This window comes from Flavobacterium daejeonense DSM 17708 (assembly GCF_000425425.1).
Taxonomy (GTDB): Bacteria; Bacteroidota; Bacteroidia; order Flavobacteriales; family Flavobacteriaceae; genus Flavobacterium; species Flavobacterium daejeonense.
In genome coordinates this window covers 230,686-430,978 of the sequence record NZ_AUDK01000001.1, presented here as the reverse complement: position 1 = coordinate 430,978, position 200,293 = coordinate 230,686, and the positions used below count along the sequence as shown (strand labels likewise).

General features: G+C 35.2%; 161 protein-coding genes, 4 tRNA genes and 1 pseudogene. 101 read left to right on the top strand and 65 right to left on the bottom strand.

Translation table 11 applies throughout. The features are described from left to right. The 5 genes from H599_RS0101860 to H599_RS0101835 form a co-directional block, all read left to right on the top strand. Positions 1-844 (top strand): sodium:solute symporter family transporter (locus tag H599_RS0101860; protein WP_026712558.1); only part of this gene is annotated, 844 nt, incomplete at its 5' end. Positions 845-1,272: 428 nt separating this feature from the next. Beyond that, on the top strand, positions 1,273-2,751 hold the full coding sequence (locus H599_RS19035) for a transglutaminase-like domain-containing protein (RefSeq protein ID WP_051590600.1): 1,479 nt from the start codon (positions 1,273-1,275) through the stop codon (positions 2,749-2,751). A 51-nt stretch (positions 2,752-2,802) separates the two neighbouring features. After that, the gene (locus H599_RS0101850) at positions 2,803-3,669 is read left to right on the top strand and encodes a hypothetical protein (protein ID WP_026712557.1); all 867 of its coding nucleotides are present in this window, start codon (positions 2,803-2,805) and stop codon (positions 3,667-3,669) included. Positions 3,670-3,720: 51 nt separating this feature from the next. Beyond that, entirely contained in the window at positions 3,721-4,452 is a 732-nt protein-coding gene (locus H599_RS0101845) for a hypothetical protein (protein WP_026712556.1), read from the top strand. Between the two features lie 786 nt (positions 4,453-5,238). Beyond that, complete coding sequence (locus H599_RS0101835) at positions 5,239-6,969, top strand: O-antigen ligase family protein (RefSeq protein ID WP_162174242.1); 1,731 nt, start codon at positions 5,239-5,241, stop codon at positions 6,967-6,969. A gap of 3 nt (positions 6,970-6,972) precedes the next feature. Here H599_RS0101835 and H599_RS0101830 read toward each other — a convergent pair whose 3' ends face one another. Together H599_RS0101830 and H599_RS0101825 are read right to left on the bottom strand one after the other, a co-directional pair. Further along, a complete protein-coding gene (locus tag H599_RS0101830; RefSeq protein ID WP_026712553.1) occupies positions 6,973-7,413 on the bottom strand; it encodes a LexA family protein in 441 nt (146 codons plus the stop codon). Further along, positions 7,404-8,678 carry a Y-family DNA polymerase gene (locus H599_RS0101825; RefSeq protein ID WP_026712552.1) on the bottom strand — a complete coding sequence of 425 codons (1,275 nt, stop codon included), beginning with the start codon at positions 8,676-8,678 and terminating at the stop codon, positions 7,404-7,406. Before H599_RS0101825 ends, H599_RS0101830 begins: the two co-directional genes overlap by 10 nt. Positions 8,679-8,963: 285 nt before the next feature. On the opposite strand from H599_RS0101825, the gene H599_RS0101820 reads away from it, so the two are divergent. Beyond that, the gene (locus tag H599_RS0101820) at positions 8,964-9,365 is read left to right on the top strand and encodes a hypothetical protein (RefSeq protein ID WP_155960714.1); all 402 of its coding nucleotides are present in this window, start codon (positions 8,964-8,966) and stop codon (positions 9,363-9,365) included. A gap of 62 nt (positions 9,366-9,427) precedes the next feature. Here the strand turns inward: H599_RS0101820 and H599_RS0101815 are convergent, their stop codons facing one another. Further along, on the bottom strand, positions 9,428-10,297 hold the full coding sequence (locus H599_RS0101815; RefSeq protein ID WP_026712550.1) for an AraC family transcriptional regulator: 870 nt from the start codon (positions 10,295-10,297) through the stop codon (positions 9,428-9,430). 185 nt (positions 10,298-10,482) lie between these two features. On the opposite strand from H599_RS0101815, the gene H599_RS0101810 reads away from it, so the two are divergent. Then, entirely contained in the window at positions 10,483-10,854 is a 372-nt protein-coding gene (locus H599_RS0101810; protein ID WP_026712549.1) for a hypothetical protein, read from the top strand. Between the two features lie 156 nt (positions 10,855-11,010). Here H599_RS0101810 and H599_RS0101805 read toward each other — a convergent pair whose 3' ends face one another. From H599_RS0101805 to aspS, 18 genes are all read right to left on the bottom strand, one after another. Continuing rightward, a complete protein-coding gene (locus tag H599_RS0101805) occupies positions 11,011-11,997 on the bottom strand; it encodes a Gfo/Idh/MocA family protein (protein WP_026712548.1) in 987 nt (328 codons plus the stop codon). 10 nt (positions 11,998-12,007) lie between these two features. Beyond that, positions 12,008-12,724, bottom strand: coding sequence for a DsbA family oxidoreductase (locus H599_RS0101800; RefSeq protein WP_026712547.1), 717 nt, complete (start codon positions 12,722-12,724; stop codon positions 12,008-12,010). 156 nt (positions 12,725-12,880) lie between these two features. Next, positions 12,881-14,251, bottom strand: coding sequence for an NADH-quinone oxidoreductase subunit N (locus tag H599_RS0101795; RefSeq protein ID WP_026712546.1), 1,371 nt, complete (start codon positions 14,249-14,251; stop codon positions 12,881-12,883). 53 nt (positions 14,252-14,304) lie between these two features. Continuing rightward, positions 14,305-15,747: a complex I subunit 4 family protein gene (locus tag H599_RS0101790; protein WP_026712545.1), complete on the bottom strand. Its 1,443-nt coding sequence runs from the start codon at positions 15,745-15,747 to the stop codon at positions 14,305-14,307. Between the two features lie 9 nt (positions 15,748-15,756). Next, positions 15,757-17,640, bottom strand: coding sequence for an NADH-quinone oxidoreductase subunit L (nuoL, locus tag H599_RS0101785; protein ID WP_026712544.1), 1,884 nt, complete (start codon positions 17,638-17,640; stop codon positions 15,757-15,759). Positions 17,641-17,646: 6 nt separating this feature from the next. Continuing rightward, positions 17,647-17,967 carry an NADH-quinone oxidoreductase subunit NuoK gene (nuoK, locus tag H599_RS0101780; RefSeq protein ID WP_026712543.1) on the bottom strand — a complete coding sequence of 107 codons (321 nt, stop codon included), beginning with the start codon at positions 17,965-17,967 and terminating at the stop codon, positions 17,647-17,649. 1 nt (position 17,968) lies between these two features. Beyond that, positions 17,969-18,508, bottom strand: coding sequence for an NADH-quinone oxidoreductase subunit J family protein (locus H599_RS0101775; protein WP_035140985.1), 540 nt, complete (start codon positions 18,506-18,508; stop codon positions 17,969-17,971). Beyond that, positions 18,509-19,054: a NuoI/complex I 23 kDa subunit family protein gene (locus tag H599_RS0101770; protein ID WP_026712541.1), complete on the bottom strand. Its 546-nt coding sequence runs from the start codon at positions 19,052-19,054 to the stop codon at positions 18,509-18,511. A gap of 126 nt (positions 19,055-19,180) precedes the next feature. Then, positions 19,181-20,233, bottom strand: a complete 1,053-nt coding sequence (nuoH, locus tag H599_RS0101765) for an NADH-quinone oxidoreductase subunit NuoH (RefSeq protein ID WP_026712540.1) — start codon at positions 20,231-20,233, stop codon at positions 19,181-19,183. Between the two features lie 3 nt (positions 20,234-20,236). Further along, entirely contained in the window at positions 20,237-21,280 is a 1,044-nt protein-coding gene (locus H599_RS0101760) for a 2Fe-2S iron-sulfur cluster-binding protein (RefSeq protein ID WP_026712539.1), read from the bottom strand. Positions 21,281-21,362: 82 nt separating this feature from the next. Beyond that, positions 21,363-22,730 (bottom strand): NADH-quinone oxidoreductase subunit NuoF, encoded by a 1,368-nt coding sequence (gene nuoF, locus H599_RS0101755; RefSeq protein WP_026712538.1) that lies wholly within the window; start codon positions 22,728-22,730, stop codon positions 21,363-21,365. Between the two features lies 1 nt (position 22,731). Continuing rightward, positions 22,732-23,262 (bottom strand): complex I 24 kDa subunit family protein, encoded by a 531-nt coding sequence (locus tag H599_RS0101750; protein WP_026712537.1) that lies wholly within the window; start codon positions 23,260-23,262, stop codon positions 22,732-22,734. A 48-nt stretch (positions 23,263-23,310) separates the two neighbouring features. Next, on the bottom strand, positions 23,311-24,549 hold the full coding sequence (locus tag H599_RS0101745) for an NADH-quinone oxidoreductase subunit D (protein WP_026712536.1): 1,239 nt from the start codon (positions 24,547-24,549) through the stop codon (positions 23,311-23,313). A gap of 32 nt (positions 24,550-24,581) precedes the next feature. Further along, complete coding sequence (locus tag H599_RS0101740; protein WP_026712535.1) at positions 24,582-25,103, bottom strand: NADH-quinone oxidoreductase subunit C; 522 nt, start codon at positions 25,101-25,103, stop codon at positions 24,582-24,584. Between the two features lie 2 nt (positions 25,104-25,105). Beyond that, positions 25,106-25,654, bottom strand: coding sequence for an NADH-quinone oxidoreductase subunit B (locus H599_RS0101735; protein ID WP_026712534.1), 549 nt, complete (start codon positions 25,652-25,654; stop codon positions 25,106-25,108). Positions 25,655-25,792: 138 nt separating this feature from the next. Beyond that, on the bottom strand, positions 25,793-26,158 hold the full coding sequence (locus H599_RS0101730; RefSeq protein WP_026712533.1) for an NADH-quinone oxidoreductase subunit A: 366 nt from the start codon (positions 26,156-26,158) through the stop codon (positions 25,793-25,795). 236 nt (positions 26,159-26,394) lie between these two features. Next, positions 26,395-26,589 (bottom strand): cold-shock protein, encoded by a 195-nt coding sequence (locus tag H599_RS0101725; RefSeq protein ID WP_026712532.1) that lies wholly within the window; start codon positions 26,587-26,589, stop codon positions 26,395-26,397. A 128-nt stretch (positions 26,590-26,717) separates the two neighbouring features. After that, entirely contained in the window at positions 26,718-28,466 is a 1,749-nt protein-coding gene (gene aspS, locus H599_RS0101720; RefSeq protein ID WP_026712531.1) for an aspartate--tRNA ligase, read from the bottom strand. Positions 28,467-28,699: 233 nt separating this feature from the next. Between aspS and H599_RS0101710 the strand changes: the two genes are divergently transcribed. Then, positions 28,700-29,065: a toxin-antitoxin system YwqK family antitoxin gene (locus H599_RS0101710; protein WP_026712530.1), complete on the top strand. Its 366-nt coding sequence runs from the start codon at positions 28,700-28,702 to the stop codon at positions 29,063-29,065. A 59-nt stretch (positions 29,066-29,124) separates the two neighbouring features. Here the strand turns inward: H599_RS0101710 and H599_RS0101705 are convergent, their stop codons facing one another. From H599_RS0101705 to H599_RS0101690, 4 genes are read right to left on the bottom strand one after another with little or no spacing between them, the layout of a single operon-like run. Then, positions 29,125-30,684 (bottom strand): PepSY-associated TM helix domain-containing protein, encoded by a 1,560-nt coding sequence (locus tag H599_RS0101705; RefSeq protein WP_026712529.1) that lies wholly within the window; start codon positions 30,682-30,684, stop codon positions 29,125-29,127. Between the two features lie 3 nt (positions 30,685-30,687). Then, positions 30,688-30,990, bottom strand: coding sequence for a hypothetical protein (locus H599_RS0101700; protein WP_026712528.1), 303 nt, complete (start codon positions 30,988-30,990; stop codon positions 30,688-30,690). A gap of 8 nt (positions 30,991-30,998) precedes the next feature. After that, positions 30,999-31,328, bottom strand: a complete 330-nt coding sequence (locus H599_RS0101695) for a hypothetical protein (protein ID WP_026712527.1) — start codon at positions 31,326-31,328, stop codon at positions 30,999-31,001. A 58-nt stretch (positions 31,329-31,386) separates the two neighbouring features. Further along, positions 31,387-33,849: a TonB-dependent receptor gene (locus H599_RS0101690; RefSeq protein ID WP_026712526.1), complete on the bottom strand. Its 2,463-nt coding sequence runs from the start codon at positions 33,847-33,849 to the stop codon at positions 31,387-31,389. A gap of 257 nt (positions 33,850-34,106) precedes the next feature. Here H599_RS0101690 and H599_RS0101680 point away from each other — a divergent pair, with 257 nt between their 5' ends. Together H599_RS0101680 and H599_RS0101675 are read left to right on the top strand one after the other, a co-directional pair. Continuing rightward, positions 34,107-34,517 carry a carboxymuconolactone decarboxylase family protein gene (locus H599_RS0101680; RefSeq protein ID WP_026712525.1) on the top strand — a complete coding sequence of 137 codons (411 nt, stop codon included), beginning with the start codon at positions 34,107-34,109 and terminating at the stop codon, positions 34,515-34,517. Further along, a complete protein-coding gene (locus H599_RS0101675) occupies positions 34,507-34,713 on the top strand; it encodes a hypothetical protein (RefSeq protein WP_026712524.1) in 207 nt (68 codons plus the stop codon). The genes H599_RS0101680 and H599_RS0101675 overlap by 11 nt, the downstream gene beginning before the upstream one ends. A 119-nt stretch (positions 34,714-34,832) precedes the next feature. Here H599_RS0101675 and H599_RS0101670 read toward each other — a convergent pair whose 3' ends face one another. The 5 genes from H599_RS0101670 to H599_RS0101650 form a co-directional block, all read right to left on the bottom strand. Beyond that, the gene (locus H599_RS0101670; RefSeq protein ID WP_026712523.1) at positions 34,833-38,009 is read right to left on the bottom strand and encodes an efflux RND transporter permease subunit; all 3,177 of its coding nucleotides are present in this window, start codon (positions 38,007-38,009) and stop codon (positions 34,833-34,835) included. A 90-nt stretch (positions 38,010-38,099) separates the two neighbouring features. Continuing rightward, entirely contained in the window at positions 38,100-39,167 is a 1,068-nt protein-coding gene (locus H599_RS0101665) for an efflux RND transporter periplasmic adaptor subunit (protein WP_026712522.1), read from the bottom strand. 1 nt (position 39,168) lies between these two features. Beyond that, the gene (locus H599_RS0101660; RefSeq protein ID WP_026712521.1) at positions 39,169-40,509 is read right to left on the bottom strand and encodes a TolC family protein; all 1,341 of its coding nucleotides are present in this window, start codon (positions 40,507-40,509) and stop codon (positions 39,169-39,171) included. A 4-nt stretch (positions 40,510-40,513) separates the two neighbouring features. Continuing rightward, on the bottom strand, positions 40,514-41,110 hold the full coding sequence (locus H599_RS0101655; protein ID WP_026712520.1) for a TetR/AcrR family transcriptional regulator: 597 nt from the start codon (positions 41,108-41,110) through the stop codon (positions 40,514-40,516). Between the two features lie 33 nt (positions 41,111-41,143). Continuing rightward, a complete protein-coding gene (locus H599_RS0101650) occupies positions 41,144-41,665 on the bottom strand; it encodes a YceI family protein (protein ID WP_026712519.1) in 522 nt (173 codons plus the stop codon). A 194-nt stretch (positions 41,666-41,859) separates the two neighbouring features. Here H599_RS0101650 and H599_RS0101645 point away from each other — a divergent pair, with 194 nt between their 5' ends. Both H599_RS0101645 and H599_RS0101640 read left to right on the top strand, forming a co-directional pair. Beyond that, complete coding sequence (locus H599_RS0101645; protein ID WP_026712518.1) at positions 41,860-42,834, top strand: polyprenyl synthetase family protein; 975 nt, start codon at positions 41,860-41,862, stop codon at positions 42,832-42,834. A 124-nt stretch (positions 42,835-42,958) separates the two neighbouring features. After that, on the top strand, positions 42,959-43,312 hold the full coding sequence (locus H599_RS0101640) for a hypothetical protein (RefSeq protein ID WP_026712517.1): 354 nt from the start codon (positions 42,959-42,961) through the stop codon (positions 43,310-43,312). Between the two features lie 484 nt (positions 43,313-43,796). Here H599_RS0101640 and H599_RS0101635 read toward each other — a convergent pair whose 3' ends face one another. After that, positions 43,797-44,342: a hypothetical protein gene (locus H599_RS0101635; protein ID WP_035140982.1), complete on the bottom strand. Its 546-nt coding sequence runs from the start codon at positions 44,340-44,342 to the stop codon at positions 43,797-43,799. A gap of 116 nt (positions 44,343-44,458) precedes the next feature. Here H599_RS0101635 and H599_RS0101630 point away from each other — a divergent pair, with 116 nt between their 5' ends. Beyond that, positions 44,459-47,248, top strand: coding sequence for a 2-oxoglutarate dehydrogenase E1 component (locus H599_RS0101630; protein WP_026712515.1), 2,790 nt, complete (start codon positions 44,459-44,461; stop codon positions 47,246-47,248). Between the two features lie 186 nt (positions 47,249-47,434). Further along, on the top strand, positions 47,435-48,661 hold the full coding sequence (gene odhB / locus H599_RS0101625) for a 2-oxoglutarate dehydrogenase complex dihydrolipoyllysine-residue succinyltransferase (protein WP_026712514.1): 1,227 nt from the start codon (positions 47,435-47,437) through the stop codon (positions 48,659-48,661). Positions 48,662-48,763: 102 nt separating this feature from the next. Here the strand turns inward: odhB and H599_RS0101615 are convergent, their stop codons facing one another. Beyond that, complete coding sequence (locus tag H599_RS0101615; protein ID WP_026712513.1) at positions 48,764-49,216, bottom strand: hypothetical protein; 453 nt, start codon at positions 49,214-49,216, stop codon at positions 48,764-48,766. A 113-nt stretch (positions 49,217-49,329) separates the two neighbouring features. On the opposite strand from H599_RS0101615, the gene H599_RS0101610 reads away from it, so the two are divergent. Continuing rightward, positions 49,330-50,121, top strand: coding sequence for a ThuA domain-containing protein (locus tag H599_RS0101610; RefSeq protein WP_026712512.1), 792 nt, complete (start codon positions 49,330-49,332; stop codon positions 50,119-50,121). 82 nt (positions 50,122-50,203) lie between these two features. Here H599_RS0101610 and H599_RS0101605 read toward each other — a convergent pair whose 3' ends face one another. The 6 genes from H599_RS0101605 to H599_RS0101580 form a co-directional block, all read right to left on the bottom strand. Then, positions 50,204-50,968, bottom strand: a complete 765-nt coding sequence (locus H599_RS0101605) for a LamG domain-containing protein (RefSeq protein WP_245600473.1) — start codon at positions 50,966-50,968, stop codon at positions 50,204-50,206. Continuing rightward, positions 50,949-51,428 (bottom strand): retropepsin-like aspartic protease, encoded by a 480-nt coding sequence (locus H599_RS19030; RefSeq protein WP_051590598.1) that lies wholly within the window; start codon positions 51,426-51,428, stop codon positions 50,949-50,951. Before H599_RS19030 ends, H599_RS0101605 begins: the two co-directional genes overlap by 20 nt. Then, entirely contained in the window at positions 51,388-54,048 is a 2,661-nt protein-coding gene (locus tag H599_RS0101595) for a CHAT domain-containing protein (RefSeq protein ID WP_026712510.1), read from the bottom strand. Before H599_RS0101595 ends, H599_RS19030 begins: the two co-directional genes overlap by 41 nt. Positions 54,049-54,178: 130 nt before the next feature. After that, positions 54,179-54,490 carry a GxxExxY protein gene (locus H599_RS19025; protein ID WP_245600472.1) on the bottom strand — a complete coding sequence of 104 codons (312 nt, stop codon included), beginning with the start codon at positions 54,488-54,490 and terminating at the stop codon, positions 54,179-54,181. Positions 54,491-54,546: 56 nt separating this feature from the next. Further along, positions 54,547-56,502: a PKD domain-containing protein gene (locus tag H599_RS21345; RefSeq protein WP_026712509.1), complete on the bottom strand. Its 1,956-nt coding sequence runs from the start codon at positions 56,500-56,502 to the stop codon at positions 54,547-54,549. Positions 56,503-56,687: 185 nt separating this feature from the next. Beyond that, entirely contained in the window at positions 56,688-57,665 is a 978-nt protein-coding gene (locus tag H599_RS0101580; RefSeq protein WP_026712508.1) for a hypothetical protein, read from the bottom strand. A gap of 385 nt (positions 57,666-58,050) precedes the next feature. On the opposite strand from H599_RS0101580, the gene H599_RS0101575 reads away from it, so the two are divergent. The 7 genes from H599_RS0101575 to H599_RS0101545 all read left to right on the top strand — a co-directional run bounded on the left by H599_RS0101575 (position 58,051) and on the right by H599_RS0101545 (position 63,531). Next, positions 58,051-58,641, top strand: a complete 591-nt coding sequence (locus H599_RS0101575; RefSeq protein ID WP_026712507.1) for an RNA polymerase sigma factor — start codon at positions 58,051-58,053, stop codon at positions 58,639-58,641. Continuing rightward, complete coding sequence (locus tag H599_RS0101570) at positions 58,638-59,360, top strand: tetratricopeptide repeat protein (protein WP_026712506.1); 723 nt, start codon at positions 58,638-58,640, stop codon at positions 59,358-59,360. Before H599_RS0101575 ends, H599_RS0101570 begins: the two co-directional genes overlap by 4 nt. Before the next feature lie 155 nt (positions 59,361-59,515). Then, complete coding sequence (locus tag H599_RS0101565; protein ID WP_026712505.1) at positions 59,516-60,295, top strand: TatD family hydrolase; 780 nt, start codon at positions 59,516-59,518, stop codon at positions 60,293-60,295. Positions 60,296-60,355: 60 nt separating this feature from the next. Beyond that, complete coding sequence (locus tag H599_RS0101560) at positions 60,356-61,498, top strand: 1-acyl-sn-glycerol-3-phosphate acyltransferase (RefSeq protein ID WP_026712504.1); 1,143 nt, start codon at positions 60,356-60,358, stop codon at positions 61,496-61,498. Then, positions 61,482-62,513: an asparaginase gene (locus tag H599_RS0101555; protein WP_026712503.1), complete on the top strand. Its 1,032-nt coding sequence runs from the start codon at positions 61,482-61,484 to the stop codon at positions 62,511-62,513. The genes H599_RS0101560 and H599_RS0101555 overlap by 17 nt, the downstream gene beginning before the upstream one ends. A 55-nt stretch (positions 62,514-62,568) precedes the next feature. Next, positions 62,569-62,655 (top strand) — tRNA-Ser (locus H599_RS0101550). A gap of 129 nt (positions 62,656-62,784) precedes the next feature. After that, positions 62,785-63,531, top strand: a complete 747-nt coding sequence (locus tag H599_RS0101545) for a YoaK family protein (protein WP_026712502.1) — start codon at positions 62,785-62,787, stop codon at positions 63,529-63,531. Between the two features lie 32 nt (positions 63,532-63,563). On the opposite strand, the gene H599_RS0101540 is transcribed toward H599_RS0101545, so the two are convergent. Then, positions 63,564-64,562, bottom strand: a complete 999-nt coding sequence (locus H599_RS0101540; protein WP_026712501.1) for a GntR family transcriptional regulator — start codon at positions 64,560-64,562, stop codon at positions 63,564-63,566. 303 nt (positions 64,563-64,865) lie between these two features. On the opposite strand from H599_RS0101540, the gene H599_RS19020 reads away from it, so the two are divergent. The 25 genes from H599_RS19020 (at position 64,866) to H599_RS0101410 (ending at position 98,769) form a co-directional block, all read left to right on the top strand. Next, positions 64,866-66,209, top strand: a complete 1,344-nt coding sequence (locus H599_RS19020) for a BNR repeat-containing protein (protein ID WP_245600471.1) — start codon at positions 64,866-64,868, stop codon at positions 66,207-66,209. 38 nt (positions 66,210-66,247) lie between these two features. After that, the gene (locus H599_RS0101530) at positions 66,248-69,373 is read left to right on the top strand and encodes a glycoside hydrolase family 2 TIM barrel-domain containing protein (RefSeq protein ID WP_026712500.1); all 3,126 of its coding nucleotides are present in this window, start codon (positions 66,248-66,250) and stop codon (positions 69,371-69,373) included. A 62-nt stretch (positions 69,374-69,435) separates the two neighbouring features. After that, on the top strand, positions 69,436-71,601 hold the full coding sequence (locus H599_RS0101525) for a family 43 glycosylhydrolase (RefSeq protein ID WP_026712499.1): 2,166 nt from the start codon (positions 69,436-69,438) through the stop codon (positions 71,599-71,601). Positions 71,602-71,677: 76 nt separating this feature from the next. Then, positions 71,678-72,880 carry a DUF4861 family protein gene (locus tag H599_RS0101520; RefSeq protein WP_051590597.1) on the top strand — a complete coding sequence of 401 codons (1,203 nt, stop codon included), beginning with the start codon at positions 71,678-71,680 and terminating at the stop codon, positions 72,878-72,880. Between the two features lie 47 nt (positions 72,881-72,927). After that, on the top strand, positions 72,928-73,767 hold the full coding sequence (locus tag H599_RS0101515) for an SDR family oxidoreductase (protein ID WP_026712497.1): 840 nt from the start codon (positions 72,928-72,930) through the stop codon (positions 73,765-73,767). A 32-nt stretch (positions 73,768-73,799) separates the two neighbouring features. Continuing rightward, complete coding sequence (gene uxuA / locus H599_RS0101510; RefSeq protein ID WP_211253731.1) at positions 73,800-74,978, top strand: mannonate dehydratase; 1,179 nt, start codon at positions 73,800-73,802, stop codon at positions 74,976-74,978. A gap of 477 nt (positions 74,979-75,455) precedes the next feature. After that, entirely contained in the window at positions 75,456-77,360 is a 1,905-nt protein-coding gene (locus H599_RS0101505; protein ID WP_026712495.1) for an O-antigen ligase family protein, read from the top strand. A gap of 225 nt (positions 77,361-77,585) precedes the next feature. After that, entirely contained in the window at positions 77,586-77,837 is a 252-nt protein-coding gene (locus H599_RS0101500; protein ID WP_026712494.1) for a hypothetical protein, read from the top strand. Positions 77,838-77,988: 151 nt separating this feature from the next. Next, entirely contained in the window at positions 77,989-79,140 is a 1,152-nt protein-coding gene (locus H599_RS0101495) for a hypothetical protein (protein WP_026712493.1), read from the top strand. Positions 79,141-79,144: 4 nt separating this feature from the next. Then, positions 79,145-79,588 carry a hypothetical protein gene (locus H599_RS0101490; RefSeq protein WP_026712492.1) on the top strand — a complete coding sequence of 148 codons (444 nt, stop codon included), beginning with the start codon at positions 79,145-79,147 and terminating at the stop codon, positions 79,586-79,588. Next, positions 79,542-80,723: a 6-bladed beta-propeller gene (locus tag H599_RS0101485; protein ID WP_081810481.1), complete on the top strand. Its 1,182-nt coding sequence runs from the start codon at positions 79,542-79,544 to the stop codon at positions 80,721-80,723. The genes H599_RS0101490 and H599_RS0101485 overlap by 47 nt, the downstream gene beginning before the upstream one ends. 75 nt (positions 80,724-80,798) lie before the next feature. Then, positions 80,799-81,692, top strand: coding sequence for a TlpA family protein disulfide reductase (locus H599_RS21060; RefSeq protein ID WP_081810480.1), 894 nt, complete (start codon positions 80,799-80,801; stop codon positions 81,690-81,692). A gap of 120 nt (positions 81,693-81,812) precedes the next feature. Then, positions 81,813-82,931, top strand: coding sequence for an efflux RND transporter periplasmic adaptor subunit (locus tag H599_RS0101475; RefSeq protein ID WP_081810479.1), 1,119 nt, complete (start codon positions 81,813-81,815; stop codon positions 82,929-82,931). 280 nt (positions 82,932-83,211) lie between these two features. Beyond that, positions 83,212-86,307 (top strand): efflux RND transporter permease subunit, encoded by a 3,096-nt coding sequence (locus H599_RS0101470; RefSeq protein WP_026712488.1) that lies wholly within the window; start codon positions 83,212-83,214, stop codon positions 86,305-86,307. A gap of 46 nt (positions 86,308-86,353) precedes the next feature. Beyond that, positions 86,354-87,868 (top strand): TolC family protein, encoded by a 1,515-nt coding sequence (locus H599_RS0101465; RefSeq protein WP_026712487.1) that lies wholly within the window; start codon positions 86,354-86,356, stop codon positions 87,866-87,868. Positions 87,869-87,884: 16 nt separating this feature from the next. Beyond that, positions 87,885-88,085: an HTH domain-containing protein gene (locus H599_RS0101460; protein WP_026712486.1), complete on the top strand. Its 201-nt coding sequence runs from the start codon at positions 87,885-87,887 to the stop codon at positions 88,083-88,085. Positions 88,086-88,381: 296 nt separating this feature from the next. Beyond that, positions 88,382-88,699, top strand: a complete 318-nt coding sequence (locus tag H599_RS19015) for a hypothetical protein (RefSeq protein WP_035140979.1) — start codon at positions 88,382-88,384, stop codon at positions 88,697-88,699. Between the two features lie 57 nt (positions 88,700-88,756). Continuing rightward, a complete protein-coding gene (locus H599_RS0101450) occupies positions 88,757-89,866 on the top strand; it encodes a 6-bladed beta-propeller (RefSeq protein ID WP_162174241.1) in 1,110 nt (369 codons plus the stop codon). A 2-nt stretch (positions 89,867-89,868) separates the two neighbouring features. Continuing rightward, on the top strand, positions 89,869-90,492 hold the full coding sequence (locus H599_RS0101445; protein ID WP_026712484.1) for a hypothetical protein: 624 nt from the start codon (positions 89,869-89,871) through the stop codon (positions 90,490-90,492). 185 nt (positions 90,493-90,677) lie between these two features. Beyond that, positions 90,678-91,403 (top strand): TlpA family protein disulfide reductase, encoded by a 726-nt coding sequence (locus H599_RS21055; protein WP_051590596.1) that lies wholly within the window; start codon positions 90,678-90,680, stop codon positions 91,401-91,403. Then, positions 91,404-91,577: a hypothetical protein gene (locus tag H599_RS20685; RefSeq protein ID WP_155960713.1), complete on the top strand. Its 174-nt coding sequence runs from the start codon at positions 91,404-91,406 to the stop codon at positions 91,575-91,577. Between the two features lie 232 nt (positions 91,578-91,809). Next, a complete protein-coding gene (gene lepB, locus H599_RS0101425) occupies positions 91,810-92,826 on the top strand; it encodes a signal peptidase I (RefSeq protein ID WP_155960712.1) in 1,017 nt (338 codons plus the stop codon). After that, positions 92,827-95,976 (top strand): efflux RND transporter permease subunit, encoded by a 3,150-nt coding sequence (locus tag H599_RS0101420; RefSeq protein WP_026712482.1) that lies wholly within the window; start codon positions 92,827-92,829, stop codon positions 95,974-95,976. It begins immediately after the preceding gene. Between the two features lie 57 nt (positions 95,977-96,033). Further along, on the top strand, positions 96,034-97,947 hold the full coding sequence (locus H599_RS0101415; protein ID WP_026712481.1) for a hypothetical protein: 1,914 nt from the start codon (positions 96,034-96,036) through the stop codon (positions 97,945-97,947). Positions 97,948-98,067: 120 nt separating this feature from the next. Beyond that, positions 98,068-98,769 carry a porin family protein gene (locus tag H599_RS0101410; protein WP_026712480.1) on the top strand — a complete coding sequence of 234 codons (702 nt, stop codon included), beginning with the start codon at positions 98,068-98,070 and terminating at the stop codon, positions 98,767-98,769. On the opposite strand, the gene H599_RS19005 is transcribed toward H599_RS0101410, so the two are convergent. Then, positions 98,764-99,372, bottom strand: coding sequence for a hypothetical protein (locus H599_RS19005; RefSeq protein ID WP_081810477.1), 609 nt, complete (start codon positions 99,370-99,372; stop codon positions 98,764-98,766). The genes H599_RS0101410 and H599_RS19005 overlap by 6 nt on opposite strands. Before the next feature lie 168 nt (positions 99,373-99,540). On the opposite strand from H599_RS19005, the gene H599_RS0101400 reads away from it, so the two are divergent. The 3 genes from H599_RS0101400 (at position 99,541) to H599_RS0101390 (ending at position 103,654) form a co-directional block, all read left to right on the top strand. Continuing rightward, positions 99,541-101,985: a bifunctional UDP-N-acetylmuramoyl-tripeptide:D-alanyl-D-alanine ligase/alanine racemase gene (locus H599_RS0101400; RefSeq protein ID WP_026712478.1), complete on the top strand. Its 2,445-nt coding sequence runs from the start codon at positions 99,541-99,543 to the stop codon at positions 101,983-101,985. An 88-nt stretch (positions 101,986-102,073) separates the two neighbouring features. Then, positions 102,074-102,490: a large conductance mechanosensitive channel protein MscL gene (gene mscL, locus H599_RS0101395; RefSeq protein ID WP_026712477.1), complete on the top strand. Its 417-nt coding sequence runs from the start codon at positions 102,074-102,076 to the stop codon at positions 102,488-102,490. A 168-nt stretch (positions 102,491-102,658) separates the two neighbouring features. Beyond that, positions 102,659-103,654, top strand: a complete 996-nt coding sequence (locus H599_RS0101390; protein ID WP_026712476.1) for an aspartate-semialdehyde dehydrogenase — start codon at positions 102,659-102,661, stop codon at positions 103,652-103,654. A gap of 187 nt (positions 103,655-103,841) precedes the next feature. On the opposite strand, the gene H599_RS20205 is transcribed toward H599_RS0101390, so the two are convergent. Beyond that, on the bottom strand, positions 103,842-104,378 hold the full coding sequence (locus H599_RS20205) for an FRG domain-containing protein (RefSeq protein WP_051590594.1): 537 nt from the start codon (positions 104,376-104,378) through the stop codon (positions 103,842-103,844). Between the two features lie 314 nt (positions 104,379-104,692). Between H599_RS20205 and H599_RS20680 the strand changes: the two genes are divergently transcribed. The 4 genes from H599_RS20680 (at position 104,693) to H599_RS0101365 (ending at position 110,111) form a co-directional block, all read left to right on the top strand. Beyond that, on the top strand, positions 104,693-105,040 hold the full coding sequence (locus tag H599_RS20680) for a hypothetical protein (protein WP_155960711.1): 348 nt from the start codon (positions 104,693-104,695) through the stop codon (positions 105,038-105,040). A gap of 192 nt (positions 105,041-105,232) precedes the next feature. Beyond that, positions 105,233-107,452, top strand: a complete 2,220-nt coding sequence (locus H599_RS0101375) for a TonB-dependent receptor (RefSeq protein ID WP_026712475.1) — start codon at positions 105,233-105,235, stop codon at positions 107,450-107,452. A 145-nt stretch (positions 107,453-107,597) separates the two neighbouring features. Then, on the top strand, positions 107,598-109,712 hold the full coding sequence (locus H599_RS0101370; protein ID WP_026712474.1) for a prolyl oligopeptidase family serine peptidase: 2,115 nt from the start codon (positions 107,598-107,600) through the stop codon (positions 109,710-109,712). Positions 109,713-109,796: 84 nt separating this feature from the next. After that, the gene (locus tag H599_RS0101365; protein ID WP_026712473.1) at positions 109,797-110,111 is read left to right on the top strand and encodes an HPF/RaiA family ribosome-associated protein; all 315 of its coding nucleotides are present in this window, start codon (positions 109,797-109,799) and stop codon (positions 110,109-110,111) included. 75 nt (positions 110,112-110,186) lie between these two features. Here the strand turns inward: H599_RS0101365 and H599_RS0101360 are convergent, their stop codons facing one another. Continuing rightward, positions 110,187-111,770, bottom strand: coding sequence for a L,D-transpeptidase family protein (locus H599_RS0101360; RefSeq protein WP_026712472.1), 1,584 nt, complete (start codon positions 111,768-111,770; stop codon positions 110,187-110,189). A 314-nt stretch (positions 111,771-112,084) separates the two neighbouring features. Here H599_RS0101360 and H599_RS0101355 point away from each other — a divergent pair, with 314 nt between their 5' ends. From H599_RS0101355 to H599_RS0101320, 8 genes are all read left to right on the top strand, one after another. After that, on the top strand, positions 112,085-113,449 hold the full coding sequence (locus H599_RS0101355; RefSeq protein WP_026712471.1) for an ammonium transporter: 1,365 nt from the start codon (positions 112,085-112,087) through the stop codon (positions 113,447-113,449). A gap of 106 nt (positions 113,450-113,555) precedes the next feature. After that, positions 113,556-114,233, top strand: coding sequence for a tRNA (guanosine(46)-N7)-methyltransferase TrmB (gene trmB, locus H599_RS0101350; protein WP_026712470.1), 678 nt, complete (start codon positions 113,556-113,558; stop codon positions 114,231-114,233). A 43-nt stretch (positions 114,234-114,276) separates the two neighbouring features. After that, on the top strand, positions 114,277-114,912 hold the full coding sequence (locus tag H599_RS0101345; protein ID WP_026712469.1) for a LysE family transporter: 636 nt from the start codon (positions 114,277-114,279) through the stop codon (positions 114,910-114,912). Positions 114,913-115,071: 159 nt separating this feature from the next. Continuing rightward, positions 115,072-116,229: a helix-turn-helix domain-containing protein gene (locus tag H599_RS0101340; protein ID WP_026712468.1), complete on the top strand. Its 1,158-nt coding sequence runs from the start codon at positions 115,072-115,074 to the stop codon at positions 116,227-116,229. Next, positions 116,223-116,558 (top strand): MGMT family protein, encoded by a 336-nt coding sequence (locus H599_RS0101335; RefSeq protein ID WP_026712467.1) that lies wholly within the window; start codon positions 116,223-116,225, stop codon positions 116,556-116,558. Before H599_RS0101340 ends, H599_RS0101335 begins: the two co-directional genes overlap by 7 nt. A gap of 198 nt (positions 116,559-116,756) precedes the next feature. After that, the gene (locus tag H599_RS0101330; protein ID WP_026712466.1) at positions 116,757-117,884 is read left to right on the top strand and encodes an Mrp/NBP35 family ATP-binding protein; all 1,128 of its coding nucleotides are present in this window, start codon (positions 116,757-116,759) and stop codon (positions 117,882-117,884) included. Between the two features lie 13 nt (positions 117,885-117,897). Further along, entirely contained in the window at positions 117,898-118,137 is a 240-nt protein-coding gene (locus H599_RS0101325; protein ID WP_026712465.1) for a NifU family protein, read from the top strand. A gap of 65 nt (positions 118,138-118,202) precedes the next feature. After that, entirely contained in the window at positions 118,203-118,520 is a 318-nt protein-coding gene (locus H599_RS0101320; protein WP_026712464.1) for a 2Fe-2S iron-sulfur cluster-binding family protein, read from the top strand. Between the two features lie 76 nt (positions 118,521-118,596). On the opposite strand, the gene H599_RS0101315 is transcribed toward H599_RS0101320, so the two are convergent. The 6 genes from H599_RS0101315 to H599_RS0101290 form a co-directional block, all read right to left on the bottom strand. Continuing rightward, positions 118,597-119,379, bottom strand: coding sequence for a DUF3050 domain-containing protein (locus H599_RS0101315; RefSeq protein ID WP_026712463.1), 783 nt, complete (start codon positions 119,377-119,379; stop codon positions 118,597-118,599). 206 nt (positions 119,380-119,585) lie between these two features. After that, positions 119,586-120,764: an acyl-CoA dehydrogenase family protein gene (locus H599_RS0101310; RefSeq protein WP_026712462.1), complete on the bottom strand. Its 1,179-nt coding sequence runs from the start codon at positions 120,762-120,764 to the stop codon at positions 119,586-119,588. A 135-nt stretch (positions 120,765-120,899) separates the two neighbouring features. Then, positions 120,900-121,532 carry a LysE family translocator gene (locus H599_RS0101305; protein ID WP_026712461.1) on the bottom strand — a complete coding sequence of 211 codons (633 nt, stop codon included), beginning with the start codon at positions 121,530-121,532 and terminating at the stop codon, positions 120,900-120,902. 68 nt (positions 121,533-121,600) lie between these two features. Then, the gene (locus H599_RS0101300; protein WP_026712460.1) at positions 121,601-122,335 is read right to left on the bottom strand and encodes a tRNA1(Val) (adenine(37)-N6)-methyltransferase; all 735 of its coding nucleotides are present in this window, start codon (positions 122,333-122,335) and stop codon (positions 121,601-121,603) included. Between the two features lie 211 nt (positions 122,336-122,546). Continuing rightward, positions 122,547-123,071, bottom strand: coding sequence for a ribosome maturation factor RimM (gene rimM, locus H599_RS0101295; protein ID WP_026712459.1), 525 nt, complete (start codon positions 123,069-123,071; stop codon positions 122,547-122,549). Between the two features lie 14 nt (positions 123,072-123,085). After that, a complete protein-coding gene (locus H599_RS0101290; protein ID WP_026712458.1) occupies positions 123,086-123,640 on the bottom strand; it encodes a 30S ribosomal protein S16 in 555 nt (184 codons plus the stop codon). A gap of 197 nt (positions 123,641-123,837) precedes the next feature. On the opposite strand from H599_RS0101290, the gene H599_RS0101285 reads away from it, so the two are divergent. From H599_RS0101285 to H599_RS0101275, 3 genes are all read left to right on the top strand, one after another. Beyond that, positions 123,838-124,320: a DUF6252 family protein gene (locus H599_RS0101285; protein ID WP_026712457.1), complete on the top strand. Its 483-nt coding sequence runs from the start codon at positions 123,838-123,840 to the stop codon at positions 124,318-124,320. 132 nt (positions 124,321-124,452) lie between these two features. After that, positions 124,453-124,800, top strand: coding sequence for an RNA recognition motif domain-containing protein (locus H599_RS0101280; RefSeq protein ID WP_026712456.1), 348 nt, complete (start codon positions 124,453-124,455; stop codon positions 124,798-124,800). Between the two features lie 288 nt (positions 124,801-125,088). Then, entirely contained in the window at positions 125,089-125,859 is a 771-nt protein-coding gene (locus tag H599_RS0101275) for an energy transducer TonB (protein WP_026712455.1), read from the top strand. A 76-nt stretch (positions 125,860-125,935) separates the two neighbouring features. Here H599_RS0101275 and leuB read toward each other — a convergent pair whose 3' ends face one another. The 4 genes from leuB to leuC form a co-directional block, all read right to left on the bottom strand. After that, positions 125,936-126,991 carry a 3-isopropylmalate dehydrogenase gene (gene leuB, locus H599_RS0101270; protein WP_026712454.1) on the bottom strand — a complete coding sequence of 352 codons (1,056 nt, stop codon included), beginning with the start codon at positions 126,989-126,991 and terminating at the stop codon, positions 125,936-125,938. Positions 126,992-127,029: 38 nt separating this feature from the next. Then, positions 127,030-128,553, bottom strand: coding sequence for an alpha-isopropylmalate synthase regulatory domain-containing protein (locus tag H599_RS0101265; RefSeq protein ID WP_026712453.1), 1,524 nt, complete (start codon positions 128,551-128,553; stop codon positions 127,030-127,032). 143 nt (positions 128,554-128,696) lie between these two features. Then, positions 128,697-129,293 carry a 3-isopropylmalate dehydratase small subunit gene (leuD, locus tag H599_RS0101260; RefSeq protein ID WP_026712452.1) on the bottom strand — a complete coding sequence of 199 codons (597 nt, stop codon included), beginning with the start codon at positions 129,291-129,293 and terminating at the stop codon, positions 128,697-128,699. 174 nt (positions 129,294-129,467) lie between these two features. Then, positions 129,468-130,862 carry a 3-isopropylmalate dehydratase large subunit gene (gene leuC, locus H599_RS0101255; protein ID WP_026712451.1) on the bottom strand — a complete coding sequence of 465 codons (1,395 nt, stop codon included), beginning with the start codon at positions 130,860-130,862 and terminating at the stop codon, positions 129,468-129,470. Between the two features lie 717 nt (positions 130,863-131,579). Here leuC and H599_RS0101245 point away from each other — a divergent pair. The 7 genes from H599_RS0101245 (at position 131,580) to H599_RS0101215 (ending at position 139,678) form a co-directional block, all read left to right on the top strand. Further along, positions 131,580-132,368 (top strand): hypothetical protein, encoded by a 789-nt coding sequence (locus H599_RS0101245; protein ID WP_155960710.1) that lies wholly within the window; start codon positions 131,580-131,582, stop codon positions 132,366-132,368. A gap of 104 nt (positions 132,369-132,472) precedes the next feature. Beyond that, positions 132,473-137,011: a DNA polymerase III subunit alpha gene (gene dnaE, locus H599_RS0101240; RefSeq protein ID WP_026712448.1), complete on the top strand. Its 4,539-nt coding sequence runs from the start codon at positions 132,473-132,475 to the stop codon at positions 137,009-137,011. Between the two features lie 197 nt (positions 137,012-137,208). Continuing rightward, complete coding sequence (gene trxA / locus H599_RS0101235; RefSeq protein ID WP_026712447.1) at positions 137,209-137,526, top strand: thioredoxin; 318 nt, start codon at positions 137,209-137,211, stop codon at positions 137,524-137,526. 139 nt (positions 137,527-137,665) lie between these two features. Continuing rightward, a complete protein-coding gene (locus H599_RS0101230) occupies positions 137,666-138,592 on the top strand; it encodes a DUF58 domain-containing protein (protein WP_026712446.1) in 927 nt (308 codons plus the stop codon). An 86-nt stretch (positions 138,593-138,678) separates the two neighbouring features. Continuing rightward, positions 138,679-138,752, top strand: a tRNA-Asp gene (locus H599_RS0101225). A gap of 267 nt (positions 138,753-139,019) precedes the next feature. Next, positions 139,020-139,093 (top strand) — tRNA-Asp (locus H599_RS0101220). A 108-nt stretch (positions 139,094-139,201) separates the two neighbouring features. Further along, complete coding sequence (locus tag H599_RS0101215) at positions 139,202-139,678, top strand: hypothetical protein (protein ID WP_026712445.1); 477 nt, start codon at positions 139,202-139,204, stop codon at positions 139,676-139,678. 3 nt (positions 139,679-139,681) lie between these two features. Here H599_RS0101215 and H599_RS0101210 read toward each other — a convergent pair whose 3' ends face one another. Both H599_RS0101210 and H599_RS0101205 read right to left on the bottom strand, forming a co-directional pair. Then, positions 139,682-140,788 carry a glycosyltransferase family 2 protein gene (locus H599_RS0101210; RefSeq protein ID WP_035140975.1) on the bottom strand — a complete coding sequence of 369 codons (1,107 nt, stop codon included), beginning with the start codon at positions 140,786-140,788 and terminating at the stop codon, positions 139,682-139,684. Continuing rightward, complete coding sequence (locus H599_RS0101205; protein WP_026712443.1) at positions 140,788-141,735, bottom strand: lysylphosphatidylglycerol synthase transmembrane domain-containing protein; 948 nt, start codon at positions 141,733-141,735, stop codon at positions 140,788-140,790. Before H599_RS0101205 ends, H599_RS0101210 begins: the two co-directional genes overlap by 1 nt. 118 nt (positions 141,736-141,853) lie before the next feature. On the opposite strand from H599_RS0101205, the gene ruvC reads away from it, so the two are divergent. The 12 genes from ruvC (at position 141,854) to H599_RS0101145 (ending at position 153,224) form a co-directional block, all read left to right on the top strand. Continuing rightward, on the top strand, positions 141,854-142,405 hold the full coding sequence (ruvC, locus tag H599_RS0101200; RefSeq protein ID WP_026712442.1) for a crossover junction endodeoxyribonuclease RuvC: 552 nt from the start codon (positions 141,854-141,856) through the stop codon (positions 142,403-142,405). 85 nt (positions 142,406-142,490) lie between these two features. Beyond that, the gene (gene hemW / locus H599_RS0101195) at positions 142,491-143,645 is read left to right on the top strand and encodes a radical SAM family heme chaperone HemW (protein ID WP_026712441.1); all 1,155 of its coding nucleotides are present in this window, start codon (positions 142,491-142,493) and stop codon (positions 143,643-143,645) included. A gap of 95 nt (positions 143,646-143,740) precedes the next feature. Continuing rightward, positions 143,741-144,508 carry a cyclase family protein gene (locus H599_RS0101190; RefSeq protein ID WP_026712440.1) on the top strand — a complete coding sequence of 256 codons (768 nt, stop codon included), beginning with the start codon at positions 143,741-143,743 and terminating at the stop codon, positions 144,506-144,508. Then, the gene (locus H599_RS0101185; protein WP_026712439.1) at positions 144,501-144,899 is read left to right on the top strand and encodes a GNAT family N-acetyltransferase; all 399 of its coding nucleotides are present in this window, start codon (positions 144,501-144,503) and stop codon (positions 144,897-144,899) included. Before H599_RS0101190 ends, H599_RS0101185 begins: the two co-directional genes overlap by 8 nt. Further along, a complete protein-coding gene (locus tag H599_RS0101180) occupies positions 144,899-145,261 on the top strand; it encodes an MmcQ/YjbR family DNA-binding protein (RefSeq protein ID WP_026712438.1) in 363 nt (120 codons plus the stop codon). Before H599_RS0101185 ends, H599_RS0101180 begins: the two co-directional genes overlap by 1 nt. Positions 145,262-145,368: 107 nt before the next feature. After that, positions 145,369-146,376: a LacI family DNA-binding transcriptional regulator gene (locus H599_RS0101175; protein WP_026712437.1), complete on the top strand. Its 1,008-nt coding sequence runs from the start codon at positions 145,369-145,371 to the stop codon at positions 146,374-146,376. A gap of 101 nt (positions 146,377-146,477) precedes the next feature. Next, positions 146,478-147,620, top strand: a complete 1,143-nt coding sequence (locus tag H599_RS0101170) for an iron-containing alcohol dehydrogenase (protein ID WP_026712436.1) — start codon at positions 146,478-146,480, stop codon at positions 147,618-147,620. 9 nt (positions 147,621-147,629) lie between these two features. Then, a complete protein-coding gene (locus tag H599_RS0101165) occupies positions 147,630-148,559 on the top strand; it encodes a dihydrodipicolinate synthase family protein (protein WP_026712435.1) in 930 nt (309 codons plus the stop codon). Then, positions 148,559-149,602 (top strand): 4-hydroxythreonine-4-phosphate dehydrogenase PdxA, encoded by a 1,044-nt coding sequence (pdxA, locus tag H599_RS0101160; protein ID WP_026712434.1) that lies wholly within the window; start codon positions 148,559-148,561, stop codon positions 149,600-149,602. The genes H599_RS0101165 and pdxA overlap by 1 nt, the downstream gene beginning before the upstream one ends. 4 nt (positions 149,603-149,606) lie before the next feature. Next, positions 149,607-150,758, top strand: coding sequence for a four-carbon acid sugar kinase family protein (locus H599_RS0101155; protein ID WP_026712433.1), 1,152 nt, complete (start codon positions 149,607-149,609; stop codon positions 150,756-150,758). A 13-nt stretch (positions 150,759-150,771) separates the two neighbouring features. Then, a complete protein-coding gene (locus H599_RS0101150) occupies positions 150,772-152,343 on the top strand; it encodes a sodium:solute symporter (protein ID WP_026712432.1) in 1,572 nt (523 codons plus the stop codon). Positions 152,344-152,534: 191 nt separating this feature from the next. Beyond that, complete coding sequence (locus H599_RS0101145; RefSeq protein ID WP_026712431.1) at positions 152,535-153,224, top strand: PH domain-containing protein; 690 nt, start codon at positions 152,535-152,537, stop codon at positions 153,222-153,224. 190 nt (positions 153,225-153,414) lie between these two features. Here H599_RS0101145 and H599_RS0101140 read toward each other — a convergent pair whose 3' ends face one another. Then, positions 153,415-154,800 (bottom strand): hypothetical protein, encoded by a 1,386-nt coding sequence (locus tag H599_RS0101140; RefSeq protein ID WP_026712430.1) that lies wholly within the window; start codon positions 154,798-154,800, stop codon positions 153,415-153,417. A 16-nt stretch (positions 154,801-154,816) separates the two neighbouring features. Next, the gene (locus H599_RS18995) at positions 154,817-157,096 is read right to left on the bottom strand and encodes a TonB-dependent receptor plug domain-containing protein (RefSeq protein WP_081810475.1); all 2,280 of its coding nucleotides are present in this window, start codon (positions 157,094-157,096) and stop codon (positions 154,817-154,819) included. 139 nt (positions 157,097-157,235) lie between these two features. Between H599_RS18995 and H599_RS18990 the strand changes: the two genes are divergently transcribed. The 4 genes from H599_RS18990 (at position 157,236) to H599_RS0101115 (ending at position 164,097) form a co-directional block, all read left to right on the top strand. Beyond that, a complete protein-coding gene (locus H599_RS18990; protein ID WP_051590592.1) occupies positions 157,236-158,309 on the top strand; it encodes a helix-turn-helix domain-containing protein in 1,074 nt (357 codons plus the stop codon). Between the two features lie 156 nt (positions 158,310-158,465). Further along, the gene (locus tag H599_RS0101125; protein ID WP_026712429.1) at positions 158,466-161,276 is read left to right on the top strand and encodes a TonB-dependent receptor; all 2,811 of its coding nucleotides are present in this window, start codon (positions 158,466-158,468) and stop codon (positions 161,274-161,276) included. A 235-nt stretch (positions 161,277-161,511) separates the two neighbouring features. Continuing rightward, a complete protein-coding gene (locus H599_RS0101120; protein ID WP_026712428.1) occupies positions 161,512-162,570 on the top strand; it encodes a phytase in 1,059 nt (352 codons plus the stop codon). A 663-nt stretch (positions 162,571-163,233) separates the two neighbouring features. Next, a complete protein-coding gene (locus H599_RS0101115) occupies positions 163,234-164,097 on the top strand; it encodes a hypothetical protein (protein ID WP_026712427.1) in 864 nt (287 codons plus the stop codon). A gap of 282 nt (positions 164,098-164,379) precedes the next feature. Here the strand turns inward: H599_RS0101115 and H599_RS0101110 are convergent, their stop codons facing one another. The 3 genes from H599_RS0101110 to H599_RS0101100 all read right to left on the bottom strand — a co-directional run bounded on the left by H599_RS0101110 (position 164,380) and on the right by H599_RS0101100 (position 167,978). Further along, positions 164,380-165,480 (bottom strand): DUF4407 domain-containing protein, encoded by a 1,101-nt coding sequence (locus H599_RS0101110; protein WP_026712426.1) that lies wholly within the window; start codon positions 165,478-165,480, stop codon positions 164,380-164,382. Between the two features lie 437 nt (positions 165,481-165,917). Further along, entirely contained in the window at positions 165,918-167,507 is a 1,590-nt protein-coding gene (pckA, locus tag H599_RS0101105; protein WP_026712425.1) for a phosphoenolpyruvate carboxykinase (ATP), read from the bottom strand. 75 nt (positions 167,508-167,582) lie between these two features. After that, positions 167,583-167,978 carry a DUF423 domain-containing protein gene (locus H599_RS0101100; RefSeq protein ID WP_026712424.1) on the bottom strand — a complete coding sequence of 132 codons (396 nt, stop codon included), beginning with the start codon at positions 167,976-167,978 and terminating at the stop codon, positions 167,583-167,585. Between the two features lie 306 nt (positions 167,979-168,284). On the opposite strand from H599_RS0101100, the gene H599_RS0101095 reads away from it, so the two are divergent. Further along, the gene (locus tag H599_RS0101095) at positions 168,285-169,643 is read left to right on the top strand and encodes a saccharopine dehydrogenase family protein (protein ID WP_026712423.1); all 1,359 of its coding nucleotides are present in this window, start codon (positions 168,285-168,287) and stop codon (positions 169,641-169,643) included. Positions 169,644-169,693: 50 nt separating this feature from the next. Here H599_RS0101095 and H599_RS21450 read toward each other — a convergent pair whose 3' ends face one another. The 3 genes and pseudogenes from H599_RS21450 to H599_RS0101080 form a co-directional block, all read right to left on the bottom strand. Continuing rightward, positions 169,694-169,912: an energy transducer TonB gene (locus H599_RS21450; RefSeq protein ID WP_449403920.1), complete on the bottom strand. Its 219-nt coding sequence runs from the start codon at positions 169,910-169,912 to the stop codon at positions 169,694-169,696. A gap of 135 nt (positions 169,913-170,047) precedes the next feature. After that, positions 170,048-170,353, bottom strand: a pseudogene (locus H599_RS21445) (energy transducer TonB); the annotation flags it as partial. Between the two features lie 270 nt (positions 170,354-170,623). Next, a complete protein-coding gene (locus tag H599_RS0101080; protein WP_026712422.1) occupies positions 170,624-172,012 on the bottom strand; it encodes a dipeptidase in 1,389 nt (462 codons plus the stop codon). Positions 172,013-172,122: 110 nt separating this feature from the next. Here H599_RS0101080 and H599_RS0101075 point away from each other — a divergent pair. Further along, a tRNA-Leu gene (locus tag H599_RS0101075) sits at positions 172,123-172,204 on the top strand. Positions 172,205-172,322: 118 nt separating this feature from the next. On the opposite strand, the gene H599_RS0101070 is transcribed toward H599_RS0101075, so the two are convergent. After that, the gene (locus H599_RS0101070) at positions 172,323-173,861 is read right to left on the bottom strand and encodes a RagB/SusD family nutrient uptake outer membrane protein (RefSeq protein WP_026712421.1); all 1,539 of its coding nucleotides are present in this window, start codon (positions 173,859-173,861) and stop codon (positions 172,323-172,325) included. A gap of 7 nt (positions 173,862-173,868) precedes the next feature. Then, a complete protein-coding gene (locus H599_RS0101065; RefSeq protein ID WP_026712420.1) occupies positions 173,869-177,018 on the bottom strand; it encodes a SusC/RagA family TonB-linked outer membrane protein in 3,150 nt (1,049 codons plus the stop codon). 273 nt (positions 177,019-177,291) lie between these two features. On the opposite strand from H599_RS0101065, the gene H599_RS18975 reads away from it, so the two are divergent. Beyond that, positions 177,292-178,539, top strand: a complete 1,248-nt coding sequence (locus tag H599_RS18975; RefSeq protein WP_081810484.1) for an oligogalacturonate lyase family protein — start codon at positions 177,292-177,294, stop codon at positions 178,537-178,539. A 152-nt stretch (positions 178,540-178,691) separates the two neighbouring features. Further along, the gene (locus tag H599_RS18970) at positions 178,692-181,415 is read left to right on the top strand and encodes a glycosyl hydrolase (RefSeq protein ID WP_035140972.1); all 2,724 of its coding nucleotides are present in this window, start codon (positions 178,692-178,694) and stop codon (positions 181,413-181,415) included. A gap of 54 nt (positions 181,416-181,469) precedes the next feature. On the opposite strand, the gene H599_RS18965 is transcribed toward H599_RS18970, so the two are convergent. Further along, positions 181,470-183,053 (bottom strand): glycoside hydrolase family 28 protein, encoded by a 1,584-nt coding sequence (locus H599_RS18965; RefSeq protein WP_035140970.1) that lies wholly within the window; start codon positions 183,051-183,053, stop codon positions 181,470-181,472. A 193-nt stretch (positions 183,054-183,246) separates the two neighbouring features. On the opposite strand from H599_RS18965, the gene H599_RS0101045 reads away from it, so the two are divergent. The 9 genes from H599_RS0101045 to H599_RS0101000 all read left to right on the top strand — a co-directional run bounded on the left by H599_RS0101045 (position 183,247) and on the right by H599_RS0101000 (position 200,170). Continuing rightward, positions 183,247-184,371: a glycoside hydrolase family 88/105 protein gene (locus tag H599_RS0101045; protein WP_081810474.1), complete on the top strand. Its 1,125-nt coding sequence runs from the start codon at positions 183,247-183,249 to the stop codon at positions 184,369-184,371. 103 nt (positions 184,372-184,474) lie between these two features. Then, complete coding sequence (locus H599_RS0101040) at positions 184,475-185,806, top strand: right-handed parallel beta-helix repeat-containing protein (RefSeq protein ID WP_026712418.1); 1,332 nt, start codon at positions 184,475-184,477, stop codon at positions 185,804-185,806. A 30-nt stretch (positions 185,807-185,836) separates the two neighbouring features. Then, positions 185,837-187,639, top strand: coding sequence for a prolyl oligopeptidase family serine peptidase (locus H599_RS0101035; protein WP_026712417.1), 1,803 nt, complete (start codon positions 185,837-185,839; stop codon positions 187,637-187,639). 258 nt (positions 187,640-187,897) lie between these two features. Then, positions 187,898-191,521 carry a polysaccharide lyase family protein gene (locus H599_RS0101030; protein ID WP_081810473.1) on the top strand — a complete coding sequence of 1,208 codons (3,624 nt, stop codon included), beginning with the start codon at positions 187,898-187,900 and terminating at the stop codon, positions 191,519-191,521. 415 nt (positions 191,522-191,936) lie between these two features. Next, positions 191,937-192,962: a GntR family transcriptional regulator gene (locus H599_RS0101025; protein ID WP_394330974.1), complete on the top strand. Its 1,026-nt coding sequence runs from the start codon at positions 191,937-191,939 to the stop codon at positions 192,960-192,962. Between the two features lie 227 nt (positions 192,963-193,189). Then, entirely contained in the window at positions 193,190-194,560 is a 1,371-nt protein-coding gene (locus H599_RS0101015) for a rhamnogalacturonan acetylesterase (RefSeq protein WP_081810472.1), read from the top strand. A 21-nt stretch (positions 194,561-194,581) separates the two neighbouring features. Further along, positions 194,582-197,449, top strand: coding sequence for a glycoside hydrolase family 2 protein (locus tag H599_RS0101010; RefSeq protein WP_081810471.1), 2,868 nt, complete (start codon positions 194,582-194,584; stop codon positions 197,447-197,449). 50 nt (positions 197,450-197,499) lie between these two features. After that, a complete protein-coding gene (locus H599_RS0101005) occupies positions 197,500-199,038 on the top strand; it encodes a rhamnogalacturonan acetylesterase (RefSeq protein WP_026712412.1) in 1,539 nt (512 codons plus the stop codon). A 163-nt stretch (positions 199,039-199,201) separates the two neighbouring features. Then, on the top strand, positions 199,202-200,170 hold the full coding sequence (locus H599_RS0101000) for a pectinesterase family protein (RefSeq protein ID WP_026712411.1): 969 nt from the start codon (positions 199,202-199,204) through the stop codon (positions 200,168-200,170). Positions 200,171-200,293: the final 123 nt, after the last annotated feature.

Genomic DNA, 200,293 nt, shown 5'->3' with positions numbered 1-200,293 from the left:
AAGAGCTTTGGGAGCTGATTTACAAACAGCCCGTACAGGTATTTTATTTGCAGGATTATTAAAATTATTAATGCCTGTAATTGTAATGTTACCAGGTATTGCGGCTTATGTTTTATATCAAGGAGGACATTTACCACAATTAGTTGGAGGAAAAGACGGAGCTTACTCAGCGATGTTAACTTTCTTGCCTACAGGTTTAAAGGGACTTTCGGTTGCGGCTTTAACAGCAGCTATCGTGGCTTCTTTAGCTGGAAAAGTAAACAGTATTTCTACAATTTATACCTTAGATGTACATAAAAAATACATTCAAAAAAATGCCGGAGAAAGACAACAGGTAAACATTGGTCGTTTGGCTGTATTTGCTTCAATGGTTTTAGCGGTAATGTTTACCTGGAATGATGTTTTAGGAATTGGAGGGGTAGGTGGATTTACTTATATTCAAAAATATACAGGATTCATCAGTCCCGGAGTATTTGCGATGTTCTTCTTAGGTATGTTCTGGAAACGTACAACAGGATTGGCTGCGATTGTGGGAGTATTGGCAGGATTCTTATTGTCTGTATTATTCAACGAATATGCACCGGCTTTATTTGGAAATGAAACTTTATTGTACACGGCTTATCCAAACGGAAAAGGATTGTATGAAATTCCATTCCACATTTGTATGGGATTGTCATTCTTCTTTACGATGTTATTGATGGTTGGAATTAGTTTTGCAGGACCAAAAGTAAATCCAAAAGCGTTTGAATTGGATACTGAAATGTTCAAAGTAAAACCGCAAACTACCGTATTAATTATCATCACTTTATTGATTATTGCTGCTTTATACGTGAAGTTCTGGTAAAAGAAAATAATAGTTTTAAATGTGAAAATGTGGAATCGAATTCGTTTGATTCCACTTTTTTTATGATCAAAAGAAATACAAAAAAATCACTAAAAGTGGGTATTGTATGAGTCTTCAAACAAATATATTTTTGTAAAATATTTATCCAGATTTTATGTATGTTTTTTATTCTTAGAATAAATAATTCTTTTAACCCTCATATAAAGAAGACATAATCAATATTTTGGTACACGAGTGAATTTGATATCAGAAGATTTTTTTAAACAGAGGCAGGATAGTACAGGATACGTTATGATTTATTTAATAGTATTTTCGCTTCAAAATATTATCTAGCAACAAAACGTCCTAAAAAAACAGTTTAAATATAATCTAATAACTGAATGACTAAAATTATATATGCAATACTCCTGCTTTCGGGAGTTTGTTCGATGAGTCAAAATAATCTGCCAAAAAAAATAACAGATGTTCTGGTAAAAGCCGGAAAAAATCGAGGTGAACTAGAAAAAGTTATTCATCAATACAATCAAAATGTAGGAGACAGTCTGAAGCTAAAAGCAACTTATTTTTTAATAAGTAATATAGATATTCATTCTTCTGTGGATTATTATTGGGCAGACGAGACAGGCAAAAAAATTCCATATAACGAAATGGACTATCCTGATTTTGCTACTGCTGTTAAGGCTTTTGAAGAAATAAAACCAAAATACAAAAATTTAAAACCGATACCCGTCATTTACAAAGATATTGACGCAATCAAAGCTGATTTTTTGATAAAAAATATTGAAAATGCCTTTGTTTTTTGGGAAAAGCCACAAAATAAAAATCTATCATTCGAAAATTTTTGCAACTATATATTACCCTATCGAGTAGGGACAGAACCCTTACAAGATTGGCGTATTACGTATCGAGAAAAATTTGGATGGATTCAAGATAGTTTAAAAAATGAAGACATCGAGAAGGCAATACGCTATTTTGCTAAAGATTTTAGAAATTGGTTTGTTAATACTTGGAATTTGGAGCAACGTAAAGAACCCTTGCCGCATCTTGGTCCTATACAATTGTTAAACCGTAAAAAAGGAAACTGTGATGATATAGCCAATCTAATGACCTATATTCTTCGTTCGCAGGGCTATTGTGCCTCAGTAGAAAGTGTGCCCTTTTGGGCTACAAGTACAGGTACTCATTTTTTCAACAGTAGTTTTTCGTCAGAGGACAAGCTGATTCCATTTGATGTTTCAACCGCTAATGTAAAGATCGATAATTTCTCAAGGGAACCCTCCAAAGTGATAAGAACTACTTACGCCCGCCAGCCTAATGTTCTGGCAGCAATACTGCCCAAAGAGCAAATACCTCCTGGATTTATGCGTAAAGAAAACTATCTTGATGTTACAGAGCAATACTGGCAAACCAGCAGTATCACAACATCACTATTTAGTGATAATAACAGACCAACTGTTGCTTACGCCTGTGTGTTTAACGGTATGAAATGGAGGGCTACTTGGTGGGGAAAAATAAAAGACGAGCAAGTAACCTTTGATAATTTATGTAAAGGAGCCGTTTTTTTGCCTGCTTATTATAGCAATAACAAAATTAAACCTGCTGCTTACCCAATAGCTTTGGGATACAATCATCAAGTAACGCTAAAACCCGATCTGGAAAACACTCAAACTATAACTATAGCAGAGCAGGAAAAATACCTCAAATTCAGACCCGAAAAAAAATACATTCTCTATTATTGGTACACTGATTGGGTTTCTTTGGGTGAACAAACAGCAATAGCTGGAAGCCAAACGCTAGTTTTTGAAAAAGTACCTAAAAACGCTCTTTTACTCCTTATTCCTGAATATTCTCAAGGCAAAGAAAGACCATTTATAATTAATGAGAATAAGGAACGAATTTGGTTTTGAGTTTTTTGAATCAATTACCTAACCCATAAATATTGACTAATAATTTTAACTATGAAAAAAAACAAATTACAAATTATGATTGTTTTAGCACTGTTTTCGTATGTATTGCATGCCCAAACAGACAAACAACAAACCTTTAAAAAACTGTATTTGCAACAAGTCGCCAAAAATGCCGAGGTTGAAGCAAAAACAAATTTATCATTGATTGCAAAAACACAAAATATAGACACGGAAACTCATAATGCCCTATATCAATTATTCTATACCAAAAGATTGGAAACAGAAAAAATATTGATGAGTGGAGCTACTACAGAAAAAACCAACAAAGACCTAGAAAACTTATTCACTAAATACGATTCTGTAAACAATTTGTATTTGCAAGCCTTAAAAAGCAAAAGCATTGTGAGTACTAAAATTCTCAATATGAAAGAGAATTCAAAATTTGCTCACGCTATAAAAAATAGCAATCAACTGCAATTGAACAAAAAACAAATCGACGATTTGTTCATTCAAATGGGGCTTATGAGTGATAAAAAAGTAGCAAACCCCGATTTAAATTTAAAAGAATACGAAAGAAGTCAATTACCCGCTATTTTAACCGACAAACAGTATATAGAACTATTGGTGATTTTGAACCAAACTAAAGCTTTAAACTGGGCGAAGAAATCATGGGAAGAAATGAAAAGTAGAGAGATAAATCAAAGTTTGGATAGTACAAAAGTAATTGCCGAAAATTACAATTATAACTTGTACAAATTAGTGTCCAGAGATCGATATGGAGACCATACTGTAGAAGCAAGTGAAAATCTTCAAAAAATGATAAATGATATGCCTGACTCTGCATTGCAACTGGCATCAGATAAAGCAAGAAATCCTATAAAAAAAGAAGAGACATTAAAAACAAATTTTTCATGGTAAAAACAAAAAATAATAAATTAATAAACACTATAACCTTTTAAAATCAAAAAAATGACCAAATTCAAAACATCAATCGTCCTTGGAACAATTATTTCGTTATTATTAATTATAGTTGTTTCTTGCGCTACCGAAGACATAGGACTAATAGAACAGCAAAAACAGCTTCCTTTGAATCAAAACACAGAAGAAGTATCGGTTGTAGAGGAGACCAACCTAGTGCTACCTGAACAACAAAGTGATCTTGCTCTGAAAACAAATTTACAAGAATTTGCTAGAAAGTATGTGAGATACACAACTATGATACAAAATAGACTCGCTAGAAGCAAAGTTGGTTATGCAGAATTGAAACAATCGCTTTCAGGGATAAAAACTCAAAATGATTTAAAAATAGCCTTGGAAAAAGTGGGGATAAAAGACAGCGTCGGAGTGATTGATTTAACTATTAAAGCAACTAATCTTGCCAAAGACTTTCTTGCTAATAACCCGAGATTTAGCAAATATTCAATTACTGAAAAGCAAAACTTATTAACAATAGAATTACAGAATGCTTTCGAAGAAAGGAGAAAAGAGAAACTAAAAACACGCTTTTTAAAAACATCAATAGTTAGCAGGCTAGAAGAAGATCCTGCAACAGATTGTGCACAAGATTACTCTGATACTTATGGAAGATGTGATCGTGATTTAGCTCTTTGTACTGGTGGCGCAACTGCTTTATTTATGCTTACTGTTGAATTCGGTCCAGAGGGTATACGCAGCTTATTTAGTAGCAGTATACCTTTGTGAGCAAGCAGCCGTAAATTGCATAAATGATGCAATGGACGATTATGAAAAATGCGAAAGTAGAATATAATGAATTTTTAAACAAGTTATTTGAATAAATATGAAATAAATGCTTTTTTATTATATAATTAACCATTTTTAAGTAAATTTTGTCTTGAAAAACAGCAAAAGAACAAGACGAAATGGAAAATTTATTTGAAAATGGTTTTTAAACTCAATCAAGGTACAAGTTAATAATTTTCTTAATATTTCTATAAATGAAAAATAAATTCCCTCTAAAAATCAAACATTTTGTTTGTATAATTTCCTATCCCTTTTTACTTTTCATAGACAGGATAACACAACATAATAGATACAATAATACATTCTTACTATTTTCAGTACTAGTATTTATTCTACTTTTAGGTTGGTTGATGTATAAAGAAAGAGTAGATAAAACCCACAATGATTCTAAATCAAAATTAGATTCTTATATTTTTTTCTTTATGTTCTTTATTGCAATACTTTTAGGAGAATTTGTTAAATACCTATTTCGCTAGAACATTCTTTAATTTAGTTAGTAAAAACATCTTCTGCATCATTCGTTTTTCGAAAAATACTATTCAAGAAATGGATGTGCAAAGATGTTTTTGTTTTTAAATTTTGTTGTCAAAATGTGTTTTTATCCAAAAACACACTATCTTATCTTGCTATTCCATGACTAATCTTCAAAAATTCACTAGCACAGTATTACTGTTTTTTCTCTTGCTACTTTTTATTGGCACTAATACCATTTCAAACGGTAATTTTTTGGCTAAACGCTATTTTATCATTGTACTGGGGTCTGTTCTAATTCTAGTATTTTCAATAAACTTAATTTTTAGAAAAAAGGCATTAAATATACGTATAACCATTATTGATTTGGCACTTTTTTTATTGCTGTTTTATATTGGGATACGGCTTTTGTTTATGCCTTTTGCAAAAGGCAGTATACCTTATTATATTATTCTAATAGCGCTTACTGTTTTTTTAGTGGTTTTGAAAAAAATGTTCTTACAAGTCCCAAAGCTTCTATTATTACTAATACTTGTTTTTCTATGTATTGGTACTTTTGAGAGTGTTTATGGATTATTGCAACAAGCAAAATTACTGGATAATACTGGTTTCAATTTTTTTAAAGTCGTTGGTTCTTTTGGCAACTCTACACCGTATAGCATCTATTTAGTTTCTATTCTTATTTTTAGCTTTGGCTTTTTTTTATATTCTAAAAATTCCAATGATGTTTCAAAAACGATTTATCGCTATTTTGCTTTAACTACGGCACTACTAATTGCTGCAGCTTTAGCTTTTACAGGTTGTCGTACATCTTGGGTTGCGGCCATTATTGGTGTAATCATTGTAAGTTGGCCGTTGATAAGATTGAATAAAACCTTTAAGTATTTGCTGGGTAGTAGTAAAAACAAGTTCTTGTCCCTAGCCTTTTTGAGTATAATAGCAATCAGTACGGCTGTTTTTTTGTATGGTTACAAGCCACAATCCGCCAAAGGACGGCTGCTTGTGTATGAAATTAGCCTTGCAATGATAAAAGATAAGCCTATGTTTGGTCATGGATTTTGTCGTTTTATTTCAGAATATAATAATTACCAAGCCATGTATTTCAAAATACATCCCAATAGCAACTATATTTTACTGGCAGACAATATTTACTATGGCTTTAACGAATTTATTCAAGCAGCAGTAGAGTTGGGGCTAGTTGGGTTTTTCTTACTGGTTTGGCTTATTGTTTTAATTTTACAATCTAAAACAAAATCCGAATGGCAGTATATTGCGTTACCTGCCAAGGGAGCTTTGATAGGAATTTTAATCTGTTGTTTGTTTTCGTATCCTTTTCATATTTTACCGGTTGTTGTAAATATTGTTTTCTTTTTGGCTATTATAATGGCTGCTGGCTCTGATACAGGTTTTGTTTTCTCTATAAACAAAAACATATTTAAGCCCGTATTATTTTTGTCAACTTTTGCAGTACTCTTTGTCTGTTACAATCAGTGGAAAGATTTTGAAGCCAGAAAACAATGGAAGCAGGCAGGTGATTTTGCTCAAATTTACAATTTTAAAAAAGCCTTACCTTTATATGAAAACGCATATAAAGAATTACATTATGACGGAGATTTTCTATATGATTATGGCTCTGACTTAATGATAACAAACCCACTACAAGCAACAAAAATACTTGAAGAAGCTAAAAAATTTGAAATCCATACTGATTTACAAATGAAACTGGGCAATGGTTACCAAGCATTAAAACAGTTTAAAAAAGCAGAAAACGCATATTATTTAGCATCCTTAATGGTTCCTTCGAGATTCAGACCAAAATATGCTTTATTTGATCTATACCGCCAAAACAAACAATATACTAAAGCAACAGAAATAGCCAAAATAATTTTAGGGATGAAAGTAAAAATACCAAGTACCACCGTTACCTTAATAAAGTTAGACGTAAAAAACTGGTTGTTAGAGAGACCTAGATCTCCGAAGAGCTAAAAGCTACATTTTTTTTATCACATAGGTAACAATTCCCCAAATGATGAGTTCATTTTCTTCGGTTACTTTTATGGGAGTGTAATTGCTGTTTTCGGGCATCAGGTAGAGACAGTCTTTTTCCAGTTTAATGCGTTTTACGGTGAATTCGCCATCGATAAAGCAAATAGCAATTTTGTTGTCCTGCGGTTCAATACTTCGGTCTACAATAAGCACGTCTTTGTCATTGATGCCAGCATCAATCATCGAATTTCCTTTTACCTTAATGTAAAAAGTAGCCAGTGGATTTTCGCTTAGTTCTTTATTCAGGTCGATATTGTTTTCCGTGAAATCAGCTGCCGGCGAGGGAAATCCTGCCGAAACACCATCAGGAATAAAAGGAATACGCAGTTCGCTTTCAAAACCCGGTTTGTGAAAAGTGAGTTTTGGATCTTTTTTTATTGACATTTTACTTCGAGAATCTCTTTAAAATTAGTGGTGTATTTATTTGATAAATGATTCTGATTCATGTCCCAGGTGAGTTTTAAATTCTGGCTGGCCAATTTTACTTTGGTTTCGCCAATTTTAGTATTGAGATGATCCATGGCTTTCATCAGTGCCAGATGTTTTGGGTTTTCTTCTTCGAATAATTGTAATTGTTTTTGGTTTTCACCAATGAGTTCGCTTACAATTACGCCTGCTTTTTTGAATTTCAGATGTTCGTTTCCCTGATGCAATTGTTTGAATAATTCGACAGCGGTATTGGCAATAGTCAAAGTCGAATTAGTTGCATACGGCAAAGTAATGGCGCTGTTAAAATAATATTTGGATGTTTTAATGGTATGCTTGTCCACAACGAGCATGACTATTATAGTATGACAACAGGATTTTTGTTTTCTTAATTTCTCCGCACAAACGGCTGCAAATGTCGTGATGCGTTCCCGAAGTAAATCAAAATCGGAGATTTGTTTGGGAAAACTTCGTGTAATGGCAATGCTTTTCTTTTGCTCGACAATGGGTTCCAAATCAAAAACCGATTTTCCTTCCAGTTCCGCTTTCAATCGAAGACCGGTTACGCCCATGGTGCTTTTTATCCAGGCTTCGTGCTGCGGTTGTATGAAATCGAATGCCGTATTGATGTTTCTCAGTTTTACTTTTTTAGTCATGCGATAACCAATGCCCCAAACATTTTCTATTTTAGTCCATTTTAAGGCTTTGATGCGTTTTTCTTCGGAGTCGATAACATAAACGCCCTGGGTTCTGTCTTGGAATTTCTTGGCAATCTTATTGGCTACTTTCGATAAGGCTTTGGTTTCTGCAAATCCGACGCATATCGGAATTCCAAGCCATTTTTGAACTCGCTGCTTCATTTGCAGACCATAATTATGATAATCGGTAATAGTTAATCCATCAAAATTCAGGAAGGCTTCGTCAATACTGTAAATTTCAACATTGGGAGTAAACTGATTCAGGATTGCCATTACACGGCGGCTTAAATCGCCATAAAGCGCATAATTAGACGAAAAGATTTTGATGTTTTTCTCTTTTACCAAGTCTTTAATCTGGAATGCAGGCGCACCCATAGTAATTCCGGCTGCTTTGGCTTCTTCACTTCTGGAAATCACACAGCCATCGTTGTTCGATAAAACCGCAATGGGTTTGCCGTTGAGTTCCGGTTGGAAACCACGTTCGCAGGAAGCATAAAAATTGTTACAATCGACTAAAGCATACATAGTACAAAATTACGCATTAGTGTTTTTTATTGAATCTTGTTTGGGGGAGTTTTTTAGAAAAAACGGTAGTGTTTTTTGTTTTTTTCTGAAGATAATAGAATTGTGTTTTTGGTCAAAACTATGCTATATTAACTTTAAAGTATTTAAAATTACCATTTTTTTACTAAAACGTTTTCGTAAAAGGTAATATAGCATAGAAATATGAAAAACTGCTGTAGTTTAATTCTATGCTAGCATACTATCTTTGAACCAGTTAAAAGAAATATAAATCTAAAATTTCTAGTTATGAAAAAGATTTTAAACCTAAGTATCGTATTAGTAGTTGTATTATTGGCTATGAATACACGCGCAACTGGTCATAAAACAGCTAAAGTTGAAAAAATCAGTTCTAAAAAGATGGTAACTTTTGCACTAAATGATGTAAATAAAGCTGATGTCTCTATGTATGATTCAAGTAATAAATTGTTGCACACGGAGCACGTTTATACTTTAAACTTGAATCCGTTGAAATCTTCAGAAAAAATTGTGAAGACTTACGATTTAAATCCATTGGCTGACGGGGTGTATTACCTGGTAGCAGAGTCTAAAACAAAAGTGGAAAAGTATGAAATTCTTGTGGTGAATGAGACTGCAACTATTATGTCAGATCCATATTCAGTAGAGTATAAAACGGTTGCTGTTAAATAATTAAGATTGGTTAGATGAAAGAGGCTCCTTTTAGGGGCCTTTTTTTATGGTTAAATGTTATTTTACTCAAAAACCGATTTTAATTCATGCCGGTATTCTGAAGCATTTTTGCCTGTGAATTCTTTGAAAGTTTTATTAAAATGACTAAAATTATTAAAACCGCTTTCAAAAGCAATTTCGGTAATGCTGATGGGTTTTTCGGCTAATAATTTACAGGCGTGAACTAATCGGTAATCGTTTACGAATTTAGTAAATGTTTTGTGGGTTATTTTTTTGAAATAACGACAAAATGATGGGACAGTCATGGATACTTTTCCGGCAATTTCATCAAGATGAATAGGTTCTTTAAAGTGATCTTTTACATAGTTGAAAATGTAATTGATTCTTTCGTTGTCCTGTACGTGCATTTCCATTCGGAAACCTTCGGCATTTAAAACAGTAGCGTCTTCGGTGGCGAGTTCCAGTTCGTTGAGAATTTCGATAATACTCAACAGTCGTTCAAATGGAGATTGGTCTTCCATTTTTCCGATTTTTTTTCCAATTTTTCTTTTCGTCTTTCCGCCAAAAGTAATTCCGGATTTGGCTTGATTCAATAAGTTTTTGATATTTCGCATTTCAGGAATATCAAAAAAATGTTCGCCCAAAAATTCCGGTTTCATTTGGATGACGATTTCATTTTTATTTCCGGTAAGTTCATCGGTAAATCCGCAATGTGGTAAATTGCTCCCAATTAAAGTCAAATCGCCGTTGTTGTAATAAGAAATGTGGCTGCCCACCTGGCGTTTTCCTGTTCCGCCGTTTACAAATATCAGTTCAATTTCGGGGTGATAATGCCAAAAATTGGAATTATAATTAATGTTGTATTTGGTGAGTGTAAACGAACTTCCAAACGAAGGTTCGATTATTTTGAGTGTTGGTGCATTCGGTTTCATTTTTGTTACGTTTGGTTTGGCTATACTAAGTTAACAAATAAATATGGAATATTAACTATATTTCACTAAAACGTTTTCGTAAAAGGTAATTCAGCATATTAATTGGAAAATTTACTATCATTTTGGTCTGCAGGCTTGTTCTAACTTTATACTATGAAATGAGTATAAATCTAAAACATGGTATTATGAAAAAGATTTTAAAAATTAGTTTAGTGTTAGGGATAGTCTTGTTGGCTATGAATGTGTATGCGGTAGCCGTTAATTTTTCATTACATAATAAATTTCGTCAGGAAAAAATGATTTCATTTGGTTTAGAAGATTCGGATGAAACCAAAATAAGTATTTATGATGCAAATGATAAATTGATTCATACTGAAAACGTCCTGGTGGACGGGAAATTGGTTAGGAGTTATGATTTAAATAACTTTAAGGAAGGGATTTATTATTTGGTAGAAGAGTCTAAAACTAAGATTAGCAGGTATGAAGTTTTGGTATTAGACGATTCGGCAACTATAATGTCGGATCCTTTTGCGGTTGTTGATAAGACGGCTTTGTAAAAAAAGTAGGTTTTTTTTAATTAAAATAGTTTTGAATTTAATTTTGGCACGAATTATGATATACTAATTTTGGTTAGAAATTTGCTATTTGTTAGTAATTAATTAGTTTGTGTAGTGAAAAAAGAAAGTCCCTGTGGTTAAGGGACTTTTTTTATTTTAAATGCTGCCGATAATACGATCCATAACCCAACTGGTGTGTGTAGCCGTTTTTCCGTTTGAAGGATGTGTGCCGGAATCCAGTAATTGCTCCTTCATGTCCTGAACATGGTTTAATTGCACATTTTCCGGATGTTCGATAAAAAGCGGAACTACTCCGTTTTCGTTAGAAAGTATAACCGGATTTTCATCGAAGATTGAAAATTCTATCGTCCCCTGACTTCCGTAAATTACAACTTTGTCTTCGCGGGTAGCACAGCCAAAATTCCAGCTGCCTGTTCCTGTAATACCATTGTCGTGTAGCCAGCAGGAAACCAAAGCATCTTTGGACGAATATAAATTTTGCTGGTTGATGCTAAAGCCTGAAACCTCTTTGATATCTCCCAATAGATAATTGAATAAATCTAATCCGTGACTGGCTAAATCGTCAAAGTAACCTCCTTTAGCCACATTAGCATCAGTGCGCCAATTGTATAAGCCTGATAAATCCTGAGGAGAAGCGGGTTTGCTCAAATGCCAGTTGATATGTCTTATTTGTCCAATACTGTTGGCTTCCAGCCATTTTTTAATCTGTTTGAATCTTGGTAAAGAACGGCGGTAATAAGCAGTAAAAAGTGGTATTTTTTTAGCTGCAAAAGCTTCGTAAATGGCTTTGCTGTCTTCGTAACTCGGTGCCAGTGGTTTTTCGATGCAGCAAATTTTTCCTGCATCGGCTACTTTTAAACCGTATAGTTTATGCGAATCAGGTGGAGTAGCAATATAAACCGCATCTACTTCCGGATCATTGATTAATGCATCTGCATCGGAATAATGTTTTTTAATCCCGTGTCTGTGAGCATAATCGGCTGCTTTTTCAGCATCTCTGCGCATTACAGCAACAATTTCAAATCCTTCTGTTTTTTGATAAGCAGGACCACTTTTTTTTTCGGTTACATCTCCGCAACCAATGATTCCCCATCGAATTTTTGTTAGTTTATGTTCACTCATCTTGTTCAATTTAGTCACAGCCTTCCACATTACAGCTGTTCGATTCTGAGGAATTCAAGATAGTAATTTTTGATTGAAATTGACCTTCTTCCCAAACTTTTTCAAGAACATTTAAAAAGGTTTGTTCGTATTGCGCACCCGAAACAGCATATTTATTATCAAATACGAAAAAGGGAACGCCCTGAACACCTATTTGCTGGGCTCTCAAAATATCTTGCTGTACTTCTTTAGCAAATGCATCAGTTGTGAGTACACTATCGATAGTTTCAGCTTCTAATCCGGCTTTAATTGCCAGTTTTTTTAGTGTTTCGGTATTGTTTACATCTTTACCATCGGTAAAATAGGCTTTGAATAATAATTCTTTTAGTTCTGATCCTAGTTGCTGTTGTTTAGCTAAATGCAACAGGCGATGCGCATTAAACGAGTTAGCCATGATGACTTTTTCAAAATGAAATTCCAAACCCGAATTGGCGGCTGTTTCCGCAGTATTTTTTAAGGATTCTAGGGCCCATTCCTGATCTTTTCGATATTTCTCAGCAAGATGTTCGGCTAAATTATCATCTTCAGAGGCAATAAAATTAGGATCCAGTTGAAAGCTTTTCCATTCAATTTCGATGGCATCCTGATGAACAAACTGATTAATCGCATTTTCTAAACGTCTTTTTCCGATATAACAAAACGGACACATAATATCCGACCAGATTTGTATTTTAAGTTTATTTTCCATCTTTTATTTATTTGTATATACAAATGTATTGAAAAATAGTTGTAAATGTTTGGGTGTTATGTTTTTATTAAGAGTTGCTTTGGTTGGATACTTTGTAAAAAGAAAAAACCGTCAAGACGAATCCTGATGGTTTTACTGTTTTTATTTCAGATAAGATTATAATAAATCCAACACAAAAGAAGGACATAATCCCATTGCAATATTGAGTGCAATAGCAATTATGGCAACAGCCAAATACACTTTGGAAGCTGGAATTTTAGCCTCGTTAGGTTCTTTGGTGTACATGGCCAAAATCAATTTAAAATAGTAGCCCACACTGATGATTGAGTTGATTACCGCAACAATAACCAAAGCGATGAAACCAGCCTGAATCGTTTGTGTGAATAAGAACAACTTAGCGAAGAAACCTCCGAATATAGGAATTCCGGCCATTGAAAGTAAGGAAGCCGTTAAAACAGCCGCCATCAAAGGATTGTTTTTCCCTAAACCATGAAAGTTTGTGATGTCTTCATTTTCTCTGGTTTTGCACACATACAGGATTACGCTAAAGGCAGCAATTCCGGCCAATGCGTAAGCAGAAGTGTAGTACAATAAAGTTCCTGAAGATTTAGCAGTACTCAATAAAGTCATCAACATAAATCCGGCATGCGAGATTCCTGAGAAAGCCAACATACGTTTTACATTTATCTGACGAAGTGCCATGATATTTCCAACGGTCATCGAAGCAATTGATACAATTACAATTACCAACTGGAAAGATGGAGAAATATCAGCATTCATTGTTTTGACTAATTTGTACAAAGTTGCGATGGCAACCACTTTTGCCAAAGTACTCATCAAAGCAGTTGTTAAAGAAGGCGAACCTTCATAAACATCAGGAGCCCAGAAATGGAAAGGAACAGCAGCAATTTTGAATAACATTCCAATGAAAAGCAGCACAATTCCAATAGGGAACCAAATTGGCAATTCAGCTGAACGGGATAATTCACTGATTTCAGTAATATCAAAAGTTCCCATGGCACCGTAAATTAAACAAATTCCGAAAAGAATAATTCCGGATGCAAACGAACCCATTAGGAAATATTTCAAACCGGCTTCGTTACTTTTGATGCTGGTACGATTGCTCGAAGCCAAAACATAAAGCGCAATAGATAATACTTCAATTCCTAAAAAGAACATCGCTAAATTTCCAAAAGAAACCATCGCAACCGCTCCGGCTAATAGAAATATTTTAATGGCAATAAAATCAGAAAGTTTTGTCGGACGATTTTCGTAAAATTTATGACCTAAACTCACCAAAAAGATTGTAAGGATGATAAATAATGCTGAAAAAGTAGTTGAATATTTGCCCACAACAATCATGTTGTTGTAGTAGAAAGCAGGAGCAGCATTGTATTCGGATATGTCCAGTCCAAGAATGGCTAATAATCCAATAACGGCTATTGGAATAATTGCTTTTCGGGCATCGAAAATTTCAAATAAAAGGCATAAAACACCTAATCCTATTATTGCTATTAATGTATTCATATTTTTTATCGTGATTCAGGATAAGTACCTGATATTAAAATAGTCAGTTTTGATTATTGAATTTTATACAATGTTCTCACAATTTGATCCAAAGCAGGGGTAATTAATTCATTGATAGGTCGTGGATACAAACCAAAAATAAAAATAACCGCAACGATAATGACCAATACTAAAGTTTCATGCAACGTTACATCGGCAAATACTTTAGTGTTAGTTTCACCAAGCATAACCTGTTGGTACATTTTTAGCATATAATAAGCACTTAAAATGATCGTTGTTCCTCCTAAAAGAGCAAACCATAAGTTGATTTGAGCCAAACTGTACAATACTGTAAACTCACCAACAAAGTTAAAAGTCGTAGGCAATGCTACAGAAGCCAAAACTAAAATCATGAATAATGAAGCAAATTTTGGAGCCTGAGTACGAATTCCGCCCATATCGGCAATGGTTCTTGTTTCAAATCTTCTGTAAATGATTTCAGCAGCAAAGAACAATCCGACTACTACAAATCCGTGCGCTAACATTTGTAAAACCGCTCCGCGTAAACCGTCTGAATTTAGGGAGTAACATCCGGCAGCAATTAAACCAACGTGAGCTAAGGAAGAATAAGCCAAAAGTTTCTTTAAGTCTTTTTGGCGTAAAGCCACAATCGAACCATAAATAACTCCGGCAATTCCAAAACCGATTAAAATAGGTAAATAGGTTTTTGAAGCAATCGGCGTGATAGGAATCTGCCAACGTAAAACACTGTATAATCCCATTTTTAGCATAATACCAGAGAGTAACATCGTTCCCACCGTTGGTGCTTTTTGATATACTTTAGCCTGCCAGGTATGGAAAGGAATAATTGGAATTTTAATCGCATAAGCCAGGAAGAAAGCCCAGAAAATCCAGAATTGTTCCACTCTGCTTAATTTTACGTTGTATAAATCAGCAATTAAGAAGCTACCTGCTTTTTGGTACAAATACACAAAAGCAATTAGCATAAAAAGAGAACCGGCAAGGGTGTAAATAAAGAATTTAACAACCGCTTTTTTGCGCTCTTCTGTATCTCCATTTCCCCAAATTAAAGCAATAAAGTAAATTGGGATTAAAGATAATTCCCAGAAAATATAATACAAAAGTCCGTCAGAAGCTAAGAACGTTCCTGCCATTGCAAATGACATGAATAAAATCAAAGCATAAAAAGATTTTGCATTTTTATATTCATTTCCAAAAGAAGAATAGATAATCAAAGGAGTTAAAGCCGTAGTCAATAATAACATGATTAACGACAATCCATCAGCTGTTAATGAATAAGAGATGGCCGGTTTATTAATCCAAAATTTGAAGAAATTAATATTTGCTCCGGCATTATAAGCATTCAATAACGCAATTGATATACCAAAAGCTACTAAGCTGAATAATAGCGCCACTCTGGAAGCCAGTTTATCGCCGGCAAAGTAAGTAGCAAATGCGCCAACAAGAAGTATAATTAATAGTAGTGATACGTTCATGATATAAAATTATTGAGCTAAAAATAAATAAGTTACGATACTGCAAAGTCCCAGAACAAATACAAACAGGTAGAATCCAATACTTCCGGTTTGTAATTTTTTTCCTTGATAACTTATTTCATTGGTTACTTTTCCTAATCCAAATACAAATGCAGATAAGGCAGTTTCGATATAATCTCTAAAGAATCTTGATAACGCATTGATTGAATTTACAAAGATTGCGTCGTAAATTTCATCTACATAATATTTGTTATACAATACTTTAGCAATTCCTGTAATTTCAGCGTCTTCCGCCGGAATCTGATTTTGTTTGATGTATTTTGCAAAGGCAATTCCAATTCCAACTAATCCGCCAATAACGGCAATCGCCATCAAAGTGTATTCCTGTGTGCCAAAATGATGTGCTTCGTGTACTTCTTTTGAAAATAATGGAGCCAAATATCCATTTAACCAACTATTAGTAGGCAAACTAATCAAACCTCCAACTGCAGCCAAAATAGCTAATACAATTAATGGAAAAGTAATTAAAGACGGACTTTCGTGTAAGTGACTTTTTTGGTGCTCAGTTCCTCTGAAATCTTTGTAGAAAGTTAAATATAACAAACGGAACATATAAAAAGCAGTCATTAACGAAGCTAAGGAAGCAATACCCCAAAGAACTACATTGTGTTGAAAGGCAGTCATCAAGATTTCATCTTTAGAAAAGAATCCTGAAAACGGAGGAATTCCTGAAATAGCCAACGATGAAATTAAGAAAGTAATAAAGGTGATTCCCATTACTTTTTTCAATCCACCCATTCTGCGCATATCTTGTTCGCCATGCAAAGCATGAATTACCGAACCTGAACCTAAGAACAAGCAAGCTTTGAAGAAAGCGTGTGTGATTACGTGAAAAACGGCAACTTCATAAGCTCCAAATCCTAAGGCTAAAAACATTAACCCTAATTGGGAAACGGTAGAATAAGCCAATACTTTTTTGATATCGGTTTGAACCAAAGCAATCGTAGCCGCTACCAATGAAGTTACGGCACCAATAATGGCAATGATATTTTGAATTTCAGGAGCTAGGTCGAAAACAAAATTCAATCTGGTAATCATGAAAATACCAGCGGTAACCATTGTGGCCGCGTGAATCAATGCCGAAACCGGTGTTGGTCCAGCCATCGCATCCGGTAACCAGGTATATAAAGGAATTTGCGCTGATTTACCACAAGCTCCAATAAACAATGCAAAAGCAGCCAAAGAAATCATTGACAAATCTAAATTACTTGATGAAGCAATCGCTGTTTTTAACGTTGTATAATCTAAAGTGGAAAACAAAGACCCGATGATAAAAATACCAATCAATAATCCTAAATCCCCAATACGGTTCATGATGAAAGCTTTTTTTGCTGCATCGTTATACTCCTGGTTTTTATGCCAAAATCCGATAAGTAAATAAGAACAAAGTCCTACACCTTCCCAACCGATGAATAAAACCAATAAGTTGCTTCCGATAACCAAAGTAATCATGAAGAAAACGAACAAATTCAAATAGGCAAAAAACTTGTGCATATTCTCATCATCGTGCATATAGCTGATAGAGTAGAGGTGAATCAAAGATCCAATTCCGGTTACAAAAAGCAACCATAAAATAGATAACTGATCTAAAAGCAACCCAAAATTTACACGGAAATTATTGGTGCGCATCCAGTTGAATAAATCAATTTCAACGGCTTCTTTGGTTTCGTTGATTTGCAGAAAAAAAACAAGTGTAGCTATAAAAGAGACCGCAACAGTAAGTGTTCCAACAACGCCTGAAGCTGTTTTTCCGATATTTTTTCCAAAGAAAATATTAAATAAAAATCCTAAAAGAGGAGCTAATAATAAGAGTAAAGCTAAATTCGTATTCATTATCGTTTATCCTTTTAAGTTTTTTAAATTATTAATATCAATCGAACCTAAATTTCTAAAAATTGAAACCAAAATAGCTAAACCTACTGCAACTTCAGCAGCGGCAACTGCCATTGAGAAAAACACAAAAACCTGACCTTGTGCATCCTGGTGATAAGTTGAAAAAGCCACAAACAAAAGGTTTACCGCATTCAACATGATTTCAATCGACATAAATACGATGATAGCATTTCGTCTGTACAATACTCCAAATACTCCAATACAAAAAAGTATTACAGAAAGGAAGATATAATTCTCAATGCCTATTTCATTTAAAATATTAGTCATTTTATTTCTCCGTTTTTTCTTTTTTAGACAATAATACCACTCCAATCATCGCTACTAATAGCAGGATAGAAGCAAATTCAAAAGGAACCATGTATTCGTTCAATAATACGTGTCCTAAAACTTTTATAGACTGATAATCTTCTCCCGTAGCAATATATTCTCCTTCAATTGGTTTCGAATTGATAAATACTAAAATCAATACGATGCAGATTAAACAAAACGAAACAATCGCTCCTAAACGGGTAATTCGTGGTTTATGGACTTCATTTTGTTTATTCAAATTCATTAACATAATCGTAAACAGGAACAAAATCATTATCGCCCCCGAATAGACGATGATATGAACAATAGCCAAAAACTGTGCATTTAATAATAAATAATGTCCGGCAATGGTAAAGAAACAAATCACCAGATATAAGGCACTATGGATAGGATTTCTGCTAAAAATGGCTAAAAAAGCGGTAATTACCGTGATAAATGCTAAAACACAAAATATAATTTGTATAGTAGTTGCGTGTGCAAAATCAGGAATATGTATCATTTAGTTAGCATTTTTAAGTTGAGTATTTTTGATGGCCATTTCTAAAGGCATCACCAATTTGTCTTTTCCAAAAATAAAATCTTCACGCTCATAGCTTGACGGAACTAATACTTTTGAAGTAGTCAAATAAATCGCATCTTTAGGACAGGCTTCCTCACAAAGTCCGCAAAAAATACAACGTAACATATTAATCTCATATATTTCGGCATATTTTTCCTCACGATACAAATGTTTTTCGTTTGGTTTACGCTCAGCCGCTTTCATTGTGATGGCTTCTGCAGGACAAGACAAAGCACATAAGCCGCAGGCTGTACAGTTTTCACGACCTTGTTCGTCACGTTTCAGCATGTGTTGACCACGATACACCGTGCTTCTGGTTCTGACCTGTTCCGGATACTGAATTGTCACTTTTCTCGAAAACAAGTGTTTTAGTGTAATAATTAATCCTTTTACAATCGCAACAAGATATAAACGCTCTAAAAAGCTCATCTCTTTATTAGAGACTTGCATTTTTCTTCCCGATAAGGATATGGTTTCTATTGACATCTTTTTTATTTTTATTTGAAGCTTTTCCTGCTTTCCGCTTTATCTTTTATTTCGCTATCGCTTCATAAAAGGATGCCGCTTCTCCCGATAACTATCGGGACAGTGCTAATACTTCTCTTTGCTTAATTAAAATCCTAAGAATGCTAGTAATTCGTGTCTTAAAATTACAATTCCCGTAATCATGATATTCAAAATAGATAGCGGAATTAATATTCTCCATCCCAAATGCATCAATTGATCGTATCTGAATCTTGGGATTGTCCATCGTACCCACATATAAAAGAATATGAAGAAACAGATTTTTGCAAATAAAATGGCAATTCCAATAATATTAGCAATATTTACTCCCCAGTTTTCAACTGCCCAGCTTATTCCAGGATAATTGTATCCTCCAAAGAATAGAACAGCCAAAATAGTTGATGAGATAAACATACTTGCATATTCAGCAAATAAGTAGAATCCCATTTTCATCGAAGAATATTCAGTGTGATAACCTCCAATTAATTCACTTTCACATTCCGCTAAGTCAAAAGGAGTTCTGTTAGTTTCAGCAAAAGAACAAATCAAAAAGATTAAAAAAGAAAGCGGTTGGTAAAATACATTCCAATGCAAACCTTCTTGTTGCAAACTGATTTCTCTTAGACTTAAAGTACCTGTCATCATTAATAGTGCAATGATGGATAACCCCATCGCAATTTCATAAGAAACCATTTGAGATCCCGCACGAACTGCTCCCATTAAAGAGAATTTATTGTTTGATGCCCATCCTCCAATCATGATACCGTAAACTCCGATGGAAAGAATGGCAAAGATGTATAACATCGCATTGTCAATATCTGAAACCTGTAAAATAATATCTCTTCCAAAAAGATGAAAATGGTCTCCCCACGGAATTACAGCACTCGTCATTAAGGCGGTACTCATCGCGATTGCAGGGCCTACATAGAATAAAAATTTATTTGGAGTATCCGGTTCAAATTCTTCTTTTGAAAATAATTTTAAACCATCCGCTAATGGTTGTAAAATTCCACCCTTACCGGCTCGGTTTGGACCAATACGGTCTTGAAGCCAGGCAGCAATTTTACGTTCTGCAAGTGTAGAATACATAGCCATAACCATTGTAATGGCGAAGACTACCAGAATGATAACACTTTTTTCTATAATAATTGTACTGTCCATTTTTTATAGATTACCATTTTTAAATTCTTCCTGCTCTTTTTGGTCTAACGGAATGGCCGTCATACTGATCTTTTTACGATCCTGTTCTCTACCTTTCAGAATTCCTTCTTCGGTAGCGATATGAACCGTTTCCATTTCACGGGTATAATTGTTTTGATTGATAACCGAATCTTTGTCAAATTTTCTTGGTCCTTCAATTACCCAGTCAGCAGGATCTTTATGTTCAAAACGACATTCGTTACAAATGAATTCTTCTACTTCATGGTAAACATCTTTTCTACCCGTAACTCTCTGAATTTCGTCACCAAACATCCAAACCGTAGTTTTTCCACAACATTTATCACAATCTCTGTGCGCGTTGTAAGGCTTATTAAACCAAACTCTGGATTTGAAACGGAAGGTTTTATCAGTTAAAGCTCCAACCGGACATACGTCAATCATGTTTCCTGAAAATTCGTTGTCAATTGCTTTAGAAATACAAGTTGAAATGTTAGCATGATCTCCACGATCCAAAACTCCATGAACACGATTATCCGTCAACTGATCAGCAACTGCAACACAACGTTGACATAAAATACAACGGTTCATGTGCAATTGAATATTTGGACCAATATCTTCCGGCTCAAAAGTTCTTTTTTCTTCGATAAAACGGGTTTTTGATTTACCGTGCTCAAAGCTCAAATCCTGTAAATCACATTCTCCTGCCTGATCACAAATAGGACAATCTAATGGGTGATTGATTAATAAAAATTCCGTTACGGATTGACGTGCTTCACGTACACGCTCCGAATTTTTACTATTCACTTCCATACCATCCATACAACCTGTTACGCAGGATGCCATCAATTTTGGCATTGGTCTTGGGTCGGCATCACTACCTTTAGCAACTTCTACTAAGCAGCAACGGCATTTACCTCCCGTTTTTTCCAGTTTAGAATAATAGCACATGGCTGGCGGAACCGATTCTCCACCTATCATACGGGCAGCCTGCAGAATCGTGGTTCCCGGTGCTACTTCAATTTCTTGACCGTCTATTGTTACTTTCATATTTTTATAGTTGTTGGTTGTTGGTTGTCGGTTGTTAGTTTGCTGCTTTTCGCTATCAACTATCACCTATCAACTTTCAACTTTATACTGTTTGTTTTGCTACCAAATGTCTAACTTTCTCAAAAGGTTCGGCAACAAAATGATCTCTGTTTTTAATTCTTTCCGGGAAACGAACATGGTATTCGAATTCCTCTCTAAAATGACGAATAGCTGCAGCTACCGGCCAAGAAGCGGCATCTCCCAAAGGACAGATAGTGTTCCCTTCAATCTTAGATTGGATACTCCACAGCAAATCAATGTCTTCTTCACGTCCCAGACCGTTTTCAATACGCCACAAAACTTTTTCTAACCAACCTGTTCCTTCTCTACATGGAGTACATTGCCCACAAGATTCATGGTGGTAAAAACGGGAGAAATTCCAGGTATTACGAACAATACAAGCGGTATCGTCATATACAATAAATCCTCCTGAACCCAGCATCGAACCTGTTGCAAATCCACCGTCGCTTAATGATTCATAAGTCATCAAACGGTCTTCACCGTTGGCTGTTTTAAAAATTAAATCGGCTGGTAAAATTGGTACCGAAGAACCTCCCGGTACTAAAGCTTTCAAAGGGCGGTTAGTACTCATTCCTCCTAAATACTCATCAGAATTCATAAATTCATCAACACTTAAACCTAATTCAATTTCGTAAACCCCCGGATTTTTAACATTTCCTGAAGCCGAAATCAACTTGGTTCCTGTAGAACGACCAATTCCTATTTTAGCATAATCATCACCTGAATTGTTTACAATCCATGGCACTGCTGCTATCGTTTCTACGTTGTTTACCACTGTTGGGTTTGCCCAAAGACCTGAAACGGCCGGGAAAGGCGGTTTGATACGTGGGTTTCCTCTTTTTCCTTCCAAAGATTCAATCAAAGCGGTTTCTTCTCCACATATATAAGCACCTGCTCCACAGTGAACGTGTAATTCTAAATCATATCCTGTTCCTAAAATATTTTTTCCTAACCATCCTGCCGCTTTTGCTTCAGCAATGGCTCTTTCTAATATTTTAAAAACCCACATATATTCGCCACGAATGTAGATATATGAACGGTTGGCACCCAACGCAAAACTGGAAGTAATCATCCCTTCAATCAACAAGTGAGGAATAAATTCCATCAAATATCGGTCTTTGAAAGTTCCCGGTTCTGATTCGTCAGCATTGCAAACCAAATGTCTTGGTTTTCCGGATTTTTTATCAATAAAACTCCATTTCATTCCGGCAGGGAAACCCGCACCACCACGACCTCTAAGTCCTGATTTTTTAACTTCTTCCACCACATCATCAGGTGTCATGGATTTCAGGGCCTTTTCTACCGAAGTATAACCGCCTTCTCTGCGATATACTTCGTAAGTTTTAATCCCCGGAACGTTTATTTTGTCTAATAATATTTTTTGAGACATCTTATTTATCGTGTAATATTATTTTATTATCTCGACAATCAGCAATTAACTGATCAATTTTTTCTCTGGTCAAATGCTCTTTGTAAAAATCACCCAATTGCATCATTGGAGCATATCCACAAGCACCTAAACACTCTACACCTCTTACTTCAAATAAGCCGTCAGGAGTCGTTTCTCCAATGCCTACGCCTAGTTTTTCACAGGTATAATCCATCAAATCTTCTGTTCCTCTTAAACAACAGCAAGATGTCTGACAGAATTCAAACATGTATTTCCCAATTGGTTTTAAATTGAACATCGTATAAAAAGTAGCTACTTCATACACTTCAATTGGAAGGATACCTAAAATATCAGCAACTTTATCCATTAGTTCGATACTCAACCAGTTGTCATGAGCATCCTGAACTTCATGCAAAACAGGCAATAAAGCCGATTTTTTCTTGTCTTCAGGATAATGACTGATTAATTCATTGATACGGTTCATCAATGTTTCAGTCATGTTTATGTCTTGTTTATAATGTTTTCTTTCCATTTTTTTTAAATCTGAAATCTAAAATCGTTAATCAACAATCTGATATCTTTATGCGTCTAATTCTCCGGCAATTACATTTAAACTGGATAAAATAACAATGGCATCAGATAATAATGCTCCTTTAATCATTTCCGGATAAGCCTGATAATAGATAAAACAAGGTCTTCTAAAGTGAAGTCTGTAAGGAGTACGGCTTCCATCGGTTATTAAATAGAAACCAATTTCACCATTTCCTCCTTCTACCGGGTGGTAAATTTCAGCTACCGGAACCGGAACCTCTCCCATTACAATTTTGAAATGGTAGATTAAAGATTCCATGTTATGGTAAACATCTTCTTTTGGAGGCAAATAGTAATCCGGTACATCGGCGTGGTATTCGTTTCCTTCCGGCATTTTATCCAAAGCCTGACGAATGATGCTTAAACTCTCCCAAACTTCGGCATTACGAACACAAAAACGGTCGTAAGTGTCTCCTGATTTTCCTACCGGAATTTTGAAATCAAAATCTTCGTAGGAACTGTATGGTTGTGCTACACGAACATCATAATCTACACCGGCAGCACGTAAGTTTGGTCCCGTAAAACCGTAAGCCATTGCTTTTTCGGCTGAAATAGCTCCAACGTTTACCGTTCTGTCAATAAAAATTCTGTTTCTTTCAAAGAGGTTTTCAAATTCTTTCCAGGCAACCGGAAATTCTTCAAGGAAAGTGTTTAGTAATTCAAAAGCTTTTGGTGACCAGTCTCTTTCAAAACCACCAATTCTACCCATATTGGTTGTCAAACGGGCACCGCAAATTTCTTCGTAGATTTCGTAAACTTTTTCTCTGAATTGGAAAACATATAGGAATCCGGAATAAGCTCCGGTATCTACTCCTAAAATCGAATTACAAATCAGGTGATCGGTAATACGTGCTAATTCCATTACAATAACTCTTAGATACTGTGCTCTTTTTGGGACTTCAATATTGAGTAATTTTTCTAAAGTCATCCACCATCCCATGTTGTTGATAGGAGAGGAGCAGTAGTTCATACGATCCGTTAGCGGTGTAATTTGGTAGAAAGGACGGTTTTCGGCAATTTTTTCAAAAGCACGGTGAATGTAACCAATAGTAGGTTCGGCATCTAAAATACGTTCTCCGTCCATCAACAGGATATTTTGGAAAATTCCGTGAGTAGCCGGGTGAGTTGGACCCAAATTCAGGATGGAAAGCTCGCTTCCGTCTTCATTGGATCTTTCTTTTATGATTTTAGCATAACGATGCTCTGGTGGTAATAATAGTTCTGACATTTATAGAATGTGAAAAATTATATATTGTTTTTTTAGCAATTGTCGATGGTTCTACCGAAGAAACGGTCGTCTTTATCTGTTCTTCCGCCGTCTTCCATTGGGAATTCTTTACGCATTGGGAAAGAAACCATTTCATCCATATTCAAAATACGTTTTAATTGTGGATGACCAATAAAGTTTACCCCAAAGAAATCGTAAGTTTCTCTTTCCATCCAGTTAGCTGTCAGGAAAATGTTGGAAACTGTTTTTATTTCCGGATTTTCTCCGTTAAGAAAAGCCTTGATTCGGATACGTTTGTTTTCATACCAATTATGCAAATGATAAACCACTGCAAATTGTCTGTCAATTGGATTATCCGGGTAATGGATTCCGCATAGATCCGTTAAGAAGTGAAAACGTAATTCAGGATCGTTTTTTAGGAATAAAATGATTGCGGTATTATTTTTAGCATTGATTTCAAAGGAAAAAATATCTCTTTCCTCCTGGAAATTAAAAACATCTCCTGCGAAAGTTTCGACTAATTTTTCCTGTATAGCGGTGTTTTCTAATGCCATTTTTATTTGATATTATAAGAAGCTAATAATTCTTGATACTCTGGTGAACTTCTTCTTCTTACGGATTCTGATTTTACGAGTTCCTGCAATTTCATTACACCATCTACAATTTGTTCCGGTCTTGGCGGACATCCAGGCACATATACATCTACCGGGATTACTTTGTCAATTCCCTGAAGAACAGAGTAAGTATCGAATATTCCTCCTGAAGAAGCGCAGGCACCTACGGCAATTACCCATCTTGGCTCAGACATTTGTTCGTAAACCTGACGTAAAATAGGAGCCATCTTTTTTGAAATAGTTCCCATAACTAAAAGCATATCGGCCTGACGGGGAGAGAAACTCACACGTTCTGAGCCGAAACGGGCTAAATCATAGTGAGAGGCCATGGTGGCCATAAATTCAATTCCACAGCAGGAAGTAGCAAATGGTAAAGGCCAAAGTGAATTGGCACGAGCCAAACCTACTACATCATTCAATTTTGTAGCAAAAAAACCTTCTCCAACAACACCTTCCGGAGGGGCAACCATTTTTACTTTTGAAGTACTCATTTTATTCTGGATTTAGATTTAAAAACCTGAAAAACTGAAATCAATATTTTAAAATCAATTATTTGGAGCATTTAATTTCAAATCTAAAATTCTAAACTGCAAGCAATCTAAAATCTGAAATCTGAAATCTGAATTTTCTTATTCCCACTCTAAAGCTTTCTTTTTGATGATGTAGAAAAAACCAACTAAAAGTAAAGCCATGAAAACAATCATTTTTAACATTCCTTCCATTCCCAGTTCTTTGAAATTGATAGCCCAAGGATAAAGGAAAATTACCTCAACATCAAATAGCACAAATAAGATGGCTACCAGGAAATATTTTACTGAAAATGGAATACGGGCGTTTCCTACTGACTCGATTCCGCACTCAAAGTTTTTATCTTTTGTAGCCGAATTTCTTTTTGGTCCTAATTTACCTGAAATGATGATAGTGGCAACAACAAAACCAATTGCCAGCAAAGCTTGCATAAGGATAGGAAGATAATTGAATTGTCCTGATTGCATAATAATAAAATTTGTGCTAAAATAAGTCACAAAGATAGTTGTCAATGTTATAAAACACAAGTTTAATATAATAATTAGTGGTTGGTTTTAAGGGGTTTTTTTGTAGTTTTTAATCATTATAAATAACAGCTTTGTATATTTCTTAAAAATTTCTAAAATTTTAAGATTTAGGGGGTAAAAAAAACGTCCCGATAATTTCGGGACGTTTTAACATTCGTAACAAAAAACTATTTTGTTTAGATTACCGCAACTTTAGCAGCAACTTTTCCTTTTCTTCCTTCTTCTTCTTCGTAACTTACTCTGTCACCTTCGCGTAATTCTTCCGCGCTGATTCCTGAAGCATGAACAAAAATGTCTTTTCCTGTTTCTTCGTCTGTAATGAATCCGTAACCTTTAGATTCATTGAAAAATTTAACTTTACCTGTACGCATTGTAATTGTAATAATAATTTATAATAAAACAAATGTAATGTTTAATATCATACAAAAACGATTAATCTAAAAATTTTTAAAAAAATAATTGATATTCAGGTTTTTCAAAGGTTTTAGGAAGGTTTTTTTTATAAATTTAACTGTATGTGTAATTCTTGTAATTGTGTGGTATCAATCGCTGAAGGAGCATCAATCATTACGTCTCTTCCGGAGTTGTTTTTTGGGAAAGCAATGAAGTCACGAATGGTTTCCTGACCTCCTAAAATAGCTACTAATCGATCCAAACCAAAGGCTAAACCTCCATGCGGTGGTGCACCAAATTGGAAAGCATCCATCAGGAAGCCAAATTGCGCTTTCGCTTCCTCTTCAGAGAATCCTAAATATTTAAACATCAATTGCTGCGTTTCTTTGTCGTGAATACGAATAGAACCTCCGCCAATTTCGTTTCCGTTTAATACCATATCATAGGCATTGGCACGAACTTTTCCTGGTTCTGTTGGTAATAAAGCAATATCTTCCGGTTTTGGAGAAGTAAACGGATGATGCATGGCGTGGTAACGACCACTTTCTTCGTCAAATTCCAATAAAGGGAAGTCAACTACCCAAAGTGGTGCGAAAACTTCCGGATTACGCAATCCCAAACGAGTGGCTAATTCCATTCTTAGAGCGCTTAATTGTGCTCTGGTTTTGTTAGCTGGTCCTGAAAGTACAAAAATCATATCGCCTGCTTTGGCTCCGGTTACTCTAGCCCAGTTTGCCAAATCTTCCTGATTATAGAATTTATCAACAGAAGATTTAAAAGTACCATCCTCGTTGCATTTTACATAAACCATTCCTGATGCACCTACCTGAGGACGTTTTACCCAGTCAATTAAAGCATCGATTTCTTTACGGGTATAATTTCCGGCTCCCGGAACAGCAATTCCAACTACTAATTCAGCGGCATTAAAAACAGGGAATTCTTTATGTTGTGCAAATTCATTTAATTCACCGAATTCCATCCCGAAACGAATGTCCGGTTTGTCATTCCCATAAGTTTTCATAGCATGCTCATACGTCATGCGAGGGAATTTATCTACTTCAATTCCTTTTAATTCTTTCAGCAAATGACGGGTCAAACCTTCAAAAATATTTAAAATATCTTCCTGTTCCACAAAAGCCATTTCACAGTCAATCTGTGTAAACTCCGGCTGCCGGTCGGCACGTAAATCTTCATCACGGAAACATTTTACAATTTGGAAATATTTATCCATTCCGCCTACCATCAATAATTGTTTGAAAGTTTGTGGCGATTGTGGTAAAGCATAAAATTGTCCTTCGTTCATACGGCTTGGTACAACGAAATCTCTTGCTCCTTCCGGAGTCGATTTAATCAAATAAGGTGTCTCTACTTCGCAAAAATCCAAATCAGATAAATATTTGCGAACTTCCATTGCTACTTTGTGACGGAACAACAAACTGTTTTTTACCGGATTTCTTCTGATATCAAGATAGCGGTATTTCATTCGGATGTCTTCGCCACCGTCGGTTTCATCTTCAATGGTAAACGGAGGAGTCAAAGCACGGTTTAAAATATTCAACTCAGAAACTAATATTTCAATTTCACCTGTCGGAATATTTTTGTTTTTAGCCTCACGCTCAATAACAGTCCCTCTTACCTGAATTACAAATTCGCGTCCTAGTGTTTTAGCTAATTCAAAAACGCTTTTTTCAGTACGACTTTCGTCAAAAATTAATTGTGTTATTCCATAACGGTCTCTTAAATCAACCCAATTCATGAATCCTTTGTCTCTTGATTTTTGAACCCAACCCGCAAGTGTTACTTCGCTGTTTATATGTGAGGCGTTCAATTCGCCACAGTTATGACTTCTGTACATATTGAAAAATTTAATTATTTGGTTTATAAGTCTGAAAAACGACCGGCTGCAAATTTAGAACTAATTATGTACATTAAATTGAGAAAATTAAATTTTTACTGCTTTGAAGAATAAGGTGTTTTAATTTCCAATGTTAAGTTTTTAGTTTGTGTTACCAAATTGTTACCAAATTGTTTTTTAAATGTAAATTTAAGTGTAAATTTGATAAAAGAAACCTCTTAAAATTTTACATTATGAAAAAATATATAACTATCGGAGCAATTTTAATTACAGGGATGATTTTTGCACAAGATGCAAAACCGATATTGGAACCTTACGGAAAAAAGGTGAAAGCCACTTATTTTTATGAAAATGGTCAGGTGCAACAGGAAGGTTTCTTTGTAAAAGGAAAATTAGAAGGAACCTGGGTTTCCTATGACGAAAATGGAAATAAAACTGCTATCGCTGAATATAAAAATGGAAAAAAAGTGGGCAAATGGTTTTTCTGGACTGACGAAAGTGAAAAAGGATTTGCAACTTTAAGTGAAGTAGATTATTCAAATAATAAAATTGCTTCGGTTAAAAACTGGAAAAAAGAAGCAATCGTTAATGTGGATTAAATTTAGAATTGTTAATAGGAAAAAGGCTTTCTCAGATTCGGGGAAAGCCTCTTTTTGTATTATGAGTTTTTTGTTTTCAGGGAACTGTTTTTTATTTTCAAAGCCGCATATAAAGTTATGATAGAGAGACAAGTCCAGAATACATCAATAAAATAGATTTGAAAATGATTATTGGTATAACTAATCCAAAACCAGTTTCCGGTTTTTATTCCATTTGCAATTGGAATCAGGAATCCTAAAATACTTCCTGAAAACAAACAAAATCTGTTGGTAAAACCATTATCTTTTTTCAAAATTAAAATAATGCTGAGTAGTAGCCAACTTATAAAGTAGATGGAGTATATTTTTTCCTGTCCTAATGGGAAGAAAACTTTCGCCATTATAAATGTTAAGGCTGTTACCGGAAACATAGTTAACGAAATGGCTAAATAATAACGGACCACTCTTTCGTTAAAACGTCTTTTTTTCTCAGGAATATTTTTTTTGTCTCTGGCAACCAGCCAAATCATCACTCCTGAGATAATCACAAAACAAGATAAAATTCCCAGAGCAAAACTGATGATTTTTAAGCCATAACCACCGTAATCGCCATAATGAATACGATATAAAATGTTTTTTACACTGTCTAAATAACTGCTCTGTGCAAGCGGATTTTTCTCGGCAATGATTTCTGCTGTGGCAACTTTGTAGATTCGTTTGCCAATAGCGGTAAATTTTTGGTCAAATTCCATTTCTCCTTCAACCAGAACCTGCATATTGGCATCGCCGTAATTTTGAATTTCAACCTTTGTGACGTCAAAATTATTCCAGTTTTTCTTAGTGTTGCTTACCATTTGATTCAGGCTGAAAGTTTTGGTTAAGGCTTTATTTGCAAAAGGAACAGCAGCGGTTGTGTATTCCAGTTCTTTGTACAATTGGTCTTCTTTACCATCATATAACAGTTGAACACTCGGTGCGACAATTAGTAATTTAATCATGAAAAAAGCTCCGGTAACGGCATAAACAAACTGGAATGGCAGTCCCAGCATTCCTAATGAAGTATGTGCATCGGTCCACCAGGTTTTTAGTTTTTCCTTTGGTCGAAAAACATAAAAATTAGAAATGATTTTTTTCCAATGAACCAATACTCCGGTTACTGTGGCAAACAGAAAAAATAAGGCGATGAATCCGGATAAATAGTAGCCAACCGGATAGGGAATTTGTGCCAAAAAGTGCAAACGATAAATGAATTCACCCAGATTGTAATTCTCTACATAAGTCGAGGTTTTATAAGTACTATTATTAAGGTATAAAAATTTTGCTTCTTTGCCTTTTTGGGAAGCCAGACTGTCTCCAGAAGCTTCTAAATATACTGCAACTTTTTTTTCGTTATGCGGTTGCGTAATGGTTATTTTTCGGCCATGTAAATCGTAAAGACTGTCCAGAACTTGCAGACTGTGGTTGTAATCCAGTTGAATTTCTTTAGAAAGACTAGCCGATTCGCCTTTTTCCCAATCAGCAATATCATCTCTGAAAAAAGAAAAAGAACCCGCAAAAAAGATTACAAAAAGAACTACACTAATGATAATTCCGCTAACGGTATGGAGGTGAAAAAAGATATTGTAATTTCTATTGTTCATGTTTTATCGGGCTACAGGATTATAATTTTGTCCTAAATAAAGAATTCCTAAAAAGAACAGACTCAAACCAAGGTATAAAAGCCAGATTTTCCAACCGTTTTTGGCTAAAAATGCTACAATCATTAGTACTACCCAAAGAATAAAAGCACTAAAAGTCATGGTTATAATTATATTGGGACGGTTAAACCAACTGGCAAGAGCCAGATGAAAACTTACCGAAACAAAATAACCGCCTAAAATAGCGGCTGTTATTTTTGCAAAACGTTGTGTTTTGGATTGAGTGAGGTATTTTGGATTTGCCGGCATATTTTGACTTAAAAATAAAGTTCAACTAGTACAGCAAGAATAAACAATACTGCTACAACTTTGTAATTGATGATTTTTAGCGGTGCTAAAATGACTACCAGACTTCCAATAGTCATTAATTGAATAAAATACATCAAACTGGAAGCTCCGACGGCTTTTATGCTAATGAGTAAACTATAGGCAATTGCTAAGATTGCTAATCCTACAAAACGGGAAGGTTTTGGGTTTTGCTGAATCCATCTTTGTATTTGCAAATTATTTGATAAAGTTGCTTTTTTTGAGGTGTTGTACAACACATAAAAACCTAAAAAAATGTTGAACGCAATGAATGAAATCATAATAGTTTCAATTAAAAAACAGCCTTCTTGGTTGAAAGAAAGCTGTTTTAGTTAATCTTTAAAATTTGTATGAAAAGCTTGCCGATGCGCTTCTCATGTTTCGAGGATGGATTGTTGACCAGCCATCATAAGTATCGGCATTTGTAATATTATCAATTTTTAGTGTAATATTAAATTTGTCATTTCCATAGAAAACAGAAGAATTCAATACGGTGTATTCAGGAATTGTGAAAGTTCCGGTTACGGCTCCATGGGTAATTTTGTTTTCACCGGAATAATTACCGCCAAAACCTACTCCAAAACCTTTTAATGCATTTTGTTGAAAACGGTAACTCGCCCAAAGGTTTGCTGTGTTGTAAGCTCCGGCGCTGGTTGGGCGATAATCTACGGTATTAATATCACCTTTTTTTATCGCTGCATCTACATAACTATAACCCGCTACGATGTTGAATCCAGGAATTGGGTTTGCAATAATTTCGGCTTCAAAACCTTCGTTGTTCTGAGCACCATCCTGATAGTAAGTGATGTCGGTAGCCGAATTTCTAATGTTGTAAACGCGGTCGGTTACTTTGATTTTATAATAATTAAAACTAGCATATAATTTGTCTTCAAATAAATTTAGTTTTGTTCCAAATTCTAGTTGATTTGCCTGCTCCGGATTAAAAACACGTGGTGTTCTGGTTGTTCCATTGATGTCTTCCTGTGGCGCAACATTTGTAAATCCGTTCATGTAATTTGCAAAAAGCGAAACTTTATTTAAAATCGGTTGGTACACAATTCCAAATTTTGGAGATAAAGCCGTTTGGTTGTAACTTCCGTTTTGTGCATTCATAAAACGGTCGATACGCAAACTTGCCATTGCTGATAAGTTAGGAAGAAAATCAATTACGTCAGATGCATAAGCACTATATACTTCTTGTTTGGTTTTGCTGTTGTTTACAGTTGCTCCGGCTAATAGAGCATCGGTTGCGTTTTTGCTTAATTTTCCATTGTCTCCGGTTGTGATGTATTTTGCAGGGTCGGTAATTCCAAAAACATTTTCGTTTACTGTTTGCAAATCGTCATTTCCTATATATACATAGCCGTTAAGAGCATATCCCGTACCATTGTCGATAATTTGACGGTTGAAATAATCTAATCCGACAACAATTCGGTTTCTCATGCTTCCAATTTTGAAATCTCCGATAAAATTTTGTTGGATATCAGTTGCTAATGTAGTCGAATTTTGATTGTTAATGTAACGTCCAAATACTACACCATCAGTAATTGCCGGAAACGAAGCTGTTCCTTCAAACAAATAACTGTAATATCCTTCTGACTTTGCCGATGTTTTAGAAATGGCAGTTTGAGAAGTCCAGGAATCATTTATTTTATAAAACATTTGTCCTTGTAAATTGAAAGAAGGTGTTTTAATGGATAATTGATTACTGGTATAAGAGCGCTTGTTGTCATATCCTAATTCATTCATGTTGTGTACTCTCAAAGTAGTCGAACGCGTTAAGAACAACATGGTTGCATTAGTAGCTTCATTACTTAAAAATTCGGTGTTAATTAAGAAAGAAAGTCTGTCGGAAGCTTTGTAAGATAAAGACGGAGCTACAAAAAATGCTTTTCTAAATCCGGCATCCTGAAAACTATTTTCGTTGTGGTAAGCTGTATTAATTCTGAAATTAACTGTTTTGTCGTCATTTAAAGGAGTGTTTACATCGGCTGTAACTCGGTTTAAACCATAAGATCCTGTAGTGTAATTAATTTCACCACCAAAATTGTCATAAGGAGTTTTAGTTGTAATATTAATTAAACCACCGTAAGATGTTATCGTATTTCCGAATAATGTTCCCGAAGGACCTTTGATTACTTCTATTTTTTCAATGTTAGCCGGGTCTAAGCTACCGTTTGAGATACCCGGTAATCCATTAAGTGCTCTAGGTTGAACAGCGAATCCTCTTAAGGAGAAATATCCGGCACCATCACTTCCACGACCTGTTGAAGTCCAAAGCGGTTGTACACCCGGTGCATTTTTAAGTGCATCATCAATATTGGTAACTACCTGATCTTTCAATAATTCTGCTGTGATTGTGGTATAAACCTGTGGGTTTTCAAGGTTTTTTAGAGGTAATTTTGAGATTTGCTGATTTTCTTTTTTAGCAAAAGTGTTTTTTTTGTTATGGTTAATCACTACCTCCGTAAGTTTCTCGGAGCGCGATTTGATAGTGGCATTTTGAATCAGTTGCTGACCGTTGGTTAAATTAATTTTTAGTTCTTGGCTTTGGTATCCAATAGCCGAAATTTTCAAAATATAAACACCGGGATTAATATTTTTCAGACTGTAATTTCCTTTTTCATCGGTTACGGTTGCAAATCGGGTTCCTTTTAGGTGAACCGAAATGTTATCAGGAGTCTGATTATCATTTAGTGTAATTTGTCCTTTGATACTTGCTTTTTCTTGTGCCAAGGCAGCGGTAGAAAAAAGTAAAACGAACAATAGATTTAAAATTGTTAGGGTAGATTTTACGTTCATTTTATTTAGAATAAATTTTAATAGTGCAAAAGTAAAAAGTGAATCTTTACAAAACAAAATTATTTTAATTTATTCTAAATAAAATATTTTAAGTGTAATGGGTTTCGTGAAAAATGACAATGTAAATTATTAAGTATGTTTTTTAACTATTTATTATTCAGTAGTTTGTGTTTTGTTTGTTGCTTTTTTTGTAAATTTACAGGTCAAATTTTTATGAAATCCAGATTGCAAATAATTTTTTAAAATCATTAAAAAAGATGGCAATAGCAAGAAATCGTTCGGAAGTTGAAGCCGAAATCAGAGCGCATTTAGGTATAGTTCCGGGATTTATGAAAGATATTCCCGAAGCTTATTTAGATTTTGAATGGGAATTGTTTAAAAATCTTCAATTGGGGGAAACACTTATTCCTAATAAATACAAAGAATTGATGGGAGTAGCCTTACATTCAGAAACTAAATGCAGATATTGTTCATTGTTTCATGCAGAGACCGCAAAACTCTTTGGTGCAACAGATGAAGAAATACAGGAAGCGGTTCATTATGCAAAAATGTCGCTTGGCTGGAGTGCCTATCTCAACGGTATGCAAACGGATTATGACGAGTTTGCCGGCGAATTGAAACAGATAGGTAATTATGTGAAAGAAAATATGGCACAACATGCACATTGAAAAGAAAAATAATCTGGTTTTTCATATTACACTCAGCGCTTACGAATTAGCAACTTTAATTTCGGCATCGCGCTGGGTGGCAGAAGGCGCTAAAGGCGAACTTACAGCCGAAGCTATTGAACAGTTGAAACTGGTAGTTTTCAATTATGATAGAGCAGCTGCTAAGCTTCAAAACAGGAATCAAAATGAAGTGTAGTGTTCTCTTTGAATTCTGTTTTTTTATTGAGTTAACAAAAGTTTTGAATCTTTCATTAAAAACAAAAAACCACCTGAAAATTGCTTTCAGGTGGTTTTTGATATTAAAAAGGGATGTATTTACATGGTGTGTTTTGGATTAAAACCGTCTTCACTTAGTTCTTTGTGGTCGTAATCGGCAACCATTTCAGCTTCATAATCGATTTTTTCTCCTTTAGAGAATTTGGCGATTATTTTCTCCATGATTTCATAAATTACCGGAACGATAATCAAAGTCAGGAATAAGGAAGAAATCAAACCTCCAATGATTACCCATGCCAAACCGTTTTTCCATTCCGCACCGGCTCCCGAAGCTAAGGCAATTGGAAGCATACCAAATACCATCGCAATTGTCGTCATTAAAATAGGACGCAAACGGGCATGATTGGCCTGAATTAAAGCAGTTCTGATGGATTCTCCGGAAGCTCTTCTTTGATTGGTGTAATCTACTAACATGATCGCGTTTTTACAAACCAATCCAATCAACATGATGATACCTAAAATGGTAAAGATGTTTAAGGAATTGTTAGTTAATGCCAAAGCCAGCATCGCTCCAATGAATGAAAGCGGAATGGCAAACAATACCACAAACGGGTGAACGAAACTGTCGTACAATCCTACCATTACCAAATAAACTAAGATAATAGCAGCTAATAAGGCAACTCCAAGGGTACCAAAACCTTCACTTTGGTTTTCCTGATCACCACCCCAAATGTAACTTACTCCGGTAGGTTTGTCTAGTTTTTGTAATTTTTCTTCCCATTGTTGAACAATAGTTCCCGATGGAACTCCAATGTTTTGTCCTTGAACGGTAACCGAAGCCGTTTTGTCTCTTCGTTCCAGTTTACTTGGTCCGGATCCTTCGGTAATGGTAGCAAATTGGGATAGTTTTATTTGTTGTCCCAAATCGTTAATGAATATTAAATTACTTACATCGTCAATGTTTTTACGGTCAAACGCATTGTATTTGATATTGATGTCGTATTCGTATTCGCCAGCACGGAATTTTCCATCCGTATTCCCGCTGTAGGCTGTTTGCATGGTCATACCCACCGTTTGCAGGTTCAATCCTAAGGCCGCCATTTTATCACGGTCAACCTGAACGTTAATTTCCGGATTTCCGTCTTCAACGGTTAGTTTAATCTCCGTAGTTCCAGGGATTTTTCGTAATTCGGCTTCGGCCAATTTGGCAAATTTCATGGCGCTTTCCACATTTGGACCCGTTACAATCAATCCTAATTTAGCGTCTTCGGCAGTTCCCATAATACCTACAGGAACAGTTTTTACTTTGGCGCCAACCAATACTTTTTCCAATTGGCGCTTCATTTTGGCAGCATAAACCGAAGCGTCGTCCGTACGTTCTGATTGTTCAATCATTTTTACGTCAATTTCCGCTTTGTAAGCGGTTGCCTGAGTCGCTCCCATACCTTCTGAAGTTTGACCTACAGTGGTAATTTGGCTGTGAACATATTCCTGTTTTTTCAAATAAGCTTCAGCCTTTTGCGTCATAAAGTTGGTTTGTTCCAGGGATGCGTCTTTTGGCATTTCAATTTGTACCAAAAATTCACCACTATCCGAAGATGCAAAGAATTCACCTCCAATGTATCCGCCGCCCATCAATCCGATGGTAGAAGCAAAGAATAAAACTACTACAACTAAGATAGTTTTGATATAATGATCTAAACACCATTCTAAGATTTCAGTAACCCAGTGTGTGAAACGGCTAAGCATACTTTCGAATCCAAGAATAATTCGGCCAAAAAGATTTTTTCCTTCAATATGTTCCAATTTTCCAAAACGGGAGGATAACCAGGGAATAATGGTAAACGATGCTAAAAGCGATAACAAAGTAGAGATTACAACTGTGGTACAGAATTGTGTAATAATATTAGATACTAATCCGGTACTCATGGCAATTGGTAAAAATACCACCACAATTACTAAGGTAATTGATGTTACCGTTCCACCAATTTCGGCAGTTCCGTCAAAGGCAGCACGAATACGGCCTTTACCCATTTCCATGTGCCTGTAAATATTTTCCAATACCACAATGGCATCATCCACCAGAATACCTACAACCAATGATAATCCTAATAAACTCATTAAGTTTAAGGTATATCCCATAAGATAAATACCAATAAAAGTAGCAATTAAGGAAGCTGGGATAGAAACCATTACAATCAAAGAGTTTCTCACACTGTGCAGGAAGAACAACATTACTAAGGCCACTAAAATTACGGCGATTAATAAATCGTGAATTACCGAATCGGCTGCTTCAAGAGTGAAGATTGTGGTGTCTTTAGCAGTTTCTAATTTTAATTCGTTTACCTCATAATCTTTGATTAATTTGGCAACGGTTTGTGCTACCTGCTCACTCACGGCTACCGCATTAGCATCTGATTGTTTGATGATTTGCAATAAAATGGCGCTTTTTTGATCTACACGGGAGATTTTTTCGGCAATTTTTTGCGCATCCTGAACATCGGCAATATCCTGTAAGCGAATTTGAATTCCGTCTTTTGAAGAGATGACTAAATTTCTTAATTCGTCCACACTTTTATATTTACCAGCCAGACGAATCAGGATTTTTTGTTCGCGGGTTTGAATATTTCCGGTAGGGAAATCCAAATTAGAAGCTAAAATCATTTGTTGCACCTGCGGAACCGATAAACCGTAGCCCTGCATTTTAGTGGCATCCAGATTTACCTGAATTTCACGTTCCTGTCCTCCGATAATATTTACCTGAGCAACTCCCTGAACACGGGATAATACCGGAGCGATTTTTTTGTCAATTAAGTCATAAAAAGAGGCTTCGTCCATTTTAGCGTTGGCCGCAATGGAAATAATTGGCATGTCGCTCAAGGAGAATTTATTCAACGAAGGCGTTTTAGCATCATCAGGCAAATCACTTATAATAGCGTTGATTTTTCGTTGGGCATCGTTCATCGAAACATCCACGTTGGCAGTAGAAGTCAGGGTGATGGAAACTACCGAAAGACTCTCGTAGGATTTGGAATCAATTTTTTTGATGTTTTCCAAAGAAGCAATCGCATCTTCTATTTTTTTAGTTACGGTGTTTTCAACCTCACTCGGAGAAGCTCCCGGATAAACCGTTGAAACCGTAATTACGTTCATTTCGAACTTTGGAATCAGTTCGTAGCCCAGCTGGCTGTAACTGAATAGTCCGCCAAGCGTTAGGATTGTAAACAATACAATCACCAGGGAAGGACGTTTTATGGATATTTCTGCTAATTTCATATTTTTCTGTTGTACTAATTAGTGAAAAGTGAGTAGTAAATAGTAATTAGCTAAGGAGACTAATCACTTTTTACTAATTGCTAATTACTTTTATTTAATAATTTCTATCGAATTACCGTCCTGTAGGTTGATTTGTCCGGTTGTGATTACTGTTTCACCATCCGATAAACCGTCTAAAACTTCCACCTGATCACCTAAAATTCTTCCGGCGGTGATGGTTTTTAGTTTTGCAATTCCGTTTTCAGCAACAAACACCTGATTGCTGTTTACACTTCCTACGAAAGCGGTTCTTGGAATTACGGTCATTGTTTGTTTTTGTTGAGCCGATTGGAATACAGCAGTACCGTACATACCTGCTTTTAGGTCGTTGTTTGGATTGTTTGCAATTTCAATATCTACTGCAAAATTCAGGCTGGTATCGGCTTTAGAAGCGATGAATGTAATTTTTCCTGAAAATTCTTTATCCGGATATACGCTTGATTTTACGGTAACTGAATTGCCTACTTTTAATTGGGCAACCTGAGCTTCATTAACCGTAATGGTTAATTTTAATTTGCTTACATTAACAATATCAAATAAGGAAGTAGCCGGCATCGCCATAATGATAGTTCCCGGTTCAATGTATTTTTTATTGATAAATCCGTTAATAGGCGCTTTGATTCGGGTATCCCCAATGTTGATTTTAGCCTGTTTGTAGTTGGCTTCCGCATTGGTCAGAGCTACTTTTGCCTGATCTAATTGTTGTTTGGTAACACCTCCGGTTCTGAAAGCATTTTCAAAACGGCTGTAATCGGCTTTGGCGTTTTGATAAGCCGCTTCAGCAGCCTGAGCATTTACGTTGATAGCGTCGGCTCTCATGATGGCAAGCGTTTGACCTTTGGAAACATAATCTCCTTCTTTGGCTAAAATTTGCACCACTTTTCCGGTTTTTTCAGAAGTAAGTGTGATTTCCTGAATAGGTTCAAAAAGGCCGTTGGCCGAAAAATCTAATGAAACAGCTTCTGTTTTTACAGTAGCTACTTTTACGGAAACCGCTGCATTTTTCTCTGCAACAATCGCAATTTTAGCTTCGTTGGCCTCTTTGTTCTTTGTTAAAATAAATCCGATTAATGCTAAGGAAGCAATAATGACAATTCCGGTAGTTATGTATTTTTTCATGTTATTTATTTATAAGTGTTTTTAGTTCGCCCTTTGATTTGATAAGTTTAATTTCTGCCAGTTTGTATTCTAAAACAGCGGCAGTATAATTGTTCTGAGCTTCGGTAGAAGCGTTTTCAGCATCCAGTAAATCAGTTAAAGATGCTAAACCTTGTAAATAATTATTGTTGATGTTTTTCAAAATTTCATCAGCCAGTCTCATATTTTCTTTTTGATTTTGAAGGGTAATCAGGCTGTTTTCAATTTGAGTAGTCGCATTTTTGTAATCTAAATCCAATGCCAGTTGGGTGTCTTTAATATCTTCCTGAAGCGAACGCAATTGGACATCAGCCTGTCTTACTTTGGCTCTGGTTCCAAATCCGGCAAAAATAGGTACTTTTAAATTTAGTCCGATTGCTGAGAAATCTGACCAATACACTTTGTCTTGTGAGTTAGCAAACCAAGGCATTTTAGGTCCCTGACCAATGTAATTGTAGCTGGCCGAAAGCGAAAGTGTTGGGTAATAACCGGCAATTACTGATTTTTTTTGCAACACTAATAATTCTTCCTGTTTTTTAAGTAATAAATATTCCGAACGATTAGCGGTGTTTGGTGCTTCTGAAATGGCAACCGGAGTTACTTCAAATTCTGATTGTGGAATTTCAATTTGCGCGTTCATTGGCATTCCCATATAAAATTTCAAGGCGTTTTCCTGCAATTGCAAAGCATTGATAATTTGTTGTTTTTGGGTGTTGATGTTTGACAGATTTACAGTCATTCGGTCTAAATCAATTTTTTTAGCCAGACCGTTGTCGTATTGACCTTTAACGATGTCTTTAACTTTTGAAGTCGTTTTTAAATTGGTTTCAGCCAAAGCCAGTTTTTGTCTTAAAACATACACCTGATAATAATTGTTAGCTACTCGTTCAATTACTTCTTCCTCAGTTAATTGATTGTTGATTTGGTAAAATTCACGGGTGGTTCTGGCCGCTTTCAATCCGGTAAAAACCGATTGGTCAAATAAGTTTTGTGTTAAACTTACTCCCGCTGTTGAGATCCATTTTTGTCCAAAAGCAGCCTGAATAGTTGTGCCTGGTGCGCCAAATCCAGCCCCGTCAATAACGGTAGTTTGAAGAATAGGATTGTAGGTCAAATTTCCATTTGCCGAAATCTGTGGTAACGCTCTGGAGCGAACTTCCTGAATTTGGTATTCGCTGTTTTCAATCTTCAGCTGAGCTTTTTTAGCGTCGGCTTTATTTTCAAGTGCATACTGAATAGCATCTTTGAGTGTCAGCGAGGTTTTTTCCTGTGCCTTTGTAAAACTTACAAAGGAAAGAAATGTTAGTATTAGTAATTGTTTCATTATTTTAGTTGTATTTAAGTAAATTTTTCTCCAATTCGGTGATGCCTGATGGGGTTGCCATAGCCCGGGTATGGTATTCTAAAGCTTCTAATTCGATTCGTTGCGCTTCCATTTCTGAACTCGTATTTTCGTTGATGTGGAAAATCAGGACATAATAAAATTTAACGTAGGTTTCGATGTTGATGTCTTTTCGATACAAACCTTCGGCGATTCCTTTTTTAATGTTTTCTCTAAACCAATTTTCGCATTGATTCACTTCCTGTTCTAATACCCGTTGGTAAATCTCAGGATAGTGTTTTTTCAATTGGTAAACCGGTGAACTGTCAGTACTATTATTAAAGAGTTCTTTAAATAAATTTCTTATTTCAAAATTTTCCTGAATTGCATTGTGATTTTTAGCAACTACCGATTCGATTAATTCATGAACTTGTTTGTGAACCAGTTGGGTACTTTCCTGAATTAAGATTTCTTTGTTGCAAAAATATTTGTAAATCGTTTTTTTAGAAATACACATTTCTCCTGCTATATCATCCATAGTGATACTTTTAAAACCCAGTTTTAAAAACATCTCGCTCGCCTTAGCAATAATTTTGTCTTTCATTTTATTTTATAATCATTTTAAGAGTCTTTGAGGTTAAATACTAAATGCTACATTGGCTACTATTTTAATGTCCTGAACTTTTGGTGCATTTTTTTGTCCTAAAAAAGAAGTCGGAATTAATCCAAAATCTTTTCGGTTGATGGCAGCCGTAAGTTCAAAAGCGAGTTCTTTTTCGCCGTCAGAATAATCGTTTTCTATCAGTTCGACATCTAATTCGACTGATTTCGTAATGTTCTTTATGGTTAAATCACCTTTTAAAAAGTTGATGTTTTTGTTAATTTTTTGAAAAGAAGTCGATTTGAAACTTATTGTTGGAAATCGGTTGACGTCTAAAAAATCATTTAGTTTTAAATAATTGCCCAAACGCTCCAGTTTCGATTCGCGGTTTTTGACATCTAATGAAAAAGCGATAGCGGCATCTTCAATTTCGTTATTCTTTACATTGGCGTAGCCCTGAAAAGAATTGAAAGTGCCTCCTAAATAAGCAACCATCGATTTTTTCATTCTGATTAATGCATCAGACTGATTTGAATTAACCTTCCATTTTGTATTCATGATTCTCGAATTCGTTAGCATCAGTCTTTTTCAGACTGACTCGGAAATTAATTGTTAAATGCGTTGCAAATATAGAATGGAAACTTTGAAAACCAAAATAGTTTCCGTTGTATTTATGATAATTTAACATTTCAGTGATAAACGTTGTTTGTTATCCAGTGTGAATGCTGTAAATTAGCCCGAAAATTAAGTCTATGCACGCCATTAATCAATATCAGGAATTTGTAGCCGAATATCTTCAGTCGCAGTTAGCGATAAAAGAGCCTAAAAATTTATACGAACCGATACATTATATATTAGGACTTGGAGGAAAAAGAATTCGACCTGTTTTAACCTTGCTGAGTGCAGAGATTTTTGGGAGTTCTTATCAAAAAGCTTTGCCGGCTGCATTGGCTGTGGAAGTTTTTCATAATTTTTCGTTAGTGCATGATGATATTATGGACGATGCGCCACTTCGAAGAGGAAATACTACGGTACATGAAAAGTGGGATATTAATACCGGAATTTTATCCGGAGATGCGATGTTGATTTTGGCGTATCAATATTTTGAAAAATACGAGCCGGTAATTTTTAGGGATTTGGCGAAGTTGTTTAGTGAAACTGCTTTGGAAGTTTGTGAAGGGCAACAATGGGATGTGGATTTTGAAACCAGATATGATGTGAGTATTCCTGAATATCTTAGAATGATAGAATATAAAACTGCGGTTCTGGTGGCTGCAGCTATGAAAATGGGGGCCATAATTGCGCAAACTTCAGAAGAAAATGCCGATTTGATTTATGGTTTTGGTTTGAATCTTGGCTTGGCGTTTCAGTTGCAGGATGATTATTTAGATGCTTTTGGTGATCCAAAAACTTTTGGAAAACAAGTAGGCGGCGATATTATAGAAAACAAAAAGACTTATTTGTATCTGAAAGCTTTGGAGTTTGCTAATGAAATCGACAAACAGGAATTAGTAGAATTGTTTTCGATTCAAATGGAAGAAAACGAAGCTAAAATTGCTCAGGTGAAAGAGATTTTTCTGAATTCAGGAGCAGCAACGGCTACGCAAAAAGCTATTGAAGCTTATACTTTTAAAGCTTTTGAAACTTTAGATAAAATGAATATCGATTCTGAAAAGAAAAATATTCTGAGAGTTTTTGGAGAAGGTTTGATGGGTAGAAAAGTCTAAAAAAAAACAATAGCAATAGCAATTTCAATTGTCAATTTCAAAATTTAAATAATTGATATTGCTATTGATTTATTGCCATTGAAATTGATATTGAATCGCCATTGATTTTTGAAATTTAAAAACTATGTATGTTACTCCGTTAAATGCTGATTTGTTGTTTGAGGAAGCTCAAAAAGAAGCTTTGTATCTCAAGTTAATTGAGCAATTGAATAAAGATTTCAATCTCGCTAATGAAGGAGTCGATTTTCCAATGAGTATTTCTCCTAATGAACTCAAGATTCAATTGCATGAAAAAATCTACCGACTGATTCAGTATAAATTTGCCGAATATTTGAATTTACTTTATGTAATCGATGTTTCGGAAGAAGAGGTTAAAAAACTCGATGGTTCGGATTTGGTTGTTTTGGCTGAAGATGTTGCCTTTTTAATCCTGAAAAGGGAATGGCAAAAAGTTTGGTTTCGGAATAAGTTTAAGTAAGGTTCTAAGTTGCTGAGTTGCTAAGTTATATTTCGCTCCAGTTGTAAAATCTTGTATTTTCTTTATTTTTTAAAATGGATTCGTAATCATTTTTCTCAATAGGAATGTATTCATTGTTTTCTAAAATAAAAACTTGTTGATTGTTTAAAATTTCATCAATAATTTTTGATATTTCTTTTAGTTCTTCGGTTTGGTGATTTCCTTGTGATGCTCCTATGTGAAAATGCCAATCACATTTTTTTTCAATGTTTTCAAATCCAATTGTTATTTCACAATTATAAGTTGCAATCCATAGAAATCTATTCCCGTTTTTGCTTTTTACAGAACAGTCGAATGATTGATCTTTTTTGAAATCAATAGTTTTTAAAAAATCGGGATGATTTTTTTTAAATATTCTAATGTTATATTTGAGAATAAGGCTTGATTCATTTAGTAATAATTAAAAATCTTAGAATCTTAGTAGTTCAGAGTCTTAGCAACTTTCCTAAAAATAAACCCTTACAAAAGGCATAATAGCGTCACTGTAAGCACGGTTGTTTTCCTGGAACAAAACATTGTATCGGGCACCAATGGTTACGTTTCCGTTGCGGTATCCGGCTCCTAAAAACAAAGCCGTATTCCAGAAATTATCACTGAAATCATTGATACCAATTCCTTTTACGTTAACTCTTAGTTGTTCCAGTTCGGCTGAAAGCTGGATTTCCGGAATGGGGTTGAATAAGGTAATTACGCTTCCTCCGTATAAATTGGAATTGTATTCTTCTTTTACTTTTACATAAGTGTATTGTGCACCTACACCTACGGCAAAATATTCGTTGACATTATAAATAGCGCTTGGAGCTACGGAAATATCGGTATATCGGTTTCCGAAACTCAAACCTAAACCTCCCCCAAATTGTACTTTTTGCCAAAAATTATTTTTAGAATTGAAGTCGTTTTTTTGGTATTGGGCTGATAAATCAATAGAAATCAATGTAAATACGATGCTTAAAATAGAAAGCAAAACGCCTGAGGTGGTTTTTTTTGACATAAGTATTTAGGTATTTAACATTTTAACAGTTAAAAGTGTTTTAATTTTCAAGCTAATTTAGTTGATTATTGTACTTTTGCCAAACTATTTTAACAAAAAGTATATTCACTAACATTATGGATAGGTTTTCATTTTTAAATGCAGCGCATACCGAATTTTTCGCTCAATTATACGATCAATATTTAGAGAACCCAGATAGCGTAGAGCCTAGCTGGAGAAGTTTTTTTCAGGGTTTCGACTTTGGAATGGAAACATACAATGAGGAAAATCCGGTTCAATATATCAGAGAAGTTGCTCCGGCTGCTTCAGTATCTTCAGCTCCTGTAGATAACAGTAAAATTTCAGAGCATCTTCAAAAAGAATTTAAAGTTGTAAAATTAATTGATGGTTACCGTTCCAGAGGACATCTGTTTACTAAAACAAACCCGGTTAGAGAGCGCAGAACTTTTTCTCCAACTTTAGATATTGAAAATTTTGGTCTTTCTGCTGCCGATTTGAATACTACTTTTGATGCAGCCAAAATATTAGGTTTGCAACCTTCTTCTTTGTCTCAAATTATCAATCACTTAACAACAGTTTATTGTCAGCATATCGGTATCGAGTATATGTATATTCGTCGTCCGGAAATTGTAGATTGGATTCAGAATCGATTGAATGTAAATGAAAATCGTCCAACTTTTAATGCTGATGAGAAAAAAGCCATTTTAAATAAGTTAAATCAAGCGGTTTCTTTCGAAAACTTCCTTCATACTAAATATGTAGGTCAAAAACGTTTCTCTCTGGAAGGTGGAGAATCGATTATTCCTGCTTTGGATGCTTTAATTGAAAGAGCTGCCGAAAAAGGAGTAGAGCAATTCGTGATGGGAATGGCTCACCGTGGTCGTTTGAACGTTTTGGCGAATATTTTTGGTAAATCTACTCAGGATATTTTCTCTGAATTTGACGGAAAAGATTACGATCAGGAGTATTTTGACGGTGACGTAAAATACCATTTAGGACTTACAGCAGACAAAATCACTAAGTCAGGTAAAAAAATTAACATCAACTTGGCTCCAAACCCTTCTCACCTTGAAACTGTAGGTGCAGTTATTGAAGGTATTACAAGAGCAAAACAAGATAAATACTTTGCTGATGATTTTTCTAAAGTATTGCCTATCGCCGTTCACGGGGATGCTGCAATTGCAGGACAGGGTATTCTTTATGAAATCATCCAAATGGCGCAGTTAGATGGTTACAAGACAGGAGGAACAATCCACATTGTAATCAATAACCAGGTAGGTTTTACAACGAATTACTTGGACGCTCGTTCTTCTACTTACTGTACTGACGTGGCTAAAGTAACTTTGTCACCGGTATTACACGTAAATGCTGATGATGCTGAGTCAGTAGTTCACGCTATGCAATTTGCTTTGGATTTCCGTATGCAATTTGGACGTGACGTATTCATCGACTTATTAGGATACAGAAAATATGGTCATAACGAAGGTGATGAGCCTCGTTTTACACAACCGGTATTATATAAAATCATTGCTAAGCACAGAAATCCAAGAGATATCTATGCTGAGAAATTATTATCTGAAGGAATTATCGATGCTAATTTGGTAAAAACTTTAGAAAAAGAATACAAAGACGATTTAGATCATAATTTAGAAGCGTCTCGTAAAAAAGATTTGACTATCATTACTCCATTTATGCAGGATGAATGGAAAGGATTCCAACAGGTTTCTGATAATGTGATGTTGCAAAAAGTAGATACTAAAGTAAATAAAGCTACTTTAGATTCTATTATCAACACAATTTCTTCTTTACCTGAGGATAAAAAATTCATCAACAAAATCAGAAAAATTGTTACCGACAGAAAACTAGGTTATGATAACAATACTTTAGAATGGGGTACAGCAGAAGCTTTGGCTTATGGTTCCTTATTGACGGAAGGTTTTGATATTCGTATTTCTGGACAGGACGTAGAACGTGGTACTTTCTCTCACCGTCATGCGGTTGTGAAAGTTGAAGATTCTGAAGAAGAAGTAGTATTGTTAGACAAAATCGAGAATAAAAAAGGAAACTTCCGTATTTTCAACTCTTTCTTGTCTGAATATGGAGTATTAGGATTTGATTACGGTTATGCTTTGGCAAATCCAAACTCTTTGACAATTTGGGAAGCGCAATTTGGAGATTTCTCCAATGGAGCTCAAATTATGATTGACCAATATATCTCTTGTGGAGAAGATAAATGGAACAATCAAAACGGATTAGTAATGTTGTTGCCACACGGTTACGAAGGTCAGGGAGCGGAGCACTCTTCAGCACGTATGGAGCGTTACTTACAATTATGTGCCCGTCACAATATGTATGTAGCTGATTGTACTACACCGGCTAACTTCTTCCACTTGTTAAGAAGACAAATGAAAACAGATTACCGTAAACCATTGGTAGTATTCTCTCCAAAAAGTTTATTACGTGATCCAAGATGTGTGTCAACTGTTGAAGAATTGGCAAATGGAGAATTCCAGGAAACAATTGACGATACTACAGTAAACAAGAAAGATGTGAAAACATTAGTTTTCTGTACAGGTAAATTCTATTATGATATCGTTGCCGAAAGAGAAAACAACGGTCGTAATGATGTGGCAGTTGTTCGTATCGAACAATTATTCCCATTACCAGTGGAGCAATTAAAAGCGATTATTGCACAATATCCAAATGCCGATGATTATGTATGGGCACAGGAAGAACCTAAAAACATGGGGGCTTATACTTTTATGTTGGCTAACTTTGATTTGGTGAAATGGAGATTAGCTTCGTTAAAAGCTTACTCAGCACCAGCAGCAGGAAGTTACACCAGAGCCAAACGCCGCCACGCTGATGCTATCAGAATGGTATTTGATAAAAATTTATTTAGATAGTCATTGCGAGGTACGACGCAATCACGCTAAAATATTTTTTAGAAGCTATTCCTGCTATCCGCTATATTTTTTTCTTTTTTAAAGAAAAAAGAAAAAGGATGCCGCTGCTATCAGGGCTAGATTCGAATGTAAAGAATAACGATTCAGAATTAAAAAAATTAAATTCATAATTTAAAATATAAGGACATGATTTTAGAAATGAAAGTTCCATCACCAGGGGAATCTATTAAAGAAGTTGAAATCGCCACTTGGTTAGTAAAAGATGGGGATTATGTTGAAAAAGATCAGGCAATTGCTGAAGTAGATTCAGACAAGGCTACATTAGAATTACCTGCAGAAGCTAGTGGTATCATTACTCTTAAAGCAGAAGAAGGTGATGCAGTAGCAGTTGGGGCAGTAGTTTGTCATATTGATACTTCTGCAGCTAAACCATCTGGATCAGCTCCTGCACCAGCAGCAGCTACTGCGCCAGTAGCTGAAGCACCAAAAGCAGCTCCTGCGCCAGCGGCACCTGCAGCACCAGCGGCTACTTATGCTACGGGAACACCATCTCCGGCAGCTAAAAAAATATTAGACGAGAAAAACATCGCACCAGCAGCTGTAACAGGAACTGGTAAAGGTGGAAGAATCACTAAAGACGATGCAGTAAACGCTGTTCCATCAATGGGAACTCCTACAGGTGGAAGCCGTGGTGTAGAGCGTACTAAATTGTCTATGTTGCGTCGTAAAGTAGCAGAAAGATTAGTAGCTGCTAAAAACGAAACAGCCATGTTAACTACCTTTAATGAAGTAAACATGACACCTATCAACCAATTGCGTAATGAATACAAAGACGCATTCAAAGCGAAACACGGTGGTGTAGGTTTAGGATATATGTCATTCTTTACAAAAGCGGTAACAAGAGCTTTAGAATTGTTCCCTGATGTAAACTCTATGATGGACGGTGACCACAAACTTGGATTTGATTTCTGTGATATCTCTATCGCGGTTTCAGGACCAAAAGGGTTGATGGTTCCTGTAGTTCGTAACGCTGAGAATTTAACTTTCCGTGGCATCGAAGCTGAAATCAAAAGATTAGCTTTAAGAGCCCGTGACGGTCAAATTACTGTTGATGATATGACAGGTGGTACTTTTACAATCACTAACGGTGGTGTATTTGGTTCTATGTTGTCAACACCAATTATCAACCCTCCACAGTCTGGAATCTTAGGAATGCACAACATTATCGAGCGTCCAATCGCTGTTAACGGTAAGGTTGAAATCCACCCAATGATGTATATCGCTTTATCTTATGACCACAGAATTATCGACGGTCGTGAGTCTGTTGGTTTCTTAGTAGCTGTTAAAGAAGCTTTAGAAAACCCGGTTGAATTACTTTGCGGTGGAAATCCTAAAAAAGCATTTGAATTGTAAAAAAAAAGAAAATTCAAAATATTTAAAATCCCAAATTCTAATTTATAGAGTTTGGGGTTTTCTTTTTTATTTATGTTTTCTATATGAAGATAAAAAAAATATTTAATATTTTATATTGAAAGAACCTTGAGTAATTTGTTTTGTGTTTGAGGTAAAACTTTCTTCAACTGTTCCGGAAAAAGTACCTTTGATTGTTTTAGTTGTAGTATTTCTATATGTGATTTCTGAAATAAAATTTTCAGATGAAAAATACCATTTTGTTCCATCAAAATATTTGAGACCTATTCTTGAACTTTGAGGCAAGCTTTCATCTAATATTATATTGAACATAAAATTTTCTGATGAATTGATTTCTGTATTTGGATATGCATTAACGATAACCTGATCAATTAACCCCAAAGTTAAAGACGATGAAGTAATAAATTTTTTTTGAACACCATCTACTTTACATTCGAAAGTATTGGTTGCAATCTCAGCATTTTCATTTTCATTACTGCAAGAGTGAAAAAATAAAAATGATATAAAAATGAAGACATATATTAATAGCTTTCTCATAGTTTTTTTGTAAAAATAGCTAAATAATATAAAATTTATGTTTAGTTTTAATAATAGCTATTTTATTAATTGTTTAAGGTATTCTTTTTATATTCGAAAAATAAATAAAAAATATGAAAATCAAATTACTATTACTCGCCATTATTTTTGGGTTAACTACTGTATTTGCCAATCCGCCGGCTAAAAAACGAATTTTGGTTTATACCAAAAACGGAAAAGGTTATGTGCATAAAAATATTCCTTTCAGTGTGGAAGCCTGGGAAAAAATTGCTGAAGCAAATAATCTGATTGTGGATGTTTCTGATGATCCGGCAGTAATGAATACCGAAAATCTGGCAAAATACAGTTGTCTGGTTTTTTCAAATACCTGTAATGATATTTTTGATACCGAAGAACAAAGACAGGCTTTGGTAGAATATATACACTCAGGTGGCGCTTATGTAGGTGTTCATAGTGCGTCAGATTCTGAGAAAGACTGGCCTTGGTATGCAGCAATGGTAGGAGGAAAATTCAAAAGACATCCGGCTTTTCAGTCTTTTGAAATAAAAGTGATTGATAAAAATCATCCTGCAACTTCGATGTTAGGCGAAACTTGGACAAAAGAAGACGAATGTTATTACATGAATGAATTCAATCCAAATAATCAGGTGCTTTTGGCTGCCGATATGCGAACAGTGAAAGACAACGAAAAAGAAGTCTATCCGGGACGTACTTTTGGAGATTATCTGCCTTTGGCCTGGTGTCATGAATTTGAAGGCGGAAGAGTATTTTATACGGCTCTCGGACACGACAGTAAGGATTATGTTGATCCGGTTTTTATCAAGCACCTTGAAGGCGGACTTTTGTGGGCATTAGGTGAAAATCCAAAAGAGTCACATTCGAATAAAAAATCTAAACTGAAATAAAATAGTCAAAAAAAACCGCAGATTCACAGCCTAAAAATTAATTCTGCGAATCTGCGGTAGATAAAATTAAGTTTTTAAATTTTTATTTGAATTCTACCCAGTCAAATAAAGCATAATTTTGTGTGTACGGAATATGGTCGCCTATAAAAGTCAGGTTTTCTACACTGCAAAAGATTTTAAACTTTGTTTGACTACCGTAAGAGAGTGTCTTTGTAGCTAAGATTTGGTTATCAATTTTCCAGGTTGCGACATATTTTTTCTTGTTGTTTAAGGCTAAAGTTATAGAGAAAGTGTACCATTGTTCCCGTTTGATTTTGCTTTGAAAGGAATAAAATGGATTTCCCTGCGAAGTCATATATACAATAAGGTCGTCTGAAGCGGCATTCAATTCCTGACGGATAGCGGCGTTGCCGTATCCAATTTCAAAATCGAGTTCGTGGGTATCATCATTGTATAAAAAAGCCCCAATGCTGGCACAATCGCCTTCGCCCATTGCAGGAACATAAATCCGCCAGGAATAAGTTCCTGTAGAATAAGTGGAAACTGATTTGACTTTGGTTCTGTCCCAGGTATTGGCATTGGTAAAAATATGTAACTTTCCATCTTCAAAGTAGTAATTAGGAACACCAACCTGTGTAGCGTCTTCCCATTCATTTATATCATTGAATTCCCAAATGGTTGCCGTTGTGGGTTTAGTTGGAGCTCTTTTTGCAGTCACTGAAGTGTCAGAATTAGAATTAGAAATTGCTGTTGTCACTGGACTTTCGTCAACGGTATCATCTGTAGAACAGGAGAATAATAATAATCCCAGCGCTAAACAGACGGCTTTAGCGTAGTTTTTTATCATGATGTTTTGTTTTTTTGATTGGCTGTCGTAAATATAAGAAATTATTGTAATAATCAATAATGGCTTTACCTTTCAATAAAACATCTGCGCCAATGATTCCGTCCACCGTTTTTGCTTTATAAGCAGTTAAAGCTTCGTTTACGTGCGACATGTCAAAAATAATTAAGTCGAAATCATTGTTTTTCCACGAACCCAGTTGGAGTTTATTTTGCGATGCCGTTTGAGTAAGCATTCCTGTAGCTCCGGCGCCGGAAGCCTTAGTTTTAGAATCTTCGGCGTTTAAATGAAACAATTCGATATGTTCAAAACCAACACAGCTGTTCGAAGCTCCTGTATCCAGAATAAAATGTCCGGTTACATCGTTGATTTTGGCTTTAATCAACAGATGTTGGGTTTTGGTAATTTTGAATTTTACCTTTTTATAGTTTGCCTTTTTGAGAATTTCGTGCAGATTTTTCATTTCGGTAGCGAATAAGAAGCCAAATTAAAGCAATTGCAGTTACAATTCCCAAAATAATAGTAGCATAATACAGACTGTTGTCCTTTTTTTCGATAGCACCATAATACACAAAAGCACTCCAGTAGTAAGGCGATTTTTTGGCATTGGAAATATTCGGGTTTTTCAGGAAATCACGTTTAGCATTGGCATTCGCTTCCAGATAAGACTGTCCGTTTTTGATATTTTGATAAAAAGAATCCATAAAAACGGAGGTCGTGTAATCGTTGACTTTCCAAAGAGAGAATAATAAATTTTGCGCTCCGGAAAATTGAAAGCCTCGGGCAATGCTCATGCTTCCTTCTCCTTTGTAGAGTTTGCCAATTCCGGTTTCGCAGGCACTTAAAACCACCAAATCAGGATTTAGATTCAAATGATACAATTCGGAATACAAAATGTCCTGATCGTAAAACTTGATACTTGCCGGCGTTTCAATATCACCTGATGAAGCGTGAGTGGAAAGGTGTAAAATGCCATAATCAGTAGCGTTTTTTTTGAAATTTTCAAAAGTAGCAGCCGCGTTTTGAAAATACTTTCCTTTGAAATTCTTTTGTATCGAATGTAATTCGTCTTTTGAATAGGTTAGTGTATAAGGGGTGTTTTCGAAAACCGGAAAAATGCCTAAAACAGTTTTATCCTTATTTGTCATCCTGAGCTTGTCGAAGGACAAATAAAACTGAGCTGAATTCTCGTAACCAATGTTGTAATCGTTCAACAAATAATGCATTTGTGCAAAATTAGTTGCGCTGGATTCCTGAGTAATTAGCGCTTCAAAAGGAAGGAAATTTAATATGCCGTCTGGAATGATGATAAGATTTTTGTAGTTTGATTTTTTGGGTAATTTAAACATTTTGTAAATTCCATTTCCTTCCTGATTGAATAGTTTAGGATTATCTATAATGGTATTGGGATCTAAAAAATTTTCTATAAACATAGAAATTCTGGGGAAAGCAGTGTCATCTAATGAAATAGTATTGATGGAAATGTGATATTTGTTAAGTTTAAAACAATGAATATTATGTTCTCCAAAAAAATATTCAACCATAACAGCATCGTCTTTTTCTAATTTGGCATACAAATCATTCAGATTAATGTTTTGAGTAGATCTGTTTTCAGATTTTGATTGAGTTTGCTTTAATTGCAACATCAGTTCGTTTTGTTTTTTGATAGCTTCGTTAATTTTAACAATATCAGCTAAATCTCCTTTTTGTTGTTCTTTTAGGATAAGATTATTTTGATTTTGAAGTTGTTCTGAAAGCTGTTTTTCGGCTTTAGACTGCGTTTTTGAATTGTTAATTCCTTGTTGTAAAATGACAGATTTAGTGCGTTCCGAAATTTGGAATGCTGTTTCCAGATATTTTGTGTTTAATTCTTGTTCGAAAAGGGATTTGTAAATGGTAATACATTTTTCAGTACGATTTCGATTCCTGATTTGACCGATGATTTTCGAATTTTCATAAACCAAAAGCGATTGAAATAATTCTTCAATATGAAAAGCAAGCGCATAGCTTTCTAAAGCTTTTTTGAGTTGATTTTGCTGCCAATAAATTTCAGCTTGCAAGTCTAATGCGTCCAATAAAATGGTTTCAGTATAAAGAGAATTATTATTTGGCAAAATGTTTTTCTTGTTCGAATAATTTGGAATTAAAAGTTTAAAAATAGTTGTATTAGTCGCAGTAGCTTCATTAAGTTTTTGTTGTTTGAAAAATTGAGAAGCTTCTTCGTATTTGAATTGCGCAATTTTGCGTGGAGAGAGATTCGGTGTTGCGTAGAAATAGTTTCTTGCTTTTTCAAAATAAGAATTAGCGAGGTCAAAATGTTGCCATTGGGAATTTAGGGAAGCTAAATTTCTATAACAATTTGCTAGTGTTTCAGTTTGGCTTTTATCTGATTGTAATAACTTGATAGCATCAAGGTATGAGCCTTCAAGGTTTTCGAAAAAATGTTCTCTAATTGGAGGAGTTTGGGGAGTTGGTTTTCTATAAAACAAAACATAGCTGTTCCCCAAATTATTTAATAAAATTCCTTTTTGAGTATTCGATAATTTTTCGTTTCGAATAGTTTTTTCAAGTAAATCAATGGCTAAATCAATCTTACCAGTGTTCTGATATACATTAGATAAATTGAGTACGGCAGCATATTGTTGCTGTTGGTTTTTCTGTTGCGTAGCAATGTAATAATATTGTTTGATGGTGTTTTCGGCATTGTCATAATCGCCGATGATGGTGTATAAATTGCCTAGTGGTTTTAGGCAAAACTCGACTATATCGTAGTTTTTTAGCTGGTTTTTTTGATAGATTTTCCAGGCGGTTTCATAGCTGGAAATGGCTTTGCCGGTTTTATTGAATTGGTTTTCATAATAGGCTTTGTTACATTGTAAAACAACCAATGCCAGTAGTTCGTTTTTGTTTTTTGTGACCGTTGAGATGTTTTTACTGAAAGACTCCAGTTTTTTTAAACTTTCTTCATTGGGATTGGCAACAAAAGCATCAACGGTATTGTAGATTTTATCTTCTAAAGTAAGATTTTGCCCAAAAGCAAGTTGAGTTATCAGTAGGAAAATAAAATATTTTTTTAACCACATAAGGCATATAAGTTTTGAAAAGTCACAAAGTTATTCAGGTAAATTTTTAAAATATTCGTTTACAAAGGTTTTTTGACCTTCGTTAAATAAGTTTACACAGTGAAAATTATATAAAATTCCCTTTGGAGCTTTAAGTAGTTTCATATAAGTTAATTTGTGCCTGATGGATGGGAGCAAGTGCTTCAATTGCTTTTAGTTCGATTACAATACAGTTTTCAATAAGCAAATCACATCTTAAATCGGTTTCGATATCCAATCCTTTAAAATTTAGAGGAACGGAAAATTCAGATTTAAAAGATATTTTTCTGTTTGATAATTCCTTTTTAAGACATTTATGATATACGCTTTCTAGTAATCCTGGTCCTAATTCTTTATGAACTTCAATTGCTGCACCGTTAATTTGATAGGTCAAATCTTTTAAATATGTTTTTGTTAACTCCATTTTCAATTTTTTTAAAGATTTAAAAAAAAACTTTTGTGACTTATGTGGTTAATGAACTAAAACTTCCATATTCCATAAACCTGAACATAATTAAAATTTTCTTTAAAATTCATCACATAGCGCCCTCCTAAACTCGGGCCGATGCGGGCAAAACCCAGTGTTAAATCAAATAATAATCCCGATTTGAAATTGGTGAAAGTTTTGCTGCCCGAAACGCTGATTTCCTGCGTTTTAATAATAGGAGAATCGGGTTTTTCGGTTTCAAAAGTTTCTATTTTAGTGTAGCGTTCCTCTTTTTGCGAAGCATTGATATTAGCTTGTATTCCCGCTCCAATTCCGATGTAGTTGTTGATATTGTATCGAATGAGTAGCGGAATTTCGTTGTTAAAATTGGAATAACTTGAAGTAGAAGTAGTTCTTGTCGCTTGGCGTACTCCGTTAGCCGTGGTGGTAAAACCATTGGTTATGGTTGTATTCGAATTGTAATCGTTTTTGCTGTTGATTAATTCAGCCTGCCAATAAAAGCGATAGGATTTATAAGGAGAAATAGTAAATCCGGCAAAATAACTGGTCGATTTTTCCAGATTAGGATAAAAATTATAACCGGCTTTAGCCCCAATAGAAATTCCGGGTAGAAATCGGGTAGTGGCGTAGTTAGTGATTATGGGTTCGTTTTTGTCAAAAATAATAGCGGTTCTGCTCTTGGTATTTACTTTGTGAAAATCCTTGTTGAATTTCAGGGAGTATTTTACAAAACCTTTGGTGCTGTCTTTTTCTTTTACATTTTTTTGTTCGCTTCCCGGCAGGTAAATGTTTTTGAAGGTAAAAAAGATTTGTTTTTGCTTAATTATAGTATCCAGACAGCTGGTAGTTGGTATTTCCTCTTTTGGACAAATCGGACATTCGGGGTACATGCCTTCAATGCGGAAGGTTTTTTTGTCAAACATATCCGGAATATCGGTTTCCAGGCGAATCATTCTGGCCGGGCCTTCGCCATTGTTTTGAAAACGGGTTTTGAAGTTGACTCTTTTAAAACGAACCAATCTGTAATTCATAAAACTTCCGTTAGAACCCATTTTGTTGGGGTCGTGTGAAGTTACAATTTCCATTTCCAGATTTTTTACTTTATGGTTTTTAAAACTACGATTAGGAACATAAATACCGCGCATCGTAATGGTGGCGCTGGTATCTTTCAGCATTTCAGGAGTGGTTTTGAAAGTATAAAAAACATTGCGGGTTTCCTGCGGATTGGCTTCGTCAAATTCTAATATCGAAACATTTTTGAAGGTTTTATGTGCTTCGGCTAAACTCGCGTCCAAATCTTCTTCGGTGGTGGTGTTTCTGTATTTTTTTATTGGTAAATAATTGTCGTTTGAGGTCAAATAAGTATTTGTTTTGTCGATGTTGTTAGCAACAGCAAAAGTATTTTCTTTTACTTCTCTTTCGCCGGCATAGGTTCTGAAACTGCTTAACTCGAAGTTGTTGTCTTTGAATTGGGTTTCGTTGTAAAACAAATATATTTTTCCGCTTGTAACATAGTTTTCCAGATTTTGATAACTCAGAATTACTTCCATTTGTTGGTCGGGAATGGGGTCGCAATTTTTTTGTAATGAAAAGCCCTTTTGATTAGCAATGGAGGCGATTTCATCAAAATTTTTGTCCAAAATATCGTTGACTACTACTTTTTTTGGTCGGGTAGCGGGCGGTTTTCCGTTGTCGTAATTGTTGGTTACGGTTAATCGGGTAGTGTAAGTTCCTTTGTTTTTGTAGTTGTGTTTAGGTTCGGCTGCTTTACTGTAAGTGCCATCGCCAAATTCCCATAAATAGGAGAAACTCGGTTTTGGTGCGCCGGCAATGGGAATCAATGGTGGTGTTTCGGGTTTGTATGAAACGCTGTTTCCACTTTGATTATAAATAATATTTGCTCTTCGGGTGATGGTGTCTTTGACTTTTTTTTGTGAAAACAAGAGCAAAGAACAAAGAAGAAAGAGAAAAGAAAGATGGTTTTTCATAATCAAATCTGGTTTTAGCCCTGATGGAAGCGGCATCCTTTTATGGCTTTCTTTAAGACATAAAAGATATAGCGTACAGCAGGAATAAGCTACTAATTCTTAATTGGTTGGTTTAAAAACTTTTAAAAATAGAAAAAAGTGATGAGCAAATCACCACTTTTTTCAGAATTTAAATTTGGGAATCTTTATTGGATCGCATTGATTGCGGCAATTAATTGGGCTTCGGTGCCAACAGTAGTTTCAGCCATTGTAAAAGTGTACACATCATTAGCCTGAACAGTTACTCCTTTGATAGCGTATCTCCAGTTTCCGTTTTCTTCGGTTACAAAAATTACGTGACAGGCTAAACCAATTGGAATTTGTCCGTAGTGTTCGCTGAATAATCCTTCAGTAGTGTAAGTGTCCAGTTTTGCTAAGGCATTGGTTCCTTCGCCATCATAAGATAAGTAAATGGCACTGTTAGTATTGTCATATCCTTCCGGAGCATCGGCAAGAATCGTAGTTTTAGGTCTTGGGTCGCTGTAGAATTTATCCACATTTGTCCAGCCAAAGTTTCCAAAACTCACATAATAGTTGTTTCCTTCGGCCTGAACGCCTCCTTTTCCGTTGGCACCATCGTTACGGGCGTCTTCCCAGGCTAAATTTCCTTCGTCGTCAATAATTCCCTTCCATAAAGTCATAGCGTTGTCAACTCCTCCGGTAAGATCGGCCGGAACCATTAAAGTGATGTTACAACCAGTTGTTAATTCTTTTCCGTCCTGAGTGGCTTTGATAAAGAATTCTCCTCCGGAAATGAGTAAGTTTCGGTTTCCGTCAGGCATAATTCCCATTGTTGGTTTGTTAGTCACTAACATATTTCCTTTATCAAAAAGTTCAATATATTCGATGTCCACTTGTCCAGTAACTGGATTTCCGTTTTTAGTCAAACAATCTCCGTTAATGTAAAGCTTGACACCCTTTGCGGACGTTAAAGTTACCACTCCATTTCCCGCTGTCATGGTAAAATTTTGTGTGTTTCTTTTTAAGCCTTTTTCACTGATGCTTTTAAAAGCGGCTGCAGTTGGAGGCGAAAGTTTGATATCATCTCCGTCGCTGTTATCGCAGCTTGCGAAAGTTGTCAAAGCGAATATTAAAAGTCCGATTTTTCTAAAATTTGTTTTCATAATTTCTAGTTTTTATAAATCTGGCTTGATTCTTTCAAGTGGTTTTCAGATTTGGTTGTTAATTATAGGATTAAATCAATTTGGGTTTTGTTTTGTTACCCCTGTTTTCAAAAAATAATTTTAAAGGTTTTTATACTGTTATATCAAATAGCTGTAAAAATTGTTACCCCTTTAATCTGAATTTATTTCAGATTCTTTTTTTAATCTGTTTTTATATTGCTATATCAACTTGGGTTTTTAATTGTTACCCCTTTAATTTGGATTTATTTCAGATTCTTTTTTTTGACTTAGCTACCTTAATGTTTTAAGAACCTTTACAGTGCTATATCAAAATGGTTTTAAAATTGTTAACCCAATTTTTTGTATTTTCGATAAATTTTTTTCTATGACAAATAACAAGCTGCACGCTGATCAATATCTAATAGAAGGTTTAGCGAATAATGATTCGGCCATTATTCATAGTATTTATAAAAAATATGTTCCCAAAGTGGTTTCCTATATAAGGAATAATTCGGGTGATGAAGATCAGGCGCAGGATGTGGTTCAGGGAATAATGATTTTACTGTTTAATCAGGCAAAGGCTGGTAAATTGCAGCTGACTTGTCCTTTTGATGCGTACTTTTTTTTGTTATGCAAAAGAAAATGGTTGAATGAACTCAAAAAAACTTCCAATAAAAGGGTAACAATAGCCGATGATTTTACATCTGTTAATGAACCCACCGAAGAAATGCTTGAGCAAACAGAACAATTTGAAGAAAAGCAACAACTCTTTGACGCGATGTTCCAGCGATTAGGCGAAAAATGTCAGGAAGTTTTAAAATGGAGTTTTACATTAAAATCTATGGAAGAAGTAGCTCAAAAACTAAATGTGAGTTATGCTTATGTGAGGAAGAAAAAATCGCTCTGTACGGGTCAGTTGGCGCAGTGGATTCAAGAGCACAGTAGTTTTAAATCATTAAAAAAACAGGAGCCATGAAAGAAGAAATATATCTATTGTTTGATCAATATCTTCAGGGCGAATTGTCTGAAAAAGACCGGTTGGATTTTGAAAAGCAACTTTCTGAGAATGCAGAATTGAAATTAGAATTTGAAACTTTCAAAGAAGTACAATTGCAACTGGAAACCAAATTTGATTTTGCAGTGGACCGAGAGACATTTGAAGCTAATTTGAAAAATATTTCCCGGGACTATTTCAAACCTAAAAAATCGAAACTTATTTTGATGAAACCGTATGTTTATATGGCAGCGGCTACGGTAATTTTGCTATTGGGCTTGTTTTTGTTTCATCCTTCCGAACCTAAATTTGAAGATTATAATCAGTTTGAGAATGCCTATTTAACTGAAAGAGGCGAGGGGTTAGAGCTTGTAAAAGAAGCTGAAAATGCTTTTAATACTAAGAATTATAAAAAGGCAATTCCGCTTTTTGAGGCTGCTTTGAGACAAAATAAATCGGCTGAAATCCAGTATTTTTATGGGATTTCCTTATTGGAAAATAACCAAATAAAACAAGCCGAAGCAGCGTTTAACCAGATAAAATCGGGTAATTCGGTTTATAAAAACAAAGCGATTTATGCTTTGGCTTTGGCCAAATTAAAACAAAAAGATTATCAATCCTGCAAAGAAATCTTATTGACGATTCCTTTGGATTATGAGAATTATAATCAGGTTCAGGAATTGTTGGATAAGCTGGATTAAGTTTTTAAACACATAAGAAACAAAGGAAAACAAAAGACACAAAGATTTTACACTTTGTGTTTTTTGTTTTTAAATATAATTGAGAAGAAACTTTTGTGCCTTTTGTGGTTAGTTTTTAAAAATCTTTGCAATTTTGCAGCATTAAAATTTCAGCATTGGAAACAAAACCCATAATTACCGATACCCACACCCATTTATACAGCGAAGAATTTGATCAGGACAGAGACGAAATGATACAACGAGCCCTTGATGCCGGAGTGACTCGTTTTTTTATTCCTGCTATCGATTCGGCTTACACCGCTGCTATGTATGATTTGGAAGCGAAATATCCGGAGCATATTTTTTTGATGACCGGAGTACATCCTACGCATGTAAAGGAAAATTATCTGGACGAATTGCTATTTGTTGAAGATGAATTAAAGAGAAGAAAATTCTACGCTATTGGCGAAATTGGAATCGATTTGTATTGGGACAAAACCCATTTAAAAGAGCAACAAATTGCTTTTAAAAGACAAATTCAGCTGGCCAAAAAATACCAATTACCTATCGTTATTCATTGTCGGGAAGCTTTTGATGAAGTTTTTGCGGTTTTGGAAGAAGAAAAATCAGATGATTTATTCGGGATTTTTCATTGTTTTTCCGGAACTTATGAGCAGGCGCTTCAGGCTTTGTCTTATAATATGAAATTAGGAATTGGCGGAGTAGTCACTTTTAAAAATGGAAAAATTGACCAATTTTTGAATCAAATTGATATTCAACATATTGTTTTAGAAACTGATGCACCTTATCTGGCTCCGGTTCCGTACCGTGGAAAAAGAAATGAAAGCAGTTATTTGGTTAAGGTAATGGATAAATTGTCATCGCTTTATGGTATTTCTGCCGATGAAATTGCCCGAATCACTACCGAAAATTCGAAAGCAATTTTTGGGATTTAAAACGTGATTCGCAAAAGTTTAATATTTTTTTTGTTCATTTGTTTTTTAATAATACCAATAATGCAAAAGTTTGACGAGATTCGGCCCTATTATGATACCGAAATAAATAAAGCGATTAAAGAAGTACTTCATCACCCGATGTTAAAGTCTCTGATGAATTTCTCTTTTCCTGATCTAGCCGATGAAGTTTGGAAAGAACAATTGTTGAAAACGCATTCGATTCGTGATTTTCAGTGTAATTTTATTTACCAATCGGTTCAAAAAGTACTGGAAAAAAGCTCAGAAGGTTTATCTACTTCCGGTTTCGAACATTTAGAACCTAACACTTCCTATTTGTTTGTTTCCAATCATCGTGACATTTTGTTAGATACCACTTTGCTCAATGCTACTTTGTTTGAGCATGATTTGGTGATGACGGCTTCTGCAATTGGAGATAATTTGGTAAAACAGCCATTTTTGCATGTTTTGGCTAAATTGAATAGAAACTTTTTGGTGCAACGTGGTTTGGGACCAAGAGAAATGTTGCAAAGTTCTAAATTGTTATCCGAATATATTAATCAATTGTTGTTGCATGAAAACCGTTCGGTGTGGATTGCGCAACGTGAGGGAAGAACCAAAGACGGAAATGATGCCACTAATCCGGGCGTTTTAAAAATGATAGGAATGGCTTCTGATGAGGCTAATTTGATGGATTATTTCAAAAAATTAAAGATAGTTCCGGTTTCTATTTCTTATGAATATGATCCTACTGATGCTTTAAAAATGCCGCAATTATTAGCTGAAGCGAATAATGAAGTGTATGTAAAGCAGGAAAATGAGGATTTTATGACCATTTTGAGTGGTGCTTTAGGGCAAAAGAAACGTATTTACATTCACATTGGAAAAGTTTTAGACACGGAAATTGATGCCATTGTAGCTGAAAATGATAATGTCAATAAACAAATTCAGGCTTTGGCTCAGGCAATTGACGATTCAATCCTGAATAGCTATAAGTTGTGGCCTACCAATTATATTGCGTATGATATTTTGAATGAAACAGATAAATATTCGAACCAATATACGCCGGATGAAAAAGCGGTTTTTGTTAGAAGACTGGAACAACGAATTGATGCGACTAATCCTGTTGCATGGCAGGGAATATTAGCTATGTATGCTAATCCGGTGGTTAATAAAATGAAATATTCGCATGAACTCAAGGACTAAAATTTTGCTGATTTACACCGGGGGAACCATTGGGATGCAAAAGGATTTAAAAACCGGAGCATTAAAAGCGTTCAACTTTAGTAAATTATTACAAAGAGTTCCCGAGTTAAAACAGCTGGATTGTGAAATTGAAACTTTTTCTTTTGAAAAACCTATAGATTCTTCGGATATGAATCCGGAACATTGGAGAGCTATTGCTTCAGTGGTGGAAACTAATTATAATCAATTTGATGGTTTTGTGGTGCTTCACGGCTCGGATACGATGTCTTATACGGCTTCGGCTTTGAGTTTTATGCTCGAAAATTTAGCTAAGCCGGTTATTTTAACAGGTTCTCAACTTCCTATTGGCGATTTGCGTACCGATGCTAAAGAAAATTTAATTACCGCGATCCAAATTGCGTCGATGCGCGAAAATAATCAGGCAGTAATTCGGGAAGTTTGCCTTTATTTTGAATACAAATTGTATCGCGGCAATCGGACTACGAAGATAAATTCGGAGAATTTTAATGCTTTTTGTTCGCCAAATTATCCTGCATTAGCCGAATCGGGCGTTTATTTGAACTTTAAACCGGAATTGTTTTGGGCTAAAGCCAAAGAAAAAGAATTAAACGTTTGCTATTCATTTGATACGAATGTGGTGATTGTGAAAATGTTTCCCGGTATGAGCGAAAGGATTTTTACCGCTATTTTAGCTATTTCTGAATTAAAAGGAATTGTGTTAGAAACCTACGGTTCCGGAAATGCTACAACCGAAAGTTGGTTTTTAAATGCTTTGGAAAAAGTAATTAATAAAGGTGTTCAGGTAGTTAATGTTACGCAATGCTCGGCCGGAAGTGTCAATATGGGACAATATGAAACCAGTTCGGATATGAAAAAGATTGGAGTAATTTCCGGAAAAGACATTACCACCGAAGCTGCAATCACTAAATTGATGTTTTTGCTTAGTCAAAATATAGTGCCAAAAGATTTTAAATCGGTTTATGAAACATCCCTTAGAGGGGAAATGACAGAATAATTCATTTTTTGTTTTTCTAACTCAATTTTTTTCTAGTTATTTGCAAACTCAAAATAGAGAGGTGTCCGAGTGGTTGAAGGAGCAAGCCTGGAAAGTTTGTATGTGGGTAACTGCATCGTGGGTTCGAATCCCATCCTCTCTGCTGATTAAAATGTCAAAAGATTTAAAACCCCTAAAAGCATATGTTTTTTAGGGGTTTGTTGTTTCTTACTCAGTTCGTTTTAGTAACTTAGCAGTAATACAATGTTGAAAATTAATTAATTCGCATACAATGTTCAGACATCAGGGCAAAAAAAGAACCTTAGTGCATAATCTGAGAATTGCGACTGTTTTGTCCTTTGTGGCCGGGATTGTAAATGTAAGCGGTTTTTTGGCGTTCAGGCAGCTAACGACTAATGTTACAGGGCATTTTGCTTTGTTTATAAATGATGTTGCAAATTTTGATTTTTGGAAAGGAACCGTTTATTTTCTTTATATCTTTTCTTTCTTTTTGGGTTCATTTACATCGGGGTTTTTAACGGAGAAGTTTGGAAAAAACAAAGAACTCAAAATCTATGTTTTTCCAACAATTATAGAGTTCTTTATCTTGATAGCTATTGGTTTTTTAAGCGATTCTTTTGTCAAAGGTTTTCCTGATTTAATAGTTTGCGCTTTGCTTTTTGCGATGGGACTTCAAAATTCTTTTGTGACAAAAATTTCAAATGCGGTAGTGAGAACTACTCATCTTACGGGTTTGTTTACCGATTTAGGAATTGATGTTTCTCATTTGTTTTTCCCCGAATTACATCCTGATAAGGAAAAATTAAAGGAAAATATCAAACTCCGAATTTACATTATTGCATTCTTTTTTGCAGGAGGTTTAGTTGGTGGACTTTGTTATTCCAAATTGAATTTGAAACTGAAAACATTAATAGTTGCGGCTTTAATTTTGCTGATAAGTTTGTTGCTCGATAAAATGCGGTACAACCTGATAAAAGCGAAACGAAAACATTTGCAAAGGAGAAGCAGTTTTTCTTAGTGTTTTGTTTTAAAGTTAGTTAGGGTATTTAGTTACAAAGAATTCCTTACAATCAGGCTGCTTTTGTTTTCAACTTGTTCTTTTTGTCTGTTCATAATTAATTCGGCCAGAATGCGTCCCATTTCTTTGAAATCGGTCGAAATAGTGGTGATGCCATCGCCTACTACTTTTTTTAGCGGAGTATCATTGTATGAAATGATACCAATATCTTTTCCGATAACCAATTTTTGCTTTTTAGATTGCTCGATAACGTTTACTAAATGGCGGTCGTCCGGAATAATGTAAAGGTCGCCTTTTTGGATTTCGTTGTTTTCAAAATTGGAAATGATGTCGTAATGCAATTGGTTTTTTTGACAAAAATCAATAAAACCTTCCCGCATTCCAATGGGTTGTTTGTAGCTGGAAAAAATCAAAATGAGTTTTTTGTATTGTTTTATTTTGTTTTTGCCTGATTCCAGAGCGTTAAAAGTGTCCTGATGGTGGTTTTGATGAACGGATGGAAAGTGTTTTAGCTCCGGATTGGTTTGGTCTAAGATAAAAACATCTTCTTCCGGCAGGGTGTTGATTACGGCTGCAGCATTAACCAAATTAGTGGGCATGATGATGTATTTTGAATAATTTCCGTTGTTATCATGAATCAATTTTTTAAAAACTTCGGGATTGAAATAATGGAAAAAAGTGTCAATTTGGGCATTTCGGTTGATGGTTTCTAAAAAAGAATTATACAAATCTTCTTTGAAAGCATTCAACTCGTCAAACAATAAGAAAATACGTTGTTCAAAACTAAAATCTTCACTTTTTACATAATAACCTTTTCCTAAAATAGCATAGATAATTCCTCTTTTTTTGAGTTCGTCATAGGCTAATAAAACCGTGTCCCGGGAAATTCCAAATTCGAGAGATACTTTGTTTACTGAAGGTAATTTGTCTCCTCTTTTCAGTCTTTTTTCAGCAATCGACATTTCTATCGACAGAATGATTTGCTTGTATTTTGGTAGATTTTGTCTTTTGCTGATGGATATTAGTTTCATATTCGAAAAATTGACGGCTTGTAAAGGTATAAAAAAAACCGGTGTATAGTGGTATGGTTTTTAAGATATGTTGTTCGGATTTCTCTAGTTGTTTCATTTCGAAAAGGTAACTTTTTAGTTTCAAAGAGTATCCGGTAGTTAAATTGAAAAACTGGTAGGAGCTGGTTTGTTATTATAATTGTTGTGTTTACATTTGTTAGTTAGTTGCTAAAAATACTATTGAAAAAAAACAGATATGCTATTTTATTTTAATCTTTTTATAGAGAAATAGAATAGTTAATCCAAAGAATTATTTTGTAAAAAATGAAGAAAACAAATTGTTTGCTGTTACACTTGCAAAAAACAAAAACTGTTGTTTCAATGGTTGTTTTACTGATGCTGTTTGTTCCGGTTCTTGTTCAGGCTCAGTTGCAAACAGAGTTGAGCGAAATCGGTTTGGGCTGGAGCAATAATTCGGTGAATACGGTTATTTTTAGAAATAAAGCTTTAACTACTTTTAGAGGAATTCAATACACTGCTTATTATAATCCGGATGGCAAAATGGTTTTGGCTAAGCGCAAATTGAAAACTAATAAATGGGAAACGCTAATTACGCCTTACAGCGGCAATGTAAAAGATGCCCACAATGATATTAGTATTGCTGTCGATGCTAAAGGTTATCTTCATGTAAGCTGGGATCATCACGATACGCGTTTACGCTATGCAAGAAGTATTGAACCTTTTAGTCTGGAGTTAAGTGAAGAAATGCCAATGACCGGAACGGACGAAGCTAAAGTAACCTATCCGGAATTTCATAATCTGTCGGATGGGAATTTGTTGTTTTGCTACCGTTCGGGAGCTTCAGGAAGAGGAAATATGATTATGAAATCCTATGATATTACAACCCAAAAGTGGAGTTCTTTGCAAAATAATCTAATTGATGGTGAAAATCAACGCTCGGCTTATTGGCAAATTTGCGTAGGCAAAAAAGGGATTTATCTTTCCTGGGTTTGGAGAGAAAGCTGGGATGTGTCAACCAATAACAGCATTTGTTATGCTTTTTCAGCTGATGGCGGACAAACTTGGCAAAAATCAACCGGAGAAAAATACCAATTGCCCATTACTAAGGCGACAGCTGAAGTAGCCTGGCAGGTGCCACAAAACAGCAGCCTGATTAATCAAACATCGATGACGGTAGATGCTAAAGGAAATCCGTATATCGCCACTTATTGGGATAATAACGGCATTCCGCAATACAAAGTGGTGTACAGAAAGGATGGGCAATGGCAACTGATTAATAGTGACTTTCATAAAAAAAACTTTCATTTGGGTGGCGGCGGAACCAAGCGAATTCCAATTTCGAGGCCTAAAATTTTGGTCAACAAATCGATGCTGTATCTGCTTTTTCGGGATGAAGAAAGAGCCAATAAAATTACCTTGGCTTATGCCAATTTGAAACAAAAACAATGGCAGTTAGAAGATATTAGCCCAAATTCGGTAGGACAATGGGAACCTAATTTTGATAATGAACTTTGGGCAACCAAAAAACAATTACATATTTTTTCTCAAAACGTCACTCAAACCGACGGAGAAGGATTGGCAAAGGTAGTGCCACAACCGGTTCAGGTTTTGGAATTAAAAAAAATGCCTTTAATTCGGAACAAATAATATTAAAAAGACCACTAAAAACCACTAAAAATAAGAGAATGAAAAGAAGAATTATGTTAGCGTTGCTGGTAGCTGTGCAGTTAGTTTCGGCACAACAGCAACAAAATGAATGGGAAAACCCAAATATTGTTGACAGAAACAAAGAAGCAGGGAGGGCTACTTTTGTTTTGTATCAAAATGAAGCTATCGCAACGACAAACAAGCCGGAAGCTTCATCGTATTATAAAAGTTTAAATGGCGATTGGAAATTTAACATCGTTAAAAAACCGGCCGACAGACCTCAGGACTTTTATAAAACCAATTTAGACGATAAAAACTGGAAGAACATCACGGTTCCCTCTAACTGGGAAATGCAGGGATTTGATATTCCTATTTACACCAATATTGTGTATCCGTTTCCTAAAAATCCGCCATTTGTAAACAACGAATACAATCCGGTGGGAACTTACAGAAAAACGTTTACCGTGCCGGGAAACTGGACAGGAAAAGAAGTGTTGTTGCATTTTAACTCGATTTCAGGTTATGCCCGAATCTTTTTGAATGGCAAAGAAGTGGGGATGACCAAAGCTTCTAAAACAGCAGCCGAATTTGACGTGACTTCCTTTTTGCAAAAAGGAGAAAATCTTTTAGCAGTTCAGGTATTTCGCTGGCATGACGGAAGTTATTTAGAAGATCAGGATTTTTGGCGTTTAAGCGGAATTGAGCGCGATGTCTATTTGCAGGCAAGTCCTAAATTGACCATTTGGGATTATTTTGTGCATGCCGATTTGGATGAAAACTACACAAACGGTTTGTTTAAAACAACCGTTCAGTTAAGAGCTTTTCAGCAAAATAAAATTAAAAATGCTAATCTGAGTTTGACTTTATTAGATGCTCAGGGAAAAAAAGTCTATAGTGAAACTAAAAAAGTAAGCAATGCTACAAAGGAAGTGGAGTTTAGTTCGGTTATTCCTAATGTAAATAAATGGAGTTCAGAAACACCCTATTTGTACAGTTATGTTATCAAATTAGAAACGGCTAATCCTGCTGAAAATTCAGTGATTTACAGAAAAGCAGGTTTTAGAAAAGTAGAAATTAAAAATGCTCAATTGTTAGTAAACGGAAAAGTAATGTTAGTTCGTGGCGTTAATATTCACGACCATCATGAAACCAAAGGGCATGCACCTGACCGTGCCACGATGCGCAGAGATTTGGAATTGATGAAACAAAACAACATCAATGCCATCCGAATGAGTCACTATCCTCACGATCCGTATTTATATGAATTATGTGATGAGTACGGAATGTATTTGGTGGACGAAGCCAATATTGAATCGCATGGCATGGGAGTGGACGGGCAAAATATTTCTGCCGATACCAAACATCCTTCGTATGTAACAATGTGGTTTCCGGCTCATTTGGACCGAATTCAACGTATGTTAGAATCGGATAAAAATCATCCTTCCATTATTATCTGGTCCATGGGTAATGAGTGTGGAAACGGACCTGTTTTTTATGAAGCTTATAAATGGTTGAAAGCCAGAGATAACTCGCGCCCGGTACAATTTGAACAAGCCAGAGAAAATGAAGATACCGATATTGTAGCACCAATGTATCCAAGTATTAAGTACATGAAAGAATATGCTGCAGCAGATAAACCAAGACCTTTTATTATGTGTGAATATTCACATGCGATGGGGAACAGTAACGGGAATTTTCAGGAATATTTTGATATCATCAGCAGTAGTCCGCACATGCAGGGTGGTTTTATTTGGGATTGGGTTGATCAGGGAATCAAAACTCAGGATGAAAATGGAACCGTTTTCTATGCTTACGGTGGTGATTTAGGTGGAAAAGATTTGCAAAATGATGAGAATTTTTGTGCCAATGGTTTGGTAAGTGCGAACAGAATGCCACATCCGGGATTGGCTGAGGTGAAAAAAGTATATCAGGATATTTTGTTCAGCTTGGAAGGTTCGAACCAATTGACAATCAAAAATATTTTTCATTATACCAATTTGAATCAGTACCAATTCAAATTTGAATTAGTGAAAAATGGTGTAATTGTTCAGCAAAAAACATTCGATGTAGATTGTGCTCCTGAGAAAAGTGCAACTTTGGATTTGCCAATTGAAGCCTTGACTGAAACCGGAGAATATTTCCTGAATGTGTATGCTTTTACAAAAACCGCTACCGATTTGGTTCCGGTAAATCATGAAGTGGCAAGAGAGCAATTTGCCATTGGAAAAGGAAATTTCTTTGCGGAAAATAAAGCGGAAATTTCGAAAAAGAAAAACTTAAAAGTGAAGAAAAAAGACAACGAATTGGTTTTTGAAACTCAAACTATTGCCGGAACTTTTGATTTATCAAAAGGGATTTTGAAATCATATAATTTCAAAAATGAAAATGCTGAAGTTATCACTAATTTTCCAACGCCTTATTTTTGGAGAGCACCAACCGATAATGATTTTGGAAATAAAATGCAGGAGAAATTAGTGATTTGGAAAGACGCTCATTTGAATCCGGAAGTACAATCCGTTACAGTAGGAAAACAAACCGATTTAGGATTGCCTATTGACGTACAATATGTTTTGGCTGGAGCCAAAGCAGCTTACACAGTGAATTATCTGATTCAAAATAACGGTGAAATCAAAGTAACTGCCAGTATTGATATGACTGGAAAAGAATTGCCTGAATTGCCACGTTTCGGAATGCGTGTGCAACTTCCGGGTGTTTTTGAAAACCTGAATTATTACGGTCGCGGACCATTGGAAAATTATTCTGACAGAAAAACAGCTTCTTTTGTGGGAATCTATCAGGATAAAGTAGCGAATCAATTTGTGTGGGAATACATTCGTCCGCAGGAATGTGGGTATAAAACCGATGCGCGTTGGTTTTCTTTGCAAAATAAAAACGGCTTAGGATTGAAAATTACCGGAGAACAGGCTTTAGGTTTTAGTACTTTAAATGTTTCTACAGAATCTTTAGATCCGGGGAAAACCAAACAACAACGGCATACTAATGATGTGAAACCGGTAGATACGGTTTTCGTACATGTCGATTTAGCACAACGCGGAGTGGGTGGTGATACGAGTTGGGGCGCTTTGCCGCATTCGCAATATTTACTGAGAGCACCAAAATACAGCTATAGTTATACCTTGAGTTTGATAAATTCAAATAAATAATAGAATAAACCCCTTGGAAGAGATTGTTTGAAAATTTCTCCAAGGGGTTATAGTTACAACTTATGAAACCACTACAATCTACTTTTTTTACAATTTCAGTAAGTCTGCTGTTGGTTTTCTTTTCTTCTTGTAAACCTACTCAGAAAACGGTCGAAAAAGAAAATACTAGTGCATACTTGTTTGTTTATTTTACCGGAAACGCTAAAACGGATGAAGCTATTCGATTTGCATTGAGCAAAGAAGGCTATAATTTTTATGCTTTAAATGACAATAAACCCGTGATTGCTTCGGAAGTTATTAGTACAACCGGAGGTGTTCGTGATCCGCATATCTTAAGAGGTGCAGATGGTGTTTTTTATATGACGGTTACCGATTTGCAAACAGCCAATGGCTGGGAAAATCAGGCAATGGTACTTCTAAAATCAACTGATTTGGTACATTGGATTTCTTCTAAAGTGGATATTTCTAAAACATTTGAAGGGTTTAAAGACGTAAAGCGAGTTTGGGCACCGCAAACAATTTATGATGCAAAGGTTAAGAAATACATGGTTTACTTCTCGATGTTGCAGCCGGGAGGAACAGATATTGTTTATTATGCCTATGCCAATAAAGATTTTACAGCCTTGGAAACCGAACCAAAACAATTGTTTTTCAACTCTGGTAATCGCTCCTGTATCGATGCGGATATCATCGAAAAAGACGGGAAGTTTCATTTGTTTATGAAAACTGAGGATGAAAAAGATAAAGGGATTAAAGTGGCAATTTCTGATAAGCTGACTTCCGGTTATGTGTTGCAGGATGGCTATGTGGATCAAACGGATGAATCGGTGGAAGGTTCGGGAGTGTTTAAACTGAACAATTCTGATACTTACATTTTGATGTATGATATGTATCGAAAAGGTAAATACCAATTTACATCATCAACGGATTTGAAGCATTTTAAAGTAATCGATGAAAATGTTTCGATGAATTTCCATCCGAGGCACGGAACAGTTTTGCCAATAACTGCCGATGAAGCACAGCGATTGATTACGGCTTATGGCTGGTTTCCTAATGGAGAGATTTCAGAGGCACAATCAGAAGTCATCAAACAAAATAACGTAATGGTTGATTTTGCCAATAAAAAAATGTTGCTTCCGGTAAAAAACGGAACTGATTTGACGCATTTTGATCCTGAATTTAAAACTAAACCGGGTGCAAATGTAAGTCCGACAGGAGCTCAGGATTTTTCTCAGAAAGCAGTACAATATGATTTTGATCTTGGTACTTTAGGCAAAACTACTTTTGATGTTAAAGCGGAAGTGCGAAACAATCCTTCGTTAGTGGGTTATTATGCCGATCCTGAAATTTTGTTTTCTCATAAAGATAATCGTTTTCATATGTATCCTACCAGTGATGGTTTTTTTGAATGGAGCGGCGATTATTTCAAGAGTTTTTCCTCAACAAATTTAGTAGATTGGACAGATGACGGAGTGCTATTGGATTTTAAAAAAGATGTTTCTTGGGCAAATACAAAAGCATGGGCACCAACAGCTATTGAGAAAAAAATCGATGGGAAATATAAATATTTCTTTTACTATACCGGAGAAAGCAAAATAGGGGTTGCAGTGAGCAACAATCCGCAAGGGCCATATAACGATATCGGAAAACCATTGGTGTCCACTAAGCCAAACGGAATAACAAGAGGTCAGATTATCGATCCGGATGTATTTACGGATCCGGTTTCGGGTAAAAGTTATTTGTACTATGGGAATGGCTTTATGGTAGGTGTTGAATTGAATGACGACATGATTTCGGTAAAAGAAAATACGCTGACCGTATTAAAACCAGATGGAACATTTAGAGAAGGTACCGAGGTTTTTTATCGAAAAGGTAAATATTATTTTTTATGGTCTCAGGACGATACCCGCAGCGAAAATTACAGAGTGCGTTATGCTACTTCCGATTCTCCATTGGGAGCTTTTACAATTCCGGAAAACAATTTGGTAATTGCAAAAGATCCTTCGCAGGGAATTTACGGAACCGGACATAATTGTGTAATTCAGATTCCGGGAACTGACGAATGGTATATTGTTTACCATCGTTTTACGATCCCAAAAGGGATTGAAATGGGACGTTCAGCAGGATACAATCGCGAAGTTTGTATCGACCGAATGTATTTTGATGAAGCAGGTAATATTATTCAGGTGAAACCTACTTTGGAAGGAATTCAGCCTTTGAAACAATAAATTCAATTTGAAATAATCATTTTGTAGCATATCGAAATTTTTAAATTTGGTATGCTGCAAATTAATTTAATGACCTATGATAAATAATAAACAATCGGTTTTCACGAGTTTATTGATGGTATTTTTGTTTTCATCATTGGCGAATGCCCAAAACAAATCAGCTACCATTTCGGTAAAAAACAATTTGGATTTTGCTCGGAAGGAAGTCGTTTCTGTTAAAGGAAAATCACTTTCGAATTTAATTAAAGGAAAAAAAATATCCGATTTACGAATTAAAAAGGAGGAAACTGGCGGTTTGGTGGTTTTGCAGTGGATTGATAACAATCAGGACGGAACGCTTGATGAGTTATTGTTTTTAGCAGAGGTAGCTGCTAAGGCAAAATCTGAATATGAAGTTCTTTTCGATAAATCGATTCCACTGGTTGAAAGTCCGATTACTACTTATTCCCGTTTTGTGCCGGAACGTACCGATGATTATGCCTGGGAAAATGATAAAGTGGCTTTTAGAACTTACGGACCGGACGCACAGCGAAGAGTTGAGGAAAAATTACCCGAAGGGACACTTACCAGCGGTATTGATTTATGGTTAAAACGTACCGATAAGCCCATTATTAATAAATGGTATGCTGAAAATACAAAATTTCCGGGTTATTATCATATTGACCATGGTGAGGGTCATGATCCTTATCAGGTAGGACCTAGTCGTGGTACGGGAGGTATCGGAATTTGGGAAAACAATCAATTGGCGGTTTCTAAAAATTTTGTGGGTTACAAAACTATTGCTGTAGGCCCTTTACGCACGGTTTTCGAGTTGATTTATGCACCCTGGAGTTCGTATCGAGTGAAAGAAACAAAGCGAATTACTTTGGATTTAGGGTCTAATTTTTCTAAGTTCGAAATTAGTTTGGAGGCGTCAAAAACTGTTCCGAATATAACTACCGGAATTACGTTGCATGACAACAAAGGCGAAGTGAAAAATAATACTAAAGAAGGCTGGTTTCGTCATGTAGAAAAAATTGATGGACAGTTGTTAGCGGAAGGAATTGTAGTCAATCCTAAATTGGTTACCAAAGCTTTTTCGGATGTTACCAAAGCGAAAGATCAAAGCAATCTTTTGGTTGTTTGTAAACCCAAAAATAACAAACTAACGTACTATGCCGGTTTTGCCTGGCAAAAAAGCGGTCAGATTACCAATGGTGCCGATTGGGATACTTTATTACAAAAAAAGGTCAAAATGTTAGCTAATCCCCTTAAGCTAACGATTAAAGGAAATAAATAAATCTTTTTTTTGTAGTTTCGCTAAAACTTACAAAATAACCAAAAAAGATGGATTTAATTTCAGGACTTAAAGATAAAGTAGTCGTAATTACAGGAGGTGCCGGAGTATTGGGTGCCGGATTTACAAGAGCATTAGCTAATCAGGGAGCAAAAGTAGCTATTTTAGGGAGAGATGGTGAAAAAGCACAAAAATTAGCGGATGAAATTATTAGTAATGGAGGGCAGGCAATCGGTGTTTCGGCTGATGTGTGTGATGAGGCAAGTTTGAGAAAAGCCCATACAGCAATTAATGAGAGTTTAGGATTAATCGATATTTTAATTAACGGTGCCGGAGGAAATCACCCAAAAGGAACAAGTTCAGATGTTTTTTTCGACAGAGAAAATAAAGCAGAAGGATTACAAACTTTCTTTGGTCTGGATACCGAAGGTTTGCGCTTTGTATTCGATCTTAATTTTATTGGTACTTTGTTGCCAACTCAGGTATTTGCTGCAGATATGATTGGAAGAGAAGGATGTAGCATACTTAATATATCTTCAGTTAGTGCTTTTCATCCTTTGACAAAAGTGGTGGCGTACAGTGCAGCTAAAGCGGCAATCAGTAATTTGACAGAATGGCTGTCGGTTTATTTTGCAAAAGAAGGAATTCGTGTCAATGCACTTTCACCAGGGTTTTTCCTTACAGAACAAAACAGAACTTTATTAACCAATGAAGATGGAAGTTTGACGGAAAGAGGGAATAAAATCCTTTCGCAAACTCCAATGGGAAGATTTGGCGAACCAAATGATTTAGATAGTACTTTATTGTGGCTATGTAATCCGGCTTCCCGTTTTGTAACAGGAATTGTGGTTGCCGTTGATGGTGGATTTTTAGCCTACGCAGGAGTTTAATAACATAATCAAAAGAAATATAAAAAATGGGAATTGAACAAACCTGGAGATGGTACGGACCAAAAGATTCTGTGCCTCTTTCTCATATTAAAATGGCTGGCGCTACAGGAATTGTAACCGCTTTGCATCATGTTCCAAACGGAACGGTTTGGACTGTGGAAGAAATTCAAAAAAGAAAAAAAGAAATTGAAGATGCCGGATTAACCTGGTCAGTTGTTGAAAGTATCCCGGTTCACGAAAACATCAAAATTCGTAAAGGCGATTATAAAAAATACATTGAAAACTACTGTCAGAGTATTGCAAATCTTGGGGCTTGCGGTATCGATACGGTTTGTTATAATTTCATGCCGGTTTTAGACTGGACCAGAACCGATTTGTCTTTTGAAGTCGAAGACGGTTCTAAAGCCTTACGTTTTGACCGTATGGAATTTGCTGCTTTCGAATTGTTTTTGCTCAAAAGAAAAGGAGCTGAAAATGATTATACAGCCGAAGAAATCGCTAAAGCAAAAGTGGTTTTTGAAGCCATGACTGAAGAGCAAAAAACAGGGTTGGTAAAAAATATTATTGCAGGTTTGCCGGGAGCTGAAGAAGGTTATACTCTGCAACAATTACAAGCTGCTTTAGATGATTATGCCGAAATTGGCGATGCCGAATTAAGAAATAATCTATACGAATTCCTAAAAGAAATTATTCCTGCGGCTGAAAAAGCGGGTATTGTAATGGCAATTCATCCGGATGATCCGCCTTATGCTATTTTAGGTTTGCCAAGAGTAGTAAGTACTGAGGCTGATGCCAAACAATTAATCGAAGTGGTGGATAGCAAAAGCAACGGCTTGTGTTTTTGTACCGGTTCTTACGGAGTAAGAGAAGATAATGATTTGGTTGGAATGGTACAAAGATTAGGTCATCGTATCAACTTTATTCACTTAAGAGCAACAAAGCGAGATGCAGAAGGTAATTTCTATGAAGCAGATCATTTAGATGGCGATGTGGATATGTACGGCGTGATGAAAGCTATCGTTGAAGAACAGCAAAAAAGAATCGCTAATGGTCGTCCGGATTACAGATTGCCAATGCGTCCGGATCACGGTCACCAAATGTTGGACGATTTAGACAAAAAAATGAATCCGGGTTACTCCGCCATCGGTCGCTTAAGAGGTTTAGCCGAATTAAGAGGTTTGGAAAGAGGAATCAGAGGAAATCAAAGATAAATAGTGTAAAGAGGAGCAATTTTTTTGCTCCTTTTTGTTGGAGACTATCTAATAGATCATTTAAATCTAAAATAAGAGGGTTTAACTTTTTTTTAAAGTTAAGCCCTTTTTTGGTGTTTAAGCATTTTTATGAACAGATAAAAAACGGTTTTAAATTATTTGAATTGACTGGTTTAACTATTATAATTAATTACACCTAATATAGATTGCAATAATGGTAATCAAAAAGAGGATTTCTTCGATTGTCATTCATAACCTACATAAAGTGACTGTAATTTACGTAAAACGACCTATAATTTATAGTAAACGACCTATAGTTTATAGTCAAATAAGATTATTCTCTCTAGTTTTGAAAGACAGTTAATTCTTGTTTTATTAAAATAATATAAGAAAATTTTTAGCAACATATTTGTGAAATTCATTTTCACTTGGAAACAACGTATTAGGTTGTGGTATAATTTAAAAAGAATATAAAAAATGAGTAAATTAAAAATAGCAGCAACAGCTCTTATTGTTTCAAGAATACTTCTTGTTGTTTTTATAGCTATACTTATTTTGGTTATACCTCAGTTGAACATTGAAAAATATGTTTTACCTACCATTACCAGTAAAATGATTTACTTCCTTTATGGCAGTTTAATTTTGTTGGGGTTATATAGTCTTAGCATTATTTTTCCGAAAGCAATATCATTCTCCTTTTCAAAAATAGACATCGCTTTATTTATCCTGGTATTCTATATCACGCTGAATCGCTATTTTATTCAATCCCATTACGGATTTTCAATTCGGTATATCGAATTATTGGGACTCAGTTTCTTTTATGTTGTTTTGAGGCATATTTCTCTTAAAAACTATCCTTGGTTGCTATTGTCCATAGTTGTTTCAGGAATTATCCAGGCGGTATATGGCAATCTCCAATTATTGGGGTATTACGTATCGAACCATTCCGGATTTAAAATGACAGGCAGTTTTTTTAATCCTGGACCTTATGCCGGTTTTTTGGTTAGTGTTTGGACTGTTGCATTGGGAATGTACTTGTTTAGGGATACTATAATAATACAAATGCAATCACAGAAAAAAAGTAATTCCCAATTTTTAAATGAAGTTCTAAAATACACTTTTGAGTACATTCCGTTGTTGGGACTCATTAGTATAGCTATTGTACTTCCTGCTTTACAATCCCGGGCTTCCTGGATAGCTGCGCTAGTGGGTAGCTACGTTTTACTGGAATTAAAATATCATTTTCTAAAAAATATATTTAAAAAAGTAACTGCAACATTTCAAAAGACTGCTTTTATGCTACTCTCTGTTGGGATTTTAAGTGCGGGTCTTTTTAGTTTATATCACTACAAAAAGGGGTCTTCGGATGGAAGGGCATTTATTTGGAAAGTAACCACCGAAATGATTGCAGATGCTCCTGTTTTTGGTCTGGGTTTTGACCGATTCAAAGCCGAATATATGAACTATCAGGCTAATTATTTTGCTAAAAATGGAGAAACCGCCGAAGCATTAGTAGCCGATAATACCTATTATGCTTTTAATGAGGGATTGCAGTTTGTGGCAGAAAATGGTTTTGTTGGATTAGTATTACTTCTCATTATAATATATTTTATATTCCAAATAAATGTAAAGGAAAAGCATCGATTACTATCTCTTATAGTAAAAACAGGATTGTTGACTATTGCAGTTTTTGCCTGCTTTTCCTATCCTATGCAAATTCTTCCGATAAAAATGGTACTGATTTTTTTAGTAGCCATATTATCAAATAGTGCCTCTCCTATATTTCAATTCAAGATTGAAGACTATTCAAGAAAACAGTGGGCTTATAAAATAAGCCTTGCCTTGTTGACTTACATTGCAATACATAAAACCTATGGTTATACTACAACTCTCAATCAGGGTTTTATGGCTTGGAACAATGCGCTTAACAGTCATCAATATGGAGATTATAATGCCGCAACTCAAGAATTTGAATTGGCGTATCCTGTTTTCAAAAAGGATGGCGATTTCCTGATGAATTACGGCAAAACACTTTCAATGGCAGGAGAACCTCATAAAGCCATTGCCGTGTTAGAACAAGCCAAACACTATCAAAACAATACTGTTATAGCCTCCGCCTTGGGCGATAGTTACAAAGCCATAAAGCAATACGAGAAAGCAGAAGTTACCTACCAACAAGCCATAAACATGACACCCGGTAAATTTTACGCCAACTACTTATTGGCAAAATTATATGATGTATCCGGACAAGAGGGTAAAGCAGTAACAATGGCCAAGAAGCTACTAAATAAAGAAATAAAAATTCCCTCTACTGCCATTAAAGAAATTCACGAAGAAATGAAAAAAATACTGATAAAATATAAAAAATCCTCCGGGATTTAAAAATTAAATAAATCTCACAATGTTTAACTTAAAAAAATGCAGCCTATGACATAGACCAAAACCCAGAGGAAGATTTTATAAAAGAAAATGACTTTATAATTTCGTATAACTACTTAGATATAAGTAGTTGTAATGTTTCGCAAAAGTAGCATTCCTATACCACTTTGCAAAAACAATAAATAATAAGGGTACAAATACCCGTTTTAACAAATTAAATTTTATAAAATGAAAAAAATAATAGGAGTTTTAGGGGTAGCGGTGATAGCTGCAACGATGTTTTTTAGTGCTAATAATGCGAATGGTTTTAATTCGGATACTAGTTTAGCTAGTTTGATAACAATGAATGAAGCACATGCTGGTGCTGAAGGTTGTCAAACAAATCCTGAGAAAGATAAAGGAGATTGTGTAAAAAATATTAGTGGTACTTCTTGGAATTGTGTAACCTCATCACTATATAGTAATTGTTTTGCGGATTAGTCTATAATTTAGATGGAATAAGAAGCATTATGTTTTTTACCCATAACCACAAACTATATTTCTAATAGTATTATTTTTTTACTTTCCTTGTTTGTTTGAACAAGGAAAGTTTAAACTTACAGACACTAAACTAACATATTAAAAAATAATTATGAATAATATAAATAGATTTTTTCAAAAATTAGTGCTATTTATAGGAGTATTAGTTTTTTCTCAATCTTGTTTAAATTTTGAAAAAAAAGGCAGTCTAAATACGTGTAATATAATATCTAATTTATATAAACTAAAAAAAATAAATTCTACTATAAACTTTGGATTGGATTCTGTTTCTTCAGCATCAATAGATTATCTTAAATTAAAAAAAATAAATGATACCTTATTTTTTACTTTTTTAAATACTTATAACAATACTATATACTGTTATGATTACGACACTAAAAAATTAAAGAAATTAATACCATTATCTAGTAATAAAAAGATAAAAGCCTATGAAATAATAGCATGGGATAGTATAATATCATATCAATATTGGGACCAAAAAATAACACTGCAAAATGAGTCAGGAAAAATATTGAAAGAAATGATTATTCCCATAGAAAACAATAAAAGTGGGTATTGTGCACAACCTTCTACAATTTCTCCAATTATTTGCAGAAAAGATAAATTTTATCTCGCAGGAGGAATTGGGACATCTGAAAAAGCAAATAAATTATCCCATTCAGTGGCCCAAATAGATATATCATTTAAAAAATACAATTATAAATTAAATTTCCCGAAAATTTATTCTGACTATTTTTTTGGAGGTAAGCATTACAATTTGAACATCTCATACACATATAACGATAAGGATAATATATTTGTTTTTAGCTTCCCAGCTTCACATAGTCTTATTTCGACCAAAGATTTTATAACATTTAAAGAACATTGTGCCGGTAGTAAACACATCCAAAATATTCCAGAGTATTCATATATAGGAGAGGATAAGACCTATGATTATTGTACAGAGAATGGATTTTATTATAGTGTTTTGTATGATAAATATAATAATTTATATTATAGAGTATGTTTATTACCTTCAGATGTAGTGCTTGGATATAAAAGCAAAAGGGATCTTTCAATAATTATTTTAGATAGTAAATTTAAAATTGTTGGGGAACAACTGTTGAAAAACGTTAAAGATTTTTCTATAGAGACTATTTCCTCAGTTTGCGTTACCCCTGATGGGTTATTATTTCAGAAAGAAAATAATATAACTAATGACAATCTAATCAGCTTTATTAATTACAAAATCGTTAAAATTTAATTTTATGAAAAAAATAGCATTCTTTCTTTTCCTTATTTTATATATAATTTCTTCTTGTACTTCAAAATCTAGTACAAAGGAAGATTACATTTCAAATGAAACTAAACAGTTATTACTTTCATTAAATAAATGTTATGAAAAAATTGTCATTATTCCTGGAACAGGTTGTTCAGGCTGTATATCTGAAAGTGAAATTTTCTTGATAAATAATTATATGAATAAACAAATTTTATTCATACTAACTAATACAAAATCAATTAAATCTTTAAATAACAAGATTGGTAAAAATGTAAAAAAGTTGTCGAATATTTATATTGACTATGATAATGTATTTTCTCATTATGAAAATCCCATATACCCTGTAGTGGTTACAAATGATTGCGACAAAAAAAAAGTAAATAATGTTTCATTTCAATCCCCTGATAATAATGCGTTCAAAAATTTATAAAATCATCATCATAACAGTAATCGTATTTAGCATTGCTGGATGTGCTTTTGATAAAAAGGAAAAAAGCATGATGCCAACTGTTTTTCTGAACCCTAATGACACAGAAAAAGATTGTCTATTGTCTAAAATAGCTAAAGATATTGAGTTAATTTCTTTGGAAACTAATTTAGATTGTATTATAGGAGATTTTTCCTGGCTTGTTTTCATGGATAAAAACAATATCATCTATAATTCGGATAAGGCTGTATTAATATTTGATAGAAAAGGATCTTTTATAAACAAAATAGAAGCTTTAGGAAATGGTCCAGATGAGTACACTACCATAACAAGTATCACCGTAGATCCAATTCTAAAAAAAATTCTCATATTAGACCACGATGCTATTAAAGTATATCATTTTAACGGTAAGTTTATTAAGTCCATAAAACTTGGTTTTTCACCAGCAGGTTTATACAGAACAAAGACAGGTCAAAATTTTGTTTCAGTAATCCAAAGTTATAATGAAAAAAATAGGGATATGTTAATTATGTACGATACTGCGTTTAAAAAAATAAAAAAAATCAAATCTAAAAATTTAGAAAGCTTTCCAAAATTTGAGCAAAATTTATTTATTTCTAATGAACCTTACGAAGTTAATAATGAGATTTTCTATAATGAATCCTATGTTGATACTATTTTTAAAATTACAGGAAGCTCCTTAAAGCCACATTGGATTATAGACCAAGGAAATTATAAAATGAAAACAACTGATGGTGTTAATATTGATAATTTACACAAGGTTTATGAAAAAGATAAAATATCCTTACCCGCAATTAAAGAATCACAAAACTATTTTTTCTTCAAATATAATTATTATCACAGTAAAGAATTATGCTATACTGTTTTTAATAAAGACAGTAACAAATTTATTTTACTACAAAAAATTTCACTAACAGATTTAAAAGAAAAAGGAGGAGCCGATTTTGGATTTAGAAATGATTTAATTAAGAACGCTCCCGCATTTTGGCCAGATTATCTTGTAGGAGATAAAATGGTAAAAGTACTATTTCCTTATATGTTAACCGAATCACAAAGGGCTGCTTTCAAAATCAAAGAATCCGATAACCCGATTCTTATGATTGTAACACTTAAATAGTTACTATATATTAGCTATTCGTATAAAAATTGGACAGCCTTAATAAAATTAACTAAAAAATAAAATCCCATAGAAATGAAACAGATAATAACATTTTTAACAATTGGCATATTTTTTAGCGTATCAATAAAAGCACAGAAAACGGAGTCCTTTTTGATTAATAAAATAATTTCTGGTTGTCCGTTAGAAATAGAACCGATTGCGAAACAATTAGGATTAAGTAACCTAACTTATTCAAATTTGGAAACGGGAATAGACAGTATAAAAGTAGTTTTCGGAGGATTGACACAAGGCAAATCAAATGGTTATTGGATTTCCTCCTATATTAATAATAAATTCAAGACTTTTAGTACTGTTGAGCTTCTTAAAAATGAATCATCTCAATTCCAAACCAATGTTACAGATATTAGTTATGACAATTCTTCGAAAAAGATTTCTGTTCAATTGATGCACAATACTTCTACCAACGAAATTCAATATCTATGGCTTAATGGAAGTATGCAAAAAAGTAAAATTGCCACAATCATAAACATAGAAAAAACAATAGAAAAAGGGAAAACTTTTCCTTCTGTCACAGTTGAATCATTAAAAGGAGGTGATGTTTCAATTAAGGACTTTATAGGTAAATATGTTGTTATTAATTGGTGGGCAACAACTTGTGCTCCATGTATACAAGAAATGCCTGGTCTAAACTCTTTGGTTGAAAAATATAAGTCGAATCCTGAAGTTGCATTTCTGGCAATAGCCTTTGATAAAAAAGAAAAATTAAAATATTTTTTAAATTCAAAGAATTTCAATTACATGCAGACATTAGGAAATAATGAGACAGCTAAAATTTTTGGAGAATCTTTTCCAAAGAATATAATTGTAAATCCTAAAGGAATTACATCATTCTATAGTGAAGGAGGAAATGAAAACATGCACATGAATATTGATACAGAATTAAAAAGACTGTTAAAAAAAGAATAGAAAAACAAAAAAACCTGCCTCTAAAGCTCCCAATATAATAAACTTAATGGAGAATTGGTTTTGAGTTTGGGATTCTACCAAGGGTTACAAATACATTAAAGAAAATAAAACACCACAGAAATGAGTAAAACTGTTTGCCCCAAAATCACCAGCCTTAGTATCGTATCTTTTTTCATGCTAGTTTCTTTATTGTTTCATAGCTGTGCCAGATCCAAAGCCGCAAATGAAACTACTATCGAAAAAAAGACCTATGTATCAGAAAAAAACGAAGTAGAAACCATAGTATTGAAAAATGAATCGTTCCAAAAAGAGTTGGTGAGCAACGGTAAAATTATTGCGGCTCAAAAAAATAGTGTGCAATTTGAAGTAAGTGACAAACTGGAACATCTGTATGTGAAAAATGGGGATTTTGTTCATAAAGGGCAATTGCTGGCAAGCCTAAATCCGTTTAAATACCAGCAAAGACTGGCCAGAGCAGAAATAGATTTAAAAAAAGCCAAATTTCAGTTCGAGGATATGCTGGTGGGACGAGGGATTTTTACCAGCAAGAAAGACAGTATTCCTAAAGCCATCTATGATATGGTGGCCAGTAGAACCGGTTATGATGCCGCATTGTTAGAATTGAAAACGGCTCAGTTCGAATTGCAATCTACTAAGTTAATTGCACCTTTTAGTGGGAAAGTAGCCAATATTGAGAGTAGAGTTTACGAGAATGTTAGTGCCGGAAAAAGTTTTATGACTTTGATAGACGATTCGGTATTTGAGGTAGAATTTTATCTAATAGAATCCGAAATGAAAGATGTTGCCTTGAATAGTAGTGTGCAAATAGTTCCTTTTGCATTGGGTAAAACCTATAATGGACACATCTCCTCGATTAATCCGTTGATTGAAAAAAACGGAACCATTCTGGTAAAAGCCGTTGTAGCCAATGACGGAAAACTTACCGAAGGCATGAATGTAAAAGTACGTATCGAGAAAGAAGTAAAAAATCAGTTGGTCGTGCCAAAATCGGCAGTAGTATTACGAGACAATCAGGAGGTATTGTTTAAGGTTGTCGATGGCAAAGCCTATTGGACGTATGTACAAACCACTCTAGAAAACAGCAGTTCATACTCCGTAATTGCCCATCCGGATAAAAGCAGTGCGAGCCTAAACCCTGGAGATACCGTGATTGTTGCCGGAAATTTGAATTTAGCCCATGATAGTGAAGTGGTTGTTAGCGTTAATAAGAAAAATTAAGCGTTTTACCCGTCACTTCGAGTGATTTTTAATAGTAATGCGACAGCTTTACTATTAAAAATTGTATCGAGAAGCCTATAAGACATACCGTTCTCGATACATTTTATTAAAGGTTCTCGATACAAATTTTCTGAAAAAGCTATGTGCATTTTCTGAAAATTCACTCGAACTGACGAGAAGCTGTAACGTTATATTGCTTTTTTCAGAATAGAAAACACACCTCGAACTGACGAATCCATTAAATTAAGAATCATTTTCTTCCATTTTACAAACCCCTTTTATGGTAAAATTTTTAATCAATAGACCTATTGCTGTTTTAATGACCACGCTTTGCATGCTTATTTTAGGGCTGTATGCGTTTGGTTTTATCCCGGTAGCTTTAATGCCCAATATCGATATTCCTGAAATCACCGTGCAAGTGGAAGCCGATAATATGTCGGCAAGACAAGTGGAAGACGTTATTATAAAAAATTTGCGTTCCAATTTAATGCAGCTAAGCCACCTGAAAGATATTAAAACGGAATCCAGCAATGGCAACGGCATCATTCGATTGAGTTTTGAACAGGGAACCAAGATTGATTACTCCTTTATTGAAGTCAATGAGAAAATTGACCGTGCCATGGGAAATCTTCCCAAGACTATCAAACGTCCTAAAGTAATCAAGGCTAATATTACCGATGTTCCTGTATTTTATTTGAATCTGACTTTAAAAAACAAGAACAAAGAAATCCCTATCGTTTCTAATAGTGAACTCTATCCCGTTTCGCAACAATTTGTTGATTTTAGTCGTTTTGCTAATCAGGTGATTCGTAAACGCATTGAGCAAGTGGAAGAAGTTGCCATGGTAGATGTCAGCGGATTGGTTTTTTCTGAAATTAGGATTGTTCCAGATATTGAGAAGCTTGATGCCTTAGGAATTAGTTTGAACGAATTGGAATCGGCCATCAAAACGTATGATGTTGAGGTGGGGAGTTTATTGATTAAAGACAATCAATACCAATACAATGTTCGTTTGGGATCCAGCCTGAATACTATTAAAGAAATTGAAGCTATTTATATCAAAAAAAGTGACCGGCTTTTCCAGTTAAAAGATCTGGCTCAGGTTATCGAGCATCCACAAAAACGCACGGGATTGGTTATATCTGATGATAAAGAAGCTATAACGATGGCCATCATTCAGCAAAGCGATGCGAGAATGGAAAATTTAAAATCATCATTGAATTCCCTTGTTGACAGGCTTAAAAGTGACTATCCCACCATAGAATTTTCAGTAAGCCGAGACCAAACCGAATTGTTGGAAGTAGCCATATCCAATATCAAACAAGATTTGGTATGGGGTATTTTATTGGCATTTGCCATTATGTTTTTGTTTTTGAAAGATGTCAAATCACCTTTATTGATAGGTATATCTGTGCCAGTTTCTTTGATAATTAGTTTGGCATTTTTTCATGTTTTTTCTATTTCTATTAATATTATTTCGTTGTCGGGATTAATTTTAGGAATAGGTTTAATGATTGATAATTCCATTATTGTCATTGAAAATATTATACAATACAGAGAGCAAAAACACTCTTTAACACAAGCCTGTGTTTTAGGAGCTAATGAAGTGATCAAACCTTTGCTTTCCTCTGTCTTGACAACCTGTTCCGTTTTTTTACCGCTGTCTTTTTTAAGTGGTATTTCGGGGGCTTTGTTTTATGATCAGGCTATGGCGATAACGATAGGATTGTTTGTTTCGTTATTAGTCTCTGTTACTTTAGTACCCTTATTATACCATCTTTTTCATTTAAAAGATACCGGAAAGAAAAGCAGAATGGAACGTTTTCTTGAAAAAACGAATACTTTGGATTATGGGGAATTATACGAAAAAGGATTTCGTTTTGTGATGCGAAAACAAAAAATGTGTTGGGCTATTTGCATCACATTACTACTGGTAGGAGTGGCTTTATTTCAGTTACTTCCCAAAACACAGATGCCTTATTTAACGACAACCGAAACAGTATTAAAAATTGACTGGAACAAACAAATTAATGTCGAGGAAAACAAACGAATGGTATTGGAAGTACTAGAACCTGTAAAAAATGAACTCCTGAATTATACAGCACTGGTAGGCTCGCAACAATTTATTTTAGACAAAGAATCGGCTGCTTTATCTTCAGAAAGTGCCATTTATATTCGCTGTGATTCTCCCGAAAAATTAGCGAAAGTAAAAAAAGAAATGACTCTTTTTCTTCAAAAAAAATATGCCAAAGCCGTTGTTTCCTATAGCAATGTGGACAATATTTTTAATATGATTTTCTCAGACAAGCAAGAAATTTTAGTGGCCCGATTACGAAATGTAGCCAATATAGGAAATGCACAAAACGAACAATTAAAAAAAGTTTGGGGTCAGGTACAACAAAATATAGGCAATATACAATTAAACCCTATTGCATGGCAGGAACACATCAATCTTATAGCAGATCAGGAAAAGTTAATGACGTATGGAGTAACTACCAATACCTTATTTGATGCCTTAAAAAGTGCTTTTAACGAACGTGAAATTTTATCGGTAATAGACAATCAAAATTTTGTCCCTGTCATCCTTGGTGGAGAAAGCAAAACAATTGAGCAAGTGTTGAGTGAAACCACAGTACAATCCAGAGATAGTGCCGTATTTCACGCCAGTGATTTTATTAAAGCCGTCAATTCCCAAGACATGAAAACCATTACAGGAGGTATGGAAGGCGAATACTACCCGATTGCATTAAATACGGATGAAGAGAATGTCAATCATAGCATTACTACCGTAAAAAATGTGGTAAAGGATAATAAATTGTATACCGTTTCCTTTAGCGGGAGCTTTTTTAGCAACAAGGAATTAATGGGCGAATTAATCGCTGTTTTGTTAATTTCATTGCTGCTGCTTTATTTCATCTTGGCTTCTCAATTTGAATCCCTCGTACTACCGTTAATCATATTAATTGAAATTCCTCTGGATTTGGCAGGAGCTTTTCTATTGTTGAAAATTTTTGGGATGAGTATTAATTTAATGTCCATGATTGGTATTGTGGTGATGAGTGGAATTGTAATTAATGATTCCATCCTGAAAATTGACACCATTATCCAATTACAACGTCAGGGGAATTCTATTCTAAAAGCGCTGCTAATTGCAGGACAACGAAGGCTAAAACCCATCTTGATGACCAGTTTGACTACTATTTTGGCAGTTGTTCCGCTTCTTTTTACAGGTGGTATAGGAGCAGAATTGCAAGCGCCGCTAGCAACGGTATTAACAGGCGGAATGATATTAGGAACTATAATCAGTCTTTATTTTACCCCTTTATGCTATTACTATTTTGCTAAAAGGATGGAGAAGAAAGTAAAAAAGTTATGAGTTAAAAGTTAAGGGTTAAAGATTATGAATATTCAATTTATAAATAATGAATTTTATTAAAAACACACATTTGATTTTACTTTTTAGTTTTGGTTTATACAGCTTACAAATCACAGCTCAAAACTCAAAAAAAATTGCAGATAATAAACAAAAAGTCACACTCGAAGATATTATTGCTATTGCCAGTAAAAAATCCTTAGATGCTTTTAAAGCCAAGCAACAATATGGGGCGAGTTATTGGCAGTTTAGATCATTTAAAGCAAGTGTATTACCCAGAGTTGATTTAGAACTGGAACCTTTAACATACAATAAATCGGTATTAAAAAGATATGATTCCGAAAATAACATTGATGTGTATCGACCGCAACAAAATTTAAACTCGTATGCGAACCTTAGCATCAATCAGAATGTTAAAGCTACAGGAGCAACATTTTATGTGAATTCCAGTTTTAACCGCCTGGCTAATTACGGACTAGTTGATTCCAAAGATTTTACTGCCACTCCTATTCGTATTGGAGTGATCCAACCCATCATGGCTTTTAATCGTTTCAAATGGGCACATAAAATTTCACCTCTACAATATGAACATGCTAAAAAAGAATACCTCTATGAACTGCAGGATATCAAATTAAAGGCAGTGAACTACTTTTTTAATTGGGCTTCGGCAAGTAAGAGAGTCGAACTGGCTCAGGAGAATGTGTTAACAACCCAAAAGCTTTTTAAAATAGGAACTAAACGATATGAAATAGGCTCAATCGAAAAAGATGACGTACTTAATTTAGAATTAGATGTCTATAATGCCGAAACCAGTTTAACCCAGAATGAGAGAGAATTGGAAAAAGCGGAATCGGAATTGCGATTGTTTCTAAGAGACGACAGCTCATTGCATTCATTACCGGAATTACCGGAATTGATATCCAACTTACAAATAGATACTAAAGAAGCTACGGCACTAGCCGAAGCGAACAATCCGGATGTTTTTAATTTAAAAATAAAAAGAATAGAAGCACAAAGGGATTTGGATAAAGTAATCAAGGAAAATCGTTTTGATTTGTCTTTAAGAGGAAGTTATGGACTCAATCAAAATGCGAATACCTTTAGTGACGCTTATGGCAGATTGTTAGAACAACAAATGATTAGTATCCAAATGAATATCCCCTTATTAGATTGGGGAGAAAGAAAAGGAAATATCAAAACGGCAAAAATGAATAATGAAGTCAGCGAAATTGCAGTCCAACAAGAAAGCGACAAGCTAAGTCAGCAATTAAGCTTGAAAATCATAGATTTTAATCTTCAGAAACAATTGGTAACTGTAGCCTTGCGCACTAGTGAAATCTCAAAATCATCTTATGATGTAACTGAAAAACGATTTTTATCAGGAAGTATTGATTTGTTAAGACTAACCAGTGCCAGAAAAGCCTGGCAAACAGCTTCTGAAAATTATATCACGAGTTTGTATAATTATTGGAAATTTTATTATGAGGTACAGCAATTGACTCTTTATGATTTTCAAAATAAAAGTACTATCAGTAATGATTTTGATGAAATGTTGGATAAATAATTAAAATGATGTAGTTATGACCTATTCTGAAAGAAAAGAAAAAGAAAAACACTTATTGTATTTAATTGAACATAAAAGATTGCATTCTCTTGAAAAAGTAGCCAGTGACTACGAATGCAGTGTCAGGACAGTAAAAAGAATGCTAACCAATTTGAGGGAAGAAGGTTATGCTATTAGCTATTGTCGAAAAAATAATAATTATTTTATCAAAAAATAGCAAAGTGACAGAATTTGTCCCTCAAGGGTGTTTTTTTTGTAAGATAATAAAACAAATCCTCTGGGTTTTAAAATTAAAAAAATCTGACAATGTTTAACTTAAAAAAATGCAGCCTATGACATAGACCACAACCCAGAGGAAGATTTTATAAAAGATGATGTCTTTATAATTTCGTATAATGACTTAAAGCAAAATCGTTGTAATGTTCCGCAAAAGTAACATTCCTATACCACTTTGCAAAAACAACAAGTACAAAAGGGTTTAAAAACCCATTTTAAACAATTAAATTTTATAGAATGAAAAAAATAATAGGAATTTTAGGTATTGCAGTGATTACTGTAATGATGATTTTTAATATTAATACCATTAATGATTCTACTTCAGATACCAGTTTAGCCAGTTTAATGAGTATGAATGTTGCACATGCCGATGGAGAAGGAGGTACTAAGCCAACATGTGCAGCAGGTGGCTGTAATGCATCTTCATGTTCTTTTTCTGGTGAAATCTCTGTCATGGGATCAGGTACAACAGTGAGTTGTTCTGTAAGTTGTGATAGTAGTACATGGGCATGTTGTCACTTAACTGCATATTGCTTTTCAAAAACTAAATGTTAAATTCTTTAAAATCAGTTAGGATTTAATTCCTAACTGATGTTTATTAAAAACGATAAAATGAAAAAATTAAAATTATACTATTCAAGTCTTATAATAATGAGTATAGCAATCCTATGCTTAAGTTCATGCGAAAAAAATAAAATTGCTGTGCCAAAAATTCAGGTACCTCTTCAAGTTATGAAAAAGGATATATCTAGTGATTATTTTTCACCTTTCAAATATGTAAAATTGGAAATAAATGATGATTGCATTTTAGGTAACATCAAAAAAATAATTTTAGATGGCAATAAACTATACATATTAGATACAAAAGCTGTAAAAGCTGTTTGTGTTTTTGATACTAATGGTAAATTTTTAAATAAAATTGGAACAATTGGGAAAGGACCAGGAGAATACCAAACCCCTATTGATTTTTACATTGACAAAAAAAATGGAGCAGTCATAATACTAGATTTATTTTTAAAAAAAACAATTTCATATGATTTTACGGGAAAATATCTGATGCAAAATAATTTACCTTTTAATTGTATTTCAATAGAAAAGTTTGAAAAGCATTATTTGTTAAAAGCCGCTACATCTGGTGGTATTGAAACCGCTAAAAAAAGGTACAAATTTCAAAATTGGGATGAAAAACAAATCACAAACAAGTTTTTAGCCATTCCAAAAAATCAGCAAGGTGATTTTTCATTATCAAATCCGCTCATAAGGTTTGGTAATAAAATTACTTATTCAGAGGCTTTTAACGATACTATATATCGATTCGCAGATGGGGTATATAATTCTAAAATTTATGTTGATTTTGGAATAAAAAAGCTTCCAGAAAAAATCTCAAATCTTAGTTTAGCGGATAAAATACAAGCTGTTTCGTCAAAAACATTAGATTACAGATTGTTTATTAACAACAATTTTGAAACAAATAGATTCATTTATTTCACATTTCTAAGTAAAGAAGGGAAAAGCAATTGCATTCACGACCTTGTGAAAAATAAAACTTATATTTTTAATCAGCTCATAACATTTAATAATAAACCAATTGAAACTACTATTACAGGTACAGCGGATAATAACACCGTTTACACAATTATTGATCCCTCAAGTGAGATTGCAAAAGAGTTTAAAATTGGAAATTTAGATAACCCAGGATTATTATTATTCAAAGTAAAATAAAAATGAAAAATAAAATTACAACTATTATCATCACAATTTTGCTATTGTTTAATCTTTCTCTATTATACAAAATTAGCAATATCGGGAAAACTAAAAATCAAGCTATTGACAACAAAACAGAAGTTCAATCTTCTAAAAATTATGATTTTGGCAATCAAGAAACACTTGAAAAAATGATGTTCAATCAAATAGAAAGTGAAGGTTATAAAATCAATAAAAATGTCAAACTAATGAAGTTAGCTTCGAAAGACAGTGTCAAACTTTCATCAATAACTCAAGATAAACCCAAATTAATTTTTTACCTAGATAAAAATATTTGTACTTCTTGTGTAGAAAATGAATTAGATTATCTGTCAAAAAAATATACAAAAGGAAACAAAAAAGTAGCAATCATAAGTATAGATGGAAATGAACGAGATTTATTTATTTTAGATAAAAAATACAAACTGGGTGGTGAACTGTATCTATTGAAATCTGCTTTAGGTATTCCAGCTGAAAAAATAACTCAACCTTTGTACTTTGTCTTGCAAAACGATTTAGTTACTAATGTATTTGTTCCTAATAAAAATATTGTCAACTATTCAAACCAGTATTTTAAAATCATTAATTCAAAATTTTTTAATTAGGAGATTTAAGCCATCAATGGATAAATAGGAACAATATTTTGATTTAAGAATCAAGAGGAAATTCATTTGATAATTCTCATCGTATATCTTATGGTAATTAAATATTCAGATATGAACTGTAGTTTAAATTTAACCTATGGTTCATGTTTTTTTAAAATAATAATCATAAAATAAAAAAATAGCTCATGAAGCAGATATTAGTGTTATTAACAATTGGAATATTTTTTAGCGTATCAATTAATGCACAAAAAAAAGAGCGTTTTTTGAAAAGTAAAATAATTTCTGGTTATCCGTTAGAAATAAAACCGATTGTGAAAGAATTAGGATTGAGTAATTTAAGTTATTCCAATTTGGAAACGGGAATTGACAGCATGAAAGTTGTTTTTGGAGGATTGACACAAGGTAAATCAAATGGCTATTGGATTTCCTCCTATATTAATAATAAATTCAAGACTTTTAGTACTGTTGAGCTTCTAAAAAATGAATCATCTCAATTCCCAACCAATGTTACAGACATTAGTTATGACAATTCTTCGAAAAAAATTTCTGTTCAATTGAAGCACAATACTTCTACCAACGAAATTCAATATCTATGGCTTAATGGAAGTATGCAAAAAAGTAAAATTGCCACAATCATAAACATAGAAAAAACAATAGAAAAAGAGAAAATTTTTCCTTCTGTCACAGTTGAATCTTTAAAAAGCGATAATGTTTCAATTAAGGATTTTATTGGTAAATATGTTGTTATTAATTGGTGGGCGACAACTTGTGCCCCATGTATACGTGAAATGCCGGGTTTAAATTCTTTGGTTGAAAAATATAAATCGAATCCTGATGTCATCTTTCTAGCAATAGCCTTTGATAAAAAAGAAGAAGTAAAATATTTTTTAAATTCAAAGAATTTTAATTAAATGCAAACATTAGGAAATAATGAAACAGCTAAACTTTTTGGAGAATCTTTCCCAAAGAATATAATTATAAATCCTAAAGGAATTACATCATTCTATAGTGAAGGAGGAAATGAAAACATGTACATAAATATTGAAGCAGAATTAAAAAGACTGTTAAACAAAGACAAAGAATAGAAAAACAAAAAACTTCCTTTTAAGCTCAAAAGTTGCCAATGAAACTAGTATGAAAAAAGTCTATATAACGAAAAAGAATGAGGTGGAAACTATACTTTTGAAAAACGAATCTTTCCAAAAAGAGTTGGTGAGCAATGTTAAAAAATTATTGCAGCTCAAAATAATTGTGTACAATTCCTTAGTTGTACTACAGTTTTTACACTTAATCAAAAAATATTAAATTATAGTACACTTGAAGAAAACAGTAAAGCCTGTCATTTTATTTTTAGTTATTTTAAGTTTAGTGATTATTATTAGACTATTGGTCTTTGATATTTATAAAATCCCAAGCTCCTCTATGGAGAACCTGTTGTATCCAGGGGATGTAATTGTGATTAATAAACTTGAATATGGCCCGAGATTGCCTCGTTCCCCTTTTGACATTCCATGGATAAACATCGCTTTTTATTTTAATGATAAGGCGAAGAAAAGAATAAAAGAAGATTGGTGGGATTATAAAAGAGTATCGGGTACTTCAACAATTAAACAGGGAGATATTTTTGTATTTAACTCTACATGGAATAAAAATTATATTCTGGTTAAACGTTGTGTAGCATTACCTGGTGATACACTAAATATTAAAAACGCAGCAATTTATACCAATAATAAGCTTTTTGCTTCTCCTGACACAGAAAAAAACAATTATAAATTTAAAATTAAAAACAAAAAAAAATTATATAAAGCACTTGATTCTTTGGCTTTAAATGACATAATGCTAAATAATTGCAGTGGTAAATTTAGTGAAGGAAATCTATCAAAATTTGAATTAGACTTTCTTAAGAAAGTTAATTGTATTAATTCAATTAAAATTAAAATTGACACCTTTGTTGAAGGAAAGACATTTGTCAAAACGCCTGAAATAAAATGGACATTTGATAATATGGGGCCTTTTGTGATTCCCAAAAAAGGAATGCAAATAAAATTAAATCCAGAAACTTTTTCATTATATGAGAGAGCAATTAATGGCTCTGAGAATTGCAAGATTAAGGAGTTAAAGGGTATTTGTTTTATAAATAATAAAAAAGCTACTACCTACACATTCAAACAAGATTATTATTTTATGATGGGTGATAATAGAAAGGAAACCTTAGATTCTCGGGCATGGGGTTTTGTCCCGGAATCTAATATTATTGGTAAAGTACAATGTGTGTTATGGTCAAATTATCAAGGTGAATTTCAATGGGATAGATTATTTAAAAATGTAAAATAGATGAATATAATTTCAAAAATCCCTTCGTTTACCATATTAACGTGTTTTATTTGCCTGTCTATTATTGGCGCAAGTATGATTCCGTTATTGAGTGTTCAATTGAATCCATCGAATAATCTACCTTCTTTAAGCGTTAGTTATGGTTGGCATGATGTTTCAGCAAAAGTTATAGAACAGGAAGTAACCTCTAAATTAGAAGGCGTTTTCAATACGGTCAAAGGGATTAAAGAGATAAATTCTACCACAAACAAAGAAAACGGATCCATCAATATTCAATTCAAAAAGAATACTGATTTGGATGCCGTTCGATTTGAAATGGCCAATCTAATTCGTCAAACCTATTCCGATCTTCCTGATGGAGTGAGTTATCCGCAATTGTCCATTAGCGGAGCCAATGAGAATGCTTCTCCTATTTTAACCTATAGCATCAATGCCAGTGAGAGTCCTTATCTTATTAAGAAATATGCCGAAAATGAGCTACTCCCCAAATTAGCCACCATAAAAGGCGTAAATAAAGTATCGGTATATGGTGCTGATCCTTTTGATTGGGTGATAAAATATGATTCGGATAAACTGTTACAACTCTCGATATCAGTTAATGAAATTGAAAATGCCATTCGCGAATATTTTCAAACCCAGCAATTAGGAAACGGAAGTGTAGTCTCTAAAAATAATGCTGAAATTCAGGAAATTGCATTGGTATTAAGCTATAAACAGGAAACAGCAATTGATTGGGATAACATCCCGATAAAGAAAATAGGAAATAGAATTATTTATCTAAAGAACATTGCCACAGCCCAATATAAAGAAGCTCCTATGCAGGCTTATTTTAGAATAAACGGTAAAAATTCCATCAATATGGTCGTTTATACCGAAAAAGGAGCCAATACGATTGATGCGGCTAATAAAGTAAAAAAGGAAATTAATCATTTAAAAAGAGAAATAAAAGGGGAATACAGCTTGAAATTAACCAATGATACTTCTCAATACATTGCTGAAGAACTACAAAAAATTGAAGAAAAGATGTTGTTCTCCTTATTGATATTATTTCTGCTCATTTTAGTCACAAGCCGAAGCTTAAAATACATATTGATTTTATTATTTAGCATTATTGCCAATCTTTTAATTGCGATAATCTTCTATTATCTATTAAAGGTAGAATTGCAATTGTATTCCTTTGCCGGTATTACAATCTCTTTAGGAATCATTATTGATAATTGTATTATTATGATAGATCACCTGAGGAACAAAGGGGATAAAAAAGTGTTTTTAGCTATTTTAGCAACAACTTTAACTACTACGGGTGCCTTATTGTCCACCTTTTTATTGGATGAATCTGTGCAAGCCAATTTAAGGGATTTTACTCTAGTTATTGCTATAAACATAGGCATTTCATTATTTGTGGCATTATTTTTTGTTCCGGCACTTTTGGAAAAAATGCGTGTCAACGACAAAAAGAAAGCTTTTTCAAGAAAAAGGAGGATAATCCAATTTACAAATTATTATCACAAACTGATTTTAGCATTTAAAAAACCACGTTTTAAATGGTTGTTTATTGTTGTTTTATTGTTGGGTTTTGGTTTGCCAATACAGTTTTTACCAAAAGAAATAAAGGGCAATAGCTTTTTTGAAAAAACGTATAATAGTACCATTGGCAGTGAATGGTTTTACGATGACATAAAACCAACATTAGAAAAAATACTCGGAGGCTCTCTTAGACTGTTTACTGAAAATGTTTATGAGAACTCCCACTATTCTGATCCGGAGAGAACCACATTGAGGGTCAGTGGCAGTATGCCCGATGGTTGTACAATTGAGCAACTTAATGAGGTAATTATTAAAATGGAAAATTACATCAGCAGCTTTGAGGAAGTAGAATTATTTGAGACCAATATAGGGAGTTATAAAAATTCAAGCATTTCCATTTATTTTAAAAAAGAAAGTGAATTTAATGGTTTTCCGTTTAAGTTAAAAAGTTTGTTAGAATCCAAAGCCATCAGTTTGGGAGGACTGGATTGGTCAGTGAGTGGTGTGGGTCAGGGTTTTTCGAATGCTTTAGGATCGGACTACAAAAACAACAGAATTATACTGGAAGGCTATAATTATGATAAATTATACGCTTATGCCGAGCTTTTAAAATCACAGTTGATAACAAACTCCTCTTCGAGGATTAAAGAGGTAGATATAACCAATGGTAATTCTTGGGGCAATGGTAATTCGTATGAATACTTTTTAGATTTTGATGCCGAAAAAATGGCAATGGCGGAGGTGTACCAAACAGGACTCTATTCGTATTTAAGAAATCAAACCCATGCCGGCGGTGTAACGGCATTTATTGCTAATAATGAATTGCAACAAGTTAAATTAATGTCTGATCAATACCAAAAAGTCAATGTTTGGGATTTAAAACATGTTCCTATCAGTATTGGAAACAATCAATATAAATTAGACCAAATGGCTGCTATCGAAAAAAGAAAAACAGGAAACTCCATTTCGAAATTCAATCAGCAATATCGTTTAACGGTTGAATATGATTTTATAGGAACAGAGCCATTAGCTAAAAAAGTAAGGGAAGATAACGTAAAAGAGTTGGGAAATAAATTACCGGTAGGTTACAGGGTATTTGAAAATTCGTATGGAGGATGGGATAAAAAGGATATGAAACAATATTATTTCATATTTGTGGTCATTTTAATTATCTTTTTCATTTGTTCTGTTTTACTTGAATCTTTAAAGCAGCCTTTTGTCATAATTAGTATGATACCAATTTCTTTTATCGGTGTTTTTCTAACGTTTTATCTTTTTGACTTCAATTTTGATCAAGGGGGGTATGCTTCTTTTATATTATTATGCGGAATTAGCGTAAATGCTGCTTTATACATCATAAATGATTATAACAATTTAAGAAAAGAATATCCTTTAAGAAATCCACAATTACTATATTTTAAAGCTTTTAATTATAAAATCATTCCAGTAATGTTGACGATTATTTCTACTATGGCAGGTTTAATCCCTTTTATATGGGGCGGGCAAAATGAGGCGTTTTGGTTTTCGTTTGCGGTAGGTTCTATAGGAGGCTTATTGTTTTCGTTAATAGGAATATTATTTTATTTGCCGATTTTTCTTAAATTGAAACTGCCACAAATTTAAATAGAACTAAATATTTAAAAAGTAAAATCCTTTAAATCACAAATAATCTCATAAAATATGCGTAAATTCAAAACAATCATATACTTACAACTTGTATTTTTAGCTTTAATCTCTTGTAGTAGAGCTGACAGCGTTCTGAAAGATTCATTGAATAAAGCAGGAGATAATAAATTGGAATTGGAAAAAGTGTTAAATTTTTATAAGGACAATTCTGAGGATAGCCTTAAATATAAAGCTGCAGTATTCTTAATAGAGAATATGGCTAATCATTATTCGTATCAATCTGTTGTTTCCGGGTTTGAAGGTGTATTTGATAGTATAAACAAATATCCCATGGATGGGTTTCGTCGTGGTATATTTGAAAAGTTAATGGATTCGGTTTCACAAAAAAGAAATATACCAAAACCGGAATTAATTTCTGATGTCAAGACTGTAACCTCTCAATACTTAATTAATACTATTGAGTTATCATTTGAGGCTTGGAATAAAATCCCCAAAAAAAAGAAAGCTTCTTTTAATGATTTTTGCAATTATATTTTACCTTATAAGAATAGTGATGAGCCTATTGAAGAAGATGCCCGTGAAAAATTAGCTAAAAAGTATTCATGGGTTTATAAGCAACTTGAAAATGGGGCTACTTTACATTCGATAGCGGATTCTATTAAATCCGAATTTAGGTTTACAGTTGTTGGGCAAATGCGAGAACTTTATCCCATTCCATTAAGTATCAGCCAAATTGAAAAATCCAGAATGGGGGTATGTGATGATGGGGTAAATTATTTGGTAAATGTATTTAGATCTTTAGGAATAATAAGTGCCAAGGAGATGATATCTCATTGGGGCAATCATTATTCGATGGGGCATTCCTGGCTATATGTGAAGTATGGAGATGAAGAATATTCAACAGATGTATCCAGAAAAGGGGATGTAAGAGAGGAATATTTAGGAGAAAGCATCCCTAAGGTGAATAGAGCTACCTATAGTTTTCAAAAAGACTTCACGTTTTCACCATTGGCAAAAGATGTGACAGCAGAATATGTCCCAACGGTAAATATTACAATCAATAATATTTTAAATACACCGCAATCTCAACCTGTATTATATGTTTTTGATAGAAATAGTCAATGGGCACCAGTTTCTTATGGAAAGTGCAAAGACGAAAATAATGTATATAATGGGATAGGGGTTAATGTGCTGTATTTGGCAGCCAATCAGGATGGTAATTCGATTAATCCGATCAATTATCCTTTTTTTGTAGATAACACTAAAAAAATTCATTTTTTCAGACCTTCAAAATTTATTTTGGATTCCGTTCCTTTAGTTAGAAAATATGGATTGACTTCGGCAAAAACTAAAACAAAAATGGACTGGATGACAAGTCTGAATGATAATCTAGTGCAGGGAGCCAATAATCAAAATTTCGATAATGCAAAAACATTATATCGGATATCAAATTTTAACAGCACCCATTTAAAAAAGATGGTACTAAAGCAGCAGGAAAAATTTAGGTATGTTCGTTTTTATTCCAATAAAAAAGAATCTTTTTTAGTCAAGTTGGCTTTTTACGATGCTAAGGGAAAAGAATTGAAAGGAGAAGTTGTTAAAGAAAACAATGCAATTCTGAAATGGGATAACGGTGTTTTTGATGACGATCCCGGTTCCTACTCTGGAGGTAGAGATTTTACATTAGGATTAAAGTTTAAGAAACCTACACTGATCCATTCTGTTGCTTTTCAGGCAAGAAATGACGGTAATCATATAAATACAGGAGATGAATATGAATTGTTTTATTGGGACAAGGAATGGAAAACTTTAGGCAGACAAATTGCCAGAGATACGGTTCTTTATTATAGCACACCCGCTAATTCGTTATTATGGTTAAAAGACAATACAAATGGTAAAGAAGAACATGTGTTTACTATTGATAAAAACAAGAAACAGCATTGGTTAGGATTTGATAATTATAAATGATTATCGTAGTACTTGTATATTTTACATTCGATAAGTAAAACAAAAAACGGTTAATATCCTATATTTGTAATGCCTAAAGAAATCTTGAAAAGAATGAATCATTTTAAAAACAAAATCAATATGCGATTATTACTTAGTTGTTGTTTACTATTGAGTGCTTTTGATGTTTTTTCACAAGTAAATAAGGTTTCTGATGTGGCGCAAGAAATAAAAATCGATTCTTTATACAGAGAAGATCAGTTTTATTTTGCTTTTATTTACAACACCTTACAGCAAAAACCAATAGGCCTGAAACAACAAAAATTCTCTATCGGGCTTTCGGGCGGATTTTTGAGGGATATGCCTATTAATAAACTGCGAACAAAAGCTTTTGCGACAGGTTTGGGTTTGAGTTATAATAATTACAATGAGAATTTAGGAATCACCGGAACGGCTAAGGATGCGGTTTATACAATTTTAGGTTCGCAGTCAAACTTTGATAAAAACAAATTTACTCAGTTGTTAATCGATGTTCCGCTTGAATTCCGTTGGCGTACTTCTACTTATCAAAGTTACAAGTTTTGGCGCATTTATGGCGGTGTGAAATTCAGCTATCTGGCTTACAGTAAATCGGTATTGGTGGATGATAACGGCAAAACGGTAATTACAAATAACGATGATTTTAACAAACTACTCTACAGTTTATACCTTTCGGCTGGTTTTAATACGCTGAATGTTTATGCCTGTTACGGTTTGAATCCGATTTTTAAATCCATTAGCGTCGATGGTCAAAAGATCAATATGAAATCCTTAAATGTGGGTGTGATTTTCTATATTTTATAACCAAAGAAAAAGCAGAAGAATCTGTGGGATACTTCCTAAAAGTACACCAGTAACCAATTCCTGAGGGGTATGTGCTTTCATAATCAATCGGGAGGAAGCTACAAAACCATTCATCAGCACCATGAAAATAATCAATGCGGTATTAGCCGTGTGGTGGTGCAAACTCAATCCAAAAATGAAAAAAGTAAGCGCACTTAATCCGGTCATGTGCAAACTGGCTTTTTTATTGGCAAATAAAAGAATCAGGGCAATGAGCGTGCTGGACAAAGCGCCGAGCATGAAAAAATGAAGTTCGGGATAGCGTTCGAGGGTAATGCTTTTTTTGACCAAAAGAATCAACAGAAAACATTGAATAACCAAAGGGAATTTTCGTTCGGACAATTCCGGAACCATTATCGAAGTGATTTTTCCGGTAAGGCGCAGCAGGACAAAGAAAAGAATCGGAATAGCAAAAGTAATAACGCTTACTTCCAGTAAAACCAAATATTTTTCTTTGTTAAAAAAATACGACTGATTGGAAAAAAGATAAAAAAGCGTGGCATAAATCGGGATGAAAACCGGATGAAACAGATAAGAAAAGAATGGGAAAAGTTTTTTTGGCATTGTGAAATGGCTTAGAATCACAAATATAACGAAACTATTAAAATGACATTGTTTTATTGCGGGCAGAATTGAACTGTGCTCCTGTTTTTAACGCAAATTGTGTGGTTTCAATTGAAAAAGAAGTCTTATTTTTGAGAATGTTTTTTGCCTTAACCCGAATTTAATTTCATGAATATAACCGTTGAGAATAGTGTTTCAATTCTAAATGCCCGATGGGAGGGAACAAATCCCGAAGCTTTGATTGATAACATTTCTATAGACAGTCGTTCGTTGCAAAACAGTGAGCACAGCCTCTTTTTTGCCTTGAGCGGATCCAATAATGACGCCCATCATTACATCAAGGATTTAATTGCCATTGGCGTTCAGAATTTTGTTGTGACCCGAATTCCCGACGATTGCGCGGCTAAAGCCAATTTTTTGATTGTCGGAAATACTCTGGTGGCTTTGCAACAATTTGCTGCTTATTATCGCGGACGTTTTTATTTTCCAATTATAGGTTTAACCGGAAGCAACGGAAAAACTATTGTCAAAGAATGGCTTAATTTCTTGTTGAGTCCGGATTATAATGTGATTCGAAGCCCTAAAAGTTACAATTCGCAGGTGGGCGTTCCGTTGTCGGTGGTGGCAATTAATGAAAAGCATAATTTGGGGATTTTTGAAGCCGGCATTTCTACGGTGAATGAAATGGATAAACTGGAAAAAATCATCAAACCCAATATAGGTGTTTTGACCAATATTGGTTCGTCGCACGATGAAGGTTTTGCTGATTTGGAACAGAAAATCCAACAAAAAATGCAGCTTTTTAAAGATGCCGCTGTTTTGATTTATCCAAAAAGCAGTGTGATTGAAAAATACATCAACCCGAATACGAAAGCTTTTTCCTGGAGTTTTAAAGAGGAAGATGCCAATGTTTTTGTGAGCAAAAAAGAAATTTCACATCAGGAAACTGTATTGGTTTTTCAATACAAAGGAAGTGCTTATGAATTGAAAATCCCTTTTGTAGATAAGGCTTCGGTAGAGAATGCCGTTTCCTGTTTGCTGGTGATGCTGCATTTTGGTTACGAAGTTGAGGTGATTCAGGCGCGAATGGAACTGCTTTTTCCGGTCGAAATGCGTCTGGAAGTGAAAAACGGAATTAACAATTGCACTGTGATTGATGATAGCTACAGCTCGGATTATCAGTCGTTAAAAATTGCTTTGGACGTTCTAGAAAGTCAAAATAAATTTCATAAAAAAACGGTCATTCTTTCGGATATTTTTCAAAGTGGATTTCCCAATGAACAATTGTATGCGAAGGTTGCCAAGCTGATTGTTTCTAATAAAATCAATCGTGTTATCGGAATAGGAGAAACGATTTTGCACTTTAAAGAGCAATTTTCGAATTGTATTACGTTTAAAAACACCGCCGATTTTGTTGCCAATTTTGAGAAATTGGATTTTTCCAATGAAAGTATTTTAATCAAAGGAGCGCGTTCGTTTCATTTTGAGGAAATCGTGACACTGCTCGAAGAGAAAACTCATGAAACAGTTTTAGAAATTAATCTCAATGCGATTAGTTATAATCTGAATTTTTTTAAATCGAAATTGAAACCAAAAGTAAAAATCATGGTTATGGTGAAAGCTTTTGGTTATGGAAACGGCGGACTCGAAATTGCCAAATTGCTCGAACATCACAAAGTAGATTATTTGGGTGTGGCTTTTGCCGATGAAGGAATTTCGTTGAAAAATGGCGGAATTAAATTGCCTATTATGGTTTTGAATCCGGAAAGCACCAGTTTTCCGGCAATTATTCAGTACGGATTAGAACCTGAAATTTATAGTTTGAAAGGTCTGCACGCCTTTTTAAAAATAGCCAAACAAAAAAATCTGCAACATTTCCCGATTCACATTAAAGTGGATACGGGCATGCATCGTTTGGGATTTGAAGAAAATACCGTGGACGAATTGATTGCGACTTTAAAAGGGAATTCGACCGTTAAAGTACAAAGTATTTTGTCGCACATGGCCACGAGCGACGATGTAAATCATTATGAATTTGCGTTGTCGCAAATCCGTTTGTTCGAAAAATTATCTTCTAGAATTATTCGCGAATTAGAAATAAACCCGATTCGACATATTTTGAATACTTCAGGAATCAGTAATTTTCCTGATTCGCAGTACGACATGGTGCGTTTAGGAATCGGACTTTACGGGGTTTCTAACGATGCCGAAGAACAAAAAGAATTGGAAAATGTGGGAACTTTAAAGTCCATTGTTTCACAAATCCGAACGATTCCAGCCGGAGACAGTGTGGGTTACGGACGTCGTTTTATGGCCGAAAAAACGACTAAAGTGGCTACGATTCCGATTGGTTATGCCGACGGAATCCGAAGAGCCTGGGGCAACGGTGTAGGATTTGTGACGATTAAAGACCAAAAAGCACCAATTTTGGGTAGTGTTTGCATGGATATGTTGATGGTGGATGTGAGCGAAATAGACTGTTTAGAAGGTGATGATGTGATTATTTTTGGCGAAAGCCCTTCGGTTTCTTATATGGCTAATCAGCTTCAAACGATTCCGTATGAGATTTTGACGAGTATTTCGCAGCGGGTAAAACGGGTTTTTTATCGATAATTTTTTGATTTTTGAGATTTCAGGGTTGTTTTGTTAAAAAAAATGGTAATTTAGAAATCTGAATCAAGTTTAATTAAAATTATAAGGTATGGGATTTTTCAGTGATTTTAAAGCCTCTTTGATGAAAGGCGATGTGTTAAGTTTAGCGACTGCTGTTGTTATTGGTGGCGCATTTGGTAAAATTGTAGGATCTGCGGTGGATGATGTTATCATGCCAATCGTTGGTTTAATTACCGGCGGAGTTGATTTTACGACCAAATTTATTTCTTTAGACGGAAATAGTTATGCCGATTTAGCTGCTGCTAAAGCTGCCGGAGCTGCTGTGATTACTTATGGTAATTTGGTTCAGGCGATTATCAACTTTGTGATTATTTCGTTCTTTATTTTTGTGGTGTTGAGAGCTGCTGAGAAAATGAAAAAGAAAGAAGAAGCTGCCCCTGCTGCCCCAGCCGGACCAACTCAGGAAGAGTTGCTTACTCAAATCAGAGACTTGTTAAAAAAGTAATACCGCTTCACTATATGTTCAACTAAACCACCCTCGAAAGGGGTGGTTTTTCTATTTTGTTATATTTATAACTTTTTGTTATTTTTTGTGAATACGCTTGTTTTCCTTTGAATATTAATTACTTTTGCAGTTCAAAAATTGAAATTAATAAAATAAAGATATTAGAATATGAAAATAGCAGTGGTAGGAGCAACCGGAATGGTTGGAGAAGTAATGTTACAGGTTTTGGCTGAGAGAAACTTTGTTAAAGCTAATGACGAATTAATTCTTGTAGCTTCTGAGCGTTCAGTAGGGAAAGAAATGGAATTCCAGGGAAAAACCTATAAAGTAGTTGGATTAGCAACTGCTGTGGAAATGAAACCGGAAATTGCTTTGTTCTCTGCCGGAGGTGATACTTCTTTAGAGTGGGCGCCAAAATTTGCGGCTGTAGGAACAACTGTAGTAGATAACTCATCGGCTTGGAGAATGGACGCAACTAAAAAATTAATTGTTCCTGAAATTAATGCCGACCAATTAACAGCAGCAGATAAAATCATTGCTAACCCAAACTGTTCTACTATTCAGATGGTTTTGGCTTTGGCACCTTTACATAAAAAATACAACATCAAGCGTGTCATTGTTTCTACTTACCAATCCATTACCGGAACAGGTGTTAAAGCGGTAAAACAATTAGAAAACGAGTATGCAGGAGTTGACGGAGATATGGCTTATAAATACCAAATTCACCGTAATGCAATTCCTCAATGTGATGTTTTTGAAGAAAACGGATACACTAAAGAAGAGATGAAATTAGTTCGTGAAACTAAAAAAATCTTAAGCGACAATACGATTGCAGTTACGGCTACTGCAGTACGTGTACCAATCGTAGGAGGTCACTCTGAGGCAGTAAATGTGGAGTTTTCTAATGATTTTGACATCAACGAAGTAAGAAGTATTTTAGAAAGCACTGACGGTGTGGTGGTTCAGGACAACTTGCAAGAGTTTGAATACCCAATGCCACTTTTTGCTCAGGGTAAAAATGATGTATTTGTTGGTAGAATCAGAAGAGACGAGTCGCAACCAAATACATTGAACATGTGGATTGTTGCCGATAACCTAAGAAAAGGTGCTGCAACTAACACTATCCAAATAGCTGAATATTTAGTAGCTAACAACTTAGTGTAATTGCTAAATTACTATAAACAGAAAAGCTTCTCGATTGAGAAGCTTTTTTTATGGGCTAAATTTAATTTAGAAGAAAAAATTGAGCGCAATCTTGTCATTACGAGCGAAGCGAAGTAATCTCATCTTGCAGATACAGAATGCATTGCTGTGCTAACGTTTGTGTATATCCGAGCGGTCAGGGCTTTTTTTACTTGTCAATAAGATATTTCCAATTTAAATGCATACTTAAACCATTCACATCTGGATAAACTGTTCTACTATTAATTCCAAACATTGATAATTTGTTTAGGATATCTTTTTTTATATCAGCAGGTATTTCAATTTGTGTCAAGCTTGTTTTTATTGCCGAATTAGTTTCTAAAGTAACAAACCTTTTGGCTTTATTCGAATATTTATGAGCAGTAAACCATCCTGATTGAACAACAATTCTTTCATTGTTTAAAGTTGGTCTTAAAATTTTTGTAAGTGAGCTTGAAAAAGGTGATTGATTTTTAGATAAATCTACTTGTAAATCATCATCACAAGATAAAATGTATAAGTAAGAATTTTTATTTATATTTTGTTGATTTTCACAAGCAAACCATAATGCCACTAACGGATTACTAGTCCAATCTAATAGTCTAGTTTTTAAACCAAAATGTTGTGTATAAACTAACCATTCCCAATCGTTTTCAAATTTTTTAGATATCAGTAAAGGTGAGCGTCTCTTAAAATCTTCCAACATTTTTTTTTTTTTTCAATTTCTGTTGTGTCAAAAATTGGTTTTTCTCTGCAAATTGATGGAAGTAATGGTTTATTACTCGATTGTCCTCGAAATAGATTAATATCATAACCTAATAATTCAATTAGTTCGATTTGATTTAAAAAATCTTTGAACGATTCGATTCTATCTTTTTTCATTTTTTTGTATTGTCGTCTGGTTTTTTAACTAATCAAATATGTTAAAATATTCTTACAGATTCTCGTGTAAGCTTTTAGGAAAAAATCAAAACCAGTATACTTTGGATTTCTTAATCCCACAGCTTACCTTTGTTCCTGATGAAAAGAAAGCAAATTCAATATAGTATTACGCTTGCGGTAGCAGTATTGTTCTCGATACTGTTCCAGTCTTTTCATAGTTATGAGCATCTGGAGAAACAGTTTTCTCATAAAATCTGCTACCACGACACTACAAAGAATAAGGCAGAACTCACTCATCAGCATAAAACAATGGAGCATTGTGCCATTTGTCAGTTTGCTTTTGGTAGTTGTTTGTGTCCTAAATTTATAAGTTATCATTTCTTTTCTGATTTCAGGTCAATTCCTTTTTTTGTCAACAATCAAAAAGAAATTCTTTCCTTTCCGGGGAGTTTGTATGCCCATCGCGGGCCTCCATGTTTTGTGTAAAACACAATTTTATTAATAAGCCAAATAAAATTTTAGCCCACAGATTATACTGATATAACGGATAAATACAGATTTTATCTGTATGAAATCTTTTTGGTTATCAGTGCTAATCTGCTCAATCCGTTTTGTCCGTGGGCTATAATGGATAGGTATTTGGCTTCTTCTTTTTGTAAAACACAACAATCATTTTCAATGAAAAAATATATAATGGCCCTATTCTTGGGGTTTTCGGCTATGCTACAGGCTCAAAATGTAGTTTCAGGAATTGTTACTGATAATACTAATAAGCCGTTAACAGGCGTTTCGGTTTATGTGCCGGAATTGCATAAAGGAACCATCACGGATGCCAATGGAAAATACCTTTTAAAAAATCTGCCTAACGGGAGTTTGAAAATCAGTTTTCAATACGTAGGTTTTGCAAATCAGAATAAAGTTATTGATAAACTTCAAAAGCAAAACACCTTAAATGTACAATTAGAAACTTCCACTTTTGAAATGGATGAGGTCATTGTTTCTACCGCTTTCAACAAAATTCAATCTCAAAACGTGATGAAAGTAGAGCACGCCAGCATGAGGGATTTGGAGAAAAAAGGAACGTCAACTTTGATAGAAGGATTGGCAACAATTCCCGGAGTTTCTCAGGTTTCTACAGGGACATCGATAGGGAAACCGGTTATCCGTGGTTTGAGCGGAAACCGTGTTTTGGTGTATTCGCAGGGCGTTCGGGTAGAAAATCAGCAGTTTGGTGACGAACATGGTTTGGGACTAAATGGTGCCGGTGTGGAAAGTGTTGAGGTGATTAAAGGTCCTGCTTCTTTGCTGTATGGCTCGGATGCATTGGGTGGTGTTTTGTATTTCAATCCTGAAAAATTTGCCGAAGCTCATACTTTAAAAGCTGATTTTGATCAAAAATTATTCTCAAATACTTTAGGAAGTAATTCCAGTATTGGGGTAAAAACGTCAACGGAAAACTGGAAATTCCTGGCTCGCGGAAGTTACAACACGCATTCGGATTATCAGATTTCGGGAGGTGACAGAGTGACCAACAGCCGTTACAATGAAACCGATTTCAAAACGGGAATTGGATATAGCAACGCAGCATTTTCAACCGTTTTGCGATACAATTTCAACAAACTGGATTTAGGAATTCCAGAGGAAGGCATAGCTGAACAATCGAAAAGTAAGAATACCATCTACCCAAGACAGGGAGTCGATAACCATTTGCTGAGTTGGAATTCGGTAATTTATTTAAAGAATTCGAAACTGGATGTCGATTTGGGATATATTGCCAATGACCGAAGCGAATTTGAAGACAGTAACGATCCCAGCCTGCGAATGAAATTAAAAACCTTCAATTATGATGCAAAATACTATTTGCCAAAAATGGGTAAATTGGAATCGATAGTTGGGATTCAGGGAATGCACCAAACCAATACTAATTTTGGTGAAGAATACTTAATTCCGGATGCAACAACGAATGATTTTGGTGTTTTTGGAACGGCAAATTACGAATGGAAATCCAATGTAATTCAGGGAGGATTGCGTTTTGACAATCGAAAAATTAGCACCGTAGCTCATGGTATTTTGGGTGAAGAAGGTTCGTTTGAAGCCATTGATAAATCTTTCGACAGTTTTAATGCTTCTTTGGGTTACAAAACCAATCTGACGGATAATTTAACGATGCGATTGAATGTGGCTTCGGGTTTTAGAGCGCCAAATTTAGCCGAATTGAGTTCGAATGGCGTTCACGAAGGAACGAATCGTTACGAAATAGGAAACAGTAATTTGAAAACCGAACAAAACCTGCAAACTGATGTGAATTTTGAATACGGAAATACGCATTTTGAGTTTTTTGTCAATGGATTTTACAACCATATCAACAATTACATTTATACGGCGCCTAACGGAACTCAATTGGAAAACAATGATGTTTTTGATTATATTCAGAATAATGCCAAATTGTACGGTGGTGAAATTGGCTTGCATCTTCACCCGCATCCGTTGGATTGGCTGCATTACGAAACCAGTTTTGAAACCGTAACGGGCAAAAAACAATCCCGAGGCTTCGGGAGGGATTACCTGCCTTTAATTCCCGCCAATAATTGGAATAATACAATTAGAACTGAATTCAAAATTAAAAATTGGCTCACTGATGGTTTTGCAACCTTGAATGTGTGTTCGACTTTTAATCAAAATAATGTGAGTGGTTTTGAAACCAGTTCTAACGGATATACTTTGGTAAATGTTGGTTTAGGCGGAACGGTTGATTTGGGGAAATTAGTGTTTGATGTGAATTTGAATGCTAATAATCTTTTTGACAAACAATACATTAGTCATTTGTCAAGATTAAAAACCGATGGAGTTCCTAACATTGGTAGAAATATTGTTTTGGGGTTGAATTTTAATTTATAAAGTTTTTTAACCAAAGTATACAATTTTTTAAACCATTAAGATAGTTAAGGGGGTTAAGTCTGAGTACTTAATTTATTTAATTTCTTAATGGTTTTTTTATAGAATTTTGAATTCTTATTTTTGTTTCAATCAATAGTGAAATGCTATGCGAAAATCAATATTAATACTATCATTTTTTACTTTCATAATGACTTCATTTGCTCAAAAATCAAAATCCATTCAGTATCCGCAAACCCGAAAAGATGCTACAGTCGATGAATATTTTGATGCCAAAGTTTCTGACCCGTACCGCTGGCTGGAAGACGATCGTTCGGCGGAGACTGCTGCCTGGGTTCAGGCTCAAAATAAAGTTACGGATGCTTATTTGGAGCAAATTCCGTTCAGGAATCAGTTGAAAGCAAGACTGGAAAAACTCTGGAATTATGAAAAAATAGGGGCGCCTTTTATCGAAGAGGATTTTAGCTATTATTTCAAAAATGATGGCTTGCAAAATCAGTCGGTTTTGTATCGAAAAGACAGAGAAGGAAAGGAAACGGTTTTTTTGGATCCGAATACTTTTTCCGAAGACGGAACTACTTCGTTGGGTGAACTTTCTTTTTCTAAAGATGGCTCTAAGTTGGCGTATTCTATTTCTGTAGGCGGCAGCGACTGGCGAAAAGTGATTGTGATGGATGCTTTGAAGCGGGAAATTATTGGAGATACTTTGGTGGATGTAAAATTCAGCGGATTGTCCTGGAAAGGAAATGAGGGTTTTTATTATTCGAGTTATGAAAAACCAAATGGTAGTGAATTATCGGCTAAAACCGACCAGCATAAATTGTTTTTCCACAAACTGGGCACAAAACAAAAAGAGGATAAGGTAATCTTTGGCGAAGACCAAAAACGCCGTTATGTGAGTGGAAATGTAACGGAAGATGACCGTTTTTTGGTTATCACAGCGGCCAATTCTACTTATGGAAACGAATTGTATGTGCTGGATTTGTTATATTCGGATAGTGTCCTGCAAACTATTGTGGCTAATTATGACAATGATTATAATGTGCTTGAAAATGTAGGTTCGAAGTTGTTGGTAGTAACCGATAAAAATGCGCCTAATAAACGCATCGTGCTAATCGATGTGGATAATCCGGCTCCGGAAAACTGGAAAGATTTAATTCCGGAAACCAATCAGGTTTTAGAACCGTCAACTTGCAGCGGATTTATTTTTGCCCATTATATGAAAGATGCGGTTTCATTGGTGAAACAATATGATTATTCCGGAAAGTTAATTCGCGAAATGCAATTGCCGGACTTAGGAACGGCCAGTGGTTTTAGCGGCAAGAAAACGGATGTGAAGGTTTATTTTACGTTTACCAATTATTTTACTCCGGGAACAATTTATGCTTTCGAACCCCAATCAGGAGCATCGGAAGTACATCGGGAATCTAAATGTCAATTTCAATCGGAAGATTACGAATCCAAACAGATTTTTTATACTTCCAAAGACGGAACCCGAGTTCCAATGATGATTACGTACAAAAAAGGACTAAAATTGGACGGTAAAAATCCAACGATTTTGTATGGTTACGGCGGATTTAATATCAGTTTAACGCCAAATTTTAGTATTGCTAATGCAGTTTGGATGGAAAACGGAGGTGTTTTGGCTATCCCCAATTTACGTGGCGGAGGAGAATATGGAAAAGAATGGCACGATGCGGGAACGCAATTACGCAAACAAAATGTATTTGACGATTTCATCGCTGCAGCGGAATATTTGATAAAAGAAAAATATACTTCTTCCGAATTTTTAGCGCTTCGCGGAGGATCAAATGGAGGTTTACTGGTTGGTGCTGTAATGACACAAAGATCAGATTTGGCTAAGGTGGCTTTACCTGCTGTTGGTGTTTTAGATATGTTGCGTTATAATGCGTTTACAGCAGGAGCCGGTTGGGCGTATGATTATGGAACGGCGCAGGACAGCAAGGAAATGTTTGTGTATTTAAAAGGCTATTCGCCTTTGCATAACATAAAAAAAGGAGAGCAGTATCCGGCAACGATGATTACAACCGGAGACCATGACGACAGAGTGGTGCCGGCACATAGTTTTAAATTTGCTGCCGAATTGCAGGCAAAGCAATCCGGAAATCATCCGGTTTTAATTCGGATTGATGTTAAAGCGGGTCATGGTGCCGGAAAATCGGTTGCAGCGACTATTCAGGAAAATGTAGATATTCAGGCTTTTACTTTGTTTGCTATGGGCATTAAAAATCTCCTGCGATAAGATTCACAAATTTTTACTAATTCATTCGGTTTTTGTTTTGTGGTTGATTATCTTAGGGGAGTATTAATTTATTAACCGAAGACTATGAAAATACAATTTAACACCGACAAACATATTGAAGGGCACCAAAGAGCAGAAGCGTATTTTGCCAATGAAATTGAAACAGCTTTGGCTCGTTTTGAAGAAAAAATTACCCGTATTGAAGTGCATTTTGGTCATGAAAACAGTGCTAAAGAGGGTGTTAAAGACAAGCGTTGCCTGATTGAAGTGCGTCCCGCAAAATTACAACCTTTGGCTGTAACGGAACATGATGATACTAATGAGAAAGCTTTCAGAGGGGCATTGGAAAAGGTGAAAAAAGCATTGACTACTACTTTTGAAAAACAAAAATCACATTGATTTAAATTTATAACAGAAGAAAAGGCAGCTACTTGAAAAAGTGAGCTGCCTTTTTTTTATGCGAGAAGAAAAGGATTATTGTTGGAATAACAAATTGGCCAATAATTCATCTCTTTTGTAAATATCGTTGTAAAAATGAATGATTCCGTCATTGTCTGCCCAGGCGGTGAAATAACCAATGTAAACCGGAATTTTATTTTTTAGTGTGTACCAACTTTCTTTACCGCTGTTCATGGCTTCTTCAATTTTTTCAGGAGTCCATTTTGGATCATCTTTTAAGATTTCTATAGCTAGTTCTTTAGGTTTTGCTACGCGAATACAGCCATGACTAAAGGCACGGGTTTCTCTTTCGAACAAACTTTTGGAAGGAGTGTCGTGCAGGTAAATGTCATTCGAATTTGGGAATAAAAACTTAATCAGTCCTAAGGAATTTTTTGGTCCGGGTCTTTGTCTCAGTTTGCCTTCGTTCCATTCCATATCGTGTTCAGCCAGATAATTTTCGTTTTGGGCAATTCCGGGAAGAATTTCATTCTTTAAAATACTGTTCGGTACATTCCAATACGGACTAAAAACAATGTATTTCATCGGAGCGCTAAAAATTACCGTTTTGTTCATTGTTTTTCCAACAACGACTTTGGAGCGCAATACCACTTCCTGATTTTTGAAATAAGAAAGCTGAAAAGAAGGGATGTTGATGGCGATTAATTCTTTAGATTTTGGAATGTCTTCCGAAACCCATCGGCAACGTTCCATATTGACAATGATGGTTTTGATTCTTTCACCTACCGGAATATTTAAATCTTCAATCAGTAATTTTGAAATAATGCTGCTGGAAAGCATGCCTCTTCTTGATTTGTAGTTCAAGATTCCTTTAGACAATTCCTTGTCGTAAATTGCGCTGCCTGAATTGTTTTGGATGTCTTCAGATAAAAATAGGCGTTCCCTGATTTGTGCAATAACTGCCGCGCTGTCACCAATTTTATAAGCGTTAACCGTGGTGTCAATGCTAATGTTTTTCCAGCCACCTGCTTTTTCAATTTTGCGGTATTTTTGAAGGGCTTTTTTAAGTAAAAAGTATTGGCTGATTAGTTTTTTTTCTTCTTTATTTATTAGAGAAGGATTGGTTAATAGCGAATCCAGATAGCTGATATAAGGCATTTTTTTTCGGGGAATGTACCATTCCGTAGCGGCTGATTTTTCGGAGTCTAAGCCGTGATATACATTCGTAGCGTAAAACAGGTACCAGGCTGAATACAGGAGTTCGGTTTCTGTAGATGGTTTGAGTTTTTTGTCGAAATTATTGTGAATTTCTTCTAGTTTTTCCTGATACGGCACATTCATTTGAATGCCTTCTTCGTCTAAATTATTGATTTTGTCGTAAAGAAGATTAGCAAATTCGTTTATCCCTTCTTTGTCAAACCAGATGTAGTGGTATTGGTGTTTTTGATAGAGTTTTTTTAGGTCGGCTTCGTATTTTTTCAGTAAGGGGTAGGTTTCTAAAAAAGTGTTTACTGCGGTGCTGTCAAAAGTGGTTTTTTCCTGTTCTGTTGTGATTTCTTTTTTGATAAGCTGACTTTCTTCATTTTTATTCCTGCATGAAAAAAGCAGGATTATAAAGAGTAAGCTAACGATCGATTTGGAGGCGTTTATTTTTCTCATAACAGGTATTTTTAGGTTAAACTAAAAGCTGTCAACAAAATAAGTTGTTTTCTTCAATGAAAAATTACAACTTTTTTTTAGTTTTTTATATTTTAAAGCTTTTTTTCTTTCAATTTTAAAGGATGTATAAAATGTTTTTCACATTGAAAAGTGTTAAATTCTTTGAAATTGATAATTTTTTATAACAAAATCCTTTTGGGAGGGTTAAAAAGGGGTGGTTTGTTATGGAGTTGCTTATTTTGTGTGATATTGAGTGAAAAATATAAATTATTTTTAAATTTGCCCCGAATTTTAATGGGTTAAAGAAAGAAGATATGAAAATTGAAAAGCGTTGGATCATTTCTTTTGTTATTATTAGCATTGTTTGTATTTCAGGACTTTTTTGGGAAGTACCCTTGGAGCCTAAAAATGTTCATTCGCAATTTGGAACTATAGACCAGATTATTCCGGCCGATGTGGCCTGGATGCTTACTTCTTGTTGTCTGGTTTTGATTATGACACCCGGATTGGCCTTTTTTTACGGAGGTATGGTAGGGAAGAAAAATGTAATTTCGACCATGCTGCAAAGTTTTATCTGCATGGGAGTAGTCACTCTTATTTGGGTTGTAGTTGGTTTTAGTCTTGCTTTTGGAGAACCGTTAGGAATTCGAATTGGAGATGGATTTTATAGTTTTGTGGGAAATCCGGCGACTTTTACTTTTATGGATTATGTGGGTGTTTTGCCTCATAAATTAATTGCAAAAACAGTTCCTTTTATGCTTTTTGCATTATTCCAAATGAAGTTTGCTGTTATTGCTCCGGCCATTATTACGGGTTCATTTGCGGAGCGTGTTCGTTTTATTTCTTATTTATTATTTATCTGTCTGTTCAGTATTTTTATTTATTCGCCTTTGTGTCATGCGGTTTGGTATCCTACCGGAATTTTAGGATCTTTCTTTGGTGTGAAAGATTTTGCGGGAGGAACGGTAGTGCACATGAGCGCCGGATTTGCTGCTTTGGCGGGAGTATTGGTGTTAGGTAAAAGAAAAAACAGCAATCATGTTCCTACAAATATCCCGTTTGTTTTGTTAGGAACCGGAATGCTTTGGTTTGGGTGGATTGGTTTTAATGCCGGTTCTTCGATGGAAGCCAATGGTGTTGCAGCGATGGCTTTTGGTACAACCACGACTTCTTCGGCAGCAGCTATGCTTACCTGGATCTTTTTTGACAGAATAAATGGGCGAAAAGTTTCTGCTTTGGGAGCTTGTATCGGGGCAGTAGTTGGATTAGTTGCGGTTACGCCTGCTGCGGGCTATATTACGGTTCCGGAAAGTATGTTCTTTGGATTTGTAGCGGCTTTGGTTTCTAATAAAATTGTATATTCTAAATATTTGAAAGGAATTGATGATACTTTAGATGTGTTTGCCTGTCATGGTGTAGGTGGGATTATGGGAATGATTTTGACGGCTATTTTTGCTCACGGAGAAGAAGCAAGTTTGCTTCACGGAGGCTGGGAGGTTTTTGGACACCACATGATGGCCTTGTTGTTGGTTTCTATTTATACCTTCTTTGGGGCATATTTCTTGTTTAAAATTACAGATAAAATAATTCCGATGCGTGTTTCGGAAGAAGCAGAGATTATGGGATTAGATTTGTCTCAGCATGACGAAACGCTTTTTCCTATTGAATGCGCCGAATAAGTGGTATTTAAATATCAATTCATAGAGCAGGGCAGGTTTTTATTTTATAAAAGCTTGCCCTGAGTCTTATTTATTTGCTTAATTTTGCGCAAATATTTAAAAAACAGTGGGAAGTAAAAATAAATTAAAACGATTCAAAGAAAACGAAACATTCAATAATGTTTTTCAGCCAACAAGAGAAGAGGTAGCAGGTGATTTATTTCCGTTAAGAGGAAAATGGAATGTTGATTTCTTTAAAAATGATAATCCTATCGTGTTAGAGTTGGGTTGTGGAAAAGGAGAATATTCAGTAGGATTGGCTGAAAGATATCCAAATAAAAATTTTATTGGAATTGATATTAAAGGAGCCCGTTTTTGGCGCGGAGCTAAGACAGCGGTTGAAAGCGGTTTAAATAACGTGGCCTTTGTTCGTACTCAAATCGAATTAATTAATCATATTTTTGCTGAAAATGAAGTAGACGAAATCTGGATTACTTTCCCGGATCCTCAAATTAAGTACAAGCGTACCAAACACAGAATGACCAATTCGCAGTTTTTACAGTTGTATAAAAAAATCCTCAAAAAAGACGGAGTTGTTAATCTGAAAACCGACAGCGAGTTCATGCATGGTTATACTTTAGGGTTGTTGCATGGTGAAGGTCATGAGGTTTTATATGCAAATCATAATGTTTATGTAAACGAAGGAAGTCCTGAGGAAGTAACGGCTTTTCAGACTTTTTACGAAAAACAATATTTAGAAATTAATAAAGCAATCACTTTTATTCGTTTTAAAATTAAAGACTAAACTTTAGTTTTAAAATTTTTTAGGGATTCCTGTAAATAGGCTTATGAATTTAATTGTATCCTTATTATCCGGTTTTATTTCGGCCTTTATAGGAATTACTCCTCCGGGTTTGTTGAATATGACGGCAGCAAAAGTAAGTATGAAAGACGGAAAGCATCATGCTTTTTGGTTTGTTTCGGGTGCGGTGCTGGTTATTTTTCTTCAGGTGTATCTGGCGGTTTTATTTGCCCGGATTATCAATGCCCGCCCTGATATTGTATTGTTGTTGCGTGAAGTTGGTTTTGGGGTTTTTGGTACTTTGACGGTTTATTTTTTGTGGATTGCCAAAGAACCAAAAATGAAGAAACCTAAAATCAAAAAGTATAGTAAAAAGAAACGCTTTTTTTTAGGAATGTTGCTCTCGGCACTTAATTTTTTCCCCATTCCTTATTATGTTTTTGTGAGTATTTCACTGTCTTCTTATGCGTTGTTTACTTTTGATGTTGCTTCCATTTTTATTTTTGTGAGCGGAGCCGTTCTGGGTTCTGTCCTTGTCTTTTATTTTTATATAGCCTTTTTTAAAAAAATAGAGAAAAAAGCCGATTATCTTCTTAAAAATATGAATGTTATTATCGGATGTATTACAGGAGTTGTTTCGGTAATTAGCCTGATGAATATTTTAGAATATTATTTGAGATAATGGGTTTATAGCTAGTCAATTTAGCTATGGAAAAAATAAGACAAATTTTTTCAAACATCGTTTTTTTGAGCTGATATGTCGGATATTTTTTTACGACTGATTGGAAAGTTGGATAATTGTCTATATTTAAATTTTTTCAGAGTAAAATTGTAATCGATTATGTTTCTAAGTGTTGTGTATTTTATGACCGCTTTGTTGGGATTTCTGACATTAATGGTGCTGATAACACAATACAAGTCTAATAGAAAGGTTAATTTTTACCTTCTGATTTTAATCTTTTTTGCTTCTTTTCGATTTTTTTTCATCGGGATTTATTCACTGGTTTTTTTTACGGTTAGCGATGATGTTACTGTGATTTTTCGTTCCTTTGGTTCGGGAATTTTTGCTTGTATTTATTTGTATTTTAAATGTTTGGTTGCTAACAGGAAGAATCCTGTGGCAGTAGATTTATATTATTTTAGTATTCCGGTGCTATTTGGGATTTATAATCTTTGGATGCGTCATTATGCGGTTTCATGGTATTTATTGTCTTATTTTTTGTTTGCCTTAATTCCGTTGTTTTATTTAGGTTTAAGTTTTGTAGAATTAAAAAATAAGCTTTGGTTTCTAAAGTCTAAAACATGGCACGTTCAAAAACAAAATATGCTTGTTAGAAATTGGAGTATCTTTTTCTTTGTTTTTTGTTTTTTAATTGTGTTGCGACTATTGGTGTCTTTGGTATTGGATATCTTTGTTGCGGGTTATTCAGATGGAACGAGTTATTTTTGGTTGGCGGCATTGCTGTGTTTTGTATTGTTTTTCAGACTTTTATTTACTCCAATGATGTTGTATTCTAATGTCTTATTGGATTACGAAGTGAAATCAGAGGAATATTTCGAATTGGTTTTTGAAGATTTTTGGCTGGATGAATCGGATGTTTTGATTACAAATAGTCAGGATTTAAAATTGAGCGAAAGAGTAGAAAGTAATTTGGAATCCTATATTTATGAAATCGAGCGAATGGCACTGGAGCATTTTTGTTTTAGAAATCCGAAAGTTTCCATGCGTGATTTTGCGATTAGATTAGAAATTCCAAAGAGTCATTTGTTGTATTTTTTTAAATACCATTCCAAGGTAAGTTTTATCGAATTTAAACGTACCGTTCGTATTTATGATGCCATTAGTTTGATAGAAGAAGGTTTTTTAGAAAAAAGTAGCGTTGAAAAATTATCTAAAAAAACAGGTTTTTGTTCCTGTGATTTATTTTTAAGTAGTTTTAAAGAAATTGTAGGTGTAGAACCTCGGGAATACAATCAAAAGAGAAAAGAGTTATGTTAACGAAGGATAAAACTAATTTTTTTGAAAAAGTCTATGTTGTAGTCAGGCAAATTCCTTACGGCAGAGTGACTTCTTATGGTGCTATAGCCAAATATTTAGGAGCGGCACGATCGGCCAGAATGGTAGGCTGGGCTATGAATGCTTCGCATAGTATGGATGATGTTCCGGCGCACCGCGTAGTGAACAGAAAAGGAATGCTTACGGGTAAATTCCATTTTGACGGAACCAATTTAATGCAGCAATTATTAGAAAATGAAGGGGTGAAAGTAGTCGATAATCAGATTGTTGATTTTGAAAACTATTTTTGGGATCCGCAAGAAGAATGTTAGAAAACTAAGTGGTTAAAAATCACAGCAAAACACTTTATAGTTAGAACCAATACCGGGATTAATAATTACAATTCAAATACTTTAAATTAAGAACTTAATCTCTTATCTTTGCTCCCGAAAGTATCGGGACTGAAATCAGTTTAAATAAATCTTTGTTTTTGAACTGAAAATAGCAATTGAAAAATAGTAAACTTAGTAATGAAATTAGATAGAAAAGAAATTCTTAAAGCTTTAGAAACAATTACTATTGCAGGAGAAGGAAAAAATATGGTAGAAAGTGGTGCTGTAACTAATGTGCTTACTTTTGGAGATGAGGTAGTTGTTGATTTGGTTTTACATACACCGGCGATGCATATTAAAAAACGTGCAGAAGACGATATCAAAAAAACAATTTTAGAAAAAGTGGCTGCTGAAGCTAAGATTAAAGTTAATATTAAAGTGGAAGCGCCGGAAAAACCTGAAATTAAAGGAAAAGCAATTCCGGGAATTAAAAATATTATTACGGTAGCTTCCGGAAAAGGAGGAGTAGGAAAATCTACAGTTACTGCCAATTTAGCGGTTTCTTTGGCTAAAATGGGCTTCAGTGTAGGTGTTTTAGATGCGGATATTTACGGTCCTTCCATGCCAATCATGTTTGATGTCGAAAGTGAAAAACCAATTTCGGTTACGGTTGACGGGAAATCAAAAATGAAACCTATTGAAAGTTATGAAGTAAAAATGCTTTCTATTGGGTTCTTTACCTCGCCAAGTCAGGCGGTAATCTGGAGAGGTCCTATGGCTTCTAAGGCTTTAAATCAAATGATTTTTGATGCCGATTGGGGAGAATTAGATTTCATGTTAATCGACTTGCCTCCTGGAACCGGAGATATTCACCTTTCTATTATGCAGTCTTTGCCGGTTACCGGTGCTGTAGTGGTAAGTACGCCGCAGGCTGTGGCTTTGGCTGATGCTAAAAAAGGAGTTTCGATGTTTATGTCGGAAGCAATCAATGTGCCTGTTTTAGGAATCATAGAAAACATGGCATATTTTACGCCGGAAGAATTACCAAATAACAAATATTATATTTTTGGTCAGGAAGGTGCTAAAAATTTAGCTCAGGATTTAGCAGTACCATTTTTAGGAGAAGTGCCTATTGTGCAATCTATTCGTGAAGCAGGAGATTACGGTCGTCCGGCAGCTTTACAAACCGGTTCGGTTATTGAAACGGTATTTGAAAATATCACTCGCAGAGTAGTAGAAGAAACGGTAAGCAGAAATGAAAATTTACCTGCTACTGAAGCTATCAAAATTACTACTATGGCTGGTTGTTCAGCAATAAAAAAATAATTTAATAAAAGAAATGACAACAGAAGAATTAACAATTGAAGTTCAAAAAGCGCTGGATGAAATCCGTCCTTTTTTAGAGTCGGATGGAGGGAATATTACGCTTATTTCTATTGAAGAGGATAAGCATGTAAAAGTGCGTCTTGAAGGAGCTTGTACTAATTGTAGTGTGAATCAAATGACGCTTAAAGCTGGTGTTGAGACAACGATTAAAAAGTTTGCTCCACAAATTGAAACTGTTGTAAATATCTTATAAGAGGTTTTCTTGAGATTATTTGCTAAATGTTTATTGTTCAATCAATCAATTCCTAATAGTAAAAAATGGATGTTTTAATAAAAATTAAAGACAGAGAAGGAGTAGTGCATGAATTACAGGCCCCTACAGATATGGCTATGAATATCATGGAGCTTTGCAAAGCTTATGAATTACCGGTAGAAGGAACCTGCGGGGGAATGGCTATGTGTGCTTCCTGTCAATGTTATGTGTTGAATGACGTAGCTTTACCGGAAATGGGGGAAGATGAAGAAGCAATGCTTTCGGAAGCTTTCTATGTAAAATCAAATAGTCGTTTAGGGTGTCAAATTCCTATTACGGTTGATTTAGAAGGTTTGGAATTAGAATTAGCTCCTGAGAGTTAATAAAAAATCTTTAAAATAATAAAAAAGGCTATTTTCAAATTAGAAAATAGCCTTTTTTGTTTGGGTGTATTTTGAATTAAGCCATTTCGACTTTCATGGTGATTAATTCTTCAATGGCATTCCAAAGTTCAATTCTTTTTTCCAAAGCTAAAATAGAAACTTCTTCGACTTCTTTCCATTTTTGAATGTCGTTTCCGCAAAGTTCTTCAATCATTGCCATTGCCATCGGACCGTGTTCGTCGGCATCTAATTCAATATGTCTTTCGAAATAATAAATCAATTTGCTTAAATCAGTTTCCGGGAATTGTTTTTCGAAATTTTTTAAAATTGCAAAAAACATACTCGGAATCAAATCTTCTCTTCCAAAGGTAAAAGCTGCCGCAATTTCATGAGGTTTTCCTTCTTCGATAACACGGAAAGTAAAATCTAAGAAAGCTTTAATGTTAGGATGTAAATCACTTTTTTTGATGGCTACAAAAATATTTTGCAGCGATTGAATTTCTGAAAGGAAATGTTCTATTTTGCTGGTGTCGGCACCACAGGCTTCCATCGCTTCAATGTACATTTCGTAATGGCTCAGGTGTCTTCCGTCCAAGGTCAGGTCGGTTTCTTCGGCCAAAACAATTTCGTTTATTAAATAGCGGGTTTCCGAATTTTTAGTGGCAAACCAAGGGGTTGTTGTACAGGTTAAACGTTCCTGAAGCGCTTTTAATAAAGACATAAAATCCCAAACAGCATACACGTGGTTTTCTAAGAAGATTCGAAGGTCTTCTATGGTTTTTACCTTGCTGTAAAGCGAATGTTCTAATAAGGCGCTTTTTTGGGCTTTGATACTGTTATTGATATGTAAAGTGTTCATCATTTTATAATTTAGTGTAAAGATAAAAAAGCTGTTAGCTTCAGGGAAAATATCCCATCGATTTTATCAATACTTTAATAATTGTTTTTTCTTTAATACTATTTACGGAATTAATTTGATTCTGGTTTTTTGTGTAAATAGTTTTAAAGTAATAGGGCTAATTCAAAAAGCGTGCCTTTTGTCTAAAAAAGGATTTTTGAGAGTTTTTATTTAAAAGCTGAAATACCTGTGATATCCATTCCGGTAATGAGTAAATGAATATCGTGAGTCCCTTCATAAGTGATTACTGATTCCAGATTCATCATGTGTCGCATGATGGAATAATCGCCGGTAATTCCCATGGCACCTAATATTTGGCGTGCTTCACGTGCAATGTTAATCGCCATGTGGACGTTGTTTCTTTTTGCCATTGATATTTGTGCCGATGTAGCTTTGTTTTCGTTTCTTAATACTCCTAATCGCCAGGTTAATAATTGGGCTTTGGTGATTTCGGTGATCATTTCGGCTAATTTTTTTTGTTGCAATTGCATGCCTGCTATGGGTTTATCAAACTGAATTCGTTCTTTGGCATAACGTAGCGCTGTATCATAACAGTCCATGGCGGATCCAATGGCTCCCCAGGCAATTCCGTATCGGGCAGAATCTAAACAGCCTAAAGGAGCGCTCAGTCCGGATCTGTTAGGGAGCAGGTTCTCTTTTGGAATTTTTACATTATCAAATAATAATTCTCCTGTAGCCGAAGCGCGTAAAGACCATTTGTTGTGTGTTTCGGGAGTAGAGAAGCCTTCCATGCCGCGTTCTACAATCAAACCGTGGATTCTGCCTTCTTCATTTTTTGCCCAAATAACCGCAATATCTGCAAAAGGGGCATTGGAAATCCACATTTTAGCTCCGTTTAGCAGGTAATAATCTCCTTTGTCTTTGAAATTAGTGGTCATGCTTCCGGGGTCGGAACCGTGATTGGGTTCGGTTAATCCAAAACAGCCCATGAGTTCACCGGAAGCTAATTTGGGAAGGAATTTTTGTTTTTGTTCTTCGCTGCCGTATTTCCAAATAGGGTACATTACTAATGAAGATTGTACTGAAGCAGTAGAACGAATTCCGGAATCACCACGTTCTATTTCCTGCATAATTAAACCATACGAAATTTGATCCAAACCGGCTCCGCCATATTCCTGTGGAATGTATGGTCCAAAAGCGCCAATTTCGGCTAAACCTTTGATAATCTGATTTGGAAATTCTGCTTTTTGGGCATATTCTTCGATAATCGGACTGATTTCTTTTTTTACCCAGCTGCGTGCGGCATCGCGAACTATTTTATGTTCTTCTGATAGTAATTCGTCCAGCTTGTAGTAGTCGGGGGCTTGAAATAGATCTGGTTTCATGGCGGTTTATGTATTAATAGTGATAGACCTTTCTTTTGAATGGAAAGTTTTGAGGTTAAATACACTATAAATTTACATAAAGCTTTTGTATCAGTTGTAAAAAGCTAATTTTTTTTGTCTTAATTAAGCTCTTTTTTATTTTTTAGTCATGGCTATTTTTAATCCCATCAAAATGTAAATTGCGCTGGATGTTTTGTTAAGCCAAAAATTGAATTTTTCGTTTTTCTTTAATTTGTTAGAGAATAAGGATGAAAAGTAAGCAAGTATGAAGCACCAAATTATGCCAAGCCCGGCATAAGTAAATCCTAGAATAAAGAAAGGTAATGCCGAATCGGTGTTTGTTTTACTGATGAATTGAGGAAAAAAGGACAGAAAAAACAAAGCTACTTTTGGGTTGAATACATTAGTGATTACACCTGATCTGAAACTTGCCCAAACGGATTCGGTTTCCAGGCTTTGTTCTTTGAAATTTAACGTTTCTTTTTTAGAAAATAAAGCTTTTAGTCCAATGTAAATCAAATAAGCTGCGCCGAGATATTTGATTAATGAAAAGGCAATTGCCGACTGGGCTAAAATAATTGACAGTCCTAAAGCGGCAAATGTGGTGTGAACTAAAATTCCGCTGCAAATTCCTAATGAGGAATAGATTCCTGATTTTTTACCTTTTGTCAGTGATTTGTTTAGGATGAAAATAGTGTCTATCCCTGGTGTTAAAACAAAGATAATTGCTGAAATTAAGTAAAGGGAAAAATTTTCTACTCCTGGCATTGCATTTTTATACAAATATATTTAATAATCTATTGGGAATTCAGGTTCAGAAATGACTTTTTTTAGGGTTACAGTTTTAAATAAAACTCTTTTGTTAATTCAATGTATTCCGGAGTGTATTGATGTCTTGCTGTTTCAATGATTAATTCGTTAACCGGGAAATCAGGATTTTCATTTCGGCTAAAAGCCAATAGACTGCGCTTGATTTCGGAGTTTGGAGCTCCTTTTACACGAGTGATTTTTAACGGATATAATTCGTAAGTTTTGGCTAAAGCCAAAAAGTTTTCTTCTTCTTTGAAAGGAATTATAACTGAGAAAATTCCGTTTTCAGAAAGCAATAAATCAGCTGCTTCGACTAAATCTTCGAAAGGCATGGCGTCCTGAAAGCGGGCTAAATCACGCTGTTCGCTGTTGGATTTGTAATTTTCGCTGTAAAAAGGGGGATTGGAAACAATTAAATCGTATTGCTGTGCCAGTTCGCTATCGCTCGGGTCGTCTTCCGGTTCTTCTACAAATTCGTCTAATCCGGCATGGAAACAAAACAAACGGTCGTTCCAGGGTGAGTTTTCAAAATTGTCGGTTGCTTGTTCGTAGGCTTCTTCGTCGATTTCTAAAGCGTCAATTTGTTCGGCATTACTGCGTTGTGCAAGCATTAAAGCAATGATTCCCGTTCCGGTTCCAATGTCTAAAATGCTAAATGGATTATTCTCGATTGGAGTCCAGGCGCCTAATAAAACACCATCGGTTCCAACTTTCATAGCGCAACGGCTTTGTTCAATAGTAAATTGTTTGAATGAAAACATAAGGTAAAATTCCAATTTTTTAAATTCCAAATTCCAATCACAGAAGGGGAATTCCAAAATTGAAATTCCAAATCCCAAAACTTAAGATGTCTAAATGGATTCCTCTAATTGTATTTGAGTTTCAAAATTAGATTAAAATATTGAAATTTTATTTCCGTAATTAGAATTTTCCTTCTTCGTTTGGAATTTGGAATTTCTTTTTTTGGATTTTTTAAAGATACATTTCAATCAACCCTTCCGGTAAATCCATGATGATTTTTTTGTTTTCCCGATCTACTTTTACCAGGAATTGGTCAATCATTGGGATTAGGATTTCCGCTCCGTCTTTGTTGACTTCAAAAAGAGGCTGGGCAGTGGTATCGTTGATGGATTGGATTTTGCCAACGTAGCCTAATTTTTTATCTTCTACTTCAAAACCAATGACTTCGTGGAAATAAAATTTGTTACCTGTAAGTTTAGGTAGCATGCTTAAAGGCAGGTATAAGCTGCTGCCGATTAGGTTTTCGGCATCTGCTTCGGTGTTGATGTCTTCAAAATGAACTCTTAAAAAGTCATTTTTGTGTAATGAGCTGCTTTCAATAAAAAAAGGAACCAAGTGTTTGTTGTATTCAACAAACACTGATTCCAGATTTTCGTATAGCTCGGGTTCGTCTGTGTCTAAATAGGCTAAGACTTCCCCTTTAAAACTAAATTTTTTAGCGATTTTACCTAAATAGAAACAATCTTCTTTACGCATTTTCGCTGTTCAAATTATGCTTGAGCTTCTTCGTTGTTTTCTTCAGCAGCAGGAGCTTCTTCTTCAGATGGAGCAGCTTCAGCCTCTTCAGCTTGTGCAGCAGCAATAGCATCGGCTTCAGCCTGAGCAGCTGCAGCAACACGTTTAGCGTTTACTTCTTGTTCAGCTTTTAAAGCTTTTGCTTTTGCATCAGCCTGAGCTTTTGATAAACCGTCTTTTTTAGCGTTTACTGTACCGGTTTTAGCTTCTAACCAAGCAGCTAATTTAGCGTCAGCTTGCTCTTGAGTTAAAGCTCCTTTACGGATACCTCCATCAAGGTGGTGTTTCAATAAAGCACCTTTGTAAGAAAGGATTGCTCTTGCAGTATCTGTTGGTTGAGCACCATTGTGCAGCCATTTTACAGCGCTATCAAGGTCTAATTCGATAGTTGCAGGGTTAGTGTTTGGATTGTAAGTACCGATTTTCTCTAAGTATTTACCATCTCTTTTTGAGCGAGCATCTGCTGCTACTACCCAGTAAAAAGGTTTTCCTTTTTTACCGTGTCTTTGTAATCTAATTTTTACTGACATAATCTTTACTGATTAAATTTTGAGGTTCACGACCCCGATTAATTAAGGCTGCAAAGATACATTATTTTTTAATATAGCAAATAGTTTTTTAGTATTTTGATATGTAGTTGTTTAGTGGTTTTTTTTTGTTTCTTTTTTTAACTTAAAAAGGTTTACTTTGGCTTTAATAGTTTATTTTTGTTTGTAAATTTTAATTTATGAAAAAGTATTTTTTGTTTTTGATTCTACTTTTTGCTGTGTTTTCCTGTCAGGAAGATGTCCGTTTTAATAATCCTGCTTTTCAGGGGATGAAAGACAATGTTTTGTGGCGTGCAGTTCAGACTCGTGCAACTGTTTATTCGGGTGGGACTTTGGTTATTGAAGCTTACACAGCGACAGAAGTGGTTACTTTGAAAAATAATACTACAGCGGCTGGAGTTTATTCTATAGGAACTAATGCTAATACTACGGCGACTTATGTATATACCGATCCTTCTACTAATGAAAGCGTTACTTTTTCCTCTGGTTTTGTTGGTATTGAAAACGGACAAATAGAAATTACCGAATACGATGCGGTAGCACAAACTATCTCGGGAACTTTTAAATTCAATTTGGAAAATACTTTCGATAATCCTTTGGCAGCGGCTACTTTAAATTACCAATACGGAGTTTTCTATAAAGTTCCTGTTACGGTACAATAGCTTAAGGATTTTTAACAGACTTTTTCTTTACCGATATCTTATTAAATGTTTAAATAAGGCAGAAATAAACATGTTTATAGTTTGTTATGAGCCAAATAAGATTACATTTGTCACAACTTTATAAATAATTATATGAACATTTTTGTTGGAAGCCTTCCGTTCAGTATTGAGGAAGCAGATTTAAGAGAGTCTTTCGAGGCTTATGGGACAGTTGATTCTGTTAAAGTAATTACTGATAAATTTACCGGAAGAAGTAAAGGCTTTGGTTTTGTTGAAATGCCTGTTGATGCTGAAGCTCAAAAAGCAATTGATGAGTTGAATGGAGCAACTGTTTTAGGGCGTACTATTGTGGTGAACAAATCAGAACCAAAACCGGAAGGTGAAAGAAGAAGTTTTAATAACAACCGCAGAAATGATTCTCGCGGAGGTTACGGAAACAATCGCGGTGGTGAAAACCGTGGAAATAGAGGAGGATATTAATTTTTTTCTAAACTATAAAAAAAAGCTGTCAATTTACAATTGACAGCTTTTTTTTGTTTTCCTTGATTTTCAACTCACTCCTTTGAATTGGAATATGAAAAGTATATTGTGGTTATCCGTTAACTATTGCTGAATTTTTTTGTCCAATCAAATTTAGCTCTGGGTATTTTTTATTATTTGAATTGTAGATAAAAATAAGAAATTACAACAAAATTTGGTTTTGTTTATTCAATAATTCAAATAAGTCGCGTATTTTTGAGACGTATAAATAATTGTATATTACATAATATGAAAAAATTACTATTTCTAGCAATTGTTTTTTTGCTAATTCAATTTGTTTCGGCTCAAGAAATGACAACTGATTCAAATAACCTTGTTTATAATCTAAATGAAATCGAGCAAATTCCTGATTTTCCTGGGGGTATGAATGAGTTTTATAATTTTATTAGAAATAATTATAAAGCTCCATCTAAGACTCTTTCAGATAAAGTTTTGGTGTGTTTTATAATTGAAAAAGATGGTAGTCTATCCAGTTTCAAAATATTGAAGTCTGTTAATGTTGAATCCGATGCAGAAGCTGTTAGGGTTTTATCTATATGTCCTAATTGGATTCCTGGAGAAAAAAATGGTCAAAAAGTAAGATGCAGGCTCACTCTTCCAATCTCAAAATTAATTTATAATTATCAGATCCGTTCATTATCTTCGGGACAAAAAAATAAAGAAAATGTTTACAGCATAGCAGGTATTGAAAAAAAACCAGAGTTTCCAGGGGGTATTAAAGAGTTTCATAAATTCTTAAAAAAAAATTATAAACCATCTGCGGAGGCGAAAGGTTTAGCTTTTGTAACTTTTATAATTGAAAAAGACGGAAGTCTTTCAAATTTTAAATTATTGAGAGATCCTGGTTTTGGAGCAGGTGAAGAAGCTTTAAGAGTTTTGTCAATTTGTCCTAAATGGTCTCCTGGCGAAACAAAAGGAGAGAAAGTTAGATGTATTTTTAGTACATCGATTCCTTATAAAGAGCCAGTTTACACAACAACTAGAAGAGTTTCAGAGTAAATGGATTTTTATTAAAATGATTTAACAAAAAGAGGTGCTTTAAGCACCTCTTTTTGTTTTATTTAAAATTTCAAAATTAGATATTAGCAGCTAACCAATCGCCAACTTCTTTAGTTCCGTAGGCTTTACCTCCGTTAGCTAAATCTTCAGTTACGATTCCGGCTTCTAAAGCTTTGTTTACTGATGCTCTGATTGCTTTTCCTTCTTCAGCCAAACCGAAGTTTTCAAACATCATTGCTGCAGATAAAACAGTAGCCATTGGGTTAGCAATATTTAAACCTGTAGCTTGTGGGTAAGAACCGTGAATAGGTTCAAATAAAGAAACTTCAGCTCCTAATGATGCAGATGGCATTAATCCCATTGATCCTGAAATTACAGAAGCTTCGTCAGTTAAAATATCTCCAAATAAGTTTTCAGTGATTAATACGTCATAAGAGTTTGGCCATTGAACCAAACGCATAGCAACTGCGTCAACAAATTCATAGCTAACTTCTACTTCAGGGTAATCTTTTTCCATTGCCTGAACTGTTTCTCTCCATAAACGTGATGTTTCTAAAACGTTAGCTTTATCTACACAGCATAATTTTTTAGAACGTGTCATGGCTAATTCGAAACCTTTTTTAGCTAAACGTTGTACTTCTGCTCTTGTGTACACACAGTTGTCAAAAGCAGTGTCTCTGTTGTCTCTTCTTCCTTTTTCACCAAAGTAAATTCCTCCTGTTAATTCTCTTAAGAATACTAAGTCAGTTCCTTCGATTCTTTCTTTTTTCAAAGGAGATTTATCTAATAAAGAAGGGAAAGTAAAGGTTGGTCTTACGTTTGCAAACAAACCTAATGCTTTACGCATTTTTAATAAACCTTGTTCCGGACGAACAGGAGCAGAGGGGTCGTTATCGTATTTTGGGTGACCAATAGCTCCGAAAAGTACGGCATCGGCATTTTTACAAACTTCATGTGTTGCATCAGGATAAGGCTCACCTACAGCGTCAATAGCTGCAGCACCTGTCAAAGCTGGTTTCCAAGTGATTTCATGTCCAAATTTTTGTGCAATGGCATCTGATACTTTTACTGCCTGATCAATTACTTCCGGTCCGATTCCGTCCCCTGCTAAAAGTGCGATGTTTAATTTCATTATTTTGTATTTATATTGATTTATTATTTTGTTTCGTTTTATTCGGCTACAACATTGAGCATTTTTTGCGCAGCAATAATTGCAGCTACTGTTTGGTCTGAATCTAATCCTCTTGTTTTGAATTCTTTTCCGTCGTTTAACCAGGTAATGATAGTTTCGCATAAAGCGTCTGAACTACTTCCCGGCGGGATTCTTACAGCGTAGTCTACTAACTTTGGAAGCGTCATTTTTTTGGTTTTATATATTTTAGCCAAAGCATTCATGAAGGCATCAAATTGTCCGTCGCCCTGAGCATGCTCTTCGATAATTTGCCCATCGATTTTCAGGCAAAGTGTTGTTGACGGACGCATTCCTTTGGCGTGAGATAATAAATAAGATTCTACCGTGATTTTTTCCTGATAGGTGTGGCTGTCCAATACATCAGAAATGATATAAGGTAAATCTTCTTTGGTAACGGTTTCTTTTTTATCACCTAATTCGATGATTCTTTGGGTAACCAATTTTAAATCTTCCTGATTTAATTGCAAACCTAATTCCTGAAGATTTTTTTCAATATTTGCTTTTCCGGAAGTTTTTCCTAAGGCATATTTTCTTTTTCTTCCAAAGCGTTCCGGAAGTAAGTCGTTGAAATATAAATTGTTTTTGTTGTCTCCGTCGGCGTGAATTCCCGCTGTCTGAGTAAAAACATTGTCCCCTACAATTGGCTTATTGGCAGGGATTCTATAACCGGTAAAAGTTTCGACTAACTTACTAACTGAGTATAAAGAGGTTTCTTTTACGCCAATTTCAATTTCCGGCATAAAATCATTGATTACAGCAATGGTACTGGCTAAAGGTGCATTTCCGGCGCGTTCTCCCATTCCGTTTACAGTAACGTGTAATCCGTGGACACCTGCTTTTAAGGCTTCCATGACATTAGCAACGCTTAAATCGTAGTCGTTATGTGCGTGGAAATCAAAGTGAATTTGCGGATATTTTTGAGTGATTTCAGAAATATATTGGGATGTTTCAGAAGGAATAAGGACTCCTAAAGTGTCTGGAAGGAGTATTCTTTTTACCGGTTGGGTGCTGATAAAATCTAAATATTGATAGACATATTCAGGCGAATTCCGCATACCGTTGCTCCAGTCTTCTAAATAAACATTGGTGGCAATTCCGTTTTCATTGGCTAAAGCAATGCTTTCGGCAATTTCGGAAAAATGCTGTTCAGGTGTTTTTTTTAATTGATGGGTAAGGTGGTTGAGGGATCCTTTAGTTAAAAGATTTTGGACTTTGGCGCCGGATTTTTTCATCCATTCGATAGATAATCCTTTGTCAACAAAAGTTAGTACTTCAATTTTATCGGTATATCCTTTTGTTTCAGCCCAGGTCATGATTCCTTTAACGCCTTCAAATTCTCCTTCGCTTACGCGGGCAGAGGCTATTTCGATGCGGTCAACCTGCAACTCTTCTAATAATAATTGGGCAATGGTTAGTTTTTCTGCAGCAGAAAATGATACTCCTGAGGTTTGTTCCCCATCGCGAAGTGTCGTATCCATTATTTCAATTTTTCTCTTTCCCATTATAAATCTGATGCTAAAAAAGTTTTGATTTCGTTATTTCTGAAACCATTTGATTGTGTGTTTTATAAAACAGTAAAAGCAGCTGCCAGACATCTTTCTTTAAGGATGCTTTGGCAGCTGCATTTTGGTATGAATATTTTTATTTAGTAAGGAAGCTTCTCAGCAAAACTTACAATTTCTTCTTTTACACTTTGTAAATAGTCGATATCATCAAAACCATTTAACATGTTATTCTTTTTGTATCCGTTGATGTCGAAAGATTCTTTTTCACCTGTAGCTTTCAAAGTAATTGTTTGCTCAGGTAAATTGATTTCTAATTCTGTCTTAGGATCAGCTTCAATAGCAGCAAAGATTTTTTCTGAAAATTCAGGAGAAACCTGTACTGGTAAAACACCAATATTCAAACAGTTTCCTTTGAAGATATCTGCGAAGAAAGAAGAGACTACAGCGCGGAATCCATAATCGTAAACTGCCCAGGCAGCGTGCTCACGAGAAGAACCTGATCCGAAGTTTTTTCCGCCTACAAGGATTTTTCCGCTGTAAGTTGGATTGTTTAATACGAAATCAGCTTTTGGAGTTCCGTCTCCGTTGTATCTCCAGTCTCTGAAAAGGTTGTCTCCAAAACCTTCACGTTTTGTAGCTTTTAAGAAACGAGCCGGGATAATTTGATCCGTATCTACGTTTTCTATCGGTAGTGGCACTGCACTACTAGTAAGTATGTTAAATTTATCGTATGCCATTTGATTTTTGATTTTTGATTAACGATTTCTGATTTTTGATTTACCGTAAGGGAAATACAATCGTAACCATTAATATTGTTTTTTGTAATCTATATTGTAGCTGAATATTGTAAAAAAAATTTAGAAATTAACGAAATCTGAAATCAAAAATCGTTAATCTGCATTTTGAAATCTTTACATCAATTCTCTAGGATCTGTCAATTTTCCTGTAACTGCTGCTGCTGCTGCCATAATTGGAGAAGCTAACAAAGTTCTTGAACCAGGACCCTGACGACCTTCAAAGTTTCTGTTTGAAGTACTCACTGCGTATTTTCCAGCTGGTACTTTGTCATCGTTCATAGCTAAACAAGCAGAGCATCCTGGCTGACGTAATACGAAACCAGCTTCAGTAAGAATATCTAAAATTCCTTCTTCTTTAATTTGAGCTTCAACAATGTGAGAACCAGGAACTAACCATGCAGTTACGTTGTCAGCTTTTTTACGCCCTTTTACAATAGAAGCAAAAGCTCTAAAGTCTTCGATACGACCGTTAGTACAACTTCCTAAGAAAACATAGTCGATTGTTTTTCCAATCATTACGTCGTCTTCGTGGAAGCCCATGTAAGCTAATGATTTTTTATAGGTTTCCTCTCCGCCTTCCACTTGGTCGGCACTTGGAATATGTTTAGTGATACCAATTCCCATTCCAGGATTTGTACCATAAGTAATCATTGGTTCGATATCTTCTGCATTGAAATTTAATTCAGCGTCAAAAGTTGCATCAGCATCTGATTTTAAAGTTTTCCAATATTCAACTGCTTTAGTCCAGGCTTCAGCTTTTGGAGCGTAAAGTCTTCCTTCTAAGAAATCAAAAGTAGTTTGGTCAGGAGCAATCATACCTCCACGAGCACCCATTTCGATACTTAAATTACAAACAGTCATACGTCCTTCCATAGTCATTTCTTCAAATACATTTCCTGCGTATTCTACGAAATAACCTGTTCCTCCGGAAGTAGTTAATTTAGAAATAATGTACAACGCAACGTCTTTAGGAGTAACTCCTTTGCTTAATTTTCCGTTTACGTTAATACGCATTTTTTTAGGTTTTGGCTGCATGATACACTGAGTAGAAAGTACCATTTCTACCTCTGAAGTACCAATACCAAAAGCAATAGCACCAAAAGCACCATGAGTAGAAGTATGTGAATCTCCACATACAATTGTAGCACCCGGTAAAGTAATTCCGTTTTCAGGACCTACAACGTGTACAATTCCATTTTTTTGATGACCTAATCCCCAGTGAGAAATCCCGTATTCTGTTGCGTTAGTTTCTAATGCTTTTAATTGATTAGCTGATAATGCATCTTCAACAGGCAAGTGTTGGTTAATAGTCGGTGTATTGTGATCGGCAGTTGCGAATGTTCTTTCCGGATATAATACCGATACGCCTCTTGATTTTAATCCTAAGAAAGCTACTGGACTTGTAACTTCGTGAATGAAATGGCGATCAATAAAAAACACATCTGGTCCGTCTTCAATTTTACGCACAACATGCGAATCCCATACTTTGTCAAATAATGTCTTGCTCATTTTTAATTTTTTTTAGTGTATTTCTGTCTTTTGTACGACCGTTTTTTGTATTCGGGTGGTAACAAGGACGCAAAAGTATAAAAATCATATCATGTATTCAATTAATATTGTTGATTATATACGATACCCAAAGTGGATTAATCAAGGGCTGTTCTTTTGTTTTGTCTGCTTGTGTTTTAAGGAGTTAGTTTTTTTATTTCTATTTTGATTCAGAAAGTTGTTTTTGTAACAAATAAAAAAAGCTTTTGGTTTTTGAGAATTTTTAGGTGTTTTGGGTTAATTGTGGAATTATATTTAATAAAATATTTAAAATAAGGTTTAAAATAAGAAAAATAATAAGCTTTTTTGAAGAAAGCGGTTTTAAAAATATTTTTTTATCCTCCTGTTGATTAAATTTATAAATCGTTTTAGAGCTGCTTTTATTTTTGAAAAAAATTACGACAACCAAAAAATAAGAAAGTTGATTTCTAATGTTGTTTTTAGAAGGTGATTGTGGTTTTAAGTATAGAATTTGATTTGATTTTAAAAAAGAGTAGATGGGGGCTTTGTTCTTTTAATTGCGTAAATTTATAGTACTGTTTTTTTAGTTTGTTTTTTATTGAATAACAGTGTGTTAGTTTGTTTTGTTTCTAAATTGTATTTAAAAAGAGTTTCTTTCTAAATATGTAATAATTCCATGAACGCTCAGGTAAAATGTTGGTTTTTGCAAGAGAAATTATGAAGAAGAGATTAATAATAGTGCTAATTGTGATTTTTTGTTTCTCTCATTCGTTTTGCGGATATGGTCAGATGCGTAAAGTTTATACAAACATTGAAAGCAAAAATGTGTTGTATTATAAAGTGGAAGAAATTGTCAATATGGCTTTTGGTGGTTCTACTACACGATATACCGTTTCTGATTTGAGTTTGATTAGTAAAGTGGATTTAGGACCTGATAATATTAGAATTATAAGTCCGGTTTATAAAGAAGAAAATTACAGAAAGAAATATTACATCGAAACCAAAAACTCCGATGCCGCGACCGGGAAAGACCGTGAACCAACCAAACTTCTTGAAATTGCTATTGAAAGCGGAAAAATTGAAATTCCTGAGAATCCTTCAATAGAACAGTCTTCATTGGCTTTAGTGTTAAGCAAGATAGTTAAAGTTGAAATTCCGCCTGCTGAAAAAATTTCGTCTCCGGTGGTTCAAAATACCGTTGCTCCAGTTCTGGCCGAACCTCAAAAAGAGAAAAGAGATTTTATCCTGGTAAATGTGGTTTATGTTTACGAAAGGGTACTTGAAAAAGGCTATCAGTCTGCTTTTATGTTCCGGGAAGTGGCGAATTATTATTATTTTAAAGGACAAATGGGAAAAGCGGCCAAATGGTACGAGGCACTTTTTGCTATGCCAAATGAAAAGTTGGAACCCATTTATTATTTCCGGTTTGGTGATGCTTTGAAAAAAACAGGAAAAACCCAAAAAGGAAACGAACTGGTTGAGAAATTCAATGAGTTAGTGGAGTGATTGTTTTTTGTTAATAACTTCCCTTTTCATTCGCCTCAAAAAAAACTAAATTTGAAATTCAATTTTTGTGATTTTTATAAATTGCAAACACTTCAAAAACAGCTATGTATTTAATATTCGATACCGAAACTACCGGATTACCGAAACGTTGGGATGCGCCCATAACTGATACCGCCAACTGGCCACGATGTATTCAGATTGCCTGGCAGTTGCATGACGACATGGGACAATTAGTCGAACATCAGGATTATTTGGTGAAACCGGAAGGTTTTAATATTCCCTATGATGCCGAGCGAATTCACGGAATTTCAACCGAATTAGCAGAAGCCGAAGGAATCACTTTGGCTGAGGTTTTGGAGAAATTCAATATCGCTTTGGGTAAGGCCAAATTTATTGTGGGGCAAAACCTGGGGTTTGATGTCAACATTATGGGCTGTGAATTTCATCGTATGGGAGTGGATTCGCCTATGGCTTCTATGCCGGTTTTGGATACCTGTACTGAGGTGACGGCCAATTTACTGAAACTACCCGGCGGTCGTGGAGGGAAATTCAAATTGCCTACTCTGACTGAATTACACGAATATTTATTCAACGTTCCTTTTGCGGAAGCGCACAATGCCACTGCCGACGTGGAAGCAACAACACGTTGTTTCTTAGAATTAATTAAAAGAGAAGTTTTTACTAAGGAAGAATTAGATGTTCCGGTTTCTTATTTTCAGGAATTTCAGGCGAGAAATCCGCAGGAAATTCAGCTTATTGGTTTAAAACATATTAATCTTAAAGCGGCTTCTGATGAAATCAGAAAGCAGCTTCAAAAAGCCGATCAGTCTGGTGCGCAAACGACCATTTCAGAGGCAGACAGAAAGGATTTTACCGAAGCCAAATTTGCGCATTTGCACAATCATACACAGTTTTCGGTTTTACAATCCACTATTGGAATTGGCAATTTAGTTTCGGTTACAGCCAAAAATAAAATGCCAGCCGTAGCCATGACCGATACCGGAAACATGATGGGGGCTTTCCAGTTTGTGAGTGCTGTGATGAATCACAATAAAGGGGCTTCCGCCAAAAATAAGGATTTAATTGAAAAAGGAGAAGTTCCTACTGAGGTAGAAATTAAACCCATTGTGGGTTGCGAATTTAATATTTGTGAGAACCATAAAGATAAAACCAAGAAAGACAATGGTTATCAGGTGGTTTTAATGGCGAAAAATAAAAAAGGTTATCATAATCTGGCCAAAATGGCTTCGATTGCTTATGTTGACGGATTTTATTATGTGCCGCGTATCGACCGTTCGGTTGTCGAAAGATACAAAGAAGATATCATGGTTTTGTCCGGAAATCTCTATGGGGAAATTCCGAGTAAAATTTTAAATATTGGTGAAAATCAGGCTGAGGAAGCTTTGCTTTGGTGGAAAGAACAATTTGGAGATGATTTTTATCTCGAAATCATGCGTCACAATCAGGAAGATGAAAACAGGGTGAATAAAACGCTGATTGAGTTTTCTAAAAAACATAAGGTAAAGTTAATTGCGACCAATAATACTTATTACATAAATAAGGAAGATGCGAATGCGCACGATATTTTGTTGTGTGTGAAAGATGGTGAAAAACAGGCGACTCCTATTGGTCGTGGTCGTGGCTATCGCTACGGATTACCGAATCAGGAATATTATTATAAGTCGGAAGAAGAGATGAAAAAGCTCTTTGCCGATTTGCCGGAAGCCATTGTTAACATTCAGGAAATTATAGATAAGGTCGAAATTTACTCTTTGTATCGCGATGTACTGCTTCCCAAATTTGAAATTCCGGACGAATTTAAAGTAGCTGAAGATTTGGCGGATGGCGGTGTACGTGGAGAAAATGCGTATTTGCGTCATTTGACTTATTCCGGAGCGGAGCGTCGTTACGAAGCTATTACGGATGAAGTTCGGGAGCGTTTGGATTTCGAGTTGATGACGATTTCGAATTCGGGTTATCCGGGTTATTTTTTGATTGTACAGGATTTCATTGCCGAGGCTCGAAAAATGGGAGTTTCGGTAGGTCCGGGTCGTGGATCGGCTGCGGGTTCGGCGGTGGCTTATTGTTTGGGAATTACGAATATTGACCCGATTAAATATGACTTGCTTTTTGAGCGTTTCCTGAATCCGGATCGTGTGTCCATGCCCGATATTGATATTGACTTTGACGATGAAGGTCGTGGTCGTGTAATGGATTATGTAATTAAGAAATACGGAGCTAATCAGGTAGCACAGATTATTACTTATGGTAAAATGGCAACCAAGTCGGCGATTCGTGATACGGCGCGTGTATTGGATTTGCCTCTTTTTGAAGCCGATAGAATTGCAAAACTGATTCCGGCGATGATGCCCGGTAAATGGAATCTGGCACGTTTTATTTCAGAAAGCGAAGACGATGTTAAAAAAGCATTGAAATCATCGGAAGAATTTGATAGAGTAAAAGAATTAATTGCCATCGCTAATGAAGAAGATTTAGCCGGAGAAACCATTCAGCAGGCTAAAATTTTGGAAGGTTCTATGCGTAATACAGGTATCCATGCCTGCGGGGTGATTATTACTCCGGATGATATTACGAATTTCGTTCCGGTTACAACAGCCAAAGATTCGGATTTATATGTAACCCAATTTGATAACTCGGTTGCGGAAAGTGCCGGATTGTTAAAGATGGACTTCCTGGGTCTGAAGACCCTGACTTTGATTAAGGATACGGTAAAACTGGTGAAATACCGAACCGGAATCGAACTGAATCCGGATAATTTCCCCATTGATGATGTGAAAACCTATGAGTTGTTCCAAAGAGGAGAAACAGTAGGGGTTTTTCAATACGAGTCGCCCGGAATGCAAAAATACATGAAGGATTTGAAGCCAACGGTTTTTGCCGATTTGATTGCGATGAATGCCTTGTATCGTCCGGGACCTTTAGAATATATTCCGTCTTTCGTTCGTCGAAAAAACGGGGAAGAGGAAATTACCTACGACTTGGATGCCTGCGAAGAATATTTGGCAGAAACTTACGGAATTACCGTTTATCAGGAGCAGGTAATGCTTTTGTCGCAAAAGTTGGCGGGGTTCTCCAAAGGGGATGCCGACGTACTGCGTAAAGCGATGGGTAAGAAACAGAAAGATGTTCTGGATAAAATGAAAGGCAAGTTCATCGATCAGGCGGTGGCTAAAGGTCATGATGAAAAAAAACTGGATAAAATCTGGACGGACTGGGAAGCTTTTGCGAGTTATGCCTTCAATAAATCGCACTCTACCTGTTATGCCTGGGTGGCTTACCAAACGGCTTATTTAAAAGCACATTATCCGGCGGAGTATATGGCGGCGGTGCTTTCGAATAATATGAACGATATTAAACAGGTTTCCTTTTTTATGGAAGAATGTAAGCGTATGGGTTTGCAGGTATTAGGACCCTGCGTAAATGAGTCGTTTTATAAGTTTACAGTAAATGATGATTACGCGGTTCGTTTTGGAATGGGAGCGATTAAAGGAGTAGGTTCCGGAGCTGTTGAAACCATTGTAGAAAACAGAAAAAACGGAAAGTATAAATCGATTTTTGATTTGGCGAAACGCATCGATTTACGGGCTGCGAATAAAAAAGCTTTTGAAAATTTAGCTTTGGCGGGAGGATTTGATTGTTTTTCCGAGACACATCGGGCACAATATTTTCATGATGAAGGTGATGGGGTTACATTTTATGAAAAAGCGATGCGTTATGGTTCAAAATTTCAGGAGAATGAAAATTCGTCACAGGTAAGTTTGTTTGGTGAAACTTCAGAAGTGCAAATTGCCGAACCGGTGGTGCCGCCTTGTGAGGACTGGAGTACGATGGAAAAATTGGCCAAAGAAAAAGAAGTAGTCGGAATTTATATTTCCGGACATCCGTTGGACGATTTTAGATTTGAAATGAAATATTTTTGTAATGCGAAGTTAGAAGCTTTAAAAACGATGGAAGCTTATGTGGGTAAGACGCTTACTTTGGGCGGAATTATCAATAATGTGCAACATCGTGTGGCTAAGAACGGTAAAGGCTGGGCTTCCTTTGCTTTGGAAGGCTATGATGAGAGTTATGAGTTCCGAATTTTTGGAGAAGAATATTTAAAGTTTCGTCATTTCTTTATTCAAAACAATTTTATGTTTATCAAAGTAACCATAAAAGAGGGTTGGATGAATCAGGAAACCGGAAAAAAAGGAGAGCCAAGATTGCAGTTTGTGGAAATGAAGCAGTTGCAGGATGTATTAGAATCTTTTGCAAAAAAATTGATTGTGTTGTTGAATATTAAAGATTTGTATCCGGAATTTATTCATAAACTAAGTCATCTTTTTAATGAAAACAAAGGAGAGCATCAGGTGACTTTTGAAGTGATGGAATTAGAAAGAATTAAAAAGCTGATAGAGGTTGCGCCTGCTGTGGGAGAAAACGATGAGGTGGTTTTTGAAGAAGATAATGAAGATGCAGAAGCTGTCGATATACCGGAAAATAAAGCGGTTCAGGTTACCGAAGTCGAAGAGGTTAAGGTGGTGACTAAGTTGAGCATGGTAAGCAGAAGATTGAAAATTAAAATTTCGACCGAATTGTTGCAGGAATTAGAAAAAATGCAGGTGAATTTTAAATTGAATTAGAATTTGACAGCAAATTTATGAGATAGCTGTTGAAAGTTTAGGGCTTTTTTGAGTTTATAGTGACTTATAATAATTAACAATACATTAATAGCCAAAACTAATTTTAGAATAGTGTTTAGTAAGTTTTTAATTTCTAAATTTGCAAGGTGTTTAAGGAATTAAAGACTTTAGATTTATAAACTTTTAAATAAAGAAATATGGCATTAGCAATTACAGATGCTACTTTTGAGGAAGTAGTTTTGAAATCAGATAAACCTGTAATGGTAGATTTTTGGGCAGCTTGGTGTGGACCTTGTAGAATGGTTGGGCCAATCATCGATGAACTAAGCAGCGAATACGAAGGTAAAGTTGTGGTAGGTAAGGTTGATGTAGATGCAAACCAGGAATTTGCTGCAAAATACGGTGTGAGAAACATTCCAACAGTTTTGGTTTTTCATAACGGAGAAGTTGTAGGTAAGCAAGTAGGAGTTGCTCCTAAGCAAACTTACGCAGATAGCTTAGACGCTTTGTTATAATCGTAAGATTATGATTTATATGAAAAAAAGGTTTGGCGGGAGTCAAACCTTTTTTTGTTTATAACTGTTTAGAGAGTCTATCCTCTTTTCTCTTGCTTCTTTTCTCTGTTATCTATTATCTTTTTAATACATTTGAAATATGAAGATAGAAACCCAAATAGAAAAAATATCCAGTTTTCAGCATCTGGAATTGTTGGCTAATCAGGTTGTGGAAGGTTTTGTTTCGGGAATGCATAAAAGTCCTTTTCATGGATTTTCGGCTGAGTTTGCTGAGCATAAAGTGTATAATACAGGTGAAAGTACAAAACATATTGATTGGAAGCTTTTTGCAAAGACCGATAGGCTGTATACGAAACAATTTGAGGAAGAAACTAATTTGCGTTGTCATATTATTATCGATAATTCTTCGTCGATGCATTATCCCAAATTAAATGGGAAGCAGCATTTTTATGAAAACAAAATCGGTTTTTCGGTTTTGGCTTCGGCAGTTTTGATGAATTTATTAAAGAAACAAAGAGATGCGGTGGGTTTGAGCGTTTTTTCGGATTCTTACGAATATTATGCGCCGGAAAAAGGCAGTGACCGTCATCATCGGATGATTTTGAATAAGCTGGAAAATCTTTTAAAAGAATCTGTGGTTAAAAAAAGTACCGATACGATTACTTTTTTGCATCAAATTGCCGAGAAAATGCATCGTCGTTCGATGATTATTTTGTTTACAGATATGTTTCAAACTGCGGATGAGGATAGGTTATTAAGTGCTTTGCAGCATTTAAAATACAATAAACACAAAGTGGTTTTGTTTCATGTGATTGATGACAAAACCGAGTTTCATTTTGATTTTGACAATGCGCCACGGAAATTCATTGATGTTGAAACCGGGGAAGAAATTTCGGTTTTTGCCGAAAATGTAAAAGAAGTATATGAAAAACAGCTGGATTTGTACTTTAAAAAATTGGCTTTGAGTTGTGCGCAAAATAAAATCAAGTATGTTTCAGTGAGTGTAAGAGATGATTTTGAAAAAATAATGCTGATTTATTTAACTGAGAAACAAAGTTTTGGTTAATAGCCGAAAAAATTTTTTTTTATTTTTTGTAAAAACACTTGTGTAAACAGAAATCTGTTGTATCTTTGCCACCGCAATAAAGCAGAGGTTTGGTAGTTCAGTTGGTTAGAATACATGCCTGTCACGCATGGGGTCGCGGGTTCGAGTCCCGTCCAGACCGCTAATATTGGAGAAGCCTTTCGTAACAGAAAGGCTTTTTTTTCCACTATACGGTATCGAAAGCTAGTTGTGTTGTTTGGTTAGCCTTTGTAAGCTAGCCATGGTTTATGTAGTTAGACCAATGAAAAGCTTTTCACTTAATTGTGAATGGCTTTTTTGATTTTAAAACAGCTCTGAGATTTAAGAGAAAAAGATTTTAAAATATTTTCATTTTGCTCTTGTTTTTAAAGAAAATTAAATTGTATATTTGCACTCGCAATAAAGCAGAGGTTTGGTAGTTCAGTTGGTTAGAATACATGCCTGTCACGCATGGGGTCGCGGGTTCGAGTCCCGTCCAGACCGCAAAATTTGCAAAAGCTCTTCATGAAAATGAAGAGCTTTTTTTATTTTAGAAAAATCAAAAAATGATTGTATTTTTATAAAATATTAGTCGAATTCAAAAACAAGGCCTTGAAGCAGTATTACTTTTTTTTAATTTTAGGTTTTTTTACTTCTTGTCAGTATTTTGAGAAGCAAGTGCCTTCTGAAAAAGAATTATTGCAAAAAGAACTTAAAGCTATTAATTGGAAAGAGGTAGATGAGTATCCTTCGTTTACAGACTGCGACAAGCTGACTGAAAAAATACAACGCCAACAATGTTTTTTTGAATACTTGACGCAGTTGATTCAAGACAAATTAGAGGTGGATACGCTTTCAGTTTTGTATCCTGAATTGGATACCATTGAAGTAAAAGTGACTGTTTTTCCGGATTCCCGAATGCAGTTTGAACCTCAGTTTCCTAAAGATTCCACAGCTTACGACACCATAAAAATTGACAGTATTCTGCACGCAAGACTGGTTAATTTTCCAAAAGTGAATCCGGCAATCAAACAAGGAATCCCGGTAAAAACCCAATTTATTCTTCCGGTAATTATCAAAGTGGAGTAGTTTTTAAGTCTGAAATTTTCTTCCTTTCCATTCGTATTTTCCAACTAAAGCATACAAAGCCACGCTAATGCTGAAAAACGGATACAATATACTTGCTGCTAAATAGGATTGTGTTTTGTTTTTTAAAAACACATTCGTTTTGTAAATCAATAAAAAATCGACACTTAGTTTTGTCAGGAGCAAAAACGATAAAAGATACCGATTCCCACTTCCAAAACAGAAATTCCAAAGCACAAACCATAAACTGATATTTCCGCCAAAAACAATTAATCCCAAAGCTTTTCCAAAATTACTTTGATACGAAGTGGTTTTAGAAGCCCAGCGCACTCTTTGATAAAATAAATCTTCCCAGTTGTTCAGCGGTTTTGTGGTTACAATATTGTTTTCGGATTTTAAATAATGTACTTTTTCAGTGCCAAAATTTGGGGAGTTTATTGCTTTTTGCAAAAGGAAAACATCGTCGCCACTGGCAATTTTATTGTTGCCTTCAAAACCGTTTAATTTTTCGAAAAGTAACTTGGTATAAGCCAAATTCGCACCGTTGCACATAAAACCTTTGCTTAAACCGAAACTGCCTATAGTTGTGCCCTGTAGACTGCTTAAATCCAGTTGTTGAAAGCGGTGTAAAAAAGAATGATCTCCTGGATATTTTACGGCTCCGGCAATCATTTCTGGTTTTTGATTTTGAATATAATTATCTAAACTTAAAAGCCAGTTTTCAGGTACGACGCAATCCGCGTCGGTGGTGATAATCCAATTGTTTTGGATGTGTTTAATGGCGGTGGTTATCGCGTCTTTTTTTGGGGAATTTGATTTTCTGATGTTGTTTATAACTGAAATTTGAAATTCGAAATTCAGAATTTGGAATTCATCTGTTGATTGATCGTCGACTAAAATTACTTCGAATAAATCCTTTGGGTAATTTAATTGAGAAAGACTTTTCAGAAGAATGGGTAAATTTTCGGCTTCATTTCGAAAAGGAACAATAATACTGAAAGTGGTTTTTGGTTTTAAGTCTAAGTTGTCAAAGGTTTTTATTTTTGAAAAACCATGAATTAAAAGCAGAATGGTTGCAAAATAAGTGAATAATATGACGGTAACCGCAAACATCAGGCAATAACGGTTTTGGTTTTGAAATTCAACACATAATAACTTCCAATGACAACCGGAAGCACTACGTTAAGAAACCACATTAGCGCAGAAATAAACACGACAATCCATTCGTTCACGCCAAGAATTCCAAAGAAATAAATGGCTACGCCGCCTTTTACCGCAAAATCTAAAAACTGAAAAGTAGGTAAGGAAGAAGCTAAAAAATAAACGCTGGCAATAGTTGCAATTAATGTTAAATAAGGTAAATCGACATCAAAAGCTAAGAATAAAAAATAATATTGATGCGAAAAAACCAGATATCGGCAAATGCCTAAAAGAATATTTTTTTGATGAATCGATTTTGGGATTTCGTTAATTTTATGAATCAGTTTTTCTATCGAATAGCCTTTGATGGCGAATTTTTTTATTGAAAAAAGAAAAAGAATAAAAGCGATTAAAATTCCAAAAAGTATTAAAACCGTTTTGGGAGTAATTACATTGAAAAGAGAATTGAAATACAGCAACCCAAAAATCCCGAAAATAACCGTTAAAACCATTTGGATTCCGTTACAAATCAGGTTTAGAAAAACTACTTTTTTAGCTTCCGATTTTTTAAAAAACAATGCTTTTCCGGCATATTCTCCCACGCCGTTTGGGGTGAATAATCCGGCTGTTAAGGCTGCTAAAACCTGTTTGGTCGATTCGCCCACGCTGATTTTATGAATGTGTTGGGCTAAATTTTGCCATTTCAAAATTTCAAAATAACGATTTAAAACACTCAATAATAAGATAAAAGTGATTCCGCTAACGGATTGATTTTTCCGGAATAATGCGATGAATTTTTGCCAGTCGAGTTTATCGTTATTTGCCAATTGGTTATAAATAAACCAGAATGCGCCGCCAACAATCAAAATTTTGATTAGAAGTACTAGGAATTGCTTAGTTTTGTGTGGTATTGAAATCATAACGAAGAACTATTACGCAAAGAAACGCAAAGACTCACAGAGTTTCGCAAAGAATTTTAAATTTTTAAAAGCTTTGTGTGTCTCTGTGCTAACTTTGTGCAACTTTGTGGGACTAAAAATGGCAAACGAACGCATCATATTAGGAATTGACCCCGGAACCACGATTATGGGTTTTGGTTTGATACGTGTTATCAATAAAAAAATGGAGTTTGTACAACTGAACGAACTGCAATTGTCTAAATATGATAATCATTATCAAAAACTAAAAATCATTTTTGAGCGTACCATCGAATTGATTGATACGCATTGCCCGGACGAAATTGCCATTGAAGCGCCTTTTTTTGGAAAAAACGTACAATCGATGCTGAAGTTAGGAAGAGCCCAGGGAGTTGCTATGGCGGCTGGACTTTCGAGAGGAATTCCAATTACGGAATACGAACCTAAGAAAATCAAAATGGCTATTACCGGAAACGGAAATGCCAGCAAGGAACAGGTCGCTAAAATGTTGCAACAGCTTTTAGGTTTGGCAGCATTGCCTAAAAATCTCGATTCGACGGATGGATTGGCAGCTGCGGTCTGTCATTTTTTCAATTCCGGAAAAGTCGTGGCCGGAAAAAGTTATTCGGGTTGGGATGCTTTTGTGAAACAAAATCAAGATAAAATTGGATAATTTGAAAATGAACCAATTTATTAATTAGGGGCAGTTGATAATAATTTTTAAATTTTCACATTAATTAATTTTTCAAATTTAAAAAATGTCCGGGATCTACATACACATACCGTTTTGCAAGCAGGCTTGTTATTACTGCGATTTTCACTTTTCAACTTCGATGAAAAAGGCAGATGAAATGGTTTTGGCTTTAGCTAAAGAAATTGTCATGCGCAAAAGTGAGCTTCTCGACTGCGCTCGAAGTGACAAAGATGAGCTTGTTGAAACCATTTATTTTGGAGGAGGAACACCAAGTAGATTGCAAATTTTAGAGTTGAGATTGTTGATTGATGCTATTTATGAGCATTATAAAGTTGTTGAAAATCCCGAAATTACCATGGAAGCCAACCCGGATGATTTATCCGAAGAATATTTAATTGCGTTAAAACAAATTGGGATTAATCGCTTGTCTATTGGGATTCAGTCTTTTTTTGAAGACGATTTGCAAATGATGAATCGGGCGCATAATTCGGTGGAAGCTAAAAAATGTTTGGAGTTGGCTACGCAATATTTCGATAATATTTCTCTGGATTTGATTTATGGTATTCCGGGAATGAGTAACGAAAAATGGTTGCAAAATATTGAAACGGCTTTGCGTTTTAATATTCCGCATATTTCCAGTTATGCTTTGACTGTAGAACCTAAAACGGCTTTGAATAAACTGATTCAAAAAGGTAAAATTGCAGAACCTAAAGACGAAGTAGCTTCGGAACATTTTATGATTTTGGTCGAAATGCTCGAAAAGAACGGCTTTGTACATTATGAGTTGTCCAATTTTGGAAAACCGGATTTCTTTTCAAAAAATAATTCAGCTTATTGGCTGGGTAAAAAATACATCGGAATTGGACCTTCGGCACACAGTTATGATGGAATTTCCAGAAGTTGGAATATTGCGAATAATTCGCTTTATATTAAGTCCATTCAGGAAAATCAGTTGCCAAGTGAAACCGAAAAGTTAACTATTGAAGATCGTTACAACGAATATGTTATGACGGGATTGCGAACCATTTGGGGCGTTTCATTAGACAGAATTCAGAATGAATTTGGACAAGATTATTTGGGTTATTTACTAAAACAATCCCGGAAATTCCTGAATAATAATTTGCTTTTTATTGAAAATAACATTTTGAAACCCACTGTAAAAGGAAAGTTCTTGACGGATGGGATTGCAAGTGATTTGTTTTACTTAAATTTGGGATAAAAGTTTAAACGCAAAGGTCACAAAGGTTTTCGCAAGGTTCACAAAGCTTTTTTTGTTTTTTTATAGAGTTCTTTGCGGTAAAAAAATAGTGAAATATGTTAGCAAGAATCAATAATTTCGAAGTCGATTTATCAAAACCCATTGATATTTCCATTCCGTTAACGAATACGGATGCGAATCCGATTGCCTGGTATTTGAGTAAACCGGAAATAAAACCTGTTGTTTTTGGATACTGGACAGGAAGTGTGAAAGCTGGTGCTTCGACTAATTTTAATACCATTGTTTTTAATCCGCATGCTCATGGCACGCATACGGAATGTGTGGGGCATATTACCAAAGATTTTTATAGTATCAATCAATGTTTGAAACAATTTTTCTTTGTGGCTGAATTGATTTCGGTTGAACCAGAAATTCAGGGAGAAGATTTAGTGATTAGTTTAGAAAATATAGCGACTGCACTCGATGTGACATTAAAATTGGGCGAGCCAAAAGAAGCTTTAATCATTCGAACTTTACCAAACCCCGAACATAAAAAGCATCAAAATTATTCGAATACGAATCCGCCTTATTTGTCTGAAGAAGCAGCTATTTTTATTCGCGAAAGCGGAATTCAGCATCTTTTAATTGATTTACCCAGTGTAGATAAAGAACAGGATGACGGGAAATTATTAGCCCATAAGGCATTTTGGAATGTGAAAGATGTGAATAATTTGAATACGGATGCCCGACGGAATGCTACGATTACCGAAATGATTTATGTGTCGGATGAAGTTCCGGACGGCAATTATTTATTGAATTTGCAAATTGCTTCTTTTGAAAATGATGCCAGTCCCAGTAAACCCATTTTATATAAATATGATTAATATTTCTACTGATAAAGAAAAATTAGACGTTGCTTTTATTCAAAATTTTTTGAAGGATATCTATTGGGCAGCAGGTCGTACAATAGAGGAAGTGCAAATAACAATTGAACATTCTTTTTGTTTTGGGATTTATCTGAATGAGCAACAAATTGGTTTTGCACGAGTGATTACCGATTATGTAGTTTTTGCTTATTTGATGGATGTTTTTATCGATGAAAAGCACCGAGGGAAAGGTTATGCTTCGATTTTAATTGATGCTATGATGAAGGAACCTGCTTTACAGCAAATTAAAATTTGGCGATTAGCCACGACAGATGCGCATTTTTTATATGAAAAATTTGGATTTAAGCCTTTAGCTCATCCGGAAAAATTAATGGAAAAAGTTGTGTGATGAATTTAGAAGAATATTACGAATATTGTCTTTCCAAAAAGGGAGTGACGGAACATTTTCCTTTCGATCAGGATACTTTGGTTTTTAAAGTAGGCGAAAAGATGTTTGCGCTTTCGTCTTTAAAGCAATGGGAGTTGGGGCAGCCGTCGGTGAATTTAAAATGTGATCCTGATCAGGCTAAAGAGTGGCGGTTACAGTTTGAAGCGGTGCAGCCGGGTTTTCACATGAATAAAAAACATTGGAATACGGTTGCGATTAACAAGGATGTTTCGGATTTTTTATTGAAAGAAATGATTGATTGTTCTTACGAATTAGTCTTTGCCAGTTTGCCTAAAAAACTCCAGTCAGAATTGAAGGATTGAGTGTGTGTTCAAAATTTATTTATCTTAATAAAAACAAAAGTGAGTAAAATTTGTTTTTCTAAAAAATTTTTTCCACATTTGTAATGTAAACGTTTACATTTATCAAATTGTCAAATCTAAAAGCAGTAGCGGAACATTCTAAGGTTTCTATAGCCACGGTATCTAGGGTTATCAATAATGATCCTAAGGTAAGTCGTGAAACTGTGCTTAAAGTTCAGGCTTCGATTGCGGCTTTAGAATTCAAACCTAACCGTGTTGCACAACGTTTGAGAAGTTCTAACAGTAAAACAAAATTGTTAGGACTGATTATTCCCGATATTCAAAATCCCTTTTTTGTTGATGTGGTAAGAGGTGTTGAAGATTATGCTTATCAGAACAATTTTGCCGTTATGATTGGGAATTTTGGTCAGGATGAGAAAAAGGAAAAATTGTACTTGGATATTTTTCAATCGGAGAATATTGACGGATTAATCGTGGCACCAATTCACGGAAAAGACAAGGGAATTGAGAATTTGGTTAAAAAGAATATTCCGGTGGTGTGTATTGACAGAGGTTTGACAGAGATTGATGTAGATGTGGTAAAAGTAGATAATGAGTTAGGGGCTTTCAATGCTATTGATCATTTATTGAATATGGGGCATAAAAGAATTGCTTTTATTTCGGGGAATTTTAAGATTCCAACCTATATCGAACGTATGTCGGGTTATAAAAAAGCTTTGGAAAAACATGGTGTTGCTTTTGATGAAAGTTTGGTTTTTGCCCGAAATACCGATTATAAAAGTGGATTTGAAATAGCTCAGAAAATTTTAGAATTGGAAGAAAGACCAACCGCTATTTTTTCTGGGAATAACTTGTTGACTTTAGGTGCGCTGGAAGCGATACATGCTGAAAATATTAAAATTCCTGAAGAAATTTCTATCATTGGTTTTGATGATATGCCTTGGTCTATTTCGTTGAATCCGCCATTGACAGCAGTGCGTCAGCCCGGATTTGATATGGGAAGAAAAGCAGCAGAGATGCTTTATGAAAGGATTGCAAATCCAGGGAAAAAGAAAGAAAATGTTATTTTGAAAACGGAGTTAATGCTCAGAAAATCGACTACTCGAATTGAGTAGTTTTTTTTGGTTTAAAAATGTAAACGTTTACATTTTTGAATTTAAAAGGTTTTTTAGTGTTAAAAAGTTGTTGTATAGAGCTTTATGTTAAAAGAGAAAGAATGAAAGAAATTGTAATTTTAAATCCTAATCGTGTTGTTTTCGGGGAGGGAAGTATGCAGCGATTTGTGGGTGATTTTGTAGAAAAAGGTTTTAAACGTTTATTTTTGTTGAGTATTACTGAACTTAGTCATGCGTTGGTTCCTTTTTTAAATACATTAACATCACAAGGAGTTGAAATTGTTATTGATGAATCAATTGTAGGAGAGCCAACATTTGATGATTTTAATAAAACATTAGAAAAAGCCATTGCCTTTAATGCCGATAGTGTAGTGGGAATTGGGGGTGGAAGTGTTTTGGATGTGGCTAAATTAGTGGCTGCTCAGTTAAAAAACACGCAAACTTTAGACGAAATAAAAGGAATCGGAAATCTTAAGGAAAGACAAATTTATGTGGCTTGTATCCCAACGACTTCAGGAACGGGAAGTGAGGTTTCGCCAAATGCTATTTTTGTGAATGAATTAGGAGAAAAAGTAGGGATTATTAGTCCGTTTTTAGTGCCCGATGCGGCTTATATTGATCCGGTTTTGACAGTTTCTTTGCCAAAAAGTATCACTGCTGCTACCGGAATTGATGCTTTAACGCATTGTTTAGAAGCGTATACTAATAAATTTGCGCATCCTTTTGTGGATTTGTATGCTTTAGAAGGGGTTCGACTGATTGCTAAATATTTAAAAAGAGCCTGTGATAATGGTTCGGATTTAGAAGCCAGAGCGCAGGTTGCCTTAGGAAGTATGTATGGCGGTATGTGTCTGGGGCCTGTAAATACGGCTGCTGTACACGCTTTGTCTTATCCGTTGGGAGTAGAATATCATATTCCGCACGGATTATCAAATGCTTTGTTGTTACCTTATGTGATGGAATATAATATTGAAACCGATGCGAGTAAATACGAGCGTATCGCTGAGGTTTTAGGAGCAGAAAAGAAAGCGACTTCTAAAGAAACGGCTTTGGAAGGTGTGAAAATTATGAAGCAATTAATTGCTGATTGTGGATTACCACTTACTTTGAGTGAGGCAGGGGTGAAAGAAGAATCGATTCCTCAATTGGCCGAAGGAGCCATAAAAGTACAACGTTTGTTGAAAAATAATATTAGAGAAATTGCCGTAGAAGATGCTGTAGCGATTTATCAATCGGCTTTTTAGATACATAAAATGAAGAAAATTAAAAAATATAATGGAGTTGTGGTACCAATGGTTACGCCATTGCGTGCCGATTTGAGTATCGATTTGGATGCGGCTGGTGTTTTGGTTAATCATTTAATCGAAGGAGGATGCCATCCTTTTGTGTTAGGAACTACGGGCGAATCCAGCTCGATTTCTTTGGAAAGCAAAATTGCTTTGGTCAAAAAAACCGTTGAAGTTGCTAAAGGAAAAGGGGTGGTTTATGCCGGAATTTCTGGGAACTGTTTTCAGGAATCGGTGGATCAGGCTAAAATGTATACCGATTTAGGAGTGGATGTTTTAGTGGCTCATGTGCCGTTTTATTATCCGTTGAGTCAAAATCATATTTTGAATTATTTTAATCAATTGGCTTCGGCAGTCGTATTGCCATTGATTATTTATAATATGCCAATGACTACTAACATGTCAATTGATTTAGAAACTGCTGATGAGTTGAGTAAACATCCAAACATTGTTGGCTATAAAGAATCGGAAAGAGGCGAAGAACGTATGGCAAAAGCCATCGGACTGTGGAAAGACCGTGAGGATTTCGCTTATCTGTTGGGTTGGGCGGCAAAATCCTATGAAGGAATGTTGCTGGGTGCAGACGGATTAGTGCCGAGTACCGGAAATTTAACACCGCAATTGTACAGCACAATTTATGAAAGTGTTTTGGCCGGAAATAATACAGCGGCTCAAAAAGCTCAGGAAAAAAGTGATGCGATTTCTAAAATTTATCAGGAAAACCAAATTTTATGCAATGCTATTCCTATTCTGAAATTTTTATTGGCAAATTATAAGCTTTGTACTAAAGCCGTTTTATTGCCAATGATTGCTGTGAGTGAAGCAGATGAAAAAACAGCATTGGAAAAAATTAAAAATTACGGAAACGATTTAAAAAGCATAAACAGTATTGAATAATGGAGAATAGAAAGCCAATATTAGGGATAACTATGGGAGATCCCGCCAGTATAGGACCTGAAGTAGCTGTAAAAGCTTTGTTAGATCCAAAAGTATATGAAGTCTGTAATCCTGTTTTGGTGGGAGAAGCAGATGTTTTTGAGCAGGCTATTGCTTTTTGTGGTTTGGATTTAAAAGTAAATCGTATTTCAAAAATTGCGGATGCTAAATTTGAAAAAGGAACCGCTGATGTTTTTGATTTGAATTATATGAATATTGCCGATTTAAAAATGGGCGAAATCACTGCCGAAGCCGGAGATGTAGCTTTTAGAACAGTGGTTAAAAATATCGAATTGGCCTTAGCCGGAGAAATTGACGGAACGGTAACAGGTCCAATCAACAAAGAGTCCATTCAAAAAGCGGGACATATTTTTGCCGGACACACCGAAATTTATGCACATTATACCAATACCAAGAAATACGGAATGTTATTGGTTGAGGAGAATTTAAGAGTAATTCACGTTTCTACGCACGTTTCCTTAAGACAGGCTTGTGATTTGGTTAAAAAAGACCGAATATTAGATACTATTTACCTTATCAATGATGCCTGTAAAAAACTGGGTGTTCAAAATCCTAAAATCGGCGTAGCCGGATTGAATCCGCATGCCAGTGACGGAGGACTTTTTGGTTGGGAAGAAGAGCAGGAAATTATTCCGGCAGTCAATGAAGCTTTAGCAAAAGGCTATAATGTAGAAGGTCCAATTCCTGCCGATACTTTGTTTCCAAAAGCTATTGGAGGTGTTTATGATGGTTGTGTGGCTATGTACCACGATCAGGGACATATTCCGTTTAAAGCCGTTGGGTTTAATTGGGATCAGTCCAAAGGACAAATGAAAAGCGTTAGAGGTGTAAATATTACTTTAGGGCTTCCTATTATTCGAACTTCTGTAGATCACGGTACGGCTATGGAAATTGCCGGAAGAGGTATTGCCAGTCCGGATGCCATGGTGCTTGCTGTTGAATACGCAGCAAGATTACATAAAAATAAAAAAGACAAGCAGTAGGAAGATGATAGCGGTTATTTCAGATGATTTTACAGGGGCTGCCGAAGTAGGCGGAATTGCCTTGCGCAATGGTTACAGCGTTACCATAGATACTAGTGTAAACGCAAATTACGACTGTGATATTTTGGTAATTGCAACAAATACGAGGTCTTTGTGTACAGTTGAGGCTCAAAAACAAATCAGGGAAGTAACGGAAGAATTGCTTAAATTGAAGCCCGATTTTATTTATAAAAAAACCGATTCTTTGTTGAGAGGCAAAATCGGGGAGGAGCTTGAGGTACAGTTAACGGTTTCCGGAAAGAAAAAAGTGCTGTTAGTTCCGGCTAATCCGGCAATGAACCGCACGATTGTGGACGGAATTTATTATTTGAATAAAATTCCTCTGATGGAATCTGATTTTTCCGGAGATGAGTTTGAAAGAAGGGCAACTTCCAATGTCTTGGATATGATTGGAGACGAATACAGAGACCAGGCTTTCTCGGTTTCCTTGGGACAAAAAATACCGAAAGAAGGATTCATTATTGGAAATACGCCAACAAATGAAGATTTGATGGGCTGGGCCAAAATTATTGATGATACGATGCTGCCTGCCGGTGGAGCGAGTTTTTTTAATGCTATTTTAAGAACGCTTAAAAAGGAAGAGTCAACTTTGAAAAAGGAATTCTCTTTTGGTAAAAAAGCATTGTACGTTTGCGGAAGCAATCATTTGCCAAGCAGAGAAGTAGTCCGCCAAGTAAAAGAAACCGGAGGAAGTGTATTGTACATGCCGAAATCTATTTTGTGTGCGGATAATTTTGAAGAGAATATTACGCAGTGGATTGATGCTGTCACAGCTGCAATTGAACAAAAAGACAAGGTAATTATTGCTGTTGATACTTTGGAATGCAAGGAAACGGAAGAACTTTCCTGCCGCATAAAGGAAATATTTGCCACAGTGGTGAAAAAAGTGCTTGAAAAAGTAAATTTGGATGAATTATTGATAGAAGGTGGTGCAACAGCTTATGCTATTATTGAACATTTGGAATACAAAAAGTTTTACCCGGAGCAGGAATTTGCTCAGGGGGTAATCAGAATGAAAATAGAAGAAAAAAAAGAAATGCATTTAACCCTAAAACCAGGAAGTTATCAGTGGAATGAATCTGTCTGGAAATTTTAATTTTATTTAAATTATGAGTGGAGCCTCGTTACATTTTATCGATTATTTAATTATTGTTTTGTCTTTGGTATTGACCTTTTGGGTGGGAGTCAAGTTCTCTAAAAAGAATACCAATACAGAGCAATATTTTGCAGCCGGAGGCAGTATTCCGGCCTGGGCAGTAGGAATGTCTATTTTTGCCACTTTAATCAGTAGTGTGACTTTTTTGGCTTATCCGGGTGAAGGTTATAAATCCAACTGGATTTTGCTGGTTCAGGGATTTATGGTTCCTGTTGTTTTGCTTTTTTCCATCCGTTTTATTGTGCCATTATATCGCAATGTTATTGGTTTGAGTGCTTATGAATATTTCGAAAAACGATTTGGCTATCTGGCTCGGGTTTATGGTTCTTTAGGCTTTATTTTTGCCCATTTTTCTAAAATGGGTTCGGTATTATTTCTTTTGGCTTTGGCTTTATCATCGATGACCGGAGTTGATGCTTTAACCGTTATTTGGATTATTGGTATTGCCATTATTTTTATCACTCTTTTTGGTGGAATGGAAGCCGTAATCTGGCTGGATGTGATTCAGGGATTTTTACTGATTTTAGGAGGAATTCTGGCTATCGCAGTTATTCTGTTTAAAACCGATGGAGGTCTTGGAGCAATAGTAAATTATGCTGTTGATCACGACAAAATAGGTTTCGGACCTTATGATTTTGACTTTGTTAACCTTACTTTTTGGGTAATGGTAATCAATGGTATTTTTTATGCTATTCAAAAATATGGAGCAGATCAAACGATTGTACAACGTTATCTTACCGCTAAAACTGATAAAGATGCGATTAAAGCTTCGGTTTTAGGGATTGCGATTACTGTGCCGGTTTGGACCGTTTTTATGTTTATTGGAACGGCTTTGTTTTCTTTTTATGCGTTGAATCCGCAATTGCATTTACCGGAAGGAATTGCTTCTGATGCCGTTTTCCCTTATTTCATTACCACTCAATTGCCTCCGGGACTGATTGGTTTAATTTTGTCGGCATTGATTGCAGCGGCAATTTCGAGTCTGGATGCCGATTTGAATTGTTTGGCCGCAGTAGGTGTTGATGATTATTACAAAAGATTAAAACCGGGAGCTTCCGGTTTACAACATCTTAGAATGGGGAAAATCTTAGTAGTTGCAGCAGGTTTAGCCGCAATTTTAGTAGCCAGCGTTTATGTGTATTATGGAGAAGATGAAGGAATTTTGTCAACTGTGTTTATGTTGTACGCTATTTTCTCAGGTGGAATTGCCGGAATGTTATTGTTAGGACTTTTTGTCAACAGAGCCAACAGAAAAGGTTTGAATGTGGGGATTGTTGCCTGTATTTTGTTTACCGGTTTTGCGTTGCTGACTTCTACTAAAATAGGAACCGGAGAGGCCAAACACCTTATTCTGGATATGGGAGATTTCAATTATACCCAGCATAAATACATGTTAGGAGTTTACAGCCATATTGTATTGTTTTGTGTGGGCTGGATTGCCAGCTACTTTTTCCCTAAAGAAGAAGTGCCAAATAACCTGACGTATTATGGTTATTTGGAGAAAAAAAGAAAAGGACTTATTTAATTTATTTTCATAATTCATTTTGTAAAAAGCCTTGGTTGTATCGCAGGAACAACTAAGGCTTTTTTGTGTACTTTTGTTCCAAAGCAAAAGTTATAAAAACAGCAATAATTAACTTCTATTTAGGAAATTAGCGCTTACTTTTGTAACAGAAAAAATACTATTTAATCCGTGTCCAGATAAATGAGGAACTCATGAAAGATCAAATTAAAAAATTTTTAAACGAGGAACAAGATCCGAAAGCCATTGAAAAAATCACTTCTAAACTGAATGATTTATTGATGAAAAATGAAGAAATAGGCTATATCGGAGTGCAAAAAAAACCAGCAATTACTGTTTTTCCCGACAGTATTGTTTTGACTAATAAACGAATTATTATTTGTCAGCCTAAAAATTTAGGACTTTCGATGGATTTTACCGATTATACCTGGGATCAGATTGAAGGTACTTTTGTTAAAGAAAATATTCTGGGTTCAGAATTTTCTTTTTCAACCAAAACCGATATGACTGTTTCTATAGATTATATTCCAAAGATTCAGGCCAGAAAGATTTATACGTTTGCCAAAGAACAATTGGATCTTTTAAAGAATAACAATAATTCCAATGTGGCTGCACCGGAAGCACTTACCGAAGAAATAGAAGAAATGGAAACAGAAGAAGTAAGCAATTTTGCTGAAATCATTCCAGCATCAGTTCCTGATTTTACAATGGAAAAAGAGGAATTTCATAATCCAATTCCAGCTGCCAAAGAAAGCGGTTTAGCCGGATTGTCTCAGGACGAATTATTTGAAAAATTACAGAACTATAAAAAGCTGTTAGATAACGGATTGATTTTGCAAGGTGAATATGATGCCTTGAAGAAAGAAATTTTGAGTTTGATGTAGTTTTAAATGTTTTTTAGATATAAATTTTAAAACCCCAACAAGTTTTGAATTTGTTGGGGTCTAGTGTTATGGTAAATGAATAGGGAGAAATTAGAAATAGATTGTATCTAAAAATAATTTCGATTTGTTTACTAATTAAGCAGCTGTTTCCCCAATCCAGCTACTGTTCTTTTAAAATAGTAGTATCGTTTTAGTAAGCACCAAGATAGAAACTTCCGGAAGCAGCCTTTAATTTAGCTCCTTTTTTGATTTCCTTAGTTTTTGTGTTTACAATATAAATGTTACCGTCTTTTCCGGCAGGAGTTAATGGAACGTAGATATTGTCTCCTACAAGGCCTATGTTTTGGAATTGACCTAAAGTGGTTGATAATGCGGCATCAGTTTCAATGTCTGTGGCCAATTTAACAGCTGTTTTATCATTTAGATTAATCAAAGCAATATATCCACCTGCTGCGCTTGTAGTTGTATATATCACTACAGCTACACCATCTTTAACATATCTCCAGGCTTTAATACTTGTACCGGTAATTCCTAAGGCTGTGTTAAGATTAAAGTGGTAGGTTTGATCATAATCATTAGTTGTTTTACTGATGCGTAAGATATCCGGACCAGAAGTAGCAGTGGCTTGGTATATATGACCATCAGTACCTACATATTGCGTCATAGTACGGTAGCCAAGATTATCTGTCATGGTGTTTTCAGAAGTAATAATTTTAGGATTTCTTAAAGAAGGATAATCTACCACATAAGTTACTGTTCCTAAGTCTCTTTCGTTAGTCCTTGCCCAGCCATTAATAGCACCGGATGTTGCATTTGTAGTTACTGTACCATTGATATCATGTCTTCTGATTCCTAAACCAATGTAAAGTTTGTCTTTAGCTTGATTTAAAACCGGAACGTCAGCTCTCCACACATGGTATCCTTCTGATTCTAATTCTGTTCCTAAATCCACATTAATGGATCCTGTATTTGTGATAGCGGTGTTATTTAGGTCAATATTGGCAATTTTTATGATTCCTTTTGGATGGCGGTAAACATAATTAGGCGCAGTTCCAGTATAAGGATCTAAGGCATCTCCAAAAGATACACCTACACCAATACCTTCAGCTGCTTTAACCCAGCGTGGGGAAGTGCCTAAAATTACTGCAGTATTCAATTCATAACCTACTTCTTCAAATTTTCCGGCACCCGAAACACTATATTTGTTGAACACGCCGCCTTCTGTTCCGGTGTATTGAATGTTGTATAAAAATTTACCATCAGCAGAGGCTTGTACACGCGCAGTACGACTTGATTTTAAAGCAAAACCTTCTACATATTCGGCTCCGTTCATTTTAAATAAATCAACTTCATAGTTTGGATTGGCGGCATTTTCCGGAGTAATGGCATAGGCACGAGTACCTCCATTACCAGCAGTACCATTGGCATCAGGGAAAGAGCCCGTTAATGTAATCCAGCGTGTACCGTCATTTCCGGAATTGTCTCCGGAATCGTTATTGTCATCATTACTACAGCTTCCTAATGTAAATGCTGTAATGGTACTAAATAATACTATTCTAAATAGATTTTTTTTCATGTTACTTATTATTTGATTATAAAAAATTATTAAAAGTGTAATTTAATTTGAAGTAGATGCTTCTGCCGGGTTTTTGTATTCTGAAATTATCGTAAACTTCTGCATTTGTCAGGTTTTTTACATCTATACTTGCGACTAGTTTTTTAGAAGGGAAACGGTAACTAAATCCCAAATCATGGGTAAATTGGCTTGGAGTCTTTGACCAGTCAGGTTGTCCCCAAACGGTATAATATTCTTTGACATATCCGGTATTGTAATAGGCGTTTAGGATAGATTTTTTTTGGAAAATGTTATTAAATCGGTACTGAAAATTAGCATTAAAGGTAAAATAAGGTTCGTTTACTACCTGTTGTCCATAAAAGGTGTGAGGATTACCATTATTGTCAAATTTTTGTTTGAAAACATTATTGAATTGGGAAAAATTGAAAGCTGCATTAAATCGGTTGCTGTAGATGTAAATAATTTCGGCTTCGATACCTCGGGCTTGAGTTCTTCCCAAATTGACGTATCGGGTTGTTTGGATATCCGCATCCGATTCTTCCTCAATTTCAGTTACATCTACCGCTTGTTGCGTGATTTTTTTATAGCCATTTCTCCAAAAAGCGTTGGCATAAAAAGAGACTCTGTGCTTGTCAAAGTCTAATGCACCGTAGCGGAAACCCAGATTGTAGTTAATGTTTTTCTCAGGTTCTAATCCAAGATTAGGCAGAATATTATTTTCAGGAGCTCCATACAATTGCATTTCTGTGGGCATAATGTAAGAGTTCTCTGTGGAAGTAATAATGAATAGAGCTGAAATTATATTGAAAGAAGCAGTAGCACCATATCCAAAATTATGGTTAGAAGTGATGGTGTCTTTTTTTACAATCGAGTTGACACCATCCACGGTTACAATTTCTGATTTTGTTTGATTGTTGCGATTGGTTGTGTACTTTCCTAAAATATTTGTTCGTAGTTTTCGGTCAAAGCTTTCAGCCTCATAATTCATCGATAGGATATGTTTAGTGACTAAACTTTTAGTGGCTAAATCTTGCGATGCCGGATTGAGTAAATCTTTATCCTTTCTAGTTGTTGCCTCATATTTATGATTTAGCGATAAACGATGCTCTGGAGTAATCATATATCCCAAATTAGAACGGGAATTGGTAATTTTTCTATCTGTATTGGTCATGATTTTTGGGCCTTGTTGTCCTCCTCCTGTTCGTAGTGGAACTTTTTCTCCAAATTCAATGATTTCTCTTATTGTACCATCCCAGTTGTAGGCATAACTAACGGTGTCCTGTAAGTAGGTACTGCGTTCGCTTCGCACAGTATTAATATTTAATGCTAAATTTTTTATCAGGAAATTTTTCTTGCTATAATTGAGCAATAAGACATGGGCTTCTGTTTCATTAAATCGGCCTACATATGGAACTGCCATAGTAATTCCATGAGGTATTTCGGTATAGTTACTTGATCCATTGTAACCAATGAAAAACTGATCTGCCCATTTGGTATCGGTAAAGCCAACTTCAATACGACCTCCCACAGATTTATAAGTATTATTAAATCGTTTGGCCTTATACGGTTTGGTTATTTGTCCCAATTCATTAACATAAGTAGTTGAATTTCCCCAAGTTGTATAACTATTGTCGGTATAGGTATAAAAACCTGATCCTCTGAAGGAAAGTCCTGTTTTTTTATCGCGGTAGCTTGTCCCTAAATCGGCTTGAAAAGTGTTGAAAGAACCGTAAGAGACAGCCGCAGATACAGTATTTTTGGATACATTTTTTTTCAAGACTACATTAATTGCACCACCAACATAATCACCAGTTAAATGTGAAGGCAAAATTCCTTTATAAACTTCGATTCGCTCAATCATGGATGGAGGAATGTTGTTGAGGTTGAAAGACTGACCGAAAGTAGAAGCTTCAATTCCATCTATAAAAATTCCAATAGTGCTTCCAGACATACCGTTGAGATTGTACTCTACATTAGATCCGATTCCGCCATTTTGTCTAACACGAACCCCAACTGATCGGTCTAACAATTCATTAGTGGTAAGGTTTCTCAGAGAAGCTTCTTTCGTTTCTATAATAGCCACTGCAAAACCCGAAGTTTCTGCTTTTTGTTTTTTTGATTTTCCTTTAATGCTTACGGTTTTTAAGTCTTCAGTCTTTTTTGTTGTTTTTCCTTTATTTTCTGCAGGCTGAATTTTAGCGGGGTCGCTTACTTTTTCGGCTGTTTCATCCTGTTGTGAAAAGGCTGAAATCGATAGTAAAAGAAACAACAGCATATAAAGTTGGTGAGGTGTCATTTTAAAAATTTTGTGTTTTTTCTTAGAAAATTATTCTTAATTAGATTTAATATAAATAAATTTGTCGCAAAAATACTATTGGAATACAAGAATAGAATAGGCTAAAACGGATTATTACTTTGTAAAAGCGGATTATATTTTGAAACTAACATCTACAATTTTAGGGCAGCAGCAAGCATTTATTTCTATAGAAACGGAGGATTATTATAATTCGAAGAGTTCTCTTGCAGAAGAAAAAATTGTTGTAAATAATGGGGAACATGATGAAATTATGGTCAGTAATCAGCGTGCGGATGGAATTTTAATTTTGGATAGTCAAATGTATTTTTCAAAGCCGAAAACTATTTTAACTCAAATTACCGGGGAATCCATAGTGATGAATTTTGTTTGTTCGAGTAATTTAGAAACTCATGTTGAACCATTGGAAAGGGAGCCTCTTTCTATAGAAAATACTCATAATATTCTATATGCTGAAAATTTTAACGGCACATTTAAAATTCCTGCTTTGGAAGAAATTAATTGTTTTGCTGTTGTTTTGTCGCCACATTTTTATTTTAAATTAATTAATGAAGACAGGATGCTTCATAAAAATTTTTCTGAAAATATTACTCAAAAGAAAACAGGGTATTTAACACCTGAATATCTTCCTTTTAATTCGGGGATTCAGTGGGTCATTCACGAAATAAGAAATTGCAAATTTGAAGGTTCAATTAAAAAAATGTATTTGGAAACCAAAATTAAAGAGCTTCTTCTTTTTCAATTGGATTCATTACTGCATAAGCCAGAAAGAAATAAGGAAGTAGATGAGGAAGATTTAAACAAACTTTTGAAAGCCAAATTAATTTTAGAAGAAAATTTTACTAATGCGCCTTCACTTCCGGAGCTTTCCAGACTGATATCTCTCAATGAGTTTAAATTAAAAAAAGGTTTCAAAGCTTGTTTTAAAACGACTGTAAAAAGTTATGTAACCCAACTCCGGATGGAATATGCTAAAGTTTTATTTAAAAATGAAAGGTCTAATGTTGGTGAAATTGCCTATAAATGCGGTTATAAAGATGTGTCGCATTTTTCGGCAGCTTTTAAATCGTTCTATGGTTTTACTCCAGCCAGTTTCAGGAAAATTAATCTTGGAACAAAAATTTATCTTTTGTGTTTTGATTTTTTTGATCTCCTTTATTTAGATTTCCTTTCTTTAGATTGTTGCATGATTTAATTTTTACTTCAAAATCAATTTTTGGTTGGTGACGAAATGTTATTTTATTGTAAACAATAAAAATCTTACAGTTGTGAATCGTAACAATAGCTTAATTTTTTTCAGAATTTAAGTTAACTATTGATATATAATTTTGCCTCATTAAAAATTTAAACGATGAGAAAAAATTATTTAGTTGTATTTCTTTTTTTGCTGACTTTAACAACGTTTGCACAAAAAGGGGTTGTTTCAGGAAAAATTTTAGACGCTGCGGATAAATTTCCTTTACCCGGAGCGATGATTCAGATTGCAGGACAAAATAAATATACCATTTCGGATGGAAACGGACGGTACGAATTTTTAAACGTAGCTGCGGGTTCTTACGAAATTGAAATCCGATACATTGGATATTCGCCGGCAAAAAATAATGTGACGGTGGTAGCCGGAAAAAACACTGTGGTGAATTTTAATCTACATACTTCGGGAACCGAATTGAACGAAGTAGTGGTTGGTGATGTTTTAAAAGGTCAGGCCAAAGCTTTAAGCCAGCAAAAACACAATAAAAATATCAGTAACGTAATTTCATCTGATCAGGTAGGACGTTTTCCGGATGCGAATATCGGAGATGCTTTAAAGCGCGTTCCGGGTGTTACGATGCAAAATGATCAGGGGGAAGCCAGAAATATTATTATCAGAGGTTTGGCGCCTTCATTAAATTCGGTGACTTTAAACGGAGACCGAATTCCATCGGCTGAAGGAGATAACCGTAATGTACAAATGGATCTAATTCCGTCGGATATGATTTCGACTATCGAAGTCAATAAAACGCTGACTTCTGATATGGATGCCGATGCGATTGGAGGTTCAGTAAATTTAATTACCAGAGCTACTCCAAATGGCGAAAGAATTTCTGCTACGCTAGCAGGAGGTTATTTGCCTGTTCGTGATAAAGCTTCTTACACTGCCGGATTTGTATATGGAAATCGTTTTTTCAATGATAAATTCGGAGCTGTGGTAAGTGGTTCCTATAATAATGTGGATTATGGTTCGGATAATGTAGAAAACGAATGGACAAAAGACGAATTTGGAAACGAGTTTTTACAGGCTGCCGAAATCAGAAAGTATGATGTACAACGTATTCGTCGTAGTGCTTCGGTTGCTTTGGACTATAAATTTGATGCAAACAATACCATTTTTGCCAATGCGATTTACAATTGGAGAGATGATAGAGAAAATCGTTTCAGAACTACTTATGATGATATCGAAGCTATTTATGATGGGGAAGATATTATTGGCTTTGAAGGTCGTGTAAAGCGTCAGACTAAAGGTGGAGTAGATAATAACCGAAACAAAGGAAGAAGATTAGAAGATCAGCGTGTTCAAAATTATTCCCTTCGTGGAGAACATTTAATTAATTCCAAATTAGATTTAGATTGGTCAGCTAATTATTCGAAAGCCAGAGAATACCGTCCGGGAGAGCGTTATATCGAGTACCGTCAAAAAGGACTGGATATTTTTCAGGATTTTTCAGAAAACAAATTTCCTTTGGTAACTTCAGCCGGTGAGTCATTAGATGAATTAAAATTTGATTCGGTTACTGAAAATACCGATGATACTTCAGAAAGTGAATTTGGTGCTAAAGTAAATATTCGTATTCCTTTTACTATTATTCCAACTGAAAAAGGAAGGTTAAGAACTGGTCTTAGGTTGCGTATGAAAGAAAAAATGAGAAACAATATTTTCTATACTTTTGAACCGGTTAACGATGATATGGCTTTATTGTCAGATGTTCCAACGAGTTTTTTTGATGGAAAAGGATTTAATCCGGGAGACAAATATGTGCCGGGAACTTTTGCTTCGGCTAACTTCTTAGGGAATTTGGATTTGAACAATCCAACCTTATTTGACAAAGAAGCTGATTCAGCCGAATATTTAGCGGTGAATTATAAAGCCAAAGAAAAAATCTATGCCGTTTATGTAAGATGGGATCAGGATTTTAATGATAAATTATCGATGGTTTTGGGTTTCCGTTCAGAAACTACACGCATCGATTACACCGGAAATCGCGTTTTAGACGAAGAAGAATTAGAAGGAGAAATCAGTACAAAAAATACCTATACGAATGTTTTGCCAAGTATCTCATTGCAATACAATGCTACTGACAATTTGGTTTTAAGGGCGGCAGCAACAACTGCTTTGGCAAGACCTAATTATTATGCCTTAGCACCTTATGTAAACAATATTGCTTCGGATAAAGAAATTACTGCCGGAAATCCGGATTTGGATGTTACTTATTCGTATAATTATGATTTTATGGCTGAGAATTATTTCAAATCTGTTGGTTTGATTTCAGGAGGTGTTTTCTACAAAAGATTAAATGATTTTATCTATAATTACAGTGACAACCAATATACAACAGCTAAGTTTGCTGCTGATTTTCCTAATCAGGTTAACCCAATTCCAACAGGTGAAAATTGGTCATTTGTACAATCGAGAAACGGAAAAAGTGTAGACGTTTACGGATTTGAAGTCGCTTTACAACGTCAGTTGGATTTCTTACCTGGTAAATTCTTAAAAGGTTTCGGAATCTATTTAAATTATACTTATACCAAATCGAAAGCGAAGGGAATAGCTGATGAAGATGGAAACGAAAGAGATAATGTAAGTCTTCCAGGTACTGCACCTCACATGTTTAACGGTTCCTTGTCTTGGGAAAATAAACGTTTTTCTGCCAGAGTTTCTACGAATTTTGCGGCCGATTATTTAGATGAATTAGGTGCAGATAGCTATCAGGACAGCTATTATGACAAACAATTTTTCTTAGATGCTAATGCGGCTTACAAAATCACGCCAAACATTCGTCTTTTTGCCGAAGCGAATAATTTAACAAACCAACCATTGCGTTATTATCAGGGAATTGAATCTAACACCAAACAAGTAGAATACTATCAGGCACGTTTTAACTTTGGTTTAAAATTTGACTTTTAGAAACAAATAACACATTGGATGTAATTATTAAAAACGTCAGTTTGAGAACCGTTTTTAATGAAATTTTTCTTGTTCTCGATACGATTTTCTTCCCGAGGCTTCGGGAGAAAATCACTCGAACTGACGAAAAATTATCATCAAAAACTAATTATACCCAACGGATAACAAATAAATAATCTGAGATAAAGTTGACAGGGTAATTTTTCCTGTCACTTTTTCGTTTAAAAGAAATAAAATGAAAACTATACATACCATTGTAGCTGTAACAGCAGCATTGACATTAAATTCCTGTGGAAGTTCTTTAGCGCCTGTTCGAAAAGATGCTTTAAAACCAGTAACCGTTACACAAGCTTTACCACATGATACCGATGATCCTTCTATCTGGATCAATCCAAATGACGCTACAAAAAGTATCATTGTAGGAACAGACAAAGATTCTGATGGCGGATTGTATGCGTTTGATTTGCAGGGAAAAATTTTAAAAAAATCCATTCCCTTACAAAGACCTAATAATGTTGATATTGCTTATGGATTAATAATAAACGGAAAAAAAGTTGACGTTGCTGTAACAACGGAGCGTGAAACAAACAGTATTCGTATTTTTAGTCTGCCTGATTTAGAACCAATAGACAATGGCGGAATTCCCGTTTTTGAAGGCGAAGAACTACGTGCTCCCATGGGAATTGCATTGTACACCCGTTCAAGTGACAAGAAAATTTTTGCTGTGGTAGGCAGAAAAGAAGGTACTTCCGGAAGTTACTTATGGCAATACGAATTGACCGATGCCGGAAACGGAAAAGCGGGTGCAACAGTGGTACGTAAATTTGGAAACTACAGCGGTAAAAAAGAAATTGAAGCCATTGTGGTAGATAACGAATCAGGAACGGTTTATTATTGCGATGAGCAATTCGGAATCAGAAAATATGTGGCTGATCCGGAGACTAAAAATGATAATGAATTAGCACTTTTTGGTCAAAAAGATTTTAAAGCCGATAACGAAGGAATTGCGATTTACAAAAAATCAGCGACAGAAGGTTATATCTTAGTTTCCAATCAGCAAGCCAATACCTTTATGGTCTATCCAAGAGAAGGATCCAAGGGCAACCCGAATGAATATCCATTATTAGCCGAAATTCCAACTTCGACCATAGAATGCGATGGAGCCGATGTGACCAGTGTAAACTTAGGCGGGAACTATAAAAACGGACTTTTTGTAGCGATGAGTAACGGCAGAACTTTTCATTATTACAGTTGGGATAGTATTCAGCAGCTAATTGATAAAGCTAAGAAGTGAATTAGTTTTTAAACGCAGATTATACAGATTAGCACAGATTATTTTTTGTGTTGTTTGAAATTTTTTAATCCTTGTGATCGATCAGGCTAAAAAGTAAGTTGTTTTATCTTTTGAACTCCTGCAAGGTTTTTAAAACCTTGTAGGTCTGTTTCTATAATTTAAATATCTACAAGATCAAGAAAAAGACTTTACAGGAAAAGGCTTTAGCCAAATCTACAATCGCCTCTTTTAGCAATAAAAGAGGCGTTTTTTTTGTTGCTTTTAAAACTACCTAGTTCGTACCTACTCTATTGGTTCTTTACACTAATAGTATTGGTGTAAAGAACCAATAGTATTAGTGTTTAACACTAGTTTTTTAGTAAAATAGAATAGATTGGTAGCATAAAGCAAACAAAAGAGGATATCCGCTTGTATAAAAATCAATAGAAATGGCTTTTAAGCCATTTTAAAATTACAATTACCAAAAGGCTTTAGCCAAAATCTAAATAAGGATTTGGCTAAAGCCTTTTTGTTTTGTAAATTATAATTATCTGGCCAAAGCCAGACGCAATTGAAAAAAGCTTTATTTTTTTGTAAGATTTATTTGTATGTTTGAAAAAATAAAGTCTGATGCTTGTCAGATCTATAACTAGTTAGCGGTAATCATAAACAACAGAAGAATAAATGACAAAATCACCAAAATTATATTTACTAAAAAAGAACTTATTCTTAATTGGCATTTTAATATTAATACTTAATGACTTTTATCTTAAATATTCTTTTCCAAATGTTATAACAGGCAAATTATCGGACTTTTCAGGTCTTTTCATTTTTCCTTATTTTATTTCAATATTTTTTGAAAAAAATGCAAACAAAATTTATTTACTAACTGCGATATTTTTTACTTTTTGGAAATTTGAAATATCTCAACCTTTCATTGACTGGATTTCATTTTTTTCAAATATTGCTTTTTACAGAACAGTTGACAAAACTGACTTAATTGCCCTAATAGTTTTGCCTTTTTCATATCAATATTTCAAAAGAAAACTTATTGAAAAAGAAAATCCAAAAATTATTTTAGATTCACTAATAGGAATTCTAAGTATGTTCATTTTTGTGGCCGATTCGAATCCGCGAGAAAGCATAAATCTAAAAATTAAATCAAATAAAAAATACGAAATCTCTCTGAGTAAGGATGCTATATTTAAAAAATCAGATTTTAGACATAATTATGAAGAAAATAGGAATGAAAAATCATTTTCATTTTGTTATGATTTACCCGAATATAACGCTATAATTACTGCAAAAACAACAGTTAAGGAAGTGTCTAAAAACCTAACTATTGTTCAACTTGACAGTATAACTGAAATCGAAGTTATGGGAAAGTTATTTGTCGGAATAAAGCAAAGTGATATTGATAATTGTAAAAAATTAAAGACCGAAGAATTAGAAAAATACTTTGAATTAAATTGTATTAATTATTTAAATTCAGTGCTGAACGAGTTCGAAAGACCATATTACGTATATTCTACCAACGAATTTAAATAAGGAATGACTACCGCTAACACCCGCTGCCGCACGAACAATGTCATTAAGTTAAGGATACGTCTGTTCGAGTTGGCTTACAATTTGCGATAGAAAATCGTAAGCCAGTATCGAGAACTCTAGTTTAAACAAGACTTCTCGATACAATTTTAAATAATAAAGCTACCGCATTATTGTTTAAAATCACTCGAAGTGACGACAAAAAGCTTAACTTACTGATGATGAAACAAGTATTCAGCTAAAAAACATGAAACCCGAAACTTTTCAGTTATCGGGTTTTGTGTTTTATAAAGTCTTCTTCTGTTTTTCTAAGAAATTATTGGATTGCAGTTCCAGTAAATCAGTTGTATTTTTTCGTTGTAAATCATATAATTTTTTGTCTTCTGCAATATCTTGATATACTTTATCATGCATAGCAGCACTGGTTTTTACAAGCAAACTTCGTTGGTATTTGTCTTGTTCCAATGTGGCTTTTAATGCAGTTTCTAAATCTTCCAGTTTAAAATCATACTCGCCTTTCGGAGATAATAGTTTGGCAATAATCGGGGAAGTTTCAATGGCGAGAAACAATAACATGATAAAAAAAGAAGGCAGCCAAGGCAATTTGTTTAACGCATTAATTCGTGCCATAAGTCCGTCAAAACCATCAATAATAGGCTGGGTTTCGGTTACTTTTTTATCTAAATCGGCTTGGAGTTGCTTGTTCTGACTTTCTTTTTCGGCAATTTTTGCCAGATTGATCTTTCTGATGGTGTCCAATTCGGCGGAAGCCAAATTATGTTTGGCAATTTTTTCTTTAAAAACAGGGCCTTTTCCCAGTTTCATCGTGCCTTTGGTTCCTTCGGCTTCGGCAATATAGGTTTCGTATAAAGTATTGACTTCTTTCTCTTTTTTGGTAATTTCCGATTTAAGACTGTCAATTTCTGTTTTATTTTTTCCCAAATCTGTTTTAAAATAGGTGCTGATTTGGTTTTTATTAGCCAGTTCCATCTGGTTTTTCTCTTTCAATAAAACGGTGTTGATTTCCTTTTCGAAGATTTTAATTTCCAAAGGTTTTGAAATAACAATAGCAATAATAACGGCTAAAAGAAATCGGGGGCTCGCTTGGAGTAATTCACTTCTGAAATGGTCTCTTTTTCGAATGGTAGATACAATAAAACGATCCAGATTGAAAATTAGTAACGCCCAAATGATACCAAAAGCAATAGCGGGATAAATACGGTCAAATACTGTAAACAGGGCATAAGTACTGGCTAAAAAAGCCATGATTGCGGTAAAGAAAACCGTAGCGCCAATACCTACATATTTTGTTTGTTCCCCTTCAGAGCAGCCTTCGATAAGGTTCTTGTCGGCTCCGGAACAGAGTATAAAAAATGATTTTAACATGATTGCTGTTTTGATTGATTAACTGGTTCATTTTTAGAGAGTAGCGAATACAAATTTAACACCAAAAAATGAATTTTGGTGTAAATAATTGATATGTATTTGGTTATGTTTTTTTGGGATAAAAAAAGCTATTCGTTTTTGAACAGCTTTTATCGTTTTTGATGATAATTTTTCGTGTGTCCTTAACTTCCCGCAGTCGAGTGTCAAATGTTTGAAGAATGCGTAAAAAGAAAAGCTGTTTGAGTCCCGACATTTCGGGACGAGTTCTTTTCTTTTAGCATTCGAAAACTAATTTGACCGACGAGGAAGTGTAAGACTTGAAATCGAAGATTCATGAATACCGAAAAACAGTAAGAACGCATGAATATTTTTTTGCTTCCTTTTTAATCAAGCAAAAAAGAAAATTAATTTTCGATAATTTCATCAAAAGGGTTATTTTAGACTTCTGGAGCTCCGGCCATAATTTCGGCATTGGCAAAAGATTCAAATTTTATAAAATTAGCTTTGAATTTTTGAGCTAATTCAATTGCTTTAGTGTCATATAATTCTGGATCTTCCCAGGTGTTTCTGGGGTTTAAAATTTCGCTGGGAACATTAGGGCAACTCTCAGGAATTGCCATTTTAAAAATACTGTGATTTTGATACTTCGCATTATCTAACTCGCCATTCAAAGCGGCTGTAATCATGGCGCGGGTGTATTTTAATTTCATTCGGCTTCCGGTGCCATAAGCGCCGCCAGTCCATCCGGTATTGATAAGCCACACTTTTACATCGGCATCTTTCATTTTTTGGCTTAGCATTTCGGCGTATCTGGTTGGGTGTAACGGCATAAACGGCGCACCAAAACAAGCTGAGAAATTTGGTTGAGGTTCGTTGATACCGGCTTCAGTACCTGCAATTTTTGCGGTATAACCCGAAATGAAATGGTAAGCCGCCTGACCGGGAGTTAATCGGGCAATAGGAGGCAGGATTCCAAAAGAATCTGCCGTCAGGAAAAAGATATTTTTAGGATTGCTGCCAATAGAACCCGGTTGAATGTTGTGGATGTGGTCAATAGGATAGCTTACCCGTGTATTTGGAGTAATGGAAATATCGGTATAATCTACTTCATTAGTGCCTTTTTTGAAAATAATATTTTCTAACAATGCGCCTCTTTTTATTGCATTAAAAATATCGGGTTCATTTTCTTCACTTAAGTTAACTACTTTAGCATAACAGCCGCCTTCAAAATTAAAAACGGTATTTTCGCTGGTCCAGCCGTGTTCGTCGTCGCCAATTAATTTTCGGTTGGGGTCGGCCGAAAGAGTCGTTTTTCCGGTTCCCGAAAGGCCAAAGAAAATTGCTGTCTCTCCATTTTTACCCACATTGGCACTGCAATGCATCGATAAGGTATTTTTAAAAACAGGGAGTATAAAATTCAAAGCCGAGAAAACACCTTTTTTCATTTCGCCTGTATAAGCTGTTCCGCCAATGATGATGGTTTTTCGGGTGAAATTTAAAATGGCAAAATTCCCCTGACGGGTTCCGTCGGTTTTAGGATCAGCTTGAAAACTGGGTGCACAAATTAAAGTCCAATCGGGTGAAAAATTAGCCAATTCCTCTGTCGTTGGTCTCAGAAACATATTGTAAGCAAAGAGATTTTCCCAGGGTGTTTCGGTAATTACGCGAACATTTAATCGGTAATTCGGGTCGGCACACACATAAGTATCTCTGGCAAAGAGTTCTTTATTGGATAAATAGTCGGTTAGTTTGGTATATAGCGCATCAAATTTTACAGGTTCAAAAGGAATATTGATATCACTCCACCAAACTTCATTTTCAGTAATGGCATCTTTGACAATAAAACGATCCTGAGGTGAACGACCTGAAAATTTCCCCGTATTGATGGCTAAAGCTCCGGTGGATGTTTCAGTGCCTTCCCGGCGTTGCAGCGTCAAATCGTGCAGTTTTTCGGGACTTAACTGGTAATGTATGTTGGCGTTTTTAATTCCGATGTTTTCTAAAGAAAAAGGGCGTGTATCATTCATAAGAAAGCTTGTTTAGTAGTTCTTAGGTTTCTACATTAAAGATAAAACATAAATTTGAGTTCCACTTTTGAATACCTAATTTTTATCTGACTTTTTTGTGATATTATAGAACAAAACAGCCCAGGCACTAATTAATAGCAGTCCACCAATAGGTGTTACAAATCCAATAGTTTTGAAGTCCAAAAATGGTGTAAGTTCATTGGTTGCCAATAAATAGATTGAACCGGAGAATAACAATATTCCTGAAATCACCAGATAATAAATGGTGTTTTTGGCTTTTTCAGAAAGCTTATCAAGGTTTCCAATTAATAGTAAAAATAAAGCATGATACATCTGGTAGCGTACTCCCGTTTCAAAGGTTGCTAATTGTTCTACACTCAATACTTTTTTTAGTGCATGAGCACCAAAGGCACCTAAGATGATGGCAATCATTCCAAGTAAAGCCGCTGTTGAAATTGTTTTTTTATCCATTTTTAATTTGTTTAAGTTCCTTACAAAAGTATTTGAAAACGAAGGAACCCGAAAGCTTTCCAGAGGATAGTTTAGCTGGTATTATGCTAAAGTTTTGTGAATTTTTATTTTGAAAACTAGCTCTGTTTTTTGACCGCAGATTCGCAGATTATTTAATAATCTTATTTCTTTTGATTTGAAAAAAGATTTGTACTAATTTTTAGGAAAATAATTTGTTGACAAAATCTGCGAATCTGCGGTTGTATTTTGTGATGTTATTTGTCTTCTGATAAACTATTCCCTAATTTTGAATTATATTTTCCAGCTATGCGAACTATTTTAATTATTGGTGCCGGAAGGTCGGCTTCTTCGCTGATTCAATATCTTTTGGATAAATCACAGGAAGAGCAATTGCATCTTGTGATAGCCGATTTATCCTTAGAACTGGCACAAAAGAAAACCAATAAACATCCTAACGCTACCGCAATTGCTCTGGATATTTTTAATGAAACCCAAAGAAAAGCCGCTATTCAAAAGTCGGATATTGTGATTTCGATGTTGCCGGCACATTTGCATATTGAAATTGCAAAAGACTGTGTGCTGTTCAGTAAAAATCTGGTAACGGCTTCTTATATCAGTGATGCGATGCAGGAATTGGATGCTGAGGTGAAAAAAAACGGACTTATTTTTATGAACGAAATGGGTTTAGATCCCGGAATTGACCACATGAGTGCCATGAAAGGCATTGACGAAATCAGGGAAAATGGCGGGAAAATGTTATTGTTTGAATCCTTTTGTGGCGGACTTGTAGCGCCAGAATCCGACAATAATCTTTGGAATTACAAATTCACCTGGGCGCCGCGTAATGTAGTGCTGGCGGGTCAGGGTGGTGTGGCCAAATTTATTCAGGAGGGAACCTATAAATACATTCCGTACACTAGTTTGTTTCGTCGCACGGAGTTTTTAGAAGTGGATGGTTATGGGAAATTTGAAGCTTATTCCAACAGGGATTCTTTAAAATACCGAAGCATTTACGGTTTAGAAGATATTCTTACTTTGTATCGGGGTACGATTCGTAAGGTGGGCTTTTCCAAAGCCTGGAATATGTTTGTGCAACTCGGTATGACTGATGATTCTTATGTTATGGAAGATTCCGAAAACATGAGTTACCGCCAGTTTATGAATTCTTTTTTGCCGTATCATCCCACGGATTCAGTGGAAATAAAAACCCGATTATTACTCAAAATTGATCAGGACGACATTATGTGGGACAAATTGCTGGAATTGGATTTGTTCAACGATAATAAAATAGTCGGATTGAAGAATGCTACTCCCGCCCATATTCTGGAGAAAATTCTCAGCGATAGTTGGACATTAGAGCCTAATGACAAAGACATGATTGTGATGTATCATAAATTTGGATACGAACTCAATAGCAAAAAAGTCCAAATGGATTCCCAAATGGTTTGCATCGGTCAGGATCAGACTTATACTGCTATGGCCAAAACTGTTGGATTGCCCGTTGCTATGGCAACCTTATTAATCCTGAACGGAAAAATAAAAACTCCGGGAGTTCAAATCCCCATTCGCAAAGAAGTCTACGTACCCGTATTGAAGGAATTGGAACAATATGGTATTCACTTCAAAGAAAAGCCGATGCCTTATTTGGGGTATAAGTATAGTTGATAATAATTTCTAAAAATAAAATCCGCTCATTACTGAACGGATTTGGTTTGTTAAAAGATTGTTGTTGTTGTTGTTGTTGATCCTTTTACAGAAATTAGTAAAGTATATAGTACTCTGACTGCTTGATTGTTTTTTAATCCGGGATTCCATTTAGGGCTGTTTTTAAGAACGCGAATGGCTTCTTCATCTGCGTCATGTCCAAAAAGAGTAGTTAAGATTTTGATTTCTGATAAAACACCGTCTTTTTCAACGACAAAACTGACTGGTATTTTGCCTTCAGGGCAGCCTGCTGGTACTTTGAAATTTTGTTTAACGTATTCATTTAGTTTTTTCTCGCCTCCAATAAAATTAGGTGGTGATTCGATACCGGCTTTACTGTAAATAGGTTCGGAAGTTGATTGTTCTTTTACAGTGTTTATATTTATAGGTAAGGAATATAAGACTCTAACTACTTTTCCATTTTGTATACCAGGATTCCATTTTGGGCATTCTTTTAGTACTCGTACTGCTTCTTCACCAGTACCATATCCAATGTCTCTTAAAATTTTTATGTCCATTACTGAACCATCTTTTTCTATAACAAATGTTATGTATATTTTTCCTTTTAATCCTTCAACTTTAGGTGTTTGGAAATTTTTACCAATGAATTGGTAGAATTCGTTTATGCCGCCTGGGAAGGTTGGTTTTACTTCTATTCCGGTAGTACTGTATAATGCATCGTCTGCATCGTCAGATTGTGCAATTGTGTTCTTAGAACTTAGCAAGATTGTGAATACAAAAAAGATTTTTAAGAGATGTTTGCCTGTTCTCATGGTTGAAGTTTTAATTGATTTAAGAATTGCAATTTTAACAAATAAATCAACATAAAATGTTTTTCGAAGAAATAAAAAATCCGTTTAGTCTTAAAAAAGATAAACGGATTTTGTTTCTTTTAGCTTGGGGAACTTTTTGAAAAGCTTAGCTCTCATTCTGCGGTAAAACTATTTCGAAAGCTCCACAAAATACTTATAAAACAACGGAATGGTCTCAATCCCTTTTAGGTAATTAAAAATCCCGAAATGCTCATTAGGCGAGTGGATGGCATCGCTGTCGAGACCAAATCCCATTAGAATAGTTTTGCTTTTGAGTTCTTTTTCGAATAAGGCTACAATAGGAATACTTCCGCCGGAGCGTACCGGAATGGCAGGAATGCCAAAGGTTTCGGTGTACGCCATATTGGCGGCTTTGTACCCTATGCTGTCAATAGGGGTTACATATCCCTGACCGCCGTGATGCGGAGTTATTTTTACCGTAACGGCTGCGGGAGCAATATTGGTAAAATGCTTGGTGAACAATTCGGTGATTTCCTCCCAGTCCTGATTAGGAACTAGTCGCATCGAAATTTTAGCGAAAGCCTTGCTTGGAATCACTGTTTTAGCGCCCTGGCCAGTGTAACCGCCCCAGATTCCGTTGACATCTAAGGTAGGTCGGATGGCGTTTCTTTCGTTAGTAACATAACCTTCTTCGCCATAAACATCGTTCAGATCCAGTGCTTTTTTGTAATCTTCGATATCAAACGGTGCTTTGGCCATCTCGGTTCTTTCTTCCAACGATAATTCTTCTACTTTGTCATAAAATCCGGGAATCGTAATACGATTGTTTTCATCGTGTAGGGAAGCGATCATTTTACTCAGGATATTAATAGGATTGGCAACGGCTCCTCCATATAAACCGGAATGTAAATCGCGGTTAGGACCTGTAATTTCTACTTCCACATAACTCAATCCACGTAAACCGGTGGTTATGGATGGCTGCTGATTAGAAATCATTCCGGTGTCTGAAATCAGAATGACATCGTTTTTAAGTTTTTCGGTATTGTTTTCAACAAAAGTTTTTAGGTTCACGCTGCCTACTTCTTCTTCGCCTTCAATCATGAATTTGACGTTGCAAGGCAGACAGCTGTTGGTAATCATGTATTCCACAGCCTTGACGTGCATGTACATTTGTCCCTTGTCATCACAGGCACCACGGGCAAAAATGGCTCCTTCAGGATGAATTTCTGTTTTTTTAATAACGGGTTCAAATGGAGGAGAAGTCCACAACTCCATCGGGTCAGGGGGCTGTACATCATAGTGGCCGTAAACTAAGACTGTTGGTAAATTGGGATCAATTATTTTTTCTCCGTAAACAATTGGGTAACCGTCGGTTTCGCAAATTTCAACACGGTCGCAACCTACTTTTTCAAGACTTGCTTTTACAGCTTCGGAAGTGTCGATAACATCTTGAGAGTAAGCGGAGTCGGCACTTACGGAAGGGATTTTGAGTAATTCGATTAATTCGTTTATAAATCGATTCTTGTTTTCTTGAATATAGGTTTTAATGTTTTCCATTTATTATGGGTTGTTTTTGATACTTTCAAAAATACAAAAAACAGAGTGAAAATTTTTTTAATTTTTTACTTTGAATATTGGAACTTATCCTTATATTTGCACCCACAATCGCGGATATGGCGAAATTGGTAGACGTGCCAGACTTAGGATCTGGTGCCGCAAGGCGTGTAGGTTCGAGTCCTATTATCCGCACAGAAAGCTTCTCAATCGAGAAGCTTTTTTTGTTTTTATTAGTGATAATTTTTAAATTATAAAAAAAGCGTTATGATTTTTAGTCATAACGCTTTTGATATTAAATAGATGTTTTTATTTAGTTGTCATATCCCGGATTTTGTGTATATAACCCTGGAGCTGCTAAAAATTCTGAAAGTGGTAATGGATAAAGTAATGAATTTTTATCAATTGTTCCAAGTTTGCCAGAGGTGTCTTCTGAGGTTTTCCAATTGTTCATAATAGTCACTGCATTCCCTGATCTGATTAAATCAAACCATCTGGTTCCTTCTCCAAAAAATTCCATTCTTCTTTCGTTAAATAATCGGTCTAAGTTTACATTTACTGCATCTCTGGATAGTCCGCCTCTTTCTCTAATGTCGTTAACAATATCATCAACATCAGCTTGTGTTCCGCCACCGCCATGAAGCGTGCATTCGGCCATTAACAGTAAAACATCGGTGTATCTGATTACGATAAAGTCAACACCCCAATCGGTTCTTCCGTTACCATATCTTGAGGCATCGATATATTTTTTTACTAAAGGATTAGAGGTGTAAGTCCCTTTGTAAGTTCCTGATGCTACGGTATAGCTTTCAGCAAGTGTAACTGCTCTTCGGCTGTCATTTGTGTCAAACATTGCTAAGAATGATGTGGAGATAGGTTTGTATTCTAAAGAACCTTGATCGGATAAATTTAACGAAGCAAAGTATGGTTGGTATCCTAATTCTATTTGGAAATTGCCCCCAACTCCGTTTCCGGTGTTTTGAGAATAAGGAATGACTAATACGTTTTCTTTATTTGCAGCTCCTTCGGTTTTAAAAATGTTAGCGTAATTAGTATCAAAAACAAAAAGATTGCTTGTTTTGATGTCATTCAGTTGTTGGTAAGCTTTGTTCCATTCGTTCAGTCCTAACATGGCACCATCGATACCGTAATTTGGAGAAGATCGAGTCATATATACCTGTGCTAATATTCCTTTTGCTCCGTATTTTGTTACTCTCCCAAAATTAGCAGGGTCATAAGAAGGTGGAAGATTGTCTACGGCAAATTGTAAATCAGACAAGATCAAGTCGTAAATTTCAGTAATTGGAGTTCGTCCTATTTTTGCAACTTCTTCCGCAGTTAAAGTATTTTTTATTAAAGGAACTTTACCAAACCAACGAATTAAATCAAAATAGCAAAATGCTCTTAAAAAACTAGCTTCGGCTTTCATCGTTGTGCGGTCTGTTTCAGAAGTGATTACAGTACCATTACTTTCCAGTTTTTCTAATAATTGATTGGCTTTGTAAATAGCGTTGTAATTGCTTAAGTAAGCTTCTTTTATTAATGGATTAGTACTTAAAGCAGTGGTGAAGTTATTGATTCCTTCCCAGTTTCTGGATGCTTGCGTTGTGGCATAGAAGTTATCGGATCTAACTTCGCTTAAATTCAATATTCTGTTTGCATAACCGTACTCGTTTGCACCATGAAAAGCATATGAGTAAGTAGCGTTTCTGGCTTGAATAAAGTCGTTTGCAGTAGAATAAAAATTTTCTGTAGTCCCTTGCGACAATGGAATTTGATTGAGTTCACTTTCGCATGATGTCAAAGCAAAAATGGCAAGGAAATTTGCTATTATATAAATATGTTTTTTCATTTTTGGTTTAGTTAAAATTAATATTAAGTCCTAAAACAAGTGATTTGGCCATTGGAGCTCCACCGTAATCCGCCGGAACAGGGAAGCTGCTGTTGCTGCTACCTGAGGTATTTGTGGCTTCAGGGTTGAATCCTCCTTTGTATTTGTCTTTGTAGAACCAGTTTTCGGCACTTAGATAAATTCGGGCATTGTCAATTCTGCTTAGGGATTTTAAAGCATTTGAAAGATTATATCCTAAAGTGATGTTTCTAATGCTGATGTAATCTGATTTGTATAGCCAATCGGTATTTGGAACAAAACCAAAAGTGGTTTTCCAGTTTCCTCTGGTTGCTGGATTAACATCAAGTGTATTCTCGACAGCTCCTTGGCCTGTACGGTTGATTCCGCGGCTTAATAAGCTGTAAATATAACCGCCATTTTGACCTTGTACTAAGATGTTTAAATCAAAATCTTTGTATTTAAAGGTATTGGTGATACCCCAAATGTATTTTGGATTTGGATTTCCAACATCAACCCTGTCTTCTGTGGTGATTTTTTTATCTCCGTTTTGATCTACATATTTTGGGTCTCCTAATACAAGAGGATTCCCTCCCCAGGTAGTTCCGCCGTTATCAATGTCTTCCTGAGTAATAACTCCATCTTGTTTGATGGCAAAGATGGTGTACATTGGTTTTCCAACTTCTAATTTGTAAAAAGGAACACCAGCACCGTACTCTGAATCGATTTCAATTTTGTCCTGATCTTGTCCTAATGCTAATACTTTGTTAGTGTTGTAGCTAATATTAGCTGATGTTCTCCATTGGAAATCTTTAGTGGTAATATTTGTTGTGTTTAGTTCGAATTCCCATCCATTGTTTCGTACTTTTCCAACATTGGTTAAGAAGCTGGTAAAACCTGATGCGGCTAAAATAGGTACGTTTAATAATAAATCACTATTTGTTTTAGTGTAATAATCAAAGGTTCCGGATATTTTGCCTTTTAATAAGCCAAAGTCAAAACCGAAATCATTAGATCTTGATTTTTCCCAGTGCAAATAAGGGTTTGGGATACTTGAAACTCCTTGACCTAAACCAGTCCCTCCGCCTAGAGCATAATTGTAAGAGCCTAATGTGGAAAATGCGGCATAGTTACCAATATTGTTGTTTCCGTTTAATCCGGAACTGGCTCTTAGTTTTAATGAGCTAAGCCAGTCTATGTTTTTCATAAAATTCTCTTCTGTAACAATCCAGCCTAAAGATAGAGAAGGGAAAGTTCCCCATCTTTGTTCGAATCCAAATTTTGAAGATCCATCACGTCTGATGCTGGCAGAAAGAATGTATTTCTCTTTGAAGTCATATTGTAGTCTTCCGAAATATGAGATTTGAACATTTTTTTCGGAATTGGTACTTCCTGTTGAACCTGAAGGAAGAGTCTCAATGGTGAAACTATTGTATAGGTTGCCAGATGAAAGGCTTGATTTTGTAATTTGATATGAATTATATGATTGTCCGGCAAGTAAAGTAAAATTGTGATTGTCTTTGATTGTACCGCTGTAAGTTAAGGTGTTTTCGTTTACAATGTTTTGTCTTCTGTAGGTGTTATAACTTCCTCTGATACTTGCTAAAACATCATTTGGAGTGTATCCTTCAAAAGTATTGTCGGCATTGTCAAAGTTAATGGTACTTTTAGCATGTAAGTTGCTTATGATTTCATAGTCAATGTAACCAGATAACATGTTTCTAAACATCGAATTTCTTCCTGTTCTTTGTAAAAGGGGTAACATACTTGTGGTGCTGCTACCCCAGGCATATCGGGTAGTGTATTTTTCACCTTCAGCATTTGGAGAGCTTTCAAAAACCGGAGTTGCGCCCAAGGCCTTATGTATAGTACTGTCTTTTCCTTCAACCCCTGGGTCATTTTTTATAGAGTAAGAAGGAGCGATGTTTATTCCCATTTTTAAATGGTCTGAAAATTTTACATCTACATTTGCTCTTGCAGAATATAAACTGTAATCAGTTCCTATTATGTACCCTTTGTTTTTTTGGTAATTACCCGATACATAATAATTAACCATTTCTGTTGCTCCAGAAGCAGAAAGTTGGTAATTGTTAAACATTCCTGTGCGGAAAATAACATCCTGCCAATTGATATAATCTAATCCCGGATGTCCTGGTTCGTCCCATCTTGGATCATACATGTAGCTGGTGTTGAATTCAGTAGGTCCAAGATCAGCAGCACTGGCAGCATTACCGGCATTATAAGTTGTTCTTCTTTCGTCTACCGTTTGATTGGCTGATGCACCAACGATTCCGGAGTTAACCCATTGATAGTCAATCATAATTTTGGCTCGGTCTATCCATTGTTCAGCATTAAGCATATCTACTCTTTTTACTTCTTTTGAAATTCCGGAATAGGTGTTAAAAGTAAATTTAGGTTTGCCTGCTTTACCTTTTTTTGTGGTAATTAAGACAACTCCGTTAGATGCTCTGGAACCATAAATTGCAGCTGCAGCTGCATCTTTTAAAACTTCAATTGAGGCAATATCATTAGGGTTCATGTTGTCTAACGGACTTCCGTTTGAAAAGCCTCCACTACTGCTTGTTCCCTCGGTATGGATAGGAAAGCCGTCAATTACATATAATGGTTCGTTACCGGCAGAAATAGAACCTGTACCACGGATGTTAATACTAAATGGTTGTCCTGGTAGTCCGGATGTTTGTTTAACTCTTACACCTGCAATTTGACCTACGAGTCCTTGATCTACTCTTGAGATAGGTCTTTCTGTAAAGTTTTCTGTTTTGATTGACGACATGGAACCTGTTGCTAATTTTTTCTTTTGTGTTCCGTATCCTACTACGACAACTTCTTCAAGTTCTGATTTGCTGGGTTGTAAAGAAATGTTGTAAGTACTGGCGGAACCTACTTTTTGTTCGATTGAAGTGTAGCCTAAGTAGGAAAAAATGATAATGTCTCCCGATTTGGCGGAAATCGAATAATTTCCTTCCATGTCGGTGGTGTTTCCTTTGGTGGTCCCTTTAATAAGTAAAGAAGCTCCGGGGATTGGTAGTCCTGATTCGTCACTTACTTTTCCTTTAATAACTTTTTCTTGAGCATAAGATAAGACGCTTATAGATAAGGTCAGAACTAAGCACAAAAAGTGGTTAACTTTTTTTTTCATAATTAGTTGTGATTAAGGTTAAAAAATTAACCCAAATTTAATGATTAAGACAGTCTAACTGTCCTTTACTGTGCTGTAGTTGGTTTTTTATTTTTTGTAAGTTGTTGTTTTTCAGGTCTTTGATTTGTTTTTGTTTTGGGTTTGATTTGAGTAATTATAATGTTAAATAGACTGTTTGTGTATTTAATTTTAATGAATTATTGTTTTTCTGTTGTTTTTATTAAAAAAAATGAATTATTTTTATTCTTATTAAAAAAAATAAATAAAAATATTATGAATAAATCAATTTATTTGCTTTTTGGGTTTCTTGTGGTGTTTTTTTCTTCTAAAGCCCAGTCAAATTTGAGTGTTGAAATTCCAAAAAAGACGATTCCTGTGATGAAAACCTCTAAAGAAAGTTCGTTTTTAGGACTTTGGGTTGATGACGAAACGGGACATAAGGTGGAAAAATTAGTCCAAAGAGAAGGAACTAATTCCAGTTTTTATTTTCATAATAATCCTTTTGTGAAATCGGCGGATGGCAAAAGTTGGCTGATGTTGTTTTATGGAAGTACTAAAAATGGGATTCAGCTTTTTTCGATTGATTTAGCTTCAAAGAAAATCATTCAAATAACCGATAAATCTGGGAGTAAAGGAGGGGAAATTCTTGGGCGAAAAACCCGAAAAGTGTTTTACAGAATGAAAGACAGTATTTTTTCGACTCATATTGATACGCATAAAACTGAGTTTGTGTTTAAATTTCCTGAAGGAGTTCCGGGTTCGGTAGCGACTTTAAATGCGGATGAAACACTTTTGGGAGGTGTTTTATCTTCTAATGAGGAGCGGGAGATTTTTAGAAATAATCCGCAAAAAAGTGATTATTTCAATAAAATTTATGAAGCAAAGTTGAAACGAACATTAATCACAGTTGATGTTGCAACGGGAAAATTGACGCAATTATACTCTGAAAACGCCTGGTTGAATCACGAACAATTTTCGCCTGTTGATTCAAATTTATTTATGTATTGTCATGAAGGACCCTGGCATAAAGTAGATCGTATTTGGAATATTGATATTCGAAATCCAAAACCAACTTTGATTCATAAAAGAACCGTAGAAAGAGAAATTGCTGGTCATGAATTTTTTAGTCCCGATGGAAAAACGATTTGGTTTGATTTGCAAATTCCTCGTAGTGAAACGTTTTATTTAGCGGGGAAAAATCTGGAAACGGGTATCGAAACCAGATATGCCTTAAAAAGAGACGAATGGTCGATACATTATAATATTGCACCGGATATGAAATCCTTTGCAGGTGATGGAGGTGATGCTGGTCAGGTAGCTCATGCCAAAGACGGGATGTGGTTGTATCATTTTGTACCTAAAGGAGATAGTTTGGTTTCAGAAAAATTGGTAAACATGAAAAATCACGATTACCATTTAGAACCAAATGTTCATTTTTCGCCGGACGGAAAGTATATCATTTTCAGAGCCAATTTTGAAGGTACTACTCAAATTTATGCTGTTGAAATTCATAAAAATTAATATAAGCAGCTAAATACTGAATTTGGTATTGTTGTTGTGGGCAGGACGGAGCAGGATGCAATAAAAATTAGAGTTCACTAATTTTAGGGGCTTTATTTAAAAAGAAGTATCTGTTTATTTATTTCAACTTAGCTAATTTTAATCAACAATACATGAAAATAAAATACCATTGCTTTCCGGTTTTTCTGGGAATGCTATTCTCTTTAAATGCTTCAGGGCAAAGTTCCTGGCCGGAAATTAAAAATGTCAATAAGCCCTGGGCGCGCTGGTGGTGGATGGGAAATGCCGTTGACAAACCTAATTTAAAATCCAGTTTAATCGATTTTCAAAAAGTAGGAATTGGCGGGGTGGAAATCACTCCGATTTATGGGGTAAAAGGTGAGGAGAAAAACTTTATCGATTATTTGTCTCCAAAATACATGGAGATGTTGACTTATACCGTAAAAACAGCCGACAGTTTAGGAATGCAGGTCGATATGGTACTGGGAACAGGCTGGCCTTACGGAGGGTCACAGGTCTCGGTAGAAAATGCAGCAACAAAGCTAATTGTTGAAAAATATGAAATTCAAAAAAACGAACAATTCAACAAAGAAATCAAAACCGATGCGGCAAAAGAAAAAATCCCGGGGAAATTATTGGCCGTTGTGGCTTATGGCGCCGATGGTTCTTATCAGGATTTGACGAGCCAGTTAAAAGGCGATCGCTTAGATTGGAAAGCTAAGAAAACTAATTTTACGCTGTATGCCGTTTTTGAAGGGAAAACAGGGCAACAGGTAAAACGAGCAGCACCGGGAGGAAAAGGTTATACTTTGGATCATTATTCTCAGGAAGCGCTAAATGCGTATGTGGTTCCTTTTGATAAGGCTTTGACAGGTTTAGAAGGGAAATTAAGAGCAATTTTTAATGATAGTTACGAAGTTTACGGAACCGATTTTACGCCTAAATTTTTACAGGAATTTGAAAAACGTCGCGGTTATGATTTGAAAAAATACCTGCCGCAATTGTTGAGTAAGGAAGATACTGAAATTGGCAATCGTGTAAAAAGCGATTATCGCGAAACCATTTCGGATTTATTATTAAACAAATTTGATATTCCGTGGACGCAATGGGCCAACGCTAAACAGTTTAAAACCAAGTTGCAGGCGCATGGTTCTCCGGGAAATCTGATTGATTTGTATGCCTCAGCGGATATTCCGGAATGTGAAACTTTTGGTTCGATGCCTTATGATATTCCGGGTTTCCGACGTGAAAAAGAAGATATCCGCGAAGGAGATGCCGATCCGGTAATGTTGAAATTTTCTTCTTCGGCTGCACATATTGCCGGAAAACCGTTGACTTCCTCGGAAACATTTACCTGGTTAAGAGATCATTTTAAAACGGCTTTGTCGCAATGTAAACCGGAGGTTGAGGATTTAATGCTTAACGGAATCAATCATGTGTTCTTACATGGTTCTACCTATTCACCTAAAAGAGCCGAATGGCCGGGTTGGAAATTTTATGCTTCGGTAAATTTTAATGTTAATAATTCGATTTGGGAAGATGCTCCGGGATTATTCGATTATATTGCTAATTGTCAATCGCTGTTGCAGGCAGGAAAACCGGACAATGAAACGCTGTTGTATTATCCTGTTTACGACACCTGGGGGAAAACTTTAGAAGGAAATTTGTTTTTTCAGTTTAAAATTCACTCTTTGAAAGAATGGTTGCACGGAACTCCTTTTTATGAAACGACTAAAAAACTGATGGAAAACGGTTACGGAGTCGATTTTGTATCGGATAATTTTATTGCTCAGGCAAAGGTTGAAAACGGATTAGTTGTTTTGCCGGGCGGTAGTTACAAATCATTGGTAGTGCCAAATTGTGATAAAATGCCATTGGCTACTTTAGAAAAACTGATTGCTTTGAAAAAAGATGGAGCTGCTATAATTTTTGAAGGTTTGCCAAAATCTGTTCCGGGATTGAAAGATTATGAAAATCAAAATCAAAAAATGGAAGCTTTGATTGCTTCCAATAAAACTTTGGTAAATCCAGTAAATGATTTATTTGCAGCTTTATCAGAGGCTAAGGAACAGCCGGAAACTTTGGTAAAAACCGGATTGAAATTTATCAGAAGAGATTTGAACGGAGAAAAGATTTATTATTTGGTAAATCATACTTCTAAAGTAATTGAAGGTTATATTCCTTTGGCAATTGCCAATAAAGAAGTGCTGATTTTAGATCCGTTGACTCGAAATGTGGGTAATGCGATGGTTCAAAAAAATGGACAGACTACTTTGGTAAAACTTCGTATAGAATCCGGAAAATCATTGTTGTTGAAAACTGAAAATACCGCTTCAGAAAAACCTTGGCAATATTATGATAGTTTGGCAGAGCCAATCGCTTTAAAAGGAGACTGGCAAATTGCTTTTGAAAAAGGCGGGCCAAAATTACCTGCTCCGGCTAAAGTAAATTCTTTAGAATCCTGGACTAAAATTAGTGCAGATGCTGAAGCTTTTTCAGGAACAGCAGCTTATACCTTGCAATTTGATGCTCCAAAAATCGCTGCCGATAACTGGCAGTTGAATTTAGGTGATGTGAGAGAAAGTGCTAAAATTTGGTTGAATGGAAAATACATTGGAGCGACTTGGTCAGTTCCTTTTCAAATCAATTTGGGACAACTAAAGAAAGAGAAAAACGAATTGAAAATTGAAGTGACGAATCTTTCGGCTAACCGCGTTCGTGATTTAGAAATGAAAGGAAAAGAATGGAAAATTTTCTATGAAATCAATATGGTGGATAAGGATTATAATAAATTTGATGCGACAAAATGGGCGCCAATGCCGTCTGGTTTGTTAGGACCAGTGACTATCACTCCTTTGAAAAATCAAATGAAATAATGGTCGTTTAATTTGATAAAAAAATCCCGGGAATTTTGGACTCCCGGGATTTTTTTATTGTTTTTGGGCAAACCATTTGGTGTTTTTGATGTTCTTTCCGGAACGAACGATAATCGAATCGGAGAGCGAACCTTTGATGTCTAATTGTACCGGATTTTTGGTTTGGAAATCAATTTGGTCAAACAATACATTTTTTGAATCTAATAAAAACAAGGTCGAATCTTTGGAAGTAATTGTACTATTTCTGAAAACAGCGTTGCGAAGATCATGTGCATTAAATAATTCGCCACAATTGACGGTTGCATTTTCAATAGTTAAATGATTAACCGGCGATTCCGGAATTCCGAAAACTTTGATGAAATTGCTGCAATTTTCGATGATAATATCTTTAATGGTAATTTTTTCAAATTTAGGAGTCAAAGGAGTGATGGCTCTGGCAGGCAAACGGTCGGCTAAATCGCCAACACTTCCCGAGGAACCGAGCATATCCCATTTGATGGCTGTTTGATCTAAATTCATTCGGATGCGTTCGTAAGTCAGGTTTTCGCCTCCGCCACCACGGTTTCTGCGGGTTTTAAAGCGGATTCCCACCCCCGAATCAATAAATACACAGTCGTGAACATAAAGGTTGCGAATCATTCCGGCAGTTTCGCTTCCGCAGGTAATTCCGCCGTGGCCTTTGAGAGCCAGGCAATAGCGTACCACTACATTTTCGGTTGCTTTGTTCACTCTGATTCCATCTTCTGCGCGGCCCGCTTTCATCGTAAAACAATCGTCACCGGTACTTAAGTTGCAATATTCAATCAATACATTTTTGCTGGAATCAATATCAATTCCGTCGCCACGAGGCGTTCCAACCGAGTTTACTGTTACCCCGCGAATAATCACATTGTCGCAATAAATGGGAACAATGTTCCAAAAAGCAGTATTGGACAAAGACACGCCTTCGATATAGACTTTTTTACAGTTGACAGGCGAAATAAACATGGGAGGAAAAATCCAGTCTTGTTTACTTCCGTCCACAATGCGTTCGGCTACGGGAGTTTTGGCATCAATCACATTCTCAATCACATCTTTAGTTAAAATGTTATTTCGGATAGAACCCTTTTGCGGACCCACAAGTTTTCCGTTTCCGGTTATGGCAATATTAGTTGCGCCATTGGCATAAATGCAAGCACCCAGCGACATCACTTCGATGCCTTCAATTCGGGTGAAAACTACCGGAAGAAAATCTTTGATTTCACCGCTAAAAACTAATTGGGCATTATCTTCTAAATGCAGATTAATATTGTCTTTGAGTTGAATTCTGCCGGTTTTCCAAATTCCGTTGGGTATAATAATCGTTCCGCCTCCTTTAGTGCTGAGTTCATCGATGGCTTTTTGAATACGATTTGTGTTTAATGCTGTTGCCGTTAAATCTAAAATGACTTTGGCATCAGGAAAAACCGGTTTTGTAAAACGGATGGTAGCAAAAGGCGCTTTTACCGGTGCAATTTCATCAGTTAAGTTTTTAACACCCACTTGTTCCTGAGTAGGGATTTGGCTTTTTTTAGTTGCGTTGCTGAGTTTTTTGTTGGAATTACAGGCTAATAAAAGGATACTTATGCTAGCCAGTAAGGTTGATGTTTTTAATTTCATATAAAAGTATTGACTTAAAGAATGCTTTAAATTCTTTGTTAGGGAGTATTTTTCTAAACAAAATTAAATATTAATTTTAATTTAGCAGGATGCTACAGGATAGAAAGTATTGTAATTCATCCTAATTTTACCCGATTGCTTTTGAAATTCAAAACCAATTTAAAAGAAATAGTAATCCCAAAAAGTTTATATAATGAAGAAACTGTGTTTAATTTTTATCTCATTTTTAGCTGTTCATTCGGTTTCGAAAGCGCAAAATCCTTTCAATAAAAAAGAAGTTTTGGCTCAGATGGAATTGGCTAATAAATATTTTATGGATAAATGGCCGGATACCGGAAAAACAATTGTGACCAACAGGGAACGTCCGAGTAATATTTGGACACGCGGCGTGTATTATGAAGGATTAATGGCTTTGCATGAAATTTTGCCAAAACAGGTCTATTATGATTATGCGTATTCCTGGTCAGAGTTTCACGGTTGGGGATTTAGAAACGGAAATGCCAACAGAAATGCCGATGATTATTGTGCAGCGCAAACGTATATTGATTTGTACAATATCGAGCCGGATGCTAAAAAGTTAAAAAATACCAGACAATGTATTAATATGTTGTTGAATACGCCTCAATTAGACGATTGGTCATGGATTGATGCGATTCAAATGGGAATGCCGGTATTTGCCAAATTGGGAGTTTTGGACAAGGATAATCGTTATTTTGAGAAAATGTACGAGATGTATATGTACTCCAGAAATCAACATGGAGACCACGGATTGTTTAATCCTAAAGATGGTTTATGGTGGCGTGATGCCGATTTTGATCCGCCGTATAAAGAACCAAACGGAGAAGATTGTTACTGGAGTCGCGGAAATGGTTGGGTAATTGCTGCTTTGGCAAAAGTATTGACGATTATCCCTGAAAATGCACCTCACAGAGCACAATATGTAAGCGATTTGAAAGCGATGGCTAAGGCATTGGTGCCTATCCAGCGTCCCGATGGTTTTTGGAATGTGAGTTTGCATGATCCAACGAATTTTGGAGGAAAAGAAGCTTCAGGAACGGCTTTGTTCGTTTATGGAATTACTTACGGAATTAACAGCGGAATTTTAGATAAGAAAACCTATTTACCGGTAGTGGAAAAAGCCTGGAAAGCGTTGACTACTGAAAGTTTGCAAAAAAATGGTTTCTTAGGATTTTTACAATCAACAGGAAAAGAACCTAAGGATGGACAACCTTTGTCAGTTGATAAAATTCCTGATTTTGAAGATTATGGATTGGGTTGTTTTTTGTTAGCCGGATCTGAAATTTACAAGATGAAATAAAAAGTATTTTTTGAATTGAAAATAGAAAAAAAAGGGAAGTTGGAGAAGCTTCCCTTTTTAGTGAATGACTATTTCTAATAGAAACCAAAAAAATAAAACATTTATGCGACACAGTATTTTAGTTGTTCTGATTTTTTTGAACAGTATTTTTTCTTTTGCAAAGGAATTTTATGTGGCTCCTTCGGGAAAAGACAGCAATGATGGAAGTTTTGATTATCCGGTAGAAACCATTCAAAAGGCTCAGGAATTAGCTAATTCGGGTGATACCGTTTTTATTAGAGGGGGTAAATATGTGATGCGTGAAGACCAAATTTCCCAACAAAAGCGCATTTGGGCTTATGTGACTTTGTTAGGTAAAGATGGAATTTCGTATTTGGCTTATAAAAATGAAAAGCCACTTTTTGATTATACCAATGTGAAGCCTCAAGGAAAAAGGGTGATTGCTTTTTTGGTAAGTGCTAATCGTATTCATCTAAAAGGATTGGAAATTACCGGAGTTCAGGTTACAATCAAAACGCATACCCAATCGGAATGTTTTGAGGTACAAGGTAGCAACAATACTTTGGAACAATTAGATATGCATGATAATATGGCTATTGGAGTTTATATGTTGAGCGGATCCAATAATTTGATTTTAAATTGTGATGCTCATGATAATTGGGACTCTGTTTCTGAAGGTGGAAAAGGAGGAAATACCGATGGTTTTGGTTGTCATTTGCAAAAAGGAAGTGTCAATAATGTTTTTAGAGGATGCAGAGCTTGGTTTAATAGCGATGACGGTTTTGACTTAATTAGTAATGCCGAGCCGGTTTTGATAGAAAATTGCTGGGCGTTTTATAATGGTTATTCCAAAGGATTTGTAGGTCGAGCTGATGGTAATGGTTTTAAAGCCGGCGGTTATGGAAAAGGAAAAAGACCTTATCAGGATATTGTTGAAAATTATACTCCGATACCAAGAAATACAATCCGTTTTTGTTTGGCAGTAAGAAACAAGCAAAGTGGTTTTTATGCGAATCATCATTTAGAAGGAAATTTTTGGTACAATAATACGGCTTACAAAAATAGACGCAACTATAATATGGTGAATTGTCTGGCGTTGAACCCAACAGATTTTGGCACCGATGGGCCGGGTTGGAATCACAAATTAATTAATAATTTGGGGTTCAATGCTCTTTCAGAGGAGTTGACGGATATTGATACTTCACGTTGCGTATTGAAAAATAATTCTTTTAATTTGAATTTTAAGGTTAATGTTTCCGACTTTGAGAGTATTGATGAAGATTTTTTAATTTCTCCGCGTCAGGCTGATGGTAGTTTGCCAGAAACCAAATTTTTAAAATTAAAACCAACTAGTAAGCTAATCGATGCCGGAATTGATATAGGATTTCCGTTTCTGGGAAAAGCGCCTGATTTAGGATGTTTTGAAAGAAAATAAAAAGATAATAATGAATAAATTAAGAAAAAAATGACTAGAAAGAACAAAAGACTATTTTTTGGAATTGCTTTTTTGATGGCTTTGTCCTTTAATTGCTTTTCACAGGAAAATGCAGGATTTGCCTTATGGGATAAAATTCCCGGAGCGGTAAAAAATGAAACATACAAGGAAGAACCCCGTTTGGATTCAAATGGAAATCGGACTGGAATTAGAAAAGTTACAGAACCTACTTTGATGCCTTTTTTGGTTCAAAATAATGGAATCAATAATCCGGCTGTTATTGTTTGTCCTGGTGGAGGTTATTCGGTTTTGTCCATTGACAAAGAAGGAATCAAAGTAGCAGAATGGTTCAATTCTATTGGGGTTTCGGCTTTTGTATTGAAATACCGTTTGCCTTCGGATGAAATTATGAAAGATAAAATCATAGGTCCGTTGCAGGATGCTCAGGAAGCTATCAGAACCTTGCGTAGAAATGCCGATAAATGGCATATTGACCCTTCAAAAATTGGAATCATGGGGTTCTCTGCCGGGGGACATCTGGCATCAACTGCCTCTACTCATTATTTAGATAAAGTGTATGACCACAAAGGAGATATAAGTGCACGACCTGATTTTTCGATGTTGATTTATCCGGTAATTTCTATGGAAAAAGGAATTACACATAATGGTTCCAAAGAAAGTCTTTTGGGAAAAACCGCTTCTGATGAATTGATTTCCAAATATTCGAATGAAAAGCAAATTAACGAAAATACACCACCTACTTTTTTAGTGCATGCTACCGATGATGGAGCAGTTCCGGTAGAAAATAGTATCAATTATTATTTGGCTTTGAAAAAAAATAAAGTGGCTGCCGAGATGCATTTGTATCAGAATGGCGGACATGGTTTTGGTCTTGGAACCAAAGGAACTAATATTGATTGGCCTGCTGCATTAGAACATTGGTTGGTTGCTAATAAGATTATTACTGAAAAATCGGTTTATTTATTTTCTTATTTCAAAGGAAATGGTGAAGATGGTTTGCATTTGGCCTATAGCGAGGATGGTTATAAATGGCAATCTTTGAAAAACGACAGTTCGTTTTTAACCCCTGAAGTTGGAAAAGATAAATTGATGCGTGATCCATGCATTATTAAAGGTGGCGATGGATTGTATCACATGGTTTGGACCGTAAGTTGGACAGACAAAGGAATTGGTTATGCTTCTTCCAAAGATTTGATCCATTGGTCCAAACAGAAATTCATTCCGGTGATGGCACATGAAAATGAGACACGAAATACCTGGGCGCCTGAAATCACTTATGACGAGGTGAACAAAGAATACATGATTTATTGGGCAAGTACAATTCCGGGAAGATTTCCTGAAACCCAAACTACAGAAGACAGCGGCTACAATCATCGAATTTATTACACGACAACCAAAGATTTTAAAAGCTTTTCGCCTACCAAATTGTTGTATGAATCAGGTTTTAATGTGATAGACGCTACTATTTTGAAAGATACCAAAGGTTATATCATGTTTTTGAAAGACGAAACGAAATTGCCGGTTCAAAAGAATTTAAAGGTAGCTTATAGCGAAATTTTAACCGGACCTTATACAAAAGCGAGTACGCCAATAACCGGAAATTATTGGGCAGAAGGTCCAACGGCTATCAAAATTGATGGCAAATGGACGGTGTATTTTGATAAATACCGCGATCATAAATATGGAGCCATTCAACAAAGTGGAACTGGATGGGAAGATATTTCTAATAAGATGACTTTTCCTCCCGGAATTCGTCACGGAAGTGTTTTTGAAGTGCCAAAATCGGTGCTTTTACAGCTTATGAAAGAATAGTTTGGAGCTATATTTGCTAAATTGATATAGTTTGTATCTTGCTTGGCCTCAGTAAAATCAATGGTTTTGCTGAGGCCTTTTTTTTATTTTGAAGTTTTGCAGGTTACTGCAGGATAGAGGAGTTGGTTTTTTGTTATTAATTGCAATAAGATTTACAAGTGTTGTTTATACATTAAATATATTGACTTAAAATACAATGTGTTAAAATCGATAAATGGTATAAGTAAAATCGAAATAACTAACCAAAAACCATAAATAATGAAGAACAACTTTACTTTTGTAAAAATGAGATTTGCTTTTTTCGCTGTCTCATTTTTTTTAGTTACCTATTTCTCGAATGCTCAAACTTACAATTGGGTCGGAGGTGTCAGTAGCGATTTTTACAACGTGAACAACTGGAACAATCCTGCTATTAATTTTACTAATTTAGCTTATGCTAATTTAACTATTGGGGCAGGAAATCCATACAATCCGATAAATGTGGGACATTCGGGAAATGATGTTATAGCAAAACGTCCGGGAATTTTTACCACAAATGTTGGTGCGAATATTATTGTAACAGGTACACTTTACCCGAATAATGAAACGAATTTAAATGGAACTGTTGCAATTAATGGTTCAGCCTATTTAAATAGTAGAAAATACACTTATTTAGGTAAAGCAGCTACAGGAATTTTGAATATGAATTCCGGAACTTTTAATAGTAATTATACACTTTATATTGGTAATGGTACAGGAGGTAGTGGTACAGCAAATGTTTCAGGGGGAACTCTTTATGCCAATACTTATCTGGAAGTAGGTACCGGGACAGCAAATCCAACAGGGAATTTGAATATTACCGGAGGAACAGTAGATGTTAAGACTGCCATAAATATTGGAACGAATGGTCATATTTTTATCAGTGGAATTGGACAACTGATCGTAACAGGGGACAAAAAATCAGTACTTGAAAATTATATTCTTAATGGAAAGATTAGCTGTCCTAACGGGCAATCATTAGCAGTGGTTTATAACGGAACCCGAACTACTGTAAATATATCCCAGGATCCAAATAGAATGATTCAGGAATTTACCAACTATATTATTTTGAAAAATGGCAAAATTGAGACTAAAATTCAAAAAGGAACCAGTAATATTCAATCTTTAAAAATTAACGGAGTAGAAACATTATTACAAACTAATACGGCTAATCCAACACGTGTAGGGACTTACTACGATTTAACCACTTCAGCCGGATTTGAAACGGTGGGTGGTGCTGCTTTTTCAATCAAAGAAGAAACGACGGATTATATTGATGTTGCTTTTAGTCGGCCATATGTTTCGGGAGTCAATGCTACTCCGGTGGATGTCGAGATTCATTATGTGCTTAAAAAAGACGATGTAGGTTTATATACCTATTCGATTTTAAGACATAAAGCTGAATATCCTAGTTTTGATTTGGGTTCCTGGAGACAGGTGATGTGGATTAATAATGCAGTTACCGACAAAATTTGTGTGACGGATTTAAAAACCTGGAATATGCCTCAGCCGGGAGATAGCTGGGAAGCAACCGGTATAGCTGAAATTATTAAAATTACCTCAGGCGTTCGGGCCGGAAAGTATGATGGAAAATATGAGTTTTCGGAAAATTTAATTGATTTAAAAGCCTATGGTCATTCTTCTGATAAAAATAATTTAGGAATTTGGGCGGTGACGGCGAATCATGAATATTTTAACGGAGGACCAATGCACCATGATTTGAATGCGGCAGCGGGAATTATCCATGTCTGTATGAATGGGGTACATTATAATGATAAAGGTTTTGTGATTCCTCAAGGTGAAGAATGGTCAAAAATATACGGTCCTTATTTAATATATGCCAATCAAAAATCCACAGCAGTGGCTAATTGGGATGATGCTAAAGCCAGGGCAGCAAAAGATGAAACCGAATGGCCTTTTGCCTGGTTAACTAATACTCCGGAATATCCATTGGCTGCCGGACGAGGTAATATTACAGGGAATTTTTCGATTTCTGATCCGTTGAAATCGGAAGTAAACGGAGGTAATGCGTGGATTGGAGTGACTCAGTTGAGTGCTGATTCGGGAGGGAACTGGCAATTTGAAGAAAAAAATTATCAATATTGGGTAAAAACCGATGCTTCAGGAAATTTTAATATCAAGAATGTACGTCCGGGAACCTATACGCTATTTGCTTATAAAGATGGAACAACGGGAGAATACCGTCAGGAAACGGTGGTTATAACTGCAGCGAGTACTACCAATTTAGGTAATGTAAACTGGACAATTCCTCGTGCAAACGGCAAAATCGTTTTTGAAGTGGGTGTGCCAAACAGAACTGCTGCCGAATATAAGTTTGGTGATTTTGATTATTGTGAAGGTTTTGTACAGGATAAATTTGCCAGTACATTTACTAATCCAATCGAATATAATGTGGAAGACAGAAACTGGAGTACGGTACTTCCTTATGTACAATCGGGTTATTTTAAAGCCGATGGAACAACTGAAAGATGGGATTGGAACATTAATTTTACTTTAACAGGGACTGTTCCGGCAACCGGAAATGCAAAATTAACTATTGCTTACGCAAGTTCAGATCATGCGCAAAACTGGATTTATGTTAATGGAAGCCGTATAACTCCAAGTCTTAATTATCCGCCCAATGGAGGAGGAAATGCTTTCTTGAGACAATCGAATCATGCTAAATATGGATTAGCCACTTTTGATGTTCCTTACAGTAAATTAAAAGCAGGGAAAAATACCATTACGTTAATTATGCCTTCTACTTCTTATTGGGGGAATCATGTGATGTATGATTATATCAGTTTAGAAGGGGATTTGTCTTCTACTTTTAATGTAATAGATACCGATAAAGATGGAGTGTCTGATGATTTGGATTTATGTCCGAATACGCCAACAGGAGAAACTGTTAATGCTTCTGGTTGTTCAGATAGTCAGATAGACGATGATAATGATGGTTATTCCAAAATCAATGATTGTAATGATAATGATGATGCTGTTCACGAGCCAATTTTGTATTATGTTGATGCTGATCATGATGGATTTGGATCAACAGAAATAGTAATGTTGTGTTCATCAGTAGCGCCGGAAGGATATACAACAAATAATGCGGATTGTGACGATAATAAATTATTATATGCAGATAATGATGGCGATGGTCTTGGCGCAGGTCCAACTGTAGCCTGCGGTGTAGAAAACAATGATGATTGTGATGATACTAATACTATTCAGCTGACAGCTTCAATTCCTGATGTGTATGCTGTTAACAATACACAGCAGAAAAACACCATTTATGTAGGTTATGGAGCTGGTTTTTTAAATATAAAAGCGACGCCAGCAGGCGGAACAGCACCTTATTCATATGCATGGAGTACTAATCAAAGGGATCAGGCCATAACAGTATCCCAAGCAGGAAGTTATACTGTAATAATAACAGATGCTAAGGGCTGTCAAACTTCAGCTTCTATTGATGTTAGTGCAATAGATGTACAATGTGGAAACTCAGGAGATAAAGTTATGGTTTGCCATAATGGTCAGGAAACTTGTATCAGTTCAAGTGCAGTTCAGGCTCATTTGAATCATGGTGACAAATTAGGAAGCTGCAATAATAATCCAGCTAATAGTATCACTGAAAATGTTGCGGTTTTCCCTAATCCGGTTGCTACGCTTCTAACTGTTAAAGTGGATAAGGTTTATGATGGAGCAGAACTTGCACTCTATGATGTTTTATCAAGAAAAGTGAAATCAGAACCTTTAATGGATACAATGCAATTGATATCGGTGAGTAATTTATACCGAGGAATCTATTTTTTACATGTTAGAAATGGACAATATTACACAATCAAAGCTATCATTAAAGAATAGCGAATTCTTTTAAAATCAAAGTACAATACCCTCAAAAAGTTTAACACTATTGAGGGTATTTTTATGGAAAGAAAAGTCAAGTACAATTATGAAATTAAAAGAAAATATTTTTTGAAATAATCCTTTAATTATTTTAAAACCAGATTGATGAGTTTTTACTAAATCAGTCTGGTTTTTGCATTTATGATATGTTTTTTGGTGAAAATTAATGAGTTTTGTTTTATTTTTTCTTTTTTGGTCTTTTATTATAAAAATATTTATACTTTTGGTAATCGATTACATTATTTTTATTAGAGAATATTGTTTACTTTTATGGAGTAGCAGAAGGATTTAAAGGAAGCGGAGCAATTAAATTTACAGTGAGATGGAAAAGTTTTTGACTAAAGAAATGGTTGATGAAGGGGTTTCATTTACAATGAGTTTGAGTGAAAATTCCAGGATTCCAAAATACAAACAAATAGTAGATTCTATAATTGAGAGTATCGCTACAGGCAAATTGCAAATAGATCAAAAACTACCGTCTATTAACATGCTCAGCGAAGAGTTTTATCTTTCGAGAGATACTGTTGAAAAAGCCTATAACATTTTAAAGAAGCGAAAAATAATTACGCCTATCAGAGGAAAAGGTTATTATGTTACGCGAACCAAATTGATTTCTAAAGTCAATGTACTTTTTTTAGTAAATAAGTTGAGTTCTTATAAAATGAGAATTTATAATTCCTTTATCAATACTATTGGAGGAAATTCTCAAACAGATTTACATATTTATCATTGCGACCAAACACTTTTTTTAAATCTGATTGATAAGTATTTAGGGGCTTATGATTATTATGTAATTATGCCTCATTTTAAGACGGATAATTTAACTCATTTTAGTTCAGGAGAAGGCGTTTTACAGGCTATCAATAAGATTCCAAAAGATAAATTGGTAATCTTGGATAATAATAAAGGGATTGAAGATTCTGAAATTGAAGTTTGTCAGGATTATGAAAATGATATTTACGGTGCTTTAAAGCAGGGTATTGAAAAAATTTCAAGATATAATAAACTGATATTAATTTATCCTGAAAGTTCGGTTTATCCTTATCCAAGAAGAATTTTGAACGGTTTCAAGCGTTTTTGCGTGGATTCAGGGATGGAATATGAGGTTCTCAGAGAGGTTTATGATGATATCGTTTTGAAAAAAGGCGATTTGTTTATCACGATAGAAGAATCGGATTTGGTGAGTTTAGTGAAACAGATCCGTGATAAGGATTTTGAATTAGGAAGGGAAATTGGGGTGATTTCGTATAATGATACACCGTTGAAAGAATTACTTGGAATTACCGTAATCTCCACCGATTTTAAAATGATGGGAGTAACTGCCGCTAATATGATTTTGAATAAAGCATCCGGAAAGATTAAAAATCCATTCAATTTTATTGATAGAAATTCGATTTAGTTTTTTTTAGAAAAAAATAGAAAAACCTTGTAAATCATTTTATTTACAAGGTTTTTTTAATTTTTAAAAAGGATGCTTTGAAAGATGTTGCTAAGTTTTTTTTTGAAAAATTTAAAATATTTTTTTGGGAAAGTGGAGAGTTTTTTGCTGACTTACCTAACAGTACAGGATACTAAATTTCGATTAAAATCATAGTTTAGTCCGCATTTTTAATTTTAAAACTCATTATGACTACAAAAAACAAGTATCTGCTGTTTTTGAACTTTTTAATAGTTTTTTCTTTTACTGCGAAGTTATTTGCTTCGGGGCATGAATCGGTGATTTATGAAGGGAGTACAACTGATTCTAAAACGGTGATTTCCGAAAAAAAGAAAACTTTTTTCTTTGGTACTAAAACCAAAAAGAAGAAAAAAGGAGTTTGCGTTACGCAGGCTTTGGTATTTGATTCTAAAACAACTTATGGTTTCGATTTTGATACAGAAAGTAATGTGAAAGTGAATTCGAATTCTTTTGTAGTTAATAAACCTACTTATTTTTCGGTGCAATTAGCCGAAGGAAATTATCAGGTTTCGGTAACTCTTGGTAGTAAAGAAAAAAATACAAACACCACTATTAAAGCCGAATCCCGAAGACTGCTTGTCAATCAGCTTTTGCTAAAAAAGGGAGAAACACTTACCCAAACCTTTACTGTTAATGTCCGCACGCCTAAGATAGACGCTGATTCGGAAATCAAATTAAAAGACCGTGATTTAGGTCAGCTCAATTGGGATGATAAATTGACTTTGGAATTTTTAGGTTCTACAGCTATTCAGAGTATTGAAATCACTCCAATTGATGTTAAAACAATTTATTTGGCGGGAGATTCAACAGTTACCGATCAGGATTTAGAGCCTTGGGCTTCCTGGGGGCAGTTTATAACTAATTATTTTGATGAAAATGTAGCCGTAGCCAATTATGCGGTTTCGGGAGGGACATTGCGTTCGTTCAAAGCGGCTTTACGATTGAAAAAAGTCTTATCTGTAATTAAACCCGGGGATTATTTAATTGTCGAATATGCTCATAATGATGAAAAAGAAAAAGGAGAGGGGATAGGACCCTGGGAATCGTATTCGGCTTCATTGCGCGAATTTGTGCAGGCTGCCAGAGACAAAGGTGCTTTCCCAATTTTAATCACACCAGTGCAAAGACGGGCTTTTAACGAAGACGGAACGTTGAAATCTACCCATGGCGATTATCCTGATGCGATGCGAAAAGTAGCCCAGGAAATGAATGTTCCTCTAGTTGATCTTACCCAATTAACAACAACATTATATGAAAGTTGGGGTGACGAACTTTCGCGAAAAGCTTTTGTTCAATATCCGGCAAATACTTTTCCGGGACAGAAAGAAAAGTTGGAAGATAATACTCATTTTAATTCTTTTGGAGCCAATGAAATTGCGCTTTGTGTATTGAAAGGACTTCGTGATCTAAATAGTCCATTAGTACAATTCATTAAAAAAGATACGCCTCTGTATAATCCGAATCATCCAAATGCTTTTGCCAACTGGATCTTGCCAATGAGCAATCGTTTTGAAATTGTAAAACCGGACGGAAATTAATTCTTAAATAATCAAAAAATTATGTTTTTTAAAAAATCAATACCTGCGGCTCTTGCCTTGTGTTTCCCTTTTTTGTGCGGAATAAATGGAATGGCGCAGGAAACTAAAAAAGTTCTTCTCTCCGGAAAAGATTTTGAACATCCCGTACAATGGGATTTTATGTGTACCGGAGGTGCTAACAGTAAGCAATGGTCCAAAATCAATGTGCCTTCCAACTGGGAATTACAAGGTTTTGGCGAATATACTTATGGTCGCTGGTACAAGGAGTTAAATCAAAAAGAACCAAGTAAAGAAGAGGGGTTTTATAAGCACGAATTTAAGATAGATGCTGCCGATAAAGGCAAAACGATTTATATTGTCTTTGGTGCCGCCATGACAGATACCGAAGTTAAAATCAACGGAAAATCAGCCGGGCCAATTCATCAGGGTGGTTTTTACGAATTCAAATACGACATTTCATCTTTGTTGAATTATGGTGGTACGAATGTTTTGGAAGCGCATGTTTCGAAACATTCAGCCAATAATTCAGTAAATGCTGCCGAAAGAAAGGCTGACTGGTGGCTTTTTGGCGGAATTTATCGTCCGGTTTGGTTGGAAATTGTACCATCAGAAAATATATCTCATATTGCGGTTGATGCCAAAATGGATGGAACCTTGAATGCGGTTCTGGATTTACAGAATATTTCACAAAAAGGCACTATCGTTGCTTCGATTACTGCTGATGGAAGCGATAAAGTTCTTGGGAGACATTCTTTTGATGTCAATGCCAAAGAACAGAAAAAGAATATCAGTACTCAGTTTTCAAATATTAAACCCTGGAGTCCGGAGTCGCCTAATTTGTATCATTTAAAATTAGAATTGGTGCAAAATGGAAAAACTATTCATAGTGTAACTGAACGCATAGGTTTCAGAACTTTGGAGTTTATCAAAAAGGACGGAATTTATGTCAATGGCAAAAAGATTATCATGAAAGGAATTAACCGTCATGAAATCTGGCCGGAATCCGGAAGAAGTACCAGCAAGCGTTTGAGTATCATGGATGTGAATCTGGTGAAAGATATGAATATGAATGCAGTTCGTGGGCATTATCCGGCAGATAGTCATTTTTTACAGGTTTGTGATTCCTTGGGGATTTTTGTGTTGGACGAATTAGCCGGCTGGCAAAATTCCTATGATACAGAGACAGGAACTAAATTGGTAAAAGAAATGGTGACACGCGATGTGAATCATCCGTCGGTTATTATTTGGGATAACGGAAACGAAGGTGGTTGGAATTACAAAGTGGATGGGATTTTTAGAGACTTAGATCCACAAAAACGGATTGTAATCCATCCATGGTCTGATTTTGACGGTTGGGATGCACATCATTATCCGGCCTATCAAACCGGAATTCACCGCTTTGTAAATGGTGAAAATGTATTTTTCCCTACGGAATTTATGCACGCGACTTATGACAACGGAGGAGGTGCCGGATTGGAAGATTTTTGGAATCATTTTAAAGAAAGTCCTTTGTTTGCCGGAGGTTTTATCTGGGTTTTTTGTGATGAAGCCGTAAAAAGAGTCGATTGGACGGGAAAAGAGCAATTTGATTCCAAAGGTTCTTTGGCAGCTGATGGAGTTTTAGGACCTCACCGTGAAAAAGAAGGGAGTTTCTTTGCGATTAAGGAAATTTGGGCGCCAATTCAGTTTGCACCTTTAAGTATTACTTCAAAATTTGATGGAGCATTTTTAATTAGTAATAGCTATATTTATACTAATTTGAATAGTTGTACGATGGAATACAAAGTGGTCAAAGGGGATAAAAATGCTTTTTATGGAAACAATTCAATTTCAGTTCTGGATAAAGGAAAAATGGAAATACCAAGTATTGAACCGGGTGAAACTTCAAAAATTAAAATTCCTGTAAATGCCAATTTTTTTGAAGGGGATTGGGTTGAAATTACCGCTCATGATCCTTATGGTAGAGAAATTTATACCTGGTCCTGGCCAATTCACAAAGGAGATTATTTCGCGGAGAAATTTTTGTTGAAAAAAGAAACCAAAGCGAAAGTTTCAATAAAAGACGAAGTAGCTTCTGTTGTATTAATTAGTAAAGATGTACAGCTTTCATTAGATAAAAAGACAGGAAAAATTATTTCGGTTTCGAATAAAAACGGAATTGTGCCTTTGACAAATGGACCTACTCCAATTGGTATGAAAGCCGAGGTTAAGGATGTGCAATCAGCTATAGAAAATGGGGTTGCTGTTTGTACGGTGAATTATGTGGGAGGTATCAAAAAAATCAAATGGACACTCACAGCCGATGGTCGTTTGAAAATGGAAATGCTGGCACTTAAGGACGCCGGAGCTAATAATGGTTTTGACGGAGCATTTTTTCAGGATAAAGTAGATGCTTTTGGTATTACTTTTGATTTTCCTGAAGAAGGAGTGGAAAGTATCAAATGGCTGGGTAATGGTCCTTATCACGTTTGGAAAAACAGAATTAAAGGAACCACAACCGGAATTTGGGAAAAAGAATACAATCAGACGATTCCGGGAGAAAGTTTTGAAAATATGATTTTACCAGAATTTAAAGGCTATCATGCTAATATGTATGCGGCTTCATTAAAAGCAAAAGGTAATAATAGTTTCAAAATGTTTTCAACTTCCGAAAAAGTATTCTTAAGATTGTTTACACCAGATTTGCCTAAAAATGCTTTTGAAGGGGCGTATCCACAACCTAGATTCCCGGAAGGAAATATCTCGTTTATGTATGAAATTCCCGCTATGCGTTCGTTTAAACCAATCGAACATCATGGGCCACACAGTCAGCCGGCAAGTATCCGAATTAAGAGTGGCGATGAGGGAATTCAAATGAATATTTGGTTTGATTTCAGAGTTGAAAAATAACATAATGCAATAGCAATTTAAAAATTCAATAAATAAAAAGTAGAACTAAAATGAGAATAACCAAATTCATGTTTCTGGCTTTTATAGCACTGTTTTTAGTGCAATGGCAGGCAGAAGCACAACAAAAAATTACAATTTATACCGTAGGAGATTCAACTGTTAAAAACGGTCGTGGCGATGGTACAGGAGGTCTTTGGGGTTGGGGCGATTATATCGGTCAGTTTTTAGATACAACTAAGGTGCGAATTGAAAATCATGCCTTGGGAGGTACCAGTTCAAGAACCTATCAAAACTTAGGTTTGTGGGATGCCGTGTATAAAAAATTGAAAAAAGGCGATTATGTATTAATTCAATGGGGGCATAATGATGATGGTCCTTTGAATGATACCATCAGAGCAAGAGGAACTATCAAAGGAATTTCGGATAAGACAGAAGAAATTGATAATATGATTACTAAAAAGCATGAGGTAGTGCATACGTATGGTTGGTATATTCGTAAAGTAGTAAAAGAAGCCAAAGAAAAAGGGGCGATTCCTGTGGTGATGTCGCCTATTCCAAGAAATACTTGGAAAGACGGAAAACTACCTAGGAACAACACTTCTTATGGATTATGGGCGAAACAAATTGCCGACCAGGAAAAAGTAACTTTCATCGATTTGAACGACAGAATGGCTAAAAAACTGGAGCAAATAGGAGAGGCTAAGGTAACCGGTAATTATTTTTATCAAAAAGACCATACACACCCTTCTGCGAAAGGAGCTGTTTTGGCTGCTTCCTGTATTATTGATGGTTTAAAAGTTTCGACTAATCCTTTGAAAAATTATATCGTAGAAAATCCGGTGATTAAATTGCCTAGAAAAATTAATGTTTTCTTAATTGGCGATTCGACTATGGCGAATAATAACAATGAAAATGCAGTAGGTTGGGGAACTATGGTGCCTCGCTATTTTGATACAACCCGTGTGGAAATTATCAATAAAGCCCGAGGAGGAAGAAGTAGCAGAACTTTTGATTACGAAGGACTTTGGGATAAAACTAAAAGTGAAATTCAACCGGGAGACTTTGTTATTATTCAATTTGGACACAATGATGCCGGAAAAATTGACAGCGAAAAATTCAGAGGTTCTATTAATGGTATTGGTGAGGAAACACAACAAGTAAATCGTGCCGACAGTATTATGGAAACGGTGCATACTTTTGGATGGTACATGAAAAAATACATTCGCGAAGCCAGAGAAAAAGGAGCTACTCCTATTGTGATGAGCTTAACGCCAAGAAATGAATGGCCTAATGGAAAAGTAGAGCAAAGAAAAGAAACTTATGTGGAATGGGCTCAGGAAGTGGCTGCTGAGGAAAAAGCAGATTATATTGATTTGAGTGATAAAGTGGCTCAAAAATATGAGGCTTTAGGGCAGGAAAAAGTAAAAGAATTTTTCCCGAAAGATCACACCCATACCGGTAGAGCGGGAGCTAATGCGGTGGCCGAAACTGCGGCTGAAGAGTTAAGAAATCTTAAAGGAAGTAAAATTCGGGATTTGGTTTTAAGTAAAAAGGAAATTGAAGCTTTGCCAGCGCTTGAGTTGAAATAAATATCATTTTGTATAAAAAGAGTCGGGATGTTACAATGTAATGTTTCGACTTTTTTTATAATAATTAAGTCTTTATGCGGATTGTAATCGATTACTAAAAACCGGTTTTTTTCTGTATTTTTGAGGATTATTAGTGTTTAATCTAAAATTTTAGAATCGGGTTATGAAGAAAATTTTAATGATATTGTGTTTGGTGTTTTTGAATTCAATTTATGCTCAAAACCAATTAAAAATAACTGTCGCTCAGGATGGAAACGGAGATTTTAAAACCATTGGTGAGGCCATTGAAGCGGCAAATACGGATACTGAAGCTGTTTTAATTTTTATTAAAAACGGAATTTATAAAGAGAAATTAGTGATTCCGTCTTCAAAAAAAGGATTGCAATTGAAAGGAGAAAATAAAGAAAAAACGATTATTACTAATGATGATTATTCCGGAAAACCCAATCCGAATTCGAAACGAAATTTTGGAACTTCTGATTCCTATACTCTTTTAGTTCGCGCCGATGATGTTAAAATTTCGAATATAACTATCCAAAATTCCTCCTGCAATCAAGGGCAGGCCGTTTCTTTATGTGCCAAAGGAAATCGTTTTGTAATTCAAAATGCTAAGATTTTAGGTTGTCAGGATACTTTGTTGACCGATGGAGACGGTTATTATCAATATTATGAAAATTGTTATATCGAAGGAACGACCGATTTTATTTTTGGTTCGGCGGTGGCTGTTTTTGAAAATTGTGTGATTAATTCTACGAAAGATTCGTATATCACAGCGGCTTCTACTCCTGAAAATCTGGAGTTTGGTTATGTGTTTATGAATTGCAAATTGACGGCGGATGCTGCTGTGACGAAAGTTTTCTTAGGACGTCCGTGGCGACCTTATGCGAAAACGGTTTTTATGAATTGTAATTTAGGAAAGCATATTTTGCCGGAAGGCTGGAATCCCTGGAAAGACGAGCGTTTTCCGGATAAAACGAAAACTGCTTTTTATGCCGAATATAACAACAAAGGAAAAGGGGCGAAAGTCAATAAAAGAGTTTCTTGGTCGCATCAATTAACTAAAGCAGCAGCGGCAAAATATACTTTGAAAAATATTTTTTCGAAGGATGATTTTTGGAAAGAAATTCAGTAAACCAGAATGTTTTTAAAACCATTTTGTAAGTTGATTTTTCCGTAAATAACACTCTTGTTTTCAATACCGAAGGTTCCGTATTAAAAAGCTTGGTGAACTTGTAAAAATTTTATAATTTTGCCG

Bases quoted from the DNA above. Each gene is read 5' to 3' on its own strand.
- H599_RS19005 (WP_081810477.1), bottom strand. From the start codon at position 99,372: ATGCCAAAAAAACTTTTCCCATTCTTTTCTTATCTGTTTCATCCGGTT.
- H599_RS0101280 (WP_026712456.1), top strand. From the start codon at position 124,453: ATGAACATTTTTGTTGGAAGCCTTCCGTTCAGTATTGAGGAAGCAGAT.
- H599_RS0101495 (WP_026712493.1), top strand. From the start codon at position 77,989: ATGAATAATATAAATAGATTTTTTCAAAAATTAGTGCTATTTATAGGA.
- H599_RS0101475 (WP_081810479.1), top strand. From the start codon at position 81,813: ATGAGTAAAACTGTTTGCCCCAAAATCACCAGCCTTAGTATCGTATCT.
- rimM (WP_026712459.1), bottom strand. From the start codon at position 123,071: ATGCGTAAAGAAGATTGTTTCTATTTAGGTAAAATCGCTAAAAAATTT.
- H599_RS0101815 (WP_026712550.1), bottom strand. From the start codon at position 10,297: ATGAAACCGAATGCACCAACACTCAAAATAATCGAACCTTCGTTTGGA.
- H599_RS0101170 (WP_026712436.1), top strand. From the start codon at position 146,478: ATGAAAGAAATTGTAATTTTAAATCCTAATCGTGTTGTTTTCGGGGAG.
- H599_RS0101330 (WP_026712466.1), top strand. From the start codon at position 116,757: ATGAAATTAGATAGAAAAGAAATTCTTAAAGCTTTAGAAACAATTACT.
- H599_RS0101420 (WP_026712482.1), top strand. From the start codon at position 92,827: ATGAATATAATTTCAAAAATCCCTTCGTTTACCATATTAACGTGTTTT.
- H599_RS0101305 (WP_026712461.1), bottom strand. From the start codon at position 121,532: ATGCCAGGAGTAGAAAATTTTTCCCTTTACTTAATTTCAGCAATTATC.
- H599_RS0101805 (WP_026712548.1), bottom strand. From the start codon at position 11,997: ATGAGTGAACATAAACTAACAAAAATTCGATGGGGAATCATTGGTTGC.
- H599_RS0101185 (WP_026712439.1), top strand. From the start codon at position 144,501: ATGATTAATATTTCTACTGATAAAGAAAAATTAGACGTTGCTTTTATT.
- H599_RS0101400 (WP_026712478.1), top strand. From the start codon at position 99,541: ATGAATATAACCGTTGAGAATAGTGTTTCAATTCTAAATGCCCGATGG.
- H599_RS0101005 (WP_026712412.1), top strand. From the start codon at position 197,500: ATGAGAATAACCAAATTCATGTTTCTGGCTTTTATAGCACTGTTTTTA.
- H599_RS19035 (WP_051590600.1), top strand. From the start codon at position 1,273: ATGAGTCAAAATAATCTGCCAAAAAAAATAACAGATGTTCTGGTAAAA.
- H599_RS0101365 (WP_026712473.1), top strand. From the start codon at position 109,797: ATGAAAATACAATTTAACACCGACAAACATATTGAAGGGCACCAAAGA.
- H599_RS0101795 (WP_026712546.1), bottom strand. From the start codon at position 14,251: ATGAATACATTAATAGCAATAATAGGATTAGGTGTTTTATGCCTTTTA.
- H599_RS0101230 (WP_026712446.1), top strand. From the start codon at position 137,666: ATGAAGATAGAAACCCAAATAGAAAAAATATCCAGTTTTCAGCATCTG.
- H599_RS0101515 (WP_026712497.1), top strand. From the start codon at position 72,928: ATGGATTTAATTTCAGGACTTAAAGATAAAGTAGTCGTAATTACAGGA.
- H599_RS0101045 (WP_081810474.1), top strand. From the start codon at position 183,247: ATGAAGAAACTGTGTTTAATTTTTATCTCATTTTTAGCTGTTCATTCG.
- H599_RS0101265 (WP_026712453.1), bottom strand. From the start codon at position 128,553: ATGGGAAAGAGAAAAATTGAAATAATGGATACGACACTTCGCGATGGG.
- H599_RS0101695 (WP_026712527.1), bottom strand. From the start codon at position 31,328: ATGATTTCATTCATTGCGTTCAACATTTTTTTAGGTTTTTATGTGTTG.
- H599_RS0101460 (WP_026712486.1), top strand. From the start codon at position 87,885: ATGACCTATTCTGAAAGAAAAGAAAAAGAAAAACACTTATTGTATTTA.
- H599_RS0101030 (WP_081810473.1), top strand. From the start codon at position 187,898: ATGAAGAACAACTTTACTTTTGTAAAAATGAGATTTGCTTTTTTCGCT.
- H599_RS0101800 (WP_026712547.1), bottom strand. From the start codon at position 12,724: ATGGAAAATAAACTTAAAATACAAATCTGGTCGGATATTATGTGTCCG.
- leuD (WP_026712452.1), bottom strand. From the start codon at position 129,293: ATGGCATACGATAAATTTAACATACTTACTAGTAGTGCAGTGCCACTA.
- H599_RS0101015 (WP_081810472.1), top strand. From the start codon at position 193,190: ATGACTACAAAAAACAAGTATCTGCTGTTTTTGAACTTTTTAATAGTT.
- nuoK (WP_026712543.1), bottom strand. From the start codon at position 17,967: ATGACTAATATTTTAAATGAAATAGGCATTGAGAATTATATCTTCCTT.
- H599_RS0101285 (WP_026712457.1), top strand. From the start codon at position 123,838: ATGAAAAAGTATTTTTTGTTTTTGATTCTACTTTTTGCTGTGTTTTCC.
- H599_RS21055 (WP_051590596.1), top strand. From the start codon at position 90,678: ATGAAGCAGATATTAGTGTTATTAACAATTGGAATATTTTTTAGCGTA.
- H599_RS0101335 (WP_026712467.1), top strand. From the start codon at position 116,223: ATGTTAACGAAGGATAAAACTAATTTTTTTGAAAAAGTCTATGTTGTA.
- H599_RS0101770 (WP_026712541.1), bottom strand. From the start codon at position 19,054: ATGTCAATAGAAACCATATCCTTATCGGGAAGAAAAATGCAAGTCTCT.
- H599_RS0101320 (WP_026712464.1), top strand. From the start codon at position 118,203: ATGGATGTTTTAATAAAAATTAAAGACAGAGAAGGAGTAGTGCATGAA.
- H599_RS20680 (WP_155960711.1), top strand. From the start codon at position 104,693: ATGAAAAGAAAGCAAATTCAATATAGTATTACGCTTGCGGTAGCAGTA.
- H599_RS19030 (WP_051590598.1), bottom strand. From the start codon at position 51,428: ATGAAAAATCTGCACGAAATTCTCAAAAAGGCAAACTATAAAAAGGTA.
- H599_RS0101635 (WP_035140982.1), bottom strand. From the start codon at position 44,342: ATGTCAAAAAAAACCACCTCAGGCGTTTTGCTTTCTATTTTAAGCATC.
- H599_RS0101645 (WP_026712518.1), top strand. From the start codon at position 41,860: ATGCACGCCATTAATCAATATCAGGAATTTGTAGCCGAATATCTTCAG.
- H599_RS0101470 (WP_026712488.1), top strand. From the start codon at position 83,212: ATGGTAAAATTTTTAATCAATAGACCTATTGCTGTTTTAATGACCACG.
- H599_RS0101080 (WP_026712422.1), bottom strand. From the start codon at position 172,012: ATGGAAAACATTAAAACCTATATTCAAGAAAACAAGAATCGATTTATA.
- H599_RS0101740 (WP_026712535.1), bottom strand. From the start codon at position 25,103: ATGGCATTAGAAAACACCGCTATACAGGAAAAATTAGTCGAAACTTTC.
- H599_RS0101675 (WP_026712524.1), top strand. From the start codon at position 34,507: ATGCACATTGAAAAGAAAAATAATCTGGTTTTTCATATTACACTCAGC.
- H599_RS0101655 (WP_026712520.1), bottom strand. From the start codon at position 41,110: ATGAAAGACAAAATTATTGCTAAGGCGAGCGAGATGTTTTTAAAACTG.
- H599_RS0101735 (WP_026712534.1), bottom strand. From the start codon at position 25,654: ATGAGTACTTCAAAAGTAAAAATGGTTGCCCCTCCGGAAGGTGTTGTT.
- H599_RS0101680 (WP_026712525.1), top strand. From the start codon at position 34,107: ATGGCAATAGCAAGAAATCGTTCGGAAGTTGAAGCCGAAATCAGAGCG.
- nuoL (WP_026712544.1), bottom strand. From the start codon at position 17,640: ATGAATACGAATTTAGCTTTACTCTTATTATTAGCTCCTCTTTTAGGA.
- pckA (WP_026712425.1), bottom strand. From the start codon at position 167,507: ATGAATGATACACGCCCTTTTTCTTTAGAAAACATCGGAATTAAAAAC.
- H599_RS0101760 (WP_026712539.1), bottom strand. From the start codon at position 21,280: ATGAAAGTAACAATAGACGGTCAAGAAATTGAAGTAGCACCGGGAACC.
- H599_RS0101205 (WP_026712443.1), bottom strand. From the start codon at position 141,735: ATGATTTCAATACCACACAAAACTAAGCAATTCCTAGTACTTCTAATC.
- H599_RS0101505 (WP_026712495.1), top strand. From the start codon at position 75,456: ATGAGTAAATTAAAAATAGCAGCAACAGCTCTTATTGTTTCAAGAATA.
- H599_RS0101040 (WP_026712418.1), top strand. From the start codon at position 184,475: ATGCGACACAGTATTTTAGTTGTTCTGATTTTTTTGAACAGTATTTTT.
- H599_RS21345 (WP_026712509.1), bottom strand. From the start codon at position 56,502: ATGAAAAACCATCTTTCTTTTCTCTTTCTTCTTTGTTCTTTGCTCTTG.
- H599_RS0101730 (WP_026712533.1), bottom strand. From the start codon at position 26,158: ATGCAATCAGGACAATTCAATTATCTTCCTATCCTTATGCAAGCTTTG.
- leuB (WP_026712454.1), bottom strand. From the start codon at position 126,991: ATGAAATTAAACATCGCACTTTTAGCAGGGGACGGAATCGGACCGGAA.
- H599_RS0101390 (WP_026712476.1), top strand. From the start codon at position 102,659: ATGAAAATAGCAGTGGTAGGAGCAACCGGAATGGTTGGAGAAGTAATG.
- H599_RS0101245 (WP_155960710.1), top strand. From the start codon at position 131,580: ATGAAGAAGAGATTAATAATAGTGCTAATTGTGATTTTTTGTTTCTCT.
- odhB (WP_026712514.1), top strand. From the start codon at position 47,435: ATGATTTTAGAAATGAAAGTTCCATCACCAGGGGAATCTATTAAAGAA.
- H599_RS0101500 (WP_026712494.1), top strand. From the start codon at position 77,586: ATGAAAAAAATAATAGGAGTTTTAGGGGTAGCGGTGATAGCTGCAACG.
- H599_RS0101630 (WP_026712515.1), top strand. From the start codon at position 44,459: ATGGATAGGTTTTCATTTTTAAATGCAGCGCATACCGAATTTTTCGCT.
- H599_RS18970 (WP_035140972.1), top strand. From the start codon at position 178,692: ATGAAAATAAAATACCATTGCTTTCCGGTTTTTCTGGGAATGCTATTC.
- H599_RS0101000 (WP_026712411.1), top strand. From the start codon at position 199,202: ATGAAGAAAATTTTAATGATATTGTGTTTGGTGTTTTTGAATTCAATT.
- H599_RS0101520 (WP_051590597.1), top strand. From the start codon at position 71,678: ATGATAAATAATAAACAATCGGTTTTCACGAGTTTATTGATGGTATTT.
- H599_RS0101145 (WP_026712431.1), top strand. From the start codon at position 152,535: ATGAAAGATCAAATTAAAAAATTTTTAAACGAGGAACAAGATCCGAAA.
- H599_RS0101750 (WP_026712537.1), bottom strand. From the start codon at position 23,262: ATGGAAAGAAAACATTATAAACAAGACATAAACATGACTGAAACATTG.
- H599_RS0101820 (WP_155960714.1), top strand. From the start codon at position 8,964: ATGAAAAAGATTTTAAACCTAAGTATCGTATTAGTAGTTGTATTATTG.
- H599_RS0101070 (WP_026712421.1), bottom strand. From the start codon at position 173,861: ATGAAAAAACATATTTATATAATAGCAAATTTCCTTGCCATTTTTGCT.
- H599_RS0101700 (WP_026712528.1), bottom strand. From the start codon at position 30,990: ATGCCGGCAAATCCAAAATACCTCACTCAATCCAAAACACAACGTTTT.
- H599_RS0101705 (WP_026712529.1), bottom strand. From the start codon at position 30,684: ATGAACAATAGAAATTACAATATCTTTTTTCACCTCCATACCGTTAGC.
- H599_RS0101530 (WP_026712500.1), top strand. From the start codon at position 66,248: ATGAAAAGAAGAATTATGTTAGCGTTGCTGGTAGCTGTGCAGTTAGTT.
- H599_RS0101415 (WP_026712481.1), top strand. From the start codon at position 96,034: ATGCGTAAATTCAAAACAATCATATACTTACAACTTGTATTTTTAGCT.
- H599_RS0101450 (WP_162174241.1), top strand. From the start codon at position 88,757: ATGAAAAAATTAAAATTATACTATTCAAGTCTTATAATAATGAGTATA.
- H599_RS0101310 (WP_026712462.1), bottom strand. From the start codon at position 120,764: ATGAAACCAGATCTATTTCAAGCCCCCGACTACTACAAGCTGGACGAA.
- H599_RS0101110 (WP_026712426.1), bottom strand. From the start codon at position 165,480: ATGTTAAAATCATTTTTTATACTCTGTTCCGGAGCCGACAAGAACCTT.
- H599_RS0101180 (WP_026712438.1), top strand. From the start codon at position 144,899: ATGAATTTAGAAGAATATTACGAATATTGTCTTTCCAAAAAGGGAGTG.
- H599_RS0101610 (WP_026712512.1), top strand. From the start codon at position 49,330: ATGAAAATCAAATTACTATTACTCGCCATTATTTTTGGGTTAACTACT.
- H599_RS0101660 (WP_026712521.1), bottom strand. From the start codon at position 40,509: ATGAAACAATTACTAATACTAACATTTCTTTCCTTTGTAAGTTTTACA.
- H599_RS0101605 (WP_245600473.1), bottom strand. From the start codon at position 50,968: ATGATAAAAAACTACGCTAAAGCCGTCTGTTTAGCGCTGGGATTATTA.
- nuoH (WP_026712540.1), bottom strand. From the start codon at position 20,233: ATGGACAGTACAATTATTATAGAAAAAAGTGTTATCATTCTGGTAGTC.
- H599_RS0101065 (WP_026712420.1), bottom strand. From the start codon at position 177,018: ATGAAAAAAAAAGTTAACCACTTTTTGTGCTTAGTTCTGACCTTATCT.
- H599_RS0101370 (WP_026712474.1), top strand. From the start codon at position 107,598: ATGCGAAAATCAATATTAATACTATCATTTTTTACTTTCATAATGACT.
- mscL (WP_026712477.1), top strand. From the start codon at position 102,074: ATGGGATTTTTCAGTGATTTTAAAGCCTCTTTGATGAAAGGCGATGTG.
- H599_RS18965 (WP_035140970.1), bottom strand. From the start codon at position 183,053: ATGAAATTAAAAACATCAACCTTACTGGCTAGCATAAGTATCCTTTTA.
- H599_RS0101120 (WP_026712428.1), top strand. From the start codon at position 161,512: ATGAAAACTATACATACCATTGTAGCTGTAACAGCAGCATTGACATTA.
- pdxA (WP_026712434.1), top strand. From the start codon at position 148,559: ATGGAGAATAGAAAGCCAATATTAGGGATAACTATGGGAGATCCCGCC.
- dnaE (WP_026712448.1), top strand. From the start codon at position 132,473: ATGTATTTAATATTCGATACCGAAACTACCGGATTACCGAAACGTTGG.
- H599_RS0101445 (WP_026712484.1), top strand. From the start codon at position 89,869: ATGAAAAATAAAATTACAACTATTATCATCACAATTTTGCTATTGTTT.
- H599_RS0101545 (WP_026712502.1), top strand. From the start codon at position 62,785: ATGTTCAGACATCAGGGCAAAAAAAGAACCTTAGTGCATAATCTGAGA.
- H599_RS0101115 (WP_026712427.1), top strand. From the start codon at position 163,234: ATGACAAAATCACCAAAATTATATTTACTAAAAAAGAACTTATTCTTA.
- H599_RS0101355 (WP_026712471.1), top strand. From the start codon at position 112,085: ATGAAAATTGAAAAGCGTTGGATCATTTCTTTTGTTATTATTAGCATT.
- H599_RS0101560 (WP_026712504.1), top strand. From the start codon at position 60,356: ATGCAAAAGTTTGACGAGATTCGGCCCTATTATGATACCGAAATAAAT.
- H599_RS0101775 (WP_035140985.1), bottom strand. From the start codon at position 18,508: ATGATACATATTCCTGATTTTGCACACGCAACTACTATACAAATTATA.
- H599_RS0101540 (WP_026712501.1), bottom strand. From the start codon at position 64,562: ATGAAACTAATATCCATCAGCAAAAGACAAAATCTACCAAAATACAAG.
- H599_RS0101340 (WP_026712468.1), top strand. From the start codon at position 115,072: ATGTTTCTAAGTGTTGTGTATTTTATGACCGCTTTGTTGGGATTTCTG.
- H599_RS20205 (WP_051590594.1), bottom strand. From the start codon at position 104,378: ATGTTGGAAGATTTTAAGAGACGCTCACCTTTACTGATATCTAAAAAA.
- H599_RS0101465 (WP_026712487.1), top strand. From the start codon at position 86,354: ATGAATTTTATTAAAAACACACATTTGATTTTACTTTTTAGTTTTGGT.
- H599_RS0101485 (WP_081810481.1), top strand. From the start codon at position 79,542: ATGTTTCATTTCAATCCCCTGATAATAATGCGTTCAAAAATTTATAAA.
- H599_RS19015 (WP_035140979.1), top strand. From the start codon at position 88,382: ATGAAAAAAATAATAGGAATTTTAGGTATTGCAGTGATTACTGTAATG.
- H599_RS0101190 (WP_026712440.1), top strand. From the start codon at position 143,741: ATGTTAGCAAGAATCAATAATTTCGAAGTCGATTTATCAAAACCCATT.
- H599_RS0101125 (WP_026712429.1), top strand. From the start codon at position 158,466: ATGAGAAAAAATTATTTAGTTGTATTTCTTTTTTTGCTGACTTTAACA.
- H599_RS0101850 (WP_026712557.1), top strand. From the start codon at position 2,803: ATGAAAAAAAACAAATTACAAATTATGATTGTTTTAGCACTGTTTTCG.
- H599_RS0101375 (WP_026712475.1), top strand. From the start codon at position 105,233: ATGAAAAAATATATAATGGCCCTATTCTTGGGGTTTTCGGCTATGCTA.
- H599_RS0101490 (WP_026712492.1), top strand. From the start codon at position 79,145: ATGAAAAAAATAGCATTCTTTCTTTTCCTTATTTTATATATAATTTCT.
- H599_RS0101575 (WP_026712507.1), top strand. From the start codon at position 58,051: ATGACAAATAACAAGCTGCACGCTGATCAATATCTAATAGAAGGTTTA.
- H599_RS0101790 (WP_026712545.1), bottom strand. From the start codon at position 15,747: ATGAACGTATCACTACTATTAATTATACTTCTTGTTGGCGCATTTGCT.
- aspS (WP_026712531.1), bottom strand. From the start codon at position 28,466: ATGTACAGAAGTCATAACTGTGGCGAATTGAACGCCTCACATATAAAC.
- H599_RS0101155 (WP_026712433.1), top strand. From the start codon at position 149,607: ATGATAGCGGTTATTTCAGATGATTTTACAGGGGCTGCCGAAGTAGGC.
- H599_RS0101360 (WP_026712472.1), bottom strand. From the start codon at position 111,770: ATGAGAAAAATAAACGCCTCCAAATCGATCGTTAGCTTACTCTTTATA.
- H599_RS0101845 (WP_026712556.1), top strand. From the start codon at position 3,721: ATGACCAAATTCAAAACATCAATCGTCCTTGGAACAATTATTTCGTTA.
- H599_RS0101670 (WP_026712523.1), bottom strand. From the start codon at position 38,009: ATGAAATTAGCAGAAATATCCATAAAACGTCCTTCCCTGGTGATTGTA.
- trxA (WP_026712447.1), top strand. From the start codon at position 137,209: ATGGCATTAGCAATTACAGATGCTACTTTTGAGGAAGTAGTTTTGAAA.
- H599_RS0101095 (WP_026712423.1), top strand. From the start codon at position 168,285: ATGCGAACTATTTTAATTATTGGTGCCGGAAGGTCGGCTTCTTCGCTG.
- H599_RS0101690 (WP_026712526.1), bottom strand. From the start codon at position 33,849: ATGAACGTAAAATCTACCCTAACAATTTTAAATCTATTGTTCGTTTTA.
- H599_RS0101665 (WP_026712522.1), bottom strand. From the start codon at position 39,167: ATGAAAAAATACATAACTACCGGAATTGTCATTATTGCTTCCTTAGCA.
- H599_RS0101615 (WP_026712513.1), bottom strand. From the start codon at position 49,216: ATGAGAAAGCTATTAATATATGTCTTCATTTTTATATCATTTTTATTT.
- H599_RS19020 (WP_245600471.1), top strand. From the start codon at position 64,866: ATGAAGAAAACAAATTGTTTGCTGTTACACTTGCAAAAAACAAAAACT.
- H599_RS0101830 (WP_026712553.1), bottom strand. From the start codon at position 7,413: ATGTCAATAAAAAAAGATCCAAAACTCACTTTTCACAAACCGGGTTTT.
- H599_RS0101825 (WP_026712552.1), bottom strand. From the start codon at position 8,678: ATGTATGCTTTAGTCGATTGTAACAATTTTTATGCTTCCTGCGAACGT.
- H599_RS0101640 (WP_026712517.1), top strand. From the start codon at position 42,959: ATGTATGTTACTCCGTTAAATGCTGATTTGTTGTTTGAGGAAGCTCAA.
- H599_RS0101210 (WP_035140975.1), bottom strand. From the start codon at position 140,788: ATGTTTGCGGTTACCGTCATATTATTCACTTATTTTGCAACCATTCTG.
- nuoF (WP_026712538.1), bottom strand. From the start codon at position 22,730: ATGTCTCAAAAAATATTATTAGACAAAATAAACGTTCCGGGGATTAAA.
- H599_RS0101035 (WP_026712417.1), top strand. From the start codon at position 185,837: ATGACTAGAAAGAACAAAAGACTATTTTTTGGAATTGCTTTTTTGATG.
- H599_RS0101525 (WP_026712499.1), top strand. From the start codon at position 69,436: ATGAAACCACTACAATCTACTTTTTTTACAATTTCAGTAAGTCTGCTG.
- H599_RS0101100 (WP_026712424.1), bottom strand. From the start codon at position 167,978: ATGGATAAAAAAACAATTTCAACAGCGGCTTTACTTGGAATGATTGCC.
- H599_RS18995 (WP_081810475.1), bottom strand. From the start codon at position 157,096: ATGACACCTCACCAACTTTATATGCTGTTGTTTCTTTTACTATCGATT.
- ruvC (WP_026712442.1), top strand. From the start codon at position 141,854: ATGGCAAACGAACGCATCATATTAGGAATTGACCCCGGAACCACGATT.
- H599_RS0101595 (WP_026712510.1), bottom strand. From the start codon at position 54,048: ATGTGGTTAAAAAAATATTTTATTTTCCTACTGATAACTCAACTTGCT.
- H599_RS0101010 (WP_081810471.1), top strand. From the start codon at position 194,582: ATGTTTTTTAAAAAATCAATACCTGCGGCTCTTGCCTTGTGTTTCCCT.
- H599_RS0101345 (WP_026712469.1), top strand. From the start codon at position 114,277: ATGAATTTAATTGTATCCTTATTATCCGGTTTTATTTCGGCCTTTATA.
- H599_RS0101025 (WP_394330974.1), top strand. From the start codon at position 191,937: ATGAGTTTGAGTGAAAATTCCAGGATTCCAAAATACAAACAAATAGTA.
- hemW (WP_026712441.1), top strand. From the start codon at position 142,491: ATGTCCGGGATCTACATACACATACCGTTTTGCAAGCAGGCTTGTTAT.
- H599_RS0101165 (WP_026712435.1), top strand. From the start codon at position 147,630: ATGAAGAAAATTAAAAAATATAATGGAGTTGTGGTACCAATGGTTACG.
- H599_RS0101810 (WP_026712549.1), top strand. From the start codon at position 10,483: ATGAAAAAGATTTTAAAAATTAGTTTAGTGTTAGGGATAGTCTTGTTG.
- H599_RS0101710 (WP_026712530.1), top strand. From the start codon at position 28,700: ATGAAAAAATATATAACTATCGGAGCAATTTTAATTACAGGGATGATT.
- H599_RS0101315 (WP_026712463.1), bottom strand. From the start codon at position 119,379: ATGAACACTTTACATATCAATAACAGTATCAAAGCCCAAAAAAGCGCC.
- H599_RS0101725 (WP_026712532.1), bottom strand. From the start codon at position 26,589: ATGCGTACAGGTAAAGTTAAATTTTTCAATGAATCTAAAGGTTACGGA.
- H599_RS19025 (WP_245600472.1), bottom strand. From the start codon at position 54,490: ATGGAGTTAACAAAAACATATTTAAAAGATTTGACCTATCAAATTAAC.
- H599_RS0101570 (WP_026712506.1), top strand. From the start codon at position 58,638: ATGAAAGAAGAAATATATCTATTGTTTGATCAATATCTTCAGGGCGAA.
- H599_RS0101275 (WP_026712455.1), top strand. From the start codon at position 125,089: ATGAAAAAATTACTATTTCTAGCAATTGTTTTTTTGCTAATTCAATTT.
- H599_RS0101300 (WP_026712460.1), bottom strand. From the start codon at position 122,335: ATGTTTTCATTCAAACAATTTACTATTGAACAAAGCCGTTGCGCTATG.
- H599_RS0101150 (WP_026712432.1), top strand. From the start codon at position 150,772: ATGAGTGGAGCCTCGTTACATTTTATCGATTATTTAATTATTGTTTTG.
- H599_RS0101410 (WP_026712480.1), top strand. From the start codon at position 98,068: ATGCGATTATTACTTAGTTGTTGTTTACTATTGAGTGCTTTTGATGTT.
- H599_RS0101580 (WP_026712508.1), bottom strand. From the start codon at position 57,665: ATGAAAACAAATTTTAGAAAAATCGGACTTTTAATATTCGCTTTGACA.
- H599_RS0101650 (WP_026712519.1), bottom strand. From the start codon at position 41,665: ATGAATACAAAATGGAAGGTTAATTCAAATCAGTCTGATGCATTAATC.
- H599_RS0101290 (WP_026712458.1), bottom strand. From the start codon at position 123,640: ATGTCAGTAAAAATTAGATTACAAAGACACGGTAAAAAAGGAAAACCT.
- H599_RS0101325 (WP_026712465.1), top strand. From the start codon at position 117,898: ATGACAACAGAAGAATTAACAATTGAAGTTCAAAAAGCGCTGGATGAA.
- H599_RS20685 (WP_155960713.1), top strand. From the start codon at position 91,404: ATGCAAACATTAGGAAATAATGAAACAGCTAAACTTTTTGGAGAATCT.
- H599_RS0101140 (WP_026712430.1), bottom strand. From the start codon at position 154,800: ATGAAAAAAAATCTATTTAGAATAGTATTATTTAGTACCATTACAGCA.
- leuC (WP_026712451.1), bottom strand. From the start codon at position 130,862: ATGAGCAAGACATTATTTGACAAAGTATGGGATTCGCATGTTGTGCGT.
- H599_RS18975 (WP_081810484.1), top strand. From the start codon at position 177,292: ATGAATAAATCAATTTATTTGCTTTTTGGGTTTCTTGTGGTGTTTTTT.
- H599_RS0101745 (WP_026712536.1), bottom strand. From the start codon at position 24,549: ATGTCAGAACTATTATTACCACCAGAGCATCGTTATGCTAAAATCATA.
- H599_RS0101555 (WP_026712503.1), top strand. From the start codon at position 61,482: ATGAACTCAAGGACTAAAATTTTGCTGATTTACACCGGGGGAACCATT.
- H599_RS21060 (WP_081810480.1), top strand. From the start codon at position 80,799: ATGAAACAGATAATAACATTTTTAACAATTGGCATATTTTTTAGCGTA.